The organism is Dyella sp. (assembly GCF_035503745.1).
Taxonomy (GTDB): Bacteria; Pseudomonadota; Gammaproteobacteria; order Xanthomonadales; family Rhodanobacteraceae; genus Dyella_B.
This window is the reverse complement of the sequence record NZ_DATJTC010000008.1, coordinates 1-222878: the sequence shown is the minus strand read 5'-3', so window position 1 is coordinate 222878 and position 222878 is coordinate 1. Positions and strand designations below refer to the sequence as shown.

At 63.3% G+C, this 222878-nt stretch carries 207 protein-coding genes, 4 tRNA genes and 1 pseudogene; 118 read left to right on the top strand and 94 right to left on the bottom strand.

Annotated features, from left to right (window positions below):
* Positions 1-630: 630 nt before the first annotated feature.
* The 3 genes from VME63_RS03320 to VME63_RS03310 form a co-directional block, all read right to left on the bottom strand.
* On the bottom strand, positions 631-2385 hold the full coding sequence (locus tag VME63_RS03320; protein ID WP_325430199.1) for a diguanylate cyclase: 1755 nt from the start codon (positions 2383-2385) through the stop codon (positions 631-633).
* Between the two features lie 447 nt (positions 2386-2832).
* Positions 2833-5004 carry a polyphosphate kinase 1 gene (gene ppk1 / locus VME63_RS03315; protein WP_325430197.1) on the bottom strand — a complete coding sequence of 724 codons (2172 nt, stop codon included), beginning with the start codon at positions 5002-5004 and terminating at the stop codon, positions 2833-2835.
* A gap of 290 nt (positions 5005-5294) precedes the next feature.
* On the bottom strand, positions 5295-6071 hold the full coding sequence (locus tag VME63_RS03310; protein WP_325430195.1) for a helix-turn-helix transcriptional regulator: 777 nt from the start codon (positions 6069-6071) through the stop codon (positions 5295-5297).
* Positions 6072-6191: 120 nt separating this feature from the next.
* Here VME63_RS03310 and VME63_RS03305 point away from each other — a divergent pair, with 120 nt between their 5' ends.
* Positions 6192-7463 carry an MFS transporter gene (locus VME63_RS03305; RefSeq protein ID WP_325430193.1) on the top strand — a complete coding sequence of 424 codons (1272 nt, stop codon included), beginning with the start codon at positions 6192-6194 and terminating at the stop codon, positions 7461-7463.
* Between the two features lie 54 nt (positions 7464-7517).
* Here the strand turns inward: VME63_RS03305 and VME63_RS03300 are convergent, their stop codons facing one another.
* The gene (locus VME63_RS03300) at positions 7518-10232 is read right to left on the bottom strand and encodes a pitrilysin family protein (protein ID WP_325430191.1); all 2715 of its coding nucleotides are present in this window, start codon (positions 10230-10232) and stop codon (positions 7518-7520) included.
* A 164-nt stretch (positions 10233-10396) separates the two neighbouring features.
* Here VME63_RS03300 and VME63_RS03295 point away from each other — a divergent pair, with 164 nt between their 5' ends.
* The 3 genes from VME63_RS03295 (at position 10397) to murJ (ending at position 12776) form a co-directional block, all read left to right on the top strand.
* Complete coding sequence (locus tag VME63_RS03295) at positions 10397-10720, top strand: YbjQ family protein (RefSeq protein ID WP_325430189.1); 324 nt, start codon at positions 10397-10399, stop codon at positions 10718-10720.
* A 10-nt stretch (positions 10721-10730) separates the two neighbouring features.
* Positions 10731-11048: a hypothetical protein gene (locus tag VME63_RS03290; RefSeq protein WP_325430187.1), complete on the top strand. Its 318-nt coding sequence runs from the start codon at positions 10731-10733 to the stop codon at positions 11046-11048.
* Positions 11049-11195: 147 nt separating this feature from the next.
* Complete coding sequence (murJ, locus tag VME63_RS03285; RefSeq protein ID WP_325430185.1) at positions 11196-12776, top strand: murein biosynthesis integral membrane protein MurJ; 1581 nt, start codon at positions 11196-11198, stop codon at positions 12774-12776.
* A 17-nt stretch (positions 12777-12793) separates the two neighbouring features.
* Here the strand turns inward: murJ and poxB are convergent, their stop codons facing one another.
* The 6 genes from poxB to VME63_RS03255 all read right to left on the bottom strand — a co-directional run bounded on the left by poxB (position 12794) and on the right by VME63_RS03255 (position 19995).
* Positions 12794-14524 carry a ubiquinone-dependent pyruvate dehydrogenase gene (poxB, locus tag VME63_RS03280; protein WP_325430183.1) on the bottom strand — a complete coding sequence of 577 codons (1731 nt, stop codon included), beginning with the start codon at positions 14522-14524 and terminating at the stop codon, positions 12794-12796.
* 96 nt (positions 14525-14620) lie between these two features.
* Positions 14621-15646, bottom strand: coding sequence for a UDP-N-acetylmuramate dehydrogenase (gene murB / locus VME63_RS03275; RefSeq protein ID WP_325430220.1), 1026 nt, complete (start codon positions 15644-15646; stop codon positions 14621-14623).
* Positions 15647-15656: 10 nt separating this feature from the next.
* Positions 15657-16694, bottom strand: a complete 1038-nt coding sequence (locus tag VME63_RS03270; RefSeq protein WP_325430181.1) for a quinone-dependent dihydroorotate dehydrogenase — start codon at positions 16692-16694, stop codon at positions 15657-15659.
* Between the two features lie 2 nt (positions 16695-16696).
* Positions 16697-17464, bottom strand: coding sequence for a class I SAM-dependent methyltransferase (locus VME63_RS03265; protein WP_325430179.1), 768 nt, complete (start codon positions 17462-17464; stop codon positions 16697-16699).
* 20 nt (positions 17465-17484) lie between these two features.
* Positions 17485-18249, bottom strand: a complete 765-nt coding sequence (locus VME63_RS03260) for an SDR family oxidoreductase (protein WP_325430177.1) — start codon at positions 18247-18249, stop codon at positions 17485-17487.
* A gap of 210 nt (positions 18250-18459) precedes the next feature.
* Entirely contained in the window at positions 18460-19995 is a 1536-nt protein-coding gene (locus VME63_RS03255) for an aldehyde dehydrogenase family protein (protein ID WP_325430175.1), read from the bottom strand.
* 146 nt (positions 19996-20141) lie between these two features.
* On the opposite strand from VME63_RS03255, the gene VME63_RS03250 reads away from it, so the two are divergent.
* Together VME63_RS03250 and VME63_RS03245 are read left to right on the top strand one after the other, a co-directional pair.
* A tRNA-Arg gene (locus VME63_RS03250) sits at positions 20142-20218 on the top strand.
* Between the two features lie 531 nt (positions 20219-20749).
* Complete coding sequence (locus VME63_RS03245) at positions 20750-21091, top strand: hypothetical protein (RefSeq protein ID WP_325430173.1); 342 nt, start codon at positions 20750-20752, stop codon at positions 21089-21091.
* 130 nt (positions 21092-21221) lie between these two features.
* Here VME63_RS03245 and VME63_RS03240 read toward each other — a convergent pair whose 3' ends face one another.
* Positions 21222-21476, bottom strand: a complete 255-nt coding sequence (locus VME63_RS03240) for a GlsB/YeaQ/YmgE family stress response membrane protein (RefSeq protein ID WP_325430171.1) — start codon at positions 21474-21476, stop codon at positions 21222-21224.
* 386 nt (positions 21477-21862) lie between these two features.
* On the opposite strand from VME63_RS03240, the gene VME63_RS03235 reads away from it, so the two are divergent.
* On the top strand, positions 21863-22117 hold the full coding sequence (locus VME63_RS03235) for a hypothetical protein (protein WP_325430169.1): 255 nt from the start codon (positions 21863-21865) through the stop codon (positions 22115-22117).
* Between the two features lie 117 nt (positions 22118-22234).
* On the opposite strand, the gene VME63_RS03230 is transcribed toward VME63_RS03235, so the two are convergent.
* Positions 22235-22759, bottom strand: coding sequence for a hypothetical protein (locus tag VME63_RS03230; RefSeq protein WP_325430167.1), 525 nt, complete (start codon positions 22757-22759; stop codon positions 22235-22237).
* Positions 22760-23444: 685 nt separating this feature from the next.
* Between VME63_RS03230 and VME63_RS03225 the strand changes: the two genes are divergently transcribed.
* The 5 genes from VME63_RS03225 to VME63_RS03205 all read left to right on the top strand — a co-directional run bounded on the left by VME63_RS03225 (position 23445) and on the right by VME63_RS03205 (position 28143).
* Positions 23445-23945 carry a YaiI/YqxD family protein gene (locus VME63_RS03225; RefSeq protein WP_325430165.1) on the top strand — a complete coding sequence of 167 codons (501 nt, stop codon included), beginning with the start codon at positions 23445-23447 and terminating at the stop codon, positions 23943-23945.
* 70 nt (positions 23946-24015) lie between these two features.
* Complete coding sequence (gene dbpA, locus VME63_RS03220) at positions 24016-25395, top strand: ATP-dependent RNA helicase DbpA (RefSeq protein ID WP_325430163.1); 1380 nt, start codon at positions 24016-24018, stop codon at positions 25393-25395.
* Positions 25396-25648: 253 nt separating this feature from the next.
* Positions 25649-26599: a hypothetical protein gene (locus VME63_RS03215; RefSeq protein ID WP_325430161.1), complete on the top strand. Its 951-nt coding sequence runs from the start codon at positions 25649-25651 to the stop codon at positions 26597-26599.
* 425 nt (positions 26600-27024) lie between these two features.
* A complete protein-coding gene (locus tag VME63_RS03210; protein ID WP_325430159.1) occupies positions 27025-27444 on the top strand; it encodes a helix-turn-helix domain-containing protein in 420 nt (139 codons plus the stop codon).
* Positions 27445-27537: 93 nt separating this feature from the next.
* The gene (locus VME63_RS03205; protein WP_414648193.1) at positions 27538-28143 is read left to right on the top strand and encodes a nucleotidyl transferase AbiEii/AbiGii toxin family protein; all 606 of its coding nucleotides are present in this window, start codon (positions 27538-27540) and stop codon (positions 28141-28143) included.
* 876 nt (positions 28144-29019) lie between these two features.
* Here the strand turns inward: VME63_RS03205 and VME63_RS03200 are convergent.
* From VME63_RS03200 to VME63_RS03175, 7 genes and pseudogenes are all read right to left on the bottom strand, one after another.
* Positions 29020-29526 (bottom strand): hypothetical protein, encoded by a 507-nt coding sequence (locus tag VME63_RS03200; protein WP_325430157.1) that lies wholly within the window; start codon positions 29524-29526, stop codon positions 29020-29022.
* Positions 29527-29734: 208 nt separating this feature from the next.
* Positions 29735-30247 carry a tyrosine-type recombinase/integrase gene (locus tag VME63_RS03195; RefSeq protein WP_325430155.1) on the bottom strand — a complete coding sequence of 171 codons (513 nt, stop codon included), beginning with the start codon at positions 30245-30247 and terminating at the stop codon, positions 29735-29737.
* Positions 30248-30337: pseudogene (locus tag VME63_RS18425) on the bottom strand (integrase arm-type DNA-binding domain-containing protein); the annotation flags it as partial.
* Positions 30338-30999: 662 nt separating this feature from the next.
* On the bottom strand, positions 31000-31383 hold the full coding sequence (locus VME63_RS03190; RefSeq protein WP_325430153.1) for a hypothetical protein: 384 nt from the start codon (positions 31381-31383) through the stop codon (positions 31000-31002).
* Positions 31380-31793 (bottom strand): hypothetical protein, encoded by a 414-nt coding sequence (locus VME63_RS03185; protein WP_325430151.1) that lies wholly within the window; start codon positions 31791-31793, stop codon positions 31380-31382. Before VME63_RS03185 ends, VME63_RS03190 begins: the two co-directional genes overlap by 4 nt.
* A gap of 389 nt (positions 31794-32182) precedes the next feature.
* Positions 32183-33343, bottom strand: a complete 1161-nt coding sequence (locus VME63_RS03180; RefSeq protein WP_325430149.1) for a tyrosine-type recombinase/integrase — start codon at positions 33341-33343, stop codon at positions 32183-32185.
* Positions 33344-33513: 170 nt separating this feature from the next.
* Positions 33514-33589: transfer RNA gene (locus tag VME63_RS03175), tRNA-Thr, on the bottom strand.
* A gap of 194 nt (positions 33590-33783) precedes the next feature.
* Between VME63_RS03175 and pilV the strand changes: the two genes are divergently transcribed.
* The 5 genes from pilV to VME63_RS03150 all read left to right on the top strand — a co-directional run bounded on the left by pilV (position 33784) and on the right by VME63_RS03150 (position 39032).
* On the top strand, positions 33784-34293 hold the full coding sequence (gene pilV / locus VME63_RS03170; RefSeq protein ID WP_325430147.1) for a type IV pilus modification protein PilV: 510 nt from the start codon (positions 33784-33786) through the stop codon (positions 34291-34293).
* Entirely contained in the window at positions 34290-35633 is a 1344-nt protein-coding gene (locus VME63_RS03165) for a PilW family protein (protein WP_325430146.1), read from the top strand. Before pilV ends, VME63_RS03165 begins: the two co-directional genes overlap by 4 nt.
* Before the next feature lie 19 nt (positions 35634-35652).
* Positions 35653-36324: a pilus assembly PilX family protein gene (locus VME63_RS03160; protein WP_325430145.1), complete on the top strand. Its 672-nt coding sequence runs from the start codon at positions 35653-35655 to the stop codon at positions 36322-36324.
* A 103-nt stretch (positions 36325-36427) separates the two neighbouring features.
* Entirely contained in the window at positions 36428-38602 is a 2175-nt protein-coding gene (locus tag VME63_RS03155) for a pilus assembly protein (RefSeq protein ID WP_325430143.1), read from the top strand.
* A 10-nt stretch (positions 38603-38612) separates the two neighbouring features.
* The gene (locus VME63_RS03150; protein WP_325430141.1) at positions 38613-39032 is read left to right on the top strand and encodes a type IV pilin protein; all 420 of its coding nucleotides are present in this window, start codon (positions 38613-38615) and stop codon (positions 39030-39032) included.
* A gap of 16 nt (positions 39033-39048) precedes the next feature.
* Here the strand turns inward: VME63_RS03150 and recD are convergent, their stop codons facing one another.
* The 4 genes from recD to VME63_RS03130 all read right to left on the bottom strand — a co-directional run bounded on the left by recD (position 39049) and on the right by VME63_RS03130 (position 48732).
* Positions 39049-41022 (bottom strand): exodeoxyribonuclease V subunit alpha, encoded by a 1974-nt coding sequence (gene recD / locus VME63_RS03145; protein WP_325430139.1) that lies wholly within the window; start codon positions 41020-41022, stop codon positions 39049-39051.
* Entirely contained in the window at positions 41012-44668 is a 3657-nt protein-coding gene (gene recB, locus VME63_RS03140; RefSeq protein ID WP_325430137.1) for an exodeoxyribonuclease V subunit beta, read from the bottom strand. Before recB ends, recD begins: the two co-directional genes overlap by 11 nt.
* The gene (gene recC, locus VME63_RS03135) at positions 44665-48159 is read right to left on the bottom strand and encodes an exodeoxyribonuclease V subunit gamma (RefSeq protein WP_325430135.1); all 3495 of its coding nucleotides are present in this window, start codon (positions 48157-48159) and stop codon (positions 44665-44667) included. The genes recB and recC overlap by 4 nt, the downstream gene beginning before the upstream one ends.
* Positions 48160-48276: 117 nt before the next feature.
* Positions 48277-48732: a hypothetical protein gene (locus VME63_RS03130; protein ID WP_325430133.1), complete on the bottom strand. Its 456-nt coding sequence runs from the start codon at positions 48730-48732 to the stop codon at positions 48277-48279.
* A 15-nt stretch (positions 48733-48747) separates the two neighbouring features.
* Between VME63_RS03130 and VME63_RS03125 the strand changes: the two genes are divergently transcribed.
* Positions 48748-49371, top strand: coding sequence for an outer membrane beta-barrel protein (locus tag VME63_RS03125; RefSeq protein WP_325430131.1), 624 nt, complete (start codon positions 48748-48750; stop codon positions 49369-49371).
* 79 nt (positions 49372-49450) lie between these two features.
* Here the strand turns inward: VME63_RS03125 and VME63_RS03120 are convergent, their stop codons facing one another.
* Both VME63_RS03120 and VME63_RS03115 read right to left on the bottom strand, forming a co-directional pair.
* Positions 49451-50704 (bottom strand): ABC transporter permease, encoded by a 1254-nt coding sequence (locus VME63_RS03120; RefSeq protein WP_325430129.1) that lies wholly within the window; start codon positions 50702-50704, stop codon positions 49451-49453.
* 10 nt (positions 50705-50714) lie between these two features.
* Entirely contained in the window at positions 50715-51992 is a 1278-nt protein-coding gene (locus tag VME63_RS03115) for an ABC transporter permease (RefSeq protein WP_325430127.1), read from the bottom strand.
* Between the two features lie 457 nt (positions 51993-52449).
* Here VME63_RS03115 and VME63_RS03110 point away from each other — a divergent pair, with 457 nt between their 5' ends.
* The gene (locus VME63_RS03110; RefSeq protein ID WP_325430125.1) at positions 52450-54012 is read left to right on the top strand and encodes an integrase; all 1563 of its coding nucleotides are present in this window, start codon (positions 52450-52452) and stop codon (positions 54010-54012) included.
* 508 nt (positions 54013-54520) lie between these two features.
* On the opposite strand, the gene VME63_RS03105 is transcribed toward VME63_RS03110, so the two are convergent.
* From VME63_RS03105 to VME63_RS03060, 10 genes are all read right to left on the bottom strand, one after another.
* The gene (locus tag VME63_RS03105; RefSeq protein WP_325430123.1) at positions 54521-55225 is read right to left on the bottom strand and encodes a caspase family protein; all 705 of its coding nucleotides are present in this window, start codon (positions 55223-55225) and stop codon (positions 54521-54523) included.
* Positions 55222-56145 carry a hypothetical protein gene (locus VME63_RS03100; RefSeq protein ID WP_325430121.1) on the bottom strand — a complete coding sequence of 308 codons (924 nt, stop codon included), beginning with the start codon at positions 56143-56145 and terminating at the stop codon, positions 55222-55224. Before VME63_RS03100 ends, VME63_RS03105 begins: the two co-directional genes overlap by 4 nt.
* 34 nt (positions 56146-56179) lie before the next feature.
* A complete protein-coding gene (locus VME63_RS03095) occupies positions 56180-56932 on the bottom strand; it encodes a caspase family protein (protein WP_325430119.1) in 753 nt (250 codons plus the stop codon).
* Between the two features lie 34 nt (positions 56933-56966).
* Complete coding sequence (locus VME63_RS03090; RefSeq protein ID WP_325430117.1) at positions 56967-58613, bottom strand: protein kinase family protein; 1647 nt, start codon at positions 58611-58613, stop codon at positions 56967-56969.
* 14 nt (positions 58614-58627) lie between these two features.
* A complete protein-coding gene (locus tag VME63_RS03085) occupies positions 58628-59350 on the bottom strand; it encodes a hypothetical protein (protein WP_325430216.1) in 723 nt (240 codons plus the stop codon).
* A 9-nt stretch (positions 59351-59359) separates the two neighbouring features.
* Positions 59360-60193, bottom strand: coding sequence for a vWA domain-containing protein (locus VME63_RS03080; protein WP_325430115.1), 834 nt, complete (start codon positions 60191-60193; stop codon positions 59360-59362).
* Positions 60194-60854: 661 nt separating this feature from the next.
* The gene (locus tag VME63_RS03075) at positions 60855-61307 is read right to left on the bottom strand and encodes a hypothetical protein (protein ID WP_325430113.1); all 453 of its coding nucleotides are present in this window, start codon (positions 61305-61307) and stop codon (positions 60855-60857) included.
* Positions 61308-61543: 236 nt separating this feature from the next.
* A complete protein-coding gene (locus VME63_RS03070; protein ID WP_325430111.1) occupies positions 61544-62056 on the bottom strand; it encodes a hypothetical protein in 513 nt (170 codons plus the stop codon).
* Between the two features lie 159 nt (positions 62057-62215).
* A tRNA-Ala gene (locus VME63_RS03065) sits at positions 62216-62291 on the bottom strand.
* Positions 62292-62337: 46 nt separating this feature from the next.
* A complete protein-coding gene (locus VME63_RS03060; protein ID WP_325430109.1) occupies positions 62338-63453 on the bottom strand; it encodes a ribonuclease D in 1116 nt (371 codons plus the stop codon).
* 106 nt (positions 63454-63559) lie between these two features.
* On the opposite strand from VME63_RS03060, the gene VME63_RS03055 reads away from it, so the two are divergent.
* Positions 63560-65509 carry an SUMF1/EgtB/PvdO family nonheme iron enzyme gene (locus VME63_RS03055; RefSeq protein WP_325430107.1) on the top strand — a complete coding sequence of 650 codons (1950 nt, stop codon included), beginning with the start codon at positions 63560-63562 and terminating at the stop codon, positions 65507-65509.
* 712 nt (positions 65510-66221) lie between these two features.
* Here the strand turns inward: VME63_RS03055 and VME63_RS03050 are convergent.
* Together VME63_RS03050 and VME63_RS03045 are read right to left on the bottom strand one after the other, a co-directional pair.
* Positions 66222-67715, bottom strand: coding sequence for a P-loop ATPase, Sll1717 family (locus VME63_RS03050; protein WP_325430105.1), 1494 nt, complete (start codon positions 67713-67715; stop codon positions 66222-66224).
* Positions 67716-68139: 424 nt separating this feature from the next.
* A tRNA-Leu gene (locus tag VME63_RS03045) sits at positions 68140-68224 on the bottom strand.
* 152 nt (positions 68225-68376) lie between these two features.
* Here VME63_RS03045 and rnr point away from each other — a divergent pair.
* The 3 genes from rnr to VME63_RS03030 are packed head-to-tail and all read left to right on the top strand — an operon-like array spanning position 68377 to position 71992.
* On the top strand, positions 68377-70983 hold the full coding sequence (gene rnr / locus VME63_RS03040; RefSeq protein WP_414648192.1) for a ribonuclease R: 2607 nt from the start codon (positions 68377-68379) through the stop codon (positions 70981-70983).
* Complete coding sequence (gene rlmB / locus VME63_RS03035; RefSeq protein ID WP_325430103.1) at positions 70980-71723, top strand: 23S rRNA (guanosine(2251)-2'-O)-methyltransferase RlmB; 744 nt, start codon at positions 70980-70982, stop codon at positions 71721-71723. Before rnr ends, rlmB begins: the two co-directional genes overlap by 4 nt.
* Complete coding sequence (locus VME63_RS03030) at positions 71720-71992, top strand: CBU_0592 family membrane protein (protein WP_325430101.1); 273 nt, start codon at positions 71720-71722, stop codon at positions 71990-71992. Before rlmB ends, VME63_RS03030 begins: the two co-directional genes overlap by 4 nt.
* A 167-nt stretch (positions 71993-72159) precedes the next feature.
* On the opposite strand, the gene phoU is transcribed toward VME63_RS03030, so the two are convergent.
* The 6 genes from phoU to rnt form a co-directional block, all read right to left on the bottom strand.
* Positions 72160-72894 carry a phosphate signaling complex protein PhoU gene (gene phoU, locus VME63_RS03025; protein WP_325430099.1) on the bottom strand — a complete coding sequence of 245 codons (735 nt, stop codon included), beginning with the start codon at positions 72892-72894 and terminating at the stop codon, positions 72160-72162.
* A 118-nt stretch (positions 72895-73012) separates the two neighbouring features.
* The gene (gene pstB, locus VME63_RS03020) at positions 73013-73816 is read right to left on the bottom strand and encodes a phosphate ABC transporter ATP-binding protein PstB (RefSeq protein WP_414648191.1); all 804 of its coding nucleotides are present in this window, start codon (positions 73814-73816) and stop codon (positions 73013-73015) included.
* Entirely contained in the window at positions 73809-74675 is an 867-nt protein-coding gene (gene pstA / locus VME63_RS03015; protein WP_325430097.1) for a phosphate ABC transporter permease PstA, read from the bottom strand. Before pstA ends, pstB begins: the two co-directional genes overlap by 8 nt.
* A complete protein-coding gene (gene pstC / locus VME63_RS03010) occupies positions 74675-75646 on the bottom strand; it encodes a phosphate ABC transporter permease subunit PstC (protein ID WP_325430095.1) in 972 nt (323 codons plus the stop codon). The genes pstA and pstC overlap by 1 nt, the downstream gene beginning before the upstream one ends.
* Before the next feature lie 105 nt (positions 75647-75751).
* Positions 75752-76783: a phosphate ABC transporter substrate-binding protein PstS gene (pstS, locus tag VME63_RS03005; protein WP_414648195.1), complete on the bottom strand. Its 1032-nt coding sequence runs from the start codon at positions 76781-76783 to the stop codon at positions 75752-75754.
* A gap of 121 nt (positions 76784-76904) precedes the next feature.
* Entirely contained in the window at positions 76905-77564 is a 660-nt protein-coding gene (rnt, locus tag VME63_RS03000) for a ribonuclease T (protein WP_325430093.1), read from the bottom strand.
* A 194-nt stretch (positions 77565-77758) separates the two neighbouring features.
* Here rnt and VME63_RS02995 point away from each other — a divergent pair, with 194 nt between their 5' ends.
* The 3 genes from VME63_RS02995 to VME63_RS02985 all read left to right on the top strand — a co-directional run bounded on the left by VME63_RS02995 (position 77759) and on the right by VME63_RS02985 (position 80866).
* Positions 77759-79453: a hypothetical protein gene (locus VME63_RS02995; RefSeq protein ID WP_325430092.1), complete on the top strand. Its 1695-nt coding sequence runs from the start codon at positions 77759-77761 to the stop codon at positions 79451-79453.
* 199 nt (positions 79454-79652) lie between these two features.
* Positions 79653-80024 carry a hypothetical protein gene (locus VME63_RS02990; protein ID WP_325430090.1) on the top strand — a complete coding sequence of 124 codons (372 nt, stop codon included), beginning with the start codon at positions 79653-79655 and terminating at the stop codon, positions 80022-80024.
* A 158-nt stretch (positions 80025-80182) separates the two neighbouring features.
* Positions 80183-80866, top strand: coding sequence for a carbonic anhydrase (locus VME63_RS02985; RefSeq protein WP_325430089.1), 684 nt, complete (start codon positions 80183-80185; stop codon positions 80864-80866).
* Between the two features lie 68 nt (positions 80867-80934).
* Here the strand turns inward: VME63_RS02985 and nth are convergent, their stop codons facing one another.
* The 4 genes from nth to VME63_RS02965 form a co-directional block, all read right to left on the bottom strand.
* Positions 80935-81573: an endonuclease III gene (gene nth, locus VME63_RS02980; RefSeq protein ID WP_325430087.1), complete on the bottom strand. Its 639-nt coding sequence runs from the start codon at positions 81571-81573 to the stop codon at positions 80935-80937.
* A complete protein-coding gene (locus VME63_RS02975; RefSeq protein WP_325430085.1) occupies positions 81570-82172 on the bottom strand; it encodes an RnfABCDGE type electron transport complex subunit B in 603 nt (200 codons plus the stop codon). Before VME63_RS02975 ends, nth begins: the two co-directional genes overlap by 4 nt.
* Before the next feature lie 21 nt (positions 82173-82193).
* Positions 82194-84287: a methionine--tRNA ligase gene (gene metG, locus VME63_RS02970; RefSeq protein WP_325430084.1), complete on the bottom strand. Its 2094-nt coding sequence runs from the start codon at positions 84285-84287 to the stop codon at positions 82194-82196.
* 156 nt (positions 84288-84443) lie between these two features.
* Positions 84444-84893 (bottom strand): DUF2147 domain-containing protein, encoded by a 450-nt coding sequence (locus tag VME63_RS02965; protein ID WP_325430083.1) that lies wholly within the window; start codon positions 84891-84893, stop codon positions 84444-84446.
* Positions 84894-85072: 179 nt separating this feature from the next.
* On the opposite strand from VME63_RS02965, the gene apbC reads away from it, so the two are divergent.
* The 3 genes from apbC to VME63_RS02950 all read left to right on the top strand — a co-directional run bounded on the left by apbC (position 85073) and on the right by VME63_RS02950 (position 87463).
* A complete protein-coding gene (gene apbC, locus VME63_RS02960; RefSeq protein WP_325430082.1) occupies positions 85073-86167 on the top strand; it encodes an iron-sulfur cluster carrier protein ApbC in 1095 nt (364 codons plus the stop codon).
* Positions 86168-86303: 136 nt separating this feature from the next.
* Complete coding sequence (gene dcd / locus VME63_RS02955) at positions 86304-86870, top strand: dCTP deaminase (protein ID WP_325430080.1); 567 nt, start codon at positions 86304-86306, stop codon at positions 86868-86870.
* An 86-nt stretch (positions 86871-86956) separates the two neighbouring features.
* Positions 86957-87463, top strand: coding sequence for a hypothetical protein (locus tag VME63_RS02950; RefSeq protein WP_325430078.1), 507 nt, complete (start codon positions 86957-86959; stop codon positions 87461-87463).
* A 90-nt stretch (positions 87464-87553) separates the two neighbouring features.
* Here the strand turns inward: VME63_RS02950 and VME63_RS02945 are convergent, their stop codons facing one another.
* From VME63_RS02945 to VME63_RS02935, 3 genes are all read right to left on the bottom strand, one after another.
* Positions 87554-87979: an HIT family protein gene (locus VME63_RS02945; protein WP_325430076.1), complete on the bottom strand. Its 426-nt coding sequence runs from the start codon at positions 87977-87979 to the stop codon at positions 87554-87556.
* Positions 87976-88650, bottom strand: coding sequence for a dienelactone hydrolase family protein (locus VME63_RS02940; RefSeq protein ID WP_325430074.1), 675 nt, complete (start codon positions 88648-88650; stop codon positions 87976-87978). Before VME63_RS02940 ends, VME63_RS02945 begins: the two co-directional genes overlap by 4 nt.
* A gap of 113 nt (positions 88651-88763) precedes the next feature.
* The gene (locus VME63_RS02935) at positions 88764-89759 is read right to left on the bottom strand and encodes an alpha/beta hydrolase (RefSeq protein WP_325430072.1); all 996 of its coding nucleotides are present in this window, start codon (positions 89757-89759) and stop codon (positions 88764-88766) included.
* 334 nt (positions 89760-90093) lie between these two features.
* Between VME63_RS02935 and VME63_RS02930 the strand changes: the two genes are divergently transcribed.
* The 3 genes from VME63_RS02930 (at position 90094) to VME63_RS02920 (ending at position 93264) form a co-directional block, all read left to right on the top strand.
* On the top strand, positions 90094-90558 hold the full coding sequence (locus VME63_RS02930; RefSeq protein ID WP_325430071.1) for a hypothetical protein: 465 nt from the start codon (positions 90094-90096) through the stop codon (positions 90556-90558).
* 560 nt (positions 90559-91118) lie between these two features.
* Positions 91119-92438, top strand: coding sequence for a 30S ribosomal protein S12 methylthiotransferase RimO (gene rimO, locus VME63_RS02925; RefSeq protein WP_325430069.1), 1320 nt, complete (start codon positions 91119-91121; stop codon positions 92436-92438).
* A 4-nt stretch (positions 92439-92442) separates the two neighbouring features.
* On the top strand, positions 92443-93264 hold the full coding sequence (locus VME63_RS02920; RefSeq protein ID WP_325430067.1) for a DUF3025 domain-containing protein: 822 nt from the start codon (positions 92443-92445) through the stop codon (positions 93262-93264).
* A 210-nt stretch (positions 93265-93474) separates the two neighbouring features.
* Here the strand turns inward: VME63_RS02920 and greB are convergent, their stop codons facing one another.
* The gene (greB, locus tag VME63_RS02915) at positions 93475-93975 is read right to left on the bottom strand and encodes a transcription elongation factor GreB (protein ID WP_325430065.1); all 501 of its coding nucleotides are present in this window, start codon (positions 93973-93975) and stop codon (positions 93475-93477) included.
* 234 nt (positions 93976-94209) lie between these two features.
* On the opposite strand from greB, the gene VME63_RS02910 reads away from it, so the two are divergent.
* Positions 94210-95706 carry a transglycosylase SLT domain-containing protein gene (locus tag VME63_RS02910; protein WP_325430063.1) on the top strand — a complete coding sequence of 499 codons (1497 nt, stop codon included), beginning with the start codon at positions 94210-94212 and terminating at the stop codon, positions 95704-95706.
* A 202-nt stretch (positions 95707-95908) separates the two neighbouring features.
* Here VME63_RS02910 and VME63_RS02905 read toward each other — a convergent pair whose 3' ends face one another.
* Together VME63_RS02905 and asd are read right to left on the bottom strand one after the other, a co-directional pair.
* Positions 95909-96322 carry a hypothetical protein gene (locus VME63_RS02905; protein WP_325430061.1) on the bottom strand — a complete coding sequence of 138 codons (414 nt, stop codon included), beginning with the start codon at positions 96320-96322 and terminating at the stop codon, positions 95909-95911.
* Between the two features lie 178 nt (positions 96323-96500).
* Complete coding sequence (gene asd / locus VME63_RS02900; protein WP_325430059.1) at positions 96501-97346, bottom strand: archaetidylserine decarboxylase; 846 nt, start codon at positions 97344-97346, stop codon at positions 96501-96503.
* Between the two features lie 65 nt (positions 97347-97411).
* On the opposite strand from asd, the gene VME63_RS02895 reads away from it, so the two are divergent.
* The 9 genes from VME63_RS02895 (at position 97412) to VME63_RS02855 (ending at position 106689) form a co-directional block, all read left to right on the top strand.
* On the top strand, positions 97412-97738 hold the full coding sequence (locus VME63_RS02895; protein ID WP_325430057.1) for a cupin domain-containing protein: 327 nt from the start codon (positions 97412-97414) through the stop codon (positions 97736-97738).
* Between the two features lie 100 nt (positions 97739-97838).
* On the top strand, positions 97839-98765 hold the full coding sequence (prmB, locus tag VME63_RS02890; protein ID WP_325430055.1) for a 50S ribosomal protein L3 N(5)-glutamine methyltransferase: 927 nt from the start codon (positions 97839-97841) through the stop codon (positions 98763-98765).
* Between the two features lie 346 nt (positions 98766-99111).
* Complete coding sequence (gene aroC, locus VME63_RS02885) at positions 99112-100200, top strand: chorismate synthase (protein ID WP_325430053.1); 1089 nt, start codon at positions 99112-99114, stop codon at positions 100198-100200.
* Positions 100201-100272: 72 nt separating this feature from the next.
* Positions 100273-101286, top strand: coding sequence for a D-glycerate dehydrogenase (locus VME63_RS02880; protein WP_325430208.1), 1014 nt, complete (start codon positions 100273-100275; stop codon positions 101284-101286).
* A gap of 82 nt (positions 101287-101368) precedes the next feature.
* Positions 101369-102397 (top strand): aspartate-semialdehyde dehydrogenase, encoded by a 1029-nt coding sequence (locus VME63_RS02875; RefSeq protein ID WP_325430050.1) that lies wholly within the window; start codon positions 101369-101371, stop codon positions 102395-102397.
* Positions 102397-102690 (top strand): hypothetical protein, encoded by a 294-nt coding sequence (locus tag VME63_RS02870; protein WP_325430048.1) that lies wholly within the window; start codon positions 102397-102399, stop codon positions 102688-102690. The genes VME63_RS02875 and VME63_RS02870 overlap by 1 nt, the downstream gene beginning before the upstream one ends.
* A gap of 165 nt (positions 102691-102855) precedes the next feature.
* Entirely contained in the window at positions 102856-105171 is a 2316-nt protein-coding gene (locus VME63_RS02865; RefSeq protein WP_325430046.1) for a FimV/HubP family polar landmark protein, read from the top strand.
* Between the two features lie 136 nt (positions 105172-105307).
* Positions 105308-106075 carry a tRNA pseudouridine(38-40) synthase TruA gene (gene truA / locus VME63_RS02860; protein ID WP_325430044.1) on the top strand — a complete coding sequence of 256 codons (768 nt, stop codon included), beginning with the start codon at positions 105308-105310 and terminating at the stop codon, positions 106073-106075.
* Positions 106072-106689 carry a phosphoribosylanthranilate isomerase gene (locus VME63_RS02855; RefSeq protein WP_325430042.1) on the top strand — a complete coding sequence of 206 codons (618 nt, stop codon included), beginning with the start codon at positions 106072-106074 and terminating at the stop codon, positions 106687-106689. The genes truA and VME63_RS02855 overlap by 4 nt, the downstream gene beginning before the upstream one ends.
* Here VME63_RS02855 and VME63_RS02850 read toward each other — a convergent pair.
* Entirely contained in the window at positions 106686-107576 is an 891-nt protein-coding gene (locus VME63_RS02850; protein ID WP_325430041.1) for a LysR family transcriptional regulator, read from the bottom strand. The two genes, VME63_RS02855 and VME63_RS02850, sit on opposite strands and share 4 nt — an antisense overlap.
* Positions 107577-107707: 131 nt before the next feature.
* On the opposite strand from VME63_RS02850, the gene trpB reads away from it, so the two are divergent.
* The 3 genes from trpB (at position 107708) to accD (ending at position 110800) form a co-directional block, all read left to right on the top strand.
* Positions 107708-108919 carry a tryptophan synthase subunit beta gene (trpB, locus tag VME63_RS02845; protein ID WP_325430040.1) on the top strand — a complete coding sequence of 404 codons (1212 nt, stop codon included), beginning with the start codon at positions 107708-107710 and terminating at the stop codon, positions 108917-108919.
* Positions 108916-109716, top strand: a complete 801-nt coding sequence (gene trpA, locus VME63_RS02840; protein ID WP_325430039.1) for a tryptophan synthase subunit alpha — start codon at positions 108916-108918, stop codon at positions 109714-109716. The genes trpB and trpA overlap by 4 nt, the downstream gene beginning before the upstream one ends.
* 214 nt (positions 109717-109930) lie before the next feature.
* Entirely contained in the window at positions 109931-110800 is an 870-nt protein-coding gene (accD, locus tag VME63_RS02835) for an acetyl-CoA carboxylase, carboxyltransferase subunit beta (RefSeq protein ID WP_325430038.1), read from the top strand.
* 367 nt (positions 110801-111167) lie between these two features.
* Here the strand turns inward: accD and VME63_RS02830 are convergent, their stop codons facing one another.
* Both VME63_RS02830 and VME63_RS02825 read right to left on the bottom strand, forming a co-directional pair.
* Positions 111168-111743 (bottom strand): phosphatase PAP2 family protein, encoded by a 576-nt coding sequence (locus VME63_RS02830; RefSeq protein ID WP_325430037.1) that lies wholly within the window; start codon positions 111741-111743, stop codon positions 111168-111170.
* Positions 111712-112872, bottom strand: coding sequence for a glycosyltransferase family 1 protein (locus tag VME63_RS02825; RefSeq protein ID WP_325430036.1), 1161 nt, complete (start codon positions 112870-112872; stop codon positions 111712-111714). The genes VME63_RS02830 and VME63_RS02825 overlap by 32 nt, the downstream gene beginning before the upstream one ends.
* A 172-nt stretch (positions 112873-113044) precedes the next feature.
* Between VME63_RS02825 and VME63_RS02820 the strand changes: the two genes are divergently transcribed.
* From VME63_RS02820 to VME63_RS02790, 7 genes are all read left to right on the top strand, one after another.
* Complete coding sequence (locus VME63_RS02820) at positions 113045-113479, top strand: DUF4399 domain-containing protein (protein WP_325430035.1); 435 nt, start codon at positions 113045-113047, stop codon at positions 113477-113479.
* 93 nt (positions 113480-113572) lie between these two features.
* Entirely contained in the window at positions 113573-114973 is a 1401-nt protein-coding gene (gltX, locus tag VME63_RS02815; RefSeq protein WP_325430034.1) for a glutamate--tRNA ligase, read from the top strand.
* Positions 114974-115110: 137 nt separating this feature from the next.
* Positions 115111-115380, top strand: a complete 270-nt coding sequence (locus VME63_RS02810; RefSeq protein WP_325430033.1) for a hypothetical protein — start codon at positions 115111-115113, stop codon at positions 115378-115380.
* Between the two features lie 16 nt (positions 115381-115396).
* Complete coding sequence (locus VME63_RS02805; RefSeq protein WP_325430032.1) at positions 115397-115903, top strand: transcriptional repressor; 507 nt, start codon at positions 115397-115399, stop codon at positions 115901-115903.
* 124 nt (positions 115904-116027) lie between these two features.
* The gene (locus VME63_RS02800) at positions 116028-116459 is read left to right on the top strand and encodes a MerC domain-containing protein (protein WP_325430031.1); all 432 of its coding nucleotides are present in this window, start codon (positions 116028-116030) and stop codon (positions 116457-116459) included.
* A 55-nt stretch (positions 116460-116514) separates the two neighbouring features.
* Positions 116515-117468 (top strand): cation diffusion facilitator family transporter, encoded by a 954-nt coding sequence (locus tag VME63_RS02795; RefSeq protein ID WP_325430030.1) that lies wholly within the window; start codon positions 116515-116517, stop codon positions 117466-117468.
* A gap of 81 nt (positions 117469-117549) precedes the next feature.
* Positions 117550-117711 carry a 30S ribosomal protein THX gene (locus VME63_RS02790; RefSeq protein ID WP_325430029.1) on the top strand — a complete coding sequence of 54 codons (162 nt, stop codon included), beginning with the start codon at positions 117550-117552 and terminating at the stop codon, positions 117709-117711.
* 62 nt (positions 117712-117773) lie between these two features.
* Here VME63_RS02790 and hutI read toward each other — a convergent pair whose 3' ends face one another.
* Genes hutI through VME63_RS02775 form a run of 3 tightly spaced genes read right to left on the bottom strand, consistent with a single transcriptional unit; the run spans position 117774 to position 122058 of the window.
* The gene (gene hutI / locus VME63_RS02785; protein ID WP_325430027.1) at positions 117774-118997 is read right to left on the bottom strand and encodes an imidazolonepropionase; all 1224 of its coding nucleotides are present in this window, start codon (positions 118995-118997) and stop codon (positions 117774-117776) included.
* Positions 118994-120463 carry a chloride channel protein gene (locus VME63_RS02780; protein ID WP_325430025.1) on the bottom strand — a complete coding sequence of 490 codons (1470 nt, stop codon included), beginning with the start codon at positions 120461-120463 and terminating at the stop codon, positions 118994-118996. The genes hutI and VME63_RS02780 overlap by 4 nt, the downstream gene beginning before the upstream one ends.
* 32 nt (positions 120464-120495) lie before the next feature.
* Complete coding sequence (locus VME63_RS02775) at positions 120496-122058, bottom strand: bifunctional GNAT family N-acetyltransferase/carbon-nitrogen hydrolase family protein (RefSeq protein WP_325430023.1); 1563 nt, start codon at positions 122056-122058, stop codon at positions 120496-120498.
* 77 nt (positions 122059-122135) lie between these two features.
* On the opposite strand from VME63_RS02775, the gene VME63_RS02770 reads away from it, so the two are divergent.
* From VME63_RS02770 to VME63_RS02755, 4 genes are all read left to right on the top strand, one after another.
* Entirely contained in the window at positions 122136-123506 is a 1371-nt protein-coding gene (locus VME63_RS02770; RefSeq protein ID WP_325430021.1) for a formimidoylglutamate deiminase, read from the top strand.
* Positions 123507-123929: 423 nt separating this feature from the next.
* On the top strand, positions 123930-124094 hold the full coding sequence (locus tag VME63_RS02765; protein WP_325430019.1) for a hypothetical protein: 165 nt from the start codon (positions 123930-123932) through the stop codon (positions 124092-124094).
* Positions 124095-124440: 346 nt separating this feature from the next.
* On the top strand, positions 124441-125727 hold the full coding sequence (locus VME63_RS02760) for an MFS transporter (protein WP_325430017.1): 1287 nt from the start codon (positions 124441-124443) through the stop codon (positions 125725-125727).
* On the top strand, positions 125724-126107 hold the full coding sequence (locus VME63_RS02755; protein ID WP_325430015.1) for a VOC family protein: 384 nt from the start codon (positions 125724-125726) through the stop codon (positions 126105-126107). The genes VME63_RS02760 and VME63_RS02755 overlap by 4 nt, the downstream gene beginning before the upstream one ends.
* On the opposite strand, the gene VME63_RS02750 is transcribed toward VME63_RS02755, so the two are convergent.
* The 3 genes from VME63_RS02750 to VME63_RS02740 form a co-directional block, all read right to left on the bottom strand.
* Positions 126095-127006: a LysR family transcriptional regulator gene (locus tag VME63_RS02750; protein ID WP_325430013.1), complete on the bottom strand. Its 912-nt coding sequence runs from the start codon at positions 127004-127006 to the stop codon at positions 126095-126097. The two genes, VME63_RS02755 and VME63_RS02750, sit on opposite strands and share 13 nt — an antisense overlap.
* Before the next feature lie 77 nt (positions 127007-127083).
* Positions 127084-128367, bottom strand: a complete 1284-nt coding sequence (locus VME63_RS02745; RefSeq protein ID WP_325430011.1) for an ectonucleotide pyrophosphatase/phosphodiesterase — start codon at positions 128365-128367, stop codon at positions 127084-127086.
* A 135-nt stretch (positions 128368-128502) separates the two neighbouring features.
* Positions 128503-129750: a TIGR03862 family flavoprotein gene (locus VME63_RS02740; RefSeq protein WP_325430009.1), complete on the bottom strand. Its 1248-nt coding sequence runs from the start codon at positions 129748-129750 to the stop codon at positions 128503-128505.
* A 421-nt stretch (positions 129751-130171) separates the two neighbouring features.
* Here VME63_RS02740 and VME63_RS02735 point away from each other — a divergent pair, with 421 nt between their 5' ends.
* Both VME63_RS02735 and VME63_RS02730 read left to right on the top strand, forming a co-directional pair.
* Complete coding sequence (locus tag VME63_RS02735; RefSeq protein WP_325430007.1) at positions 130172-130609, top strand: hypothetical protein; 438 nt, start codon at positions 130172-130174, stop codon at positions 130607-130609.
* 111 nt (positions 130610-130720) lie between these two features.
* Positions 130721-131200 (top strand): nuclear transport factor 2 family protein, encoded by a 480-nt coding sequence (locus VME63_RS02730; RefSeq protein ID WP_325430005.1) that lies wholly within the window; start codon positions 130721-130723, stop codon positions 131198-131200.
* Here VME63_RS02730 and VME63_RS02725 read toward each other — a convergent pair.
* The 4 genes from VME63_RS02725 to VME63_RS02710 form a co-directional block, all read right to left on the bottom strand.
* Positions 131180-131740: a methylated-DNA--[protein]-cysteine S-methyltransferase gene (locus VME63_RS02725; RefSeq protein ID WP_325430003.1), complete on the bottom strand. Its 561-nt coding sequence runs from the start codon at positions 131738-131740 to the stop codon at positions 131180-131182. The two genes, VME63_RS02730 and VME63_RS02725, sit on opposite strands and share 21 nt — an antisense overlap.
* On the bottom strand, positions 131737-133248 hold the full coding sequence (locus VME63_RS02720) for an AlkA N-terminal domain-containing protein (protein ID WP_325430001.1): 1512 nt from the start codon (positions 133246-133248) through the stop codon (positions 131737-131739). The genes VME63_RS02725 and VME63_RS02720 overlap by 4 nt, the downstream gene beginning before the upstream one ends.
* 239 nt (positions 133249-133487) lie before the next feature.
* Positions 133488-134033, bottom strand: coding sequence for a cytochrome b (locus VME63_RS02715; RefSeq protein WP_325429999.1), 546 nt, complete (start codon positions 134031-134033; stop codon positions 133488-133490).
* The gene (locus tag VME63_RS02710; RefSeq protein WP_325429997.1) at positions 134033-135109 is read right to left on the bottom strand and encodes a catalase family peroxidase; all 1077 of its coding nucleotides are present in this window, start codon (positions 135107-135109) and stop codon (positions 134033-134035) included. Before VME63_RS02710 ends, VME63_RS02715 begins: the two co-directional genes overlap by 1 nt.
* A 213-nt stretch (positions 135110-135322) precedes the next feature.
* On the opposite strand from VME63_RS02710, the gene hutU reads away from it, so the two are divergent.
* On the top strand, positions 135323-136993 hold the full coding sequence (gene hutU, locus VME63_RS02705) for a urocanate hydratase (RefSeq protein ID WP_325429995.1): 1671 nt from the start codon (positions 135323-135325) through the stop codon (positions 136991-136993).
* 127 nt (positions 136994-137120) lie between these two features.
* On the opposite strand, the gene VME63_RS02700 is transcribed toward hutU, so the two are convergent.
* Positions 137121-138443, bottom strand: a complete 1323-nt coding sequence (locus VME63_RS02700; RefSeq protein ID WP_325429993.1) for an amidohydrolase family protein — start codon at positions 138441-138443, stop codon at positions 137121-137123.
* 225 nt (positions 138444-138668) lie between these two features.
* Here VME63_RS02700 and VME63_RS02695 point away from each other — a divergent pair, with 225 nt between their 5' ends.
* Positions 138669-139079, top strand: a complete 411-nt coding sequence (locus VME63_RS02695) for a DUF302 domain-containing protein (RefSeq protein ID WP_325430206.1) — start codon at positions 138669-138671, stop codon at positions 139077-139079.
* 73 nt (positions 139080-139152) lie between these two features.
* Here VME63_RS02695 and VME63_RS02690 read toward each other — a convergent pair whose 3' ends face one another.
* On the bottom strand, positions 139153-139716 hold the full coding sequence (locus VME63_RS02690; protein WP_325429992.1) for a YbhB/YbcL family Raf kinase inhibitor-like protein: 564 nt from the start codon (positions 139714-139716) through the stop codon (positions 139153-139155).
* Positions 139717-139812: 96 nt separating this feature from the next.
* Between VME63_RS02690 and VME63_RS02685 the strand changes: the two genes are divergently transcribed.
* Positions 139813-140652 (top strand): metal-dependent hydrolase, encoded by an 840-nt coding sequence (locus tag VME63_RS02685; protein ID WP_325429991.1) that lies wholly within the window; start codon positions 139813-139815, stop codon positions 140650-140652.
* A 16-nt stretch (positions 140653-140668) separates the two neighbouring features.
* On the opposite strand, the gene glpK is transcribed toward VME63_RS02685, so the two are convergent.
* The 6 genes from glpK to VME63_RS02660 form a co-directional block, all read right to left on the bottom strand.
* A complete protein-coding gene (gene glpK / locus VME63_RS02680) occupies positions 140669-142171 on the bottom strand; it encodes a glycerol kinase GlpK (protein WP_325429988.1) in 1503 nt (500 codons plus the stop codon).
* Between the two features lie 134 nt (positions 142172-142305).
* Positions 142306-142869 (bottom strand): hypothetical protein, encoded by a 564-nt coding sequence (locus tag VME63_RS02675; protein ID WP_325429986.1) that lies wholly within the window; start codon positions 142867-142869, stop codon positions 142306-142308.
* Between the two features lie 72 nt (positions 142870-142941).
* Positions 142942-144357 (bottom strand): PepSY domain-containing protein, encoded by a 1416-nt coding sequence (locus VME63_RS02670; protein WP_325429984.1) that lies wholly within the window; start codon positions 144355-144357, stop codon positions 142942-142944.
* Positions 144329-146644: a TonB-dependent receptor gene (locus VME63_RS02665; protein WP_325429982.1), complete on the bottom strand. Its 2316-nt coding sequence runs from the start codon at positions 146642-146644 to the stop codon at positions 144329-144331. Before VME63_RS02665 ends, VME63_RS02670 begins: the two co-directional genes overlap by 29 nt.
* A gap of 164 nt (positions 146645-146808) precedes the next feature.
* Positions 146809-147117, bottom strand: a complete 309-nt coding sequence (locus tag VME63_RS18420) for a hypothetical protein (RefSeq protein WP_414648194.1) — start codon at positions 147115-147117, stop codon at positions 146809-146811.
* 258 nt (positions 147118-147375) lie between these two features.
* Positions 147376-149505, bottom strand: coding sequence for a S53 family peptidase (locus VME63_RS02660; protein ID WP_325429980.1), 2130 nt, complete (start codon positions 149503-149505; stop codon positions 147376-147378).
* 433 nt (positions 149506-149938) lie between these two features.
* Here VME63_RS02660 and panE point away from each other — a divergent pair, with 433 nt between their 5' ends.
* From panE to VME63_RS02635, 5 genes are all read left to right on the top strand, one after another.
* A complete protein-coding gene (panE, locus tag VME63_RS02655; RefSeq protein WP_325429978.1) occupies positions 149939-150874 on the top strand; it encodes a 2-dehydropantoate 2-reductase in 936 nt (311 codons plus the stop codon).
* Between the two features lie 299 nt (positions 150875-151173).
* Positions 151174-153006, top strand: coding sequence for an FAD-binding oxidoreductase (locus VME63_RS02650; RefSeq protein ID WP_325429976.1), 1833 nt, complete (start codon positions 151174-151176; stop codon positions 153004-153006).
* A gap of 219 nt (positions 153007-153225) precedes the next feature.
* The gene (locus VME63_RS02645; RefSeq protein ID WP_325429974.1) at positions 153226-154914 is read left to right on the top strand and encodes a hypothetical protein; all 1689 of its coding nucleotides are present in this window, start codon (positions 153226-153228) and stop codon (positions 154912-154914) included.
* 409 nt (positions 154915-155323) lie between these two features.
* Positions 155324-156100 (top strand): TenA family transcriptional regulator, encoded by a 777-nt coding sequence (locus tag VME63_RS02640; RefSeq protein WP_325429972.1) that lies wholly within the window; start codon positions 155324-155326, stop codon positions 156098-156100.
* A 68-nt stretch (positions 156101-156168) separates the two neighbouring features.
* Complete coding sequence (locus VME63_RS02635; protein WP_325429970.1) at positions 156169-158916, top strand: putative bifunctional diguanylate cyclase/phosphodiesterase; 2748 nt, start codon at positions 156169-156171, stop codon at positions 158914-158916.
* Between the two features lie 20 nt (positions 158917-158936).
* Here VME63_RS02635 and msrA read toward each other — a convergent pair whose 3' ends face one another.
* The 5 genes from msrA to VME63_RS02610 all read right to left on the bottom strand — a co-directional run bounded on the left by msrA (position 158937) and on the right by VME63_RS02610 (position 161885).
* A complete protein-coding gene (gene msrA / locus VME63_RS02630) occupies positions 158937-159620 on the bottom strand; it encodes a peptide-methionine (S)-S-oxide reductase MsrA (RefSeq protein WP_325429968.1) in 684 nt (227 codons plus the stop codon).
* Positions 159621-159694: 74 nt separating this feature from the next.
* The gene (locus VME63_RS02625) at positions 159695-159922 is read right to left on the bottom strand and encodes an RNA-binding S4 domain-containing protein (protein WP_325429966.1); all 228 of its coding nucleotides are present in this window, start codon (positions 159920-159922) and stop codon (positions 159695-159697) included.
* A gap of 2 nt (positions 159923-159924) precedes the next feature.
* Entirely contained in the window at positions 159925-160362 is a 438-nt protein-coding gene (locus VME63_RS02620; protein WP_325429964.1) for a barstar family protein, read from the bottom strand.
* A complete protein-coding gene (locus VME63_RS02615) occupies positions 160359-160796 on the bottom strand; it encodes a ribonuclease domain-containing protein (RefSeq protein ID WP_325429962.1) in 438 nt (145 codons plus the stop codon). Before VME63_RS02615 ends, VME63_RS02620 begins: the two co-directional genes overlap by 4 nt.
* Before the next feature lie 78 nt (positions 160797-160874).
* The gene (locus tag VME63_RS02610; RefSeq protein WP_325429960.1) at positions 160875-161885 is read right to left on the bottom strand and encodes a hypothetical protein; all 1011 of its coding nucleotides are present in this window, start codon (positions 161883-161885) and stop codon (positions 160875-160877) included.
* A 257-nt stretch (positions 161886-162142) separates the two neighbouring features.
* On the opposite strand from VME63_RS02610, the gene VME63_RS02605 reads away from it, so the two are divergent.
* From VME63_RS02605 to VME63_RS02590, 4 genes are all read left to right on the top strand, one after another.
* The gene (locus VME63_RS02605) at positions 162143-163825 is read left to right on the top strand and encodes a serine hydrolase (RefSeq protein WP_325429958.1); all 1683 of its coding nucleotides are present in this window, start codon (positions 162143-162145) and stop codon (positions 163823-163825) included.
* Between the two features lie 48 nt (positions 163826-163873).
* Positions 163874-165514, top strand: coding sequence for an alpha/beta hydrolase (locus VME63_RS02600; protein ID WP_325429956.1), 1641 nt, complete (start codon positions 163874-163876; stop codon positions 165512-165514).
* Between the two features lie 188 nt (positions 165515-165702).
* Positions 165703-166176, top strand: coding sequence for a hypothetical protein (locus VME63_RS02595; protein ID WP_325429954.1), 474 nt, complete (start codon positions 165703-165705; stop codon positions 166174-166176).
* Positions 166177-166518: 342 nt separating this feature from the next.
* Positions 166519-166854 carry a hypothetical protein gene (locus VME63_RS02590; protein WP_325429952.1) on the top strand — a complete coding sequence of 112 codons (336 nt, stop codon included), beginning with the start codon at positions 166519-166521 and terminating at the stop codon, positions 166852-166854.
* A gap of 625 nt (positions 166855-167479) precedes the next feature.
* Here the strand turns inward: VME63_RS02590 and VME63_RS02585 are convergent.
* Both VME63_RS02585 and VME63_RS02580 read right to left on the bottom strand, forming a co-directional pair.
* A complete protein-coding gene (locus VME63_RS02585) occupies positions 167480-167908 on the bottom strand; it encodes a VOC family protein (protein WP_325429950.1) in 429 nt (142 codons plus the stop codon).
* 116 nt (positions 167909-168024) lie between these two features.
* Positions 168025-170466 carry a DUF3772 domain-containing protein gene (locus VME63_RS02580; RefSeq protein ID WP_325429948.1) on the bottom strand — a complete coding sequence of 814 codons (2442 nt, stop codon included), beginning with the start codon at positions 170464-170466 and terminating at the stop codon, positions 168025-168027.
* A gap of 197 nt (positions 170467-170663) precedes the next feature.
* Between VME63_RS02580 and VME63_RS02575 the strand changes: the two genes are divergently transcribed.
* Positions 170664-172505 carry an ABC transporter ATP-binding protein gene (locus VME63_RS02575; RefSeq protein ID WP_325430204.1) on the top strand — a complete coding sequence of 614 codons (1842 nt, stop codon included), beginning with the start codon at positions 170664-170666 and terminating at the stop codon, positions 172503-172505.
* A 93-nt stretch (positions 172506-172598) separates the two neighbouring features.
* Here the strand turns inward: VME63_RS02575 and VME63_RS02570 are convergent, their stop codons facing one another.
* Positions 172599-174365, bottom strand: coding sequence for a chloride channel protein (locus VME63_RS02570; protein ID WP_325429946.1), 1767 nt, complete (start codon positions 174363-174365; stop codon positions 172599-172601).
* A 237-nt stretch (positions 174366-174602) separates the two neighbouring features.
* Between VME63_RS02570 and VME63_RS02565 the strand changes: the two genes are divergently transcribed.
* From VME63_RS02565 to VME63_RS02520, 10 genes are all read left to right on the top strand, one after another.
* Positions 174603-175028, top strand: a complete 426-nt coding sequence (locus VME63_RS02565; protein ID WP_325429944.1) for a heavy metal-responsive transcriptional regulator — start codon at positions 174603-174605, stop codon at positions 175026-175028.
* A complete protein-coding gene (locus VME63_RS02560) occupies positions 175025-177562 on the top strand; it encodes a heavy metal translocating P-type ATPase (RefSeq protein WP_325429942.1) in 2538 nt (845 codons plus the stop codon). The genes VME63_RS02565 and VME63_RS02560 overlap by 4 nt, the downstream gene beginning before the upstream one ends.
* 107 nt (positions 177563-177669) lie before the next feature.
* Complete coding sequence (locus tag VME63_RS02555) at positions 177670-179091, top strand: nodulation protein NfeD (protein WP_325429940.1); 1422 nt, start codon at positions 177670-177672, stop codon at positions 179089-179091.
* Positions 179088-179837 (top strand): slipin family protein, encoded by a 750-nt coding sequence (locus VME63_RS02550; protein ID WP_325429937.1) that lies wholly within the window; start codon positions 179088-179090, stop codon positions 179835-179837. The genes VME63_RS02555 and VME63_RS02550 overlap by 4 nt, the downstream gene beginning before the upstream one ends.
* A 103-nt stretch (positions 179838-179940) precedes the next feature.
* A complete protein-coding gene (locus VME63_RS02545; protein ID WP_325429935.1) occupies positions 179941-180102 on the top strand; it encodes a hypothetical protein in 162 nt (53 codons plus the stop codon).
* A 75-nt stretch (positions 180103-180177) separates the two neighbouring features.
* Complete coding sequence (gene folC / locus VME63_RS02540) at positions 180178-181449, top strand: bifunctional tetrahydrofolate synthase/dihydrofolate synthase (protein WP_325429933.1); 1272 nt, start codon at positions 180178-180180, stop codon at positions 181447-181449.
* An 85-nt stretch (positions 181450-181534) separates the two neighbouring features.
* Positions 181535-182494, top strand: a complete 960-nt coding sequence (locus VME63_RS02535) for an SPOR domain-containing protein (protein WP_325429931.1) — start codon at positions 181535-181537, stop codon at positions 182492-182494.
* A gap of 23 nt (positions 182495-182517) precedes the next feature.
* Positions 182518-183120 (top strand): CvpA family protein, encoded by a 603-nt coding sequence (locus VME63_RS02530; protein WP_325429929.1) that lies wholly within the window; start codon positions 182518-182520, stop codon positions 183118-183120.
* A 20-nt stretch (positions 183121-183140) separates the two neighbouring features.
* Positions 183141-184616: an amidophosphoribosyltransferase gene (gene purF / locus VME63_RS02525; protein WP_325429927.1), complete on the top strand. Its 1476-nt coding sequence runs from the start codon at positions 183141-183143 to the stop codon at positions 184614-184616.
* A gap of 60 nt (positions 184617-184676) precedes the next feature.
* Positions 184677-185486 (top strand): ferritin-like domain-containing protein, encoded by an 810-nt coding sequence (locus tag VME63_RS02520; RefSeq protein WP_325429925.1) that lies wholly within the window; start codon positions 184677-184679, stop codon positions 185484-185486.
* 63 nt (positions 185487-185549) lie between these two features.
* Here the strand turns inward: VME63_RS02520 and VME63_RS02515 are convergent, their stop codons facing one another.
* From VME63_RS02515 to VME63_RS02505, 3 genes are all read right to left on the bottom strand, one after another.
* The gene (locus tag VME63_RS02515; RefSeq protein WP_325429923.1) at positions 185550-186317 is read right to left on the bottom strand and encodes a methyltransferase; all 768 of its coding nucleotides are present in this window, start codon (positions 186315-186317) and stop codon (positions 185550-185552) included.
* A gap of 109 nt (positions 186318-186426) precedes the next feature.
* Positions 186427-187269 carry a transporter gene (locus VME63_RS02510; RefSeq protein WP_325429921.1) on the bottom strand — a complete coding sequence of 281 codons (843 nt, stop codon included), beginning with the start codon at positions 187267-187269 and terminating at the stop codon, positions 186427-186429.
* Positions 187270-187394: 125 nt separating this feature from the next.
* Positions 187395-187967: a hypothetical protein gene (locus VME63_RS02505; protein WP_325429920.1), complete on the bottom strand. Its 573-nt coding sequence runs from the start codon at positions 187965-187967 to the stop codon at positions 187395-187397.
* Between the two features lie 113 nt (positions 187968-188080).
* Between VME63_RS02505 and VME63_RS02500 the strand changes: the two genes are divergently transcribed.
* From VME63_RS02500 to VME63_RS02435, 14 genes are all read left to right on the top strand, one after another.
* A complete protein-coding gene (locus tag VME63_RS02500; RefSeq protein WP_325429918.1) occupies positions 188081-189562 on the top strand; it encodes a PLP-dependent aminotransferase family protein in 1482 nt (493 codons plus the stop codon).
* Between the two features lie 412 nt (positions 189563-189974).
* Positions 189975-190259 (top strand): type I restriction-modification system subunit M N-terminal domain-containing protein, encoded by a 285-nt coding sequence (locus tag VME63_RS02495; RefSeq protein ID WP_325429916.1) that lies wholly within the window; start codon positions 189975-189977, stop codon positions 190257-190259.
* Positions 190252-190665 carry a nucleotidyltransferase substrate binding protein gene (locus tag VME63_RS02490; protein WP_325429915.1) on the top strand — a complete coding sequence of 138 codons (414 nt, stop codon included), beginning with the start codon at positions 190252-190254 and terminating at the stop codon, positions 190663-190665. The genes VME63_RS02495 and VME63_RS02490 overlap by 8 nt, the downstream gene beginning before the upstream one ends.
* Positions 190662-191018, top strand: a complete 357-nt coding sequence (locus VME63_RS02485) for a nucleotidyltransferase domain-containing protein (RefSeq protein WP_325429914.1) — start codon at positions 190662-190664, stop codon at positions 191016-191018. The genes VME63_RS02490 and VME63_RS02485 overlap by 4 nt, the downstream gene beginning before the upstream one ends.
* 6 nt (positions 191019-191024) lie before the next feature.
* A complete protein-coding gene (locus VME63_RS02480; protein WP_325430201.1) occupies positions 191025-191288 on the top strand; it encodes a type I restriction enzyme endonuclease domain-containing protein in 264 nt (87 codons plus the stop codon).
* A gap of 433 nt (positions 191289-191721) precedes the next feature.
* Positions 191722-193299 carry a site-specific integrase gene (locus tag VME63_RS02475; RefSeq protein ID WP_325429912.1) on the top strand — a complete coding sequence of 526 codons (1578 nt, stop codon included), beginning with the start codon at positions 191722-191724 and terminating at the stop codon, positions 193297-193299.
* Positions 193300-193375: 76 nt separating this feature from the next.
* On the top strand, positions 193376-193618 hold the full coding sequence (locus VME63_RS02470; RefSeq protein ID WP_325429910.1) for a hypothetical protein: 243 nt from the start codon (positions 193376-193378) through the stop codon (positions 193616-193618).
* 6 nt (positions 193619-193624) lie between these two features.
* Positions 193625-194122: an ankyrin repeat domain-containing protein gene (locus tag VME63_RS02465; protein ID WP_325429908.1), complete on the top strand. Its 498-nt coding sequence runs from the start codon at positions 193625-193627 to the stop codon at positions 194120-194122.
* Positions 194123-194532: 410 nt separating this feature from the next.
* Positions 194533-195444, top strand: coding sequence for a DUF72 domain-containing protein (locus tag VME63_RS02460; protein WP_325429906.1), 912 nt, complete (start codon positions 194533-194535; stop codon positions 195442-195444).
* Positions 195445-195750: 306 nt separating this feature from the next.
* The gene (locus VME63_RS02455) at positions 195751-196473 is read left to right on the top strand and encodes an MT-A70 family methyltransferase (protein WP_325429904.1); all 723 of its coding nucleotides are present in this window, start codon (positions 195751-195753) and stop codon (positions 196471-196473) included.
* A 12-nt stretch (positions 196474-196485) separates the two neighbouring features.
* Positions 196486-197064: a hypothetical protein gene (locus VME63_RS02450; protein WP_325429902.1), complete on the top strand. Its 579-nt coding sequence runs from the start codon at positions 196486-196488 to the stop codon at positions 197062-197064.
* Complete coding sequence (locus tag VME63_RS02445) at positions 197061-197657, top strand: ankyrin repeat domain-containing protein (protein ID WP_325429900.1); 597 nt, start codon at positions 197061-197063, stop codon at positions 197655-197657. Before VME63_RS02450 ends, VME63_RS02445 begins: the two co-directional genes overlap by 4 nt.
* Positions 197658-197911: 254 nt before the next feature.
* Positions 197912-198151 (top strand): hypothetical protein, encoded by a 240-nt coding sequence (locus tag VME63_RS02440; protein WP_325429898.1) that lies wholly within the window; start codon positions 197912-197914, stop codon positions 198149-198151.
* Entirely contained in the window at positions 198148-199212 is a 1065-nt protein-coding gene (locus tag VME63_RS02435; RefSeq protein ID WP_325429896.1) for a zincin-like metallopeptidase domain-containing protein, read from the top strand. The genes VME63_RS02440 and VME63_RS02435 overlap by 4 nt, the downstream gene beginning before the upstream one ends.
* 51 nt (positions 199213-199263) lie before the next feature.
* Here the strand turns inward: VME63_RS02435 and VME63_RS02430 are convergent, their stop codons facing one another.
* On the bottom strand, positions 199264-199728 hold the full coding sequence (locus tag VME63_RS02430; RefSeq protein ID WP_325429894.1) for a hypothetical protein: 465 nt from the start codon (positions 199726-199728) through the stop codon (positions 199264-199266).
* A gap of 187 nt (positions 199729-199915) precedes the next feature.
* Here VME63_RS02430 and VME63_RS02425 point away from each other — a divergent pair, with 187 nt between their 5' ends.
* Complete coding sequence (locus VME63_RS02425) at positions 199916-200242, top strand: hypothetical protein (protein WP_325429892.1); 327 nt, start codon at positions 199916-199918, stop codon at positions 200240-200242.
* A gap of 244 nt (positions 200243-200486) precedes the next feature.
* Here VME63_RS02425 and VME63_RS02420 read toward each other — a convergent pair whose 3' ends face one another.
* A complete protein-coding gene (locus VME63_RS02420; RefSeq protein ID WP_325429890.1) occupies positions 200487-200711 on the bottom strand; it encodes a hypothetical protein in 225 nt (74 codons plus the stop codon).
* A gap of 143 nt (positions 200712-200854) precedes the next feature.
* Positions 200855-201199 (bottom strand): hypothetical protein, encoded by a 345-nt coding sequence (locus VME63_RS02415; RefSeq protein ID WP_325429888.1) that lies wholly within the window; start codon positions 201197-201199, stop codon positions 200855-200857.
* Positions 201200-201423: 224 nt separating this feature from the next.
* Between VME63_RS02415 and VME63_RS02410 the strand changes: the two genes are divergently transcribed.
* The 11 genes from VME63_RS02410 to VME63_RS02360 all read left to right on the top strand — a co-directional run bounded on the left by VME63_RS02410 (position 201424) and on the right by VME63_RS02360 (position 207949).
* Entirely contained in the window at positions 201424-201909 is a 486-nt protein-coding gene (locus VME63_RS02410; RefSeq protein WP_325429886.1) for a spore coat protein U domain-containing protein, read from the top strand.
* A 61-nt stretch (positions 201910-201970) separates the two neighbouring features.
* Positions 201971-202513: a spore coat protein U domain-containing protein gene (locus VME63_RS02405; RefSeq protein WP_325429884.1), complete on the top strand. Its 543-nt coding sequence runs from the start codon at positions 201971-201973 to the stop codon at positions 202511-202513.
* Positions 202514-202698: 185 nt separating this feature from the next.
* On the top strand, positions 202699-203040 hold the full coding sequence (locus tag VME63_RS02400) for a hypothetical protein (RefSeq protein ID WP_325429882.1): 342 nt from the start codon (positions 202699-202701) through the stop codon (positions 203038-203040).
* Between the two features lie 134 nt (positions 203041-203174).
* Positions 203175-203561, top strand: coding sequence for an ankyrin repeat domain-containing protein (locus VME63_RS02395; protein ID WP_325429880.1), 387 nt, complete (start codon positions 203175-203177; stop codon positions 203559-203561).
* Positions 203561-204469: a hypothetical protein gene (locus tag VME63_RS02390; protein ID WP_325429879.1), complete on the top strand. Its 909-nt coding sequence runs from the start codon at positions 203561-203563 to the stop codon at positions 204467-204469. Before VME63_RS02395 ends, VME63_RS02390 begins: the two co-directional genes overlap by 1 nt.
* Positions 204469-205029 (top strand): hypothetical protein, encoded by a 561-nt coding sequence (locus tag VME63_RS02385; protein WP_325429877.1) that lies wholly within the window; start codon positions 204469-204471, stop codon positions 205027-205029. The genes VME63_RS02390 and VME63_RS02385 overlap by 1 nt, the downstream gene beginning before the upstream one ends.
* Positions 205023-205418, top strand: coding sequence for a hypothetical protein (locus VME63_RS02380; RefSeq protein WP_325429875.1), 396 nt, complete (start codon positions 205023-205025; stop codon positions 205416-205418). The genes VME63_RS02385 and VME63_RS02380 overlap by 7 nt, the downstream gene beginning before the upstream one ends.
* 110 nt (positions 205419-205528) lie before the next feature.
* Positions 205529-205834, top strand: a complete 306-nt coding sequence (locus VME63_RS02375; RefSeq protein WP_325429873.1) for a hypothetical protein — start codon at positions 205529-205531, stop codon at positions 205832-205834.
* A 99-nt stretch (positions 205835-205933) separates the two neighbouring features.
* On the top strand, positions 205934-206863 hold the full coding sequence (locus VME63_RS02370) for a hypothetical protein (RefSeq protein WP_325429871.1): 930 nt from the start codon (positions 205934-205936) through the stop codon (positions 206861-206863).
* 139 nt (positions 206864-207002) lie between these two features.
* Positions 207003-207482, top strand: coding sequence for a hypothetical protein (locus tag VME63_RS02365; RefSeq protein ID WP_325429869.1), 480 nt, complete (start codon positions 207003-207005; stop codon positions 207480-207482).
* Positions 207483-207775: 293 nt separating this feature from the next.
* Complete coding sequence (locus tag VME63_RS02360) at positions 207776-207949, top strand: hypothetical protein (RefSeq protein WP_325429867.1); 174 nt, start codon at positions 207776-207778, stop codon at positions 207947-207949.
* Here VME63_RS02360 and VME63_RS02355 read toward each other — a convergent pair.
* On the bottom strand, positions 207939-208397 hold the full coding sequence (locus tag VME63_RS02355; protein ID WP_325429865.1) for a spore coat protein U domain-containing protein: 459 nt from the start codon (positions 208395-208397) through the stop codon (positions 207939-207941). The two genes, VME63_RS02360 and VME63_RS02355, sit on opposite strands and share 11 nt — an antisense overlap.
* 188 nt (positions 208398-208585) lie before the next feature.
* Here VME63_RS02355 and VME63_RS02350 point away from each other — a divergent pair, with 188 nt between their 5' ends.
* Positions 208586-209422 carry a hypothetical protein gene (locus tag VME63_RS02350; protein ID WP_325429863.1) on the top strand — a complete coding sequence of 279 codons (837 nt, stop codon included), beginning with the start codon at positions 208586-208588 and terminating at the stop codon, positions 209420-209422.
* A 138-nt stretch (positions 209423-209560) separates the two neighbouring features.
* Here the strand turns inward: VME63_RS02350 and VME63_RS02345 are convergent, their stop codons facing one another.
* Together VME63_RS02345 and VME63_RS02340 are read right to left on the bottom strand one after the other, a co-directional pair.
* The gene (locus VME63_RS02345) at positions 209561-209731 is read right to left on the bottom strand and encodes a hypothetical protein (protein ID WP_325429861.1); all 171 of its coding nucleotides are present in this window, start codon (positions 209729-209731) and stop codon (positions 209561-209563) included.
* Positions 209728-210006, bottom strand: a complete 279-nt coding sequence (locus tag VME63_RS02340) for a hypothetical protein (protein WP_325429859.1) — start codon at positions 210004-210006, stop codon at positions 209728-209730. The genes VME63_RS02345 and VME63_RS02340 overlap by 4 nt, the downstream gene beginning before the upstream one ends.
* A 766-nt stretch (positions 210007-210772) precedes the next feature.
* Here VME63_RS02340 and VME63_RS02335 point away from each other — a divergent pair.
* Together VME63_RS02335 and VME63_RS02330 are read left to right on the top strand one after the other, a co-directional pair.
* Positions 210773-211075, top strand: a complete 303-nt coding sequence (locus VME63_RS02335) for a hypothetical protein (protein WP_325429857.1) — start codon at positions 210773-210775, stop codon at positions 211073-211075.
* Between the two features lie 353 nt (positions 211076-211428).
* Positions 211429-213105 carry an MASE1 domain-containing protein gene (locus VME63_RS02330; RefSeq protein WP_325429855.1) on the top strand — a complete coding sequence of 559 codons (1677 nt, stop codon included), beginning with the start codon at positions 211429-211431 and terminating at the stop codon, positions 213103-213105.
* Here the strand turns inward: VME63_RS02330 and VME63_RS02325 are convergent.
* Positions 213092-213553, bottom strand: a complete 462-nt coding sequence (locus VME63_RS02325; RefSeq protein WP_325429853.1) for a hypothetical protein — start codon at positions 213551-213553, stop codon at positions 213092-213094. The two genes, VME63_RS02330 and VME63_RS02325, sit on opposite strands and share 14 nt — an antisense overlap.
* A gap of 175 nt (positions 213554-213728) precedes the next feature.
* Here VME63_RS02325 and VME63_RS02320 point away from each other — a divergent pair, with 175 nt between their 5' ends.
* The 4 genes from VME63_RS02320 (at position 213729) to VME63_RS02305 (ending at position 217449) form a co-directional block, all read left to right on the top strand.
* Positions 213729-214253 (top strand): hypothetical protein, encoded by a 525-nt coding sequence (locus VME63_RS02320; RefSeq protein ID WP_325429851.1) that lies wholly within the window; start codon positions 213729-213731, stop codon positions 214251-214253.
* Between the two features lie 178 nt (positions 214254-214431).
* Positions 214432-214743: a hypothetical protein gene (locus VME63_RS02315; RefSeq protein WP_325429849.1), complete on the top strand. Its 312-nt coding sequence runs from the start codon at positions 214432-214434 to the stop codon at positions 214741-214743.
* An 86-nt stretch (positions 214744-214829) separates the two neighbouring features.
* Positions 214830-216986: an ankyrin repeat domain-containing protein gene (locus VME63_RS02310; protein WP_325429847.1), complete on the top strand. Its 2157-nt coding sequence runs from the start codon at positions 214830-214832 to the stop codon at positions 216984-216986.
* 31 nt (positions 216987-217017) lie between these two features.
* Positions 217018-217449 (top strand): hypothetical protein, encoded by a 432-nt coding sequence (locus VME63_RS02305; protein ID WP_325429845.1) that lies wholly within the window; start codon positions 217018-217020, stop codon positions 217447-217449.
* 10 nt (positions 217450-217459) lie between these two features.
* Here VME63_RS02305 and VME63_RS02300 read toward each other — a convergent pair whose 3' ends face one another.
* A complete protein-coding gene (locus VME63_RS02300; protein WP_325429843.1) occupies positions 217460-218071 on the bottom strand; it encodes a hypothetical protein in 612 nt (203 codons plus the stop codon).
* Between the two features lie 202 nt (positions 218072-218273).
* On the opposite strand from VME63_RS02300, the gene VME63_RS02295 reads away from it, so the two are divergent.
* The 4 genes from VME63_RS02295 to VME63_RS02280 all read left to right on the top strand — a co-directional run bounded on the left by VME63_RS02295 (position 218274) and on the right by VME63_RS02280 (position 221859).
* Positions 218274-219002: a fimbria/pilus periplasmic chaperone gene (locus VME63_RS02295; RefSeq protein WP_325429841.1), complete on the top strand. Its 729-nt coding sequence runs from the start codon at positions 218274-218276 to the stop codon at positions 219000-219002.
* Positions 219003-219011: 9 nt separating this feature from the next.
* Positions 219012-221306 carry a fimbria/pilus outer membrane usher protein gene (locus VME63_RS02290; protein WP_325429839.1) on the top strand — a complete coding sequence of 765 codons (2295 nt, stop codon included), beginning with the start codon at positions 219012-219014 and terminating at the stop codon, positions 221304-221306.
* Complete coding sequence (locus VME63_RS02285; RefSeq protein ID WP_325429837.1) at positions 221288-221590, top strand: hypothetical protein; 303 nt, start codon at positions 221288-221290, stop codon at positions 221588-221590. Before VME63_RS02290 ends, VME63_RS02285 begins: the two co-directional genes overlap by 19 nt.
* An 83-nt stretch (positions 221591-221673) precedes the next feature.
* Positions 221674-221859 (top strand): helix-turn-helix domain-containing protein, encoded by a 186-nt coding sequence (locus VME63_RS02280; protein WP_325429835.1) that lies wholly within the window; start codon positions 221674-221676, stop codon positions 221857-221859.
* A gap of 18 nt (positions 221860-221877) precedes the next feature.
* On the opposite strand, the gene VME63_RS02275 is transcribed toward VME63_RS02280, so the two are convergent.
* A complete protein-coding gene (locus VME63_RS02275) occupies positions 221878-222552 on the bottom strand; it encodes a site-2 protease family protein (protein WP_325429833.1) in 675 nt (224 codons plus the stop codon).
* Positions 222553-222878: the final 326 nt, after the last annotated feature.

Genomic DNA, 222878 nt, shown 5'->3' with positions numbered 1-222878 from the left:
CAGCTGCTTGAGCAGGCCGTTCTCGCCAATCAGGTCTTCCGGCTTGCTGTAATTGGCCAGCAGGCTATCCAGCAGCTCGCTGGGCACGTCGTGCTTCTTGCGTGTACTCATGGTGTCTCCGGGTCTGGTGGCAGTTTCCCGCCAAGGACCCGTTTACACAAAATCTAGGACACGCCCCCGCTAGAGCTTCTTGTCGAAACAACGATGTCGTTGACACGCCCTCCCCCTCCCTGAGAAACATCACGCCTCACGTCGTGATCTCCAAGATGTTGCATCGCGGGACGAACGCCACCTATTCGATGAATGACAGATGGCTATCGCGCGATGCCCTTGGTTTTAGAAGATAGGGAATACGGCTACTGCAGGAAATCGGACGAGTTCAAAGTTGATGGTATCGACACATCTTTCAGGAAAGGACTACACGATTTCAGCGGGCTTGTAGGGATTGAGGTGTATTTCGCAGATTTGTTTTGATTTATTCAACGGAGAGCATGCGTGCTCGGCTTTCGCAAGAAAGCGAAATACTTTTAACGACTACTCGCTTGATCGAAAAAAACATCACGCGATCTTGGACAAACTTGGTCCGATACCCCTTGCATTTTGAAGTGCCAAGCCGTGTTGCCTGCTACATCAACGCCCATGCTCATTGGCCGGACGCGACTTGTACGCCGCGCCTGCCATGTCCGCGCGCCGCTCGAAGGTATGCACCTGGTTGCGGCCGTGTAGCTTGACGTAATACATCGCCTGGTCGGCGCGTTCGATCAGCGTTTCCAGTGTGTCGCCCATGCTGCGCATGGCCAGGCCGATGCTTACGCTGAGTAGCAGTTCTTGCTGGTCGACGGCGATTTCCAGGCGGTGCACGCGCCGGCACAGGCGCGTTGCTACTTGCACGGCTTGTTCCTGGTTGGTGCCGTGGAGCATTGCCACGAATTCCTCGCCGCCGTAACGGCCAAGCAGGTCGTCGGGGCGAAGTTCGGTGCTCAGCACTTCCGCCACGGTTACCAGTGCGCGGTCGCCGGCAGCGTGGCCCTGGCGGTCGTTGAGTACCTTGAAGTGATCCAGGTCCAGGAACAGCAGGGCGATCGGCAGGCTCTTGGCGGTGGCATCGGCCAGCATGTTGTTGGCCGCTTCGGTCCATGCGCGGCGATTGAGCAGGTTGGTGAGTGCGTCGCGGTCGGCCAGCACGCGCACTGAATCGCGGTCGCGGCGCATGGTCAAGGCGCGGTCGGCCAGGCCCAGCGACAGTACGATCGCCTCGAACGCGCCCATCGCGATGCTGGCGTCGTTGAGCCAGTCCAGGCTCGACAGCGCGCCGGTTTCCTGCGCGCTGGTCATGGCCGTCAACACCAGCAGCGGCGTCCAGCCGACCAGGAAAAACCACGCCTGGCGCGAGCCGCGCACCGCCGCGACGATGGCCGCAAGCAGCAGCAGGAAGGCGCCGATGATCAGCACCGGATTGACCAGCGTCTGCGCCATCAGCACCAGTGGGGCAATCTGGCTGCAGCGAAGAATCACGATCAGCGGCATCGCCAGGCCGAGCGCGACGATCGGCACGCGCAAGGCCGGTGCGTGGCGCTGCAGGTCGCAGAAGCGGTTGATGAAGAGCGCGGCAAAGGACACCGACAGCGCGACGGCCGAACTCCCTACCAGCAATTCCGAACCGGCGAACCAGCTAAACCCCAGGGGATGGAACAGAAAACCGGTCTGGATGCTCTGCACCAGGACATAGCAGAGCATGTAGCCGGTATACCAGGCGAACGTCATGTCGCGCAGCATGATCGCGAAACACAGCGCCATCAGTGCCATCGATACCATCACGGCGAAGCACGCGGTGGCGAAGGCAAGCCAGTCCGAATCGCTGTGCAGATAGTCTTCGAAATTTTGCAGCTCGAAGCGCTCGGGCGCGGCAAGCATGTCGCTAGGCTCGAACTTCAACAACAGCGGCTTGGCGCCGCTGCCGGCGTCCAGGCGAAAGGCAAGCCGTCCATGCCCATGCAAGGGTGCGGTGAAGTCGTCCAGCGCCAGCGTGCGCGGCGGACCGTTGTCGCCGTACAAGGTAATCGAGCCCATGGGCGCGGGATAGATCGACAGCACCAGCTCCTGGCCTCCCTCGGGCCTGGCCGGCTCAAGCACCACCCAACTGCCCAGCGTGTCGCGCGGAAAGCGCTGCAGCAGGGAGGGGTTGAAGGGTTTCAGGGCCCCGTCCCGGAAGGCCTTGAGGATGGCCGCGGGCGTGTCGCCGCGGGCCGCTTCGCGCCATGCGCCATGTAGTTTGGCGCCGGTGCTTGCGTGCACCAGCGACAGCCAGAGCAGCCAGATCAGCGGCAAGGCCGCCAATAGCCATCTGCGTTCCCGCCATCCCTTCGGCAAAACGTCTTCAGTCACCTGCGCCCCTCGTTACTGAAGCGGCTGCGCGCCTACAGAGCACGCAGCCCGACTCCGCTCGCTCCATTTCCGCGTGATCGTCGATTCGCGATCAGCAGCGGCGCCTCCATTCTTGGACTTCGCGGGGAGGAAAGGAACGCTCGGCCATAGCATCGCACAGGCCAAGCAGGGGGCGTGCCAAAAGCAAGATGTTGCGTGGACGCGGGTTTTAGGGTGATTTGTGCGGGCTTGCCGCATGGTTCGGCCTTGCTTTGACCGCGTGTGACCCATTGGGTCAGCTTCGTGACAACGAAGGAACGATGGGCTCGGTCAACGCAGTGGGGCAGGCCGGCAGCCTGCCCCGGCGTAAAGCGTGCTCTGGGTGCCACGCGGGAACCCTGCCATCGCACAGCATCCCCGGCGCCACGGACAGTGTCCTGGCCCGGCGGCAATGGCGGGAACGCTGAGTCAGAGCGGGGCGGGCGCTCCGACACCGCAGTATTTTTCCAGCAACTGCTGCTGCACGTCGTGCGGTGCGTGCCCCTCGCGCGGCTGCAGATGGGTGTAGGTGCCGTCGGTCTGCAATTCCCAAGCCGTGGTGTTGTCGCTCAGGTACAGGTCCAGTTCCTTGCGGATGCGCTGGCGCAGCTTGCGGTCCTCAATCGGGAAGCCGGTTTCCACGCGCCGGTCCAGGTTGCGTTCCATCAGATCGGCACTGGCCAGGTACATGCGCGCGTCGCCGTCGTTGGCGAACCAGTACACGCGGCTGTGTTCCAGAAAGCGGCCGACGATCGAGCGCACGCGGATGTTCTGCGACACGTCGGGGATGCCCGGGCGCAGGCAGCACATGCCGCGCACCAGCAGATCGATCTTTACGCCGGCGATGCTGGCCTTGTACAGCGCGCGGATCACCTTCGCATCGGTGAGCGCATTCACCTTGATGATCATGTGCGCCGGCTTGCCTGCTTGGGCATGCACGGTTTCCTGCGCGATCATGTCCAGCAGCGATTTTTTCAACGTGAAGGGGGCGTGCAGCAGTTTTTTCATCTTCAGCAGCTTGCCCATGCCGGTGAGCTGGCTAAAGAGCCTGTGCACGTCCTCGCACAGGGCCGAGTCGGAGGTGAGCAGGCTGTAGTCGGTGTAAAGGCGCGCGTTGCCGCTGTGGTAGTTGCCGGTGCCAAGATGCGCGTAGCGCTGCAGCTTGTCGCCTTCGCGGCGCTGGATCAGCATCAGCTTGGCATGCGTTTTTACATCGACCACGCCATAGATCACGACCGCGCCGGCCTGCTGCAGGCGGGTGGCCAGCCCCAGGTTGGATTCCTCGTCGAAGCGCGCGCGCAGCTCTACTACCGCGATCACTTCCTTGCCGGCGCGCGCCGCTTCCACCAGGGCGTCGACGATTTCGGAATTGGCGCCGGTGCGATAAAGCGTCTGTTCGATGGTCAGCACCGAAGGGTCTTTCGCGGCCTGGCGCACCAGATCCACCACCGGCGCGAAGGATTCGTACGGGTGCATCAACAGCACATCCTGCTTGTTGATGACCTGGAACATGTCCTCGGCTTTCTTCAGCGCCTTGGGGATCGCCGGCACAAACGGCGGATATTGCAGCTGTGGACTCTGGCTGCGGCTGACGATGCCAAACAGGCGGGTGAGGTTCACCGGGCCGTTGACTTCATAGAGCTCCGCTTCGGTGAGCCCGAATTGCTTGAGCAAGTAATCGGTGAGCGTCTTGGGGCAGTTGTCCGCCACTTCCAGGCGCACCGCGTCGCCGAAGCGGCGCGAGGACAGTTCGCCGCGCAGGGCGCGCGCCAGATCGTCCATTTCTTCCGGATCGATGGTGAGGTCGGCATTGCGCGTGAGGCGGAACTGATAGCAGCCGCGCACTTCCATGCCCGGAAACAGATCCTCGGCGTGGGCATGCATGATGGACGACAACAGCACGTAGTTCTCGCCGTTTTCGCAGACATCCTCCGGCAGGCGGATGATGCGCGGCAGCACGCGCGGCGCCGGCAGGATCGCCAGGCCCGAATCGCGCCCGAAGGCGTCCACGCCCTCCAGTTCCACGATGAAGTTCAGGCTTTTGTTGACCAGCAGTGGAAACGGATGGGTGGGATCGAGGCCGATCGGTGTCATGATCGGCGCCACTTCCTGGCGGAAATAGCGCTGCACCCAGCGCTTCTGCACGGCGCTCCAGCTTTCGCGCCGCACGATGCGGATGCCGTGCTGGTCCAGCTCCGGCAACAGGCGTTCATTGAGGATGCTGTATTGCCGTGCGATCTGCCGGTGCGCGATCTCGCTGATTTCGGTCAGCGCCTGCTTCGGCGGGGTGCCGTCGGGGCCTACGATTTCATGGCCGAATTGCAGCTGGCTCTTGAGGCCGGCGGCGCGGATCTCGAAAAACTCGTCCATGTTGCTGGAGAAAATCAGCAGAAACTTCAGCCGCTCCAGCAGGGGCGTGCGTTCGTCCAGCGCCTGTTCCAGCACCCGGTTGTTGAACTGCAACTGCGACAGTTCGCGATGGATGTAATACGACTTGTCGCTGAGATCCACGACGGGCGGCGCAGGTATCGGCAGGGCGTCGGCAGCATCGGCGCTGGCGCTCGGGGCAATCTCCGCGTCCAGCTCGTTGTGTTTGTTCATCGGTGCACCGTTCGGGGGCTGGGGGATGTCGGCGCCACAGTGTCAGGTGCGAGCGCAGCGTTCACATCCTCTGGCAGGGCGTTGACACGGGTATGACACCTGCCGAACGGTGATCATGCCGCATTTGCCGCTGGAGTTACTAGGAATGCTCTGATCCATGCTTCGCAGGGGGCTAGCGCTGTCTGTCCGTATGCCTTCGGTCCATCGTCTTGACAGCCAGCCAGTCTGCCGGCGCCGATGGCTCTATGGCCTGCGAACAGACAGCGCTGGTGACACCTACGAAGCATGGATCAGGGCATCCCTAGATAATGGCTCGGCGCACTGCCCAGCGTACGTCGAAATGCAGCGGTAAATGCGCTGGCGCTGCTGTAGCCCAATTCCATCGCCACGCGCGTGACCGGTTCGCCGCGCCCCAGTCTCGCCAGGGCTGCGAGCAGGCACGCCTGCTGGCGCCAGATGCTGAAACTCATGCCGGTCTGCTGGCGAAACAGGCGCGTGAAGCTGCGGCGGCTGATGCCGGCCTTGTGCGCCATCGTGTCGATGTCCATGTCCAGTGAAGGGGCGTGGATCAGGGCATCGCAAAGCCGGGCCAGGCGTGGATCCTGGGGCAGGGGCGTGTTGAGGGGCAGCGACGGCATCCGTGCGATCTCCTCCACCAGCAACCGCATCAGCCGATCGTCGCGGCCATTCAAGGCATATTCGGCGGGAAGATCGACCGCCTCGGACAGCAGCGCATGCAGCAGCGGCGATACCGCGATGACCGTGCAATGCATCGGCAGGCCCGCGGTGGCGGCCGCTTCGGGAAGGATGTAGGCGCTGCGTGTGCTGGTGGCCCCGCCCATGTGCACCTGATGCACGACGCCGGCCGGAATCCACAGTGCGCGGCCTGGCGGTACCACCCAGGCACCCTCGCCGGTGGTCACGGTCATCACGCCGACGATGGCGTACAGGCATTGGCCGCGCTTGTGCGTGTGGCTGGCCAGCACCAGGCCGTTGGGGTAGTCGTTGCCGGTGGCGACCACCTCGCGTGGGGTGTCTTCGTAGGCAATGACGCGGGTATTTCTCACGGTTGGCCCAATTTCGACAGAATTTGACCCGCTGGTGCATGCAGGCCGAAGACGCTTACTCTAAGGTGGCGCTCGCAGCGGGGCAATCCCGCCGCTCACCTCCCCATCCAAGAAGACGCCATGCAGAACTCCGCCGAAACGGCTGCTCTGACTTCGCCTGCGCAGAACCCGGCGTTGCCGGGCGCATCCTCGCAAAGCGCGCCCGTGCAAGGCACGGATTACACCATCCTGGGCGCGATCAGCTTTTCGCACCTGCTCAACGACATGATCCAGTCGCTGATCCTGGCGATCTATCCGATCTTGAAGAGCGGATTCCATCTGAGTTTCGCGCAGGTGGGCCTGATCACGCTGACCTATCAGGCGACCGCATCGCTGCTGCAGCCCCTGGTGGGCACCATCACCGATCGCAAGCCGATGCCTTATTCCTTGCCTGTGGGCATGGGCTTTACGCTGTGCGGTTTGCTATTGCTGGCGGTCGCGCCGAACTTCCAGGTGCTATTGCTGGCCGCTGCGCTGGTGGGCACGGGCTCTTCGGTGTTTCATCCGGAGTCCTCGCGCGTGGCGCGGCTGGCCTCGGGCGGCAAGCACGGCATGGCGCAGTCGTTGTTCCAGGTGGGCGGCAATGCCGGTTCGTCGCTGGGGCCGCTGCTGGCGGCGTGGATCATCGTGCCGCATGGGCGCGGCAGCGTGGCGTGGTTTTCGGTCGCGGCGCTGGTGGCGATGGCGGTGTTGTTGCAGGTGGGGCGCTGGTATCGGTTGCATCACGTGAGCCGCGGCAAGGTGGCGCGTCACGTGGCGGGCGAGGCGCTGGGGCGCAACAAGGTGATCATTTCGCTGTCGATCCTGGGTGTGCTGATTTTTTCCAAGTATTTCTATCTGGCCAGCATCAGCAGTTATTTCACCTTCTATTTGATCCACACCTTCGGCGTGTCGGTGCAGAGCGCACAGGTGCATCTGTTCGTGTTTTTGTTCGCGGTGGCCGCCGGCTCGCTGGTGGGTGGCCCGGTGGGCGATCGGGTGGGGCGCAAGTGGGTGATCTGGGTGTCCATCCTGGGCGTGGCACCGTTCACGCTGGCGTTGCCGCATGCCAACCTGTTCTGGACGGGCGTGTTGTCGGTGGTGATCGGGTTGATTTTGTCCTCGGCGTTTTCGGCCATCCTGGTCTATGCGCAGGAGCTGATCCCGGGACGCGTGGGCATGATTTCCGGCTTGTTCTTCGGCTTGGCCTTCGGCATGGGCGGGATCGGCGCGGCCGTGCTCGGGCAGATCGCCGATGTGCGCGGCATCGATTACGTGTATGCGTTGTGCGCGTATCTGCCGTTGATCGGCGTGCTGGCGGTTTTTCTGCCCAATCTTGATAAACCGGCGCGGCTCAAGGCGGCTGTGCGGTAGCCCCAAGCGTTGGCTGGCCCCTCTCCTGAGAGGAGAGGGGCCAGCGCAAAACGGTCAGTGCTTGGGCGGCGGCGGACCTTGCACCACCTGCGTCAGGTTTTGCGGCTTGAGGTATTTCTTGAAGGCCGCCTGTACTTGTGCGGGCGTGAGATCCAGGTAGTGCTTGGCCGCCACCATCGGCTGGTCGAGCGGTTCGCCGTGCCACGCCCAGGTGAGCAGCGCGCGCGAAATGCTGCTGACGCTGGCCACGCTCACCGGAATGGAGCGAATTTCATACTGGCGCGCGTTGGTGAGTTCCGCCTCGCTTACCGGCGTGTTCTGCATGTCGATGATGTTCTTGTGCACCAGGCCGTCGACCGCCGCGACCTTGTCCGGATCGCTGCCGTACTGCACGAAGAACATCGAGCGCGAACGGTCAAAGCGCATGCCCGAACCGGCCCCGTATGCGTAGCCGTGCTTGACGCGGATATCGGTCATCAGGCGCGAGGCAAAGCCATTGCCGCCGAGCACGTCGTTGCCCAGTTGCAGCGCATAGCGATCGGGGTTGTGCATGTTCAGTTCAAGCATCTGCCCCATCAGCACCTGGTCCTGCGAGGCGTACGGGTTTTCCACCAGGGTGAATCCGGGGGGATTGACCGCCACCGGCTTGGAGATCACCTCAGGTTTAGGCCCTTGCGCCTGCCAGTGGCCGAAGTAGCGCTCGACCGTGGCCTTGGCCGCCTCGGGCGTCACGTTGCCCACCACTACGATGGTGGTCAGGTCGGGGCGATAGGTTTTGGCGTAGTAGTCCTTGACGTTCTGCAAGGTAAGCGCCTGAACCGTTTCGGGCGTGGCGCGGCGCAGGTCCGGATCGCCCTTGGGCAGCATGCCGGCCATCAGTGCCTTCATCATCTTGTAATCGGGCGACTGCATTTCGCCGGCCAGGGTGCGTGCCAGGGTTTCCTGTTGCACGGTGAAACCCTGCTGCGGCAGTGCAGGATGCAGTTCGTTGTCGGCCAGCAACTGCATGGCCCGGTCGAAGTGCTCGCTAAGCGCGGCCACACCGAAGTCGGTGCCGCCCGTTTCGCTGGCGGAGATATCGTCCAGCGCCTTGTGGAACGCATCGCGGTCCAGCGTGGCGGAGCCATAGTCGAACAAGCTCGACAACAGGCGCGCGACGCCTTCCTGCTTGGCCGGCTCCTGCAATTTTGGGTTGGTGTCGATATGGCCGAGCACGGTGACGGTATTGCTGATGTTTTCCGGCTGCACGATCAGGTGGATGCCGTTGGCCAGGGTCATTTGCGTGGGCGCAAGCGTCCAGCGCGGCATTTCCAGCTTGCTCAGCTTCTGGGCGGCCCACGTTGGCAGAGGGCCATCGAGCTTGTCGTCACCGGCGAACGATTCGGAACCGCCGAAGCCTGCACTGTTGGGCGGACGCTGGCCGTTGTTGTCGGAGGTCAACACCACCGTCACGCGCTCATTGGGCTTCAAGTATTCGCGCGCGATGCGATTGACGTCCGCGACGGTGACGTTGCGGATCTGTTGTTCCGCTTCCTCGGGCGAACTCAAGCCCATCCATGCGATGGCCTGCGACCACGCGCTGGCCAACGTCGTAGCGCTGTTCTTGTCGAACTGAGCCTGCGCGATTTCCGAGCGCTTGGACGCCTCGACCAGGTCGGCCGGCACGCCGTTTTTCAGCAGGTCGTTGATGACACCATCCAGATCGGCCTGCGCCTTGCTCGCATCGCCGCCCTTGGGGAAGCCCGCTTCGATCACGCCGATGCCGCCATGGCTGAACGGTTGCAGTTGCGCATCGGCGCTGAGCACCTTGCCTTCCACCGCGAGCGCGGAGAGCGAGCTGCGTGCGTTGTTGAGCACGTCCAGCAGTATTTGCGCCGCGGCGTTGTCCTTGGCCGCCATCATGCCGGGCATGCGATACAGAAACTGTACCGAGCCCGTGCCTTGCGGGGTGGTCGCGGCAATCGTCTGCGGCTTCACCGCTTGCAGGTGCAGCGGTGAAGCGGCGGGAAGCGTGCGCTTGGGAATGGCGCCGAACAGGTCCCTGATCTTGGCGAGCGTGGCCTGCGGATCCACATCGCCGACCACGACCAGCAGCGCGTTGTTGGGCGCGTACCAGTTCTTGTAGAAGGCTTGCAGGTCTGCCGAGGTGGTCTTGTCGAACGACGGACGCGTGCCGAGCGGGTCTTCCGCGTAGCCGGTACCGGCGTAGAGCACGCGCTCGGCTTTCTGGAAGGCCAGGTAGGAGGGGTCGGAAATATCGCGCGACACTTCCTGTTCGATGGCGCCGCGTTCGCGCTCCCAATCTTTCTGCGTCAGCAGCGCGCCTTCCATGCGCGTGGATTCGATGTGCAGCAGCAGGTCCAGGTAGTTGGACGGGGCGACGAAGTAAAACTGGGTGGCGTCGTTGGTGGTGAACGCGTTGTTTTCCGCGCCCATCTTGCCGGTCATTTCATTGAGCTGGGCGCCGGTCATGCCCTGGCTGTCGCGGAACATCATGTGTTCCAGCGCGTGCGCCGTACCGGGAAAGCCGTCGGGCGTCTGGTAGCCGCCGGCCAGGTAGGTGATCTGCGTGGTAACCATGGGCGAAAGCGTTTCCCGCACGATCACCACGCGCAGGCCGTTGTCCAGCGTGGCGCGCAAGACCTTGCCATCGGTGGCGGGTAGGGCGGCCTTGGACGGGGTGTCGGCGCGGCTGGGGATGCTGCCGGCCATCAGCGCCACGCCCAGCATCGTGCTCCATGCCAATGCTTTGAAAGGGCTTGCGATCATGTCTTTGAATTCCTTGTGGGGACGTGCTTGGACCGCCGGATGGTGCCATAGTGCCCGGCGGCCGCCTACGTGCCGAAAGCTGGCGGCCAGCCCCTACCAGTAGCGCCGGGCCAGGCGTATCGTGTGCTGCAGCACCGCTTTTTCGAATACGCAAGGAGTGGGACATGCTGGTTGTCACAACCGAGAGCGTTCCTGGCCATCAGGTCGTGCAGGTCAAAGGGCAGGTATTTGGCCTGGTGGTACGCAGCCGCGGCATCGGCGGCAACATGATGGCGGGCATCCGCTCGCTGGTGGGCGGGGAGATCCACGAATACACCCAGATGCTGGAGGAGGCGCGCCGGCATGCGCTGGACCGGCTGGTGTCCAACGCCAAGGCGATGGGCGCCAACGCGGTAGTGATGATGCGCTTCGACTCGGCCGAGATCGGCCAGACCATGAGCGAGATCGTGGCCTACGGCACCGCCGTGGTACTCGATCCGCCGACCTGAGCGGCCGCGCATGTTACCGGTAGTGCTCTATGTGCTGGGTGGCCTGTTGCTGGTCGGGGCGTGCGTGGCCGCGATCACCGGCGTGCTGGTGGCGTTGTTGCCGCAGTTGATCGTCGGCGGCCTGATGCTGGTGATCGGGCTGGCGATCGAGCGATGGCGCTACAAGCCCTTGCTGCGCACGCTGCCCGATCCGCGCTGGAAGGATACCGGGGAGCGTTTCGTGGATCCGGGCAGCGGGCTGTTGACCGCGGTGTATTTCGATCCGCAGGGCGGCGAGCGGCATTACATCGTGGTGGATGAAGCGCGCATCGGCAGTGAGTGGCGCTGAAGGTTCCGCGACGGGGCCTTGGCCGGCACGAAGGCGGTGAGAAGAGGGCGCTTTCGCTAGCCGGGCACATGGGTGGCCAAGATGCCGGCGGAAAGCGCCGGCGACCCAACTGATACACTTCTCCCTTTTGCACGCACACAGGCAACCATGACGAAAGAGGCCGGCCGCGGACACGCCTTGCTGGTAGGGGCGGGCATCCTTTGCAGCCGCCTGTTCGGTTTGGTCCGGCAGCGGGTGTTTTCGCACTATTTCGGCCTGTCCGACGCCGCCGATATTTTCAGCGCCGCGCTGCGCGTGCCCAATTTCCTGCAGAACCTGTTCGGCGAGGGTGTGCTGTCGGCCTCCTTCATTCCGGTCTACGCCCGGCTGCTCGCGCAGCACAAGCAGGAGGACGCCGATCGCCTGGCCGGTGCGATCGCGGCGGTTCTCGCCTTGCTGATTTCGGTGATCGTCGCCCTGGGCATATGGGCGACGCCGTCCTTGCTGTGGCTGATCGCGCCGGGCTATGTCGGCGAGAAGCGCGAGCTGACCATCCTGATCGTGCGCATCCTTTTTCCCGGCACCGGAATCCTGGTGTGGTCGGCATGGTGCCTGGGCATTCTCAACAGCCACCACAAGTTTTTTCTTTCCTACGCGGCGCCGGTGGTCTGGAATCTATCGATGATCCTGACCATGCTGCTGTTCCGCCACCTGGCCGCCGATCGCTTGATCGTCTACCTGGCGTGGGGCACCGTGCTTGGCTGCCTGCTGCAATTTCTCGTGCAATGCGGGCCGGTGTTGAAACTGGTGCCGGGCATGCGCTTACGTCTGGATCTGCGCAACGTGCACGTCAGGCAGGTGGGCGGAAGTTTTCTCGGCGTGGCGATCGGGCGCGGTGTGGTGCAGATCAGCGCGTTTGTGGACCAGGCTATTTCTACCTTGCTCGGCAGCGGTGCGATTGCGGGCATGACTACGGCTTCGTCGGTGAATCTGTTGCCCGTGAGCCTGTTCGGCATGGCCATTTCCGCCTCCGAGTTGCCTACGCTGTCCCGAATGGCCGGCGATGAACGGGATGCGGAGTTGGCGGGGAAACTATCGGCGCGCTTGAACAACGGCCTTGAGCGCATCGCCTTTTTCATCGTGCCCTCGGCGATGGCGTTTTTCGCGCTGGGCAACGTGCTGGTGGCGGCCTTGTATCAATCAGGGGCGTTTACGCACAAGGATTCGCTGTATGTATGGGCAATCCTGGCCGGATCGGGTGTGGGTCTGCTGGCCTCGACCTTCGGGCGCTTATATGCGTCCACCTATTACGCGCTGCGCGACACCCGCTCGCCGTTGCGCTTTGCCTTGGTGCGGCTGGCGTTTACGGCCATGCTGGGGCTGGCCAGCGCGTTGTTGTTGCCTAAGGCTTTCGGCGTTGCGCAACAGTGGGGCGCGGTGGGTCTCACCGCGTCGGCGGGCGTGGCCGGCTGGATCGAATTTCATCTTTTGCGCCGCAAATTGAATAGCAGGCTAGGCCACACCGGCGTGGCCTGGACCTTGATGGCCAAGCTATGGGTTTCGGCCGGCGTGGCGGCATTGGCGGCCTGTGGCGTGGAATATGCGTTGCGCCGGCAAGGCCCGATCGTGCTGGCGTTGTTCGTGCTTTCGACCTACGGCTTGGCTTATTTCGCATGCACGTATGTATGGCGCATCAGGTTGTGCGTGGAGCTGGTCGAGAAGTTGGCGCGCCGCATGCGTATCGGCTGAGCGGTGGGCCGCCGCGATCAGCGGCGCAGGTTGCTGCGGGCCAGCTCGATCAATTCGTCGCCGCGCCCATTCATTACGGTGCGCAGAGCCCACAAGCTGAAGCCTTTCATCTGTTCCAGTTGAATCTTCGGCGGCATCGACAGTTCCTGGCGATTGGTGACCACGTCCACCAGCGCCGGCCCATTGTGCGCAAAGGCGTCGCGCAAGGCTTTTTCCAAATCACCGGGATCCTCGACGCGCACGCCATAAATGCCCGCGGCGCGGGCGAGGGCGGCGAAGTCGGGGTTGTCGAGTGTCACCCCCGTGGGCAGGAAACCGGCTGCTTTCATTTCCAGCTCGACAAAGCCAAGCGTGCTGTTGTTGAACACCACGATCTTCACCGGCAGCTGATGCTGCACCAGCGTCAAAAGATCGCCCATCAGCATCGAGAACCCGCCATCGCCGGAAAGGCTCACCACCTGCCGTTTCGGGTACGCCGTCTGCGCACCGATTGCCTGCGGCATCGCATTGGCCATCGAGCCATGCACGAACGAGCCGAGCAGGCGCCGCCGGCCGTTCATGTGCAGATAACGCGCGGCCCAGATGGTCGGCGTGCCGACATCGCACGTAAACACGGCGTCGTCGCTGGCGACGTCGCTCACCACCTTGGCGACGTATTGCGGATGGATCGGCTTGCTGCCGGGCTTGCCGATGGCAAGATCGTTGAGGCCTTCGCGCGCTTTCTGGTAACGCGCGAGGCTGGTTTTCAGGTGCGCATCGTCGCTGGCTGTTTTCAGGCGCGGCAGCAATGCCTGGATGGTGGGGGCGATATCGCCGACCACGCCCAGATCGAGCTTGCAGCGCCGCCCGAGATTTTCCGGACGCAGATCGATCTGGCAGATTTTCGCCTCGTCGGGGAAAAATTGCCGATATGGAAAATCCGTGCCGAGCAGCAGCAGGGTATCGCAGCCCATCATCGCTTCGTAGCCGGAGCTGAAGCCGATCAAGCCGGTCATGCCCACGTCGTAGGGGTTGTCCCATTCCACGTGTTCTTTGCCGCCCAACGCGTGCACCACCGGCGCCTTGAGCGTTTGGGCCAACTCGATCACCTCATCGTGCGCACCGGCGCAGCCGCGGCCGCAGAACAAGGTGACCTTGCGGCCGGCGCCCAGCAAGTTGGCGAGTTGATCCAGCTGTGTGTCGGGCGGCACGACGTTGGGCGCCACCGGCCGCAAGCTTTCGCCGGCGGCGACCGGGCCGCTGGCTTCGGACAGGGCGACGTCGCCGGGAATCACCAGCACGGCGACGCCGCGCTTGCCCACGGCAGTGCGGATCGCCGTGGCGACGCTGCGATGGATTTGCGCGGCGCTGCTCACCAGCTCGCAATAGTGGCTGCATTCCTGGAACAGGTTCTGCGGATGGGTTTCCTGGAAATAGCCGCTGCCGATTTCCGCCGATGGGATGTGCGCGGCGATGGCCAGCACCGGCGTGCGCGAGCGATGTGCGTCGTACAGGCCATTGATCAGATGCAGGTTGCCGGGGCCGCAGGAACCGGCGCACACGGCCAGTTCGCCGGTCAATTGCGCTTCGGCGCCCGCCGCGAAGGCGGCCGATTCCTCGTGCCGGTAATGAATCCACTGCATGTCCTTGCGCTGGCGCAGCGACTCGGTAATGCCATTGAGGCTATCGCCGACCAGGCCGTGGATGCGCTTCACGCCGGCCTGGGCGAGGGTCTCGACCAGGACGTCGGCAACGTTACGGATGCTCATGACGCCATTCCTTCCGTGACCGCGGGCAAGGGCGTGGATTGTGCCAAAGGCCTGCTTTGAATTCCGTAAACACGCCCGCCGCGGCGGCTGGCCGGGTCAGCCGCCGACGATCATCGGCTCCGGCTCCAGCCGCACGCCAAAGCGAGCCTGTACGCCCTCGATCACGCGCTGGGCGAAGGCCCACAATTGCGGACCGGTGGCTTTGCCGTGATTGACCAGCACCAGCGCATGCCGATTGGAAATGCCCGCGTCGCCTTCGCGCACGCCCTTGAAGCCGGCGGCCTCGATCAGCCACGCGGCGGAAAGCTTCCAGCGTGCGTCGCTGCCGGGCCATGCGACCAGCCCGGCATGTTCGCACTTGAGCGCCTCGCCCTTGTCAGCGTCCACGATCGGGTTCTTGAAAAAACTGCCTGCGTTGCCGATGACGGCCGGATCGGGCAGCTTGCGCGTGCGCAGGTGCACCACCGCCTCGGCGACGTGGAAGGGTGCGGGTTTTTCCACGCCCATGCGTTCCAGCTCCTCGCGGATGCCGGCGTAGTCCAATTGCAAGGCATGGCTGCGCGGCAGCGCAAAACGCACGGCCGTGACGATGAAGCGGTTGGGCAGGCGCTTGAACAGCGAATCGCGATACGCGAACGCGCACGCCTGGCGGTCGAGCGTGACGACCTTGCGTTCGGCCAGGTCCCATGCTTCCACGCTTTCGATGAACTGGGCCACTTCAGTGCCATAGGCGCCGATGTTCTGGATCGGCGCGGCGCCGACTGTGCCGGGAATCAGGATCAGGTTTTCCAGCCCGGCGAAGCCTTGGCCGAGCGTCCAGCGCACGAAGTCGTCCCAGCGCTCGCCGGCGGCCACCGCGATGCGCGCGACATCGCCATCCTGCTCCACGTGCACGCCACGCGTTTCCATCGCCAGTACGGTACCGTCGATATCGCCGGTCAAAAGAATATTGCTGCCTTCGCCGAGCACAAACAGGCGGCCGTTGCCGATGGCCGGGAAATCCAGCAGTTCGGGCAGTTTCGCGGCATCGTGGATTTCGGCGAGCAGCTTGGCGCGCGCGGCCACGCGCAGGGTGTTGCGCGCGCCAAGCGGCGCGTTTTCGATCAGCGTGTAGCCGCCCATGTCGGTGCGTTCAACCTGCATCGTGTTGTTCCTGCCGGCGGCGGATTTCGTTGACGCATTCGGCGATCAGCGCGGGGCCGCGATAAATCAGGCCCGAATACAGTTGCACCAGCGAAGCGCCGGCGTCGAGCTTGTCCGCCGCGTCGCCGCCTTCCAGAATGCCGCCCACACCGACAATGGCGATGCGATCGCCCAGCCGCCGTCGCATGCCTTGCACCACGTGCGTGGATTTGGCCAGCAACGGCCGCCCCGACAAGCCGCCGATTTCGCCGCCGAGCGGATCGTCCGCCACCGCGCCGTGATCGATGGTGGTGTTGGTGCAGACCACCCCGTCCACGCCCACGGCCAGCAACACCTCGGCAATGCTATCCAGCTCCGCTTCGGTCAGGTCCGGCGCGATCTTCAGCAGCATCGGCTTGCGCGCGCCCTGCTGCGAACCGAGCCGTTCCTGCGCTTGGCGCAGCGTTTCGATGAAGCGCCGCAACGTGGCTTCTTCCTGCAGGTCGCGCAGGCCCTTGGTGTTGGGCGAGGAAATGTTGACGGTGATGTAGCTGGCGTGCGCATACACGCGCTCCAGGCAAAACAGGTAGTCGTCCACCGCCTTGTCGTTGGGCGTGTCCTTGTTTTTGCCGATGTTGATGCCCAGCACGCCGCGGTAGCTGGAGCCGGCCACGTTGCGCACCAGCGCATCCACGCCCTCGTTGTTGAAGCCCATGCGGTTGATGATGGCTTCGTGGCGCGGCAGGCGAAACAGGCGAGGGCGCTCGTTGCCCATTTGCGGGCGCGGCGTGACCGTGCCCACTTCGATGAAGCCGAAGCCCAGCGCACCCAGGGCGTCCAGGTGCGCGGCGTTCTTGTCCAGGCCGGCCGCCAGGCCCACCGGATTGGGAAACTGCAGTCCGAACGCCTCGGTCGGCACACCTTGCGCCGGGGTGGCGACAAAGCGGGACAGCTCGCTGCGATAGGCCACGTCCAGCCCGTACAGGGTGAGGCCGTGGGCCGTTTCGGCATCCAGTTTGAACAGCAGCGGGCGGATCCAGTCGTACATGCTCAGAGCACCTCACCCACGTAGACGCGCGTGTCGTAGTCGAAGCTTATCCGACCATCCACCGCGCAGGCATCGAACAGCTCGCGCAGGGCGCCGATCATCGGCGCATGCTGGGGATGATCGGGTTTGGGCGCATACGAGGACGACATCAACCTGCCGCGCAGCGATGGGAAATCGAGCAACTGCTTGTGCTCGAATTCGCCCATGCCCCGCCAGCCGGCACCGAACCATTGGCGCATGCGCGGCTCATCGCCGTAGCGTTCGGCGACGCTGGTGTAGTCGGTGCCGTATTTCTGCAGCACCGCTTCATATCCCACCAGGAACGGCGTGCCTTGGAGCCGGCGCGAGTTCCAGTAGATGGCGGCGAGCCCTCCCGGGCGCAGGATGCGCTGGAATTCCCGGTGCGCGGCGGCCGGGTCGAACCAGTGAAAAGCCTGCGCCACGGAGACGAGATCGGCGCTGTCATCGTCGAGCGTCGTCGCGTTGGCGCGCCCATCCACCGCGCGAAACTGCCGGTAGCCATGCAGCCATTCCACGGCGGCCCCGCGCATGGCCGCATTCGGTTCGACGGCGACGACGGCGTGCCCGGCATCCAGGAACATCTTGCTGGAAATGCCCGTGCCCGCGCCCACGTCCGCAACGCGCCAAGCGGCGTTTACGCCTTGCGCATCGCCCAGCCAGCGAAGCAGGGCGAGCGGGTAGTCGGGGCGATAGCGGACATAGTCGGCGACGCGGTCGCTGAAGCGTTCGGTGCTGCGCAGGTCAGTCATGGGAGTTGTCCATTCAAGCGTTATCCATTCAATTGCTGGCCGCCATCGACGCAGAGCGTCTGCCCGGTGATCCAGCTGGCCCAGGGAGAGGCAAGAAACAGTGCCGCATGCGCTACTTCTTCGGGCGTGCCGTAGCGGCCGAAGGGAATCTTCGCCAGTACGGTGGCATAGCGCGAGGGATCTTCGCGCTTGCAGCGATCCCACAGGCCGCCGTCGAACTCGATCGAGCCCGGCGCGATGGCGTTGACGCGGATGCGTTGCGGCGCAAGCTGCAATGCTTGCGAGGATGCGTAGTGGCATAACGCCGCTTTCATTGCGCCGTAGACGGGCGTGCCAGGGCGCGGATGCAGGCCGGCGATGGAACTGGTGTGCAGAATGCTGGCATGCGGCGAGGCGGCAAGATGCGGCAACGCCGCTCGCGACGCGCGCACGGCGGCCAGTAAATCCACGTTGAAATCGGCCAGCCACGCGTCGTCGCCATCGCCCGGGCCATAGCCGGTAGCATTGTTGATCAGCACGTCGATGCCGCCCAGCGATTGGGCGGCCTGGTCGATGTAGGCATCGATGGCGGCCGCATGGCCGAGGTCGCAGGACTGGCTGTGCACCGGCACGCCATGTTTGGCGATGGCGTAGACGGTATCGCCCAGCGCCGCCTGTCCGCGCGCGCAGATCGACACCGCGGCGCCCGACGCGGCGAAGGCAAGCGCCATGCTGCGGCCAATGCCCTTGCTGCCGCCTGCGATCACCACGCGGTAACCGCGAAAGTCGAAGGGAGAGGATGTCATGTCGCAATCCGCCAAACTTGCCGAATGAAGTCCTCTCCCTATGGGGAGAGGGTTGGGTGAGGGGTCAGTCTTGCGAAAGAGTTGGTTTTCTTCCACTTCCATGCGCCATGGGCACATCAAGCCGGTCATGAACGTCGCGGCACGCGCGACCCCTCACCCCAGCCCTCTCCCCATCTTCGATCGAAGAAGGGAGAGAGGGCGTCTGAAGGATTACAGATCGAACTTGATGCCCTGCGCCAACGGCAACGCGTTGGAATAATTGATGGTGTTGGTCTGGCGGCGCATGTACACCTTCCACGCATCCGAACCCGATTCGCGGCCGCCGCCGGTTTCCTTCTCGCCGCCGAACGCGCCGCCGATTTCCGCACCGGACGTGCCGATGTTGACGTTGGCGATGCCGCAATCGGAACCGGCCGCCGATAGATACTGCTCGGCCGCCTTCAGGTTGGTGGTGAAGATCGAGGACGACAGCCCTTGCGGCACGCTGTTCTGCAGCTCGATCGCTTCGTCGAGCGTCTTGAACGGCATGACGTAGAGGATCGGCGCGAAGGTCTCGGTCTGCACTACTTCATCGCTGTTCTTGAGGCCCGTGACGATGGCCGGCAGCACAAAGTTGCCCTGGCGGTCGGTGAGCGCGGCGCCGCCGGTGCGCACCGTGCCGCCGCTGGCCTTGGCCTTTTCAATCGCGGCCAGGTAGGCGCTTACCGCTTCCTTGCTGTTGAGCGGGCCCATCAGCGTGGTGGCCAGGGTAGGGTCGCCGATCTTGCCTTCCACCTGCTTGTAGGCGGCGACCAGCTTGTCGGTCACCTCGCCGAGGATCGCCTCATGCACGAACAGCCGGCGCGTGGTGGTGCAGCGCTGGCCGGCGGTGCCGACCGCGCCGAACACGATGGCGGGAATGGCCAGCTTAAGGTCTGCGCTTTCGTCCACGATGATGGCGTTGTTGCCGCCCAGCTCCAGCAGCGAGCGACCCATGCGCTGCGCCACGCGTTCGCCCACCATGCGGCCCACCTTGGTCGAGCCGGTGAAGCTGATCAGCGGAATGCGCTTGTCGTCCACAAAAGCCTGCGAAAGCGCCACGCCCGCGTCGTTGAACAGGAAGAACAGATCCGGGAAGCCGGCGTTCTTGAGCGCTTCATTGCAGATCTTCATGGTGGCGATGGCCGAAAGCGGCGTTTTCGGCGAGGGCTTCCAGATGCAGATGTCGCCGCAGATCGCGGCAAGCATCGCGTTCCACGCCCATACCGCGACGGGGAAGTTGAACGCGCTGATGATGCCCACGATGCCCAGCGGCTGGTACTGCTCGTACATGCGATGGCCGGGGCGCTCCGAATGCATGGTGTAGCCGTAAAGCATGCGGCTCTGGCCGACGGCAAAATCGGCGATGTCGATCATCTCCTGTACTTCGCCGTCGCCCTCGGGCTTGATCTTGCCCATTTCCAGCGCGACCAGGGAGCCGAGCGCATCCTTATGCTTGCGCAGCGCCTCGCCGCACAGGCGCACCGCCTCGCCGCGAACCGGTGCCGGGGTGGTGCGCCAGACCTTGAAGGCTTCCTGGGCGCGCTTGACGATGGTTTCGTAGTCGGCGGCGCTGGAGGCGTGCACGGTGCCGATCACCTCGCCGGTGGCCGGATTGAGCGGCTGCAAGGTGCCGGCGCTGGTGGTCTTGGACCACTCGCCCTGGCCAAGATAGGTACCCGACTGCTCGCCGCTAAGACCGAGCGCCTTGAGGATTTCGTGGGACATGCGTGCTCCTGGGACGTGGCGCCAGGCGGCGCCCTGGAAAAGGGGAACGCCCATTCTAACAGGCGGGCCTTCTTAGGGCGTTTCCGACGGATCGCCATGCGCCGCGATCCATGCCAAAATCGCGGCCCATCAGGCACTTCAGCCATGCCCCCGTAGCTCAGTTGGATAGAGCGTCCCCCTCCTAAGGGGAAGGTCGTACGTTCGAATCGTATCGGGGGCACCATTTCGCCTTCGCGTTGCGGTGCCTTGCCGGGCACGCGTCGCCGGCCATCTCGGGCCGATGGGTTTGTGCGTGCCGAGGGCGCGGCATCGTGGCGGCGGCCTTGGCGTTATCGCTATAAATCTTTGTTTCGGACCCACGTTCGCTAAGCGCGCAAAGCGTGGGCACATGGCTGGGCGTGAGCGTTGCCGTCATAGCGCGCCTAGTGCGCTGCACCAATCGGTGCGCCCATGGGCGTCAGCCCATCGAAAGCTAATGGCCATGTTTTCCAAGAAACGCGCAGCAAGGTTAATGGCCAGCTGAATCGTCCCGTGGTTTGCCGTTGCACTTGTCAACGTGGGCCACTTCCGCTCGTTCATGGCCACTGTGCGGGGTGAGGGTAGGCGATGGATGCAGGGAGCCGGAGGAGACACCATCGGCCAGACGCACAAAAACCGTTGCCCCGCCCGACGCATGCCTGCCGCTTTGTCCCTACAAGAGCGAAGCGGCGAATTCAAAAAACGTAACGTCCGCTAACAGACACAGGAATTTGCCATGAATGCAAAGTCGACTTTTACCGTTATCGGTCTGGTCATCGGCGCGGCCCTCGCATCGGGTTCGGTGATGGCGCAGACGAGCGATGTTCCAGGTCACCCGCGCATCAACGAAGTAAACAATCGCCAGCAGAACCAGCAGAATCGCATCAATAACGGCTTGAAGAACGGCACCATGACCCACGCCCAGGCCGCGCGTGACGAAACGCGCGACGCCAACATCGCCCGCCGCGAGAGCGTGGACGAAGCCAAGCACGGCGGTCACCTGACCAAGCAGGAACAGAAAAACCTCAATCACGCCGAAAACCGCAACAGCCGCGATATCTATCGCCAAAAGCACTGATTCCGATCGCAAGTGATCATGCAGGCCCTGGAACCTCCCGTGCATGCACGGGAGGTTTTTTATGGCCGGCGTGTTGCGCGTAATGCGAGGGAAGCACAAGCCGGTCAGATGAAAGCCGCTACGCGGCCCGTCAAGCGCGCTTGAACAAACGCACCACGAACAACAAGATGACCGCGCCCACCGTGGCAGTGATGATCGATGCAATCCAGCCCGCGCCAAGGCTGATGCCCAGCACACCCGACAGCCAGCCGCCGACAAACGCGCCGACGATGCCTACCAGGATATCGACCAGCAAACCGAAACCGCTGCCCTTGACCAGCTTGCCCGCCAGCCAGCCGGCGATGGCGCCGATGATCAGCCAGGCAAGAATGTCGTGTGTTCCCATGGAGAGTGCTCCCGTTGATGTTGGATGGACGAGCGTTGCCGATACAAAAAAATGCCAGGCATGATCCTTCGAGGAATCCATGCCTGGCATAACCCACACTCACGATGCGAAACATCCCGGCGGACAGGATTCAAGGGGGGAAGAATCCATGTTGTCCGCCTGCCGCGTCACCGCGTATCCACGCGCCTGCAAGAGCGTGGGGGATCCGTTGGCACCAGCCTATGCGGCGAGCACGCAGGTCGCCGCGGTGGTTGCGTCCGGCGGGGTTAGCTTGATGGTTTGGCCGACGGGGCTGAATCGGAAAATTCCGAATCTTGGCGTTGGCGGCGCCTATAATGCCGTGTCGCGAAACCTGTGGACCGGCGTGCCTTCGAGGGTGTTTCAACATGAGCTACAAGCAGCCGCCGCTCAACCGTGGCGTCAACCCTGTGAAGATGAATTGGCTGTGGCGGCTGACCTGCCAGGTCGGTTATGTGGGGATTGACGATGTGCTATCGGCACTGCGGGGGGCGGGTGTCGAGGTGGGCCGGGAGCGTGCCATGGGATGGCTGAAATCGGAAGGGGAGGATGGGTATTTCCCGCTGACGATCGCGGAGTTGGAGCAGAATTTGCGTGCGCTGCAAGTTGCGCGGGCGGAATGACCGGTTGGCAGGGTTAAGTGGTGACACCGGCCGATAGTGCAGATCCACGTCGGCGTCACCATCGTCATCATCCGGGCGTAGGCCGGCGCCCCCGCGGCATCGGTTTTCGGCTATGCGTTATACCTGGGGATACGCCAGCACCGTGGAGCCGATAACGATGATTCCCATGGCGGTGGAAAATGGCACTTTGAACAGCTCCGGCTGCTCGAATCCCTGCGATCTGAGCAGTTCCTGTATCGCGTTGGCAACCTGAAATTGTTTGGCGTGCTCGGTTTTTGCGACCACCATGATGCGGTGGGTTTTTAACCACGATTTGGAATAATCCATGATTCCGCCGCTGCCGTTGCAGTGAGCCAGATGCGTGCCTGTTCTGCCGATGGCGATGACAGGTACGCAAGGTCCGAACGAATCGGAGACCAACGGCTTTTTATACGTCTGGTCCGTAGCAAAAGAGGCGATGCCGACGCACGTGGCGGCATGCCCGAAGAGATCGACCTCATGGTTATCCAACATTTGGGTCGTTGGAGAGTAAGGCGCTTTTTGCGACAGATTGAGATAGTAAAGCCGCCTTTGATTGAGCGACTTATCCATGATCATCTGCACGCACTGTTGCAGTGTTCCATGCACCTGTTTGGTTTTCATGTGCGGTCCCTCTTATTTCGAAAACGGTAAGCCGGGTTTCTCGCCGCACGGATGCAAGCCTGCTGACTTGCGGTGCCCGCGGGGGCGCAAGTATTTATGGCAAGCTGATCCGGCCCGAGGCGACTTCTTCAGCCAGCGCTGCAGTCGGGAAGCCGTCGGTTTGTACAAAGCGCATGTCGTTCTCCCATCCCTCGGCAAGGTCAGCCCTGGGTCGAAAAACAGGCGTACTTAGATGGAGCTTCGATCCAGAATGCTCCACCGACCATGGGCAGGCAAGCCTGGCGTGAAGGGTGGGGCGGACGGCGGCATAAGTCACTGAATAGGCTTCAATGTCCAAACGGCTGCGGGCGCAGTAGGGGCGTTTGGGCCGTCTCGATGCGCCTGCCGGGAATCCGTTGGGTAGGCCGTTCGCGGACGGCTTGCGCTAACTCACCAAGCTGAAAGCGCAAGCCTGCAACGAGAAAACGGTGCGAGTTGCCGCCAGTCGACCCAGTGCCACGTCATCGACTCGCAATCGGTTGCACCCTGCGATCTTTGCCTGATAAAGCGCGCGGTCGGCACGCATCGTCAATCGATCCAGCGTCTCGCGGGTTTCCGCAGGGCACACCCCCGCTCAGCCCGTCCCAGGCGATAATGCGCCACTATTGTCCAGGGCAGCACCTGGACAACCTGCCCAGGTTCATCCATGACCGCTTCCGAAACCACTGCTACGCAGATCTGGGTCGACGCCGATGCTTGTCCGGGCGCGATCAAGGACATCCTGTTCCGTGCGGCCGAGCGCGCGAACGTTCTGGTTACGCTGGTCGCCAATCGGCCGTTGCCGCGCCCGGCATCGCGTTACGTCCGCGCGCTTACGGTAAGCGGCGGCCTGGATGAAGCGGACAACGAAATCGTGCTGCGCATGCGCGCAGGCGATTTTGTCGTCACCCAGGACATTCCGCTGGCCGCGCGCGTGATCGAGAAGGGCGGCATAGCGGTCAATCCGCGCGGGGAACTGTATACGCCCGACAACATGGCCGAACGACTGTCGATGCGCAACTTCATGGAAGAACTGCGCGGCGCGGGCGTCCAAACCGGCGGCCCCTCCGCATTCCATGCACGCGACCGGCAGGCCTTTGCCAATCAGCTCGATCGCTGGTTGGTACAACGCGCCAGTCGCGGTGGGCCAGGCACTGCAAGTCGCTGAACGCTCAAGCTGAGCCCGGTGGGCGGCGTAAGCGCGGGCGTCTGCGGCGAAGATCGTGCGATCATGTCGCATGACCGCCTTCAACACGCTCTCCCTTAAACCGGCCTTGCTCGCCAGCGTCGAAACGCTCGGTTACGGCCAGATGACGCCTGTCCAGTCGCAAACCCTTCCGCTCATGCTGGAAGGGCGCGACGTCATCGCCCAGGCCCAGACCGGCAGCGGCAAGACCGCGGCCTTCGGCCTGGGCCTGCTGCAATCGCTGAATGTGGAAACGATCCGCCTGCAGGCGCTGGTGCTGTGTCCGACGCGCGAGCTGGCCGACCAAGTGAGCAAGGCGATCCGCAAGCTCGCCGCCAACATTCCCAACGTGAAACTGCTGACCTTATGCGGCGGCATGCCGCTGGGGCCGCAACTGGCTTCGCTCGCGCACGATCCGCACATTGTGGTCGGCACGCCCGGCCGCGTGCTGGAGCACCTCAAACGCGGCAGCCTGCACGGCGGCGGCATCAAGGTGCTGGTGCTGGATGAGGCCGACCGCATGCTCGACATGGGTTTCAGCGAGGCCATCGACGACATCGTCGGGCGCATCGCCAAACATCATCAGACGTTGCTGTTCTCGGCCACCTATCCGGACGACATCCGTGCGGCGAGCCGGCGCTTGCAGTGCGATCCGGTCGAAATCATCGTGCAGGCGCCGGTCGAAGCAAAGCCGGCGATCGAGCAGCATTTCATCGACGTCGATCCGCAACGCAAGCTCGACGCACTGGCGCAACTGCTCAGCGACGAACGCGGACAACACGCACTGGTGTTTTGCAATATGCGGCGTGACGTGGACGCCGTGGCCGAGGAACTGGACCGCCGCGGTTTCTCCGCGCTGGCGCTGCATGGCGACATGGAGCAGCGCGATCGCGACGAAGTGCTGGTGCAGTTCGCCAACCGCAGCTGCGCCGCGCTGGTGGCCACCGATGTGGCCGCGCGCGGGCTGGACATCACCGCGCTACCGCTGGTGATCAGCTACGACGTCGCTCACGATCCGGATACGCACATCCATCGCACCGGCCGCACTGGCCGCGCCGGACGAACCGGCCTGGCCGTTACGCTGTGCACGCCGCGTGAAAAGCCCAAGGCGCAGAACATCGAGCAGGCGCTCGGCCAGCCATTGCCGTGGCAACCGTTGAAGCTCGAGCCGCCGCGCGGCAAGACCCTGCATCTGGCGCCGATGAAAACGCTGGTGATCGACGCCGGCCGCCAGGACAAACTGCGCCCTGGCGACATTCTTGGTGCGCTCACCGGCGATGCCGGCCTCAAGGCCGACGACGTCGGCAAGATCGATGTATTTGCCACGCGCGCCTACGTCGCGGTCAATCGTGCACTGGCAAACAAGGCGCTGGAGCGCCTGCGGGCCGGCAAGATCAAGGGGCGCAATTTCCGCGTACGCGCGCTGCACTGACATTCAGCTCGTTCAGCGCAGGGAGAGGTGTGGGCGTTTTGGTGAGCGCAACGCTTGATGATCGACGCCTGTTTCAGCCAATGATGGCGGGTGCGCATGCCATGCACCCGGGTATTGGGCGCAAGTGCATGCGATGCCCATTGGCACGTCGAAATACGATGCTTTCGCGAGGGGCGCTGTACACTAGGTTATAAAAAAGTGTTCCGCATGGTTTGACCCCAAGACTTGGAAAGAGCTTTGGCACGATATGCACATGCGCATCATGGAAACCTACGCGAAAACTTCCCATTTCAAATGGGAATGGCGATCGCTGAACACCGACGAGCTTAGCCGCGACGAATACGCCAGCTGCTACCACCAGTGGGGAGGCAGCTTTATCGTCCATCCGGATGTTTTGAGATATTTTGAAGACGTGCACGGCATAAAAGCCCGCTATCGCGGCTACTTCCGGCACGGACAATGCGTAGGCGCAATTGCGGTCTGGGGGGAATTCATCGCGGGGGATTATTCAGCGCTTCGCGCACACCGGATGATCGACAAAGTGGATTTTGGATATCCGGCGGTTTACTTGCCGATCGATCCTTCGCATCGATGCACGATCCTCTACAAGGCAAAATATTTGCTAAAGCTACAACGGCCACAACTCGCCGGCTTGCTATTCCTTAAGCAGGACGCGAAAAGCATGGCTATCCTCAAGAAAATCCCCGAGGAGCTTCCCTCCGGCAAAAAGGAATTCCAGCTCAAAACGCGCCGATTCGAGCGCCAGGGCGGTGTTGTGCGCGATGTTCAAGAGTTCAGCGGTGAGGAAGTGGCCGGCATTTACATAGACCTCTTTCGCCAGCGTTGGGGCGATGTGCCGCATGCATCTCATTCGTTAGGCGAGACGCTTTCGGTGCTTAAGAAATTTCTGTTCGGCAAAATTCTTTGCCTTGGCGAAACGCCTGTTGCCATCCAGCTCAATTTTCGAGCCGATACGCGCCGCACGATCTGTATCGACTACGTCAACGGCGGAGCGGACAAATCATTGAAAAAACTTAGCCCAGGCGCGTTGCTCTCCTACATCAACGGACGCAACGCCTGGGAAGAAAGCCGGCTTGCCAACAAGCTTCTTGTTTATAGCTACGGTAAGGCCAATGTCGAATACAAGGAGCAATGGTGCCACAGCGTTCCGCGAGGGCTCAGCGGATTGTGGCTGCCCAGCTGAAAACAGAGCGGTTGTAGCCGGTCGGTTTATCGGCTTGCGCGCTCATTGGGTCTAAATGGAACCCAGCGAGCGGCGCACATGTGATAAACGTCGGCGCGAAGCCGGAGCGGTATGAAAAAAATCCGACTTGGTCTGCATGCCCTGTGTCTTTCGGTTACCAAGGCGCTGGCAAGACGTCGAAGCTTGGTTTGCGAGAGGGGTTTTGCAGCCAACTGCGTCACCGGTCCTGCCTTCCAGCAAGCGGCATGGGCGTCCCCGAGAGAGCGATCAAAGGCGTGCCCATATGCACAGCCTCCGGAATCGTAAGCACCTTCAACCCATGCGCAGCTTCGAGGTGGTTGGGCCTTTGTCATTTCTGAACGAGGGTGGGCCTAAAGTATGTCGCATATACGTGACATTTACACCAAATGTCGTGTATTTGAGACATGGACCAGACCGCAAAAAACCATCCTCTGCAGGAACTCGGCGCCGCGCTGAGGGCCGAGCGGGAGCACATGGGCCTCACTCAGGCGGCCTTGGCCGCCTTGGCGGGTATCGCCCGCCAGAAGCTTATCCAGGTTGAGCAGGGACGCCCCAGCGTGGCCATGGGTGCCTACGCGGCCGTGATGCGGGCGCTTAATTTGGCGCCGGCCGTCAAAGAGCCGACCGTGGCGATCGACGCGTACCCCCAGCTAAAGCGTGTGGCGTGGAACCGACCGGGCAAGCGGACGATTCCCGAACGGGAAGCCCTGGCCCTCTATGAGCGCAACTGGCCCCTCATCGACGAGGCCGCCATGGATAGCCAGGAACGCGCGCTGCTCAATGATCTGGTGAAACGTTACGGAAATGGAGTGCTCCATGTTTGAGCGCACCATCAACGTATCGCGCACGTACTTCGTGCGCTCGATGGCGACCTGCTACGCCGGACGAAGTGCTATTTCGCCGGTGGCGCTGCCATCGTGCTGCAGTGTGGCGAATACCGCGAATCCGTCGTCATCAATTTCCTGTGCGCGGATGCGCACGGTTACCGCATGCTGCGCGAAGCCATTGCATTACCCACCTTGGGTAATCTAATGCGCTATCCCGTCAAATACCTGCGCGACGTAAGAACCGACAGGGACAAGATCTCGACGATACTGGAGGTCGATGGCGCCGCTATAAAATTCGAATTGGTCCGCGAAGCGCGCATCGAACTGGAGGAAAGCAGTCAGGAACTGCTCGGCATTCCCTTGATCGAACCCGTCGACGCCTATGCTGAAAAGCTACTTGCGAATACCGATCGAGGTCTCGATAAGGCGACACTCAGTCGCGACATGATCGACCTGGCCATGATGATCGATAAGTGGGGGCCCATCCCGCCACGTGCATTCGAAAAGGCGGAAGCAGCCTACGGCGCATCCATCCTCAAGGCTTGGAACAGGAGTGTGCAGATGCTGTCCGACGACGCCTATCTCGCAAACTGCCTGCAGACCATGTCCATGGACATCGCCTTGGCAGGTAACATCAGACGTCACCTGGAACACCCGTGGGGTGATGGTGCGCTTGCGATCAAGCCGCACGGCTGATCCCCTGGCGGGGCGCCGCAAATTCGCCACCGCAGCTGGTTCACATCACATCATTCAAAGCAAAACAGCGCGTCGCACGGCTTAGGTGTAATGCGCCGGGTTAATTGTTGGAACTGGCGTGGAAACAGCAATCACAAAGATTGCCTAAATTGTTGATATATTTATAAATATATCAGTGTTCATTTAGCGTGTACCCCAAAAAAGATCCCCGGATTGCGGTTGCTTGGTCATGCTCAGAATGAGCATCTCGCGCCCCCCAGCCTGGGCCTTCGCCGATAAAAAAGCCCGCGAGGGGGCTCGCGGGCTTTTGGATCATCCGTCTTTGCAATGCGTCGCCGGGAGGGGAGGCCTGGCTAAGCGATGGGATTGGTGTCTCTCGACATGCAATAACTATACCGTATAGTTTGTTAATAGGATGTAACTCGATGGAACGCAGGCCCGAGCCTCGCGCTCGGAGCGCTTATGCGCCAGACCACCAGGGCGACCCCAGACCCGCACGCTCGATGACACGGAGCGGTGTATCTAGCATCCAGAAGCTCGACGACGCCTTCGTTAAGGATGCTCAGGCCAAAGGTATTGATTCTTCGGTGAATGTCGAGCAGATGCAGGATTGGGCTGCGACTTGCAAAGCGCTGGGTCAGTGAAAGGCTCATCCTTCATCCCCATCTGGAGGAGGGATGAGGCCGCGAGGAGACGTGAAGTGGTGTATGGCGCCGGGCTGTGCGGACTGGTTTGAATTCCGCGAGATGGAGACGATGGCATGCAGGGCGAGGCGCTTTTTCGCCTCGCCCTGCATGGAAAAGGTTTTCTTTTTTCGTAATAACGATCGCGCAAGATCGTTACCAACCGAATGCAGTTGACCTGGTGCAGAGGCAATTATCCCGGAGCGATCTGCAAATCAACTCCAGTCGAGCCGTGTGTCGATCCGTTGCAGGTAAAAACTGCTCGACCAGGAATCGGCGATGTAGACCCATTGCTCAGACCGACTTGACTATAGCCTGGCGGCCCGGGAACGTGAGGTGGACCGCCGATAAACTGAAAAGCAGAGATGAGGTAGGTTGCCGGGCCTTCTCCAGCTGAAAGTTGCTGGTTCACTTGCTCAGGATTCGCATTCAGATGGTGAACTATTGTGTTGACCGGGGTGTTCTGCGTAATGTCATGAACATAAATGACACAACCTGTTGCGCTTCCCGTGAACGATCCTCTGACCTCGACACGTTGATGAGGTGAAAGGAGAACCTTGAACGACTCCTCAACGTTGATCTGACCTACCGTCTTAGTCGGTACGTTATTTGGGTAGTCCACCGCACCCGCTAGCGGCATAAATAGGCTGGCCGCCACTGCCAGCGCGAACGAAGTAGTGCTTATCACTTGCTTAGTCATAAATCCCCCAATTCAATGACGAGCGAGACGGACATAACAGTCCGGGCGAGTTTGTAAGCCCGACAAATACAAGAAGAATAGATCTACCGGTTATTACCGATGTTCCAACCAGAAAACATCCTGCGAGCCAACAAGGTTGGCTCGTCACTTAAGTAATATCCGGGAACCCCTGTCTCTGTACGGCCTTACAAAGTAAGGCCAGGGAAACCTAACATCCTTCAACATCGCTCGCGCAAATAAAACGTATAGAAGATAGCGCTTTCGCTTGACGAGGATTTAATGAACAGATGGTGGGATCGTTCGCTGCAGTAATGGTGACGAGGATACCGGTGTTACGCATATCCGCATGCTCCATACATACCCATGGCCATGCCGGAGTTAGCGCGCCACGTAGATCTGCGGTGGGATCATGTTTTGCACGACCAGTGGCAATCGCATAACGGAAGATTTGTCCGCAGCGCTGCTTAGTGCGATGAACGGTCTCATGGGCACCGCGATCTTCGATACGGCGCAGCAATTTCAGCATTTCTGGAGCATCGATTCCGCTGATTGGTCGGTTACCGATCCAAGGGTTAACCAGGTCATGCAGTGTCCATCGTGCTTTTTCCATTGTGGCGGGCGCCATACGTGCTGTCTGTTTGGCTAGCCATCCTTCCGCGATCACAGCAAAACTGTTAGCTGCGAGCTCTTCCCCGGCGGCCTTCGCAACTTTGCGTTGCATACCGGGATCAACGCCTGTCGCAAGTAGCTCCCGGGCCTTATCACGCCCTTCGCAGGCCTTGGCTAGGCTTGAATCTGGGTAGGAGCCCAGTGCTAGCCTTTTTCCTTGCCTTCAAACCGATACTTGAGCCGAAACAGCTTGCCACCTTGAAGGAGCGACTTCCAGGTACATCCCTTTCTCGTCATACAAGCGATATGACTTGTCAGCGGGCTTGGCCTTTTTGATCGAAATATCGCTCAGGCGCATGGTCGCCCCTTTGGGGGCATCGAAATTTACGATGGACTATATGCCCCCAGGAATGCCCCCGTTAACGGCTGAATTGCAATGGATGCCTCCGGACATCATTGGACACAAAAAAGCCGGAACCTTTGCTGCTGCTAGGGATTCCGGCCTTCGTTGGACTGTCTTGGACTAAAAAATGGTGCGGAAATAGGAGTCGAAAATAGATATATAAGTTATTGGAAATATTGCATTTTTATAGATTAAAGTTTGCTTGATACCCCCATAAATACCCCCTTCAATAGACTGCTTGCGTCATCATGTCATCGGCAAAAAACGAAAACTGCTGGGCGTGCGTCGCGTGCAGGATGACGGGTGGGTGGTTTCTATCTTCTTTTTCCTAGTCAATTAGAAAAAGACTGATGACAGTGATGACAACCTTCCCAAACCGTGACCTGTCTAGATTTGGCTGTCATCAGCGACCCTGATGACAATGGTCACTCTTGATGAGTATGGACCATAGTTTTTGGGGGTTACTCATCAGATGGGTCGCTTTCACTTGGTGCCTTGCTTCGCCAAGAACCTGTTTCGATGAGGACGGCCTTATTCCCATCATCACCCCAGAATGCCTGCTCTTTTTTCCAGTAGTAGAAGTGTGCTGTCCGCCCATCTGATATCTCTTTTTTTGAAGCTTTTCCTTCCCGAGTGTAGATAACTACAAGGTCTCCGGCTTTTACTTCTTCATCTGGAAACCAGTAGGCATCACTACTTCCAGAAATGGGGTAGCCAGTCTTCTTCGACTTCTTGCTGCGGAGTACTAAATAGTCACCGATGTCGACATCCTCTAACACACGAAGCACAAGTCGCTCTTTTTCCAAAACTCCCACGTCAGCGAAGGATTTGATAGAAAGCTTCATTTGTTACTCCGCTTCGACAGGAGGCACGCACCAAGTAGAGAAAATCCGGCGATGGCTATCAATATGAATTCTGCCCAATGCTCCCATGCATATGGTAGGAACCCAAGGACAAGACAGCCAACACCTAAGAGTGAAGACTGCATAGAGTCGAGCGAGCTATAGCGTTTTTGAGCTGATTCGGCAGCGATTAGCTGCTCACGAGTATCGTGATATTTTTCACGAAATTTCTTCATCGACTCAAGCTCAGTCTCAGCCTTATATAGCCGGTCGATAAGAAGCTTTTGGACCCCTGGTTGCTTCAGTTCATTCGGAGTTACTTTGAGATCGATGCCGGCCAAAGCGCTTTTTGGAGTAGCTTCAACGCCAGAAGTTGTCGCTCCGCTGTCATCAGGGACTTCTTGTTGGGTCATTTGGCATCCTTGCGATACAAGATGAGGATCCAGTCGAAGTTCATATGCTCACCTGAGTGTTTAGAAGCTGCTCGTCACCACCGCTTCCCGGATTCTACGCATCTAACTGGTGTGCGTCATTGAGGACTGGTAAATATTGTCGTGATGTCTGCTGTCATTGGCCCTAACTGTGCCGCCGCGCACGGGCGGCCTTGCGCTTGGTGGTCGCAGGCGCTGCCTTGCTTGCACGCGGTGTATCTTTGTTGGCCTTCTTAGCAGCCTTGCTCGATCCGGCAGGGCTGGCCTCAGTAGTCGCCTGCTGGGCTGCACGAACCCCGGCTTCTACGGCTCGCCCGAACTGTTCCATGTTGCTGCCGCAGGCGTGCATCCAGTCCCATAGCTGTAGCCCATCAAGGTGCTTGTATCTGCATCATCCTCTTGCGTTCATCTAGATACTGTGCGCGATTGTAGGCGGCACGCACCTTGTTGCGCTCTGCGTGCGCTAGCTGGCGTTCGATAACATCCGGTTTCCATCCCATCTCGTTCAAACGCGTGGATGCCATCGCGCGGAATCCATGGCCGGTCATCGTATCCTTATCGAAGCCCATGCGCCGCAAGGCGGCATTTACGGTGTTCTCTGACATGGGGCGACTCGCGCTGCGTTCTCCAGGGAATACGTAGCGACTACGTCCGGTTAATGGGTGCAGTTCACGAAGCACCGCTATAGCTTGTAGTGGCAGGGGAACGATATGTTCCTCGCGCATCTTCATCTTCCCGGCAGGGATACGCCATACCGAATTATCTAAGTCAAATTCGTCCCACTCGGCATGGCGAAGCTCGCCCGGTCGCACGAACACCAATGGTGCAAGTTTCAAAGCGGAGCGTGCAACCAACCCGCCGCCATAACCATCAATGGCGCGTAGTAGTTCACCTACTGCTTGTGGATCAGTGATTGCTGCACGTGACTTCGTAACTACGGGCGCTAATGCCCCGCGCAGATCGCCCGTTGGATCGTGCTTTGCGCGTCCGGTGGAGATGGCGTAGCGGAAGATTTGGCTGCAACGCTGCTTGGTACGGTGTGCAGTTTCGTGCGCTCCTCGTTCTTCTATCCGGCGAAGTACGCGCAGCATTTCTGGTGCGTCGATTTCGGCAATGGGACGATTACCTATCCATGGTGATACCAAGTCGTCTAGCGTCCACTTGGCTTTCGCATATGTGGCTTCGGCCATCCGAGGTTTTTGCCGCTTCAGCCATTCTGTGGCAATGGCGTTAAAAGTGTTTGTGGCCGCAACCCTGTCGGCCACCTTGCGCACACGTTTCATTGCGCCCGGGTCATCGCCATCACGAAGTAGGGCGCGAGCAGCGTCCCAGCGCTGGCGAGCCTCACTCAGGCTTACCTCGGGGTAGACGCCGAGCGCCAGCAGCTTCTCCTTGCCGCTGTGGCGATACTTCATGCGCCAATAGCGACCACCTTCCTGTACGTGCAGGTACAAGCCGCCCCCATCGAAATGCTTACCGGGTTTAGCGGCCTTGATTGCCAATACGGTCAGTTTGCCGGTGTCACTTGCCATGACGAATTCCCAGCCAGATACCCCCACGGGGTCTTTATACCCCCGAACATACCCCCGCATCGCACGAGCTGCAATGGGATGCCTTGAGACGTATAGGTACAAAAAAACCCGCATTTCTGCGGGTTTTGGTGGTTTCATGGTTTGTCGTGGGACGACCTGAAACTTATAAATGGTGCCGGAAATAGGAATCGAACCTACGACCTACGCATTACGAATGCGCCGCTCTACCAACTGAGCTATTCCGGCGGAGCCGCCTAGTTTACGGGGGTGCCGGTTGGGCTGCAAGCCGCTTTGGGTGGGTCGGATTAACCCGATAGGCCGGCGAGGCATTGGCTGACTCAACGTATGGCACTTCGCCGTGCTCTCGGACAGCCGTTGGCGCCTACCGGGCAGGTGGCGGGTCGGTCAAAGTAGTGGCGGGATTCACAGGGAAGTTGTCCATGCAGTGCCTGCAGCGCCCGCGCGGTGTGACGTTGATTGAGGTGTTGGTGGCCGTGCTGGTGTGCAGCGTCGGCCTGATTGGGATGGCCGCGTTGCTGGTGACGTCGGCGCGGTCCAATCATGCGGCCTACCTGCGCACGCAGGTGAGCTTTCTGGCACAGGGCATGGCCGATCGCATGCGGGCCAATCCGGCCGGTGTGCGCAGCGGCGGCTACAACGGCAGTTTCCCCAATGGCAGCACGCAGGATTGCGAATCCGGCTGCACGCCGGCTCAGCTGGCCATGCACGATCGAGGCGTGTGGAGCCGTCAGTTGCAGACCCTGTTGCCTGCCGGTGCGCGGGCGACCATCGCCTGCCGGCAGGACGGCGCCTTCGCTCCAGTGGGGCAGTCTCCGTATGGCGGTCGTTGCACGATGACCATGACATGGGCCGAGTCAGGCCAGGGTGCGGCCGGTTCCGATGAAAACGATCGCGCCATGCAGACGTTGGCCTGGGAGTTCCAGCCATGAGCGCGCCGCCATCGTCGCGACGGCAGCGCGGGATGTCGCTGATCGAATTGATGATCGCGATGCTGCTTGGATTGTTGGTGAGCGCGGGCGTGGTGGTGCTGTTCGATTCCGCGTCGCGCTTTTTTTCCGCCCAAGCGCAGCTGTCACGGCTGCAGGAAGAGGGGCGTTTCGCCATCGCGCAGATCCGCAGCGACCTGGCCATGGCCGGCGGCCAGTATTGCAACAACTCTGGCGGCGATGCGCGCGGCGTCGCCGATTCAGGCGTGGATGGCCTGCGTGCGCCCACGGTGTACGCCAGCGATATGAATGCGCTGACGAAAGCGCTTGCCGATGTCACCACGCCACTGGGGGCGGTGCCTTCCGCTCCGTATACGTTTCCGTCGTCCCTCGCCATGCGCGGCTACGACTGCACTACCAACGCGTGTACGCCGCTGGATCCGAGCAAGGGCACCAGCATTCCGGCGATGGGTACGGCAGTCGGCAAGCGGGTGGTGGGGGCGTCGGTGATTACGGTGCGCTACGTCAATCCGTCCGGTGGTTGGACGGTTTCGGCCGATAGCGGCGCATCGGGCAGCAAGGTGATCAAGCAAGGGGATGGGAGCCTTGGCATCCGGCTGGTACCAGCCGCCGGCGAGCCGGCAATCAAGGATTTTCAGGGGTCGCTTGCGTTATTGGCCGATTGTTCGAACGGCCAGGTTTTTGCGGTATCCGGGCAAGGCTCGTCAACGCTGGCCTCGACTGGAAACAACACCGTCCAGCCGGTCCTCGACGAGCGTATGGCGGCGCCCAGGCTGTTCGATCTGAGCCGCAATTTACAGACCGTTACGTATTACCTGAAAGTGGTGGATAGCGGCGACGGTTCGGGCCATACGACGGGCGGGCTGGTCCGGCGCGTCAATGGCGGCAACGGTGCCGTGAACGGCGGATCGGCCGAAGAAATCGCACGCGGCGTCGAGCGTCTGGATTTCCGGTATGGGGTTCGGTTGCGTGATGGCAGCGTGCGTTATTACACCGCCGCGCAAGTCGATAACGCGCCAACGTCCGATTGCCTTGCCGTACCGGTGCCGATGCCGGGCGGCGGCGACCACGGTTGCCTCTGGCGTTCGGTGAGCCTGATCGAAGTGAATCTGCTGATGGACGGCCAGCACCCGCTGTATTCGCTGACGCCGGACGAACTTGCTTACACCTACGCGGCCGACAACGCATCGAAGGGGCCGCAGTCGCCGCAATCGCCCATCGCCGCCGATCGAAACGTGACGCCGCCGCAGCAGGGCTTCCCCCTTCCCATGCTCAGGCGCGAATTCAGCACCGTCGTCGCCGTGCGCAATGTCAATCCTTAAGGCCAGGCAAGGATGCCGCATGAAAGAATCATCAAGATCAACATCCGCGTACGCACGGCGCACGCCGACGCGCCGTCAACGCGGCTCGGCGCTGATCGTGGCGTTGATCTTCCTTATATTGACCAGCTTGTTGGCGATCAGCGCATGCGAACGCTCGTTGCTGCAGGAGCGCATGGCGGGAAGCTTGCGCAATGCGCAGCAGGCCCAGGCGAGCGCGGAAACGGCGTTGCGCGGGGCGGAGTACAAGATATGGTCCGTCGCCAGTCACGCCGGTGTTCGGCTTCACTGCCTGGACGGCGCCATTTCCCATGACGATGGTTGCGTGATCTACCGTCCATCCAGCGCGCCCTACCGCGCCGGGGGTGCGGTGACTCGGTTTCTATCCGCGCAGGGCTGGTTGCCCGGTGTTGGCGTGACCTATACCGGTACAACCCAAGGCGGCTTTACCCGCAACAGCGCGCAGCCGACGGCCAGTCTGGCCAGGAATCCGGTGTATCTGATCGAAGACCTTGGCAGCGAGGCGCCGCCGGGTGCCGATGGCTTGCGCGAATCGGGAAGCACCGGCCCGAACAACGACGATCCCGCTGCGGGGAGCATGCACATCTATCGCATTACCGCGCGCGCCACGGGCGGCAACCCGAACGTCGTGAGCGTGGTGCAGAGCACCTTCGATGCGCCGGCCAGCCACTGATAGCAGCATGCTCATGCGACTCATCTCATTCAAGCAAATGTCCCTGCATCTCGCGGCTTTTGCCATCGCCGCGATAAACATGTGTGCGCTTTCGTCATCCCCTGTGGCTGCGTTCACCTCGCAGGCCGCGGGTACGGTCGAACTCAGTCCGTGGCCGCTGGATCGGTCCGGGGATGCATCGAGGGATGCGGTGATCGGTGCCAGTGCGGGCGTTCTTGTCCCCGGCGCGCTGGTATTTGAAGGCGGCTACGACCCATCGGATGGATCGGGCCGGTTGCGTGCGGCGGCGCTGAATGTCGATGGCACGCTTTCACCGGTGCTGTGGGATGCCGCATCGCTGTTGACAAGCGCGTCGGTGACACCGCCCGAGCGGCGAACCATCCTCACCTTAGGCGTGGATGTGGCAACCGGTATCGGTGCCGGCATGCCGTTCGAGCGGGAATCCCACTACGATGCAGCGCAGGTGCGGGGTTTGATGGCGCCTGTACCGAAGGACGTCTACGCCGACACGCTTGAACGGCGCGTCGCCTACCTTCGTGGCGACCGCACCGAAGAAGCTTCCGGCACGATGCGCAGGCGCGGAAATTTGCTTGGCGGCATTGTCGGCTCGCAGGCGGTCTATGTGGGCATGCCCGCCGGCCAGTACGCAAATGCGTGGCCGGCGACAATCCAGGGTGTGCCGGTTGTGTCCCCGGAACTGGCCGCCGATGCGCAAACCTATGACCAGTTCGTCGCGGCGAACGCCGACAGGCAACCGGTCGTCTACATCGGTGCCAATGACGGCATGCTGCATGGATTCCGCGCGCCGGTGCCGCGCTGCCTGATGCACGATGAGGAAAACCATTGCACCTCATACGATCCAGGCACGGATGCGGGCAGGGAGGTCTTCGGGTTCGTGCCGCGTGCGGTCTATGCCCATCTGGGCAATCTCACCAGCGCTAGCGCATGGCACTACGCGCCGACCGTGGATGCAACGCCGGTGGTCCGAGACGTGTTTTTCAGCGAGCAGGGCGAACATGCCTGGCACACATTGCTGGTTGGCGGCTTGCGCCTGGGTGGTCGCGGTGTCTATGCCCTCGACGTCACGCGTCCGGACTCGGCAAGCGAAGCCTATCCCCAGCGCACCGTGCTGTGGGAGTTCGACGCCGATGCCATGCCAGGCACGGCGGCGTCCGGCAACGCCTACAACGCAGCCGACCTTGGCTACACCTATGGCCAGCCCGCGATCGCGCGCCTGGCGAACGGGCGCTGGGGCGTGTTGGTGCCCGGCGGCTATTTCCCCGATTGCAGCAAGCCCGACCAGCCCACCGATTGCGAAGCCGTAGCCAAAGCGGCGCCGGCCGATTTCAGCGCGCTGTTCGTATTGGATGCGCAAACGGGCGAGGTGATGGCCGAACTGAAGACACCCACCGACGTTGCCGGCGTTTCCAGTTACGGCCTCTCCTCGCCCGTGCTGGGCGATTACCAGGGCGATCAGGTTGACGACGTGGCATTCGCTGGCGACCTGGCCGGCAATCTTTGGCGTTTCGATCTTTCGTCACCCGACCCCACGCAATGGAAGGTGACGCTCGCCTACCGGCCGCAGTTACAGGGTGCGCAACCGATCACCGTGATGCCGCGGTTGTTTCCCGATCCGCTCACCCACCGTTTCATGGTGGTGTTCGGCACCGGCAAATACCTGGGCGAAGGGGATGTTGGCGACGACCTGCCGGTGCAGGCGGTCTACGGAGTGAGGGATCGCGTGGATAGCCAAGGCAACCCCGTCACCGTGCCGCACGAAAATCTGCAGGTGCAAACGTTGACCGAGACCGCCATCGCCGACCCGGCGAGCCCGTACGCTGGTGCCACCTTGCGCAGCCTTAGCGCCAACCCGGTGGCCGCCACGGTGGGCGGCTGGTATTTCAAGCTCGATGCGCAACGCGGGGAGCGCGTGGTCGTTACGCCCACTGCGCTGTTCAATACGAATTCGCTGCTGGTCAGCACGTTGGTACCTCACCCTGATGCGCCATCGTCCGGTAGTGTCATGGCCGTCGATGCATTGACCGGCGGCCCTGGAAATGCGCTGCTTGCCGCAGGCAGTGCTTGGTATATAGGCGGCCAGATCGATCACCCGCCAACGGCCGGCACGCTACCGGTTGCGACCGCCGTCGGCGGCGGCAAGTTGCTGCTTCCCGGCGTGCACCTGAAAGGCAACCAGGGCAGCTTGACGTTACCACTCTCGTTCGGCAGTCCCACGTGGCGGCGACGCTCGTGGTCGATATTGAGTCAGGACCCTTGAGGAAAAAGCGATGGATCGCGGTAAAGGATTCACGTTGTTGGAAGTGCTGATCGTGGTGGCCATCGTTGCGATCCTGTTGGTGCTGGCATCAGCGTCGTATCGGCACTACGTCTTTCGTGCGCGTCGCGCGGACGCGCGGCAGATGCTGATGAGCATCGCGCATGCCGAGGAGCGTTGGTACGCCACCTATAACCGCTACACCGACGACCTGGGCAAATTCGGGTACGCCAACGCGTCGTCGTCGCCCGGCGCCAATTATGAGCCATTACTGAGCCTGGACGGTGAGGATGCACAGCATTACGTGGTAGCAGCGCTGCCCATCAATCACCAAGCCGGCGACGCCTGCGGGATGATGACGCTGGACAGCACCGGGAAAAAATCGCCCGATCGCGCGGATGCCACCGCCAATGCGAACGGTCGTTGCTGGTGACGATGGTCGCTTACGCTCAAACCGGCGCCAGTCGATCCGATAGGCCTGAATAACGACGCGTCCGCTGCCCGATCGCCTGTTCCACGCTCGCTTGTCCGGCGAACAGGCTCAACCATCGGCGCGCACGCGTAATGCCGGTATAAAGCAACTCGCGTGTGAGGATCGCCGAGCCTTCGTCCGGCAATACCAGCGCCACGTGTTCAAACTCCGAACCCTGCGATTTGTGCACGGTCATCGCATACACCGTTTCCACGTCGCCGAGCCGGGACGGCAATATGCAGCGAATACCGACGCCTTCATGATCCGCTTCGGCGACCGCGCCATCGCGCGTCATCGGAAATGCCACGTAGAGACGAAGTTCGCCGTCAGGGCCCGGCATGCGCAGCGTTACGCCGACGTCGCCGTTCATCAGGCCCAGGCTGTAGTCGTTACGGGTCATCATCACCGGGCGGCCTTCGTACCAGCCTCGATCGGATTCAATTAGCCCGGTGGCAAGCAAGGTGGCGGCGATGTCGCGATTGAGCCGCTCGGTACCCGCCGGCCCCTGACGCACCGCGCACAGCACCTGGAAATGATTGAACGCCCCAAGCACGTTGTTCGCCCAGCGACGGAAGGTGATGCTGTCGGCGGACGCTGCCGGGCGATGCTGTTGCAGCTGGCCAAGATAGAAGCGGAACCCGTGAGGCTCGCCCTGCGCGGCTTCGATGCCGAAGCGTCCGGCGTCGCCGTTCAGAGCGATCGACGCCAAGAAAGGCGAATTCGCGCCGTCGGCGATCCATGCGATGTCGCCGGCTTGCGCGCCCAACACATCGCGCACGGCGGTGACTTCGCCTGCGTTGACGGCGGCGGCCAAGCGCCCGATGCCGCTGTCGGCACCAAAACGATGGCTGCTGCGCAACATGGCGATGTGCTGATCGAGTGGGCGGGCATCCGCGTGCACGAACGCATCGACGCTGCCCGTACCCACCGCGTGCAGCCAGGCCGCGGTTGGTGCATCGTAATGGCCCTGTTCGGCGCGCTGGCCCAGTTCGCCCAGTACAGCGCCGGCCTCCACCGATGAAAGCTGGTCCTTGTCGCCAAGCAGGATCAGGCGGGCATGGGGCGGCAATGCGTCCAGCACGGCGGCCATCATCTCCAGATCGATCATCGACGCTTCGTCGATCACCAAGACGTCCACGTGCAGGGGGTGACGGCCGTCGTGCGCATAGCGCCGGCTATCCGTGCGCGCGCCGAGCAGGCGATGGAGCGTTTCCACGTCGCGCGGTATCGCGGCGCGGACGCGTTCGCCGACATCCAGCCGCGCAACCTGCGCCGCGATCGACGCGTTGAGCCGCGCGGCCGCCTTGCCCGTGGGCGCCGCCAGGCGCATGCGCAAGGGCGTGTCCTGTTCGCGCAGCTGCAGGGTTTGCAACAAGCCCAGCAGGCGCACCACGGTGGTGGTTTTGCCGGTGCCGGGGCCGCCGGTGATAAGGCTGAAGCCGCCTCGCGCCGCCAAGGCACAAGCAACACGCTGCCAATCGGGCGATGTTTGCGGGGCATCGGAAAACAGGCGTGCCAGTTCGTCGCGCAGCCTTTCAGGCGATGGCACCGCATGCTGCAGCCGCGCGGCGATGCCGCGTGCAACACGGCATTCGTATTCCCAGTAGCGGCGCAGATACACGCGATGCCGGTCCAGCACCAGCGGTGCGTTGGCAGGCTGCCCGTCGGGGCCGGCCAGCAACGGCGATGAGAGGGAGGGTACGCCGGCCAGCATCTCCAGCCATGTGGCGGGCCAGAGTTGTTCCAGCGCAAGATCCGCAGCGGCCTGCAAATCCAGGCATGGGTGACCATCGTCGAGCTGGCGGCTGGCGAGCGCGGCGATCAACAACAGGCACGGCTCGGCGTGTGGATCGCATTCGCCGATGAAGCGCGCAAACGCAAGGTCGAGCGGACGCAGCGTGCGCCGCGCGGCTTCGTCGGCCAGCAGGCTGGGCAGGGCCTCAAGCGGCATCGGCGTGTGCTCCTTGGGCAAACAGGCGATCCATCGCGTCGACCAGCGCATAAGGCAATCGCTCCGCATGTACGCCGTGGCCATGGCCGTCGATGCCGCGCAGATAAAGATAGAGCACGCCACCCACGTGCCGTTCGTAGTCGTAGCCGGGCAGCCGGGCTCGCAATTGGCGGTGCAGCGCGAGCGTGTAGATGGCGTATTGCAAGTCGTAACGCGATTGCAGCGTGACCTGGCGCATTGCAGCCGGCGTGTAGGCGCTGGCGGTATCGCCGAGCCAGTTGGATTTGTAGTCGATCACGTAATAGCGGCCGCCGTGCACCACGATAAGGTCGATAAAACCCTTGAGCATGCCATCGATGCGATTGGGCGGCAGCGGCACGCGCGGCGCGCCGTCGAGGGTGTGGCGGCAGACCAGTTCGTCCAAACGCCGGGTGTCCACGTGATGGGCTTCGAACCAAAATTCCAGTTCGGCCTGATAGCGGCGGTGATCGTCCAGGCTGGCAAGCACGAGGTCTACGCCCTCGGGCGAGGCAAGCGTGGTTTTCAACAGCGCGGGCAGCCATTGCATCAGCGGCGCGATCCACATCTGCCAGCCGCGCCGCTGGCAGCGGCGTGCGACTTGCTGCGCCAGCGCCGAGGTATCGATGGCAACGGAGGCGAAGCCGGCTTCGGCGATCCACTGGAGTACGTCATGCAGGAAAGTGCCGGGTTCGGCGCCGCGCGGAAATGCGTGCATGCCGTAGTCGCCGCCGACGGCGGTCCATGGGGCCGGTTCGCGCGCGGCTTCGGTAAGTACGTCTTGGCTGGCGGTTTCCGGTGCGATTTGCCGCGCGGGTTCATCGTTGCCGTGCGTGAGCGCGCTGTAACTTGCGATCCACCACGCTTCCGGCGCGCGCAGCGCATAGCTGCGCGCCTGATGTTCGCGCGGCGGCTCGCGCAAGGGGCGATAGATACGCATGCCTGCGCTTTCTTCGGCAGGCTGGATGTGGATGTCGCGCAAATCGCCGCGCAGCGCTTCCACATGCGGCATCAGATCGCTGGGTTCGATCAATGTGCCGCCGGACAGCACATAGCCGAGTGCCGAGCGATGCAGCATCGATGCACGACCATGGCCGACCGAGACGCTCGCCACGCCTACCCAGCACGCATGTTCGGCACGGGTGAGGGCGACGTAGAGCAAGCGCAGGTCTTCCTGCAGGCGTTCGCGCTCCATGCGAAGCCGCGTGGCTTCATCGGGCAGCAGATCGATCCATGTGCGACCTTCATCGTCGTGCCAGGGCTGCACGCTGTCCTTGGGCGCATCCTGGAAACGGCTCAGGAAAGGCAGCATGACCAGCGGATACTGCAAGCCCTTGGATTTGTGGATGGTAATGACCTTGACCAGATCCGCCTCGCTTTCCAGGCGCACGACTTGCTCTTCGCCGATGTCGGCATCGCGCTCGCCCACCCGCGCGATGTGTGCAGCCAGATAACGGATCAACGCGTATTCGCCGTCGAGGTTGGCAGCGGCATGCTGCAGTAGTTCGGCCAGGTGCTGGAGATTGGTCAGCGCACGCTCGCCATGGGCCTTGTTCAATAGGCGGGCGGGCAGGTCGAAGGTGTGCAGCAGGTTTTGCAACATGGCCAGCACGCCATGACGCTGCCAGGTGGCTTGCAGCCTGCGGAAGTGCTCGCCGCAAGCTTCCCAATAGGCTTCGTCGTGATTGAGCCGGTCAAGCTCCGCCAGGCTGCGATCCATCGTGGCACTTGCCAATGCGGCGCGCATGGCACGATCAGAACTTGGCATGGCGCAGGCTTGCAGCCACAGCAGCACGTCCGATGCTTCTTCGGCGGCGTAAACGGAGTCGCTTTCGGACAGATATACGCTGGCCACGCCACGTTGTCGTAGCGCCTTGCCGATACATGCCGCTTCCTGCCGTCGACGTACCAGCACGGCGATGTCGCGTGGCCTGAGTGGCGTTTGCATGCCTTGCGCATCGACAAAATGGCAACGCCCATTCTGTGCGGCCTCGAGCAGATCGACAATGCGCGCGGCGGCATGGCTGCTGGCCACTTCCATGTAAGCCCCGGTGCCCATCGGTTTGTCACCGGCAAACACTTCCAGGTGCATCGGCGCCAGCGGTTGTCCATCGCGCAGTAGCGTTCGCTGGGTGCCCGCCGCATCAATGGGGTGGAAGGACAGTTCATGCCCGCCATGCCCGAACGCGAACGCGCCGAAGGGCCATTGGTCGGCATGCTGGAAAATCCGATTGACCGCCGCGACCAGCGGCTTGGTCGAGCGATAGTTGGTGCTCAGCGTCCACGACGGCGACTGCGCCGCGTCGCGTGCCTGCAGATAAGTGTGGATGTCCGCACCGCGGAAACCGTAGATGGCCTGCTTGGGGTCGCCAATCAGCAGCAGGCTGACCGGCGTACGGTCGGCATAGATGCGCTGGAAGATGCGCCACTGCAGCGGATCGGTATCCTGGAATTCGTCGATCAGCGCGGCGGGATATTGTGCGGCGATGGTGTCGGCCAATGCCGCACCGTGTTCGCCGTGCAAGGCGATGTCCAGCTGGCGCAGCAGATCGTCGAAGCCGGGTTTGGCCTGGCGCTGGCGGATCTGCTCCACGCGCTGGGCGACCCACGGTAACGCATGCGCGAGCAGGATCGGTGCCAGCGGCGGCTCGGCGTCCCAGGCATCGAGCAATCGCTGGATGGCTTCGAACGCGGCATGCGCGGGAGGCGTGGCGCCCTTGCTGGCGGAGCCGTCGAGCTTGGCTTGCGTGTAGCGTCTTAGCATCTCGCGATCCGCTTTCGCGCCGTTTGCCCATGCATGCAACACAGGCAGCTCGTTCGCCACGGTTTCCGGTTTGAAGATGTTGTTCTTTAACACCTTGGCCTGTACGGCCTCGCGCAGCAGGGCGTCGATGGCCTGTGCATCCGCCGACCACATGGCACGTGCGGCTTGTTCGGCCGAGTGGCCCGGCGCTTGATGGTGGTGCAAGGTTTCCGCCAGGTTTTCGACCATGGGCAGGGGCCGACCCTGAATACGTACGTGGGAGGAAGGCAAGCGAAGCAACGGCCTGATCGTGTTTTGCAGTGCTTGCGGGCTGCTCCATTGCGTCGCCACGGAGGCGGCTTGCACCTCTTCCAGCGGGGCGTAAAAGCAGCGCCAATAATCGCGTACGGCTTCGGCGAGGCGAGCGCTTTCGTCTGCGATCTCATCGACCGCATCATTGCCTTCGAGGGCGTGCTGCGCCAGCATGCGCTGGCTCCAGCCGTGGATGGTGTAGATGGCGGCCTCATCCATCCACTGCGCGGCCAGCTCCAATCGACGCGCGGCGGCCGCGCGTGCGTCGGGGTCGGGATATTCGTCGAGCAGCCGTTGCAGGTAGTCATCCGCGTTCTGCTGGCCTCGAAACGCGGCAGCAGCGTGGGCGAGGCGTTCGCGGATACGTTCGCGCAGCTCCGCCGTGGCGGCGCGCGTAAACGTTACCACCAGAATCTGCGCCGGCAGCTGCGGCGCCTGTCCGCCATGGCCAAGCACCAAGCGCAAATACAACGCGGCCAAGGTCCAGGTTTTCCCGGTGCCGGCGCTGGCTTCGATCAATTGAATGCCGCGCAAGGGAAGTTGCAGCGGATCGAGTGGCTGCATCGCGCTCATGCACCGTCCTCCAGTTCGGCCGAGTCCAGCAACGGACGGTAGAGCGACAGCCAACGCTCGAACCCATCGGTCTGCAGCGCGCCGAAATGCCGCCAACTGCGGGCGAGGCAGGGGTCGCGATGGACTTCGCCGCCCGGTGCGCCGGGCAGATCGCTGCCTTCGTAGCATGCCTTGGCCGCTTCGGCGGGAGGTTTCTCGCCGCGCTCGGCGATTAGCCAGGCAAAGGCGGTGCGGCGAGCGATCGGCAAGGGCGCTTGCATGCCTTGCCGCCAGGCATCGAGCAGGGCATTGAGTAAGGCGGCGGCATTGTCGGCTGCCATGGCGCGCAATGCCACCGTGCCATCCGGCGCGAAGAAATGGGTGGACAGGTGCGTGCCGCGGGCATTGGCCAGAAGCTGCAGCACCCAGGGTTGCAGCAGCTTGTCGTAGCGGATGGACTTGCCCTCGCGCACGTTGCCGGCCATGGGCAGCAGACGTACGAGGGTACCGTCGTCGCCGCCGCGCAGATCGCCGAGCCAGCCCTCCAGCGTCACATCACCATGTACGTATCGCAATTCCAGCGCGGGCTGATGTCGGGGCCAGTGCGCATGGGCCGTCTGCCAGCGTTGCATAATGCGATCGACGTCGTTGCCCAGGTCCTTGACCAGCAAGGTGCCGAAGCCGCCGGAGGGCAACGTGCCCTGCTGGCGCAGCCGCTGCGCGCTGGCGAGCACGGTGCCTGCTTCGTGTCCGTCGATGGCCAGCGCGCTTTGCAGCAGTGCGTCGGTGGCGGCGTAATTTTCCAGGCCATCCAGGGCGAAGGGTTCGTCGTCATCCGGGCCAAGTTCAGTTTCGCCGAAGCGCACTTTCAGGCGATCGCCGTAGAACGTGGCGACTGGCTTGGCGAGAAAGCGCTGCAATACGCCGATATCCAGCGTGGACGGCGCCTGCCATGCATCAAGCGGCGCGTTGCCGGCGTTTGGCGCGCTGCGACGTGCAAGCGCCCATTCCGTAGCATAGGTAAACAGCGGCGACGAAGCATCGCCGGTGAAATAGCGCGCACTGAAGGGTTGCAGTGGATGGATGGTGGTGATGGAGTCCAGCACCTGTTTATGCGCATTCGCACCGTCCGCATCGTCGTCGGGTCGGCGCCAGCCGCTGGCGAGGTAATCGCGCAGTTGCCCCACCAACACCGACGGCGGCAACTCGCTGTTGTCGCGCACGCTGTGGCCCACCCAGCTGATGTGCAGCGCATCGCGCGCCGACAGCAAGGCTTCGAGAAACATGTAGCGATCGTCTTCGCGCCGCGAGCGATCGCCGGGGCGATGCTGGCCGGTGCGCGCCATCAAGTCGATATCCGAGGGCGAAACGCGGCGCGGATAGTCGCCGTCGTTCATGCCAAGCAGGCACACCACGCGGAACGGAATGGCGCGCATGGGCAGCAGCGTGCCGAAATTCACCGCGCCGCCCATGAAGCGTTGCGAAAGATGGTTCTGGTCCACCGACTGCAGCCAGTCCTCGCTGACCACGGCGATTGGAAGGGCATGCGTGAAATCCGCTTCATGGCAGGCGTCGAGCCACGTGTCGAGCGCATCTTCCAGGCGATCGATGCGCAGCGTGTCGGCATCGTCGCCGCGCGTATCGAACGCATCGTGCAGCAGGCGGCGCAGGCGTTCGCTCCATTGCAGCGGCGTGGCGGGCGTCCCCAGCAGCTTCCAGTAATGGGCCAGCATGTCCAGCAATTGGCTCAGCGGACCGAGCAGGGTGGCGTCAAGGCCGCCGACTTCAGCGTAAGGGGCGATACCCTCAAGCGACGGTGCGTCCCCGGCCGCATAGCCCAGCAGCATGCGCCGCAGGCCGAACAGCCAACTGTTTTGTTCGTCGGGCGGTAAACCCAGCACTTGCTTGTGTTCGCCGTCCAGGCCCCAGCGGATGCCCGATTCGGTAATCCAGCGACGCAGAATGGGCAAGTCCCCGTCCGCGATGCCAAAGCGTCGGCGCAGCGATGGTACGTCCAGCAGATCCATCACGTCGCTGGCGGTGAGGCGCGATTGGGCCAATGCCAGCAGATGTTCCAGCGCCACCAGCAACGGCGATGCGCCACGCCCCGGCTGATCGGCCACGCTATAGGGAAGGTAGCGCGGATCCTCCGGTGCGATGCGGCCGAACACGGCCTGGATGTGCGGCGCGTACGTGCGGATATCCGGCACCATCACCATCACCTCGCGCGGCGCCAATGGGCGGCCTTCGCGCGCGGCGCGTTCGAACAAGTCGAGCAGCCGGTCGTGCAGAATTTCCACTTCGCGCTGCGGGCTGTGCGCGACGTGAAAGCGCAGTGAACGGTCGTCGGCAAGCAGCGGCTTGCGTGGTTGCGCTGCTGTAGGCGCGGCTTCGAGATCAAGCACAGCCTGTTGCACCTGATGCAGCAACGAATCGCTGCCGACGTTCTGGAACACATCGATGCTGCGCTTGATCGAGGCAAACCGGTCGCGATAACGCGCGGGCTGGTCGAAGGCATCGAGCTGGCGGATGAAGTCGCGCCCCTGCTTGCCCCATGCTGCCAACAACGGATTGGCGTGCAGGTGCAGGTCTTCGTAACGTGGTTCCTGTGCGGTGCCGGGTTTGCGGGCGTGGCGGCGCTGCTCGGCCATCAGCAGTTCGCGGTCTTCGATGATGTCCGCCCAATAGTGCCGGCACGGATTGGTGACCAGCATCAGCACCTGGCTGATGCGCGCCAGTGCAGTGAGCGCTTCCAGCACCTGCTGGGGCAGCGATGTGATGCCGAATACCACAATGCGTCTTGGCAATGCCTGTGCGTGCACGTGCTCCGTTTGCATATGCCGCATGAAATGCCGGTGCACGGCGGCGCGATGGCTGTCGCGTTGCGCCTGCGGTACATCATCAAGCAAGAGCCGCCACAGTCGCGGCTGCCAGCGCTGCGCGGAGGGCAGCTCCACCACGCGATTGCGCAGGCTGTCGCGCAGCACGTCGTTGCGGTGCTCCCAATCCTCCAGCCAGTCGGCGCGAAACACCTGGTATTGATCGAACAGATCGGCCACTTGCAGCGCCAGCCGATAAAGCCGGCGCCAGTCATCGACCTGGCCCAGCATGGCGCGCAGCGGCGCAAAACCCGCCTCGCCGATGTGCCGCGGCAGTAGGCGCAATAGGCGCCACACCAGGCGCGATTTGTCAAAAGGCGAGGTCGCCGGCACCGCCGCATCGCCCAGTGCAGCCCGATACGCCTGCCACAAGAAGCGTCCCGGCAACTGCATCTGTACCGCTGCACTGATGCCCAGCCCCCCGGCCTCCATCGGCCGGGCCAGCGCCAGCTTCAACCACTGCGCAATGCCGTTGCTCTGCACCAGCATCACTTCGTTTTCCAGCGGCTGCAGTGGCGCCCGCTGCAGCCAGGCAGCCAGCAGGTCGCGCAGGTCTTCCTGGCGATTGCCGTGAATCACCATCAGGCCGGGTTCGATCGGAATAGGGCTGGGCGCTGTGTACGGTGTGCTCACGGGTGATGGCGCTGGCAGGGGCTCGCGGGCCGTCCACGATTCGCACGTGGAATATGAACAAGTTTGCCTGATTCATGTCGCAGGGTGTGCGACCGTTGGCGGGCATGTGCACATGCCTCAGCAAGCCCCGTCAGCGGCAAGGGCTTTCTGGTCGAGCGGGGTTGGCGGCGGGGTACCCAGCGGGTGTTTTAAATGGTGCTCCTCAGCGTTCAGCGGGCCTTTCTGCACCCGGCGTCCAACGTGTTTGTGAAGCCTTTGTGTTTTGGTGCCTGTTTGGCCAAGCGCGGCAGTCGAAGCGGCGACATTGTCGCGCCGGCTGTAAAGGTCATCGCTTTCTGGTTCATGGATTTGCTTGGCGCTTCCATCGGCAGGAATGAGTCCCGCGCGCATGCAAAAGACCGAAGCGCGTTCCATCGATTGGTTGCCGCGAGTTGTTTGCGAACTGCATCGCTTTGACTGACAATGCCCGGTCCGCAAGTTTTCTTGCGGTCGCAAAAGTTTGCGCTGGTAGATCGGTGCAAGCGTCAAAGTGGTCGGATCGTTGCGTTCATTCGTCGACAACAACCCACTCATTTATCAGGGGCTCCAATGAAAATAGGGATTTCAAAGATCGCCATCGGCGTGGCCGTTGCTGTTGCGTCCATGTCGGCCATAGCGGCGGATGGCCAGTTTTTCATCAATGGCGAAGCGGCAGGCCAAGATACCGCCTTCAACAATCTGCGTGACAGAGACCCCACCAGCTGGGCAGGCGCGGTGCGCCTTGGCTATCTGTGGAACGCCCAATCGTTTACCTGGGGCGTGGAAACCGGCTATGTGGATTTGGGGAAAATAGCCGGGACCAACTACGACGTCGTGGCCAGCATAGGCGGTCCGCAAGACCCCCTGCGTATCAGCGCCAGAAGTGGCGGTGAAATCTTGGGCGGCACGTTCAAGGCGCATTTTGGCGACCAGTACGGTTGGTTCTTTTCCTCGCGCGCAGGCTGGCTCCATTCGCAGACCGACGAACATTGGCACGACACGCTCGGCCTGCTATCGGGTCGGGCAAGCGCCAATGACAACGGTTTTTATGCGGGTGCAGGCATAGGTTACGACTTCAACCGGCACCTGGGCGTAAGCCTGAATTACGACCTCTACCACTCGCAGGCCCCCGGCATCTGGCAGGGTCACTTCGGCACCAGCCTGTACGGCGGCACCCTCGAATACCGTTTCTAAGTTCTACGCAACGACGACCACGCAACGCGGCCGCTATTGTGCGGCCGCGATTGCTTGCCGTGCGCATTCTGAGTGCCTCTCACTCTGAGCGAGTCGCGACCACTGGAGGCACCTTGGCGGCATATCGCGCGGGCCCCCATACAGCGACCTGCCCGAGCAACCAGAGCAGTAGCGCGCCGAATGGGAGCACGTAAAGCGGCATGCGCGGTAACTCATAGACATGCATCAGGCCAAGATTTGCCAAGAATGCAAATAACGTCCCGAGCACGATGCCACCTCCGACAATCAGGAAATTTTCGGTGTGGAAATAGTGCAGGATGTCGCCCGTTGTCGCGCCGAGCGAACGGCGGATGCCGATCTGCTTGCGCCGCTGGCTAACCCAGAAACTGCTCAACCCCACGATGCCGCCGGCGGTAGCCATCAGCAGCAATCCGGTGAGGATGCTCATCATTAGCGCCACGCTGCGATCGGTCGCGTAATCGCGCTCGCGCGCCTGAAGCAAGGTAACGATGCCTTCTTTCGGATCGATAAGGCGTACGCCGCCACGCTCTTGCAGTGCTTTCAGCGCTGCGGCGATCACAGGTTTCATGGCACTGGATCGAGTACGTACCAGATACACAACGCCCTCTGGATCGAGATAACGCGCGGGGATAAGCACGCTATCCTCGTCGATGGATCGCACCGAGCTGTCAACATATGAACCTTGCAGGCTGGCGAGGATGCCGATGATAGTGGCAGGCCCTGCGGGAAGGTAAACCGTTTTGCCTAGAGCCGAACCATCGGGAAACAACTTGTTGGCGGCGCTGCGCGTGATGATAATGTCCGGCGGAGACATCTTGTCGTACGGGCCAATAGCGGTGATTTCGTCGGGACGAAAGTTGCGTCCGGCAATTAGAGAAATCCCAAGTGTATCGATCGCATGCTCGTCGGCGGTGTAAGCGATGGCAAGTTTCGGGCGCGTCTTCTGGTCCGGTTGGAGTCTCAGTCCTAGCGGTATGCCGCCACCGCCTTCCAGCGGATAAGCCTCACTGGAAAACGCGTCGCGCACGCCCGGTACCAGCCGCAGGGCAGCGAGATCGGTCCGAATGTCAGTGTCTATCTGGGCCGATTTTTGACCATTTTTCCATTCATTGCGGATGACGAAGATATGCGCCTCGTCAGTGCCAGTGGGGCGAGACAAATGAATAAAGCGCGTTGCCACGATAAAGAGCGCGTTGGAAGCCACTGCCAGCGTCAACGCCACTTGCAGCACGATAAGCACGGTAGCTACCTTGTGACGACCCAGCGCAACAACGATCGGGCGCAGTTGCATCAATGCCCTGGTGAGTGCCATGACGGTAACCTCAACTGTTGATCTTGATTTGCCAGGCGGGCTGGATTCGCGCCGCGCGCCAGGTTGGGTACAGGGCGGAAATAACCGTGGCCGCAACCGCAAGCAACACAGTCAGTGCTATGAGCGAGGCGTCGGCATGCACGATACGCGCAATACGTGGCTCAAAAAGCCCGCCGGCACCCCATACGCCGAGCAATGTCAGTGCCACGCCTAGTAGGCCACCTGCGCAACCGATGGTGGCCCCCTCGATCAGGAATTGCAGGTAGACGGCGGCTCGCGAAGCCCCTAGTGCTCGGCGTATGCCGATTTCCGGTGCGCGCCGCATGAATCGGGCAAGCATGAGCCCGACGACGTTGACCATGACAATCAGCAAAAAGCTGGTAGACACCAACAGGGACAAGGTGGATGCCTTGGGTGTGACGTGCTCGTGTGCCATCCACTCCATCAGGTTGCGCAGCCGTATATTGGGCGCCCATGAAAAGCGGCCGCCGCGTCGCTGCTCCTCGGAGTAATTGCGCAGGAATTCGCGGTAGCGTTCCACGTCGGTTGGCGTCGGAAGCTCCACCCAGGCGTCGATCCACGTACATTCGCTGCGCAGGTATTTATCCCAGTCGGAGATGCCAAGATCCGCTGAATACGAAGGGCACAGATCGTATTTGGTGCCCTTCTTCATATCGATCGCGCGGGTGAAGGGTGTATAGATATCCCCTGTGTCACCGAAGATCTCCGGGATTCCAAGGCTGGCAATATCAAAGAAGCGAGGTTTCGGGTTCCAATTATCCAGCACGCCGGCAATGCGAAAAATCTTCCCGTCCAGCCGGATCTCCCGCCCAACGCTGTTTTGTCCGCCAAATAGTTTGTCGTTCAAGCGCCGACTGATGACCGCCACGGTGGCGTGCTGTGCATCGTCATTCGGACTCCACCCGGCGCCAAAACGAAAAGGCACATCGAACATGGGGAAAAAATCGGAGGTCACCGCGTCGCCGCCGAGCGGCATGGCCTCAATCAACTGATTATCCGATTCCATTTGCCATGTCGCGGGATAGAGCAGTGTTTGCCGGCGTGCCTTTCGCGCCTGCCACAGCGCGATCGCGTCCATGTAAGTCAGCACCGGAGACGGCTCGTTCCCGTTCCAATTGATGGTGGGGCCAAAACTGTCAACCTGCGGCACGTAAAGGTGCGAAGACTTGGCGGGGATGGGGTCGCTCGTTGTGGCACGGAACACGGCGTAGGACACCATGCAGGCTGATACGCCAAAAGCGAGCAGTGCGATCACCAGTGCCGTCAAAGCCTTGCTTCGCGCACTGCTTCGCAACGCCAATGCAACGTAATACCCCCACATAGGGCCCCCTGTGCTGCCATCTGATGATCAGGAAATGCTCGGTCCGTTGGACCGAACAATACCTAATAACACTTTCGATCCGTCAAGATGGATGGCTTGTAAATTGAACAGCTCGACAAGTGGATTTCCCATGGCATAGCAATGCGGCATTAGCTGTAGACGTCCCAAGGGTGCACGGTTCATGTGCCACGCATTCGCCGCAATCGTATTGCAGGGATGGGCCTTCCAAAGCAAAACAGCGCTTCACACCGTAAGGCGTAAAGCGCTGTTCTGTCTGAGATATTTGGTGGAGCGGAGGAGGATCGAACTCCCGACCTTCGCATTGCGAACAAGAGCGTCCCTGGTATTTTACAGGCTTCAGGAGCACTCTGGGACCCGATTTTGGGACCAATCAGGGGGCTTCATGGCTACCAAGGCGGGGAAAGGGCAGAAGAAGAAGCCAAAGCCTAAACGGCTGACACTTCCCGATGGCTCAAGCGTCAAGTGGCCCAGGTCCGATGTGGAGGGCGTGTACTTCCGCAATGACGGGGCGGGAAACAACCCTCGTTGGGAGGTCAAAATCCGTTGGACGGAAGGGGTCGAAGGAAAACCCCAGCGTTTAAGCCGGACTTACTCCCATCAGCAGGTGGACCTCAATGCCAAGTTGGGTACCAGGCACCATTTAGACACCGCCAGGCATGCCGCCGAGAACGATGCCAGGCATGCCTTAGCCAAACTGAAAGGGGCCGTGGGGAGCAAGCGGAGCGCCTTCGGGGCCACCGCAGGAGAGCAGACCCTAGAGGGGTGGTTGCTTCGGTACAAGGACGAGTTGGAGCGGTCCCAGTTGCCTGTAGGCCACTCCGAGCGCCCCTCCAATCCCATCCTCAACAAAGGGTGGGTCCAAGAGGCCAGCGTTATCCAAACCCTGGTCGGTCCCACGAAGACGGGATTCAACCGCGACGGGTTTCCCGAGGTCACAAAACTCCGCATAGCTGAGATTGAACCCAGCTTCGTCATTGACGTGTTGCGTCGCAAAATGCGCGGGCGGAAGAATGAGCCCGCTGCTGATTCGACCATCACCAAGACCTTGGCTCAGATTTCAATGGTCTACAAGCGGGCGATCACCATCTGGGGGTTTAAGGTTGAGAACCCCTTTGCTCAATTAAAGGGGCTTCTGGCGTCTAAGGACATTGTGGTTTCAGATGGTCGAGAGATCACCATTGAAGCGGATGATTTCCGATTTGTCATGCGCCATCTGAAAAAGGCTCATATCGTCACCAGGGCTGTCATTCGATTCGATTTGGACACAAGTTGCAGGCGTGGTGAAGCCGTCAAGCTTCGGTGGGAGGACATCAACTGGCGAGGGGATGTGCCTACCGCGACTTTTCAAAATACCAAGTCGAAGCGGGGGAGGAAGAAAGGCCGAACCATTCCATTGCTTCTACCTGCTGTAGCGATGCTACGAGCGATGGCCATGGTTCAGAACTATGAGGCTCAATGCGGAACATTCATTCTCGACCAATCGCGAGAACTTCCTCCGCTGGAGCGACCCAAGACCAAGAGAGAGTGGGCAGCCCTCCGTGTGCCTCCGCTAGAAGGGCCTGTTTTTAGATTGAAAGAGAAGCAACTGAGGGCCGACACCGTCACCCAGGCCTGGATACGAGCAAGGGAAAGGGCCGCTCAAGAAAGGCCTCATCTGGCCGAAGTTCGAGTCCATGATCTTCGCCATACCGGAACGTCTCGAATGATTGACGAGGGCGGTTTGACCGATCTGACGGCTGCAAAGCTGGTGGGTCACACGAATACGTCGATGACGGGCAGGTATTACCATCACAATGCGGTCATGGTTGGTAAGAAGCTCAAAGAGAACTACAGGCGAGGAAAGTCGATTTCCACGACCACGGATGAAGAGGCGTTGGCTGAGAGTTTGAAGGGTCTTACGCCAGAGCAATTTGCCCGTGTGATGGCAAAATTTGCTCAGAAATGACTGGGATCCTTGAGGAGTAGGGGCTAATAGTTTCTGTGGCTCCGTAAGCCGTGTGACTCCAGGTGAATCATCGGAACGTTCTTAGGGTTTGTGTCATTTGATTTTTTTTCAAGCGATTCGTCACATCTGTCGCTGAAGAACAGGGTGTGTAGTGAAGGCCGAGCGGTAAAGAGTCGCTCATATGAACGATTTGATGAAACAGTTCACTCCCCGTCTTGCGATCCGTAGAGTCGAGCCACTCAATAATTTCTACTCGATGAATGACTAGTGGTAAGTCAAATTTAGAGTTACTCATCGCCCAACCTGTTGTGGATGGTCTGCCTGAACCAGTTCATCCCTACTGATGAACTGGTTCAGGCAGTGTGGGTCAAGTAAGCATGTGCCGCCGAGGGAGCTAAATCCGGGACTTATTACGCAACAAAAAAAGCGAAATATGGGTGTCCAGGCTCTAGCGACTGAAAGCATGGACTTATGCGAGTAGCCCAGCTTTGTATTGAGCTTGAATGTCTTACAGTCCAATGCCAAAGGGAAAACTAGGTCCGCTGCGGGGATACATTCCTGTGGGGGTTTGAGACGGTTGGAGGTCAATGACTACCTGTCGTGCTGCGTGGTGTGCCTCACGAATTCCTAGCACTTTACCGCTTGGAGTTGCTTGGGCTGATCGTATAAGCGCAGCAGTATAGATGCCTCCAGCGGTATCATCATCGCCCGCATATTGATCGAGTGAACAGCTATTGAGCTGGACACGAAAGGGGGCACAGTCGCGAAGATGTTGATCGAACAGAATGCGAGCAAGATTTGGGTCTTTATATGAATCCATTGCGATGGATTTAATTAGTCGAGCCTCGGTGATTCCTCGCCGCTGCAACCTTCGGCAGCAATCAAGGATTAAGGTCTGTTTCGCTGCCTTACTAATTAGATCACGAGCCGCGATGGTTTGTTGGTCGTTAATATTCAAAATGGTTTCGGTTTCGCTCCGTGCGGAGCCGTGACCGCTATAAGCAATGAAGGTGTAGTCAGCTACGTTTAGCCAGTTCATAGCTGAGATGAGTTCAGAGCGTGTTGGGCTGACCAAAAGCTGAACTTCACTTCCTTGCCATGCGCCACCTGTGGGTGAATGAAGATGGTTATTCCAGTTTTCCTTGTCAATCATCACACCTGGAATCTCTTCATCGGGACTCATGATGAGAAGGGCTTTTCTGGTCAAGCTCATAGCTTTGGCTCCTGTTGAGTGGGACTGCCTGGATTTTCCGAGCTGCTATCACCAAGGTCAGGGCGATTTAATTTTTTTTGCGACCGCGTTTTGCTGCTCTTGCTAACCCCTGCATGGACGTGGTCAATGATGGAGGACGCCAAACGCTCTCCGGTCCCTGCCGCAACGGCTACCGTCAGCATGGTAAGAATTGGGTGTGGCCCTGATGCCCAAGATCCGAAGAGGAGCTGTGAGCGGATAGCAAGACCAGCCAGTAAGCCTGAGATGCATCCGGCAGCTATCCTTGAGTGAGCTTCTATGCGATGGAGCTTTTTTGCTGCAAAGCGGTCGAAATCAATATTTCCAGTTCGCCATATGATGGAGAAGAGGGCGCCGATGGAGCCTGCACATGTGGCGAGAGCAACATCAAAGCCATCCATCGTCAAAAGTGCTGCCGCCTGCTCCCGAAGGAGAACCAGCAATATTCCAAATGCGATGGGAAAAGTCGCTGCTTTCATTGCATAGCTTAGATACCATTCCCGCGACTTTTCGCTTCTTCGCTCACCAATGTATGCGCTCGCACGACCAAGTACGGCGAACGCTGATTCATACTGGTGCTCAAATCGACAAACCATGGCGTGCCCAAGAAGCGTGAGGTAACCATGGATGATCTTTTCTGACAATTCTTTGATTGGTACGGCACTTCCAAGGCCAATCGAAATGTCAATTTCTGCGTCGCGCTTGGCGTTAAACGCTTTGTTGCTTAGGTTGTCCGCATCGTACTTGGACGTCGTGCACCAATCGAGCTCATCCTCGTTGTCAATGTAGACGATATATCTATCCGTGCGACGGATAAGAACTTTGATGTTATTTTCGTGCTCCTTCCAAAATGCTGCGTAGTCACCGGTTGGGTCTTCATGATTGGCGCTGGAGTCATTCATAAGGGCATTCCATGTGCAGTAATTGGCATGAAAGTCAGGCGATCACTGCAAAAGGAAAGTAGGTCCTTGCTCTTGGCATATCGATCTTTGGATTTTGGAGGCCTTTGCTGGTTTTATGGACTTTGCCTGTTGCATGTTCGTGTGCAGTAGGGACGTCAAGGATGATAGGTCTGGGAGAAAAGGCGTTGAGCGGCGATTCCCCGAACTCTTCTGCAACTTCGATGAGCGAAGAAGAATAGAGGCCGCCAAACTCTGCTCGATCACCTGCCAGTTCAGTGCTTGCGCAGGCGTTGAGTGTAATGATTGCAGGAGAGCATGCTTTGAGGTGCGCGTCGAATGCAGCGCGACAGCGATTGAGGTCGAGTGGCTCAATGACCTTTGCGAGGTGCTCTAGTGTCAAAATGCTCTTGAGAAGAGATGGGGTGTAATGATCGCGGAAGCAATCGAGTACAAGGGTTTGTTTGGGGGCATCTGTCAGCATCCGCTGTGAGTCAAACATCTCTCCATTTTCAAGTTGGATATGGGTTGTGCGGGTGGAAGTATCGTGGCCACCATGTCCAGAATAAGCGACAAATGCGTAATCCACATGATCAAGATTTTGAAGTTCTCTTGCGAGTAGAGCTTCCGCAGGATTTCTAAGTATTCTTATCTCTTGTTCTGTCCACGATCCACCGAGTGGGGATGAGAGAAATCTAAAGTAGTTGTTGAGATCAACATCGACACCGGCAAGCTTTTTGGCGTGGATACCATCACCTGGTATCCCGATAATAAGAGCTTTTCGATTCATGTTCCGTCCGTGTGGTAAGTGATTGTCGAGTTGATTACTTGCCAAAAAAGTAAAGCAGGAAGAGGATTCCAAGGATCAATAGAACCCATCTGATCGGGCCGATACGCTTCTTCGTTGGTCTTGAAGGTATCGATGTAGGGATGTATGGCTGGGAATGTACGGGTGCGGGCTGGCGAGCCGTCTGCTTACGCATGCTCTCCAGAACGGACTGGTTTCCGGTTTTCGATGGAGCTGGTTGTTGGCGACTCCCTTGATTCGCCAACGTTGGTGCGGGCGTAGATGGGCGAGTCGTTCCGCCCATGTTGCGAACAACGTGGGCATTCCTGTGATCTACATTTTTCTGAACGGCTTTGCCCAAGCGAAACATTGCTTCCGATTCATTGATGATCTGAATCTGTCCGCGTTGTGTCACTGATATAGAGATGTGGGTATACGAATAAGTTTTTGTACGCTTGGAGAATGGAGGTTCTAACAACCCAGAGATGGTGATCCATCTACCTACCCAGTTCGTTGTGGGCATTTCTGATCCGAGTGCAGCAAGCCCATCGGACCATATGTTGAGTTTGACTGCTAGACCTCGCCAGTCCGTAAAATTTACAAAGATGTAGTCTGTGTGATTACGCGTTTCACCATTGACGACAGAAACGATGCGACCAATCAGTTCAACTTTGTCACCGACAAGCGCGAGGGCATCTTGGTAGTTTGTTGCGTCGACGACGTCATATGGACCCTGGTAAGCCGCGCGCACCATATTGGTCGGTGCGATGAACGAGACGTTGATTTGGGGAATGCCATGTTGCTGTGTGAAGTCAGATAGCGACGGAACTTGTCCCATCGAACCTGCGGCAACTTGAGCAAGATTCTGAACAGCGACCTTGAGTTGAGGAAGCTTCAGAGCCTCCCTAAAGACGTTCGACGAACCAGGTGACTGATAGTCGCTTCTGCGAAATACGACGGCGTCTGGGTCAGATTGAGACCGTCCCCAGATGCCAGCATCTATAGCTAAGGTTTGTAGAGCAACATCCAGAGCTAAGAAGGAGAAGCGGTCGAGCCTTTCGTTGAAGTCAGAAGGGGACCGTTTCGGGTGTTGAAAATTAAGTTGTCCGAGTTCCGTGGCCTTCGAGCCACGAAGGGACTCAACGAACATTCCGTCGTAGTCAATAAGTTGTACTAGACCACCGCCCTGGCTAACCATCAAATTGCCGGGCTGAATGTCGCCATGGGCAATATTTTCCTGCTCAAGATAAGCCGCCAACTTTGCGAGTGTTGCTCGAAGACGGTTTAGTGCGGCAGGATTTCGATGCTCCCTTTCCAGGAATTCACTCAGAGTTTCGCCGGACGCCCACTCCATTTTGACAATGGGGTATTCCTTGCCTTGGATTCGAATCCCCCTAGGCATGAAATCAAAGCGAAGAAAATAATGGCTGCCGAGTTGCTTAAGGCGCGTTGAGATCGCTTGGTAGCGACGTTCTAGTTCTGGGGCTTCCTTATGGAAGCAGCGAAGAGCGTATTTCTTACCTCCGGCATTGATGGTGTAGGTCAGTGCGAAGCCACCACATAGCGCCATAGGCAAACCGAGCCCGGTCTTGCGAACCGTGCCAGTTTTGAGCTCGGGATCGAGCAAATGGAGTTGAGGCGCTTGAAGTGCCTCGTTGTATTGTTCTAACGACGGATACGCCATGTAACCCTCGGCATTCAGAGCAAGGCAATGACTAGTGTGCTGTCATCGCGGCGCATTCGACCTTCCATGCGCTCCAGTTCAACGAGTTCCCTTAGGTCTTGCTCCATCCGAATGTCTATGAGCTGTTCCAAGGCGAAGTTGTCACCGTTTTCGATGCTTCTAAGAAGCCACGCCCCAAGCGCATCGGTCATACAGAGAAGGAAGAGTGGACTTCGCTCTGCGTATGACCACTGTGTCTGAGCGAACGAAAATTGCCCTGAGTCTGTAAAAAGGTGTGTATTGTGACGGGCCAAGGTCGAGATGAGGGTGGGTTTCCCTTCAAACTCGGCGGATACTTGGTAAGGAAATGAGCTCAGGAGATCCTTTCCATCTGTCAAGAACGCGAAGGAGTCCCCGACACATTGCACCGTCACCACCCGCCTATCTAGGTCGTCTTGCGCTATCAAAATTGTGGCAAAGCTTCCTCGCTCATAAGCGGAAGCTTTGGACCAGGTCATTGTGGTGGGGTCATGCAATGTGGAAAACGCATTGAGGCATTCTCCTAGGGCCTCTTCAGAAGGAGGCGCTTCGGCGAATTTCTCTACCAGTAGGCGTGCCCAATTTTTTCCGTCGTAGGACTCCGACGCACCATCGCAGATCACAATCCGACCACGCTCATCGTTCACATGAAACGCATCTTCATTGTCTTCGGGGCAATCGAAGTATTTGGCGACGGACCCTTGAAAAAGGATGTCCATCGCCACGACCTATCGAAGTTGGGCTGCGCGAGTGCCGATATCGAAGAAGTCGACGATCTCCGCTACTTCACCGTTATAAATAAAGCCTCGTGACTCCATCGTCACCTTGATGCCCTTGCCCTCGGCCGCTTTCTGCAAGTGGGGGGGGAGAGGGCTGGACATGCGGAAGAGAAGCTTGGAATAGGTGCCGGGTAGCTCTGCATCCCCAGTGGGAAACTTTACAGGGTCGCCGCCAGCTGAGCTGACATGAAGATTGAACAACAACACGCTGCCATCGTTGGTGCAGAGTTGCTGGAGTTGGTTTGCCAAGTGCTCAGGGTCACCATCGGTTGATTCGCCATCGGTGACGTGGAGGACTGTCGGGGGATAACTGTGGGGATGAGCATCGCACCAGGCTGCCAAGTCTTCGGCGGCGCGGGTAATGGCTTGGCACATGGGAGTGCCGCCGCCTGCTTTGGCCTCAAACCAGACAGGGAATTTGATGGTCTGATTGACCAAGCCACCGGCACCATCGTCCACGCGCTTGGTACGATCTTCGACACGGAGAGGGTTGGCTTCAATTTGGGAAATAGGATGGAGAATGGAGCCGCCAAGCGCCCCCGTCAGACCGTTATCGGCAGTGTTGTCAGAGTAGCCAAGCACACCGACCTGGAAGTAATCGCGCGTACCCTCAGATTTCGTACAACGAGTGATGAGGGTGGCCAATGTTCGGTTAAGAACATCCGCTACAAATTGCGCTTTGGACTTACCGTTGTCCATCGTGTCTTGCATGGAGCCAGACTGATCGACCAAAAAAAGGAACGCAGTCGGGTTAGTCCGACTAATTTCGGCGCTGTACGTCATGATTTCCCCTGTTGAAAAACCCAAGCCTCGGGCCGTACTTCGGCCAGCATAGCGCTCTCGGATTTGTGAGGGAATACCAATTGTCACTGTGATGGCTGTCAAAGTTTTGACGTAAATGCTGCAAGAAATATCATCACATTTTCTTCACGCACCCCAATGCTCTTCTATCTCTTGAGGGCGCTGGATACGGCTCGGGTAGTAACAGTCATGGACCGGCTGGGAATATAGGCCAAACGCACACAGGGGGCTGTGGCGTGGCAGGGATTAAGTCAATTGAGGGATATCGACACCTTGATGGATGCGTCAGGGGAGGTTTGCCGCAGCCCTCTCAAAGCAAGTTCGATTTTCAACGACTCAGAAAATCTGTTGCTCGAGGGCCGCAGTTTTTGAGTCTTGCCACTTGTCTGACAAGTGCAATCCTGACCATTGGCGCCCAGTTCATTGATTTTCAAATAAACAAAGAGGCCGCCTTAAGGTGGCCTCTTTGCTTGCTCTCTTACTTCTTTTTCTTTCGTTTGGCTTGCGCGAGATCAGATCCCGCAACAGACCTGACTGTCTTGTTCTTGCTGGTACGGAGTAACTTTGAAGCTTTGGACGCGTCTTTTTTGCTCGTTGCCATGCTTTGTTCCTCCTGTTCATCACCACACGGTGATTCTTTAAATCATGTTTTCTTGTCCCATCCTGCGACACGGCCGTTTTCGACCGTGATTCTGAGTCTGTAGCGGTTGACACCTGATGGATGGTATTTCCAGACCTCGCGGGTCATGGTCTTGAGCAGTTTGTTGTCAACTGCCGAGGGTTCGCCTAGTGCATCCAGCAATTGCTCCTCGGTCTGCCCCTCCCAGAAATATCCGTCGTAGATGTTCTGAACGACTTTTTCGTCGTGGTATTTGGCTCGAAGGTAGGCAAGGCGCTTCTGTTTCTGGGCGTGCTTTGCGCCAGCAATAAGCAATACGACTCCGACAACGAGCACTGTTGGAAGAACCCACCCCGTCGTTTCGAAAATTTTGGTCGCGATATAGATGGGTAGGCCGATGACAATGACCAGGGCAATTAAGGTGTTCTGCCCTTTTGAAGACCTTCTTCCCATATCTTCCCCCCGAAAGACATTCAAAGCTCTTCGCAGCTACTTCGTTGACGCCTGCATGGCTGCTGCCATGGCCTCCGCCAGTTGCTGGATACTGAGGCCTACCTAAGCTTCAACGGCTGTATTGACCGTGTCTCATGATCTCGCCTTTTTCCGCTTCATTTCAAGCTGGTTAAGGATAGTCGCAAGCTAGGAGGCTTTACGCGAGTTGAGTAAACGCTCGGAGAGGTGAGGACACAACGCCTTAACCAAGGCGGCGACCTTCAAATTGGCTTGAATGGCGCCGGTTTCGTCGTCTGCGGAATGGCGGAATCCAAAGAAGAGTGGTCTTCCTGGGTTTTTAGAAAGAGCTCAAACTCGTCAATTTTGACGATGTCTGAGTTGAGCAAATCTACTTCTTCGTTCCATCCGAGCTGGCCGAAGATGTCTTTCCAAATTACCAACCAAGGACGAATATTGGGATTGATAAGTGGGCGGTGTCGTTTTCCGCCTCGTGAAGGCGCTTTTAATACAGCGTCGATGGGATTTGATTCCGCACTCTTGGGACGTTCGTGTGCTTTATCGAGAATCTCAGCAAGCGCGGTGAGAGGCATGTACCACGCGTCTTCTCCATCGCCCAGCTTGAAAGCCGGAAGCTTTCCATCGCGCATCTTTTCCCGAATGCCGTTTGCAACACCACGGCTGTTCTTGCCGCGCAACTCCTGAGCAACTTCCTTGGGAGTGATGGCAGAACGATCTGGGTAGCGTTGCTGGAGGATGGGCAGATTGATGCTCATGCAATGAGCATACGAGTAGGCATGGCTTGCAGAAAGAGCACCAATTCCTTGGGACCACGTGGGACCAAAGGGTGTGTTTTTGCATGTATTTCAGTGTTCATTCATACAGAGAAAAAGGGGCTAGACATCGTCTAACCCCTTGTTTCTGGCTGGATTTATTGGTGGAGCGGAGGAGGATCGAACTCCCGACCTTCGCATTGCGAACGCGACGCTCTCCCAGCTGAGCTACCGCCCCACGCGAGCTGCACATGGTAGCAGCAGGCTCCAGTGCAGCCAAGTCCTCAATCGGGCAGCAGCCGGGCCAGGCGGTCGTGCAGGACGCCCCGGCGCCAGCCTTCGAGGGAGTCGGGCCAGCGGGCGGTGACGACGTATTCTTCCAGTATCTTGCGCGAGCACAGCAGGCCGGCGGGTAGGTCCAGTTCGATGGCGGTGGCGTCCACGCAGTCTTTCATGGCGGCCAGGGCCTGTTTGGCCTGGCCTTGGGGGTAGGGCGCAATCGCCTCGGTGGCGTCGATTTCACTATCGGTAAGCGGGTTGGTCAGCAGTTGGAACAGTTCTTCGCGTTGTACGTGGCGCAATGCGCGCTGACCGCTGCTGCATTGTTCCAGTTCGTCCAGGGTGGCCGGGCGCTGCTGGGCCAGGCTGAGTGCGAGGGTGTCTTCCACCAGCCACGGGCGGGGCCGGTCGAGCCGGCGCGCGGCGAAGTCGCGCCATAGCAGGATGCGGCGCAGCAGGGCTTGTTGTTCGCGGGGCCATTCGGCGGCGGCGCGCAAGGCCAGCTGCGGTTGCGGGTCGCCTTCGCGGCGACAGCTTTTGCGCTTGAGGCGTTCGCAGTCTTCCGCATGCCATGCGGCACGATCGCGTTGCGCGAGGCGTTCGCCGAGTTGCTGGTGGATGGTTTCCAGGTACACCACATCGAGCGTGGCGTAGGCGCGTTGCGAGGCGGTGAGCGGGCGTTGCATCCAGTCCGAGCGCGTTTCGCCCTTGTCCAGCTCCGCGCCAACCAGTTCGGCCACCAGTGCGCGATAGCTGATGCCCAGCCCCATGCCGGCGAAGGCCGCGGCGATCTGCGTGTCGAACAGCAGGCCCGGCCCTTGCGGCAACCAGGGGGCAAGCGTTTCCAGATCTTCGCTGGCGCTGTGCATTACGGTGACCGTGGCGGCGCTGCCGAGCGGCTGCAGTGCGCCGGCGATGTCGAAGGCAAGCGGATCGATCAGCGCGTAATGGCCATTCCATCCCAGTTGCAGCAGCGCCAGCTGCGGGTAGAAGCTGTTGCGGCGCATGAACTCCGTGTCCAGGCCGAGCACGGCGCCGGATGGCAGTTTGCCCAGCCATTGTTCAAGTTCGCTGCGTTGTGTGATCCAGTCTGCCTGGGGCGGCGTTGCGGGCAGGGGCATGTGCGTTCCTTGGAACGACCGGGCAAACGATCCATGATTGCCCCGTCATCGGTGGTGCCATATGGTAAGCAGCGAACCATAGCAGGCCAGCCACGGAACGCCCACCATGCCGAGCAAGGAAACCGTACAACGTCAACGCGCATTAGGTGGGGCGCTGGGCGTGATCGTGCTGGCGTGCGGGCTGACGTATCACTTTTTTCCGCGCATTTTCCACGTGACCCCCGAGGAAGTGGCCAACCCGCCCAGCGTGACCGGCGCGCGCAGCTTCACGCCGGCCGTGCCGGCCCGCGCGGGCAGCGTGACACCTTCGGCTCAGGACGAACTCAACGCCGGCCCGCCACTCACCCTGGCGCCGACAGCGGTGATCGCCGCGCGCCTGGACCGCCGCAGCGCGCCGCTGCCGCAGCAGCTGACGGCCGATACGCCCGAGGTGAAGGCCCTGTTGGAGCGTGCCGAGAAGGCGTTCCAGGCGGGACAGCTGGCCGGTTCGAAGAATAGTGCGGCCGATCTTTATCAGCAGGCGCTCAAGCTCAAGCCCGATAGCCGCGCCGCCGCGCAGGGCCTGGACCAGGTGCGCACGCATCTGATCGCCGAGGTGACGCAGGACATCGCCATCGGCGATTCCGAATCGGCCGGCTCGCTGCTTGACAATCTCAAGACCATGCCAAGCGCTGCCAACGACGTCACGCCGATGGAGGCCAGCTTGAAGACGCTCAATCAAGTGCGTCCGATGCTGGCCAAGGCGGCCGATTTGTTGCAGCAAGGCAATGCCGATCAACCGGCCGGCAACAACGCGCTGGATCTGTATCGTCAGGTGCAGATGCTCGACCCCGCCAACGCCGTTGCCGCGCAAGGCGTGCTGCAGGTTCAGCGGGTGGTGCTCGACCACGCCCTGGCCGCGGTGGCACAAAACGATTTCGCGGGCGCGCAAAAGGCCCTCGACGAAGCGCAGGCCATCCAGCCCGATTCGCCGCAGTTGCAGACCGTACGCAATCAGGTCGATGGCATTCGCCAACAACGCGCGGCCGGCGTGCTGGCGCAGGCGCGCTCGGCGCTGGATGCGGGCAATGTGGCGCTTGCCAAGCAACTGGCCGGGCAGGCCCAGGCCATCAGTCCGCAGGTGGCCGGCATGGATGAATTCCAGGAGCGGCTGACCAATGCGCGCCTGTATTCCAGCTACAAGCCGGGACAGGTGTTTACCGACCGTTTCGTCGACATGAACGGCCACTCGCCCGCCATGGTGGTGATTCCCACGGGCACCTACATGATGGGCGCGCCCGATGGCGAGCCGGGCAGCGCCGATGCGCAGATGCCGCAGCACCAGGTGACCCTCGACAAAGGTTTTGCCTTGTCGCGAACCGACATTACGGTGGGACAGTTCCGCGATTTCGTGCGCGCCAGCGGTTACAAGCCCGATTCGGTCAGCGAAGGCGCCAGCGTTTATGACGAGCGCACCGGCGTCATGCGCGACGATGACAATGCCACTTGGGCATCCGATTACGCCGGACGCCCGGCAACGGACAATCTGCCCGTCGTGAACGTTTCGTGGAACGACGCCAACGCCTATGTGCAGTGGCTGAGCCAACGCACGGGCAAAAAGTACCGCCTGCCCAGCGAATCGGAATTCGAATACGCGCTGCGTGGCGGCACCACCACGCGTTATTGGTGGGGTAACGGTACGCCCACCAACAAGGTCGAAAACCTCACCGGTTCGCTCGATCGTTCGCCGAGCGGGCGCCGCTGGAGCCACGCTTTCCAGGGCTACAGCGACGGCTACTGGGGCCCGGCGCCGGTGATGACGTTCGCGCCCAATCCGTTTGGCCTGTACGACATCGACGGCAACGTGTCCGAGTGGATGGCCGACTGCTGGCACGACAACTACGTGCGCGCGCCGACCGATGGCAGCGCCTGGGTCAATCCCGGCTGCGCCACGCGCGTGGTGCGTGGCGGATCGTGGGGCAGCTCACCCGAGCAGGTGAATTCGGCGTATCGCCAGGGCGCCGATGCGGGCATCCGCAGTGGCCGCGTGGGCTTTCGTATTCTGCGCGAGCTTTAAGCGTGCGTAAGTGGATGGATGTCCACGGACCAAGCACAAACACCGTGAGCGTTGCAGTTTTTCTCTGAAAGACGCAAAGACCAAGTGCGCATGGGCATGACCTGATAGCCCGTCTGCGTGTTTTCACCTATGCGCATGGACCAAGCGCCCGACTTTCGCGATCGCCTGCTGATCGAATGAACCTACACGCCGGGCAAAAGTGTCGGTGAAGAGTTCGAACCCGGCAGCGGGAAGGGCTCTTCTCAGCCATGAAAAGACAGGCTGTGCAATCGCCGTGGTCCGGGATTGCCCCACGGGGGGCCGGAAACGACAAAACCGGCACGAGGCCGGCTTTTTGTCTCTGCACTTTCGCGCCAAGTGTCGCAAAAGGGGCTTGCTTTTAGCTATTTGTTGGTGCCCAGGAGATGCAATTTCGGGGTTTTTCGCTATCGCCCCCTGCTGCCCTCTACCTCCCCGTAAACCGCTCAGTTAAGCCATTTGTTGGGGATGAAGGGAGTCGTTATCGCCCCGTATTACCCCCTCTCGCCTCCCCCCTAGTGTTCCCCACAAATTACCCACGGTGGAACTAGCCAACGGGTTCAATGGGTGAGCCCTGTCTGTCATCTACCGGCGCGTTCATAGCGCGCGAGCGGTGCTCCAGCTCTAACGTTGGTCGCCAAAGGGTAATCTGCGCTGGTCTGGGTGAGTTTGCGATCCTAAAACGACCGGTTGCCTATGCTGCGCCTTGTACAAGATGCAAGGCATCGCGATAGAGGAACGGCGCCCAGTAGGCGGGGGCATCCTTAGTTCCCCGTCGTTCGAAGAACCCTGCCTCTACCAATTTTTCGGCAATCTCCGTTGCCTTTTGAGTGGTGCACTTCCAAAGCGATTCCAGCGTCGCTACTGACTGCTGAGCCTTCTCGCGCTCCAGCTTTTCAAGATAGGGTTTCAGAGACGGATTCTCAGCGCACAAGGTGAGTTCGTAGCGAGCTCTGGATACCGCGGGCAACGCAAATCGAACAGCCGAATTGGAAAATAGCCTGTTCTCATCGGGCTCGGCGTTCCCTAGCTCATACAGCTTCAATTGCTCAGCTCTCGTTTCAAGCAATAGATGAATCAACTCGCGCGGCGCGGTTCTTTTCGTGCCATCAGCGGTTCGCGACAGCATCCAGTCGAGTGTGTTCGGCTGCTTCGCGCCAATGTCGATTTTTTGCGGAAAAATTGAATAGAAAAAGTCATTCTGAAGCTGGGCGGTAGCAATAATATCTCCGCGCCTCAAGCCGTAGTACTTGCAGAGGCTTTCATTAAAAGAGAGCCTGCGAACAAGCAGGTTGAGCAAGGACTGTTGGTTCCAGCTCAGTGTCAGCGTACGAGTTACATGACTAGCTTCACGGAAACCGCCAATCACAATCTTCCGCCAAATGTCGTCGCGCAGAAAAATCTTAACTTTGATCTGCGAAAGACCAACGATATCCAAGTACGTTCGGAAGAGGGCTCGTAACGCAGTGACCTCTAACTCGTCTGACTCGGCAAATGCCACATCGAGGCGATCTAGCACCAGCCAAATTGTGATGTGCATTTCTGCGAACGCTGCGTCGAGCGTTTCAAGGAGGTTGTCAGCGGATACATAACCTTGTTGCCGCTGCTCCCCATTCGGCTCTGCCAGCGTGATTTTTCCGCTAAATTCGTAGCCGGTGGATGGATCGGTCATCTTTAAATCGAGGTTTGGGATATATCTCCGCAGGTACTCCATCGTCGCCTTAAGGCGGGCCAGCAGATTAACGTTGGGCTCTAGAAGTTTGTTTTCGGTCAATACGCCAATAACGTGGGTGGCTTTGTCATTGCGAATCTTTGCCGTCTCCATATGGTGCCGAAGGTAGTTAGCGGACAACGACAGAAAATAGAGCTTCCAAAGCCCCCGAAGTTGGTCTTCAGTTAGCGCCGGTCCAGTACCAAGATCGCGAAAAGCCGGGGTGCCTCGAGGATTTTCGGCAGCTAGGAAGAGCGTCCGCCGACCTAATCGAAGCTCCTCTTTTTTGGCAAGTAAAAGCGAATACAAAGCGCTTTTGCCGGTGCCTTTTGCACCGAACACGATATCAACGTCGCCCGTTAGGAGCCTGCGCCACTGATCTGTCTCCACGAAGTAGGAGTGGAGTGATTCCCCTTCGTCCTCGGCCACACGACTGCCAAGCTGAGCCTCTGCCAGCACTTCTTTTCTGCTTGCCATAGCCGCCCTGTTCCTTACCCCTGGTCGAATGGCAATACGGTAGGCCAGGAACAGTCTTGTGAGCAACAAGGCAGCCCAAGGGGCGGCTGACAACTGGCAATCGCAGGTAGCTGCCACTGCCGATATATGCGATCGGTCAACAGGTGCTATGTGTTCGAGCTTGGGCGCAATCGTGTCCAGCGATTACGTTGCTCGCATCTGTTTGAGGCGACCTGTGGTCTGCGTATCGGGTCCGACCTGACGAAATGGCGTGCCATCTCTCCGCTCAGTTCTTACAGCGGTGCCGGGTGCGAGCTTGAGAAGGCACGGGCGGGTCGGCCTCGCGATGAATGCTGGGGTAAGAAGTTTTTGCAGGTGCAAAAACAGAAACGCGGCCAGCAATTACCCATGAGGGGTTGCTAAGCCGCGATATTGTTCAATTTCGTGGTGCCCAGGAGAGGACTCGAACCTCCACGGTTTTACCCGCTAGTACCTGAAACTAGTGCGTCTACCAATTCCGCCACCTGGGCAGGTGTCGCATAAGCCGTTTGGGCTGTGCGAGCCGCGTAGATTAGGTATCGGAGGACATCTTGTCAACTGTTTCTTCACGACGTCCCAGCAGGCGCGTGCCGCGTTGAAATGGACCATTTATCGAATCGTTCATCAAGGCGATACTTACACCGTGACCCCGAAAAAAACTCGAAGCAAGGAAAAAGCCCCGCGCAAGGCGGCCAAGGCCCCCAAGGGGCGGACCGGCGCGGAAAAAGCCGCGCGTCGCGGCTACGTAACCCCGTCGCCGCCGCAGGTGCCGGCCGGCGGGCCGCATCAGGATCCGTATGCCCGGCGTGAGGCCGAACGCTACGAGCGCCCCATTCCCAGCCGCGAGGCCATCCTGGCGCTGCTGGAGGAGCGTGGGGAGCTGTTGACCGAGGCGCGCGTCGCCGAGGCGCTGGCGCTGCACGACGAATACAGCATCCTGGCGCTGTCCAAGCGGCTTGCCGCGATGGTGCGCGACGGCCAACTGCTGCTGGGCCGGCGTGGCGGCTATGCGCCGGCGCGCAAGCTGGACCTGATCCCCGGCATGGTGCTCGCCAACGCGGAGGGCTACGGCTTTCTGCGTCCGGACGAGGGCGGCGAGGATCTCTATCTTTCTCCGTATCAGATGCGCAGCGTGATGCACGGCGATCGCGTGCTTGCCAGCGTGGTCGGCGTCGATCGTCGCGGGCGCCGGCAGGGCGCGATCGTGGAAGTGCTGCAGCGCCGCTCGCCGCGTCTGGTCGGCCGGGTGGTGATCGACAATGGCGTCACCCTGGTGGTGCCGGACGATCGCCGCCTGCACCAGGACGTCATGATCGTGCCGGGCAAGGAGCAGGGTGCGCGTTCGGGGCAGATCGTGGTGGTTGAAATCACCGATCCGCCCACTGCCTATCGCGGGCCGCTTGGGGCGATCCGCGCTGTGCTGGGCGAACGCCTGCAGCCGTCGCTGCTGGTGGAAATGGCCATCGCCAGCCACGACCTGCCGCATGAATGGCCGCCTGAAGTGCTGCGCGAAGCGGCGCAGATCGAGCCGGAGGTAACGGCCCAGGAGCGCGAAGGGCGCATGGATCTGCGCAAGCTGCCGCTGGTGACGATCGACGGCGACGATGCGCGCGACTTCGACGACGCGGTGTTCGCCGAACCCCGGCGCGGCGGCGGTTGGCGCCTGGTGGTGGCGATCGCCGATGTCTCGCACTACGTGCGCGTGGGTGGTGCGCTGGACAAGGAAGCCTACGAGCGCAGCACTTCCACTTACTTCCCGGGCTTCGTGGTGCCGATGTTGCCCGAGACGCTCTCCAACGGCATCTGCTCGCTCAACCCGAAAGTGGAACGCCTGTGCATGGTGTGCGACATGCAGGTCGACGCTTCGGGTGAGGTGACGAAAGCCAAGTTCTACGACGCGGTGATGCTGTCGCATGCGCGCCTGACCTACGACAAGGTCTGGCAGGCCATCGGCCTGGAAAACCAGGACGTGCAGCACGAAGTGGCCGACGTGCTGCCGCAACTGCGCAACCTGCATGCCCTGTACAAGGCGATGTCCGAGCAGCGCCGTCGCCGCGGCGCGATCGACTTCGAAACGCCGGAAGTGAAATTCCGCCTCGACCAGACCGGCGAGGTGCAAACGGTGGGCGCGGTGGAGCGCAACGACGCGCACAAGCTGATCGAGGAATGCATGATCGCGGCCAACGTGCAGGCGGCGCTGTTTCTGGAGAAGCGCAAGATTCCCGCGCTCTATCGCGCGCATGAACCGCCGCCGGCGGAAAAATACGAAGACCTGCAGCAGTTCCTGCGCGAATTCAAATTGCGCATGCCGCCGCTGGAAGAGGTGACCCCTGCCGACTTCTCCCACGTGCTGCGCGTGGTGCACGACCGGCCCGAGCGCGAACTGATTCAATCGGTGCTGCTGCGCGCGCAAAGCATGGCTGCCTATCAACCCGATAACCGCGGCCATTTCGGCCTGGCGCTGAGCGCATATGCGCACTTCACCTCGCCCATCCGCCGTTATCCCGACCTGCTGGTGCACCGCGCGATCCGCTATGCGCTCAAGGGCGGCAAGCCCGGCGCCTACGATTACACCGACGCTGCGATGGCCGCGATGGCCGTGCACACCTCGCAGCGCGAACGCCGTGCCGAGGAGGCCGAGCGCGACGTGGACGAGCGGTTCCGCTGCGCCTGGATGGCCAAACATGTCGGGGAGCAATTCAACGGCACGGTTACCGGCGTGACCTCGTTCGGCCTGTTTGTGGAGCTGGACGAATCGAAGGTCTCGGGCCTGGTGCATATCAGCCAGCTCAGCAACGACTATTACCACTTCGATCCGGTGCGGCATCTGCTCAAAGGCGAGCGCAGCGGCGCGCAGTTCCGCCTGGGCGACCATGTCGCGGTGCAGGTTTTGCGGGCGAGCCTGGAAGATCGCAAGATCGATTTCCGCCTGGTGCAGCCGGGCAGGCAAGGCGCCGCCGCGCCAACGGCGGCTACGCCGCGTGCCTACGACTACGCGGCAGCCGGCGAACGCTATTCGCTGCCCGCGGGCCGCAAGCCGCTGCCGGCGTTGCCTGGCGTGCCCGCGCGCGAGGACGCCAAGGGCAAGCAGGGCGCGGATCGTCCCGGCAAGAAAGGCTGGGGCGAGCAAGCCGCCGCTGCGCCGGGCAAGCGCAAAAATAAACAGAAAGCGTCCGGCCGCAAGGTCACGGGCACGAACAAGGCGTCCGTCGGCAAGGCGCGCGCGAAAAAGGCAAAAGGCAAACGATGAGCGACAGTTGGATCGTCGGGATCAACCCGGTGGAAGGCGCGTTGAGCAACGACGCCGAGCGCGTGCGCGAAGTGCTGGTGGAAAACGGCCAGCGCAACCCCCGCGTGCATGAATTGGCCGAGCGCGCCAAGGCATTGAAGATTCCGGTGCACCACCGTCCGCGCGAGCAGCTTGATCGGGTGTCCGGCGAGGCGCGTCACCAGGGTATCGTCGCGCTTTACGAGCCGCCGCCGCTGGCCGGCGAAAACGACTTGCCTGACTTGATCGAAAAAGCCGGCAGCGAAGCGCTGGTGCTGGTACTTGACGGCGTCACCGACCCGCACAATCTGGGGGCCTGCCTGCGCAGTGCCGCGGCGGCCAACGTGACGGCGGTAGTGGTACCCAAGGATCGCGCGGTGGGGCTGACGCCGGTGGTGCGTCGTGCTTCGGCCGGCGGCGCCGATCGCGTGCCGCTGGTTGCCGCGACCAATCTGGCGCGCGCATTGCGTACGCTCAAGGACGCGGGTGTGTGGATCACCGGTTTGGCTGGCGACACACAGCAGTCGATCTACGACCTGGACCTGAAGGGGCCGGTGGCCTTGGTGCTGGGCGGCGAAGGCGAGGGCATGCGCCGGCTGACGCGCGAGACCTGCGATTTCGTGGCGCGCATTCCCATGCCCGGTACGATGGAAAGCCTCAACGTATCGGTGGCCACCGGTATCGTCCTGTTCGAGGCGTTGCGCCAGCGAGGTGTGCGATGACGTTCTTTTGGCACGATTGGGCCGGCTACATCGGCGTGGTGCTGGTGCTGCTGGCGTTCCTGCTGCTGCAGGCCCACAAGCTGCACGGCAACGGCCTGGTGTTTCAGCTGATGAACGTGCTGGGCGCGCTTGGCGTGATGCTGTCGCTGGTGTTCGGCAGCTTCAATGCCGCCGCGTTTTTCATGCAAGTGGCTTGGATGGTGATTGGCGTTTTTGGCATGGTGCACAGCGCGCGGTTGCGCAGGCGCGCGCGGGAAGCGGGGCTTTAGCTTGCCAGGGCGGTAACGCTTCGAGGCGATGGCTGGAGCCTTGCCGTCATCCCGGCGCAGGCGGAATGACGGTAAGGTCACGGGCAGGTGGAGGGGAAAATTGCAAGCGCCCCTGGCGGCGAGGCCATCACAGCCGTCGATGGCGTTGGGCGCTTCGCAGCCCGCAGTTAATCGGGCCGATTCCCGAGCTTCACCGGCTCCGGATTGGACGTCAGGTCACGCTTGTCGCGCGGCGCCGCCAGCGGCTCGCCCTTCACCTGGAACCACACGTTCTCGGCGATGTTGGTGGCGTGGTCGCCGATGCGCTCGATGTTCTTGGCCATGAACAACAGATGGGTGCAGGGCGTGATGACGCGCGGGTCTTCCATCATGTAGGTGAGCAGTTCGCGGAAGTAAGCGGTGTAGGCTTCGTCCAGCTCCACGTCGTCGTGCCACACCTTGAGCGCGAGTTCGGCGTCGCGGTCGCGGTGGGCGCGCAACACCTCGCGCACTTCGCTGGCGGCAAGCTCGGCCAGGTGGGCCAGGCCGCCGGTGGGCGTCAGCGGCGCCGCCATCGACAGCGGGATGGAGCGCTTGGCCACGTTCGCGGCGTAGTCGCCGATGCGTTCGATGTCCGCCGCAATGCGCAAGGCCGCGAACACGTTGCGCAGGTCGCCGGCGATGGGCGCGCGCAACGCCAGCAGGCGCACCACGTCGTGGCTGATTTCCTGCTCGAGCTGGTCGATGGCCTCGTCGTTATGCACCACGTGTTGCGCGGCGCGTTCGTCGCGGCGCTCGACCACGTCGATGGCCGCTTCCAACTGACTGACCGCCAGCTCACCCATGCGGACCAGTTCGCCGGTCAGGCGAATCAGTTCGTCGTCGTAGCTCTTGATGATGTGTTCCTTGCTGCTGCCGCTCATGGGTGTTGCCTCGTTTATGAAAGTGGAAGAGGGGGCTGTTGAAGCGTCTCGCCAGGTTGGCCCCTCACCCTGCCATCTACCCGGATGGGAGAAAGCATTCAGTGGTGCTCGGCGCCGGTTATCCGAAGCGCCCGGTGATGTAGTCTTCGGTCTGTTTTTTGCCGGGCTTGGTGAAAATCTTTTCGGTATTGTCGAACTCGATCAGCTCGCCCAGGTACATGAAGGCGGTGCGGTCCGAACAACGCGCGGCCTGCTGCATGTTATGGGTGACGATCACGATGGTGTATTCGTGCTTGAGCTCTTCCACCAGCTGTTCGATACGCCCCGTGGCGATCGGGTCGAGGGCGGAGGTGGGCTCGTCCAGCAGCAGCACTTCCGGACGCAGCGCGATGCCGCGCGCAATGCACAGGCGCTGCTGCTGGCCGCCGGAAAGGCCCAGTGCGCTCTGCTTGAGCTTGTCTTTCACTTCGTCCCACAGCGCGGCGCTGCGCAGCGCCTGCTCCACGCGCATCTCCATGTCCGCGCGCGACAGCCGCTCGTGGTGGCGGATGCCGTAGGCCACGTTTTCGAAAATGGTCATCGGGAACGGCACCGGCTTCTGGAACACCATGCCCACCTTGGTGCGCAAGCGGTTCATCGAATAGCCGGGGTCGAGGATGTTCTCGCCGTCCAGTTCGATGCTGCCCTTGGCTTCCAGCTTGGGATAGATCGCATAGATGCGATTGAAGATGCGCAGCAGCGTGGACTTGCCGCAACCGGAAGGCCCGATGATCGCAGTGACCTGCTTCTCGGGGATATCCATGTCGATGCCTTTCAGCGCATGGTATCCGTTGTAGTAGAAGTGCACGTCGCGCACTTTGATCTTGGCGGGCGCCGTGGCACCGGTCATGGGCGCCGCGGAGGCGGCGGCGAGGTCATTCATAACTCACCTTCTTGCGCGAAAACATGATGCGTGTCAGTAGGCTCAGCGCCAGCACGAATAGGGTGATCAGCAGCGCGCCGGCCCATGCGATCGCATGCAGCGCCGGGTCCGGATCGTTGGTGTACTGATAAATCGTCTGCGGCATGCTGGCCATCTTGTCCAGCGGATGGATCGTCATGTACGTATTGCCGAAGGCGGTGAACAGCAGCGGTGCCGTTTCGCCGGCCAGGCGCGCCAGCGCCAGCAGCACGCCGGTAAGGATGCCCGACAGCGCCGCGCGCATCAGCACCTGCATGGTGAGTTTCCACTGCGGAATGCCCAGCGACAGCGCCGCTTCGCGCAGCGTGCCCGGCACCAGCTGCAGCATTTCGTCGGTGGTGCGCACGATCACGGGCAGGCCGATCAAGGCCAGCGACACGCTGCCGGCGAAGCCGGAGAAGGTGATGTTGCCGTCGGTCAGTGCCGTGGAGGGCACCACCACGATCACGTACACGAACAGGCCCAGCACGATCGACGGCGCCGACAACAGGATGTCGTTGAGGAAGCGGATCGACGCGCCCAGGCGCGTGCTGCTGGCGTATTCGGCCAGGTACGTGCCGGCCAGCACGCCGATCGGCGCGCAGATCAGCAAGGCCATCAGGTCCATTTCCAAGCTGCCGACGATGGCGTTGGACAGGCCGCCATCGGGGCCGTAGGCAGTGATTTTGGTGAACAGGCTCAGCTTCAGTGCGCCAAAGCCGTTCTGCGCGGTGATCCAGAGAATCCACACCAGAAACACCAGGCCCAGCAGCGTGGCGAGGGCGCTCAGCGCAAGCGCGAGGATGTTGGTGACACGGCGGCGTGCGTAGATGGCGGACATCAGCGGCCCTCCCGGCGAGCGAGCTGGCGCAGCATCAGGCGTGCGATCAGCAGCACGATGAAGGTCACCACAAACAGCAGGAAGCCCAGCGCGATCAGCGCGGAGCGGTGCAGCCCTACCGCTTCGTTGAATTCGTTGGCGATGCTCGAGGAAATCGAGGTACCCGGCATCAGCAGCGAAGCCGTAAGGTTGTACGAGTTGCCCAGCACGAAGGTAACCGCCATGGTTTCACCGAGCGCGCGGCCCAGACCCAGGAAGATACCGCCGATGACCGCCGAACGGGTATAGGGCAACACGATGTCCCACACCACCTCCCAGGTGGTGGAGCCCAGCGCGTAGGAAGATTCCTTCAGGCGCGCGGGCACCGTCTGGAACACCTCGCGCATCACCGAGGAAATGAACGGAAGGATCATCACCGCCAGCACGATACCCGCGGTGAGCGTACCCAGGCCCAGCGGCGGTCCCTGGAACAGCGCGCCGATCAACGGGATGTTGCCAAGCGTGTCGTTCAGCGCCGGCTCGATGCTCGACATGAACGGCACGAACACGAACAGGCCCCACATGCCATAGATGATGGAGGGAATGCCTGCCAGCAGTTCGATCGCCGCGCTTATTGGGCCGCGCAGCCAGTTGGGGGCGATTTCGGTAAGGAACAGCGCGATACCGAAGCTCACCGGCACCGCGAGAACCAGCGCAATCAACGAGGTAACCAGGGTGCCGACGATCGGCGCCAGCGCGCCGTACTGGTTGTCGACGGGGTTCCACTCGGTACTGGTCAGGAAATGGAAGCCGTCCTTGAACAGCACGTCGCGCCCGCCCCACAGCGTGGACAGCGCCGCGCCCAGCAGCGTGGCAAGCACGATCAGCGCGCAGCAGCGGAGCAGGAGACGGAAGATGAGATCGTGACGGGCATCGGCGCGCGAACGATGTTCGGTATCACGGGCGAGCGATTCGGCGCTTGTCGCTTGCATGCTGAGGCGTTTCCGCGGTGAAGGTAATCAGAACGACGCGCGCAACGAACCGTTGCGCGCGTCGCAAGTCCAGAGGCTGTGGCTGTCGTTGCGACAGCGCGCAGCTTACATCTTGAATTCGCTGGACCAGTAGGTTTCGATCTGCTGGACCAGCGATTCGGGCAGCGGCACGTAGTCGAGCGAGCGCGCAGCGTCCTGACCGTTGGTGTAGGCAAACTTGAAGAAGTCGAAAGCGACCTTGGTGTTGGCGAGGTTCTTGGGCGTCTTATACATGATCACCCACGAGGTGGCGGTGATCGGCCAAGCCTGGGCGCCCGGGGCGTTGGTCATCAACAGGTTGAAGTCCTTGGCGCTCTTCCAGTCGGCCGTGTTGGCGGCAGCCTGGAAGCTGGCGGTGTTGGGCTCCACCACGTTGCCGGCCGCGTTCTTCATCTTCGCGTAGCCGATGTTGTTCTTCAGCGCATAGGCGTATTCGACGTAGCCGATCGAGTTGGGGATCTGCTTGATATAAGCGGACACGCCCTCGTTGCCCTTGCCGCCGATACCCGCCGGCCACTGCACGGCCGTGCCTTCACCCACCTTGGACTTCCATTCCGGGCTGACCTTGGACAGGTAGTCGGTGAAGTTGAAGGTGGTGCCCGAACCGTCCGAGCGATGCACCACGAAGATCTTGGACGCCGGCAGGTGCTTGCCGGGGTTGAGCGCGACAATCGCCGGGTCGTTCCACATGGTGATCTTGCCCATGTAGATGTTGGCCAGCGTATTGCCATCCAGCACCAGCGAACCGGCGGCCACGCCCGCCACATTGAACGCCGGCACGATGCCGCCGATCACGTCGGGGAACTGGCCCAGGCCGAACTTGGCCAGGTCTTCGGGCTTCAGCGGCATGTCCGAAGCGCCGAAATCGACCGTGCCCGCCTTGATCTGGGCGATACCGCCGCCCGAGCCGATCGACTGATAGTTGATGTGGTTGCCGGTCTTTTCGGCATAAGCGGCCGACCACTTGGAGATGACCGGGTAAACGAAGCTGGAGCCCGCACCGGTGATGTCGGTGGCTTGCGCCGTCATGCCGAACAGGGACACGGTGACCGCCACGGCAAGCGTGCCGAGGCGCGACGGAAGTTTGAATGAAGTCAACACAGAGGCTCCTTTGGAGGGAAGTGGCGAAGGGATGCCGTAAGTCCCGTGTATTGCAGGGGCTGCGTGTTGCAATGAGATGAGATGAATATTGCAGCTTTATGACAGCCGCAACTTCTTGTCAGGGAAGGGTTGAGCCCACGCGTTCCAATTCAAGGACTTCCAGCGCGCGCAGGCGGTTGACGATGCGACAAAATAGCAGGGCGGTGCGCTCGGCGTCGTAGACGGCCGAATGCGCTTCGCGCGAATCGAAGGCATAACCGGCCGCCAGCACGGCCTTGCTCAAGACGGTCTGCCCGAAGGCAAGGCCGCTCAAGGTGGCGGTGTCGAAACAACTGAACGGGTGGAACGGATTGCGCTTGTGCCCCACGCGCCGCACCGCCGCATTGAGAAAGCCCAGGTCGAAGGCGGCGTTGTGGCCCACCAGGATCGCGCGCTGGCATTCGCTCTGCCGCATCGCCAGGCGCACGGGCGCAAAGATGTGATCCAGCGCCGCACGTTCGTCGAGCGCGCCGCGCAGGGGGTTGTCCGGATCGATGCCGGTGATTTCGAGCGCGCGCGGATCGATGTTGGCGTTGGGAAAGGGCTCCACATGGGTGGAGACGGCCGGGTGCGGGTAAAGATTGCCTTCCTGGTCCATGCCTACCACGACCACGGCAATTTCCAGCAGGGCGTCGCGCTCGGCGTCGAAGCCGCCGGTTTCCACGTCCACGATCACCGGCAGGAAGCCGCGAAAGCGTTCGGCCAGTCGTGCTGCCAGGCTGTTATTGAGTTGCTCCATTGCACAAGCATATCAGCCGTACAAAGGTTTACGCCCACCTGTATAGCCGACCGTATGGTTTTGTCTTTGTTCTGTCACATAACATCCATCTAACGGTAAAGCTGCCGCTCGATCATGCCGCCAACCCGCAGGCCACTACCAGGGGAAGTGACTTGGGATGCCAATGCGGTTCCATTGATAGCGGAGACAACAACATGCGTTCCAAGATGCTCACGGTGGCCATCGCTGCCGGTTTGGGCTTGACCAGCGTTACGGCTGTGTCGGCACAGACGACCTCTAACAAGAAAGTGACTGTTAGTGCCTCTGAACTGGCAGAGATGAAGGCCGAGATCGCAGCGCTGGAACAGAAGGTGCAGGACCTGGAATCCCAGTCCGCTGCTCAATCCCAGGCGCAGCAGCAGACTGCCCAGGCCGTGCAGGCCACTCAGGCGCAGGTTGCGCAGACGCAGACGCAAGTGCAGACCGCTGCAGCGCAGCTGGCCAGCAAGGGTGGCGACACCCTGGGCGGCACCGGCGGCGTGAAGTGGACCTTCGGCGGCTTCCTGGCGGCTGAAACGGCGTACCGCTCGCGCGATACCGCCGATGACATCGCTACCAAATTCACCGCCATCCCGTTCCAGGGCGGCACCAGCACCGCGCCGATCAACACCGGCAGCGGCGCGACCACGACCTATCCGGTCACCAACGCCCGCAACGACCAGTTCCTGTACAGCGCGCGCCAGAGCCGCCTGTCGATCAAGGCCGAGGGCGACATCAACGATTCGACCCATGTGACCGGCTACTACGAGACGGACTTCCTGGGTGGCGCACAGACGGCAAACATGAACGAGAGCAACTCGTTCAACCTGCGTATCCGTCAGTTGTGGACCAACATCGATTGGAACGACTACGGCCTGCACTTGCTGGGCGGCCAGGCCTGGTCGCTGATGACCTTGGACAGCGTGGGTATTACCCCGACCAAGGAAGTGCTGCCTCCCACGATCGACGCACAGTATAACGTGGGCTTCAACTGGGCTCGCCAGACGCAGCTGCGTATCGTGAAGGATTGGAACAAGACCTGGTGGTTGGGTCTGTCGGTGGAAAATCCGCAGACCGCCGGTATCGGCTCCCTGGCCGGCACGGGCACCAAGGGCTATGCCACGACCACGGCCACGGTCGCGGCTGGTTCGCTGTATGACACGCTCAACACGGTGTCGATCAACCAGATTCCGGACATCATCGTGAAGGGTGCGGTCGATCCGGGTTGGGGCCACTATGAACTGTTCGGCATCACCCGCCAGTTCACCACCCGCGTGACGCCGACCACCGCCAACGGCGGTCCGGCAGCGACGACCAACCAGACCGCGCACGGCGGCGGCTTCGGCTTCGGCATGATTCTGCCGCTGGTTCCGAAGGTATTGGACTTCCAGTTGTCGGGCGTGAGCGGCAAGGGCATTGGCCGTTACGGCTCGGCGGGTCTGAACGACATCACCTACACGACGGACGGCGCACCGCATCCGCTGAAGGAAAACATGGCGCTGGCCACGCTGACATGGCATGCCACAAGCTCGCTGGACGTCTACGCCACAGCGGGTCGCGAGCAGGAAGACAGCTACCTGACCACCGGCGTGAACGGCAAGCCGCTGGGCTATGGCTCGGCACTGCTCGGCTACAACAACAGCGACTGCTTGATCTACGGCGCTGCCACCGATTGCACGGGCCAGACCCGCAGCGTCAAGGAGCAGACGATCGGCTTCTGGTGGAAGTTCTACCAGGGCAAGTTCGGCCGCGTGCAGGTCGGTTCGCAGTTCTCGCATGCATCGCGTCAGCTGTTCACCGATATCAACGGCAATGCGCCGCAAGCGTCCGACAACATGTTCTTCACCAGCTTCCGTTACTACCCGTTCTAATCGGCAAGCAACGGATAGCGAAAACAGCTATCGGAATGGAGTTCGACCTAGGGATGGAAAAACGGCGGGCCTATGCCCGCCGTTTGCTTTTTGCGGTTACCGCAAAAAATGCGGCAACGTGAACGGCAGCCGAGCCGTGCGCGCCAATCGTGCGCGTACGGCTTGCAGTGCTTCATCGCCATCCGATAACGTCCAGGCCATGCAGTCTGATCGCCGCCACCGCCCGTTGTTGTTGATGCTCTGCGCATGCATGCTGTCGTTGTTGATGAATGCAAGCATGGCTGCCGGCGCGCGCATGTACGCGAAAGCATGGCCGGGCGATACCGTGCAGCTGTCGCTGCCTGCCGGCACGTCCGATGCGCAGGCGCCTGACCCGCACGTCGCCTGCCAGCCGGTTCCCGCCGGCGATACGTGCGATGAAGACGTCACCTTTGCGGACGACGAATGGGTGCTTCCCGCACGCCATGTTCTATCGTTGAATTATGTTCCACCGGCAGCACCGTCGAGTGCCGACGTTGCCGATCTTCCCGCTTCCGTCGCGTTGTTCCTGCGACCGCCTGACCTCGCCTGACATCAACGGCAGCGCACTGCCGTCATGGTTCCCATTGAGCATCGATACGCACGCGTGATGGCCATTGTTTGAGGGCAATCGTGGGCGCCTGCGCTATCGCATCCCTTGTTCGAGCGGCGGTTTGACCCGTCCCGCTCAACCGTGTCAGGAGATTTCCCATGGAACGTTTAATCAATGGCTTCGAATACTTTCGCCAGCACGTCTTTCCGCAGCAGCGGGAGTTGTTCAAGAAACTGGCCGAAGGCCGGCGGCCCGGCGTCATGTTCATCACGTGCGCCGATTGGCGCGTGATGCCGGAACTGATCTTCAACGCGCAGCCGGGAGAATTGTTCGTCTATCGCAACATCGGCAATATCGTGCCGCCGTACGCGCAGCCCGTCAGCGAGTTGGTCGCGGCGATCGAATATGCCGTCAACGTGCTTGAAGTCGATGACATCGTCGTCTGCGGCCACTCCGACTGCAGCGCCATGAAGGCCTTGCGCAGGCCCGAATCACTGCGCGGCATGCCGTCCGTCGCCGCCTGGCTCAAGCATGCGGACGTCGCGCGCTGCGTGGTCGAGAGGAGTTCTGCCGGGCTGCCAGAAGAACAGTGCCTATGGCGCCTCACCTGCGAGAACGTCATCGGCCAGCTCGAGCATCTGCGTACGTTGCCGGTGGTGGCGGCTGCGTTGGCGGGAGGGCACCTGGGCATCCATGGCTGGGTGTATGACATCGCCCATGCGGATCTGCAGGCGTTCGATCCACGGCTGGGGCGCTTCGTGCACATCGGCGCGCGCGGCAACGGATTGTCGGACGTGAGGCCACATTTGCACGATGTGGTGGCGGCATCATCCGCGGACTGATGGCCGATCGCGCTTGCGATGGGAGAAGTCCGCGAAAATCGCCACCCCGGCATCCGCCGGGGTGGCGATTATTTTTCGACGGTTTTGTCTTTGTACCGGCACAAATCCCTGATCACGCATTGCGGACAATCGGGCTTGCGCGCCTTGCATACGTAACGCCCGTGCAGGATCAACCAATGGTGCGCGTCCTGCTTGAACTGGGCCGGCACGATTTTTTCCAGCTTGTCCTCGACGGTGCGCACGTCCTTGCCCGGCGCCAGGCCAGTACGGTTGGCGACACGGAAAATATGCGTATCGACGGCGATGGTGGTGTGGCCAAAGGCCGTATTGAGCACGACGTTGGCGGTTTTGCGGCCCACGCCGGGCAGGGCCTCCAGCGCCTGGCGATTGTCGGGCACTTGGCCATCGTAGTGTTCGACCAGGATGCGGCACAGTGCGATGACGTTCTTCGCCTTGGCGTTGAACAGGCCAATCGTGCTGATGTAGCGCTTGAGCTTCTCTTCACCCAGGCCGAGGATCGCCTGCGGGGTGTTGGCGACCGGATAGAGCTTGCGCGTGGCCTTGTTGACGCCCACGTCGGTGGCTTGCGCGGACAACACCACCGCTACTAGCAGCTCGAACGGGGTGTCGTAGAGCAATTCCGTCGTCGGGTGGGGATTGAGTTCACGCAGACGGCTGAACAGTTCGACGACATCCGTTCGCTTCACGCCTTTGGCTCCTGCTTCTTGGCTTTGGCGCGCGCCAGGGCATCGAGCACGCTCTGGTTGGCGGAGTGCACCTGCGCCTTGCGCGTGACCAGCTCCGCTTCGCGCTGCGTGCGCAACTGCGCCAGGCGGGCTTCGCGGCGCTGGAAGTGTGTGCGCGCAGCATTGGCGCAAGCGGGGTCGTTGACGTGCGCAACGGGCATGGGCTCCAGCACGATGCAGTCCACCGGACAAGCCGGTACGCAGCGTTCGCAGCCGGTGCAGTCGTGCGCGATGACCGTATGCATCAGCTTGTTGGCGCCCACGATCGCATCGACCGGACACACCTGGATGCACTTGGTGCAGCCAATGCAATCGGCCTCGACGATGCGCGCGAGCGTGCGCGGCTTTTCCACGCCATTGTCCGGATTGAGCGGTATCGGCGCGCGCCCGAGCAACGCGGCGAGCGCGGCAATGCCCGCGCTTCCTCCGGGCGGGCATTGATTGATGTCCGCCTCGCCCTCAGCGATGGCTTGGGCGTAAGGACGGCAACCGTGATAGCCGCACTGCTCGCATTGCGTCTGCGGCAGCAGGGCATCGATGCGGTCGGCGAGCGAATTCATGCGCAATGGCCGCGTGGACCTTCAGCGCACCGTCGCGCCCGGCTTGGCGCCCTGGTCGGCATCCAGCAGGAACAGGTCGCTGCCACCGTCCCCGGCGGACAGGATCATGCCTTCGGAAACGCCGAAGCGCATCTTGCGTGGCGCAAGGTTGGCGATGAACACCACGTTGCGGCCGACCAGTTTTCCCGGCTCGCCGTAGGCGGCGCGGATGCCGGAGAAAATCTGGCGCCGGCCGAGCGGGCCGGCGTCCAGTTCGAAGCGCAGCAGCTTGTCGGAGCCTTCGACGAATTCGCACGCGAGCACCTTGCCCACGCGCAAGTCGAGCTTGGCGAAATCATCGATGCCGATGTTGGCGGGAAGTTCGGCGGCGGGCGTGGCGGTGTCGGTCATGGGCTTGCTGTCTTTGTTCTTGGCGGCCGGCTTGGTTTCCGGTTCCGGGGTGGCGCTGAGCGATTCTTTCGACGCTTCGACCATCGCTTCGATGCGTTTGGGATCGATGCGCGAGAGCAGCGGTTCGAAGGTGCCGATCGTATGGTTGTGCAGCGTGGCGCAGGCCGAATCGAAGTCGGCAATGGGCGCGGCGAGGAACTGCTCCGCCGCGGCCACGGTGGTGGGCAGCACCGGCTTGAGCAGTCCGCCGAGCAGACGGAAAGCGGCCAGCGAGAACGAACACACGCGGTGCAGCTCTTCCCGCTGCGATTCGTCCTTGGCCATCACCCACGGCGCCTTGGCGGCGATGTGCCCGTTGACCAGATCCGCCATCAGCACGAATTTGCGCATCGCTTCGGCGAATTCGCCGCTCTCGTAGAGCGACGGCACGCTTTCGTAGTGCGAAATCAGCACGTTCCACAGTTGATTCTGTTCGTCGGAGAACTGCGCGGCCAGCTGTCCGCCGAAGAACTTGTGCACGAAGCCCGCCGTGCGGCTGGCGATGTTGACCCACTTGCCGATCAGATGCGAATTGACGCGCTCTTCGAAGGCTTTCAGATCGAGATCGACGTCCACCGGCGTGTCGCTGAGCATGGTGGCGAAGTAGTAGCGCAGGAATTCCGGGTCCAGCCCGACGTCCAGGTAGGTGCGCGCCTGGATGAAGGTGCCGCGCGACTTGGACATCTTGGCGCCGTTGACGGTGAGGTAGCCGTTGACGTGCAGTGCGGTCGGTGTGCGCAACTGCGCGCCGTGCAGCATCGCCGGCCAGAACAGGCCGTGGAAATTGATGATGTCCTTGCCGATGAAGTGATGCATTTGCGCACTGCTGTCGGGCGCGAGGAAATCCTCGAACTTCAGCCCTGTCTTGTTGCACAGGTTCTTGAAGCTGGCCAGGTAGCCCACCGGCGCATCCAGCCACACGTAGAAGAACTTGCCCGGCGCGTCGGGAATCGGAAAGCCGAAATACGGCGCATCGCGGGAGATGTCCCAATCCTTCAGGCCGCCGTCCAGCCATTCCTTGAGCTTGGCGACCACGCCCGCATTGGCCACGGGCGCGCCGCCGGTCAGCTTGCCGGCGAACCAGTCGCGCAGCAGCGCCTCGAACTTGCCCAGTTCGAAGAAGTAGTGCTCCGAGTCGCGCAGCACCGGCGTGACGCCGGACATCACCGAGTAGGGGTTGATCAGGTCGGTGGGCGCGTAGGTGGCGCCGCAGTTTTCGCAGTTGTCGCCGTACTGGTCCGCCGTGCCGCATTTGGGGCAGGTGCCCTTGATGTAGCGGTCGGGCAGAAACATCTGCTTTTCCGGATCGAACAACTGCTGGATGCTGCGGCGGGCGATGTAGCCGTTGTCGCGCAGGCGCGTGTAGATCAGCGACGCCAGCTCGCGGTTCTCCTCCGAGTGCGTGGTGTGGTAGTTGTCGTAGCTGAAATGAAAGTCGGCGAAGTCCGCTTCGTGGCTGGCGCGGATGCCGTCGATGAAGGCTTCCGGCGACATGCCGGCCTTTTCCGCGGCAAGCATGATCGGCGTACCGTGCGCATCGTCCGCCGCCACGAAATACGCCTCGTTACCCATCATCCGCTGCGCGCGGACCCAGATATCGGTCTGGATGTAGCCCAGCATATGGCCCAGGTGCAGGTGGCCGTTCGCATAGGGCAGGGCGTGCGTGACGAGTAGGCGTCGGGACATGGTTTGGGCGCTGGCTGGAGAGCTGCGCATTATGGCACGACGGACGCAAACGCCTTGCGGCTATGGCGTATGTCTGTTGCGCGAAGGGCGCCATGCGAGCGCGTGCGCAAGCGGTAAAGACGTCCGCGGTCGTCGGCCGCGGACGTCTTGCGGCAATTACTGCTGAATGCGTTCCCAGATCTGGCTGCGGCCGATGAGCGCAAAGCCCACGTAGCCGTGCACATCCAGTTTCTGGCCACCGTCGAGCAGGGTGAGCTTCACTTTGTAGATGGTTCCGCTCTTGGGGTCGAGGATCTTGCCGCCGTCCCACACATCGCCGTCCTTGCTGACCCCCCACATGATGGTCATGCCTTCGATCGGTTGGTTCTTGCGGTCACCGTCGCACTTCTTGCAGATCGGGTGCGGGCCATCTTCGGAAAAGATCACCTGCAGCACCTTGGCCTGCAACTGACCGTTGTTGTCGACGATCTGGATGATGGACTTGGGCTTGCCGGTGACGTCGTCGATCTGCCGCCAGGTACCTACCGGCGTGTCGTTGGCGGCCCAGGCGACGGCCGAAACCAACAACAGGCAAGCGGCGACGGTGAATTGCGACAGGCGTTTCATGCGGTGGTTCTCCCTACGTTGGCGTATGGAGAGCCTGCCGACGGGTTCGGAACGGGTCAAGCTGCAATGCGCAAACACGGCCGCTTCACCGGGGGCCTGCACCCGCGAAACGCCGGTTCCCGGGGCAAGTGGGGTAGGTGCTGGCATAATAAGCGGCTTCCGCAGCCATCTTTTTTCTCATGACGCAGGCGAATGAAGCCCTGGTGCGCCGCCTTCTCGGCGACCTTACCGACCCCCACACCGGCGCCCCGGTGGCCGATGCCGTCCGCGCTGTCGGCGTCGATGGCGCCCGCGTGTCGGTGGATCTGCAACTGGGTTATCCGGCCGCCGGTGCCGCCCAGGCGCTCGGCGCCCTGGTCAAGGGCGCGCTGGAAGGCGATCCGGCGATCGACTCGGCCGCCATATCGATCGGTAGCCGCATCCATTCGCACAAGGTGCAGGGCACGCTCGCGCCGCTGGGCAACGTGAAGAACATCATTGCCGTGGCCTCGGGCAAGGGCGGGGTGGGCAAATCCACCGTGTCGGCCAATCTCGCGCTGGCGCTGGCGGCCGAGGGCGCCAGGGTGGGCATTCTCGACGCCGACATCTACGGCCCCAGCCAGCCGCGCATGCTCGGCATCCAGGGCAAGCCTGAGTCGCCGGACGGCAAGAGCATCACCCCGATGAGCGCGCACGGGCTGCAGGCCATGTCGATCGGTTTCCTGGTGGACGAGGAGACGCCCATGATCTGGCGCGGCCCGATGGTCACCCAGGCCATGATGCAACTGCTGGGCGACACGCGCTGGGACATGCTCGATTACCTGATCATCGACCTGCCGCCGGGCACCGGCGACATCCAGCTCACCCTGTCGCAGAAGGTGCCGGTGGCCGGGGCGGTCATTGTGACCACGCCGCAGGATATCGCCCTGCTGGATGCGCGCAAGGCGCTGAAGATGTTCGAGAAGGTCGAGGTACCGGTGCTCGGCATCGTCGAAAACATGGCTACCCACATTTGCTCCCAATGCGGCCACGAAGAGCATATCTTCGGTGCCGGCGGCGGCCAGCGCATGGCCGAACAATATGGCGTGCCGTACCTGGGCTCGCTGCCGCTGGACATCCGTATCCGCGAACAGGCGGATGGCGGCACGCCGACGGTGGCGGCCATGCCCGATTCGGACCTGGCCGCACGCTACCGCGACATCGCCCGCAACACGGCCGGCCGCCTGGCGCGCCAGCCGCGCAACAAATCGCTGGGGCTGGGCAAGATCGTCGTTCAGGGCGAGCCCTCGGCCTGATCGCAGATCCCTGCGGTGCCAGGGCCGCGCCGGACGCGATCCGGCCCGACTGGCACAACAGCCGCCAGACCATGTATTTTTGCCGCTTTGCGCCCGGCTGCGGCCGGCGCGCCAGGCGTCAAGTACCGGAGTCCGCGTGAGCATCAAATCCGATAGATGGATCCGCCGCATGGCCGAACAGCACGGCATGATCGAACCGTTCGAGCCAGGGCAGGTGAAACGGCGCAATGACCAGAAGCTGGTGTCCTACGGCACCTCCAGCTACGGCTACGACGTACGCTGTGCGCGCGAGTTCAAGATTTTCACCAACATCAATTCCACCATCGTGGACCCCAAGGCCTTCGACCCGAGCAGCTTCGTGGACGTGCAGGCGGATGTATGCATCATCCCGCCCAATTCGTTCGCGCTGGCGCGCACGGTGGAGTACTTTCGCATCCCGCGCAAAGTATTGACGGTGTGCCTGGGCAAGAGCACCTACGCCCGCTGCGGCATCATCGTGAACGTGACGCCGCTGGAACCGGAATGGGAAGGGCACGTCACGCTGGAGTTTTCCAACACCACGCCGCTGCCGGCCAAGATTTATGCCAACGAAGGCGTCGCGCAAATGCTGTTTTTCGAATCCGACGAGGAATGCGAGACCAGCTACCGCGACCGCGGCGGCAAATACCAGGGCCAGCAAGGCGTGACCTTGCCGCGTACCTGAACGGCGCTGTTTCGCATTCCATCCACTTTTTCGGGGCGGCGCTACACTTGGGCATGCCTCGCCGAACTTTTGCAGGAGATCCCCGCATGATCCGTTTTTCCACGTTGTCGACCCGCGGTGCCGCCGTGCTGATGCTCGGCAGCCTGCTGGTCCTTGGTGGCTGCCACCGCGGCGCTGCGAAGGATGACACGGTGAACACCGCGCAGCAGCAATCCCAGTTCGACATGACCATGAAGGCCTACAAGAACGGCCAGTTTCTGATCGATGGCGCGGCGGTTTCCGCGCTCGATGCGGGCAGCCACTTCTCCTACCTGAAGGACACGGGCCGCTTGCCCAAGACCGTGCTGCTGCTGCCCAGCGACGATTCGAAGATCCGCAAGCAGCATCTTGAGTACATGGCGCGGCTTGAGCTGGACTACGGTTTCGTGGCCTATTACGACGATGGCGGCAAGCTTGCGCGCATCAACCCGATCGAAACCAAGGCGCGTGCGCTGGAGGATTACCATCCGACCACGGTGAACAGCAGCGATACCCAGAAGGACGCCAGCGGTAACGCCTACGGCGCGCAAGGCGGTTCGCAAGGCGGCCACTGATCGCCGTTGTCCGAGAGACGTTGTGCAAGGCGCCCGCCATCGAGCGGGCGCTTTTTATTTTGACTGCGCAAAAGCGGCCCGGTGCGAGCCTCAGTCCGATGCGTTATCGAAGTGCTGACGCAGCAGCGCAAGCAGTGATTGCAGGCGGTCATCCGCATAAGGCTCGGCACGGCCATGGCCCCACACCGGCCCAGGCCATGCCGCATCGCCCTCCCGGCGCGCGACCACGTGCACGTGAAGCTGCCGCACGATATTGCCCAGCGCGCCGATGTTGAGCTTGTCGCACGGTGCTACCTGGCGCAGCACCTTGGCCAGGCGATCGACTTCGCGCCACAGCTGTTGCTGCGCCTGGTCGGGGAGATCGGCGATTTCGACCAGCCCCGTTTCGCGCGGAACGGCGACCAGCCAGGGATAACGCGCATCGTTCATCAACAGCACCTCGCACATCGCGAGCGATGTCACGGGCACGGTATCGGACTTGAGCCGTGCGTCGAGCGTCCATGCCGGCCGCTTCATGCGTTGGCCACGTAGCGGTCGAAGAAGGTCATGGTGCGCTGCCACGCCAGTTCCGCGCTGGCCTGGTGATAGTGGCTTGGATCGATGTCGCGATTGAAGGCGTGGCCCGCGCCCGGATAACTGAAAACATCCATCTGAGGCAGCATTTGGCGATGCTTGGCGACCATCTCAGGCGGGATCGCCGTATCGTTTTCGCCGAAATGGAACATCACCGGCGCTTGCAACGTTTCGCCCAGGAACGGCGCATTGCGCGCACCGTAGTAACTTACCGACGGCAACCCAAGCCTGATCGCTGCCAGCAACGCCACGGTGCCGCCCCAGCAATAGCCCACGGTGCCGATCCGGCCGGCCGATGCGATGGCCTGGGCAGCGCTGGCGAGATCTTCCACTGCGCGATCGAGCCCCAGTTCGCCGATCAGTTCCCTGCCGCGCCGCATGCCTTCGTCCGTATAGGAAAGCTCCACGCCCGTTTCCAGATGATCGAAAAAGGCCGGTGCAATGGCCGTATAGCCGGCTGTGGCGAAGCGATCGGCAACGCTGCGCACATGGGCATTGACCCCGAAAATCTCCTGGATCACCACGATGCCGCCCTTGGGCTTATCCGCCGCCTGGGCGAGGTAAGCACCGATACATTGGGTGCCGCCGGTAGGAATGCTGATGTGCTTGCCCATGGTGCTGACCCTCAAACGGAATATCCGGTCAGTCTACCTGCCTGCGCCGGGCAGGTAGATGCGGCGCAAGATCGGCCACTGTCGGCGGGTCTCGTGGAGGGCGCGACGACGCTTCACTCGGTCTTGGTGGTGCCCTTGTCCGGTGATGGGTTGCCGCTGCGGATCTGGTCGATGAAAAGCGGTACCTCGCGATCGATCAAGTCCGCGCGTTCCACTTGGATGTAATGGCCGCTGCCTTTGGCGATGATGCGACGGCTATCGGTGGAAAGCCGCTTCAGTTCTTCTTGCATCTGATTCCAAAGGGCCGCCCACTGCTTCATGACCGCCGGCGACAGTCCCCAATCGGTAGGGGGCTTGGCGGGATCTTCGGAAAAGATCAGGATCGGCAGGTGACCGAAAGGCCCGGTATGGCGGGTTTCAGCGTTGGAGAGATCGACGCCTTTGTATTCCTCGATCCCCGCGTCGGTGATGCTCGGATTGCACATATTGGCCAGAACCCAGCCCTTTACCGCTTCCATGGCGGGATCGACTTCACTGCATTGGCCCAGCGCCCGTGCAATGCCCAGGCGCACCGTCCAGCTTTGCAGGAAGAAATTTGGGATGGCGGCTTCGCGGACTTCCTTGGGCATGCGCGCCAGCTGATCGGGGGTGCTGCTATCGATCAGGATCATCCCCGCCAGGTCGTCCGGATACCGGCTTGCATAAGCGCGCGCATACAGCCCCGCGATAGAGTGGCCCACAAGCACAAAGGGTTTTTGGATGCCCGCCCGTCCGACCAGCGCATGCAACTGATCGGCAAGCGTGTTGGCGTCATGTGCGCCAGGCAACAGGTCGCTGCTGCCCAGCCCGGAGCGATCGAACGAGCAAACGCGTGTCGTCTTGGATAGCTCCGGCTGCACCTTGCTCCATACCGTCCAGTCGTCGCCAAGACCGGCATCGAGCACGAGCGTGGGTGAACCCGTCCCGGTGCAATACATGTGCATGGCGTGCCCGTCGACTTCGTACATACGGCCGGGAGGCGGAAAAGCCTTTTGCTCATCGCGCGTGGCGAGTTCGTTCCAGGTGAATCCGGCAACGCCCAATAGCGCGACCAGAACGACCAACCCCAAGCCGATGTAAGCCAGGATGCGTCCCCAACGGCGCGGAGTGTTCCTTAGGCCTGTACCGCGTCCAGAAACAGTTGGCGTCATGCGACCATGCTCGGAGGGGTGGTGTGCCGGATGGTATCAGCGCTTTGGAAGGCCATTCCAGGTTCGACGATGCGCGGCCATGCCGTTCTAGAAAGGACAAACCGCCGCGCCTGGTGCCTCGATTGCGGCTATAATTCGTCGTTTGCCAATACCTTAACGGTCCCCAGGTCATGTCCAAGGCCACCCAGAAAATCGGCATGTAGGGCATCGGAGCGGGTGCTCGCGCTTTGGAAAATCGCCAGCGGTGACCAATATGCACATCAAAATCCCGGCACTTCTTTTTGTATTAGTCATAGTTTCTGGGTGTGCACACCAGATTTCGAGCAACTCGGTCGTACTATCAAGAACGCAAGCTGAAATGCTTTTGCACCAATGTTCGCGGCCTACACCAGATAACGTTGATGGCTTTTGGTCCGTGTCGGACCAAGTCGCTCAAAATGTGGATCGCGACATCGACAAAATATCTACTTTGCAATCCACGGCTAGAATCGCTATCAGCCGACCTCATGAGTATTTTCGTCAATACGGTGGCATCGTAATTTCGGGCAGGCAATTTGTTTATATCAATGCCATTCGATACACCACTCTAGGTCAAACCGAACTTCCGTGGAAAACTAAGGCAGTAAGAATCTGCGATGGCGGCGAAACATCTTGGGGCGCACTGTATGACCCTGCAACCAATAGCTTTTCACAGCTCGAAGTCAACGGCAGTATCTGAGTCGCATAACAATTCGTCAGAGCGCCCGCGCACAACCTAGCTCAGGCTTTAGGCTTATGAAACTTAGAACTGAGGAAGAGCAATGCTAGAAGAAAATCGTCGGCGTGTTCAAAGCCTAAGTGGTGCCGAAATATGGATGTTCATCATCGCCAGGGTTCTAATCGGTTTCGCGGCCGGTGTCCTAGCAATGCTCTATTTTCCAGCTGCTGCAGCGTATCTCGCATGGCCCGCCCTGGTTGTTGGTGCGCTATTGTTTATTCTCGCGTCCAAGGGGCTGTTGAGTAGTCGCCGGCCTAACTAGTCATTCGAGCGGATGCCTGCTGCGCTGCTTAACCCGCACGCAAAATGGTTCCAGGTTGACTTAATTCGCCGGTGGGTGGCTTTGAACCGTTATCTTTGAGCTGAAATCGCTTCAAAAGCCCATTTTGTGAAGCTGGGTTCGCGTTGCCTCGGCGCTATGAGTGGAGCCCGGGCCGTTTTGAGGGAAGGAGGGGCGGCCCCTGCAGCCCGGGTTACGGCTATAATTCGTCGTTTGCCAATACCTTAACGGTCCCCAGGTCATGTCCAAGGCCACCCAGAAAATCGGTTTCGTCAGCCTCGGCTGCCCCAAGGCGCTCGTCGACTCCGAACGCATCCTCACCCAGCTAAAGGTCGAGGGCTACGAGATTGTGCCCAGCTATGACGCCGCCGATGCCGTGGTAGTCAATACATGCGGCTTTATCGATGCGGCGGTGCAGGAGTCGCTGGATGCGATCGGCGAAGCGCTGCATGAAAACGGCAAGGTGATCGTCACCGGGTGCCTGGGCAAGCGTTCGGAGCTGATCCGTGAAGCCTATCCGGATGTATTGGCCATCAGCGGCCCGCAGGATTACGCCAGCGTGATGAACGCGGTACACAGCGCGCTGCCGCCCAGGCGCAATCCGCTACTGGATATCGTTCCCGACACGGGCATCAAACTGACGCCCAAGCATTACGCCTACCTCAAGATTTCCGAGGGCTGCAATCATCGCTGCAGTTTCTGCATCATTCCCTCGATGCGCGGCGACCTGGTTTCGCGCCCGGTGGACGAGGTGCTGGTCGAAGCCGAGCGCCTGGTCAAAGGCGGCGTGAAAGAGCTGCTGGTGATCTCGCAGGACACCAGCGCCTACGGGGTGGACGTCAAATACGCCGAGCGCACATGGCGGGATAAAACCTATCGCACGCGCATGCTGGAATTGTGCGAGGGGCTTTCCGAACTGGGCGTGTGGGCACGCCTGCACTACGTGTATCCCTATCCGCACGTCGATGAGATCATGCCGCTGATGGCGGAAGGGAAAATCCTGCCGTATCTGGACATTCCCTTCCAGCACGCCAGTCCGCGCATCCTCAAGCTGATGAAGCGGCCGGGCAACATCGACAAGACGCTCGATCGCATCCACAGCTGGCGCAAGCAGGTGCCCAATCTTACCCTGCGCAGCACCTTCATCGTCGGCTTCCCCGGCGAAACGGATGCCGAATTCGAGGAACTGCTCGATTTTCTGCGCGAAGCCGAACTCGATCGCGTGGGCGCGTTCGCCTATTCGCCGGTGGAAGGTGCCAAGGCGAACGAGTTGCCCAACCCCGTCTCGGAAGAATTGAAGGAAGATCGCCTGGAGCAGTTCATGGCCGTACAGGCGGAAATCTCCGCGGCCAAGCTGCAGCGCAAGATCGGCCGCACCATCCAGGTGCTGGTGGACGAGGCAGGCGCGCAGGGTGCCGTCGCGCGTTCGGCCGCCGACGCGCCGGAGATCGACGGCGTGGTGCATATCGCCAACGGTCAATCGCTGAAGCCGGGCCAGTTGGTCGATGTGCTGGTCGAGGCCGCCGACGAGCACGACCTGCACGCGCGCCTGGCAGGCTGATCCCGTGCGCCGCACGCGCTACGTCGCGCCGGCACGGGACGCCGTGGACCGGAGGGTGTTTGCGCGCGCGCCGTTGATGCAGTGGCACGATTATCGCGATTGGCTGGAAGGTACGCATTGGCCGCGCATCGACGCGCTCAATGCACGCTGGCCGGGCGGTGTGCGCGAGCACTTCGTTGCCCAGACCCGCGCCTTGCTCGACGATGGCCTGCATTACGAAGAACGCATCGCGCAACAAGGCCTGATCGCCACGCGCGAGGCCAACTGGCACGACTTGTTCAACGCGATGATCTGGCTGCGCTATCCCCAGCTCAAGCGCTCGCTCAATCGGCGACAAGTTGCCGAGGTGGCGCGCGTGGGTCCGCGCGAGCGTTCGCGGCCGCAGTGCGCGCAAACGCATTTCGACGAAGCGGGTGCCATAGTCGTGCTGCGCGATGCAAGCTTGCTTGCATTGTGGGATGCGCATGACTGGCATGGCCTGTTCTGGCGTCATCGCGATGCGTGGTCAACGGGTGCGATCAGCGTGGCGCTGTTTGGCCATGCCTTGCTGGAACACGCACTGACCCCGGACAAGCTGCTGGTGGGAAAGGCCATCGTGGTGCTGTCCGATGCGGCCGCCGGCGACGATGGCGCCATCGGCTGTTGCGCCCAGGCCATCGCGCAGGAGCGCTTATTGCGCGATCCGCTTGAGCTTCGCCCGCTGCCCTTGTCAGGCATTCCCGGTTGGCATCCCGACAACGGCGAGGAGTCGTTCCATCTTTGCACGCCGTGCTATCAGCCCTTGCGCGAGGGCCGGGTCTATCCGGCGCCGTTGCGCTTGTCTTAAGGATGCTCTGGTTAATGCTTTGCTGGTGGCCTTCCGGACATCACCCCATCAAGTAAAATTCAAAGTGCTGGGGCCAGCGCTGTCTGTCCGCATGCCTTCGGTCCATCGTCTTGACAGACAGCCCGTCTGCCGGCGCCGGTGGCCCTGTGGCCTTCGAACAGACAGAGCGGGTGACACCGACGAAGCATTAATCAGCGCATCGTTAAGCGCTTATTCGTAATCGACGGCGGTAATGACGAAGCGCGTGCGGCCGCCGGGCAGTTCGGCTTCGAATTCGTCGTCCAGTTTCTTTTTCATCACCGCTTTGGCCAGTGGCGAATCGATGCTGATCCAACCGCGCCGCGCGTCGGTTTCGTCGGGGCCGACGATGCGGTAGCGCAGCATGTCGCCGCTCGCGGCGTTCTCCAGTTCGATCACGGCGCCGAAAAAAACCGTCTCGCGGTCGGCGGGCGCGCCTTGGGCCACTTTCAGCGAAGGGATACGCTTGCTGAGATAGCGCACGCGGCGGTCGATCTCGCCGAGCTGTTTCTTGCGATACGTGTATTCGGCGTTTTCCGAGCGGTCCCCTTCGGCCGCGGCCGCAGCCAGTGCCTTCACCACTTCCGGACGCAGGGCGTGCCAGAGGTGATCGAGCTCGCGCTTGAGTTGTTCGAACCCTTCGCGGGTGATGATTGCGGTGGAACGTGGGGCAGGGGGGCGCCAACGGCTCATGTCGATAGTTTGCTCAGTATTTGCGGCCCTTGTCCGGCGCCGCGCCGAAGATACCGCGAGCGGAGCGTCGGCGTGGCTACGTCCTGATGGGCGGCGAGGGAGACACCGTTGCACCTGAACGGGAAAGGCTTTCGGGCAGACGGTGAGATTGTAGCGACTGGACGCCGCAGCGAAATAAGTTGTTTGCGTGTGCAGGCGCCGCTATGGTTGCGCCTTTGGTGTTGGTGTAACCCGATGTCTTACCGTACTGCCGTTCGTTCCCTCCGTCTGGTTTCCCTGGTTGCCGCGCTGGTTCAGGTAGCAGGCTGTGCGTCGGGCAACGCCGCGACCAAGCCGCAGGCGTCGTCGTCCGTCACTACGCTGAACGCACTGTACGCACAGATCGACCAGGCCAGCCAGAGCTACGAAACCGCCCTGCAACAGACGCGCGCGGGCGATGAAGAGGAAGCGGGAAAGACGCTGGAAGGGGCGATCAACCAGCTCAAGGATGCCGCGGCGCATTGCGGTAACACGCCCGGGTGCGATCCGCAGCGCTTTTTCTCGGTCTACGACCATCTGCTTCGCTTGAAGGACGGCAGCTTCATCGGCGACCAGTTGCCGGGCGAAGACACCACCGAAGCCACCGTGGCGCCGTTGCCCGGGCAGGCCGGCGCGGCCAGCCTGCCCCAGGCGCAGCGCAGCGTGACGTTGCTGCGCGGACATCAGCTTTCTGACCTGATCGCCATGAACGGCCCAGTGAAGGCTGCGCTGGAGATGTGGCTGACGCAGTGGCGTTCCAACCTGATGGACGCCTACGTCAATTACCAATACCTGCGCCACGAAATGTGGCCGCAATACCAGCAGGAAGGGCTGCCGGAGGCCTTGCTGTTCGGCATTCTCGCCAAGGAATCGGGTGGCAAGGTGCACGCGGTGTCGCGCTCGGGCGCGGCCGGCCCGCTGCAGTTCATGTATGCCACCGGGCTACGCTTCGGGCTCAGTGACCAGGATGGCTTTGACACGCGCTTCGATCCGGCCGAATCGGCGCGCGCGAATGCCCAGTACATGGACGAGCAGCTGAAAGTTTTCAACGACAATCTCGAACTTACCCTTGCGGCCTACAACGGCGGCGAGGGACGCATGCGCCGGCTGGTGGGCGACGATACCTCGGTCAGCTTCTACGACCCGCGCATCTACGCCCAGCTGTCGCAGGAAACCCGCGACTACGTGCCGGAAGTGCTGGCGGCGGCATGGTTGTTCCTGCACCCGGACAGCTACAACCTGCGCTTCCCGCGTGTCGATGGCGAGCCCGGCAGCATCACTCTCAAACGCGCGGCGTCGATCTCCGAACTCACCGTATGCCTGGGCTCGGTCGGCGACATGTCCGAAGGCTGGTTCCGCACCTTGCGCAACCTCAATCCCCGGCTCGATCCGCAGCAGGAGCAGCCGGTAGGTGCGGTGCTGCAGGTGCCCAAGCTGCTGGAAAAAGCCTACGCGGTGCGTTGCGTGGATGGACCGTGGCCGATCCTGGCCAGCGACCTGCACAACGCCGTGGTACCGGTGTTTCCCGATCCTCCGCCCGCGGTGGCGGCGGACCCCATCGTTCATTACACCGTGCGCCGCGGCGATACGCTGGCCGGCATCTTGCGCAGGCACAGCGGTTGCTCCAGCAAGAACGAAGTGGCCCGCATGAACAATCTGAAGTTCGATCACGTGAGGGTAGGGCAGGTGCTCAAACTGCCGAGCTGCCGCTGAGTGCGCCAAAGGGCGAGGGATGAGTAGCGAGGGTTGCCTCGATAACGGGTCGCTGCCTAGTGCGCCCCGCCGGAATGCCTTCGTTATCGCCTATCCTTTCCAATGCCGGAGAGTGAAGGGCTACGGAAGCCCTCGCTACTCATCCTTCGTCCCTTGGTGATGCGTTGACGGGAGGCAATCTGCTTCGACGAGGGGCGCTGATTCAGGCCGCAGCGCCCGAACGCATCCACTGTGCGACGCTGTTGGGCTGTTCGCCGCCGGCGTCGCGCAGCTCGCGCAATACGCGCAGCAGCTGGCGGTGCTGCGGCTGTAGCGCGGTGTACGGCGAATCCTTGGTTTCGTGGTAGGCCACGGCCAGCCACAGGGCGATGCCGCGCAGCGCGACTTCCGGATTTTCCGACTGCGCGCGGCTATAACCGATGTCGGTGCCCTGGCCCCAGGCCGCATAACGCTGTTCCGGCGCCGTGCCGTACAAGTGCGGGAATTCGCATTTGGACGCCTGCCCGATTTCGCGCAGGGCCATCAGGCCAAGGCGGGAGCGCGTGCGTACCGGCAACGCGGAGACACTGCGCTCGATCTGCCGGAACTGCCGTTGCAGCTGACGGGCACGAGTCATCGCGATTAGGCGGGTGACGATCTGCATGGAACCCCTCACTGGACAAATGCCGCACGGTGCGGACTGACCATGGAGGATAGCCACGCACCGGCCGGCGATGCGCCGAAAACGTCACAAAATGACGACATGCGTCAACGTTCGGCGAATTGGGCGTATCGCCTCACGTAACTTGCATCGATTAAATGTGACGCAGTTCACCTAATCGCTCGCCAACCTTGATCGCCTGCTGCGGCGACAGTGCGTCCAGCTCGGCGCTGCCCTCGGGCAACAGCACGATTACGGTGGAGCCCATGTTGAAGCGCGCCATCTCGCTGAAGCGATCGAGCGAAATATTTTGTCCCGCAAACGACTTGCGCCGGACTGAGGAGGCATACGGCGGTATCACCAGCCCATCCCAGACGGTGGCGACCGACGACACCAGGATGGCCCCGACCATCACTACCGCGAACGGGCCATGCTCGCCCTCGAAGTGGCAGACCAGCCGCTCGTTGCGCGCGAACAACCGGGGAATCGCCTCGACCGCAAAAGGGGCCACGCTGAAGATTCGGCCCGGTATATGCACAGTCTCCCTCAGCTCGCCGCGCAAGGGCATATGCACGCGATGGTAGTCGCGCGGCGAGAGGTAGATGGTGACGAAGCGTCCGTGGCGGTAGGGGGCTACCGCGGCTTCGTCGCCAAGCAGCTCGGCGGCTGTGTATTGCTGTCCCTTGGCCTGGAAGATGCGGCCGTCGAGGATGGGGCCCGCCTGGCTGATGCGGCCATCTGCCGGCGCGAGCAGGGCGGTTGGGGCCGCATCAGCACGGCGGGCATCGGGGCGCAGTTTGCGCGTGAAAAATGCATTGAAGTGAGGGTAGGCAAGCGGATCCGGTTGTGCGGCTTCGGCCATGTTGACCTTGTAGCGGCGCACGATCTGGCTCACCAGAAAGTTCTTCCAGGGCGCGAAGGTCCAGCGCGTGGCCCAGTAAACCACGCGCGAAAGCGCCCGATGGGGAAGGATGTATTGCAGGAATACCTTGAAAGTCATCAGGCAAGTATAAGGAAAACGGAGCGATTCCAGGCGGGGGCTGGAAAGTTCTGTGGGAGGTTCTCATGCAACAACGTATGACGCCGGCCGCTGCCCTGGCCGCGCTCGACCAGGCCGGCAAGTCTGCGCTTGGCCTGTTCAAACACGGCTCGCTGGAGGTGGAAATCTTCCAGCCCTGCGGCATCGACACGCAGACACCGCATCGCCGCGATGAAGTGTGCGTGGTGATTTCCGGCAAAGGCTATTTCATTTGCGGGGACACGCGGCAGCCTTTCGGGCCCGGCGAAGTGCTGTTCGTGCCGGCCGGCCGCCCCCACCACTTCGAGGATTTCAGCAAGGATTTCAGCGCCTGGGTGATGTTTTACGGTCCCCAGGGAGGGGAGGCCGCGTAAGCGCGCCGGCACCGGAGGTGGATCTGCAGCCATGAACCCGCGTGGGGACAATGATGAGCAGTCGCTATACTTCACAGCCCCCAAGCCGGACCGTGCCCACGTGACTGCCGAACTCGCCTCGATCATCGATTTTATCCGTTACGGCGCCAGCCGCTTTTCCGCTGCCGGGCTGACTTTCGGGCATAGCCACGACAACCCGATCGATGAAGCCACCCACTTGGTGCTGGCCAGCCTGCATCTGCCGCCGGACATTCCGCCGGCCTACGGTGCCAGCAAGCTGACCGGCGAGGAGCGCGTGCGTGTGCTCAACCTGATCGAGCGGCGCATCAACGAGCGCCTGCCGGTGGCTTATCTGGTCGGGGAAACCTGGTTCGCCGGCATGAAGTTCAAAAGCGACCGCCGCGCCCTGGTGCCACGCTCGCCCATCGCCGAATTGATCGAGTCGGGCTTCACCCCATGGCTCGACGGCCGCCACGTGGAGCGTGCGTTGGACCTTTGCACCGGCTCAGGCTGCATCGGCATCGCCATGGCCGAATACCACCCGCACTGGCACGTGGACATCGTCGACATCAGCGACGACGCCCTGTCGCTGGCGCGCGAGAACGTGGCCTTTCAGCACGTGGGCGACCGCGTGGACGTGGTGCGTTCGGATCTTTTCGCGGACCTCAAGGGGCGCAAGTACGATCTGATCGTGTCCAACCCGCCCTATGTCACCGAGGACGAATACGCCGCGCTGCCCGGCGAATACAGCCATGAGCCCAAGCTCGGCCTGACCTCCGGTGAAGACGGACTGGACATCTGCCTGCGCATTCTCGACGAGGCATCCGCGCATCTCACCGCCGATGGCTTGCTGATCGTGGAAGTTGGCGAGAGCGAGCACGCGCTCAACGCGCTGCTGCCGGAAGTGCCTTTCGTGTGGATCGAGTTCAAGGTCGGGCCGATGGGTGTGTTCGCGCTCGAACGGCGCGAGTTGCTTGAACACGCCGAGGCGATCCGGGCCGCGGCGGCGGCGCGCCGTTCGCGCTGAGCCGGTTGTCGCTGCCGGCGGAGCCGACCACCGCAAGCTTGCATAGGCACGCGCTGCGCGAAGAAGATGCCCGGGCGGTGTTTCGCTATCGCCGCCTTGTCGCGCTCCCAAGGCCTGCGCCGGGAAGCGCATTTTCGGAAAAGTCTGCCGTTGCGCGGCGAGTGCGTCGACGGTGTCGTCGTCGCTCTGCTGGCGCGCGCGTGGTCTTCGAACGCCATGCACGCTTGAAAGGCTGCAGCGCCGGAGCGCACGGCGTGGCAAGATGCGGGGACGGCCGGGACATCGCACAGCTTATGGCACCCGGCTTAGGCGTATTGGCCATATCCCAACGCAATGGGTCTGATTCGTGTCCAGCAACTCCACCGGCAAGCTATTTACTGTCACCACCTTCGGCGAAAGCCACGGACCGGCCATTGGCTGCGTGATCGACGGCTGTCCGCCGGGGTTGCCGATCGCGGTGGAAGAATTTCGTACTGACCTGGATCGCCGCGCCACTGGACGCAGCCGGCATACGTCGCAGCGACGCGAAGCGGACGAGGTGGAAGTCCTTTCCGGCGTCTATCAAGGGTGCACCACCGGCACGCCGATCGCATTGCTGATCCGCAACACCGACCAGCGCAGCAAGGACTACGGCGACATCGCCGACACGTTCCGTCCCGGGCATGCCGACTACACCTATTGGCAAAAGTACGGCATCCGCGATCCGCGCGGCGGCGGGCGTTCGTCCGCGCGCGAGACCACCATGCGTGTCGCCGCGGCGGTGATCGCCAAGAAGTGGCTGGCCGAGCGCCATGGCGTGCGCGTTCGCGGTTATCTGGCGCAACTGGGCCAGGTCACGCCCGAAGGCTTCGATTGGGATGCGGTGGAGCAGAACCCGTTTTTCTGGCCGCATGCGCCGCAGGTTTCCGCGCTGGAGCAATACATGGATGCCTTGCGCAAATCCGGCGATTCGGTCGGCGCGCGCGTGAACGTGGACGCCGAAGGCGTGCCGCCGGGCTGGGGCGAGCCCATCTACGGCAAGCTGGACGGCGACCTCGCCGCGGCGCTGATGTCCATCAACGCGGTCAAGGGCGTGGAAATCGGCGATGGCTTCGATGCCGTCGCCCAGCGCGGCAGCCAGCATCGTGACGAAATGCATATGGACGGCTTTACGTCCAATCATGCCGGTGGCATCCTTGGCGGGATCAGTACGGGGCAGGTTGTACGTGCCTCGATCGCCCTCAAGCCCACTTCCAGCATCCTGATACCCGGCCATAGCGTGAACCTGGCCGGCGAACCGGTCGAGGTGGTAACCAAGGGGCGCCATGATCCCTGCGTCGGCATCCGCGCCACGCCCATCGCCGAGGCGATGGTGGCATTGGTGCTGATGGACCACGCGTTGCGCCATCGTGCGCAGTGCGCCGATGTGGGCGAGATAAAACCGCGCATTCCCTGATGGAACGGGGGCCGGCACTGCGCTGCGCCGCGGTCCGGCAGGCAGCAGATGTCCGAGGCAATGGTCGTCACGATGAGCAAGGCACACACCGTCTGGGTTTCGCGCCCGTTGTTTCCCGAGGTACTGGCCACGCTTGCCCAGTACGTGGAAGTGCGCGTGGAATCGAAGGAAAGCAAGCGCGCGCCGGAACAACTGCGCGCCAAGCTGGCCAGGGTTGACGGCGCCATCGTGGGCCTGGGCGATCGCATCGATGCCGGCGTGCTGGCCGGCAACCGCTGCTTGCGTGTCATCGCCAATCTTGGCGTTGGCTACAACAACCTCGATCTTCCCGCCCTCACCGCGGCGGGCATCCTTGCCACCAACACGCCGGACGTACTTACCCAGACCACGGCCGACTATGCCTGGGCCTTGCTATTGGCCGCCGCACGCCGTGTCAGCAGCGCCGAACGCTGGCTGAGGGCAGGCCGCTGGCGTGGCGGCATGCGCTTTGACGACTGGCTGGGCGTGGACGTCCACGGCAAGACGCTGGGCATCCTGGGCATGGGCCGCATCGGACAGGCGGTGGCACGCCGCGGTGCCGGTTTCGACATGAAGGTCATCTATCACAACCGCTCCCGGCTACCGGACGCCGTCGAGCGCGAATGCCGCGCAAGCTGGGTGGAAAAGCGCCAGTTGCTGGCGCGCGCGGACCATCTTGTGCTGGTGCTGCCTTACAGCGCGCATAGCCACCATGCGATCGGCGCTCCTGAACTGTTGCACATGAAACCTACCGCAGTGCTGGTAAACATCGCGCGCGGCGGCATCGTGGACGATGCGGCCCTGGCCGCCGCGTTGCGCGAAGGGCGGCTGGCCGCCGCGGGGCTGGACGTGTTCGAGGGAGAGCCGGCGGTGAATCCTGCCCTGCGCGAACTCGACCAAGTCGTACTCAGCCCGCATATCGCCAGCGCCAGCGCCGATACGCGCCGCGCGATGGCCCAACTGGCCGCCGACAATGTGCTGGCCGCGCTGGGCCACGGCCCCAACGCGGGACACCCGCCTTCATTACTGAATCCTGAAGCGCGCGGTGGGCGTGCCGCCGAAACGTGATATGCCTCACGCTGACGAAGCCCTGTCGTGTCGTTCGCGCGCCGCGCAGGCTAGATTCCAATTCCCTGACAAGTGACCTCCGATGAGCAAGAAGAGCAGCTACAAGGTAGCCATGGTGGGCGCGACCGGCGCCGTCGGCGAAACATTGCTGAGCATCCTGGCCGAACGTGAATTTCCCATCAGCGAGCTGGTGCCGCTGGCCAGCGAGCGTTCCGCCGGCGGTAAGGTGGAGTTCGGCGGCAAACAGGTCACCGTGCGCAACCTGGCCGATTACGACTTCTCCGGCGTGGACATCGCGTTCTTTTCCGCCGGCGGCTCGGTAAGCCGCGAGCACGCGCCGCGCGCGGCGCAGGCGGGCGCCGTAGTGATCGACAACACCTCGGAGTTCCGCTACCAGGACGATATCCCGCTGGTGGTAAGCGAGGTCAATCCGCATGCCATCGCGCAATACACCACGCGGGGCATCATCGCCAATCCCAACTGCTCCACCATGCAGATGCTGGTGGCGCTGGCGCCGATCCACCGCGCGGTGGGCATCGAGCGTATCAACGTGGCCACCTATCAGTCGGTGTCCGGCGCCGGCCGCTCGGGCATGGAGGAGCTGGGCAAGCAGACCGCCGCGCTGCTCAATTTCCAGGACGTGGAGCGCTCGAAGTTTCCCAAGCAGATCGCCTTCAACGTGATCCCGCACATCGACGACTTCCAAGACAACGGCTACACCAAGGAAGAAATGAAAATGGTGTGGGAGACGCGCAAGATCCTCGAAGACCCAGCCATCCAGGTGAACCCCACGGCGGTGCGCGTTCCGGTGTTCTACGGTCACGCCGAGGCCGTGCACATCGAGACGCGCGACAAAATCACCGCCGAACAGGCGCGCGCGCTGCTTGAAGATGCCCAGGGCGTGGTGGTGCAGGACGAGCGCAAGCCCGGCGGGTATCCAACCCCGGTGGGCGATGCCGCAGGCCAGGACCCGGTGTTCGTGGGCCGCCTGCGCGAGGACATCTCCCACGAACGCGGGCTGGACATGTGGATCGTGGCCGACAACATCCGCAAGGGCGCGGCGCTGAATGCCGTGCAGATCGCCGAATTGCTTATCGAGGACTATCTGTAATGCGCCATGTCGCGGCAGTGATCTTGGGGGGGCTGCTGATGTGCACGCAGGCCTTCGCTGGCCCCCAGGCTTCCGGCGCAGCCGTCGGGGACAAGTCCGTCACCGCCGCCCATGCGAAAGTGGCCAGCAGCCAGGCCGAGGTCGACCGGCTGCAACAGCATGTCGGCCAGCAGGAATCGGTCAGCCGGGACGCGGCCGCGCGCCTGCAACAGCAGGACCGTACCATTGCCCAATTGCGCGAGCAGCTGAAGGCCGCGCAAAAAACTTCGAAAAAGCCGGTGGACGGGCATTGACGCCCGTCACGTCTGGCAAAAAAATCGCTCTGGGACGGGCCTTGACCGGCTTTGGCTATTGTTGATTGACGTTTATCTAACTAAAGTGACGCCTTCTAAGAGAAAGTCGCTGCAAGCTGCGGTGATTTTTAGGTAAAGCGTCCGGGTCGTTCGGGGGAGCACGCGATGAATCGTTCGTTGAAGCTGTCGATACTGATGGCGCTTGCGCTAGGCAGTACTCAGGCGGCAGCGGTGGAGTTTGGCCAGGCCCACGTGAAATCGGCGTTGGGCGAGCCGCTGGTGGTCGAGATTCCGGTCACGCAGGCCAGCCCCGCGGAACTGCAGAGCCTGAGCGCCCAGCTGGCCTCGAACGAAGAATTTGCCAAGATCGGCGGTGAACGGCCGACCGTCCCGCTTACCTTTGCCGTGGCCGACGTCCACGGCCACAAAGTCATCCGCATTACCAGCAGCGTGTCGGTAGACGACCCCTACCTGGACCTGCTGGTGCAGGTCACCAGCAGCACCGGCAGCAGCGTGCGCGAATTCCCGATCCTGCTCGATCCGCCGGGCAAGGTGGAGCAGGCCGCCGCCAGCAGTGCACCCACGCGCCGCCGCGCACCGGCCGGCGAAGCGTCCGCGCCGTCAGGCACCGCCCCCAGCGCACCGCGCCATGCCGAGTCCGCCGCATCGCCGCATGTGGCGGTCAGAAACGGCCAGTACACCGTGCAGCGCGGTCAGACGCTGTCGCATGTCGCCGTAGAAACGGCGCCGGCGGGCGTGGACAAGGACCAGATGATGCTGGCGCTCAAGGCCGCCAACCCGGATGCCTTCTACCGCGACAACATCAATGCGCTGAAGGCCGGCGCGGTGTTGCGCGTGCCTTCCCACGACGATGCGGTAGCCATTGCGGCCGCCGAAGCCGCGGCCACCGTGCGCCAGCAAGACAGCGATTGGCGCAACGGCAGCGTGGGCGCGGCCCCGGTTGCCGTCGCCGCTGGCGGCACCCGTTCCAATGCCTCGGTCGCGCCGACCGCCAGCAGTCATGCCGACCGGCTTGCGCTGGTCCCGGCGGGCGGCGAAGGGCAGTCCGCCGGTGGCGCCAACGGCAAGGGCGCCGGCAGCGCTGCCATTCGCCAGGAATTGCAGCGCAGCCAGGAAACCCTGTCTTCGCTGGAACAGCAGAGCAACGAGCTGAAGTCGCGCCTGAAGGATCTGGAAGACCTCAATACCAAGAACCAGCGCCTGTTGTCGCTCAAGGACGACGAGATCGCCGATCTGCAGAAAAAGCTGGCCGAGGCTCGCAAGTCGGCCGGTCTGCCGCCCGCTGCTGCGGCGGCACCGGCTGCGGCACCCGCACCGGCCAAGCCAGTGCAACCGGTGGCAGCGGCGTCCACGCACGCGGCGCCCGCGCCAACCCCCGCCCCGGCTTCGCTGGCCAATGCCAATCCGCCCGCAAGCGCGCCTGGTGCGGCTGCCTCGGCGGCACATCCGGCCGTGGTGACCACGCCACTTGGCGGTGCGCACGCGGCTCCTAAGCCGGCGAGCCGGCCGTTGCATCGCGTTGCGCCGCCGGCCGTTGAAGAAGAGCCCTGGTACACCCAGCCGTGGGCGCTCGGCGCCGGCGGCCTGGTGGTCGTGCTGGCCGTGGTCGGGTTGTTGCTGCGCCGTGGCAAGTCCGGTGCGAAACCCGCCAAAGCTCCGCTTGCGCCGCCCAAGGGTTCGCTGGCCGACCGTTTCGGTACCGCCGACGAAGATCACCCGGGCGGCCCCGATCCGGACCAGGACGAATTGCTCGACCAGCTGGCCGAACAGCCCGATGACATCGGCCTGCACCTGGAGCTGGTGAGCCTGTACTACACCCGCCGTGACGTGGAGCACTTCGAAGCCGCGGCCGAAGCCATGCACGCCCACATCACCGATCCCGACCAGCCGGAATGGCAGGACGTGATGCACATGGGCGAGGATCTGGCTCCGGGCCATCCTTTGTTCGCCCACGGCACCGGATCGTCGTCGGCGCACGAGGAGCAGGCGCCGCTGCATCACTTCGACCTGGACAGCTACGGCGCCAAGCCGGATGCCGACGCCACGGTAGTCAGAAACGTGCCGCCGCAGCCGTCCAAGGTCAGCGAATATCACTTCGACTTCGACCTGACGCCGCATCATGCCGACGCGCTGTCCCAGCCGGCGCCAACGACCGCCAAGCCCGAGGTTGAGCAGGAGCCGGTATCGACCTGGCACTTCGACGAGCCGGCCGAAACGGAGCAGGCACCGCATGCCGATCACGTCGGTGCCGCCGATCATGTGGAGCACGCCGGCCACGAAGCGGAAGCGGATTTCGGCGAGCTGCACGACGATCCCATCGACACCAAGCTCGACCTGGCCCGCGCCTACCTCGACATGGGCGATCCCGATGGCGCCCGCGCGATGCTCGATGAGGTCATGCAGGAAGGCAGCCAGATGCAAAAAGACGTGGCGAGAACGTTGATGGCCAAGATCCATTGACCGTCGCTTGTCCCTGATCGTCGCGCATCGGGCCGGCCATGCCGGCCCGATGCTTTTGCGGCGATGGATGCCGCGCGGGCACGGGATTTTCGCCCTCAGCTGTTACCCTTGCCGTCTCCTGGTTTTCTAGACACTCATGCGTATTGCTCTGGGCATCGAATACGACGGCACCGATTTCCTCGGCTGGCAGCGGCTCAGCCACGGGGCGAGCGTGCAGGCCAGCGTGGAGAAGGCGCTGTCGTTCGTTGCCGCCGAGCCGATCGAGGTGACTTGCGCCGGCCGTACCGATGCGGGCGTGCACGGGCGCTGCCAGGTGGTGCATTTCGACACCGGCGTGGAACGCGACATGCGCGGCTGGGTGCTTGGCGCGTCTTCGAACCTGCCCGCCAGCATTGCAGTGCTCTGGGCGCAACCCATGCCGGAGGACTTCCATGCGCGCTTCTGCGCGCGCAGCCGCCGCTATCGCTACACCATCCTCAATCGCGTCATTCGGCCCGCGCTCGATGCGCGCTTTGTTTCGTGGGAGCGCCATCCGCTGGATGCGGCGCACATGCACGAAGCGGCGCAGGCCCTGGTCGGCGAGCACGATTTCAGCGCTTTTCGCGCAGTATCGTGCCAGGCCGCACACGCGCGGCGCCTGGTTAAAATGATCCAGGTGTGCCGCCAAGACGCGAATGTGATCATCGAGATCGAAGCCAATGCGTTTTTGCATCACATGGTGCGCAATATCGTCGGCTCGTTGTTGCCGGTGGGCCGCGGCGAACAGCCGAAAGAATGGATCGCGCAACTGCTTGCCGGGCGCAATCGGGAAGTGGCGGGCCCGACTGCCGGTGCATCGGGCCTGACGTTCATCGGTCCGCGTTACGAACGACATTGGGGTCTACCACAGGAGGTGAGCGAATGACCCGGATCAAATGCTGCGGCATGACCCGCGTGGAAGACGCACGGCTTGCCGCGCAACTGGGCACCGATGCGATCGGCGTGGTGATGACCTCGCGCAGCAAGCGCCGGGTGTCGCTTGAGCATGCCAGGAGCATCGTCGATGCCATGCCACCGTTCGTCACGACCGTGGCGTTGTGCATGGACGATGACGCCGATTTCGTGCGCGCGGTGATCGAAACGGTGCGGCCGGCGATGCTGCAATTCCACGGCATGGAAAGCGACCCGTGGTGCGCACAGTTCGGACAGCCATACCTGAAGGCCATTGCGATGGGCGAGGGCGCCGCCGCGCTGGCGCAGTTGCGCGCCTTTCCGCGCGCGGCGGGCTTGTTGCTCGATGGCCATGGACTGGGCGAGGCCGGGGGCACCGGCAAAACCTTTGACTGGTCATTGATGCCGCGCGATCTCACCCAGCCGCTGATTCTGGCCGGCGGCCTGACACCGGCAAACGTGCAGATGGCCATACGCACCGCCAACCCTTGGGCGGTGGATGTATCCAGCGGCATCGAGTCGGCGCCGGGTATCAAGGATCCGGTCAAGCTGCGCGATTTCATCGCGGCCGTGCGCGCGGTGTCTTAAGACGGGTCCAGTTCGTCGCGCAGCCAGCTTGCCAGTGCGTCGATGCGGCTGTCGCTGCGGCGCATGGGCGTGGCGAGAATCCATGAGGCCGAGGTCTGGCAGAAACCCCATGGAGCGAGCAGGCGGCCGGCACGCAGATCGTCCCGCACCAACTGCTCCGGTGCGATACCGATGCCCAGCCCAGCCACGGTCGCCTCCAGCAGGTAAAACAGACGCGTGAAACCCTGCCCCTGACGCAGCGACGTTGCCGGCACGCCATTGGCCTGCGCCCAGTCGGGCCATGCCTGCGGGCGCGAGGTGGTGTGCAGCAGCGCTTCGCCGCACAACACCGACGCGTCGCGGTCGAGCAGGCGCGCGAGCCCCGCGTAGCGGGGGCTGACCACCGGTCCGATCCGCTCCGGTGCCAGCACATGCACCTGCCATGCCGATGGCCACGGTGGCGTGGCCAGCGCCAACGCCGCATCCGGTTGGGCGTGTTGGGGGCTGAGCGGATCTTCTTCCGGCGAAAGATGCAGCCGAAGCGTGGGCAGGTCGCGTTCGAGCCGGTCCAGGCGCGGAATCACCCAGCGTGCGAGCAGGCTGCTAGCGCAGCCGAGTACGAATGGCGACGTATCGCTCTGGCGGCGCAGTTCCGACCAGCCATCGCGCAATTGCTCAAAGGCGTTGGTGACACGATCACGCAATTGCTCGCCGATCGCAGTGAGCGCAATGCCGCGGCCTTGGCGAACCAGCAGCGGCTGCTCAAGCGCCTCTTCCAACACGCGCAGCTGCCGGCTGATCGCGCCATGAGTGACGTTCAGCTCCGCCGCCGCGCGGCTGACGCTGCCAAGCCGCGCGGTGGCTTCAAAGGCCCGCAGGGCATTCAGCGAGGGCAGTTCGCGGTGCATCAACTTGTGATTTTTCCTGACATGTTGCGGCGATCATATCGCTTTTTCATCAGCGCGATTCGGGGTATTTTGGGCATCCGGTGGCTGAGTGCCGCCCCACGCATCCGTGAATTGCACAGGATTTCTGACAGATGCCCACTATCCAGGATTACCAGGCCTGGCCCGATGCCCAAGGGCGTTTTGGCAACTTTGGCGGCCAGTACGTCGCCGAGACCTTGATGGCACCGCTGGCCGAACTCACCGAGGCCTACCTGCGCCTGCGTGAAGATCCCGATTTCCTCGCCGAACTCGATCGCGACCTGACCCACTACGTCGGACGCCCCAGCCCGATCTACCACGCACAGGGCCTGTCCCGGCACGTCGGCGGCGCGCGCATCCTGCTCAAGCGCGAGGATCTCAATCACACCGGCGCGCACAAGATCAACAATACCGTCGGCCAGGCCCTGGTGGCCAAGCGGATGGGCAAGCCGCGCATCATCGCCGAAACCGGCGCCGGCCAGCACGGCGTGGCCAGCGCCACCGTGGCCGCGCGTTTCGGACTCCAGTGCGTGGTCTACATGGGTGCCGTCGACATCGAGCGGCAGAAGATCAACGTGTACCGCATGAAACTGCTCGGCGCGCAGGTCGTGCCGGTGACTTCGGGTTCGAAGACGCTCAAGGACGCCTTGAACGAGGCCATGCGCGACTGGGTCACCAACGTCGCCGATACGTTCTACATCATCGGCACCGTCGCCGGTCCGCATCCGTATCCGATGATGGTGCGCGACTTCAATGCGATCGTCGGGCGCGAGGCGCGCCAGCAGGTGTTGTCGCAATATGGCCGCCTGCCGGACGTGCTTACCGCATGCGTGGGCGGTGGCTCCAACGCCATCGGCCTGTTCCACGCGTTCCTCAATGATCGCGACGTGCGCATCGTGGGCGCGGAAGCGGCGGGCGAGGGTATCGCCACGGGGCATCATGCGGCGTCGCTGGCGGCCGGCCGTCCTGGCGTGCTGCATGGCAATCGCACCTACGTGCTGTGCGACGACGATGGCCAGATCACCGAAACGCATTCGGTTTCCGCCGGTCTGGATTATCCCGGCGTCGGCCCGGAGCACGCCTTCCTCAAGGACACCGGGCGCGCCCACTATGTGGGCGTGACGGACGATGAGGCGCTGGAAGCCTTCCATCTGCTGGCGCGCACGGAAGGCATTCTTGCTGCACTGGAATCCAGCCATGCCGTTGCGCAGGCGATGAAGCTCGCGCGCGAATTGCCCAAGGACGGCATCGTGCTGTGCAACCTTTCCGGCCGCGGCGACAAGGACGTGCACACGATCGCCGCGCGCGAAGGAGTGCAGGTATGAATCGCATCGATCGACGTTTCGCCGCGTTGAAGGCCGCTGGCCGCACCGGTTTGATTCCGTTCGTGACCGCGGGCGATCCGGCCCCGCAACATACCGTCACGCTGATGCATGCGTTGGTGGCCGCCGGCGCGGATGTGATCGAGCTGGGCGTCCCGTTCTCCGATCCCATGGCCGATGGCCCGGTGATCCAGCACGCAAGCGAGCGCGCCATTGCCAAGGGTGTAGGCCTCGCATCGGTGCTTGACTGGGTGGCGAGTTTTCGCGAACGCGACCCGGACACCCCGGTGGTGCTGATGGGGTATCTCAATCCTGTCGAAATTCATGGCTACCGGCGTTTCTCCGACGAAGCGGTTGCCGCGGGCGTCGATGGCGTGTTGCTGGTGGATTGCCCGCTCGAAGAAGCCGCGGTGCTCGAGCCGTTGCGTGCGGCTGGATTGCGGCAGATTTTGCTGGCCGCGCCGACCACCGCACCCGCGCGTATGGCGCAATTATGCAAAGCCGCCGAAGGTTTCCTGTACTATGTATCGTTCGCCGGCATCACCGGAGCCGGACGCTTGAGTACGCAGGACATCGCCGCACGCGTGGCCGATATCCGGTCTCATGCGAATGCGCCGGTGGCCGTGGGCTTCGGCGTGAAGGATGCGTCCAGCGCCAAGGCAATTGCCGGTTTCGCCGACGCCGTCGTCATCGGCAGTGCGCTTGTGGAGCGGCTGGATGGCGCGACGGCGGCACAGGATATTGCGGAGCGCGTCGAGCATTTCCTCGGCCCGATCCGCAAGGCGCTGGATACGCCATGAAGTTCCTCTGGAGGAGGGGGAACGGGGCATGGGGCTGAAGGGCATGGGATGAACGCCCGCAAGAGTGCGGCGATGGAACGTATTCACGGTGGAGCGGTCATACCGATGACCGATTCGCGCACGCCGACCTGATGAACAGGGGCTGGTGCCGTGCGAAGTCACCCCCATGAAGTTCTGGTGATCCTTGGGTCACCGGATTCAGACTGAGGTTTTTATGAATTGGCTGCAGAAAATCATGGCGCCGCGCGCGCGGACGCCGGGCTCCCCGGGTGGCAAGGGCAAAGTACCCGAGGGCGTATGGGAAAAGTGTGCAGGTTGCGGTGCCGTGCTGTATCGGCCCGAGCTGGAACGCAACTTGATGGTATGTCCCAAGTGCAGCCATCACCATGCCATTGGTGCGCGCGAGCGCCTGCTGGCGTTTCTTGACCAAGGCAGCACGCAGGAACATTGGGCCGGCATGGAGCCCAACGATCCGCTGAAATTCCGCGATTCGAAGAAATACCGCGACCGCATCGTCGCCGCGCAAAAATCCACCGGCGAGAAAGACGCGCTGATCGCGATGAGCGGCAAGCTCAAAGACCAGCCGTTGATGGCCGTGGCGTTCGAGTTCTCCTACATGGGCGGCTCGATGGGTTCGGTGGTCGGCGAAAAGTTCACGCGCGCGGCGGAGCGCGCACTGGCCGAGCGCAGTGCGCTGGTGTGCTTTTCCGCCACCGGCGGTGCGCGCATGCAGGAGGCATTGTTCTCGTTGATGCAGATGGCCAAGACCTCGGCGGCGCTGGCGCGCCTGCGCGAGGCGGGCGTGCCTTACATCAGCGTGTTGACGCATCCCACCACCGGCGGCGTTTCCGCCAGCCTCGGCATGCTGGGCGACATCAACGTGGGCGAACCCAAAGCGCTGATCGGCTTCGCCGGTCCGCGCGTCATCGAGCAGACGGTGCGCGAAACCTTGCCCGAAGGTTTCCAGCGTTCGGAATTCTTGCTCGACCACGGCGCCATCGATATGATCGTCGACCGACGCCAGATGCGCGACAAACTGGCGGACGTGCTGGGCATCCTGCGCAAAGTGCCGCGCGCGGCATAAGCCCGGCCACAGACAAACCCGCAAACGGTGCCGCCTTCGGGCGGCATCGTCGTTTTTGCCCGCGGATATCTTGCGTGCGACTGTTTCGCCATGCCGTAGACAAAAGCCGGCCGGCGACAAGATGCGCAACGCAGTTTTCCACAGCATGTGTGGACGCTTTGCGGAAAACCCTGTGGAAAACTGCCGCGCGGTACTTGGCGATCAAGCACTTGCCACGGCATGCTGAAATATTGCGCAGAACACGCGCGCAGTTTTCCACAGCGATTGTGGAAAGTATCCGGTAGAGCCTGTGGATAGGTGCGCTATCTCGTTGAAGACAAAGCGCGTGACGACAGCGTGGCCAATGATTGATCAGCGCACCGGGCGATCAGGCCAGGAGCTGTGGCGCGGCGTGCACGATCCACAGCGACAGCGCACCCAAACCGCTGCCAACCAGAATCGCGGCGAGCACGTCGCTGGGATAATGCAGGCCCAGGATCACGCGCGACGCGGCCACCAGCGTGGTGAAGGTCAACAACAGCGGCGCAAGCAACGGGTACCACGCCAGCGCGACGATGGTGAAGCCCACTGCCTGCAAGGTGTGCCCCGAAGGAAAACTGAATTCGTCCAGCGGCGGCACGTGCGCGATCACGCCCGGACAGGTGCGGAACGGACGCGGGCGGCGCGTCCAGCGCTTGAGGATGCGATACAGCAGCAGCGCCACCAGGCCGGTAGCTGCCATATGCGCCGCCGCTTCCAGCCCGCGCCGGCCATCGATCAGCGCCAGCGCCAGCATCAATGCGTACCAGAAAATGCCGTCGCCCAATCGGCTGATGGCCCCGAAGAACACCCCTACGGCGTGCCGCGCGCCCCAGCGATTGGCGGCAATGCACATGCGCCGGTCGAACGCATGGCGCGGAAGCACGGCTTGGTCAGGCAGGTGCGATGGTGACATGGCGCTCATGCACGTTCTCCTCGACCAGTTCGCGAAGCAGGGTTTCGAATTCACGGATGACCGCATCGGGCGACAGCCGCGCAACGCTCTCCTGGGCGGCATGTCCCATCTGGCGGATCAGGCCGATGTCGCGGGCCAGCGTCACCGCCGCGGCGGTGAAGGCTTGCGCGTCGCCCGAAGCGATGCGATAGCCGTTGACGCCGTCGTTCAAATGTTCGCGCGCCGCGCCTTCTGCATAGGCCACCACCGGCAGGCCGGCGGCGAGTGCTTCCAGGATCACGTTGCCGAAGGTTTCGCTCAGGCTGGGAAACGGAAACATGTCCGCGCTGGCGTAGTGCACGGCCAGCGCTTCATCGCGCTTCATGCCGGCGAAGATGAAATCCGGATTGGCCTCCTGCAGTGCCGCGCGGGCCGGACCATCGCCTACCCACACGTAGCGCGCCTTGGGCGCGTGCTGTTGAATGGCGCGGAAGGTATCCACCGCCAGTTCGAGATTCTTCTCCGGTGCGATGCGCCCGACGTACAGCACCACTGGCGTATCCGCTTGCGCACCCCAGCTTTCGCGCAGCATGGGATCGCGCCAGGACGAGTTGAACAATTTGGTGTCCACCGCGCGGCGCAGCAAGCGTGCGTGATCGACGCCCATGGCAGTCAATTCCTGCGCCAACGCATCGGTGGGAACCAGCGTCACGTTGGCGCGCGAGTGGAAGCGGCGCAGGTAGTTATGCACAACGGGCGTCAGGAAACCCACGCCGTAGTGATCGGCATACGTATCGAAGCGCGTGTGGAATCCGGTGGCGACGGGAATGCCCAAGCGCACCGCCGTTTTTACCGCCGAACGACCCAGCGGACCTTCAGTGGCCACATAGATGGCATCGGGGCGCCGCTGCATCCAGCGCTTGCGCAGCGTGCGTGGCGCAGGCAGACCAAAGCGCAGGCCCGGGTAGCGGGGCAGTGCCGCGCCGCGCGTCTGAAGCGCGTCGATACCCGGTTCGTCGACATGGCCGATGGCCTGGCGGGGACGGATGAGATCGATCTGGTGGCCCTTGGAGGCCAGACCGCTCGCCAGGCCGTGCACGGTCAGTGCCACACCGTTGATCTCTGGCGGATACGTCTCGCTGATGATGCCGATACGCATGGCGCATCCTCGTCTTGTACGGCCATAGCTTGCGGCGGGGGCGTTGCTGCCGCGTGGCGGGTACGTGACAACGTGGTTACGCGTGTGACGAAATGGTGCACGTCATGCCGGCACGTGAACATCACGCTGCCGATGGGCTAGATTGAACACCCCTTGACCAGGAGAGGCCGCCATGAAACGTCTGCTGCTCGCACTAGCGCTGGCAACCGCTGCAGGTTCCATCCTTGCCGCCTATGCCACCGGCTTGCCGGTCACCAAAGCCCCCGCCGGCGCGCAGGTTTACATCATTTCCCCGCAAAACGGCGCGACGGTGCCGCAAAGCTTCACTGTGCGCTTTGGCCTCAAGGGCATGGGCGTGGCGCCGGCCGGCGTGGTGCATGAGAACACCGGCCATCATCATCTGCTGATCGACGTGAAGGAACTGCCGCCGGCCGGTCAGCCAATTCCCAAGGACGAGCAGCACCTGCATTTCGGCGGCGGCCAGACCGAGACCATCGTGAAGCTTTCGCCCGGCACGCACACGCTGCAACTGGAGCTGGGCGACTCCAACCACATTCCGTTCGACCCGCCGATCGTCTCCAAAGTGGTCACGGTCCACGTGAAGTGAGGCTGGGCTCGGCTTGCTTGGCCGGGCCGGGTGAGGGTGGCGCGGCGAGATCGGCTAAAATGCGCAGTTCCGTATCGCGCCACCCGTGAACCCATGACCGTCCGCACCCGCTTCGCCCCCAGCCCCACCGGTTTTCTGCACATCGGCGGCGCCCGTACCGCGCTGTATTGCTGGCTGGAGGCCCGCCGTCGCGGGGGCCAATTCCTGCTGCGCATCGAGGACACCGACCGTGAGCGTTCCACCGACGAGGCGGTGCGGGCCATCCTGGATGCCATGCAGTGGCTGGATCTGAACGCCGACGAGGCACCGATCTACCAGACGCATCGCTTGGATCGCTACCGCCAGGTCGCCCAGGAGCTGCTGGCCGCCGGCAAGGCGTATTACGCCTACGAGACCAAGGAAGACATCGAGGCGATGCGCGAAGCGGCCATGGCGCGCGGCGAGAAGCCCCGCTACAACGGCTATTACCGCGATCGCAACGAGCCTTGTCGCGACGACCCCAACCGCGTGATCCGCTTCAAGAACCCGCTGGAAGGTTCGGTGGTGTTCGAGGACAAGGTGAAGGGCCGGGTCGAGTGGTCCAACAGCGAACTGGACGATCTGGTGATCTTCCGCTCCGACGGCTGGCCGACCTACAACTTCGCGGTGGTGGTCGATGACATCGACATGGGCATCACCGAGGTGATCCGCGGCGACGACCACGTCAACAACACGCCGCGCCAGATCAACATCTATCACGCACTCGGCGCAAAAGTGCCGGAGTTCGCGCACCTGCCGATGATCCTGGACAAGGAAGGCAAGAAGCTTTCCAAGCGCACCAACTCGGTCAGCGTGATGGAGTACCGCGAGAACGGCTTTCTGCCGCATGCGATCCTCAACTATCTGGTGCGATTGGGCTGGTCGCATGGCGACCAGGAAATTTTCTCGCGCGAGGAAATGATCGCGCTGTTCGATGTCGGCGACGTCAACAAAGCCGCTTCGCGATTCGATACCGAAAAGCTGCAGTGGCTCAACCAGCATTACCTCAAGACCGACGATCCGCAGGCACTGGCGCCGGAATTTGCCTGGCACCTGGCCCGCGCCGGCATCGACGCCAGTTCGGGCCCGGCACCCGCCGACGTCATCGTGGCGCTGCGTGACCGCGTGCATACGCTCAAGGAAATGGCTGAGCGCGCCAAGATCTGGTACGGCCCGATTACCGAATGGGACGACAAGGCCGTTGCCAAGCATTTGAAGAGCGAGAGCGCCGTGCAGGTACTGCAGGCCGTGCGCGAACTGCTCGCCGGCTGTGAATGGAAGCCCGAGCCGATCCATCAGGTGATCGAGCAGGTGGCGGCCAGGCTTGAGCTGGGCATGGGCAAGATTGCGCAGCCGCTGCGCGTGGCGATGACGGGCACGCAAGTGTCGCCATCGATCGATCACACCCTTTACCTCACTGGGCGCGAGGTGGCGCTCAAGCGCATCGACGATGCGATCGCCAAGGCGCAGGCTTGATCGGCACACGCCACTGCCGGAGCAGTGCCGTGCATCACTTTGCCACGCCGATCGCGGCTGTAGTCTAGGGCCTGTGGCGTACAGGCCCTGGAAGCGTCATTGACCGGTGCGGCGTCCCGCCAGCCAACGAGGCACGAATGGAAGAACTGCTAGCCAAGGCGATGAAAGGCGTCGATCCCGATTCTCCCGGCGCGTTCTTCCATATCTTCCTCAACCTGATGAACATGGTGCCGTGGGCGGCATTGTTCTGGTGGAATGTGGCCTTCGTGGCCGTGGGCGCGCTGCTTGGCTGGTGGCGTGGCCGCGTGATGGCAGGTATCGTCTGGGCGCTGGTACTGGGGCCGATCGGCTGGATTATCGTGTTGCTGGCCCCCAGATCGGCCAGGCCGCCGCCGCTGCCGCGCTGATATCGGAGCGGGGTGTATGATCGACATCGAGGTGAACCCGTTGAGCGAAAGTTCCTCCATCAAAGCGCATACCCATCATCATCACGAAGGTCCCAAGGAGTTCGTGGCCGCGGTGGAGCACGCTAGCGAAGAACGCGGCCTGCGCTTGACCCCGTTGCGCAAGGAAGTGCTGGAACTGATCGCAGCCGCCGGCAAGCCGGTGAAGGCTTACGATCTGCTCGACCATCTGCGCGAGCGCCACGGCAATGCCGCGCCGCCTACCGTTTATCGCGCGCTCGACTTCCTGCTTGAACACGGCTTCATCCACAAGCTGGAATCGATCAACGCGTTCGTGTCCTGCCATCATCCAGCCGAGGCCCATCAGGTACCGTTCCTGATCTGCGATGTCTGTTCCAGCGCGCAGGAAGTGTGCGATGAACGCGTCGCCGAGCTGATCGAGGCGCAGGCCAAGGCCTTCGGGTTCCGTCCGCAGGCGCAGACCCTGGAAGTGCATGGCGTCTGCAAGCAGTGCCGCAAGGCCTGAGCATGTATCCCAGCCGGCTTGGCGTGGGCCTGTTGCAGGCCGGCTTGCGTGTGGATCAATAGTGTTATATTGTATCAAAACCATGCCGGGCCCCACCGGCTAGCCAGTACGGTGTAGTCCCTCCATGGATTCCACGCCCACGCCGCCGCCCCATCGCTGGTGGAACCTCGCCGACCGGATCGGCGCGACCGCTTCGTTCCTGTGCGCGATCCACTGCGCGGCGTTGCCGTTCGTGCTGGCGATCCTGCCGCTGCTTGGCCTTAGCTTCCTCGCCGATCACGGCTTCGAGCGTGGCTTCGTGCTTTTCGCCAGTGCGCTGGCACTGTTTGCCCTGGTCAATGGTTACCGGCGCCATCATCGGTCGCTGCCGTTGCGGCTCGCCTTGCCGGGCCTGTGCCTGTTGGTGATGGGCGTCACCTTCGCCGAAAACTACTCCATCGTGCTGCACAGCGTGCTGGTGACGTGCGGCGGCCTGCTGGTGGCCAGTGCGCACTTCGTCAATTTGCGCTTCGATCGCTTGCATGGTCACGTTCACGGCGCGCATTGCGCTCACTGAACGCTTCGCGCGCCAGTGATTGTGTAACGGGCGCGCCGCTTCCTAGCATGACTGAATGAATCACGCGCACAGCCACGCCTGCGGGCATCCCAACCATGATCACGGCCATGCTCGCGCCGACCATGCGCACCGTCGCGGGCGCAAGCTGCTGGTCGCCTTTGCGCTGACCGCCAGCATGATGGTTGCCGAAGTGGGGGGCGGCCTATGGTCCGGTTCGCTGGCGCTGCTGGCCGATGCCGGCCACATGCTGGTGGATGCGCTGGCCTTGCTGCTCGCGCTGCTGGCCGCACGAATGGCGCTGCGTCCGGCCGATGCGCGCCGCACCTACGGTTATGGCCGGATGGAAGTGCTGGCCGGTTTCGTCAATGCGCTGACGCAGTTCGTGCTGGTGGGATTTATCGCCTACGAAGCCATTGAGCGGCTGTTCAAGCCGGTGGCGATTCTTTCCGGCGTGATGCTTGGCGTCGCGCTGGTGGGGCTGGTGGTGAATGTGATCGTGCTGCGCAGCCTGCATGGCCATGCCCACGACGACGTGAACCTTGGTGCCGCGAGCCTGCATGTGCTGGGCGACCTGATGGGTTCGGTGGGTGCCGTGCTTGCCGCACTGGCGGTGCGCGCGATGGGCTGGAACTGGGCCGACCCGGTGTTGTCGCTGCTGGTGTCGCTGCTCATCCTCCACAGTGCGTGGCAGTTGCTGCGCCGTTCGACGCATATTTTGCTGGAGGGCGTACCCGAAGGCATGGACACGCGCGAAGTGGAAAGCGTCTTGCGCGGTGCCGATGCATCGATTCGCGACGTGCATCATCTGCACGTATGGCAGCTGGCATCGGGCTCGCGCATGGCCACGCTGCATCTGGAGTTGCACGACGCGGGCGACGGCGCGCGCGTGCTGGCGGCGGTCAATCGCACCCTGCTGGAACGTTTCGGCATCCGCCACGCCACCGTACAGATCGATCCGGGCGACTGCCCTGACGAGGACCCCGGCTGCGGTGCCAAGCATCGCCATTGACCGGCCCCGGCGCTTGCGCTTTGGCTTGCCGCTGCTAGGATGATTAGCCGACCACAGCAGTACGAATCAAGGAGTTTCCTTATGGGTAAGGGCGATCGCAAAACCCGCCGCGGCAAGACCTACCGTGGCAGCTACGGCAACACTCGCGCGCACACCGCGCAGCCGGCCGTAGTCGCCGCCAAGCAGACGGTCACCAAGCCGGCAGCGGTCAAGAAGGCCGCTCCGAAGAAGAAATCGGCCTGAGCACGCGCCGCTAGCCGACCCCAAGCCCCCGCCTGCCGGGGGCTTTCCATTTTGGGGCATTCTCAAGGGGCCGCGACCGCCACCCCACCCAGCCAAACCTGGCGCACCAGCGACCCGCCGATCCAATAGCAAAGCTCGGACGGCTGGCGGGCATGCCAGGCGACCAGATCCGCGCGCTTGCCCACCGCCAGCGTGCCCCGGTCCGACAGGCCCAGCGCGCGGGCTGCGTTGACGGTGATGCCGCGCAGCGCTTCTTCGGGTGTGAGCCGGAACAGCGTGCAGGCCATGTTGGCCGCCAGTCGCAGCGACAGCAGTGGGGACGTGCCCGGGTTGCAGTCGGTGGCGATGGCCATGGCTACGCCGTGAGCGCGCAGCGCCGCTACCGGCGGCAGCTTGGTTTCGCGCAAGGCGTAGAACGCCCCGGGCAGCAGCACCGCCACGGTGCCCGCGCGCGCCATGGCCTGCAGCCCTGAATCGCTGAGGTACTCCAGGTGATCGGCGGAAAGGCCTTCGAACTCGGCGACCAGCGCGGCACCGTCCAGGTCCGACAACTGCTCGGCATGCAGTTTCACCGGCAAGCCGAGCAGCCGGGCGTGTTCGAATACCCGTTGCGTTTCGGCGCGGCTGAAGCCGATGCCTTCGCAGAAGGCGTCCACCGCATCGACCAAGCCTTCGCTGGCGAGCACGGGCAGCAGTTCGTTGCAGACCAGGTCGAGGTAGTCCTCGCGCCGGTCCTTGTATTCGGGCGGCAGCGCGTGCAGGCCCAGGAAACTGGTCTGCACATGCATCCCCAGCGCCGCGCCCAGGCGCCGCGCCACGCGCAGCATGCGGCGCTCCGCATCCAGTTCCAGCCCATAGCCGGATTTGATCTCCAGCGTGGTTACGCCGTCCGCCAGCAGCGCGCGGGCGCGGGGCAGGGATTGCTCGAACAACTGGTCTTCGCTCGCCGCGCGCGTGGCGCGCACGGTGGACACGATGCCGCCGCCGGCGCGGGCGATTTCCTCGTAGCTGGCGCCGTTGAGCCGCAGGTCGAACTCCTGCGCGCGGTTGCCGCCGAAGACGAGGTGCGTGTGACAGTCGATCAGGCCCGGGGTGACCAACGCGCCGTCCAGATCGTGCACTTCCAGTGCGCTTGCGGCCGCGCCGGGCGGCAGGTCGTGCATGGCGCCCAGCCAGACAATGTGCCCATCCTGGCAGGCAATGGCCGCATCCGTGAGCAGACCGTGGCTGGCTTCGCCGACGAAGGTGGCCAGCGAGGCGTTGGTCAGCAGCAAATCCCAGCTCATCGTTTGGAATCTTCCAGCGAAGCCTCGGTGGGCTCGGCCGGATCGGTGTAGGCGCTGCTCGCGCCCAGGTCTTCTACTTCATCGCCGTCATCGGGCTGGTTTTCCGCTTCGGGCTGCTGGGCATGCTGGCGTTCGAAATCCTCCATCATGCGCTCGGCGAAATCCTTGTACACCGGCGTGGGGCAGAAGATGGAGGCCGCGGCACGCGCCAGCAGGCAGGCGGCCATGATCGGAATCACCATATCCTGGTTGTTGGTCAGTTCCATGGCGATCACCGCCGAGGTCAACGGTGCGCCGGTGACGCCGGACAGATACGCGCTCATGCCCAGCAGCACCACCGCCGCTTCCGGCACGTTTGGCAGGAAATGGGCGATGTTGTGGCCGATGCCGGCACCCACCGCCAGCGCGGGCGAAAAAATACCGCCGGGAATGCCTGCCCAATACGACACGACATTGGCCAGCAGCTTGTAGACGGTGAAGGCGTGGCCGGCGGTTTCGGGGGCTTCCTGCACGAATGCGCGCGCCTGCGCATAGCCGGTGCCATAGACGGCGTTATGGGACAGTACGCCCAGTATCGCCAGCGACAACCCGCAGCCGACCGCGAACAACACCGGGAAACGCTCGCGCAGGCGGCCGATCGCGGCCAGCGGCCCGCGTCGGCTGAGCAGGATCAGGCGCGCGAACAGTCCGCCGAGCAGGCCGCCGAACATGCCGCATTCCAGCACCGCCAGCCACGCATGCCCCAGCGGAAGACTAGCCTGCACGGTCCCGAAGTAGGCGTAATTGCCATTGATGCCCAGCGACACCACGCCGCCCACGATCACCGCCGTCAGCAGCAGGCCGCTGAAGCGATGTTCGAAGGTGCCGGCCAGTTCTTCGATCGCGAACACCACGCCGGCCAGGGGCGTGTTGAAGGCCGCGGCGATGCCTGCGGCGCCGCCGGCAAGGATGAAGCGCGAAAGGGCGGTGGCGTCGGTGAAGCCAAAGCGCCGTCCCAGCGAATAGAACAGGCCCGCGCCTACGTGCACGGTAGGCCCTTCGCGGCCGATCGAGGCACCGACCATCAACGCGATGATCGTCAGCACCATCTTGCTGACCGCGATCGGCAAGGCCAGCATGCGCGAGCGAAACCCCTGGCCCTCGATATGGATGGACGCGATGACCTGCGGAATGCCGCTGCCGCGCGCCGCCCGCAGCCGGCCCTCGGTCAGCCAGCACAGCAGGCCGAACACCACCGGAGTCATGATCAGCGGAATCCAGATGCCGTGGGCGATGATCTTCTGGAACAAGGCGAATGCCCAGTCGCTGGCCCTGGCAAACACGATGGCCGCCAGCGCCACCAGCACCGCGCCGCTCCATAGCGCTATGCGCCGTTTCCACAAGTAGGGGGCGAAGAACTCGTGACCCAGCACGGCGCGAAGCCGGGGGTTGGAGGCTTTGGGCGAGGGCGTAGGGGATTGTGACATCCGCGCATTATGGCAGGCCACTCGCGCCTGCGTCAGCGTGGGGGCCTCAGCCAGCGCGTTTCGTAGAGATCGAAGCGGCGATCCTTGAGATTTTGCACCGCCCCGGCGTTGCGCGCCCGGGCCAGGCTCTCCAGGCGCAGGTCCGCGAACAGTACCGTTTCGATGTTCGGGGTGGAGTCGGCGGCAATGCCGTCGCGCGCGAAGGGAAAATCGCTGGGCGTAAGGATGCAGCTTTGCCCGTATTGGATGTCGAAATTGTTGACGCCCGGCAGATTGCCCACGTTGCCGGAAAGCACGACATAGCACTGGTTTTCGATCGCGCGCGCCTGCGAGCAATAGCGCACGCGCAGATAGCCTTCGCGCACGTCGGTGCAGAACGGCACGAACAGGATCAGCGCACCCTGGTCCACCAGGTGCTTGGCGACTTCGGGAAACTCCGAGTCGTAGCAGATCATTACGCCGATCGGACCGCAATCGGTGTGGATGGTCGCCGCGGTGTCGCCACCGGTGACGTTCCACACGTTCTTCTCGCTGGGCGTAGGGTGGAGCTTTTCGCGTTCGTGAATGGAACCATCGCGCAGGCACACGTAGCAGACGTTATGGATGTCGCCGTTCTCCTGTTCGGTGGGATGCGAGCCGGCGATGATGTTGATGTTGTAGTTCATCGCCAGGCGGCTGAACAGCTCCTTCACCTGCGGCGTGTAATGACTGAGCTTGCGGATGGTCTCGACCGGCGAAAGCTCTTCGTTCTCGATCGACAGCAACTGCAGCGTGATCAGCTCGGGGAAGGTCACGAAGTCGGCGTTGTAGTCGGCCGCGATATCGGTGAAATACTCCACGTGCGTGGCGAATTCGTCGAATGAGGCGATGCGCCGCTGCAGGTACTGCACCGTTGCCACGCGCACCGAATCGGGGAGGTTGCGGGTGGATTTCACCGCCGGGATATCGGGCTGGTCGAGCAGCGCGGGATTGCGCCAGACCAGGTGCGCGGCATAGCCCAGCGACTCGTAATCGGTCGGCACGTACGCGCGCAGCAGGCCGATGATTTCGAAATCGTTGGCGAGCTGGAAGCTCAAGGTGGGATCGCGGCGGCGTCCTTCGACCACCGCCTGTACGTATGCTTCGGCGCTGCCATAGCGCTGGATGTTGCGCGACAGGCCCGGAATGCGCCCGCCGAAAGTGATGCCGCGCAGTTTGAGGTCGGTGCAAAGACGCTTGCGCGCCTGGTACAGACGCTGGCCGATGCGCATGCCGCGATAATCCGGATGCACCACCACTTCCATGCCGTACAGCCAGTTGCCATCCGGATTGTGGCGCGAGGCCATGCCGCCGCCGGTGATCTGCGTCCAGGTGTGCGGCTTGAGCGCCAGCGCCTCGTCGATACGGAAGGTGGCGCAGTAGCCGACGAGGTTGCCTTCGTACTCCACCACAAACTGGCCTTCGGGAAAATGCGTCTGTTGGGAACGCAGCATTTCGGCCGAATGGCCCCATTCGGGGGTGTAGATGCGGGCGGTGAGATCGACCAGGGCGGGCACATCGCCCAATACCGCTTGGCGCAAGGCCAGCTTCGGCGCGTTTTCGTTCTTCTTGGCCATTCCCCATCCTTCCTTAAGGAAAGTGAAGAGGATGCGAGTGCGCAGGTTACACTTCGCAAGTCCTACGGAGATCGTTCATGAGCGATATGGCTGCGGTTCACGCTTTTCAAGCACGGCAACTCTGGCACGACAGCGGCTGGCGTGTCGACGCCGCTTTCGCCGTCGACCAGCATGGGCGGATCGCGCAGGGTCAGGGCAGTACGCCGCATTACCTGGACGGCTGGGTGCTGCCTGGCATGCCCAATCTCCATTCGCATGCGTTCCAGCGCGCCATGGCAGGCTTGGCCGAGCGGCGCGGCCCCAGCGACGACTCGTTCTGGACCTGGCGCGAAACCATGTATGCCTTCGCCGCGCGCATCGATCCGGAAACGCTGCAGGCGATCGCCGCCCAGCTTTATGTGGAAATGCTCAAGGCCGGCTATACGCAGGTGTGCGAATTCCACTATCTCCATCACCAGCCCGACGGCACGCCCTACGCACAAGCGGAGGCGATGTCGCTGGCGCTGATCGAGGCCGCGCGCGAGGCGGGCATTGCGCTGACCCTGCTGCCGGTGTTGTACATGAGCGGCGGTTTCGACGGGCGTTCGCTGTCGCCGCGGCAGCGCCGTTTCGGCCATGATCTTGAGCATTATCTGCAACTGCTCGCCACGCTGCGCACGCTGGAGCGCGACGGCCTGCGCATCGGCGTGGCGTTGCATTCCCTGCGTGCGATTCCCGAACACAGCTGGCGCAGCGTCATGGAAAGCGAAGCGCTCAAGACCGGCCCCGTCCACATCCATATTGCCGAGCAGATCGGCGAAGTGCAGGACTGCATCGCCACGCGCGGCGCCCGTCCGGTGGAGTGGCTGTTCCAGCACGCCGCGGTCGACAAACGCTGGTGCCTGGTCCACGCCACGCATCTTACCGAAGCGGAAACCGCGCAGCTTGCGCACAGCGGCGCGATCGCCGGATTGTGTCCTACGACAGAAGCCAATCTCGGTGACGGCTTGTTTCCGCTCGCACGCTATCTTGACGCGAACGGCATCATCGGCATCGGTTCGGATTCGCATATCTCCATTTCGCCGGTGGAGGAGCTGCGCTGGCTCGAATACGGCCAGCGCCTGCAGACGCGTCACCGCAACGTGGCCGCACGGCATGCCGGCGACAGCGTTGGCGAAACCTTGTGGCGCGCGGCGCTGCGCGGCGGTACACAGGCCGCCGGCATGGCGATCGGCGCGCTGGAAGAGGGCAGGCGCGCGGACCTGATCGTGCTCGATCGCGATGCGCCGCTTATGGCCGCGCGCGACAATCGCTCGGCGATGGACAGTTTCCTGTTCGCAGGCAATGTGCCGCTGGTACGTCACGTGATGACGGGCGGCCGCTGGGTGGTGCGCGATTTCAAGCATCACGACGAAACGCGCATCGCCGCACGTTACCGCCTGGCGATGGAGCGCCTGACCAGCGCATGATCCGCGGGTACGCCACGGCATGCGTGCGCGCAGCGGCAGCGTTGTCCAGCAGGTTTGCAGCCGGAGCCGTTCATCGCGAGGTCGCTGCCCGCCACCTCACATGATGGCCTCCGGCTGCAAGCCTGCTGGACATCGCCGCGTTGCGCATCATGGCGATAGGGACATAGAAAACGGATAAAAGATCCGTGGGCCGGCGTAGAAAATGCGTAATTTCGGTTGGCCTGGCTATTGTATAAACGCCGGTTGAACGTCGCTGTCGCCGATGCCGCGTGCGTTCGATGTTGCAAAGCCGCTGCCACGCAGCGCTTTCACTTGCCTGACGGTGGGGCTGAACCATCGGCATCAGTTCAGGTTTGCCGCGTCATCGCGTGGCGTCGAGGGCGCGTTTTCCGGCGTGAGTTTCCACTCACGAGGAGAAACACCATGCGCCGTTATCTTTCTGTCTTCCTGATCGCTCTGGCCGTGCTGGGCGGCACCTTGGCGCAGACAGGTTGCGTTGTTGTCGCGCCGCGTCCGGCCCGCGTTTGGGTGCCCGGTTACTGGGGTGCGGGCCATGTCTGGGTGGGCGGTTACTGGCGTTATCGTTGAGCGGGCCACGATGCGATCGCGGGGCGGTTTGTTGCAGCCGCCCCGCGTTATGCCCATGCATGCATGAAATCCGGCATCGATGAACGTGTGTCGTTTCGGTGGCACCTGCAAACGGCTCGGTTCGCGCAGGTGAAAGCCATCGAAGGGGGCAACGTCGGCTGACCCGCATGGGGCGAGGCCACATGGGGCGGGTGAAGGCGTGATGGCCCTGCGGGCGTCGGCCAGGCACGCGATCGCCGCGCATGCCCATTGATATGCAGCGACTATCGAGCCGTACGTGCCGAATGATCGATCGGCCGCGTGCGGCCGATTATGCTTGCAGCATGCATCCTCGATTCCACATGCAATGAGCACGAGCCTACTCAACCAGGTGCCGTCCAAACCGGTCGCCTGGGCCGACGATGACCTGATCCGGCATGGTACCTTGGCGTTCCGGCGCACCAATCTGGCGTTGTTCGCCGCCGGTTTTGCCACGTTCGGGCTGTTGTATTGCGTGCAGCCGCTGATGCCGCAATTTAGCCAGCAATATGGTATCGGCGCCGCGAGCAGCGCCTTGTCGCTGTCGCTGACGACGGGTGTGCTGGCTTTCGCCATGTTGTTCGCCGGCGGTATCTCCGACGCGCTGGGTCGCAAATCGGTGATGGTGGCGTCCTTGCTTTCCTCCGCCGTGCTGGTGTTGCTGAGCGCGATGATGCCCAGCTGGGGCGCGCTTTTGTGGGTCCGTACCTTGCTCGGCGTGACACTGAGCGGCCTGCCGGCGGTGGCGATGACGTACCTCACCGAGGAAATGCACCCCGAATCGATCGGCCTGGGCATGGGCCTGTACATCAGCGGCAGCGCCGTGGGTGGTATGTGCGGGCGCCTGATTGCCGGCGTCGTGGCCGATTATTTCGGTTGGCGCGCAGGCATTGGCGTGGTAGGCATGGTCGGGTTGATCTCAGGCTCGATCTTCTGGCGCGCGCTGCCGCCTTCGCGGCACTTTCGCGTGAGCGCGTTTGCATGGCGCAGCTTGCTCAAGCGTTTCGCCGGCATGTTTGGCGATGCCGCCCTGCCATGGCTGTTCGCCGAAGGGTTTCTGCTGCTTGGCGCGTTCGTGACGGTCTACAACTATCTTGGCTATCGTTTGCAGGCGCCCCCGTACCATTTGAGCCAGGCGGTGGTCGGTCTGGTTTTCAGCATCTACTTGGTCGGCACCTTCAGCTCCGCATGGATGGGCCATCTGGCGGGCAAGCTGGGACGCCGCAAGGTATTGTGGACCGCGTTCGTGTTGATGCTGCTGGGCGTCGGCTGCACGATGATGGACTCGCTGTGGTTGATCGGGCTGGGCATTACCGCCGTCACCTTCGGCTTTTTCGGCGGACACTCCATCGTCAGCAGTTGGGTGGGACGGCGCGGCGGGGCTGCCAAGGCGCAGGCTTCGTCGATGTATCTGTTCAGCTACTACATGGGGTCGAGCGTGGCCGGCGCCAGCGGCGGCCTGTTCTATGCCGAGCACGGCTGGACCGGGGTGGCGCTGTTCGCGGGCGCGCTGGTGCTGGGCGGGTTGCTGATCGCGCTGCGCCTTTATCGCGTAACGCCGTTGCCGCAGCTGGTTACGCCGCCGACACCGATGAGCAAGGGTGCCATGCCATGAACATCGACAGCATCGATCATTTCGTGCTCACCGTTGCCGATATCGAGGCAACGTGCGACTTCTATGCGCGCACGTTGGGCATGAACGTGATCAGTTTCGGCGAAGGGCGCAAGGCACTGGCGTTCGGTGCACAAAAAATCAACCTGCATCGGCACCATCACGAATTCGAGCCGAAGGCGCGGCAACCCGCGCCCGGATCAGGCGATTTCTGCCTGATCACGTCCGTGCCGCTGGACGAAGTCGTTGCGCACCTGCAGCGATGCGGCGTTGCGATCGAGGAAGGTCCGGTATCGCGCACGGGGGCACGCGGGCCGATCCGTTCGGTGTATGTCCGCGATCCTGACGGCAATCTCATCGAAGTGAGCAATTACGCGTCCTGATGCGTGTGCGCCAGCAACAGCTGGACGAAGCGCGGCACCAGCGGCGAGCGTTCGTCCTGGCGGTAAACCACGTGGATTTCCGACATGCTTTCCGCATCGGCCAGCGGCACATAGCTGACACCTTCCACGCCGCTGTGACGGCACGACGCAGGCAGGATCGACACGCCAAACCCGGCGGCGACCAGGCCGATGATGGTGGATGCCTCGCGTGCCTCCTGCGCGATGCGTGGCGTGAAGCCGGCGTTGCGGCATAACTTGAACACGCGCTCGTACACCCCCGCTCCCGCGCTGCGTGCAAACACCACGAAGGGGTCCTGCGCCAGCGCCGCCGTCGAAAGCTCGCCGCGCGCGTCAATGCGCTGGAGCACCGGGTGATCCGAGCGAAGCACGACCACCAGCGGATCGCGGAACAAGCGCTTGGATACAAGCGAGTCGGGTAGCGCATCCGGGCGCAGGATACCCACTTGCAGACGCCGGTCGAGCAGGGCGTCGATCTGCTGCAGCGAGTTCAACTCTTGCAGTTGCAGATGCACGGCTGGAAAACGTTGCCGAAACTCGAAGATGGCGCGGGGGATCTCCTGCGACAACGGAATGGTGCGGGTGAACCCGATCTGCAACTCGCCAAGCTCGCCCCGTTGCGCGCGCTTGGCCATGTCGATGGCGCGGTCCACGTGCGCCAGGATGTCGCGCGCCTGGTCAAGGAACAGGCGTCCTGGCTCGGTCAGGGCTACCCGTCGATTGGTGCGCGTGAGCAGGCGTGCGCCCACGGTGTCTTCCAATTGCCGGATCTGCTGGCTGAGCGGCGGTTGCGACATGCCCAAGCGTTCGGCCGCCTTGCCGAAATGCAAGGTATCGGCCACGGCGACGAAGTAGCGCAGATGGCGCAGTTCGATATTCATGCCGCTACTTTCGCGGCATGGCCGTCCAGACTCAAGGGGGAAGCGGCCGGCTTGTGCGGCCAAGCCGGCCGATTGCGTCACTGCACGGGCTGAGCCGCAGGTTTGAGCATGCTCTGGACATCGCTGAGCCGGCCATCGCAAAAGCGTGGCGGTATGCTAAGCAGTTGCGCCATCAACGGATAGACGTCCACGTTCGAAAAACTGTGGAAATGCACGCCGCTTTGGAAGGCCGGGCCATGGGCGACAAAGATTGCCTGCATGGTCGGATCGGCGTTGTCGTAGCCGTGATCGCCCTGGTGTGCGGGGCCCTTCCACTTGGCGACCTCTTTGGCGGTGGAGATGCGCCAGCCCACGTCCGCCAGGCATACCAGTTGCGGTACACGCGCGTTGTTGCCGTAGTTCAGACGCTTGGGAATGCGCGTCTTGTCCCAGCAATGCATGTGCTGCTGCGGCTGTTCCAGCTGTTGTTCGATTGCATTGAAGTCGTGCTTGGGCTTGGGATTGAAACCGGCCAGCACGCCGAGCGTGACCGTGTTCACGTCCTTCATCGAAATCAATTTGTCGATGAAAATGGTGTTCTGGGGCGGCGCGCTGGCCATGCCGTGATCGGCGACCACGATGATGTTCATGCGGTCGTACAGGCCGCGCTGTTTCAGGCCCTCGACCAGGCGTGCCATCGCCGCGTCGGTGTCCTTAAGAGCCTGGTTGAGCTGCGGCGAATCGGGGCCGTGCTCGTGGCCGGCGTTGTCCACGTCGTTGAAATAAAGCGTGACGAAACCGGGGCGCTGATCGGGTGGAAGATCCAGCCAGGCCAATACCTGGTCGACGCGCTGGTCGGCGGTCACCTTTTTGTCGAATGGCTTCCAGTAGTCGGGATGGCGTCCCTGGATCGGCGCTTCGGAGCCGGGCCAGAACATGGTCGCCGTGCGGATGCCGTGGTCGTCTGCCGTTTCCCAGATGGGCGTGGCCTGATCCCACCAGAATTCGTTGCTTACCGCCTTGCGATCATTGAGCGTGAAGCGGCCCAGCTCAGGGTCGGTCATGGTGTTGTTGACAATGCCGTGATGATCGGGAACCAGACCGGTAACGATGGTGTAGTGGTTGGGAAAGGTCAGCGACGGAAAGGACGGTTGCATCGAGGCGCGCACACCCGATGCGGCAAGCGCCTGCAGGGTAGGGCTGAACCCGCGGTCCAGGTAGTCGGCGCGGTAGGCGTCGATGGAAATCAGCAGCAACGGTGCCGGCGCGGTGCCCGGCTGCGCGGCGGCTGCCGCGGAAGGCGCCGGCGTGGTGGGGTGCGATGCGCAGCCAGCGCCGGCAACGAGCAACGAGCAGGTCAGAACCCGGTACAACCAATTCATAGAAAACGATCCGTGGAGAGCAATGGACGACCCCCCATGATGGCGCACTTGTATGACTAAAACAGCTCTCCAGCGGAAAACGGATGGTTACGTCCGCGCAAGTTCTTGTGGCAAGACGTGTCCTTGCATGCGCGGTCAACGCCTGCCGCTGAGCCAGTCCGCGGCGCCGCGCCCCGCGCGATAGCCGCTGGCAAAGCAGGCGGTAAGCAGATAACCGCCAGTGGGGGCTTCCCAGTCCAGCATTTCTCCCGCGCAGAACACGCCGGGAAAATTTTGTAGCATCATGCGATCGTTCATGCCTTCCAGGCGTACGCCGCCGGCTGTGCTGATCGCCTCGTCCAAAGGACGCGGCTGCTTCAGGCGCAGCGGAAATCGCTTGATCGTCTGCGCAAGAAGGTTGCCGTCGTCGAACTGATGCTTGTCGAGCACCTCGTACAGCAATCCGGTCTTGGGGCCGGTGAAGCCGGCATGCCGGCGCATGTGTTCGCTGAAGGTCCGTCGGCCGCGTGGTTTGCTCAGATCGTGCTGCAAGCGTTCCAGCGGGCGGTCGGGCAAAAGATCCAGTTCAAGCGTGATGCGCCCATTCTGCGCGATAGCCTGGCGCAGCATGGCCGACAATGCGTAGATAAGGCTGCCTTCGATGCCGTAGCGCGTAATGACGCATTCGCCCTGGCGCAGATGCTCTTTTCCCGACGCATCGCGCCAGTAGGCGGCCAGGTTTTTCAACGGAGCGCCCGCATAGCGATCGATGAGGCGATCGCTCCAGCCGACGTTGAAGCCGCAATTGGACGGCTGCAGCGGCGCGACATCCGCGCCGTGATCGGCCAGCACCGAGGCCCACGCGCCATCGGAGCCCAGTTGCGGCCAACTGCCGCCGCCCATGGCCAGCACCACGGCGTAGGCCGATATGGAGCGTTCTCCCTGTGGCGTGGCAAAGCGCATCGCGCCATGTTCTCCCCAACCCAGCCAGCGGTGATGGACGTGAAAACGCACGCCGCTTTCACGCAGGCGACGCACCCAGCCGCGCAGCAAGGGTGCCGCTTTCAGATCGTTGGGAAATACGCGGCCCGACGTGCCCACGAATGTTTCCACACCAAGGCCGCGCGCCCACGCGCGCAGCGCGTCGGCGTCGAAATCTTCCAGCCATGCGCCGACTTCCTGCGCACGCTCGGCGTAGCGCTGCAGGAAATCAGGCTTGGGTTCGCTATGCGTCAAGTTCAAACCGCCTTTGCCGGCGATCAGAAACTTGCGACCGACCGAGCCTTTGCTTTCGAACAGGTCGACCTCGACGCCTTGCGCGCGCGCCACTTCAGCCGCCATCAGTCCGGCGGGGCCGCCGCCGATGATGACCAGACCCGGGGCAATGGAATGAGCAACTGACATGTGTAAATGATTGGGAAATGGCCTTGTATTGTACATGTCCTGTTTGAATGGCTTCACCGATAACTCGATCGCGAAAGCTGGCCGGCGAAGAGCCACCGTAGAGCCGGTTTTTGCGGGAAACGTCGGCGGATGAGGGATGCACTTAGGACTTTTCTGATTCCGCTGGCCTGGGCGGATTCGTAACTTTTCTATGTCGAAGCGAAGAGTGCGCGAGGAGACTGGCCTCGTGCATCCGTGGACGAATCCGCCATGTCCTAGGAACACATGGATTTGCACGGATGCAAACAGCGGGTAAGGCATCGGTCCGGGTGTCTTACTCGCTGGGATGCTTTGCGGCGACACCGGCCGGGGCCAGTGGCGGGCTCATATCCGCCGCTGCGCATGGAGCGATGGCTTTGATTAATTGCGCTGCGGAGTTTGCATGAACATCGAACAAGCTCGCGCGAATGCTTTGATCGCGCATGCTTCGCGCGTGTCGTTCGTCGCACCGAATCAATCGCACCCGCACGATGGCGTGGTTGTGCGCGAGTACGCCAATGCCACGCATTACCTCGTTTCCATACTCGGCCGGGACATCGGCCGGGGGCAACGCTCGCTACGGCATGATTTTGGCAAACTGGTGATTCTGGGCAGGGGACGCGCAGCCCCGGTCAGCGAGGGATTTCTGCAGGCGTGGTGGAATCCCGACACGCCGGACGTCGCCGGCCTCAGCGGGCTGGAAAGCTGCACGCTGCATGGCAGCCCGGTAACGCTTTCCAGATGGGTTGCGCACTATACGCGCTATGTGGGTATGAACATGTCGCGCTGGCACGGCCCGCTCGCGCATCTGGATCGCATGAGCCTGCTGTGTCCGGCATGATCGTCTGCATGATCTGCCGGTGAAGTTCGGTTGTCGCCGTATGTCGATGGTGCGAAGCGTCTTGCTGGGCGCATAATGCCCAGCCTCGACCAGCCGAGCATCGGATTCCGCATGTCCGCCAACCTTGAACAGCGCCCGCCGCTGCCGCCTTTTACGCGCGAAACCGCCATCCAGAAAGTGCGGCTTGCCGAAGATGCATGGAACTCGCGCGATCCGGCGCGCGTCGCGCTTGCCTATACCGTGCACAGCCGCTGGCGCAATCGTGCCGAATTCGTTGACGGGCGCGACCGCATCGTCGAGTTTCTTACGCGAAAGTGGCGGCGCGAACTCGACTATCGCCTGATCAAGGAGCTGTGGGCGTTCGAGGGCAACCGTATCGCGGTGCGCTTCGCTTATGAATGGCACGACGATTCGGGCAACTGGTTCCGCTCCTACGGCAACGAAAACTGGCTGTTCGACGAAAACGGTTTGATGGCCGAACGCCACGCCAGCATCAACGACGTGCCGATAGCGGCGGCCGAGCGCAAATACCATTGGCCACAGGGGCGCCGGCCCGACGATCACCCAGGCTTAAGTGACCTGGGCCTTTGACCGGCCGGGACGGGGCGTCGGCGTGTCTTGTCCAAACAGATCGCCACGCGACTGGCGATCTTCCAGCGCAAGCAGGAAGCGCTTGGTCGGCAAGCCGCCGCCGAATCCGGTGAGGCTGCCGTCGCTGCCGATCACGCGGTGGCAGGGCAGTACGATCGGCAACGGATTGCGTCCATTGGCCGCGCCCACCGCGCGCACCGCCAGCGGCTGGCCAATGCGTCGCGCCAGTTCGCCATAGCTGATGGTGGTGCCGTAGGGAATCTCGCCCAGCGTCAGCCATACATTGACCTGGAACGAGGTGCCCAGCGGATGCAACGGCAGATCGAAATGCTGCCGCTCGCCGGCAAAATATTCGTGCAATTGCGTCGCCGCGAACGCCACTTTCGCAGGATCGCGTTGCCATTGCGGATCGGGATCCTTGCGGTGCTTGCCGGTCTCGAACAGCACCTGGCGCAGTCCCTTGGTATCGGCGGCCAGCAGCAGCTTGCCGACGGGCGTGGCGATGTAGTCGTACCAGACGGTTTGTTCCAAGGTATTCATGCGGTCGCTCTCAATCGGGGCGGGTTGGACGGCGCGGCAGGCTCGCTCATGCTGCGCCACAGATGCATCACGGCATAGGCCCGCCACGGGCGCCACGCTTGCGCCAGTTCGGTCAGGGCCTTCGTGCTGAGGATGTCTTCGCCGCGCGCGGCGGCGCGGCGCAGGATCAAGTCGGCGGCTGGAAACGCATCGGGATGGCTGAGCGCGCGCATCGCCATGTAGTGCGCCGTCCATTCGCCGATGCCCGGTAACGCGACCCAGCGCTCGACAAATTCGTCCAGCGACTGCTCGACGCGAAAATCCACCCGGCCATCCAGCACCGCGCGGGCCACGCTACGAATGCTTTCGGCGCGCGCGGTAGTGATGCCAAGCGCGCGAAGATCCGCGTCGGCGAGCATTTGCGGGGATGGAAACAGGCGCTCAAGCCCCGGTGCGACCGGCGCGGGGAGTGCGGGTCCGTAGCGATGCACGATGCGCGAAGCGAGCGTGCGTGCCGCCGCAACGCTGACCTGCTGACCCAGAATGGCGCGCACCGCTACTTCAAAGCCGTCCCAACTACCGGGCAGGCGAAGACCGCGGCGCTTGCGCAACAACGGGCGCAGGTGCGGCGTGGTTTGCAATACGGCACCAATCGCCTGTGGATCGGCGTCCAGATCGAACATGCGCCGGATGCGCGTGACGATGGCCAGCATCTGCGCGGGTTGCGCGCCGTGCAATTGCAGGCAAAGCGCGTGCTCGCCATTGGGCCATGCGCCAAGGCGCAGCCAGCCGGGTGCATCGGCAGAACCGAACACGCGCGAATAACTTTCCTCGTCCACCACTTCGATGCCGGGCAGCGCGCGGCCACGCAAGAAAGCCAGCAGTGAGTCGAAATCGTAGGGCGGCCGATAACTGAGCTTCAAGCTGAGGCCATCGTCGCCGCCCGCGTTCGGATGGCGGCGCAGGTCGCGCGGGGCGATCCGATTGGCCTGGGCGAAAGCCGCATTGAAGCGACGCAGGCTGCCGAAGCCCGAAGCGAGTGCGACGTCGGTCACCGGCATGCGTGTTTCGGTCAGCAGTTGCTTGGCGAACAGCAGGCGGCGCGTGGTGTGCACGTCGATCGGCGGTGCGCCCAGGCGCTCGACGAAGAGGCGGCGCAGTTGCCGCGCACCCACGCCCACGCGCCGCGCAAGTTCGTCTACCGGGTGATCTTGCAGCAAGCCGCCTTCGATCAGCTTCAACGCGCGCGTGACAACGTGATCGCCGCGTTGCCACGCGTCATTGCCAGGCGCAAGTTCGGGCCGGCAGCGCAGGCAGGGACGAAAACCCGCCGCCTCCGCCGCGGCCGCCGCGGCGAAGAAGCGCACGTTTTCACGCTTGGCCGTGGGCGCCGGGCAGACGGGGCGGCAATAAATGCCGGTGCTGCTTACCGCGATAAAGAACAGGCCGTCGAAACGGGCGTCGCGGCTCAGGCGTGCCCGTTCGCAGGTTTTCCGATCGAGCACTGATGTGGGGAGGGCGGTTGGCATGCGTCCAGGCTAGCACCGTTGCCGGCGGCAAACTCGCCGTTTTCGGACATTGATGCCCGGCGCCCGCTACAACAGTCAGAAAGGCACGATGGTATGCGGCGAAGCGTTCGCGTTGGCCTTTCCGCGCTTCATCCGATGTCACATTCGGCCCACCCCCGTTGGAATGTGCCTGATCACGCGATACTTGAGCAGATCCTGCCCGGCGCAACGTTATGCTGCCCCGGGGCAGGATCACATCATCATGACTTTCGCCGATAGCCGGTCATGCTCGACAGCACGCCATCGCGCCGGATCAGTCCGTGATAAAGCGCGGCGCCCAAATGGGCAAGAAATGTCAGCAACAGCAGCATGGCGAGCCAGGCATGTGCGTGCCGCAAGATCGCGAACGCCACGCCGCTGACGGGAAAGATCGGCGGCAAGCGCAGCCCATGGCTGAGCATGACCGGATAGCCGCCTGCCGAGAGCATCGCCCAGCCCACCAGCGGGATCAGCAGCATCAGGATGTAAAGCAGATAGTGCGATGCGTAAGCCGCCAGTTTCTGCACCGCCGGCAGATCGGCCGGCAAGGGCGGTGGCCGATTGCGCAGGCGCACGATCAGGCGCACCACGGCAAGCAACAGGATCGCGATGCCCAGCGGCTTGTGGATGCTTATCAGCCACGCATGCCGCTCCGATACCGAAGCCACCATGCCCACGCCGATAAACAGCATGGACACGATCAACACCGCCATCAGCCAATGCAGCACGCGCGCGGCAAACACAAATTGATCGGGTGAGCGCCTCATCACTTGGCCTCCGGCTGATGGGCCGTTGCGGTGCCCGGCAGATGCGCTTCTTCGCTGGTGCGGCGCAGGTAGGACGTGGCATAAGCGGCCGAGCGCGCGGGCAGCAGCGGATCGTCGGAGATCTCGATGCCATCGGGCAGTACCGTCGGATCGTAATTGATGTCGCGGCACGGACCGCTCGCCTGGGGCTCGGCGCCAGTGATGACCAGCGTGCCCGCATCGATTTCCTGGCGATCGGACGGCCAGACTTTGGTGGCATCGTCGGTGGGATCGCCAGGATTGGCCAGCGTGATGATCAAATGCCAGCGCTGCGGCCCTTGCGCGAGCCGTTGCTGCAGATCGGCTTCCAGATAGTTGGGTTCGGCGCCGCCGGGCGTGGAATGGCCATTGTCGGGCACCATCCGCCAACGCACGGCATGTTTTTCGCCATGCGCATCCACCAGTTCGAAAGCGTTCAAGCTCCAATAGGTTTCGGTGGTATAGCTCGCCGAGGGTTTGGCGGTTTTCACCCAGGCCAGAAACGCGCTCGCTTCCGGATGCGCGGCGAAGAAAGCGCCGAGCTTGGCGGGATTGGGCTTGCCGCTGGCGGGATCGGGTTGCTGCGCTACGGTCAGCTCATAAAACGCTTGCGGCGTGGCGACAGGGAACACGGGCATGGCATTCATGCCGGTGCGCCATTGCTGGCCGTTGGCCTGGTTGAAGCGCAGTGCAAAACTGCGAATGGGCACGCTGCTGTCCGGCGCGTAAGGATTGCCGCCCGGCACGGCAAGCCGTCCCACTACCGGTGTGCGGCCCGGCGCGAATACCTGGGCGACCGAATAGGCTTGCGCCCGCCCGTTGCTGTCGAAGTAACCGGCCACGCACACCCCTTTGGCGTGGTTGCGGCGGTAGCCGGGAAACACGCCTGCATCGGTCTGCAGCTGATTGACCATGCGCTGCGCGGTAAGCCGTCCTGGTGCCAGCCATCCGCCGACATAGCCGAACGCCAGCACCGTGATCAGCAGGATCGCACCGATCAGCAGGAAGCGAAGCACCACGGCACCAGGACTTAGAGGGGATACGGACGGCTCACTCATGGAAACCCTTCCCGACGGATGAGACTTCAACGATCCACATGGCGATCTTCCTCCGGTTTGGGCGTGTTGTCGCGTGCTTCGTACGAGAAGCGCCCGCAGTTACATCGATCCTGGCGGAGCGCGGCGGCCCGCTTTTGCCGCACTGCAGTTGGCGGTGGCCAAACGGGGCGACCATAATGGGGATCTTTCCCCAAAGCCGTCGCAGGTATTCCGATGAACGCTCCCACCCGCATCGACACCTCCCGCACCATCCGCGCCCCGCACGGCACGGAACTGAGCTGCAAGAGCTGGCTCACCGAGGCGCCGTACCGCATGATCCAGAACAACCTGGACCCGGCCGTGGCCGAAAATCCGGCGGAACTGGTGGTCTATGGCGGCATTGGCCGCGCCGCGCGCAACTGGGAGTGCTTCGACGCCATCCTGCGCGCCCTGCGCGAGCTCAACGACGACGAAACCCTGCTGGTGCAGTCCGGCAAGCCGGTGGGCGTGTTTCCCACGCATCCGGACGCACCGCGCGTGCTGATCGCCAACTCCAACCTGGTGCCGGCCTGGGCGAACTGGGAACACTTCAACGAGCTGGATAAGAAGGGCCTGATGATGTACGGCCAGATGACGGCCGGTTCGTGGATCTACATCGGCTCGCAGGGTATTGTGCAGGGCACCTACGAAACCTTCGTGGAGATGGGGCGCCAGCACTATCAGGGCAGCCTCAAGGGCAAATGGATTCTCACCGCGGGCCTGGGCGGCATGGGCGGCGCGCAGCCGCTGGCCGCTTCGCTGGCCGGCGCGTGCAGCCTCAACATCGAATGCCAGCAGAGCCGCATCGATTTCCGCTTGAAGACGCGCTATGTCGACGAACAGGCCAGCGATCTGGACGACGCGCTCGCACGCATCGAAAAATACACCAAGGCCGGCGAAGCCAAATCCATCGCGCTGCTTGGCAATGCCGCCGACGTGCTGCCCGAACTGGTACGCCGCGGCGTAAAACCCCACGCGGTGACCGACCAAACCAGCGCGCACGATCCGGTCAACGGCTACCTGCCGCAGGGCTGGACGGTGGAACAGTGGTTGGAGCGCCGCAAGAGCGATCCGAACGGCACGCGCGATGCCGCCAAGAAGTCGATGAAGAAGCATGTGGAAGCCATGCTCGCCTTCCATGCGCAAGGCATTCCCACCTTCGACTACGGCAACAACATCCGCCAGATGGCGAAGGACGAAGGCTGCGCCAACGCGTTCGATTTCCCCGGTTTCGTGCCGGCCTTCGTGCGTCCGCTGTTCTGCCGTGGGGTGGGCCCGTTCCGCTGGGTGGCGCTGTCCGGCGATCCGCAGGACATCATCAAGACCGACGCCAAAGTGAAGGAGCTGATTCCCGACGATCCGCACCTGCACAACTGGCTCGACATGGCCGGGCAGCGCATCAGCTTCCAGGGCCTGCCGGCGCGTATCTGCTGGGTGGGCTTGGGCCAGCGCCATAAACTGGGGCTGGCATTCAACGAGATGGTGCGCAAGGGTGAACTGAAAGCCCCGGTGGTGATCGGTCGCGATCATCTGGACTCCGGCTCCGTCGCCAGCCCCAACCGCGAGACTGAAGCGATGAAGGACGGCAGCGATGCGGTATCGGATTGGCCGCTGCTCAACGCCATGCTCAATGTCGCCGGCGGTGCGACGTGGGTCAGCCTGCATCACGGTGGCGGCGTGGGCATGGGCTATAGCCAGCACTCGGGCGTAGTGATCGTGTGCGATGGCAGCGAAGCCGCCGACAAGCGCATTGCGCGCGTGTTGTGGAACGATCCGGGCACGGGCGTGATGCGCCATGCCGATGCGGGCTACGAGATCGCCGCGAAGTGCGCGAAAGAGCAGGGGTTGAAGTTGCCGATGGCCTGAGGTTGCATCGGGCTTTCCAGTCGAAAAGCCGCCACGCCCCCGATCGGGGTGTGGCGTTTTCGTATCAGCCGTTCGCACGTGCAAAGGTGCGTCCTTAGGGCCGTTTGCCCATCGTCCGCCGTCTTGTTCAGGGCGATGACTTGTAGATCACGCCGCCCTTCATCACGAACGGAACGTGCTCGATGGCACGGATGTCTGCCGTGGGGTCGCCTTGTACGGCAATGATGTCGGCGTCGAGTCCGGTGCGCAGTTGCCCGAAGTGATCCTGCTGCCGCAGGATTTTTGCATCGACCGCCGTGGCGGCGAGCAGTGCGCGCGTCGGCGACATGCCATCGCGCACCATCCATTCCAGTTCCTTGTAGTTGGTGCCGTGCTTAAATACGCCCACGTCGCTGCCGCAACCGATGGTGACGCCCACTTGCATGGCCAGCTTGAAGGCGTTGGCCGCTGTCTGCATGTCCGCGGTCGGCGGCATGCCGGGTTTCCAGCCTTTGAAGTATTCGGCATAGGCGGCTTCCGCTTCGAGCGTGGGCATGTAGGCGACGTTGTGCTGCTTCATCAGCTCAAATACCTCGCGCGTGCCGCCATAGGCATGTTCGACGGTATCCACGCCGGCAAGGATGGCGCGGCGCATGCCTTCGGGCGTGGTGGAGTGCACCGCCACGGGCAGGCCCAGCGAATGGGCGGTTTCCACGCCCACGTTGAGTTCTTCCTGCGTAAACGTAGGCACCGCACCGCTGCTCTTGCCGCAGTGATAGTCGGCGTAAAGCTTGATCCAGTCCGCACCATGGCCGGCCTGGTCGCGCACGGCATCGATCATCTGTGCCGTGCCGCTGACCGGGATGCCGCCTTGCGGCAGGTCGATATCGGTGCGAAAACCCAGTGGGCCGGGGCCGTAGCAATGCGCCGCGATGGTGGCGCGCGTGGCCACGAACAGATGCGGGCCAGGAATCAGGCCGTCATTGATGGCGTGCTGGACATCGACGTCGGCATAGCCGGCGCCTTCGGTGCCCAGGTCGCGCAAGGCCGTAAAGCCGGCCATCAAGGTGTCGTGCACGTGCTGCACGGCTTCGATGGTGCGATAGGCCAGGGTTTCCTTCAGCACCTGATCGTTCCAGAGCGTTTCGTTGTACGGATGCAGGAAGATGTGCGAGTGCGCATCGATCAGGCCGGGGAGCAAGGTGGTGCCGGGCAGGTCGATGGTCTGGGTGCCGGGTGGGGCGCTGACTTGTGATGCGGGGCCGACGGCGGCGATCTTGTCGCCTTGCACCAGCACCACCCAGCCGGCATGGGCCTGTTCGCTGCGTGCGTCGAACACGCGATCGGCCTTGAGCAGCCAGGGGTGATCGGCGGGCTGGTTGACGGTCGCAGCGCGCGCGCTACCCAACGTGCAGGCCAGCAGCACGGTCGCGCAGGCGGCCAACGTGCGTTTTGCTTGACGCATCGGCATGGCATTCTCCCCTTGGCTGGTTCTCTACATCTTTGTAACGTGTATCAAAGACCGTGCCTGCATGCCAGTGCGAGAGGCGCTTAGGGCAATTGGCGCGCGCGGCTTGGACGAGTGCGCGGGCCGTATCGGCGAGGTGCCGGTGCAGGCCCAGGTGCATGAAGGTTCGGCCCTGGTGGTAAGTTATGAGGGACGCATACATGCCCCTTACGATGGGAGTGCGAAGTGATGGCCTATGATGCGCATTCAAACGATGCGGCCGGCGTGGTTCGTTTGCGCAGTGGCTACCCCTTCGATGACACCGTGCGGCGTTTGCTGGCCGCATTCGCCGAGCGGGGCATCAAGGTTTTCGCAAGCATCGACCAGCAAGCCGAAGCGCTGGCGGTGGGTATTTCGATGCCGCCGACCACGCTGATCCTGTTCGGCAACCCCAAGGCGGGCACGCCCTTGATGCTGGCCAATCCGCAATCGGGCTTGGACCTGCCGCTGAAGGCGCTAGTCACCGAGTCGCCGGCAGGCGAGGTGGATGTGACGATGAATGACGCCGCCTACATCATCCAGCGACACGGCTTGCCGGCGGAGTTGCTGGCCAACCTTGCGCCGGTCGAGCGGCTGGTGGAGAGCGTGCTGCGCCGTTGAACCGACGCAGCAGACGATGTGCGAAGCGTCGCGCTTCATGTCACGATCGACGGCGATGTCCGATCCGCGTGGCTCAGCGACCGTAAATCCCGGTGATCATGCCCTCGGCGAGCACGTGCCCGCGTACAGCCGCGGCCAACTGATCGCGTGTCTGGCCGGCGGGTAGCCTGGGGTCTTCGTCTAGCGCGTACACGTGGAAGATGTAGTGGTGCGGCGATCCCGAAGGTGGACAGGGGCCCTCGTAGCCCAGGTCGCCGAAACTGTTGAGTCCTTCGGCGGCGCCCTCGAAACGTTTATGCGGCGTGGATGCGCCTTCGGCCAGATGATGGGTACCGGCGGGAATGTCGTAGGCGACCCAGTGGGTGAATGGTTCCGGTGCATCGGGGTCTTCCATGATGATGGCCAGGCTCTTGGTGCCTGCCGGCGGCGAGGGCAGCTGCAGGTCGGGCGAGACGTCGGCCCCATCGCAGGTCAGCTTGCTTGGCATGCTGCCGCCGTCCTTGAAGCTGTCGCTGGTTACGCGCAATGGAGCAACGGGTGCGCTGCCGGCCTCCTGCGTGCATGCGGCGCTGAGGCAAAACAGCATGGAAACCAGCAGGCCGGCACCGATGCGATGCAATGGGATGTTCGAAGCCATGGCGGTTTTCCGCATACCCGACCTTGCAAGCTTAGCGCCAATCGCCCGGCGGATGATCCCCTTGAAACACAGCGCGCCGCGGCCTAGTTTTAGGGTATGAGCTATGCGCCCCGCATCGTCCGTCGCGATCTGCATTTTGACATGCAGGCGGATATCCCCCGTTACTGGCTTGATGGCGATGCGCATCAGACGCGCTATTTCGACGCTTTGTCGCTGATGTTTCCCGATGGCGAACGCTTCTTCATCGACAGCGTGCGCGCGTTTCGCCCGGCGATTGCCGAGGATGCGGCGCTGGATGCGGCTGTCGGGGGTTTCATTGGACAGGAAGCCATGCATAGCCGCGAACATCTTGCTTATAACGAGCGGCTGGAAAGCCAGGGCGTTGGCGCGTACGCGCTGATGGGCATCGTGCGCGAGGTGCAGGATCGCCGTGCGCGAACCCTGCCGCCGATCGGACAGTTGGCCGTTACCATCTGCCTGGAGCATTTCACCGCCATGCTGGCCGATCACGTGTTGCGTCATCCCGGTACCTTGCGCAAGGCCGATCCGCGCATGGCGGCGATCTGGCGCTGGCATGCGCTGGAGGAGACCGAGCACAAGGCCGTGGCGTTCGATGTGTATCAGCGTGTGGGCGGTTCGGCCTTCGTGCGCTGGCGCCGCCGTTGTCGTGCGATGCTGTGGATCACGGGACTGTTCACCTATCGCACATGGCAGTTCATGTGGCGCCTGTCCAAGGCCGACGGCACGCGCAACGATCTGGGCGGCTGGCTGCGCCTGCTGTGTTTCCTGTTTGTATCGCCTGCGCCGATCATGCGCATCGGCGCGCAGTGGTTGAGATGGTTCGTGCCGGGTTTCCATCCGTGGAAGCACGACAACCGGTCCCTGATGGAAGCGGCGCGCCATGACTATGACGCACCGGCGAACGCTCAGACCTGAGCGGGGCTTTGGCGATTCAGCGGCCGTCGCCGAAACGCAGCACCGCGTCGATGGCGCGCTTCCAGCCCGCGTAAAGCGCATCCCGGCGGGCTGCATCCATGCATGGTTCGAATTGGCGTTGCACGCGCCACTGCCGGGCGATCTGCTCGCGGCTTTCCCAGAATCCCACCGCCAGGCCGGCCAGGTACGCGGCACCGAGCGCAGTGGTTTCGCTCACCATTGGGCGAGCCAGGGACACGTCGAGGATGTCGGCCTGGAATTGGGCGAGAAAGTCGTTGGCGATGGCGCCGCCGTCGGCGCGCAGGGCCTTGAGCGTAAGGCCTGCATCGGCCTGCATCGCGTCGAGCACATCGCGTGTCTGATAGGCCAGCGCTTCCAGCACCGCGCGAATGAAATGTTCCTTGCGCGTGCCGCGCGTAAGACCGAACATCGCCCCGCGCACGTCGCTGCGCCAGTAGGGCGCGCCGAGCCCGACGAACGCGGGCACGCAATACACGCCGTCGGTGGACTCCACGCGTTGCGCATAGCTTTGCGAATCGGACGAATCGTCCAGCATGCGCAGTCCGTCGCGCAACCATTGCAGCGCGGAGCCGGCCACGAAGATGCTGCCTTCCAGCGCATATTCGACTTTCCCGCCGACGTCCCAGGCCAGCGTAGTAAGCAGGCCATGCTCCGAACGCACGGCCTGCGTGCCGGTATTCATCAGCAGAAAGCAGCCGGTGCCATAGGTGTTCTTGGCCATGCCCGCCTCGAAGCAGGCCTGGCCGAACAGCGCGGCCTGCTGGTCGCCTGCGACACCCGCGATCGGAATGCGCTGCCCGAAGAATTGCATGGCATCGGTATAGGCGTAGACCTCGCTGCTGGAACGCACGTTCGGCAGCATGGCGGCGGGAATGTCCAGCATGTGCAGCAGGTCCGGACACCATTGGCGTTTATGAATGTCGTACAGCAACGTGCGCGAGGCATTGCTGACATCGGTAACGTGGGTCCTGCCTTCCGAAAGGTTCCAGATCAGCCAGCTGTCGATGGTGCCAAACAGCAGCTCGCCGCGCGCGGCACGCGCGTGCGCGCCGTCCACGCGATCGAGTATCCACTTGACCTTGGTGCCCGAAAAATACGCATCGATCAGCAAGCCGGTGCGTTCGCGCACCAGCGGTTCATAGCCGTCCGCCTTGAGCCGCTCACAGAGGCCCGTGGTCTGACGCGACTGCCACACGATCGCATGGTGAATGGCCTGTCCCGTGGACCGGTCCCACACTACCGTGGTTTCGCGTTGGTTGGTCATGCCGATGCCGGCAATCTGCGCAGCGCTGATTTGGGTTTTGGTCAGCACCTCCACGACGGTGCTGCGCACGCTGGCGAGGATTTCGCGCGGATCGTGTTCCACCCATCCCGGTTGCGGGAAATACTGGTTGAATTCGCGCTGGGCAATGCCGGCGACGGCTCCGTCCCGATCGAACAACATCGCGCGCGAGCTGGTCGTACCCTGGTCGATAGCTAGGATGTAGGTGCGATCCATCTTGGTTCCCGCGTGGCCGCTGCACGATGCGGCCGGATGAGGCGCATGGTGCCAAGAGCGACCAGGCGAGGGAAGACTGATCGCTTGTTCACTGTATACAGCGGCCGCAGTGACGCTTTGCGAGCGGGCGTGATTCAGCTGTTCGAATCAGCCAGGCGCACGGTAATGAAGGTGTTGTGAAAATAGCGGGCGCGCAGGGTGCCGTCGTTGAGTGTCGTCCCTTCGGCGGCCATGGGTTGCGTATCCAGGTATGGCGTGGGCGCGGCATAACTGGCGAAGCGGTTGATGAAGGTGAAGCTCCAGGTGCCGCTCGCTCCGGCAATCGGTACGCTGAACTGGTTGTCGGCCTGCTGTACCCAGAACGATACGCGTCCGTTTTCGGGAATGACAAAGCTCTGCGTGGCTACCGCCGAGGTGCCCGCGTAGTACGGATACAGCGGAATCGTCTTGACCAGATGCATGCGCGGGCAGTCGGCATCGCACATCGCCACTTGCAGGACCATCACCGGCCGCGCATTGAAGGTGTGCACCTTGATCACGTCGCCCTTCTTCAACACCGAGGCGCTCTGGAACGCCACGGGCTGGCCGTACTGGTTGTTCGCCAGCACGTCAAAGGCGGAAGCAGTGGCGGCGTGGGCAATGGGAGCCCAGCAAAGGCCGGCGAGTACGGCGGCGGGGGCAATGCGTGAGTTGAGCATGACGACAACCTCCGGCGAGGATGCATGCGGACCGAGGTCCGGCACACATCATGCGCCGATTGTCCGGACGTGTCATCCAGCCCGGTTGGGCGAGGCCAGCCCGAGGAACGTGCGGACCCGCTCGATGCGGCGCAGGCAAACACGCTCGATCAGCAACACCAGCAGCATCGAGGCGCCGAGCAGGGGCAGCAATACGCCCAGCATCCCCAGCAATCCCAGCAGCACCGCAGGATATTTCGCCGTATCGAGCGCCGGCGGTGCGCCAAGGACGCCGCCGGGCCGGCGCCGCCACCACATCACCGCCGCGCTGGTACACAGTGTGATGAGTCCCAGCGCGGTGAATACGCCCAGGATCTGGTTGAGCGGTGGAAACAGCGCCCCTTCATGAAGGGCGATGCCATAGCCGATGATGCGGTCGAGCAGCGGCTTCTGCGCGAATGTCGTGCGCTTGAGGATCGCGCCGGTGGTGGGATCGAGTACCAGCTCGCTGCGGCGCGGCCGGTTGTCCGCATCCGATCGCGCGGTCCAGTGCGGTGCGCGTTGCGAGGGCGGCGCAAGCAACACCGGCGGCGCAAGATGCTGCGCGGCGACCACCGGTACCAGCCGGTCGAGCGGCGAATAATCCGCCGCTATGCCTGCCCGTGAATCGCCCATGTCCATGCCGGGCATGGACACATGTGTGTCGGAGACCGCAGGCGCGGCAACCGGCGTGTTTTCCGCCTTGATCTGCGCGCGCTCGGACGCGCTGCCAGTGGTCCAGTCCGGTGGCGAGGCGGTGCTGGCATAGGCCTGCCGTACCGTGCGCAACATGCCGCCCCAGGACTTGCTCCAGGGCAGACCGGAAAGCAGCATGATCAGCGCGAACATCGCGATCCACAGGCCGGCGACCGCATGCAGATCGCGCCAGAAAATCCGCGGGCCCGAACCGAGGCGCGGATACAACGTGCCGCCGAGCCGCGCGTTGCGCGGCCACCAAAGGTACAGGCCGGTCAGCAACATCAGAATGGTCCACGACGCGGCCAGTTCCACCAGCATCGAGCCGCCGGTACCGAGCAGCAGCTCGCCGTGCAGGTAGAAAATCACCTTCATGAAGCGATCGTTTTCGCGCACCACGCCCAGCACTTTAAGCGTGGACGGATTGACGAACACGCGTACGAGCTCGCCACCGCGCCCGACTAGCACGCGCGTGGCGGCTTGGGGAGTGGAAGGCAGCTGATACGCGTTGAGCACGGAGCCGGGCACCGCCCGCAACGCCGCCGCGACCTGTGCGCTGGGGGCCTGTGCCGGCGCCTGCGTGACGTGCGCGTAGCGTCGTTCCAGCAGCGGTTCAAGTTGCGGCTTGAACAGGTAGATCATGCCGGTTGTCGCCAGCCACAGTACGAAGGGCAGGCAAAACAGGCCGGCGTAGAAATGCCAGCGCCAGATCAGACGGTACGCGTCGCGCCGCCGCGACGTACCTTCAGAGACGGAACTTGAGGCTTGCGACATAGGTGCGCTGCGGGAACGGGTGATAGAGGAAATACTTTTCGTTGTTCAAGTTATCCACGCCCAATGAGGCCGAAAGCTGTTCGTTGATCTGGTAGTTCACATGTGCGTCGAACACCAGGAATTTGTCGAACGCGCCGAACACGTTGGGCGTGTTGTCGGTGTTGTCCAGCGTGGAGTACTGCTTGCCGCTGTAGCGGCCGGCAAGCGTGAACGCCCAGGCGGCGGTTGGCCGGTAAGTGGCCACGGCCGTTGAGCGCCAGCGCGGCACATAAGGCACATGCTTGCCGTCGGCCGTCGTACCCGCCACGCTGGCGAAGCTCGGATCGGAAAGCGTGGTCGAATCGACGAAGGTGACACTGCCGGAAAGCTCCAGCCCCTGGATCAGCGCGTTGTTGCGGTCGCCCACCAGTTCGATGCCGCGATTGCGAACCTCGCCGACGTTCATGGTGTAGGTGACCGGGACCGGGTAAGTGGACAGCGTCGAAGTCTGCGAAATCAGCGCGTCGCGCGTGTTCTCCTGGAACAGCGACACCCTTACCGTGCCGTCGGTGATGGCATGCTCCAGTGCCAGTTCGCCACTGATGTCGCGCTCGGGCTTCAAGTTGGGATTGGGCGAGGAGAACGTGGAGCCGGTGGATACCAGCTGGTACAGCTCGGCGACCGTGGGAAAGCGCAGGGACTTAGCCAACGAACCGGTAAGGCGCCAGGCCGGCGCGATGTCCCAGCGCAAGGTTGCTTTGGGCGAGAAGCCGTCGGCTTTTTCCGTGGGTTGATAAACGGCAGTCTTGCCGCTGAAGTTGAAGCCGTCGCTGGCCTTCCATTGTTCGAAACGGCCGCCGATCGTCGCCAGCCAATCGGGCGCCAGCTGCCAGGCATCCTGCAACCAAACCGCGTTCGTCCTGGTCTTGCCGCTGCCGGCCGAGTAGAGGCCCTCGACCGTGTCGGGGTCTTGCCACACGCGCGTGTTATCGGTGGGGTTGGCCAGCGTGTACTGATCGGCATGCACGCCAGCGGAGATTTCGTGCGCGCCACCGTAGCCATCGGGTCGCCAGATGCCTTGCAGGTCCGCCGTGGACCAGTTCGTGCCGGCGTAGCTGGCCAGCAGCCCGTTCGGCGTGAAAAGCGTGTTGGCGCCCACGCCGTAGGGCGACCATTGATCGTCCTTGATGAAGTTGTAGTGGGTGACGATCAGCGATCCGTCAAAGTAGCCTTTGGTGTCGGTTTTCAGCGAGGCCGCCTGCATCAGGTGGTGCTCGATGATTCCATAGGTGTTGCTCGCGAATCCGGCGGCCTTGCCATAGGTGGGCGCGCCGCTGGCGTTGGACAAATAGGTCTGCGCGTGCGACTGCCCGTCGTTGCTCCAGTAGCCCACCCAGTAGGCGGCCTGTAGCCATGGCGTGACGTCGTAGGCGAACTTGCCATCCACATTGAGCATGCGCGTGTGCAGCAAACCGCCCGCACCCAGTACGTTGGCCGGTTGTCCGGTCTTGTTGAGCGCTGGAATTGTGCCGGTGGTGTGCGCCGGTATGGATCCGCTGGTGATGAAGGTCAGCGGTTGGCTGAAGCTGTTGGCCGAGTTGGCGCCCAGGAACCAGGAAAGTTTTCCATGGCGTCCGCTGGCGGTGACGCTGGTCTTGCTGGTCGCGTAAGTGCCCTTGGTGTTGTAGAGATCGAAGCTTTGCAACGCTTCGGTCTGCTCGATGGTCACCTGCGGCTTGTCCGGCGTGCGCGTGACGATGCGCATTACGCCGCCCATGGCATTGCCCGAATAGGCGGCCGAATAGGGGCCATACAACATGTCGATGTGGTCGATTTCGTCAGGCGCCACCATGCCCCAGCGCGGCGCGCCGATGGTGTTGTTGTTGGCGATCAACGCGGAGATCGGAATATCGTCGACGTAGACCAGCGTGCGCGCGCTGGAATTGACGCCCCAGTCGCGGGTGGCAAGTACCGGTTGCGTATCGCCCTCGTTGCGCTTGCGGATAAAGATGCTGGGCATGTACTTGGCCGCATCTTCCACGTCCACGGCATTGACGGTGTCATTGATCTGCGCGGCGGTGACGCTTACTTGCGTGGCGGGGAAGGGCGGCGGCGCCGTGAGCGTTTGATTGGACCGGGCGGTCACGCTGATGGCCGCCAGCGTGGTGGGTTTCTTCGATGCCCTGGTCGATGGCGTGCTCGACGATGAGTCCGGTACGTTCTGGCCGCTTTGTGCCATGGCGATGGAGGACGCCAGCATGGCAAGCGGCAACGCGGCCAGCGCGTTGGTACGGGAAGAGGTACGCATTGAAAGTGATTCCGCTGGAAAACGCCGCCGCGCCGTAGACCGCGCGGAGGCAGGGGACACGTCATCGCACCCAACGCGGAAATGACACGCGCATACAGACAGTACGCCTGCGCGGGTTTCCGGATGCGTTGACAGGAATGGCGGCGCTGCGAACTAGCGCCGGATCAGACGTCGGCCCCGGGTGGCGGACCGCGCGAACGCGCGCTCAACAGCGGTGCGCAAGGTTGGGCGTGCTGTGAAAAACCGTGCGGCGCATGCGGCGGCAGATAAAGCGGCGCCCATGCCAGCGCCGACCCGAATCCGGCGGCCGGCGTATGCATGAACATGACGCAGTACCCGCATCGCGCGGTCGGATCGTCGGGATGGCACGGGGCGCCGTGATGAGGTTGGCCGGCGTGGTCCATGCCCATCGGGCAGTCCGGATCCATGCTCATGCCGGCCATCGCGGCGTCCGGCATCTGCGACATCGGCATCGAACGAGATATCACCGGCATCAGCACGATCAAGGCCATGGCGGCGAGTGCCAGCCATGCCACCATCCGTTGATGTGCCGCGCGGTTCAACACGCTCGAATGCCCTTGAGACTTGCTAGCCTGGAGCAGGCTCCAGACATGATGACACCAACGCGGCAAAAGATCATGCGGCCGGTTGCCGCGCACCTCGCTTGATGAATGAAAAAGCGCCTCCCGGCAAGCCGGAAGGCGCTTTGCTGCAGACCTTGGATGTGAAGCTCAAGGCCAGTTGTAAACCAGATTCGCGGCATTGACCGTGCCGATGCCGGTGGCGAAATCCCATCCGGTGGCGGCCTTGTAGCTGGGGTCGTAGGCGCCGGTGGAGGTCGACAGCACCCCGTAGGTATAGCCGGGCCGGTAGCAATCGTTGTTGCCGGTGCAGTTGATGTCCATGTCGCCCAGCGTGACGTCGTAGAACACGCAACTGCCGCTCGCAGTGCCGCTGTTCGAATTGCACGCGGCGCTGCCCGCAGCGCCGTATTCGCTGCGCGCGAGGCTGTAATAGGTTGGATTGGGATTGCCCACCCGGGCACCGATGTGCTGGTTCACCAAGGCCTGGATACCGGCCATGATCGGCGAGGCGAACGAAGTGCCACCCGCGCCGGCCCAGCCGCTGGGCGCGCCGGTGCACGCCGCGCCGCCACCGGCCGTGTCGGTGTAGCAGAACACGTAGTAGTGGCCCCACACGCCATTGGCCGCAAACAGGGAAACATCCGGAATGTCGCGCACGCCATCGGACGGATTGCCGACCAGCGTTTGCCACGACGGCTTGGCCGTGCCTTTGCAGGTGCCGCCCACCACGCCCGATGTGCGCGGCTTGCCGCTGGCGCAACCGCTGGGGCCGCCGCTGCCGGAGGTCGTGGTGATGAAGTCTTCGCGGCCCAAGCTGCTGTTGCAGAAGCCGGTCCTGCCGTAGGGGGTACTGTAGCCGACGTACGTGTCGATCAACTGGCTGGCGCAGGAGTCGTTCCAGGGAATTTCCGGGATATACGATTTGGCCGAACCATACGTGGACGTGTTGCTCGCATTCCAATACGCGCTGTTGGTGCCGTTGTAGGTATCGCCGAAATCGGTGCCGCCCACGGCCACGTTGTACGGCGTGGAAGCAAAGCCGCTGACCCCGATGCCATGCGTGGCATTGGCTTTGTCCGCGTCGCAACTGGCTGCCCCTTCATCGCCGGACGATACGAATACCGATACGCCTTCGGCGGCGGCTTGCTGATAGACGGAGATGTACGCCGCGTTCTGCGTGGCACCGTTTTCCGCCTCGCATTCACCATAGCTGATACTGACGATCGCCGGCGGCGAGCTGGCATTGACCAGGTTGTCGAGCGCGATCAGTCCGCCGAACTCGGTCGAGGTATCCCGGCACGAAGCCACCTCCAGCGCGGCGCCTGGTGCCGCCGCGCCGGCGTATTCCACATCCAGCTCCGCTTCGCCATCGTTACCCACCACCACGCCGGGATTGGTGCAGTTGCCCGGATGCACCTGGCTGAAATTGGCAGCGGGAAGGCCGAACGTGGAGCGGAAGGTGGCGATATCGGCGGTCGAGTACACGTTGGTGTCCTCGATCAGCACAATGGTCTGGCCGCTGCCGTTGATTCCTGCGGAGAACAGCGGATTGAAGTTGTAGATCGTCGCCAGGTCGGCGGGGACCACCGCCTGATACGTGGCTCCGCTGCTGGTATAGGTGTAGTTGAGGTGCTGCCGGTAATTGGTGTGCGGGCGGAAATCGTTCAACGACACGATGCCGCTGACCACTGACGCAAACGCAGCGGGAATCTGCGGGTCGCTCATGTTGGCGATGTGGTTCTGGCCATTGACGTTCAGATGATGCATTTGCGTATCGAATGCGCGACGCACCTGGCCCGCGGTGCCGGAGAAATCGATCAGCGTGCCGCCTTCATAGACACGATTGACCGTAAAGCCCTGCGCGGCAAGCCAACGGGTGATGGCGTCGATGTCCAGCTGCGAAACGCCGAACTGTTCGCCCATTTGCTCGGCCGTCAACCAGTTGCGGTAGTTGGGCGAGCCCTTGGTCTGTTGTTGCTGCATAAACGCTGCAAGCGCCTGTTCGCGCTCGGCCGGGCGCTGCAGCAGCAGTTGCATGTGTTCCAGCACCAGGTTGTCCTCGACGCGGCCGCGATCATTGGCGGCGATGGCGAACGGCGAGACGTTGCCGGGCAGGGTCACGCGATCGTTGTTGTTGGGCGCGCGCGTGATCTGCGGGCGTGAAAGCAGGCCGATAGTGGCGGCATGGGCGGATGCGCAAACACATGTTCCCGCTCCGGCTGCCAGCAGCGTCAATAACAGCCTGGCGGCTGTGCCGCCATGTCGTGCCGATGTCATGTCCGTTCTCCTCAAGAAACGTTGCAAGGATTCGTTCCACGCAGCGTCCGCTGCGCTTCCCCGTGGCGATGGGACATGCCCGGCATCGCCATGCAAAGCTTCCTGGGCGGTACACGCACTTGCCTTGACTTCAATCCCCTTCGGTCCGGTGGCGGACCATGGCGGCCAAACCTGTCCGCCGCCTTGAACGATCACCCACCGCTCGCAGCCCGGGCTTGCGATGGGCCCAATCTGTTCATCGCCCCTGACCACACCCCTGCCATCGCCGCCCCGTCAGGGCGGCGAAAAATTCATCATGAATCTTCCATAGGCACTGCTACGGAAAGAGAAAGGATTCGTATAGCAAGTGTAAGCGCCATGTACTGAGTCGCTTGCATGCGCAGGCATGGCCCCCATCTGCTAGCCAGTTGCCTGTATCGAGGATGGCCAGTCGATGAAGATCCTGATGGTGGGAGCCGGCGCAACCGGCGGTTATTTCGGCGCACGCCTGTTGGAAAGCGGCAAGGACGTGACCTTCCTGGTGCGCGCCGGACGCGCGGCATCGCTGGCGCGTACGGGCCTGGTCGTTCGCAGTACCCTGGGCGACTTCACCGCGGCCGCGCCCAAGACCGTGCAGGCCGACACCTTGCAAGAAACCTTCGACCTGGTCGTGGTGAGCTGCAAGGCCTACCACCTGCCGCAGGCGATCCAGGACATGGCGCCCGCGATAGGGCCGCAGACCCTGATCCTGCCTTTGCTCAATGGCATGCGCCATCTGGACCTGCTCGATGCCCGCTTCGGCGCGGCGCATGTGCTCGGCGGCCAATGCGTGATCGCGGCTACCCTGGATGCGGATGGTGCGGTGCGCCATCTCAATAGCTCGCACAGCCTTACCTACGGGGAGCGCGACGGTTCGCGTTCGGCGCGGATCGAGCAAGTGGCGCAGGCCATGGCCAAGGTTCGTTTCGAACCGCGGCTTAGCACCACCATTCTGCAAGACATGTGGGACAAGTGGGTGTTCCTGGCGTCGCTGGCCGGCATCACCTGCCTGATGCGCGCGCCGGTGGGCGATATCGTGGCGGTCCCCGGCGGCAGGCAGACGACGCTTGACCTGCTGGAGGAGGGTCGGCGCGTAGCGCAGGCCCATGGCCACGCGCCCGGCGAAGCCACGCTGCAGCGCGCCCATTCGGTGCTGACCGAGCCGGGCTCCACCCTGACCGCCTCGATGCTGCGGGACCTGGAGCAGGGCGGTCCGATCGAAGCCGACCATGTGGTGGGCGACTTGCTGGCACGCGGCGAGGCGTCCGGCCTGGACCTGCCGATGCTGCGCGTGGCCTACGCGCACTTGAAAGCCTATGAGGCGCGACGCGCGCATTCGAGCCGGAGCTAGCCGGCAACGCCTGCTTGCCCCCACGGTCCCGCCGTTCGTCCCACAACGCGTTCCGCACGTCCCTTCGCCGTGGATGACCGGCCATCGGGGGCGGACAGTGACGGCCATTCATGGAAGCTTTGATCCATGGCACGTACCCGTCACGGCACGGTATGCGCATATCGGGCAGCATGGCGTCTGCACAGGCGGCCAGTCTGCCCCGTGCCACGCGCCACGCCCTGCGGGCCTTCCCGACGTCATGCCGGGTGCGTGCAATAGATCGGAGCATCTTTAACGGTCTGTCACGGAGGGTAGTTGGCATGAACAGGCGTGAGCTTCTGAAGGCGGCGCTGGCGCTGCCGGTGATGTCGGGTGCGATGAGCGCAGGGCTGGCGTCGGCGCTGGCGGCAGTGGGTGGGGCGATACCCAGGGCATGGACATCGAGGGTACGGCCGGGTCAGCCGCGCTGGCCTTCGGCGGCGCAGTGGGACCAACTCAAGCAGGCCGTGGGCGGGCGTTTGCTGAAGCTGGAGTCGCCATTCGCGCACTGCACGGCTACCTCGACTACGGCGGCCTGCCGCGAAGCGCTCGCGCACATCAAAAATCCGTTCTATATCGGCGACCAGCCAGCGCTGACCCAGACCAGCGGCTGGGCCTATGCATGGACTTCCCGGCCCAGTACCTATGCCGTCGCCGCGGCAAGCACCGCCGACGTGGTGGCAGCGGTGAACTTCGCGCGCGAACATCATCTGCGCCTGGTGGTAAAAGGCGGCGGCCACAGTTACCAGGGCACCTCCGACGCGCCCGACTCCCTGCTGGTGTGGACGCGGCACATGAACGCGGCGACCTTGCACGATGCGTTCGTCGCACAGGGTTGCGCGGGCATCCATGCGCCGCAGCCGGCAGTGAGTTTGCAGTCCGGTGCGATGTGGATCGATGCCTACGATGCCGTCACCACGCACGGCGGTCGCTATGTGCAAGGCGGCGGATGCACCACGGTCGGCGTGGCAGGGCTTATCCAGAGCGGCGGCTTCGGCAGTTTCTCCAAGCACTATGGGACTGCCGCATCAGGCCTGCTGGAAGCGGAAGTCGTTACGGCCGATGGCGTGGTGCGCATTGCCAATGCGTGTACAAATCCGGAGCTGTTCTGGGGCATCAAGGGCGGTGGCGGCGGCAGCTTGGGCGTGGTGACGCGGCTCACCTTGCGCACGCGCGAACTGCCGGAATACTTCGGCGGCGTGTTCGGCGCGATCCGGGCCTCGTCCGACCAGGCATTTGGCGCCTTGATCGCGCAGGCCATGCGTTTTTACCGCAGCGATCTGTGCAATCCGCATTGGGGCGAGCAGATGGCGTTCGATGAGGACAACATGCTTCACGTGTCGATGGTGTTCCAGGGGCTGGATCAGCAGCAGGCGCTGGCGACGTGGGCACCCTTTGTAGATTGGGTACGCGCACGCAAGGAGTACGCGTTCGTGCAGCCTATACAGGCGCTCGCCGTACCGGCGCGGCATTTCTGGGATGCGGAATTCTTTCGTCAGCATGCACCAAGCGCCATCGTTGAGGATGATCGCACCGGCGCGCCGCGCAATCACATGCTGTGGTCCGGCGATCATGGACAAGTGGGCTGGTTCCTGCACGGATTCAAATCGGCGTGGCTGCCTGGGTCGCTGTTGCGCGAAGACCGGCTACCGGCGCTGGCAGAGGCGATATTGGCGTGCACACGCCATAAGCGCGTGGAGTTTCATTTCAACAAAGGTTTGTTCGGGGCGACGAAACAGACCATCGATGCCGCGCGCGATACGGCCACCAACCCGCAAGTGCTCGACGCATTCGCCTTGGCGATCATGGCCGACGCGAGCGGACCGGCGTATCCGGGCATGCCCGGTCCCGGGCCGGATCTGGCCCAAGCGCGCCGGCATGAAATCCAGCTGCGCAATGCGATGGACGCGTTGTACAAAGTCGCGCCCGATGCCGGCGCCTATGTGTCGGAGAGCGATTATTTCCAGCGCGACTGGCAGAACGCGTTCTGGGGTGCCAACTATGCGCGGCTCGCGGCGGCGAAGCGGCAATACGATCCGGACGGATTGTTTTTCGTGCATCACGGGGTCGGCAGCGAGCATTGGAGTGCCGACGGTTTCACGCGCGCGGGCTAGTGGATGCATGGCGCCATGCCGATGCGGCCCCTATCGAAATGACGGGGGCCATCCATGTGCACGCGCCGTGTGCCGCCGATGGCATAAACATGACGAAGCTTAGGCGATCCTTACGCGGGTTGCCGTTGCATGTGGCTGTCAATAATCCTTCACCAATCGTGACTACCGTGGCGCTGTTGTGTCCTGTAACTGCGTTCACTCATTCGCCCGGAGATCACGATGACCACGACGTTGCGCTTTCGTTTTGCACGCCGGCATGCTGTCGCCGCGTTTGCGTTTACTGCGCTGGCGGCAGCTGCCGCCGCGTATGCTGATGGTTTTTCGCAAGACCGCGATTTTCATTTCTGGCCCGGCAACCTGGTGGTGACCCGCAGCGTTTACGACAACAAGGCGAGCAATGTGCAACTGGGCGAAATACTGCCGCCCGATTGCCCCGCGAGCAGCGGTGGGTGCGGTACCGCGCCCGGCGCCCAGTACGATGGCACCTACCCGCAAGTCTTCAACAACGTGATCTACGATGCGAATTTCGGCATCACCTCGCGCGTCTACCTGGATCAGATCACCCCTGACGGCTGGTTGATCAATTCGCTGGAAGTTCCAAACAGCCAGCTTCCCGCCGCGCGCGAGGGCGAGCTGGTGACCAGCTTCAGTTCCAAGTCGGAGCTGGGCCTGCATCTGTCGCTGGACGGCAAATATCTCTCGTTCGTGGGCTACGTCGCGCCGGTGAACGCGATCGATGTATCCAATGCCAATACGCCGCTGGAGGTCGATCCGACCAATCCCGATGGCGGAACCTATTATCGCGCGGTGGCGCTGGTCGATGGCCACGGCCATTTCCAGTTCACCCAAACCAACGCATACAGCGGCGATAACGGCCGCGCCGCCATTTACAACGACGTCAACGGCGCCAACGTGTTTTACACCTCGGGCAATGCCGGCAATGGCAGCAACCCGCAGCCTGCGGGCGTGGTGCTTGGTGCGGGCGCGCAATGGATCACGCCCTCCACGCTGCCCGAGGCATTGCAGAGCGCCGGTGCGCCGACGCCGCTGGCCAGCTTCTCCGTCACCGCCTTGGGCGACAAGGCCGACAAGATCGGCAAGGACGATAACTTCCGCGGCATGACGGTGTTCGACAACGTGCTGTATTACACCAAGGGCAGCGGCAGCAACGGCGTCAATACGGTTTATTTCGTCGACACGACCGGCACGGCATGCCCCAAGGGCGTTGGCGTACCGGTGGCGGGTGCGCCGCTTCCCACTTCGCCGTTGGCCTACAACGCGAGCACGCTGTCGAGCGCGGGCCTGCCGAGCAACATGTGCATTCTCGCCGGTTTCCCGACCGCGCTGACCAAGACCGCCACCACAGTGGCCTATCCGTTCGCGCTGTGGTTCGCCGATGCCAATACGCTGTACGTCGCCGATGAAGGCGACGGCTACACCGGCGGCGGCGATCTTTACACGCATGCTGCCGCGCAAACCACGGCGGGCTTGCAGAAGTGGGTGTTCAACGCGGGCACGAAATCCTGGACGCTCGCTTACACGCTGCAGGCGGGCCTGGGGCTCGGCCAGCCCTATACCGTGCACGGCTATCCCACCGGGAACAATCCCGCTACCCAGTTGCCGTGGTCGCCGGCCACCGACGGCCTGCGCCAGATCACCGGCCGCGTTGACCGGGACGGCAAGGTCACCATCTGGGCGGTGACCTCCACCGTCAGCGGCGGCGGCGACACGGGGGCCGATCCGGATCGCCTGGTGGCGGTTCGCGACACGTTGTCCAACACCACGGCGGCCGGCGCGGCGCAGGAGCACTTCGTGACCTTGCGCGCGGCGAAGTTCGGCGAGGTGCTGCGCGGCGTGTCGTTCGCGCCGGGTACGGAGCAGCAGGGCAAGGACAACGGCTGGCACTGAGCGCAGTTATCCGGGACGCCGTCATGGGCGGCGCGCCCGGCGGCCTATCCGATTCATCGCGCTGTCCTGGTCAGGCCCGGGGCAGCGTTTTTTTTTGGAGCCATGCGGGCGTTCAAACCGTCCAGGCCGTCAGACAGGCCCGCCGAGGATGAGCCGAGGAAGCCGTCTGGGATACCCATCGGCGCGCCGAGGATGCGAGCTGCGGCAGCCTCCGATACCCCTGACCTCCGCCTTCCATGCGACGCGCTCCACGCCTGGGGGGCGAACCGGCCGAGTACGACAGATAAGTGTCGCAACACGTGTAGGACACGACCACTATGGAGGGGCCGGGACCGCCCAACGGGCCTGGTGTCAGCCGAACCCTCGGCTGAGACGACCCGAAGTAAACACCTTAAGTGGAGAAAGTCACATGCACGCACATTTCGAACGCACCGGCCCCCTGACTGAAATCGCCAGCTACCCGAGCTGGGCGCAAGACATGGTCGCAGAGTGCGAAGGCGCCAAACAGAGTGTCGTCACCCATGACCTGTGGCCGATCATGCGCGAAGCCAAGCTCAATCATGGCGCCACGCGGCATTTCATGGTGGGAATCTGGCCGGTGATCGAGCGTTTTCCGGGCTACATGGCCATGAGCCTGCTCAAGACCCGTTTTGGTCGCAGCGAAGGGGACAACATGGCCCGGCGCTGGCTGGTGCGCAATATCCGCGTGGAGCAGAACCACGCCGAGTACTGGCTCAATTGGGCCGAGGGTGCCAATATTCCCCGCGAAGAGGTCCTGCACGGCGCGGCACCCGCCGGAACGGACGCCCTGGCCAACTGGTGTGAAGAAATCAGCAAAAACGGTTCACTTGCCGCAAGCGTGGCGGCCACGAACTATGCGGTAGAAGGGGCCACGGGGGAATGGTCCCAGTTGCTGTACGACAGCCTTGCCTACCGGGAGAGCTTCCCTCAGGAGGTCCGTGTAGGTAGCCTGCGCTGGCTACAGTTACATGCCGCGTATGACGATACCCATCCCTGGGAGGCACTGGAAATCGTGTGTACCCTGCTGGGCAAGTCGCCTGCGCCGCATGATGTGGCGCATATTACCGAATGTGTGAAACGCAGTTACATTTGCATGCGTCTTCTCGCCGATCGCTGCGTTGAGGCGCGGCATGAACCGTTGGTAGTGAGTGAGGCGGCCGCTTAACACGTATTGCCGTTGGGCCATGCGCAGCAGCCGTAAGGATGTATCGGTAAAATCAGGCTAAGGATCCGATGCGTATCGCTCGTACCGTATTGCAGAAGCCGCTTTCGCGGCGCCTCATGCCGCTGGCCTACGCGCTGGTCGGCATGGTGGCGCTGATACTTGGCCTCACCTGGGGCGCGATGAAGATCCAGGTCACTCTCGCTGGTTTCCTCAACGGCGAGAGTGTCTGGTCCAAGGCACAGAAGCAGGCGGTCATCGATCTGCAGTCCTATGCGATGACCGGCTCCCAGCATGACCTGGATGATTTCAAAAGCAACTATGCCTTGCTCGGCTATGACCGCTGGGTGCGCGACGTCACCGCCAGCGGCCATTACGACTACGACGAAGTCAAGGCGGCCTTGAGCCACGGCAACGCCATTCCCGAGACGATCCCGGGGGTGGTCTTCATGTTTCAGTACTTCAACCAGGCGCCATACATGAAAGAGGCCCTGGTGGCCTGGCGCTCCACCGACGAGAGCATCGCCCAGTTGGGGGTCATCTCCGATGAACTGCAGCGCGCCTACGCCAGCGGCGGCCCCAGCCCCCAGGAAATTGAACGGCAGCGCCTGCGTATCCGCGCGCTGAACGATTTCATCGAACCGCGCAGCGACAATTTCTCGCTGCAGATCGCCCACGGCGCCCTTTGGATGGGCGAGGTGCTGTTTGTGGGCGTACTTTTGGCCGCGTGCCTGGCCGCTGCGTTCTGGTTGAGCCTGGCCAGGCGCATCCTGGCGCGCATCCGCGGCACCGAGGACCGCTTCCAGCTGTTGTTCGACAGTGCAGCGGACGCGATCGTGATGGTGGACGAATCGCATGGCCGCATCCTCAACGCCAATCGCACGGCCAGCCTGTGGACCGGACGCGATCCGTTCGACCTGATCGGCACCCATTTCCGCGAGCTGTTCGTGGAGGGCAGCTCGCGCGAGGCAGGCGCATCCACGATCGGCACGCTGCGCAACGCCAATGGCGCGACGCGCACGGTCGAGACGCACAGCAGCCTCACCACCTGGGGTACCCAGCCGGTGCGCCAGGCGATCATGCGCGACATCTCCGACCGCGTGGCGATGGAGCAGGAGCGCCGCATCGGCGCCGAGGCCATGGCCAGCGTGGCCGAGGGCGTGATCATTGCCGATGCGGAGCGCCGCGTGACCACGGTCAATGCGGCGCATACGCGCATCACCGGCTACACCTTGCAGTACCTGCAACATCACCGCTTCGACGAGTTGCGCCGCATGCCCGACGGTTCGCCGTTGCCGTCCTCGATCTGGGAAATGGTTGCCGACGGCGGCAACTGGGTGGGCGAAGTGCAGAGCTGGCGGTCGGACGGTTCGTCCTATCCGGAACTGCTCAGCATCAGCGCCATCCGCAACAGCGACGGCCGCGTGCAGCACTACGTGGCGGTGGTGACTGACATCACCCGCAGCAAGGCCGACCGCCAGCGCCTGGAATACATGGTGGCGCACGATCCGCTGACGGGCCTGGCCAATCGCAACGAATTCCAGCGGCACTGCACGCATGCGATCGAGGTGGCCGCACGCACCAATGGCGCGGCCGCGGTGTTGTTCGTCGACCTGGATGCGTTCAAGGTGGTCAACGACAGTTACAGCCATGCCATCGGCGACCGCCTGCTGGTAAAGGTGGCCCAGCGCATTCGCCGCGAGCTGGGCGAAAACGACGTCGCCAGCCGCATCGGCGGGGACGAATTCACGGTGCTGCTGGGCAGCCTGCGTACGCGCGAACAGGCCGCGCAATTCGCCAACCGTCTGCTGATGAGCCTGTCCGAGCCGATGCTGATCGGCGATTACGAAATCGTCATGAGCGCAAGCATCGGCATCGCGGGCTATCCGCTGGACGGCAGCGATCCGGTGGCGCTGATTGCCAATGCGGACGCGGCGATGTACGCGGCCAAGACGCAGGAACGCAACACCTATCGCTTCTACACGCCCTTGATGCACGCCGATGCCCGCATGCGCCTGATGCTGGGCGCGGATTTGCGCCAGGCACTGATGCGCGATGAGTTCTATCTGGTGTTCCAGCCCAGCGTAGAGCTGCGCAGCGGGCGCATCGTGGCGGTGGAGGCGTTGCTGCGCTGGCGTCATCCCGAGCGCGGCGAGCTGATGCCGGACGAATTCATTCCGCTGGCCGAAAGCCTCGGCCTGATCCGTCGCATCGATGCCTGGACCATGCGCGCGGTGTGCGCGCAGATCCGGCAGTGGGATCAGGCCAAACTGCCGGCGATACGGGTGGCCTTGAACGCCTCGGCGGCTACCTTCGGCCATCCGGGTTTCATCGACAGCGTCAAGCACGCGCTGCACGCCAGCCAGATTTCGCCCAAGCGCCTGATGTTCGAAATCACCGAAAGCGCGATCCTGCGCCTGGGCGAGGCAACCGAGCAGACCATGCACGCGTTGCATGCGCTGGGCATCGGCATCGCCATCGACGACTTCGGTACCGGGTATTCGTCGCTGGCGTACCTGAAGCTGTCGGGCATCGATTTCCTGAAGATCGACCGTTCCTTCATCAAGGACCTGCCCGACAGCACCAACGACGTGGCGATCGTCGAGGCCATGCTGGCGATCGCCAAGAGTTTGGACATCTGCACCATCGCCGAAGGCATCGAGACCGCGGCGCAGGTCGAGTTCCTGTTGCGCGCAGGCTGCGCGGAGGGGCAGGGGTATTACTACTCGCGTGGGCTACCCGCGCCGGAGATCGAGCGCATGCTGTCGCCCAATCCCCGCCATGAAACCTCCCGCCTGCGCCTGGTGCCGCCTAAATAGACGCAGCGGTTACCGCACGCTTACAGCTGCACCTCGACCACGGTCTCTTCTGGCTGGTAGAGCGTGGGGAACTCTTGCTTCAAAGCCTCCACCTTGGGCACATCGTTGATCACGATGTACGGATCATGGGGATGGATGCGTGCGTAATCCTGATGGTAACCCTCGGCCGGATAGAACGCCTTGAGCGGCTTCACTTCGGTGACGATCTTCGCATCGAACACCTTGGCGGCGGTCAGTTGCGCGATGTAGGACTGGGCGATCTTTTGCTGCTCCGGGCTGTCGTAGAAAATCTCGGAGCGGTACTGCGAACCCACATCCGGACCTTGCCGGTAGTACGTGGTGGGATCGTGCGCGACCGCGAAATAGATCTTCAGCAGCTGGCCATAGCTGATCACCGTCGGGTCGAAGTTGATTTTTACCGACTCGGCGTGGCCGGTGTTGCCTTCGCTGACATCCTCGTAATGGGCCGTGTTGGCCACGCCGCCACTGTAGCCGGCCCACACCTGCCTCACGCCGCGCACGTGCTCGAATACCGACTGCATGCCCCAAAAGCAGCCGCCCGCCAGCACGGCGGTTTCCATCCCGTGCGCAGTCGCCTTGGGTGCGTCGTAGGCGGGATCGGGCAGGTTGGCGTTGCTGGCCATGGCCGAGCAGGCGGTCAGGCCGCTTAGCGCGATCAGGAAGGATAAACGACGGGCTTGCATGGGCTACCTCCAAAAAGAATCCGGTTGCCTGGTATTCGCTGGCGGACGGCGGACGGTTACCCTCGGCCCGGATCTCAGCCGGTGCCGGCCACGACGTGGATTTGCACCCCTTCCAGCCGCACGATCTGCCCCGCGCGGATCTTGCACGTCTTGCGCAGCTCCTGCTGCCCGTCCACGTAGACTGCCCCGCTGGCGACGATCATTTTTCCCGCGCCGCCGCTGTCGCACAGTCCCGCCAGTTTCAGCAGCTGATTGAGTTCCACGTAGTCGTGGCCGCCGAGTTCGAATGCGATCTGTTCCATGTTCAACGATGCGTGGGCAGGGCGATGGGATGTTCGGGGAGGCTCAGAAACGCGAAGAACGGACGATGCTGCCCGATCGCGAAGCTGGCCGATTCGTGCAGGATCGCCAGCAAGGTATCGAAATCCTTGCCGGCAGCCTGGCGCAGGTCGTTGGCGTGATCGAGCAGCAAGGCATGGCCGATGCCGTGCAGCCAGCCCAGGTCGCGCAGGCTGTCCACCAGCGCATCCCAGTTCTGGCCGAAGCCGGCCGGCAGTTTCAGCGCGGCGGCCAGGCGGCGCAGCAGTTCGCTTTTGTCCAGGCAGCCGGCGAGGTCGGCGCGGCACACGTAGAGGTTGCCCTGTACGGCCGCGGTAGCGAGCGCGTCGAAGTCGGCCGCGTCGACGAAGTAGACACCGCCATCGTCGGCCTGGGTCAGATCGAGGGCGCCTTCCGCGCTCATCGGTTCACCTGGAACAGCTGGAAGCTGCGGTAGTGATCGCCGGTGTAATAGAAAACCTCGGCCGGTGTACCGCCGGTGATGATGCGCCGCGTGCCGCGGTCGGAGGCGCCGGGCGTATCCACCGTGTACTCGTGGTAATAACCGCGCGGTTGCCCGGGCAGCAGGCCTTCGCGGTTGCCGAACACCACGCCGTCCTGGCTGTAGGGAAACGGACCTCCCTGCAGGATGCGCACCAGCGCGAAGCACGCTTCAGGCGGCATGAAGGCGGGCAGGTTGGTTTTGGCGGCAGGGCAGTTGAGTTTGCTTGCGACCGGCAAAGGCATGTCGCCCTGCGAGACCATCGTCGCCGTCGGTGCGCTGTGGCGATTCCAGAACAGAATGCCGCCGATGAGGATCACCAGCAGCAGAAGGGAGGTAAGGCGTGAGGTGGACACCGCAGGTTCCTTGTGGGCCAGGCGGTGAGTGTAGTGCGTTCGCGGCTGCGAGCGTGGGTCGCGCATCGCAGCAAGGCGTCAGGTCTTGCGGGCGTTGACGTCAAGCCGCTCCTGCAACGCTTCGTATTTTTCGCCGTAATCGGATGTCATGTCGCCCAGGCTGGAAAGTTTTTCTCCCAGCTGGGAGTAGCCGGCCACTTTGAGCGCGTGCGCCGCAGCCTGGGTCAGGCTGGCGCCGAGGAAGTAGGTGCCGGCCATGATGCCGCTCACGGCCGAGGCGGCTTTTTGCGCGTGACTATTGCGCAGAGCCACGCCGAGTTTCCCCGCGTTCTGGCGAATCCGGTCCACGCCCAGCCCCATGTTTCCGCCCGATTCCAGTATCGCGGCGAAGCTGTCGATAAATGCATTGGCGCTGCCGACGGATGTGTTGAGGGTGGAAAGCGTTTCCCCCGACTCGCGCGCGACGGCATTCAAGAAGCTGCTGAAGGCCAGCTTGATGTCCTGGGCACTGGCCTTGGGATCGGCGTAGGTGTGCAAGAGCGCGTCCAGATCCTTGAACACATCGCCCGCGCCCCGCAGCGGTGTGCCCAGGCTTTTCAGCGCATCGGACGCTTGTTTGAGGGGTTTGCTCCAGCTTGCGTTTTCCTGCAGCGTTGCGAGCGCGGACAAACCTTTCAGCGCGTCGCCGCCGGCATCCACGAGATTGCCCATGCCGCTCAAGCTCGCGTGCAGGCTATCGATGTATGCCCCGGACGCGAACTGTTTTGTCGCCGTTTCCAGTTGGATCACGCCGGTCTGAAATTTGGTCGCAGCTGCGTGCAGCGCGAGGAAAGCTTCTTCTTTCGTCGCAGGCTCCCGCGGCGTTTGCGCGGGCGAGGTCTCAGCGGGCGCCGTGATGTCGGCGCCTTTGGATTTTCCATCGCCAGCGCGAAGCGGCCTGGCCACTGGCGGCGCGCTGCCGGCGGTCCCGCTCTGGACGGACCACGGCGTGATGGCCACCTGTTGCGGGGTGCTCGTGCGTGGCTGCGCGTCATTGAGCAGAGCATCGATCCGGGCCGGCCCGGACGGAGGGGTTTCTATGGGGTCCATGGGTTTGCTCACTGCATGAGTGGGAGGGCCGGCGCGCCGCGTGGCGTCGCGCGTTGTTGCTCATTCTCGGCATCGCATGGTGAGGTGGGCGGTATATGGCTATGGGCAAAATGCCTGATCCGATCAACGGCTCGGCAAGCGCGTCATAGGGAGTGGCCGGCAGGGTGCGGCACCGCCCGGGCGTTCCATGACTTCTGGGCTGGAATGAGCCCTCGTCAAGCCAGCTAGACTGCGGCTTTGCCACTTATGGAGCCACCATGCCCCTGTCACCGTTGTCCTTGCGCCTGACCGGGTGCTGCGCGTTGCTTGCTTTTGCGTCGGCCGCGCCGGCGTGGTCCGCCGCGGTGGGGCCCGAGTCCAGGCCGGTAGCCGAGCAAGCTGCACAGGCCGCGTTGCCGCCGATGCTGCAGGATTTTGGCTCCTACGTGGACAGCGCCCGTGCGGCATTCCATGTGCCGGGCATCGCGGTGGCCATCGTCAAGGATGGCAAGGTGGTGTGGGAGCAGGGCTACGGTCTGCGCGAAGCAGGCAAGCCGGACAAGGTCGATGCGCACACCTTGTTCGCGATCGCATCCAACACCAAGGCCTTCACCGCCGCGGCGCTGCAGATGCTGGCTGAACAAGGCAAGGTGAACATGGATGCGCGGGTCACCGATTACCTGCCATGGTTTCAGATGTCCGATCCCTACGTGACGCATGAGATGCGCGTGCGCGACCTGCTGGCCCATCGCAGCGGCCTGAGCCTCGGCGCGGGCGACCTGCTGTATTGGCCGCCGACCACCTACAGCACGAAAGAGGTGGTCGAGCGGCTCGCCAAGGTGCCGCTCACCAACGGTTTCCGTAGCCACTACGCTTACGACAACATTCTGTTCGCGGTGGCCACGCTGATCATCGAAAAGGCTTCCGGGCAGACCTACGCCGACTACATCCGCGATCACATTTTCAAGCCGGTCGGCATGGACGAATCGCTGATCGACATGACCTACCTCAAGCCTGGCATGGATGTCGCCACCGGCCACGCCCTGTTCGACTTCAAGGATTTGAAGCCCGTACCGCCGATGGCATGGCTGAACGACCCCGGCGCGGGCGGCATTTACGCCAGCGTGCATGATCTGGCCAAGTGGATGAACGTGCAGCTCGCCGGCGGCCAATTGCCGGGCACCGATGCCGATGGCAAGCCGCGCCGGCTCTTTTCGCAAGATAGCCAGAACCAGATGTGGACCGTGCTGACGCCCATCCCGGTCAGCAAGCCGCCGATCGCCGAACTGCAACCGTTGATGCCCAATTTCTCCGGCTACGGCGAAGGCTGGTTCCTCAGCGATTACCATGGCCAGAAAATGGTATGGCACACCGGCGGCTGGCCGGGCATGGTGTCGCGCCTGACACTGGTACCGGCGTTGCACCTGGGCGTGGTCGTGCTGACCAACCAGGAATCGGGTGCCGCGTTCAATGCGATCACCTACCGCGTGCTGGACGCCTATCTCAACCCGGGCAACAAGACCGATTGGGTGGCGGTCTACGAGAAGGCAGTCAACTATGCGCATGGCAACGCTGACGAAAGCTGGAACAAGCATCAGGCTTTGCGCGATGCCAAAAGCAAGCCGTCGTTGCCGTTGGCCAACTACGCCGGAACGTATCGCGACCCCTGGTATGGCGACATCGTCATCAGCAACGAAAACGGCAAGCTGCGCATGCGTTTCAGCAAAACCAGGCAGCTGATCGGCACGATGGAGCCGTGGCAGCACGACACGTTCATTGTGCGTTGGGACGATCGCGCCCTGAACGCCGATGCCTTCGTCGAATTCGCGCTTGATGCCGACGGCCACGTGCGTGACATGCGCATGCAGCCGGTATCGCCGCTGACCGATTTTAGTTTCGATTTCCAGGATCTGCGGCCGGTACCGCTAAAGGATGCCGACGCTGCCGCGAAGGCCGAATAACGCCGGGCGTTGTCGGTGGGGTTGCCAAATATGCCAGGGGAGAAAACCATGCGTCGTCGCCTGCTGATGTGCAGCGCATTGCTTGGGCTTGGCTTGCTGAGCGGTGTGTACGTGTGGGCGCGCCAGGATGTGCAGAGTGTCCCCACCCATCGCTTTTTCCACGTGCAATGGGGGTCGGACCAAACCCGGCCGGTGTCTGGACGGCTGCTGCTGTTCGCGATGACTGCGGCCGCGGCGAAGGCGCAGTCCAAGGACGGCCCGGTCACCGAGATCGATGCCGACCCGTTTGAACCGAACGGTACCTCCATTGCCGCGGAAAATGTCGATCGCCTGGTGCCGGGGCAGACCATCGATATCGACACGGACCAATTGGCGTTTCCAGCCGCATGGTCGAAGCTGCCGGCCGGGGATTACCTCGTGCAGGCCGTGCTGGACGTGCATCACAACTACAACTACCTGGGCCGCGATGGCGGCGACATCGTCAGCAAGGTGGTCACCGTGCATTTGCCGGCGAACGACATTCCCACTTTGACGCTCGACGAAACCTTGCCGCACGTCGATCCGTGGGCGCCGCCTGCGAGCATGCCCACGTCATTGCTGCCGGCGCTTGAGGCCGCGCACAAGCAATCGCAGCAGATTGATTTTGTCAGCCCCAGTCTTTCGGCCTTCTGGGGGCGCCCGATCCACATGCTGGGCCGGGTGTTGTTGCCGCCCGGTTATGAACCCTCGCAGGCCAAACGCTATCCCACCGTCTATTTCACCCACGGTTTCGGCGGCAACATCGACCGGCTGGCGCGCGTGCTCGCTTATGTCCAGGATGGGATGAGCCGCGGCCAGATGCCGCCGATGATCTGGGTGTTTCTGGATGAATCCAGCGCGACCGGCACGCACGAGTTCGCCGACTCGGTGAACAACGGGCCGTGGGGGCAGGCGCTTACCACTGAGCTGATTCCGTATCTGGAATCGCATTACCGCATGGACGGCAATGCGAAGGGCCGCTTCCTCAACGGCCATTCCTCCGGCGGCTGGGCCACGCTATGGCTGCAAACGCGCTATCCGGCGATTTTCGGGGGCACCTGGTCCACGTCGCCCGATCCCAGCGATTTCCATGATTTCACCGGCCCCGATCTCTACGCGCCGCACGCCAATGTGTACCGCAAGCCGGACGGCACGCCATGGCCGCTGGTGCGCGACAAGGGCAAGGTGATCGGTACGTTCGAGCAGTTCGCCAGGATGGAACGGGTACTGGGGCCCTATGGCGGCCAGATGGCCTCGTTCGAATGGGTATTCTCGCCGCGCGGCAAGGATGGCCGGCCCGAGCAAATGTTCGATCGCGACACCGGCGAGGTCGATCCGGCCGTCGTGGCCTACTGGCACGATCATTACGACATCGCCTACCGGCTGCAGCAGCACTGGCCGGCCTTGAAGCCCGACCTGGATGGCAAGATCCATCTTTACGTCGGCACCGCCGATACGTTCTACCTGGATGGCGCGGCCCATCGCCTGGAGGGGGTGCTGGATGGGCTGCACGCCCACGCGGATTTCCGTTTCATTCCAGGTCGCACGCACTTTGATCTCTACAAGATCGGCGACGATAACTACGGGTTGCTCAAACAGATCAGCTGGGACATGTACGCCGTGGCCCGGCCCGATTCGAAGCTGAAACCGGGCATGAACCCGTCGCCCTGACCCCGCGGGAATTTGCTGGCCGGCATGCCGGCCAGCAAGATTTTCAGGCATAGTTGCCGGCGCAAGCGCTGTAGGTGGATGGCGCTTGGGGGTGTCGTTTCAGGCTGAAACGACCCAGCGGGAACACCGTTCCGCAAGGGCGGTGCGTTTTCCGTATCGGGGGGCTTCTCATAACGGAGGGAGTCAGAATGAAATCGTTCGGGTTGATCGCAGTGATGGCGGCCGCGCTGATGGCGACCACGGGTACCTATGCCCAGTCGGCAGCTCCAGCCAGTGGCAGCATGACGGTGACATGCAATGACGGCACCACAGCCACGGTGACCACCACCAAGGGCGCCTGCCGCGGGCACAAGGGCGTAAACAAGTCCGCCAGCGGTTCGTCGGCCGCGGGGGCCGCGTCCGGCTCCGCTACCGCCGCTACGGCGGCATCGGGCAAGTCCAGCACTTCCTCGACGGCATCCGCGTCCAAGTCCGCGCCGGCGGCAAAGCCCGCTGCGGGCGGCGGCCCGGGGCAGGTGTGGGTCAATACCGGTTCCAAGACTAAGGCGTATCACTGCCAGGGCAGCAAGTGGTACGGCACCACCAAGCAGGGCAAGTACATGAGTACGTCCGACGCACAGGCGGCCGGTTATCACGCCGCCAAGGGCGAGAAATGCTCGTAATGGCAAGCTAAGGTGACATTCCGACTACGGGCCGGTTTTGCCGGCCCGTTTTTTTGCGGTCAAGGTGCGTGCCAAGGGTTGCAGCGGTCGATAGGCTATCGACGAAGCTGTCGCCTTGAAACGTCGAAACGCGATGCATGGGTTCACTTTTCTCTTGAGAACGGAACGCAGCCGTATTTGGGGGCTCCACGCGACGAGCTATTCGCCTTCGACGCAAAGCGGATAAGCGCAAACGGGTGGCGACGATTGGATTTGCCGGGCCTGAATTGCGTTTGGATGGCTTTTTCTCGATACGATCTGCTCCAGATGACCCACTGCAGCCGCAGTTAGGAGAAGAAAGTAATGAGCCTCACCAGGACCCTTTTGCTTGCAGGCATCACCGTCGCAATAAGCTCCTGCGCAACGACGTCGTCTGTCGTTTCAATCGGCGGCGGACGCTACGAGGTAGTAGGACATTCCTCCGCGAATTTTGGGACTGCTGCCGACCAGAAAATAGACCTGATCGTCACGGCCGACGAATACTGTTCCAAGCAAGGCAGGCAGATGAATATTGAAGGCGATGATGATGAAGTCCGTCGTGCCGGCTCGCTCGCAGCGGCCAACGATGGCGGCGTTACCGGGTCAACCGCCGCGTCAGGTCAATTCGTTACTGGAAATGCGGTTTTTTCCTGCCAATAGATGAGTGCATGCGGGGGAGAGACTTTGCTTTTGGGGCAATCGAACGGCTGAATCCGCAACCCAAAGTGGACGCTTTAAGCGAAGGCGAGCTAAGGAGCAGGTATGCGCAAAATATCCGCAATCGTTATCGTTCTGTGTCTACTACTTCCATTGCAATCGTGTACATATCACGGCCGAACTGAAGTGTCCTATCCCCTCTCGGGTGACTTAACTGAAAATCTCATCATGGCTTCAATTTACCTGCTGCCGCTTATAGCTTTCTTGAGGGTTAAGTATCGAGTGTCTACCATCCTAGTTGGTATCGCCGCGTGTTTGGCCGGGCTGTACTTCGTGACGTTTGCTGCGGCTATCTGGGCAACTAAATTGCTTGTAGGCTGGTATCTATACTCGGCTAGCTCCTTCGTCTATGTAGTCACTTCGGTAGTTGAGCTTTGGCGCGTCATTGCAACTAGAAAATTATTGAAGGCGAATGCCTCCAGCGCTACCTAGTTCAGATACAAACGCCTGTCTGTGACCCGATGTGGACCATTCGATAGAGCCATGAACACTTTTAAGTTCCAGCCAGAGTTGAAAGAGGAATTGGGTGCTCGAAAGAATGGCTGTACACATGGGTTCGGTAACTTTTTCAAGAAAGCACTTGCCAGGGGTTGTAGCTGCCGAACCACCACAGGTGCCCCTCCAGGTCGCGACAGCCGTAGCCTGCGCCGCCGTATGCCTTTTCCGCGTATTCGTCGATGATGACCGCGCCGGCGGCTTTGGCCCGTTCGTAATGTGCCTTGCAGTCGGTCACCGTGACGGCTGCGCATTGCGTTTCGCGGCCATTGATTTCATCCGGTTGCGCCATGTGCTTGCCGAAGCCGTCGGGCTGGACGTGGCTGAGCATTACCATGCCGTTGCCGTAGACCAGTTGGGCGTGCATCACCCGGCCCTGGTCGTCTTCGTAGACGGCGTGTTTCTCAAAGCCGAATGCCTTGCACAGCCAGTCCATGGCGGCATGGGCGTCGCGATAGCGCATGGCGGGAATGATGGTGCTGCCGTTGACGACCTCGTTCATGGCGCGAGCTCTCTGGTGGGAAGGGTCCCACGAGACTAGCCCTTCGCGATGACGGCGTCGTGTGCATCTTCCGCAGCGCGCGCACCGGGCATGCCCGATGGCGCCATCGGTTGCGCTTATCCGGGCGCGGCGGGGCTGTCTTCACCCAATGGGCCGAGGTTGCGCACGATCATGCTCTGCGGTGTCGACAACGGCAGCTGCGCCTTGCTCAGGCGCGCAAGGATGTCAAACAGCAGTTCGCTTTTGACCGTGGACGCTTCGCGCGGGCTGTGCACGTAAGCGACGCCGGTAAAAGTCATTGCACTGCTGGTGATATCGTCCAGCGTGACGGTTGGGGCCGGGGTAGGCAGCGTGGCGGTATTGGCGTTGAGCGCTTCCAGCATGATCTGGCGCATCTTCGCCGCATCCGTATCCAGCGGCATCGGCAGGCTGAGCTTTACGCGGCCCAGCGCATTGCCGTGCGTGACGTTGCGCAGGTTTTGCGTGATGAACTGCGAGTTGGGCACGATCATGGTGGAGCGATCGCTCAGCTGGATCTCGGTAGCGCGCACGTTGATGCGGCGGATATCGCCTTCCACGCCGGGCATGCTTACCCAGTCGCCGACCTTCACCGGCTGTTCGGCCAGCAGAATCAGACCCGAAATGAAATTCGATACGATCGCCTGCAAGCCAAAGCCGATACCGACCGACAGCGCGCTGGCGATCCAGGTCAGGCTTTGCAGGCTTACATCGGCGGTTTTCAGCGCCAGCGCAAACACGATCACCACCGCCACGTAGCCGAGCAGCGTGACGATGGAATTTTGCATGCCAAGGTCCAGCGAGGTCTTGGGCAGCAGTTGCTCGGCCAGCCAGCGCTTGACGGTGCGTACGATCACCAGGCCGATGGCAAACACGATCACCGCGTTGAAGACCGCGCCCGGCTTGATCGTCAGCTGGCCCACCTGCAAGCCGCTAAACACATTGCCGATATGCGAGAACAGATCGTGCGGACTGCTGCCGAAGGGCAACAGCAGCGTGCCCACGGCGACCAGCAGCAGGAGTATCCGCAACACCGCGGACAGCACGATGGCCGACTGATCCAGTGCGCCGGCCGCGATGCCGAAAGAAGCTTGCAGTCGCATGCCGCTGCGCGAGCGCGGCGAAAGCAGCGTCGCCAGCAGATCGTGCTGCAAGTGGGTGAGCATGTAGAGCGATGCCACGATCATGCCGATCCACAGCATCTGCCAGGAGATGAAAAAGCCGAACGCGATGTAGCCGACGAACACCGAAACCCACGCCATCACCACTGCCAAGCTCGCCAGCCCGGCCATGGCGCCCACCCATAATGCGTGCTTGGCCGGTTGATGGCCGCCCTCATGCGCCGATGCCTTGCGTGCGCGCTTGGCGCGCATCAAGGCCGCGCCGACCAGGCCGCTGATCAGCAGCGCCAGCATCGCACGCGTGCAGATCGTCACCGGCAGGCTGCCGCCGGCCAGATTGTTCAGGCGTTCGACGATGCCCAGCAACAGAAACGCACTGCCCAGCAACCACGGAAACCAGCGCAGGTCACGCGCGGTGCTGTCGGCGATGCCGGGCAGGCGCCACGACGGATGCCGCACCGACAGCAGCGCACGTCCGAGGCCGGCGATGAAGGCGGAGAAAAACACCGAGCGCACGATCGATTGCGCGAAGGTCGCGATGTCCTCGTCCAGCGTGTCGTTCCAGTTGTAGCCGATGTAGGCCAGGCACGCGGCGAAGCCGATCGACAGCGTCACCGTGAGCGTGAATGTCACCGCCAGCGCGCTGCGCCGCAGGTGGCCCTCGGGCATGTAGTGGCGCGCCAGCGCCAGCAGCGTGCGTTCGGCCAGCCAGCGGCCGGGGACGATCAGCAGCAGGGCGCCAAGCAGGCACAGGATCCAGGGCAGGCGGTTCGCCGGCTGCCACGCGTCGCGGGCGCCTTGGGCCAAGGCGCTGGCGATGGGCTTGAGATGGGCGCTGTCGTCGGGGAAGGATTGCGCCAGGTTCGACCAGAACCCAACGGTGAGCGGCGAGCCGCTGCGTGTAGTCAGCTGGGTCTGGAATTGCTCATTGCGCGTCTGGACGATCTGCGTGGTGAGCTTGGCCGCATCCTGGGTCAGCAGCTGCGCCTGCTTGATTTCGCCCTCGAGCTTGCTTTTGTCGCGCGTCAGCTGCCTGCGCTGCTGGCTGACATTGGCCGGTTCCGGCAGCGCGCCGGCTGCCGGGGCCGGCCCGAGCACGGTCAGGCGCGCCTGCACGCCGTCCATCTGTGGCGTGAGCGTTTCAAGCCATTGCTGGGCCTGTTGCTGCACCGTGCCGGCTTCGCTGCGCAAGGTGTTCAAGGGGGCGCTGGTGGATTTGCTGCTCAGCGTGCCCTTGATGTCGTCCAACTGCTTGTTGAGGCTCACCAGGGCTTGCGCGGGGTCCTGGGTGGAGCTGGCGCTTGTCGGCGCGGACGACGACGATGCGGGGTTCTGCGCGCGCGCAGGCTGCGAGCCGAACACGAGCAGGCTGAGGAGGAGCGCCGCCAGGGCGAAAGGCTTACGGGGTACGATGTGCATGGCGGGCATGATCCGAATCGCCTGTCGGACGGTCAATGCATTCTTGCGCGGGTCGCCTTTCCGCAGGCGGTTGGCATTCAGCCTCGGCCGGGGTGGCCGCCGCCGCCACCGGATGGTGACGGCCATGCAACCTCGACCCTGTATATTGCTCGCTCGATCCCCATCCTGTGGGCTCGGCAAATGGACGACGCGCCATGATTTTCCGTTGGTTTGAATCCCTGATCGATGCCTTCAAGGACCCGGTCGATAGCATGCCGCCCAAATCGGTGGGGCGGTTCTACGTGTTCTATCTGCGCCAGGTGTGGCCGGTATTCGCCGCGGCGATCGTGGTGGGCTTCGGCGTGGCCCTGGTGGAGGTCTCGCTGTTCGGGTTCATCGGCAGCATCGTGGACATGGCCAAGGGGGCGCCGGCGCAGGATTTCTTCAAGGTGCACGGGCACCAGTTGCTGTCGATGGCTTTCGTGGCGCTGCTATTGCGTCCGCTGTTCATCGGTGTGCACGATTTGCTGGTCAACCAGTCGATCGTGCCCAACCTCACCAACCGCATCCGCTGGCAGAACCATCGCTATGTCATCCGCCAGAGCCTGGGCTTTTTCCAGAACGACTACGCCGGGCGCATTGCCAACCGCATCATGCAGACCGGCGCGTCGCTGCGCGAGTCGGCCGTGCAGATCGTCGATGCGATCTGGTACGTGGCCATCTACACCGGCAGCGCCATCGTGATGTTCGCCAAGGCCGACTTCTGGCTGGCGGCGCCGCTGGTGGCGTGGCTGTTCGCCTATGTCGGCACGTTGTACTTTTTTATCCCCCGCACGCGGCAACGCTCCTGGGTTGCCTCGGAGGCGCGTTCGAAATTGATGGGGCGCATCGTCGACGGCTATAGCAACGTGCTGACCTTGAAGCTGTTCGCGCATACCCAGCGCGAGGAAGCCTACGTGGCGCAGGCGATGGGCGAGCAGACGGAAAAGTTGCGCGGCATGACGCGCCTGACCACGGCGATGGACGCCACCATCACCACGCTCAACGGATTCCTGATCGTGGGCACCTCGGCGCTGGCGGTGTGGCTATGGAGCCAGGGCAGGGTGACGGTGGGCGCGATCGCGCTGAGCACGGGCCTGGTCATCCGCATCAACAACATGTCCGGCTGGATCATGTGGGTGGTCAACGGCATTTTCGAAAACGTCGGCACCGTGCAGGACGGCATCACCACCATCTCGCAGCCGCGCGCCGTGCAGGATCGCGAAGGCGCGATGCCGCTGGAGGTGGTTGCCGGCGAGGTGCGTTTTGATGACATCCATTTCCATTACGGCAAACAGGGCGGCGTGATGGCGGGCCTGAACCTGCACGTGCGTCCCGGCGAGAAAATCGGCCTGGTCGGCCCCTCCGGCGCGGGCAAATCCACGCTGGTGAACGTGCTGCTGCGTCTTTACGACCTGGAAGGCGGCCATATCCGCATCGATGGCATCGACATTGCGCAGGTCACCCAGGAAAGCCTGCGTTCGCAGATCGGCGTGGTCACGCAGGATACCTCGCTGCTGCACCGCTCGGTGCGCGACAACCTGCTTTACGGCCGTCCGGACGCCACCGAAGCGCAACTGCTCGAAGCGGTGCGCAAGGCGCGCGCGGATGAATTTATCCCCAACCTGATCGATGGCGAGGAGCGCCGCGGCCTGGATGCCCACGTAGGCGAACGCGGCGTGAAGCTGTCCGGCGGCCAGCGCCAGCGCATCGCCATCGCGCGCGTGCTGCTGAAGGACGCGCCGATCCTGGTGCTGGACGAAGCCACCTCCGCGCTCGATTCGGAAGTGGAAGCGGCGATCCAGGAAAGCCTGGAAGTGCTGATGGAGGGCAAGACGGTCATCGCGATCGCCCATCGCCTTTCCACCATCGCGCGCATGGACCGGCTGGTGGTGATGGACAAGGGTGCGGTGGTAGAAACCGGCACGCACGCGCAGCTGATCGCACGTGGCGGCTTGTACGCAAGATTGTGGCAACGCCAGACCGGCGGTTTTGTCGCGGCGGACGATGCGCTGGCGTGATGCGCCGTGGGTTTGTATGGCCCGGTGAACCTCAGGTTGCCCGGGCGTTGCCCGGCAACCCGTTTTTGCCTGAGTAAAGAACGGCGCAACGGATCAGGCGGCGTTCGCATTTCCACCTAAATGCCGCGATGCGTCGCGCGCTTCCTTCAGCCGCCGGGCATGCGCGCAAAGCAGATCGCCGCGCGTCACAATGCCGACCATCCGATGCGGCATCTGCGTGCTGACCACGATCAGGCGGCCTACGCCCGATTCGACCATGTGGTCGGCCGCTTCGCGTAGCGTGTGGTCTTCGCGCACCACCAGCGGCGGGCGCTGGATCAGCGATCCGATCCGCGTGTCCTGGCCGAGCGAAACATCGTAGACACACCGGCGCGTGATCACGCCCATCAGTTCGCCGTTGTCGCTCACCACCGGAAATCCCTGGTGCTTGGCCGCGGCCTGTTCGCAGGCCAGCCATTGGCGCACTTCGGTTACGGTCTGCTCGGCGCGCAGGCTCACCACGTTACGGCTGCAGGCATCGCGCACGTAGATCTGGTCCAGATAATCGGCGGCGTAGTCGGAAGGCACGCGCACGCCACGGCGCACGATCTTCTCGGTCATGATGGTGTTGCGCATCATCAACCCGGAAATGAGATAAGCGGCCGCGCAAGCGCCCAGCAGCGGCAGCAGGCCATGCGGTTGCTGGGTGGTTTCGAAGGCGAACACCACCGAGGTAAGAAACGCGCGCGAAGCCCCCGCGAAAATGGCCGCCATGCATACCAGCGCCGCCATGCGCGGATCGATCTGCAGCCACGGTGCCACCGCGGACAGCCACAAACCCAGCACGCCGCCCATGGCGCCGCCGATGGTAAACAGCGGCGCCAACGTGCCTCCGGAGGTACCGCTGCCCAATGCCACCGACCATGACAACAACTTCAGCAGGCACAGCGCGAGCATGGCGCCCAGGCCCATGTGTCCGGCCAGCACGCCGGCGATATTGCTGTAGCCCACGCCCAGCGTCAGCGGGGCGAAGTAACCCACGATACCTACCACGATGCCGCCCAGCGCCGGCCACCACATCCAGTGGATCGGCAGTTTTTCGAAAGCGTCCTCGATGCCATAGGTGAGTTTGGTGATGCCTACGCTGGCGATGCCGGCAAGCAGGCCGAACGCCACGTAGGCGGCAAGCGCCGGCAGTGCGGGCGTGGCGATGCCGGGCATGGGAAACATCGCCTGGTTGCCCTCCAGCACGTAACGCACGCCCGTGCCGACGGTGGTGGCCATTGCCACCGGAATCAGCGATCGCGCGCGGCGCTCGAACAACAGCAGCTCGATCGCCAGCAGTACCGCTGATATCGGCGCCGAAAACACCGCCGCCATGCCCGCCGCCGCGCCCGCGGCCAGCAGCGTCTTGCGCTCGTCGGCGGTGACGTGCATCAGCTGCGCGATCAGCGAGCCGAGCGCACCGCCGGTGGCGATGATCGGGCCTTCGGCGCCAAACGGGCCGCCGGTGCCGATGGCGATGGCGGACGAAACAGGCTTGAGCCAGGTCATGCGCGGCGGGATGCGGCTCTCGTTGAGCAGCACCTGCTCCATGGCCTCGGGAATGCCGTGGCCGCGGATCGCGCGCGAGCCCCAGCGCGCCATGATGCCCACCACGATGCCGCCGATGGCGGGAATGAAGATCACCCACAGGCCAACGTGGCTGCCGGCAGGGCTGGCGAAGCTGGTGCTGAGGCGGCCGTAAAAGGCCAGATTGGTGATCAGGCCGATCAGGGCGGTCAGCAGCTTGGCGACGATCGCCACTGCCACGCCCAGCAGCATGGCGACAAAGCCGATCCACAGTACCCGTCGATCCAGTGGACGGAACTGCCGCGGCATGTGGGCTGCGACGAGGGTGGGGTCTAGCGAAGGTGCGACAGGTAGCGATGCACGGGTGTGTGCATCGGGGCTTTCCGTTTGCATGGGCAGGGAAATTCCGGCTTCGTAAGCCGGCAAAGGTTAGCCGGATGAACGCGCCGTAGCTGGCTGGAAAATGAACGGCGAAAGGCGGTGTCCGGTCCAGGCTGCGCGTTCGGCTTGACTCTAGACCTTGATCAATAGTCTAGACTTTAATGCATGACCACGCAGACCCCGTCCCTGACCATCGGTGCCGTCGCCAAGCGCGCCGGCGTTGCCATTGACACCATCCGCTACTACGAGCGCGAAGGGCTGTTGCCCGAACCCTTGCGTCGCGCGTCGGGCTATCGCAGTTACAACGAAACGGCGATCAGCCGCCTGCGTTTCATTCGCCGCGCCAAGGATCTGGGTTTCACATTGGAGGAGATCCGCGATTTGCTTGCCTTGTCGGCTGACCGGCATCGCGGCGTAAAGGCGGTGCGCGAGCGTGCGCGGCAGCGATTGGCGAGCATCGACGCGCGCATCGCCGAACTTACGCGCATTCGCCACGGGCTTGAACAACTGATCGAGGCGTGTCCCGGGCGCGGTGACCCGGAGCATTGCCCGATCCTGCGCGCGCTGGCCGACGAGGCGCCGCAGGCATGAGCGCGCAGGGCAACTGCTGTCACCCACCGCGGCATGAAGCGCGCGATCCGATCTGCGGCATGAGCGTGGCCATCGCGGGCGCCGGGCATCACAGCCATTACGCGGGCGAAACCTTCTACTTCTGCTGCGCGGGCTGTAAGGCCACATTCGATGCCGACCCCGCGCGCCATGCCAAGGCCGCGCCAGTGGCTTTGCCTGCACATGCGAGCGGCTTGCACGCGATGCCAATACCTTTGCGTGACACGGCAACGCAGTCGGTGAAGGATCCGGTTTGCGGCATGACGATCGATCCGGCGGCCACGCCGCATCATGCGCAACACGACGGGCACACGTATCATTTCTGCGCGGCCGGATGCCGCCAGAAGTTCATCGCCAATCCCCCGGCTTACTTGCATGGGCAACGCACGCCGGAAGGGGCGATGGCGGGTGCCGTTTATACCTGCCCGATGCATCCGCAAGTGCAGCAGGACGGTCCGGGCGATTGCCCCAAGTGCGGCATGGCGTTGGAACCCATGATGCCAAGCCTGCACGAGGATGATGCAGGCGAAGTGCGCGCGATGCAGCGCCGGCTGTGGTCGCTGGTCGTGCTGACGCTGCCGGTGTTCGTACTGGCGATGTTGCCGCATGCCGGTGTTTACTTGCCTGGCGCGTGGATAAGACCGGCCGGTTGGATCCAAGCCTTGCTGGCCAGCACTGTCGTGCTGTGGGGCGGGGCGCCGTTCTTCGCGCGTGGCTGGCGTTCGTTGTATCCGTGGCAACCGAACATGTACACGCTGATTGCGATGGGCACCGGCGTGGCCTGGTGCTACAGCACGTTCGCGTGGCTCGCGCCGCAGCTTTTCCCGCCGGGCTTTCGCGATATGCATGGCCGTGTAGCGGTGTATTTCGAATCCGCGGCCGTAATCGTCACGCTGGTGACGCTAGGCGATTTCCTCGAATGGCGTGCGCGCCGTCGCACAGGCGAGGCACTGAAAGCCTTGCTTGGCCTGGTACCGAAAACGGCGCGGCGCATTGCCGTAGACCGCGACGAAGACGTGCCTTTGGACGCCGTGCAGGTGGGTGACGTGTTGCGCATCCGTCCCGGCGAAAAAGTGCCTGTCGATGGTGTGGTGTCCAGCGGCAATAGCCAGGTGGACGAATCCATGCTGACTGGCGAACCGATGCCCGTTGCCAAGGCAACCGGCGACAAGTTGGTCGGCGGCACGGTCAATGCCGATGGCGTACTGACCATGCGCGTGGAAAAAACCGGTACGGCGACCTTGTTGTCGCAGATCGTGGCACAGGTTGCGCAGGCGCAACGCAGCAAGGCGCCGTTGCAGCGGATGGCTGATCGTGTCGCGGCGTGGTTCGTGCCGGCGGTTTTCGCCGCCGCGGTGCTCGCCTTCGCGGGCTGGGCCTGGCTCGGGCCGGATCCGCGTCTGGCGCACGCCCTGGTGGCGGCGGTTTCGGTGCTGATCGTGGCATGTCCCTGCGCGCTGGGGTTGGCCACGCCGATATCCGTCATGGTGGCTAGCGGGCGCGGTGCGCAGCAGGGCCTGTTGTTCAAGGACGCCACGGCTATCGAGACGATGCGCGAGGTGGACACGCTGGTGTTCGATAAAACGGGTACGCTGACCGAAGGCAAGCCGTCGTTGAGCGCTGTCGTCGCACTGGCCGCGCATAGCCGCGAGCAACTTCTGATGTTGGCCGCCAGCCTGGAGCGATCCAGTGAGCATCCGTTGGCCAAAGCTGTATGGAACGCGGCCGAGCAAGAACACATTCGTCCGCTCGATGCCTCCGGGGTGAAAGTCGTGGCCGGCAGCGGCTTGAGCGGGCAGGTGGCGCACCAGCAGGTAGCGTTGGGCAATGCGCGGCTGATGCAGCAACTGGGCATATCCATCGGTCCGGACGTTCAAGCGCAAGCCGACGCGCTGCGGCACAACGGCGCGACCGTGATGATCCTCGCCGTGAACGGTACCGCTGCGGGCCTTCTGGCCATGGGTGACCGCATCAAGGCCGATGCGCCGCAGGCGATCGCCGATCTGAAGGCATTGGGCCTGCATCTGGTCATGCTTACCGGCGACAACGCCGCCACCGCGCAAGCCGTTGCGCGCAGCTTGGGCCTGGAGGAGGTGCACGCCGACATGTCGCCGCTTGGCAAGGCCGCGGTAGTGGAGTCGTTGCGCAAGCAGGGCCGGCGTGTGGCCATGGCGGGCGACGGCATCAACGACGCGCCGGCGCTGGCTGCCGCGGACATCGGCATCGCCATGGGGCATGGTACGGATGTGGCGATGCAAAGCGCACATCTCACGCTGGTGAAAGGCCGGCTGGGTGGCATCGTGCATGCGCGCGAACTGTCGAAGGCGGCGGTACGCAACATCCGGCAGAACCTGTTCTTCGCCTTTGTCTACAACGCGCTGGGCGTGCCGCTGGCGGCGGGAGTGCTGTATCCGCTGCTGGGTATCGTGCTTTCGCCGATGATCGCCGCGCTGGCGATGAGCTTGTCGTCGGTGTCGGTGGTGGGCAATGCGCTGCGCTTGCGGCGGCTCGCCTGAGCTACACGAAACCTTTGCGCGACGGCGCAGGCAGTAGCGTAATATCCCCTGTGCGGCGGCCGTAAGGTGCGGTTGCATGGCGAGCATGTCGGCCGGGAGGCTAGGTCATGTTGCGGCGAGGATGGGTGGTGTTCGGTGCCGCGTTATGTGCGGCGATGGCGCTGGCGTGGACGCGTCCCACCGCCGAAGCACCCACGGTGCCGGCGGACGCGGCGTTCGTCGCGCGCATTGAACTCACCGGTCCGATCGGCCCGGCTGCCGCCGAATACGTGGACGGTGCGATCGAGCGCGCCAACGACGATGGAGCACGCGCCATCGTGCTGCAGCTCGATACGCCGGGCGGCCTGATCGAATCGATGCGCGACATTGTCGCGCATATTCTTGCGTCGAAGGTGCCCGTGCTGGGCTATGTCGCGCCATCCGGCGCGCGCGCCGCGTCGGCCGGCACGTACATTCTGTATGCGTGCCCGATCGCCGCGATGGCGCCCGCCACGCATCTGGGCGCGGCAACGCCGGTCGATCTCGGCGGCGGCACGCCGATGCCTGCGCCATTGAGCAACGGCCTGCCCAAGTCCGGCCGCTCGACGGAAAGGAGCGCTCCGGATGCGGCTGCCCAGCCCGAGGCGGAATCCAGCAAAGTACTCAACGATGCCATCGCAACCATCCGTTCGCTGGCGCAGATGCAGGGGCGCAACGCGGCGTGGGCGGAGCAGGCTGTGCGCGGGGCGGCCACGCTGACGTCCAGCGAAGCATTGTCGCAACACGTGATCAATTTTGTCGCGCCGGACATCGACGCACTACTGGCGCAAGCGGACGGTCGCGTGGTGCAGGCGGATAATCGGCCCGTCACCCTGGCAACGCGCGGCGTAACGGTGCGCGATTATCTTCCCAACTGGCGCGCGCGTTTCCTGGGCATCATTACCAATCCGACCATGGCCTACATGCTGCTGCTTGCGGGCATCTATGGGTTGATCCTGGAAGTGTTTCATCCCGGCTCGTTCTTTCCCGGCGTGGTGGGCGGCATCTGCCTGTTGATCGGACTGTATGCGCTGCAACTGCTGCCGGTGAGCTACGCCGGTTTGATTTTGATGGCGCTGGGCGTTGCCTTGTTGCTGGCCGAAGCATTCATCCCCACGGCAGGCGTGCTGGGCATCGGCGGTGTCATTGCCTTCGTGCTGGGTTCGATCATGCTGTTTCGCACCGGTGTGCCGGGCTATCGGGTGAACCTGGGCGTGATGGCAGGCATCGCTTGCTGTGCGATCGTCATGCTGGGGCTCTTGCTGCGCCTGGTGATGCGCGCGCGCCGCGCGCGTGTCGTCAACGGCGACGCGCAGATGCTGCAGGAAACGGGCCAATTGCTGCAGCCGGTCATGGCTGGCGGCGAAGGCTGGGCGCGGGTCGGCGGCGAGCGCTGGCGCGTGCGATGCGAGGCGGCGCTTCCCGCCGGTGCGTTTGTGCGCGTGGTCGGCCGGCACGGATTGCTGTTGCAGGTGAAGGCGGCGCAAACAGGCGAAGGAGGATCCCCATGATCGGTTTTGCGGGCGTTATCGTGCTGGTCGTGATTGCGCTGTTGTTTTCCTCGATCAAGGTTTTGCCCGAATACGAACGTGGCGTGGTGCTGACGCTTGGGCGCTATACCGGCACCAAGGGGCCGGGCTTGGTGGTGCTGATACCGATGGTGCAGCGGATGCGGCGCGTGGATCTGCGCGTGACGGTGATGGACGTGCCGCCGCAGGACGTGATTTCGCGCGACAACGTTTCCGTGCGCGTCAACGCGGTGGTGTATTTCCGCGTCATGGAACCGGACAAATCCGTGCTGCAGGTGGCCGATTTCTTCCAGGCGACCAGTCAGCTGTCGCAAACCCGCTTGCGTTCGGTATTGGGCCAGCATGAGCTGGACGAAATTCTCTCCCAGCGCGATTCGATCAATCACAGCCTGCAGAAGATCCTGGATGAGGCGACCGATCCCTGGGGCATCAAGATCACCAACGTCGAAATCAAGGATGTCGACCTCAACGAGACCATGGTGCGTGCGATCGCCCGCCAGGCCGAGGCCGAGCGCGAGCGGCGCGCCAAGGTGATCCACGCCGAAGGCGAACTGCAGGCCGCCCAGAAGCTGCGCGATGCCGCCGGCATGCTGGCCCAGCAGCCGCAAGCCTTGCAATTGCGCTACCTGCAGACCCTGGCCAGTATGTCCAGCAGCGGCCAGGCCAGCACGATTGTTTTCCCGCTGCCGATGGATTTGATCAAGCCCTTGCTGGACAAGGGGACGTGAGGTGACGGTTGTCAGCTGCGACGGGTGACGTGCGCGCCTGGGTTCGCGCCGGCCCCGGGCCGATCATGTGTCCCGCACCACCTGGGTGCGGGAGGACCTGGCCATGAACGCTGTGAACAACACACGCAGTACGCTGGAAAAATACCTGCCGGTGCTGATCGGCCTGCTGGCCGCTTACCTCGCCGGCAAGGCGCTCAAGCGGACTTTCTGGACATTGTTTGCCATGTACTGGGCGCTGCACGCGACGGGCATCCATCTGTTCTGAGGCGATGGCGCACCGGGCGATTGTGCAAGACGCACGATGCCTTTATGTTGCGCGGGCCTTCAACCGGAGTCCCGCGTGAAACCCGACACCCTCGACGCATGGCTCGATTATCAGCAGCGCATCCACGCCCTGGGCGTCGATCTCGGCCTGGACCGGGTGCGCGCCGTCTGGCAGCGCATGGGCGCGCCCGCCGTCGCCGCGCGCGTGATCACGGTAGGCGGCACCAACGGCAAGGGTTCCACGGTTGCTTTTGTGGAGGCGATGCTGGCCGCCGCCGGGCAACGCGTGGGCTGCTACACCTCGCCGCATTTGCTGCGCTACAACGAGCGCATCCGCATCGCTGGCGTGGATGCCTCCGATACCGCGCTCATGGAAAGTTTCGAGCGCATCGAACTGGCGCGCGGTGAAATTCCCTTGACCTATTTCGAATTCGGCACGCTGGCCGCGTTCGACCTGTTCGCGCGCGCGCGATTGGATATCGCCGTGCTGGAGGTCGGTCTCGGCGGGCGCCTGGATGCGGTCAATGTGATCGATGCCGATGCGGCGGTGATCACTACCGTGGATCTGGACCACGTCGAATGGCTGGGGCCGGACCGCGACAGCATCGGCCGCGAGAAGGCCGGCATTGCGCGCCGGGACCGGCCGGCGATCGTCGGCGAACTGGATCCGCCCGGGGGATTGCTGCAGACGCTGGACAAGCAGGGCGCGCGAGTGGAACGGGCAGGGCGCGAGTTTCACTTCGAGCGCGATACGCACGGCTGGCGCTGGCTGCATCGCGATGGCACCGCGCTGGCGTTGCCTGATCCGGAACTGGCCGCGCCCGTGCAATATGCCAACGCATCGGCGGCGATTGCCGTGCTGCATGCGCTGGGCGGGTTCGGCCCGGCGCAACTGGCGCGCATGGCCGCCGCGGGCATGCACTTGCCGCGCGCGCCCGCACGCTTGCAGTGGCTGGGCGGCGATCCGGCGCTGATCGTGGACGTGGGACACAATCCCCAGGCGGCGCGGGCGTTGGCGCAATGGCTTGATGCGCAGCCGGCGATACGCGTTCACGCCGTCTACGGAGCGCTTTCGGACAAGGACGTGGGCGGCGTGATGGCAGCACTGGGCGCGCGCATCGCGCACTGGCACCTGGCCAGCCTGGACCAGGACACGCCGCGCGGCTTGCCGGCCAGCGTACTGGCGGGCGTGCTGCACCAGGTACTGCCCAACGCGGGCTACGACTTGCACGCCAACGTGTCTCACGCGCTGGCGGCGGCGCGTGCGTCGGCCCGGCGCGGCGAGCGTGTGCTGGCATTCGGCTCGTTTTTTGTGGCGGCGGCGGTGCTGGCGCAGGTCGCCGGCTGAACCGCCGGTTCAATGGTGTCATGTCCGGCGGCGGGGACAGGTATAATCGCCGCGTCACGCACAAGCTGTTGGCCCGGAGTCCATCTTGAACACACGCCTGTTGGGAGCTGCCGTCCTCGTTGCACTGGCGGTCCTGTTCGTGCCGATGTTCTTTTCGAGCAAGACACCTTCGACGGGTACCGATCAATCGGTCAGCCTGGCGATCCCCGCTGCGCCCGACCGCGATCTGCAGACCAAGACGATGAGCCTCTCCGGCGCCGCGCCGGCATCCAGCGCGGTTGCGCCGGCGACGTCGGTGGCGCCCAATGCCAGCGGCATGGCCACGGTGAACATCGCCGACCAGCGGCCATCTTCGGTGAGCACGGCGGCCACGCCTGTCCAGCCTGCGCCACCGTCGCCCGCGCAGCCGATCATTCCCGCCAGGGCGCCGGTCGTGGCCAATGCCGGCCGCCCGGCCATCGCGCCGCCGCCGGCCGCATCGCCGCAGCCGATCGTTCCGGCCTTGCCGCCGGCCACCGCGGCGCGCGGCATCTTCGGCGTCAATCTCAGCGCCTACGAGCCTGGCGGCGCCAATCGCCTGATGCAGCGCGTGCGTGCATTGGGCTATCCCGTGCACGGCGAGACGATTCAGCGCGCCGGCAAGACGCTGATCCTGGTCAGTGCCGGGCCGTTCGAGACACGCGCGGCCGCCGAGACGGCGCGGTTGAAAATCAGCCAGTCGATTCAGGGTGTCCCCGCGCGATTGGAAAGCGGCGCCACCACGCCGGCTGGCGACGTGCCGGCGCCGGCCGCGGGCAGCCCGGTCAGGGCCGGTGCCTGGGCGGTTCAGGTGGCGGCGATGGGCAGCCAGTCCGATGCGCTGGCTTTGCGCGATAAGTTGCGCGCCAACGGCTTCGACGGTTTCGTCGACTCGGTGAATGCCGGCGGCAAGCGGCTGTGGCGCGTGCGCGCCGGTCCGCAGACCCAGCGCAGCGACGCGGTGACGCTGCGCGATCAGATCAAGGCGAAACTTGGCCTCGACGGCAACATTGTCAGCGCCAACTGACTCACCCACGGACCGGATACTCCATGAACGCGGTCGACCTGATCATCATCGCGGTTTTGGCCATGTCGGTCCTTGTAGGATTGTGGCGCGGCCTCATATCCGAGGTGCTGGCGCTGGCTACCTGGGTAGCCGCGTTCTGGGTGGCATGGACGTACGGCCCGGTGGTGTCGGCCCACTTCGATCGGACGATCGAGTCGCCGATGGTGCGGTTGCTGGTCGGTTATGGGTTGTGCTTCATCGGTGTGCTGATTGCCGGGGCGTTGCTCCGGTTCGTGATCCAGCGGCTGGTGGACAGCACCGGGTTGGGTGGAACGGATCGCCTGCTCGGCATGATTTTCGGTTTTGCGCGCGGCGTGCTGCTGGTTACGCTGATAGTGTTCCTGGTCAATCTGACCTCGTTCGCGCATGAGCCAATGTGGCAGCAGTCGGTGCTGCTGCCGCAGTTCAAGGGACTGGCAGCGTGGTTGGAGCAGGAAATGCCGCCGAACGTGCGCGAGCACCTTCACCCGGGCAACCTGCCGGTGCGCCTGCCGGATCTACACAACGTGCTGCCGCCGCCCAACGCGCCGGCGCACGGTTCCACTTCGCCGGGTGCTGCTTCGAGCGCGCCCGGCACAACGCATTGACAGTAACGGGTAGAAGCACCATGTGCGGAATCATCGGCATCGTCGGTACCACCGAGGTGGCATCGGCGCTTTATGACGGCCTTACCGTCCTGCAGCATCGCGGGCAGGACGCGGCGGGTATCGCGACCGTGGACGGGGCGCGACTTCGACTGCACAAGGACAACGGATTGGTGCGCGATGTGTTCAACCAGGCCTCGATGAGCCGCCTGCGCGGGCGCATCGGTATCGGCCACTGCCGCTACCCCACGGCGGGTTCGGAGGGTTCGTCCGAATCGCAACCGTTCTACGTCAATTCGCCCTATGGCATCGCCTTCGCGCACAACGGCAACCTGGTCAACACCGAGACCCTGCGCCGGGAGATGTTCGAGGACGACCGCCGCCACATCAATACCGATTCGGACTCCGAAGTGCTGCTGAACGTGCTGGCGCACGAGTTGCAGATCCAGGACCGTATGGCGCTGACGCCGGACCATATCTTCAAGGCCGTCGCCGGGGTGCACGCGCGCGCGCGCGGCGGCTACGCCTGCCTGGCGCTGATCCTGGGCTATGGCCTGCTGGCGTTCCGCGATCCACACGGCATCCGCCCGCTGGTGCTTGGCGAGCGCGTGACGGCCGAAGGCCGCGAATACGCGGTGACGTCCGAATCGGTGGCGCTGGACATCCTCGGCTTCAAGCGTCTGCGCGACGTGGCGCCGGGCGAGGCGGTGTTCATCACCAACGACGGCCAGCTGCACACCCGCATGTGCGCCGAGAGCGCGGTGCATGCGCCGTGCATTTTCGAATACGTGTACCTTGCGCGCCCCGATTCGATGATCGAAAACGTATCGGTATACAAGGCGCGTCTGCGCATGGGCCAGAAGCTGGCCGAAAAGATCCTGCGCGAACGCCCGGACCACGGTATCGATGCGGTGATTCCGATTCCCGACACCGCCCGCACTGCCGCCAGCGCACTGGCCGAAGCGCTGGGCGTGCCGTTCCGCGAAGGCTTCGTCAAGAACCGCTACATTGGCCGCACCTTCATCATGCCGGGGCAGGGCGAACGCGTGAAGTCGGTGCGCCGCAAGCTCAATCCGGTGGAACTGGAGTTTCGCAAGAAGAACGTGCTGCTGGTGGACGACTCCATCGTGCGCGGCACCACCTCGCGCCAGATCATCCAAATGGCGCGCGATGCGGGCGCCAGGAACGTGTTCTTCGCTTCCGCCGCGCCGCCGGTGCGCTATCCCAATGTGTACGGCATCGACATGCCGGCCGCGTCGGAACTGGTAGCCGCCGGCCACACCAACCAGGAAGTGGAAAAGATGCTCGGCGCCGACTGGTTGATCTACCAGGATCTGCAAGACCTGATCTGGGCCGTGCAGGATGGCAACGAAGACCTCAGGCACTTCGATACCTCGTGCTTCTCCGGCGAATACATCACGGGCCTCGATCAGCAATACCTGCAGCAGATTGAAATGCTACGCTCGGACGATGCCAAGGCGGCGCGCCGCAGCGCGTGAAGCGTTCGTCCCTCTCCGCTGCGGGAGGGACGACGTGAAGGGCTGCGCGCGACCATCGCCATGACCGATCTCCACGCCGCGGCAAAACGCTGTCTCGACGCCTGCGATCCGGAAGAAAAAGTGCGTCTCACGCACGTCGCGTGGGACGCACTGCAAGCTGGCGTGCTGCGTGCCTCGTCTGCCTCACCGGCGCCGGAGCCGATGGGCGCGCCGGGGCGCCCGGAGCGGCCGCAACTGGTTCCCCAGCGCCAGGTGCCGCATCGTGGGCTGGGTACACCCGAAGGGCGTGCGGCGCTGGTGCACGCCGTCGCGCATATCGAATTCAATGCGATCAATCTCGCCTGGGACGCCGTGTATCGCTTTCGCGGCATGCCCGAGGCGTATTACCGCGACTGGGCCCGTTGCGCCCACGACGAGGCGCGCCATTTTTCCATGCTTGCTACGCGGCTGGCCGAACTGGGCCATGCCTATGGCGATTTCGATGCGCACAACGGCCTGTGGGAAATGGCCGAGAAAACCGCGCATCGCGATACGGCGCGCATGGCACTGGTGCCGCGCGTGCTGGAAGCGCGGGGATTGGACGTGACCCCCGGCATGATCGAGCGCCTGAGCGCGGTGGGCGACGAGCGCACCATCGCGATCCTGCAAGTGATCCTGCGCGAAGAGGTGGCGCACGTAGCCGCCGGCACGCGCTGGTTCCGCTGGTGCTGCGAGCGCGACGGGCTTGAGCCGCGCGAGACATTTCTCGATCTGTTGCGCGATTACATGGGCCGCAATTTGCGCGGGCCGTTCAATCGTCCCGCGCGTCTGCAGGCAGGCTTTGATGAGGATGAGCTGGATCGTTTGACGATGCTGGCGCTGGCAGGCTGAATCGATCGTCCCCCTCGCGTCACTCCCTCTCCCCGTGAAGAAAGGGAGCGACGCAGCCGGGTTTTACTGCAGCGGCTTGCGGAACTTGTAGATGAACTTGTCCGTCTCGCCCTTGATCTTCGGATTGAAGATGGCCAGCGTGTGATCGTCGGCGGGATTGCGCAGCACCTCGCTTTCGCCGACGAACTGGAATCCCGCGGCGGTGACTTCGGCCTTCACGGCGGCCGGATCGATGCGATGCAGATCGTTGGTTTTGGTAACCCCTGTTCCGGCAGCGGCGGCGTGGTCGAGCACGATGTACAGGCCGCCGGGCTTGAGCGCGTCGTAGATGGCCTTGTTGATGCGCAACATGTTGGGCGAACCCATGAATGGGTCGTGCAGATCGTGGTAGTTCTGCGACGTCCATACGATGTCCACGCCCTTGGGCAGCTGCATGTTGGCGATGGGCGGCACTGACACCGTGACATTGGGATAGTCCGCGTTGCCGGCGAAGCTGCGCAGGCTCTTGAGGCGACTGGGGTTGACCTTGTCCATTTCGACCGGCTGCACCGCATACACCGCACCGTGCGGGCCGACGATCTTGCTGAAGATGCGCGTGTAGTAACCGGCGCCCGGCATCAGGTCCACGACCTTGTCGCCCGGTTTGATGCCGACGAAGGCGAGCACTTGGCCCGGCTTGCGATGGACGTCCTGCGCTTTTTCGTCGGCCGGCCTGGCGCTGTCGGCCACGGCGGCGGCGATATAGGAAGGAACCTCCGAAGCCGCCTTCAGCGGCAGGTACGTTGATACGGCAAGTAGTGCCACTGCCGCCATTAATCGGTGACGTTTCATGGGACGATCTCCTGCTGGCTTGAAGGGAAGCAACGATCTTCACAGTGCCTTGTGCGACGCTTCATACCAGAATCGCGCGGACGTTGTATGTCAGGCCGCTATGCATCGCTCAATACACGACGTTCAGGGCAACGGCAGGCGTTACCGTTCCCACCGTGTTATGACCGCCGAAAATGATGCGAGTGCCAAGCAGGACGCCGATATTGGGCGTCCAGTTGTATTCGATCGCCGGCGCCACGCCGTACGCTTCGCTGGCGCCGGAATTGAAGGTGACGTTCTGCACATAGGGCAGGCCGTTGGACGAAGGCGACACATTGACGCCGTTGACGCGGGTGTTGCTGTCGTAGCTGTAGGTCAGGTCCAGCGCTAGCACCCAGCGTTGGGTAAGGCTGTATTCAAAGGCCAGATCCGCATAAAACGACGTGCCTGGCCTGGCTGTGCCGCGGAAATCCGTATCGGTGCCATAAACGCTGACGCCCTCCACATTGGCGGTCCGCGAAAACGATCCGGAAAGGTTGAAGCGCTCGCGCAAGATGCGTCCGTTCGGCATCCAGAAGTACATCTGCGAATTCAGCGCCAAGGTGGTGGTGTAGGCACCGGCGCCGAGGCCGTCGCTGGGCCGGCTGCCGAGCTGGTCGTAGCGGCCGGTGGGCAAGGTTTCCTGCAGCATGATCGCGGTGGTCGGCATCCAGCTGTCCGGCTGGAATTCGGTAAGGCGGTATTGCGCCTGCAGCGTGAGATCGCCAAAACCGATGCTGGAACTGCTGCGTCCGTCGCCGGTGCGGTTGTAGCCGAACACGGGGATCACGCCGATCGACAGACGATTGATCAGTCCGTACAGGATGTAGGTACGCGAGCCGAAACTGTCGTTGCCGGGTGAATGGATGTCGTACAGATAAGGTTCGAACAGGAAATGACCCGGCGGCAGCGTTTCGGCGGAATTGGCGAGCATCGGGCCCGTCCACCACGCCTCGCTCATCGATTGGGTGGCTTGCGTTTGCGCGAACGCACAGGGAGCAAGCGCACCCTCGTACAACAGGCAAAGCAGCAAGCATCGCCGTGCGAGCCGTGCCGTCTTCACTGGCTGATCCGTGTCAGTGAGGCGACAAAATTCGGCTCCCAGGTTTTGCCGTCGTCGTCGGAAAACGCTTGTTCGAAGCGGTGCGAGTTAGGCGTGATGTCCGACCACACTGTGCGCACCAGGATCGTGCGGCCTTGGTAGGGTTCCTGCGATAGGAATTCGCCGCGACCGTCCTTGAATTGGCCGTAGGCAGTGTTTTCCATCACGCCGTCCTTGCTGCCGGCGTAAGTCTGGCTCCACTGGTGCGTGGCGGGGTTATAGAGAAACAGCGTCATGCCTTCGAAATGGCCATCCGGGCCATCGGCTTCGATTTCTTCCATCGACGCCTTGCCGCCCCAGATCTTGCGCACGGTGACGGTGCCGTTCATTTCCGTCCAGCTGCTTGAGCCGGAGAGCGGGTGCTGCAAGGTTCTGATGTGCGTGTGCCAGGTGCCGAGGTTGAAATCGAAGTCGTGCGAGCCGTCGCGGTAGGCCGATGCGGTGGGCGCGGCATCGGCGGCGAAGGCGTGGGCATCGGCCAGTCCCAAGGCCAGTCCGGCGATGAAGAGGGCTTTGCTGAACGTCGTCATGGCAGCTTTTCCTGATCGCGCGGGAGTGCGTGGCGTGAAAGTTAAGCTGCCCAGTGGTTCGCCAAAATAGCCACTTTGGTACGATCTGGCCTGACCACTTACCGGTATGTGCCATGAAACGGATCGCCGCCAGTTTCCTGCCGCCCATTGCCCTGGACGCCCATAGCGGTGTGCCGATGTACGACCAGCTGTCGGAGTGGTTCCGCCGCGCCATCATCGATGGCCAGCTGCATGCGGGTCAGCGTGTGCCGTCCACGCGCCAGCTTGCCAGGGAGCTGAAGATCTCCCGCGTGCCGGTGTTGAGCGCCTACGAGCAGCTGTTCGCGGAAGGGTATTTGGAGACTTTCGTCGGCGCGGGCACCTGCGTGGCCAAGTCGATCCCGGGCCAGGCGCTGAAGTCCGCCGCCGCGCAAGGGCGCACCACCTCGCGCCGGGCGGCTGCACCAATGGGGCCGCGCAACATCTCCCCGCGCGTGGAGATGCTGCGCACGCCGCCGCAGACCTGGGCCGACACGCAAGGCCCCTTCCGCATGGGCGTGCCGGCGCTCGATCATTTTCCGCTCAGCACTTGGTCCAAGCTGGTGAATCACCATTCGCGCCAACCGACGACCGCCCAGATGATCTATGGCGATCCGATGGGCTATCTGCCGTTGCGCGAAGCCATCGCCCGATACCTGGGCACCGTGCGCGCGGTGCGCTGTGAGGCCGGGCAGATCCTGATCACCACCGGCTCGCAGCAAGGCCTGCAGATTTGCGCCCATGTGCTTTTGGATGCGGGCGCGCCGGTATGGATCGAGGAGCCGGGCTATCCCGGCGCGCGGCAGGCGTGCCGGACCCTCGGCGCCGAGCTTGTCCCCGTGCCGGTGGACGAGGAGGGCCTGGACGTCGCCGCAGGCATTAACCTGCGCGCCCAGGCGCGGGCCGCCTACATCACGCCCTCGCACCAGTTTCCGCTGGGCTGCACGATGAGCGCCGCGCGGCGGCTGCAACTGCTCGCCTGGGCCTCGCGCAGCGGTGCGTGGATCATCGAGGACGACTACGACAGCGAATACCGCTTCGGCGGGCGGCCGCTGGCGTCGTTGCAGGGCATGGATACCGACGATCGGGTGATTTACGTCGGTACGTTCAGCAAGGTGATGTTTCCTTCGGTGCGCATCGGCTACGTGGTGATTCCGAAGGATCTGGTATCGGCCTTCGCACGCGTGCGCGATGCGTTCGATACCTTCTCGTCCATGTTGTACCAGGTGGTGCTGACCGATTTCATCGGCGAGGGGCACTTCGCGCGCCACGTCAAGCGCATGCGCGCGCTGTATGCGGAACGGCGGGCGGCGTTGCTGGAAGCCATCGCTTGCTACGCAGGCGGCAAGCTTGAGCCGATCGGCACCGATGCCGGCGTGCAGCTGACCGCCTTGCTCGCGCCGGGCGTGGACGACGTGGCCATTTCCATTGCCGCGGCCAGACTCGGCGTCGCCGCCCGCCCGCTATCCATTTCCTATCTGCAGCCGCCGCCGCGCGGCGGCCTGATCCTGGGCTACGCCAACGTCAGCGTGCATGAGATCGGCCAGGGCATGCGCAAGCTCGCCGGTTGCCTCTGAGCGTGGTCTCCGGCAACAAAAAAGCCAGCTTTCGGGCCGGCTTTTCCAGAAAATGTTGGTCGGGGTGACATGATTCGAACATGCGACTTCTACGTCCTGCCCGCAGCAGTCATGTTTTCGATATCGCCAGATAAAAATCTTTCAAATACAGGTGGTTGATGCTCATTCTGGTATGTGTGGCCGCTACGCTTTGAACGTAAAGATCACATCAAAAAAGTGTCGCTGGAACAATGTGTTGCGTTTTACGGGGGCAGGATTGGGGCACGTCCCATTTTGATGCGGAAATAAAGAAATTTTCTTCGCTAATGTGTGTGTTGAGCGGGTTCGAGTCCCTGGTACGGGCGCGCGATGTATCACTCACTGCAATAAATGCCGGAGACTACGGGGCTATGGCAACGGAACCTGTCACTCCATGACCAACGAAGAATTCAAGCGCACCCTGTGGGAGGCTGCCGACAAGTTGCGTGGCTCCGTCTGGGCAGCGGAATACAAATATCCCCTGCTGAGCCCGGTGTTCCTCAAATACGTGTTGGGCATGTACGACGCCCAGGCTCAGGCTACCGGCCATCGGATGGCTGAACCAGGTTCCGAACTGGCCGAGCAGATGGGCAAGGCCGTGGTGTTGGATGCAAAAATCGCGGCAAGCCCCGGTGCGCTAGGCTACCCGCTGCTGAAGAAGGAGGGCGCCTATGCGTGACGAAAAACTGGATTTGACCTCTCTGGAAAAAGCGGTGGCCCGGCTCAAGGAAGGCCTAGTCCGCTATCAGAAGGATGTATCCGACACGCAGATTCGTGATGGCTTGATCCAGCGTTTCGAATTCACCTACGAAATCAGCCACAAAATGCTTAAGCGTTTTCTGGAGGCGACATCACCCAACCCAGCCGAGTTTGACGAGATGCCCTTTCAGGACCTGATCCGCAGCGGCAACGAGCGCGGCTTGTTGCTGGGAGACTGGCCCAAATGGCGTGGCTACCGGGATATGCGTAGCCGAACCAGCCATACCTATGATGAAGATGTGGCGCTGGCGGTGGTCGCGGGCATTCCGGCTTTTCTGAACGAAGCCGTGTACCTGTTGGGCAAGTTGAGTGAAGCACAGGCATGAAAGGTAAGGACGCACACGCTCCGAATGTCGATATGCATCCGGACCAATGGCGGATCGTGCAAGACATCCTGCATCGACACGTGCCGCAGTACGAAGTCTGGGCCTTCGGCTCGCGGGCAAAGTGGACTGCCAAGAGTTATTCCGACCTGGACTTGGCAATCATCACCGACAAGCCACTAGCGCTGGACGTGTCGGCAGCCTTGGCGGATGACTTTTCGGAATCGGATTTGCCGTGGAAGGTGGACGTGGTGGATTGGGCATCCACCAGCGAGGCGTTTCGTAAGGCGATCGAGCGGTGCAGGGTCGTCATCCAGAACGCGGGTGTGAAGTCGGAAGGCGTAGTGGGTGAGTAGCGCGAGATTCCGCTCGCACCGGCAAGTTGGAAGAGACGCGAACTGGGCCATCCGGTCCTGCGCGAACTGGCGCAGAAATTCACCGACAAACTACGGTCCTCGTCGGCATCGATCAATTGGCAAAAAAGCAAGGACGCGCGTGCCCGCATGATCGCGTTGGTGAAGGCCCTTCTGGTTCAGTACAAATACCCGCCCGACAAGCAGCCCGAGGCCAGCGAGAAGGTGATTGCTCAGGCGCAGTTGTTGGCCGATACGTGGGCTAAGGAATAGATGCACCACCCGCAGAGTTATCAGCACCACACTGCAACAGTGCAGTCAGCATGACGCGCATGCGCTTTGAAGAGTTCACCAGCCGCCGACCCATGATGGGGCCATGTCAAGGGGGCAGCGGGGACGCCGCTGGGGACACCAGGGGGACTTTTCGGAGTGTTTGGGAGCACATCGGTGTGCTTTGCCGGAGCGGGTTCCGGATACAAAAAACCCTGAAAAGCGGTTGCTTTTCAGGGCTTTCTGGGTCTTTCAAATTGGTCGGGGTGACATGATTCGAACATGCGACTTCTACGTCCCGAATGTAAATATATTAACGAATAAGCACCATAAAATAAGCCATTTCGTGATAGACCTTGCTTTCTGGGGACACATTCGGGGACACTGATCGCAGCGCGGGGGCGTGGGGCCACCGCTCCACGAGGACATGTCGACAATGGCATCAGGCACCCTCAAGAAGAAGGCGGCGGCCGCTCCCAAGATGGCCCGCGGCGTTGATCAGCGACCCAACGCTTACCGCTTCCGGCATCGCATCGACGTGACCGAGGACGGCCGTACAAAAAAGAAAACGGTCAACTTCGTGAACTACCCATTCCTGGACGAATCGGCGTGCCGTTCGGCGGGCCTGCCCAACGATGACCCGCGGTGGCCTTCGAACGCGTTGGCTCAAGCCAATGAGTATTCCCGCGTCTACTGGCGTGACCTGAACCTGCCGCAGCCGGAGGAGCGACCGATTAAAGGCACCCTTCGGGAGTGGCTTCAACGGTATCGCGATGAGGACCTCCACGGGCACCTCTATGGAGATCCCACCAAGGCTGCGCCCTTCGCACAGACCGAACGCTCGGAGAATGGACGGACGCACGACGCGGGGCAGATCGACACGCTCATGCGTATGGGTGGATTCGTGGTCCCAGGGGAGGAGGAGCGTCGCCGGACAAATCCTCGGGCGGCGAAGATGCTCGACAAGAACCGTCCGCTCTTTTACCCGGAGGTCCGGGACGTTCTCAACACGGAGGTGTCCCGCTTAGGCAAGTCTCATTGCCGTGTTTTGCTGGACCGTTGGGCGGGAGGTAAGGGCGCGCCTTCCACCAAGCGTCGACTCCGGACGAACCTGATGGCGTGCATGGTGTACCACGGAGACAACTACGACATGGCGTCGTCCGAGGAGTGGTTGAAGGTTCCCATCTCCGACGACGGCCGAAAGCCCGCAGCGCGGGCCTTGACCACCAGCGAGTGGAGGACGATCGAAACGCAACTCAACGAGATGAATCTGCACCCGCACACGCGCGCGTGCCTCTTGTTCATTCGCTGGACGGGTGTCCGTCGTGGTGAAGCCTGCAAAATGCGGTGGGAGAACATCACCTGGCCCAAGGTGCGCGGCGCGGTGCCCACCGTCCGCTTGGAACGCACCAAGGCCCGGCGCGGTGTGTACCGGGAACGTGTCGTGCCCATCCCCGAAGCCGCCGAAGCCGCCCTCCGGGCCCTGGTGACGGACGCCAACGGACAGGTCCGCCCATGGCCAAAATCCGGCTGGGTGTTCCCGGCTCCCCAAAATCCCAGCGCGCCTATCGCAGGCACAACGGTCTATCAGGGCTTTATCAGCGTGTTCGGCACGCGCGGGCGCAAGGGGATGTCCATTCGGGACAGCCGAATCGGTGTCCCGCGTGCAGCCCCACACCACCTGCGGCACACCGCAGCGACGGAGATGAGTGTCTACATCAGCGAACAGCAGATGATGGAACTCTTCGGTTGGACCGATCCCGAGATGCTCAACCGGTACCGCCACCAAGCGGAGCATCTGGGTCTGCTCGTGCGCGACGCCCACAACAACCTGCGCAGCGCGGCGGAAATGAAAAAGGCGGAGGACATGGTCGACTTCTTTAAGGGGATGTCCGAAGCGGACCGCGAACGCATCATGGCCCGCATGGCCGTCGTGATGGCCGAGGAGGCCGCGGCCAAAATCCAGCAGCGGAAGGGGCCGAGCGCGAAGGTCCCCAAGAGCCGCAAAGCCTGATCGTTCGGGGCGCCCCTTGCGGTGCCCCTCTGTTTTGGTTCACTGGTGAGATCCCCACCTTGCGCCGGATCCCATCATGACCGATCTTTTCAGCGACATCTTCCCTGAGTCGTCCGTGGCAACCACCGAGACACACACGGCTCCCACGGCTTCCGTTCCGCCACCGCGGCAGGCGGCGCCCCTGTCCGAGGACGGTCCGATCCTGCCACTGGACCAGGAGGAACGCGCCGCGTTGGTCACCGAACTGGCCTGGCTCGATCGTGAGGTGTCCGATGGCGTCGAAATCACCCGCGACACAGCCAACAGCCTGCGGGAGTAACTGTCGGTGGTCGACACCGCCAACACCAGGATTCTCGACACCGACGGCGCCGAGCCCTTGGCGCAGTTGAGCCGCCTGCACCTCCTCCACGAGGACAACGAGTGGCCGCGCGACAACGCCCTGCGCGTGATGCTCGAGCGGGGCGCCGATCCCTGGGCCACCGATGATCAGGGGCGGACGGCGTTGCACGGCGCCGACAGCGGGGCCGTCAACATCCTTCTCGAATCGATCCCCGACCAGGACCGACAGGCGTACCTCGACTGGCAGGACCACGACGGGGCCACCGCGCTGCACGTCGGCGCCGAACGCCACGACGGTCCCGCGATCGACGTCTTGTGCGCGGCCGGCGCCGACGCCACGGTGCGCGACATCCGCAGCGAGACCGCGACCGAGCGCGCCCAGCGCACCCAAGCATCCACCGAGCAGATCCACCGGCTGGGCGACCAGGAGATCGCCTCCACCCACATTCGGACGCACACGCGTCGCGCCGGTCGTTGCATGTGACCAACCGCACAGCCTGGCGCGGTGCGGGCCGCGTGTGGCACAGGGGAGGATCCGTACCCACCCCCAAACCCGCGGTTCTCGTTATCAACATGAGGGCGTTCCCACCGGAGTGCCCGCCGTGGCCGTACACAAGCAACAACGCACCTTCATCGCAACGCTCCAAGCCGCCGGCGTCACCGTCGATGCCGTCCGGCTGAACGGGCGGGGCCACATAGAAGCCCAGGTCACCTACAACGGCCATCGCACACGATTCGTGGCGCCCGCGACCCCCAGCGACTGGCGGGGCGTGCGCAACAAGGCCGCCGAAGTCCGCCGCTGGATCCGATCCTGCGCGCCCGCCCCGAGCACTGGGGCAGGGGCGGCTCCGGTCCGCTAAGATCGGCCGCAGCATCCCACGCTGCGGAGGCGCCATGACCGGGCGCGTCACGATCGGCACGGCCAGTTGGACCGACAAGTCCCTCATCGCGTGCAAACGCTTCTACCCGAAGGGCTGCTCCAGCGCCGAAGATCGGCTGCGCTACTACGCCAGCCGATTCCCCATGGTCGAGGTCGACTCCTCGTATTACGCGATGCCATCCGAGCGCAATTCCCAACTCTGGGCCGAGCGCACGCCCGACGATTTCACCTTCAATGTGAAAGCGTTTCGTCTCTTCACCGGCCACCAAACCCCTCAGGTGGCGCTGCCCAAGGACGTGCAGCAGGAGATGACCGGGTACTTTGCGACGAAGAAAAACCTCTACTACAAAGACACCCCGCACGAGATCCGCGAGGTGCTCTGGCAGCGCTTCGAGCGGGCGCTGCAGCCGCTGCGCGCCGCCAACAAACTGGTGGCCGTCCATTTCCAGTTTCCACCGTGGGTGACCCCGGTGCGCAAAGCCTTCGATCACATCATCGAATGCCGCGAGCGCCTGGCCGACTACACGCTCTCGACCGAGTTTCGTCTCGCCGCGTGGTTCGACGACGCGCACCGCGATGCCACGCTGGCGTTCGAACGCCAGCACCAACTGGCTCACGTCGTGCTCGACATGCCCCAAGGCTTCCCCAACTCCCTTCCACCCATCTGGGAGGTCACCAACCCCGCATTGGCGATCGTGCGCTTCCACGGTCGCAACACATCGACATGGGACGTGAAGGGGCAAACCGCCGCATCGGACCGATTCGACTACGACTATTCTGACGCCGAACTGCAGACCTTCGCCGAACCCATCCGGCGTCTCGCGGACCAGGCCGATCGCGTCCAGGGCATTTTCAACAACAACAACGAGGACCAGGGGCAGCGCAACGCGGAGACCCTGACGGAGTTTGTCGGCCGGTTGCTCTAGCGGTGCGACCGGACTCACAACCAACGAACCACACCAGGGCCTAAGAGCCCAAGGGCCGGGACGGCGGTCCATTTGTTAGCGAGTGCACACATCCGCGCTGGCGTCCCGACGGGCCGCTTGCCTGATCGCGCTTGCTCCGGTTCCTTGGCGCCCATCAGGTCTCATCACGGCGCCCCACGACACGGCGCGCATCGGATCCGCCGCGATCCCAACGTCCCCGCCGATCCATTGGCGAACGAACCTCCGGTCGGGTGGGGGCCACCCCGCGCAGCGGGACCGCACGCCTCCGATCGAAGGACCACCACCATGGCCCGTCGCGCCGCCGACTCCTCCGCACCCGCACAGCCCCGTGCCGCCATTGCCGGCGCCACCATCACCGACGACGGGCGGTTCGCCCAAGGCACGCCGATCGACACCACGATCGCCAATCTGCGCGCGTTCACCAGTCGGCACGGCAAAGCGGCGCTCCTTTACTGGGACCCGCCCTGGGGCTACGGCGAGCGCGGGCCTGAATCCTCCAAGGATTGGGCCATCGACCCGTCGCAGCACTACCCGCTGATTCCCGACAGCCAACTGCGCGCCTTCACCCGCGCCGCCGTCAAAGATTGCTGCAGTTACAACGCCGTGATGGCGCTGTGGGCGCCCAACAGCCAGGTGGCCCTCGCCATTGATCTCATCCGCGACGCCGGCTACGACTACACCACCGCCGTGACGTGGAACAAGATTCACGACACCGGCCGCCACGCCTCGTGCATGAGCAACGGCGCGGTGCGCCCGTGTTCGGAGGTCCTTCTCATCGCCAAGCGCGGCGGCGGACTCCCCCTCAAATCCCACGCCCCGCAGATCTCCTCCGTCGTGATCGCCCAACGCACCGCGCACAGTGCAAAACCCGAAATCATCCGGGAATGGCTGACCCGCGCGTACGACACCGATCGGCGCCTCGAACTCTTCTCGCGCACGCCGCGCACGGGGTGGCTCACCTGGGGCAACCAGGCCGCCGCCGTGCCTCCCGCCACCATCGCCGCCTGAGTACATACCAACATGGCCTCACCAAAACGCGCCACCCCCGCCCAAGTCGCTCTGCGCAAAGAGCGCGTGCTGACCTTGCACCACGCCGGCGTTGCGCCGCGCGACATGATCGGCATCCTGCAGGCCGAAGGCTTCACAAGCGCCAACGTCCAGACGGTCAAGCACGACCGCCAGGATCTTGGGTTGCAGCAGAAGAAGTGGGCCACCCTCGAGGACAAACTGGCGGCGCTGGCGCGCTTGAAGGAGCGCCGCGCTGCGTTGCTGAAATGGGCCGACACGCCCTGGCACAAGCGCACCAAAACGGTGACCGATTTCGCCGCGGAATACTGCGTGAGCCCGCAGGCGATCACGAACGATCTGCGGCGCCTGAAGCGCTCGCGTTGCACGCTGCGCCGTCTCAACCGCGCCTCCGAAGCGGCGCACCTCATCTGCGTGCTTGGGCGCGACGCCGCCTCGGTGGCGCGTGCGTTCAACGTGCACGACGACACCATCCGCTCCGACGTGCGCCATCAGTTTTCCAACTGGCGCGCGTTGCGCGACCAGGCGCGTGCCGCCTGGCTCACCGCCGGCGGGGGAGGGGTGCCCTCATGAGCACCATCATCCCCGAAGGACCTGTGACCGCCGTCGTCGTCTTCGACTGGACGCGCCCCTTGCCGTGGCGGCAGAGCAGTGCGGTGGCGCGCAGCCAGGGCGTGCGCGAACTCCTCAAGCACATCCCCGCCGGACGTGTGGATCGCAACGGCTGGACGGCGGTGCACGCGGTGGCGCACAGCGGCAACGCATCACTCCTGCGCTCATTGTTGAAGCGCCACCCCGAGTTGGTCGACGCGCAGCCGAGCACGCGTGTGGGCACCGGGCCAACCCCCTTGCACGCGGCGCTGAGCGCGTTGTGTCCGACCGTCGGCGTCGTCGCGGCCCTCCTGGCCGCCGGTGCGGATCCCAGGCGTCCTGGCACGATCGACATCCGCACCACCGACGCCGATGGCGGACCCTTGCGCGCCGTCGAGCAAACACCGCGCGAGATCTGTGAGGTGTTGATGGATCAGTTCCCGGCCGAACAGCCGCGCCTGGAGCGCATCCGCAATCGGTTGTTAGCGGCCGAACACGAGCACGATCGGCGCGACCTCGCGCAGGTGGCCGCCTCCGACATGCATCCACCACCCCCACGTCGGCGCGCGATCTAACACCCCGTGCTCTCTATCTCCCTCCGCCCGCTCGGACGAGCGGGCCGAACGCGCGCGCGTCGTTCCATCCCACCGCACCGCCAACGTGACCGCCCGCGATCGGCGCTGGTCACACGCGCGCTGGGCAGCGCACCAACGGGGCACACCAGGGCCTTAGAGCAGCGCGTCAGCGTGCGCACTTCCACACAGTTGGTCCGATTGACGGACTCCGTGTGCTCGCGAGTGTGTCCGTCCCGCATTCCGTGAGTTCACTCATGTCCGCCGCCCTCCCCATCGAACGCGATCCCGCACTTCGCTACGACGAACGCGCGCTCACATCGGCCGACGTCACCGCGGCCGCCGAGCAAATCCGAATCGCAAAAACCAAGCACGGCTACACGTTCCACCGCCACGGCGATTCCAACCAGCCGCTGGCGCCCATCCACGTGGCGCTCGCCACCCTCGAGGCCGCTCTCGAACAGGGCCTCCCCATCCACCTGGAGATCCGGTCATGAGTTACCACGACAAGCACCTCGACGAGTTCAACGCGCGCGTGATCGCGCATCTGGAGCAGGGCCTGCCGCCTTGGCTGCAAGACTGGGCGCCCGGGCACGCGCCGCTCAATCCGTGGAACCCCGCGACCGGAAAACAGTACGCCGCGGAAAACGCGCTGTCGCTGATGCTCGCGCAGGGCGAACGGAACCTCTCCGACTCCGCCTGGCTCACCTACAAGCAAGCCTCCCACGTGGGCGGGCAGGTGGCCAAAGGCGCCGACGGTGTGCGCATCAAGGTCTTCGAACCCAAGACGGAGCAGGAAAAGCAGGCCGCGTTGGCGCAAGATCCGGCCGCTTACATCGGCCCAACGATCAAGTACGCATGGGTCTTTCCCACCTCCGTCGTGCGCGGACTGCCCAAAGAACTCAGCGCGCCGCCGCACGGCCTCGCGGACGCTGAGCGTCACACCCTCTGCGAGAAAATGCTGCGGGAGAGCGGTGTGAAGATCGCGTACGACCGCAACCAGGCGTACTACCAGCCGAGCACCGACACGATCCACATGCCCCCGCGCGAGACGTACGCCACCGCCGATGCGTTCTACGGGGACCTCATCGTGCAACTGTGCCACGCGACCGGTCACACCTCGCGCCTCAACCGCGACCAGTCGGCGCTGTGGCAGACGCCCGAGTACGCGCCCGAAGCGCTGATCGCTCACACGGCCGCCTATTTCATCGCCTCACGCCTCGGAACCGGCCACAACGCCACGGTGTGCGAGTCCTACCGGCCCTACTGGACCGCAGCGCTGCAGGCCGACAACCGCCTGCTGTCCAAAGCCGCCGCGCAGGCGGAAAAGATCTGCACGAGCCTTGGGGTCAAGGCCGAGCAGACCGAAGCGCTGCCGCAAGTCGAACGCCAGCAGCGCGCGCCGCAGCAGGGCGCAAGCCAGGAGGCGCCCGCACAAGAGAGTGCACCGACCGCTCAGGCGCCAGCGCCGGCACCGGCGGCCCCCACAAAGGGCCGGGCGCAAGCCACCCGGCAACGCCGCCAGCGCAACGACCAGGATCAGGGCGTCGCCGCCTAAGTCTCCATCAGCCACCAACGCCAACGCCCGCCGATCGGCGGGCGTTGTGCGTCAGCCCTTGAGATCGGCGCGCGGCATGGGGTACAGATCCTCGTACACCGCGGCCGTCACGCGCGTGAGCGGGCGCACCATCAAGCGAGGAATCGCGCTTGACACCATGCCGGCCGCCGGCCGGACGAACATCACCGGGGTCGCCGTCGGCGCGGTGGCATCGGCCACCGCCAGGGCGGCCACCTCCAGCGGCTCCGGCTTGGAGGGGAGGACAACCACCGGCGCGTCCATGACACGGGCGGCGTGATCGATCAGCGCCTGCGGCGCGGCGTGCAGCGGCCGCGGCCCACGAAGACGGGCGAACCAGGCGCGTTCCAGCGCCGCGCCGTCGACCGTCTCGGGGTGATCGGCGGGCAGGGCGCCCGCGCGTTTGAGCGCGGCGATCGCCGGCGCGTAGTCGCCGGTGGCGCCGGCGTAGGAATACGGAGCCAGGCGGCTCCACACGAACGAGAGAACGCGGTTCATCAGAGGATCTCGGGTTGGGGTGCCCTCACTGAAGCAGATCGTCCGCCGAACGCACCGGGCGATGTGAGGTGCGACACATCACACGCAACCCCAACCGCAAGCAATGTGGGACGGCTCACATGTTCTTCTTGCGGGGCGGTCCCTGTCCGCTTGGATGGTTCGGAACCCCCAATCCGGAACCACGCCGATGACCGCCCTGACCGACTTCCTCACCGCCTTCGTGGACGAAGCCGACGATTGGCAAGCCACCGCTCGCGCGATGTCCGTGCTCCTGACCGGGCCGGACGAGCAATGGATCGATCCCGTGCTCTTCGATCGGGTGGGCTGGGACCAGCACCTTGTTCTGGAAGGCACACCGCGATCCGAACGCATCGGCGCCCTGCGCACCACCGAACGCGGCCGATATGTCCTGCACGCGCTCGATTACGAACTGGCCCAAGGCCACTGGAACACGTGGCCGCCGGTGGTGCGTTTGGGCGGACCCGAGCGGCTGCGCGCCGACTTGGCGGCCTGAGATGATGGCGCCGGCACCCTCATCACTCGAACGCGCTATGGCCGCTGTGACAGCGCGGCGCGCCCGTGTGCGTGCCCTGGTCTCCGATGGCACGTGCGTCCGCACGATCGCGGCGCTCCTGGGAACGCATTCGGCCACCATTCGCTCCGACCTCATTGCTCTTCGGATCGATGCCCCTGAGAGCCCCGTGTGGCCCCGCGGGGTGGTCGTTGGCCCGACACATTCCTTGGAGGCGTGGGAGAACTTACTTTTTGTACTCTACCGTGCCGACGCCAACGTCCACGAGGTGTGCGCGCACTTCCGGATCACCCAGTCCGCGTATCGATCCGTCGTCGATCGCGTGACGCAGGCGCACGCGGCGGCCGCCGCGGCCCTGGCCGCACAGGTCGCCGAGCACCGGCGGTATATGGAGAGCACCGCGCGGCTGCTGCGCCGGCGCGCGGCCGACCGGCAGCAACGGCTGTTGCATCTCCAGCGCGTCCCCACGGCGGACACCGCGGCGGCCTAACCGCCGTACAGCGATCGCGACCAACACGCACGAAAAGGGCGGGGACATCCCCGCCCGTACCGTTTTATCCACGATTATCCCTGCCGGGATAATTTCGGCCGCCATTACCAGCGCGGCGCAACCACCACGCGCGGGGCGTATCCGTACGGCGCGTAGCCGTAGGCGGGCGCCACGACAACCGGCGCCGGTTGCGCGTAGGAGTAGGCCGGGTACGCGCCGTATCCCGCGTACGGGTAGGGCTGTTGCACCACCACGGGAGGCGCCACGGCCGCGTCGACCGCACCGGCAACCAGGCCGCCGACAACCGCCGTTCCAATCACCGCACCGACGCTCGGCCCGCGCCAACCGTGGTGGTATCCGTGGTAGTCGTTCCACCCGTGCGCGCTTGCGCCCGCGGAGCCCAGCACGAGCACCGCACCCACCACCGTTGTTCCCAGGACCTTCAACATGTTGGTTCTCCGATGCGACGGACATCCGCCGCGTTGAGCCCACCCTAGCGCGCGCCGATCAACCCGCAAGAGGTGCGACCAACGATCCACATCGAGGCCCAAGCGCCCCGATCTTGACGGTCGTCACGAATCTGCGACTGTGGGTCGGACCCGATCCACCCCACGGCTTGTGGGGACCTACAACGTTGGTCGATCGCCCCATTCCCCACCTTGGAGTTCCCCCGATGAATCGCTCCCGCTTCACCCGCGCCCTCGGCCTGTTCGGCGCCACCGCCGCGTTGGCCCTGGTCGCCGCCGCCCCGGCCGTCGCCGGCACCGCGTCCACCACCTTCGCCGTCACCGCCAACGTGTCCCAGGCGTGCGCGGCCACCGCCAACCCCATGAACTTCGCCTCCGTCGGCACCACGTCCAGCACGTCCGGGTTTGCCGGCGAAGCGAGCACGACCACGATCGCCGTGCAATGCAACGCCGCCTTCCCTGTGAGTGTGGCCCTGACGCCCGGCGCGCTGACGATCGGCGGCCAGCCGGTGACCTACAACCTCTACCAAGACTCGGCCCACACGCTGCCGTGGGGCACGGGCACCTCCGCTGAGTCGATCACCGGCACCGACGGCACCCAGACCCTGACTGTGTACGGCGAACTGCCGGCGCAGGCCGACATCCCGGCCGGCACGGGCTCCGGCGTCACCAACGTCGCCCTCTCGTTCTGATCGACCGATCAGCCCACCCCTCTTGCATCGCCATCGATCACGAATCCCAGGAGTTCCCCTCATGCGTCCCACCCGTTCCCGCCTCACCCGTGCTCTCGGCCTGCTCGGCCTCACCGCCGCGCTCGCGCTGGTCGCCGCCGCTCCTGCCGTCGCCGGCAGCGCGTCCACCACCTTCGCCACCAACCTGACCGTCACCACCTCGTGCGGCGCCAGCGCAGCACCCGTGGCCTTCCCCGCGCTCGGCCTGATGACCGCAACGTCGGGCTTCACCACCGCGACCACCACGGGCAACATCAACCTCGACTGCACGGTGGCCACCCCGGTGACGATCGCGCTGACCGCCCTCGACGGCAGCAACCCCAGTGGCATTCTGAGCGGCCCCGGCGGCGCGCAGATCCGCTACTTCATGTTCCAAGACTCGGCAATGACGAAGCCGTGGGGCTCGGGAACGGCCGCGCAGCAGTTGACTTCCATCGCGGGGACGCTGCCGGTGCCCGTGTACTTTGAGATCACCACGGCCTCGGACCTCGGTTACGCGAGCAGCAACAAACCGGCGGCGCCGGGCGCGTACACCGGCACCGTGAGCGTGTCCGCGTCGTACTGATCGCAAATCCACCGCACCATCACCAACTCAATGGGGACCCAAAGGTCCCCATTGTCGTGTCCAAAGAGGCACATCCGAGCCCGGGCGCCCGGGTGTGTTGCAGCCCGCACCTCCGTAACGCCGTGCTTGCCAACCGACACCCCCCTGTTTCAATGGGATCAACTCCTTAGCAGGCGGGATTCGCCATGCGCCCTCTGATCGTTGACCGCAGCGCCGTTCATCGGCGCCCCCTCCGCACATCCTGGCCCGCGCCCAATCCGGTGCCCGTAGGCACGCTGATCCTCGCCGGCGTCCTGCTCCTCGGATGCATCGCGCTCACCCAGGCGCACATCTCCCCCGTGCTGCTGCTCGCTGTCGGCGCACCGCTCCTGGCATTCGGTGTTCACGCCGAACGACAGGACTACCGTCGGGAGAAGCGCAACTACGACGGCTGGAACGCCGACATGGCTCACCTGATGGCGCCCGCGTCCTCCGACCGCTGGTCGTCCAACCTCCAGTCCGTGCGCCGGCAGCGCCGGCCGACCTGACCGTTCTAGGTTGTGATCACCTGCACAGCACACACAAACCCAACCGCAAGTGATGCGTGCCGCATCACATCAAAGGCTGACAAGGCGTCAAAATCCGCTTGGATGGTGGGGAACCGAACACCCCAGGAACCGCCATGACCCTCTCCCATCCCGACGACGTCCGTGCCTTGCACGACGCCGCGTTCCACCCCAACACCGCGCGCCTGGCCGCTCTTCTGGCCGATCCCGATCTGCCGCGCGACACCATACGTCCGACCCACAACACCACACCGCTCATGGAGGCCGCGCGCATCGGGCACCTGAGCGCCGTCTCCTTGCTGCTCGCGCACGGTGCCGATCCCCGCGTGACCAACACCAACGGCACCGACGCACAAGCCATGGCCGCGCGTTTCGCCACAAGCAAGCACCTCGCCTGCGTTGAGATTTTGCACGACGCGCGTCGCGCCTGGGACAAGCGGGACCTGCAGGAGGTGGTGCAGGGCGCACCAATGCATGGGGATGCGGCGCGGAGGGTGATGTGATGGACGCACTTGCCTTCATTGAATACGGATTGGGCGTAGCGAGTGGGATGATCGCGGGGCGCTTCCTCTTCAGGCCGTCCAACGTCCCGCACGTCGAGCCGACGCTCAGTGCCAGGCAATCCCAAGGAGAAGATCGCGAGCGAGGGCCATTTATTTCCAAAGAATCCGGTGGATCGCGTTTGGCGGAAGCCGTTAAATCGTGGGACCCCTTCTTCGCAAAGCCCAAGAAGACCCATGAACTGCGCCTTGAGGTGGATCGCCTTCTGGAGGCGGGCGAAGACCCGCGTGGAACTGCGGGCAATCCATTGAGCACCGCAAGGCAGATGCTTGTGCGGCGACGCCACGCTCTGGCTGTTTGGAAACACTACGACCAATATCCTGATGTGCACCACATGATCCAAGTCCTCACCGACGCCGAACGCTCGTGGGGCGTCCCGGAGGCCGACTTGTCCAACGCCGGTCCGGTTGAGGAGTTGGCCAATTGTGCGCATGACTTCATTCGCTATGAGGGCAAGCGATCGTTCGAAGATGTGGTTCGCCTGGTGGAGCAGAACACACCGATCAATGAGCGCTTCGGATCAGATTTGTTGACGCCCTTGCACGATATCGTGGTCGCGCATGTATTGATGCAGGAGGCGCACCTCGACGGTCCGAGCGACAGGAGCCGAATTCTTCCCGTGCTTCAACTCCTGCTCGATCATCATGCCGACCCACGCCTGATCAACAACCGCGGCGTCACCCCTCGAAAAATGTTGGCGGGTTTCACACGACTGGCCGAATCAGATCCGACGACCGCCGAAGCCATCCGGCTCCTGGAGGAGGGCGAACGCGCCGCCGAGCGCCGCGAGTTGGAGCAGGCCGCCGTCGGTGGGGCCACCGAGCGCAGCGGAACACGGAGGATGATGTGATGGGCATTCTGATCTGTGGTCTCCTTTTTTCGTTAGGCGGGGCAGGGGCGTGGGTGATCTTGTGGGTGATCAATCGCGCTGATCACTATTGGAAGCAGCGCACCAAGCACCTCCTGGCGCGCAAAGAACAGCCAAATCCACCTCAGCGACCCGTGTCAGAGGGTGACACCGACTCGGTGCGCGCCATCCTGGCCGCAAAGGCTCCGCACAGCCTCGAAGTCATGGATGTGATCGTGCGTGCGCACACTTGGAAGGGCCAATCGAACAGCGATCGGCGCGCGCAACTTTATGGATTCCTCCATGAGCGGTTCCAGGGACTCCCCATGGACAAGTTGGCCGAAGCGGACATCGCAATGCGGCGCCAACTGATCACATCATTTGATGAGTGGGTAACCGAGTGGGTAACCTCCAGCCCATTGGAACAAACGCGGCGGCGCCTCAATGCGTCCAGATTTGATCACGACATCATCGCCCTTGCCACCGCCCCGGACGGTGTGATCGACGACGCCCACCCCAGCGCCCGACGCAGCCTCTCGGTGAGCGAGGCCCTCGCATGCTAACCCCCATCGACCGCACCATCGTCTCCGCGCTGCAGGACCTTGGGGCAACGCCCAATCCGCAGATTCTCCGTCCGCACCTGGAGCGCTTGATGCTGATCGCCGGCCACCACGGCGACATCGCCGCGGCCTTTGTGTTCGCCGCAACGCACCGGCCGGGGCTGCGGGATCCCGAGTGCGCGCAGAAGGAGTCGGCCCTGAACTACGCGGGGTTGGCCATCCTGTCCCGCGACGATGAGTCCTTGGACGACGCCACGCTCCAGGAGGCCCGCGTCCACTGCCGCCCGGGACCGCTGCGCGACGCGCTGACCGATGCGATCGGGCGGCGGACCCTGCTGGCGTTGGTGGCCGCGCGACCGACTCCTGTCGGCGCGCCGCGGCGTCGTCTCTGACCGCTTCCCCACACCAGGGCCCCACCGCCGTGATCACCCCAGCCGACCGCGCGATGATCGCCCTCATTCGGCGCCACCGGGATCTGCCTCGGGCGCCCACGACGGCGGAGATGGACGAGTTCCTCGACGCCACCTTCGTGGCAACGACGCGCCAGCGCCTTCTGGCCGAACACGATCCACCGTCTCTGGACTTTGTGCTCTACCACCTGGCGTTCACCGATCACCGAGTGGAAGCCCTGCTCGTTTTGCAAAACGACGCCGATGACCTCACGGACCAGGGGCTGCGCGACGCGCACCGCGTAGCGCCCGAGGGACTGGTGCGCGACCGCATTCAGGACGTGCTGTGGGCGCGCACCACGAAACGCGACGTGTTGGAGTCGCGTGCCACTGGACCGGCGGCCAAGCGGCGGATGTGAGCGGTGAACGCCGGGCAACGGGCGGTCGACGGGCCTGACTCTTGGGCCGGCGGGTGCGCAGTAGACTGACCGCACCGCACAGGGCAGGGAACCGCAGGGATGACCCAGTACAAGGATCCGGCCGAGCAGGCCCGCGCCGCGCAGCGTCTGGCCGAGGAGCAGCAACGGCTGCACCGCAACGCCACCAGCGGCGCACTCGCACCCGATCAGTTGGCCGGCCAAGTCGGCAGGCACCGGCGCGACACCCTCGCGCACACAGCCGCCACCGAAGCGTTGGGCGATGCGCTGCGCGCGGAACGCCTCGCACGGGAAGAACGCCAGCAGCAGGAGGGACGGGCGGTGGTTGCCCAAGCCCTGCGCGATGACGACGCCAAGACGCGCGTCGGCGGCGGCGAGGACCAGCGGCTCTGGACGGGAATCGTGCGGCGCCAAGAGACGGAGTATCTGGGGGATGTGGTGAGCGTGCCGCCCCTCACGGTGCTGTCCGCCACCATCCGGCACCTGCGTCGCGTCGACGATCCCGAAGGACGGTACCGTTTCACCTACGTGTGGCTGGAAGCGCCGTGGGAGGACCGTGCGGTGCGCCATCTTTTCCTCGCCCTCTCGGACCACGACCAGCCCGGCCACGACGCCCTGCGCTCCCTCGGGGCCGGCGCGATCGTGCCCGTGCGCGTCATCGGCGAACGCGAGCCCGCGCGCTGGTCGCGCCACGCCGCCTCCTTCGCCGGGAAAGCCTTCGTCCGGGTGGCGGCTGGGTTCCTCGGGCGCGTGGAGGTTGGTGCGACCTACGCGGCGCAGGTGACCAGCGGCGGACGGGATTCCACCTCGGCGGTCCTCACCGACCAGGCGAACGAACGGGTGTCGCTGACCGTCAACCATCCCGGCGGCCACGCGGCGATCAATGGCCTGTTCGGCCTGAAGAACAAGCCGGGCAGACGCGTCGCCGTCCAGGTCACCGACGTGCGCTTGGCCAACGCCAGCACCATCGCCCTGACATGGGCGTTCGCGCCGGGCGCCGCCTTCCGCTGATCCCCGGCGGTGTGAACCCCGTCGCAGCACACGCACCTCCCACCGCAAGCGATGCGCGCCACCGGGCATCGCCCCGAGACAGCCGCGCGGAATCTGGTTGGATGAACGGGTCGCCCCGTTCCTTTCCGGAGTTCCGCCCATGCCCCGTTTCCTCGTTGCCACCCCCATCGCCCTGGCCCTCGGGCTTGCCACCACGCTGGCCGTCGCCGGCACGGCGCCCAGTGCCCCGTCGCCCTCGATCGCTCAGGACCTCCGCGCCGCCGCCAACGACATGGTGGACGTTGCGGCGGCCTCTGACGCCCGCCGTCTGCAAGCCGACATCGGCGCCGACCCGCGCAGCGCCACCGCGCCGCTCCTCTTCGATTTCCTCGGTGACATCGGCGACACATGGAACCAGCGCAACCACAACGGAGATTTGTCGTACAGCGCCAACGCCAACCCGTCGAGCCATCAGGTCGACGCGGTGAAACTCTTGGTGGCCGACGGCGCCAACGCCTGCGCGGTCCAAGGCTCCCGGCCGCGCAACTGGTCGCAGGTGCCCGCCGACGAGCGCGCGGCGATTGAAGACGTCCTCCGCGACGCCGCGCCCCGCGGATGCAGCAACGGCCGCCCGGCCTGACGCCGCCCGTAACGGAATCGAGAAACGGCGGCGCAAAGCGCCGCCGTTGTCGTTGGACGTGTGACCACCAGCGCAGAACACGCGACCCCCACAGTAAGCAATGCGTGCTGGGGCGCATTGCGCCGGGACAAACGCAGGCGATTTGGTTGGATGGAAGCGACCAACAAGCGACCCATCAGGAACCCAACCGCTATGTCCCCCGTCAAAGATTTCTGGATCCGCATCAGCGTCGGCGGTCTGGTCACCGCCATTGTCTTCGCCGCGCTGTCCTTCGCACCCGTTGGAGCCGGTGCATGACCACCGCCACGCCCGTCCTCGACTCGTTCCTCCAATGCGCTGCGAGCGCCCACCGGCGGCGCGAGGCGCTGGAGCGGATCATCGATGTGTTGTTGCGCTTGGATCCGACGGCCGCCCCCACGGAACCGTCGGTCCACACCGAGACCCAAGCGCCCGACGTTACAGGGTGATCTCCACCGTGACGGTGTCGCGGTAGGTACCGAGCGGCGCCTGCTGGCCGCCGTCCAGGCGCGCGCGGAAGGGCAGGTCCATCGGCACCAGCGCGGACGTGGATGTGCCCACCAAAGGATGGGCCACGTCCCAGGGGCCGCCGGCACCGCTCTGCAGGCGGTAGGTCATGTGCGCGCCCTCCGGTCCGGTGAGCACCGTGCCGCCTTGGATGGGCACCACACGGGCGACGGCGCCCTTGGTGCAGCGCAGCCGCACCGTGCCCGGCGCCGACACCGGACCATCGCCAGGCACCACCAACGGCAGCACGGGCGAATCGATCGTATCCACATGACACGAGGCCACCACCTGCGCGGTGACGGTGAACGTGGCCAGCGACGTTGCGGCCGCGCACAGGGGCGAGAGCAGGGCGGTGGTCACACCGGCGAGGGCAATGAAGGAGCGATTCATAGGGCACCGATCCGTGGTGGTGTTCCCTCAGTCAACCAGACAGAGCCCCAACCGCAAGCGATGCGCGGTCCGAGTTGTGCGGCCCGTCTCAGCCCGGGCACACTCGCTACAGATTTCGGCCGCATCGGCCGATGGCGCATGAATCACCACCCAGGGGAACAGGAATGCGGAACACAGGAGCCAGGGCCTTGGCCCTCGCCGGACTGATGGCCGGAGCGGCCGCGGTCCACGGACAGGATCTTGAAGCACCCGTCTGCGGGTCCAACACCAACGTCGCCTTAGGCGACCCGGCCGCCACGATCAGCGACATCGATCGGCTGCGGCAATCACACGTCAAGCAAATCGACGAGAGCAATCCCTGCACGCCGATCACGGACTTCTGCCGCACCGACGCCTCGGACACGAAGTCACACTATTCCTGGACCTTCAACCAGGCCGGGCAACTCGTGCGCGAGGTGGGCGTGCCCATGGAGTTCGGGCAGGAACACAGCGTTTGGACCTACATTTACCAGGGCGGCGGGCGCTACCCGGTGGCCTCATCCATGGACGGCGCGCCGCCCGTGCCCACGCTGCGGGGCAATGCCGACACCGCCGGGCCGGTGACGATCATCACCTACGGCCCGAACGAGAAGGGGATCGTCCAGCGGGTGTACCGCGCCGGCTACCTCTCCGACGAGGTCGTCAAGGTTGGGGGCGCAATGCAGCGCACCGACTGCGTCTACGAGCGCGTGGGACCGTCCAACAATTTCACGCGGATCACCCAAGACGTCACGCAGGGCGACGACCGCAGCAAGCAATACGTCGAGTCCGTCCGTACGTTCAACGACAAAGCGTTGCTGATCGCCGAGATGAATCTGGGCGAACCCGGTGGCGTGCTCCCGAACACCGAGATCTCCTACACATACACCGCGTTCGACTCGAAGGGCAACTGGACGGCACGCAAAGAATGCTGGCACGAGAGCGGTGGCACCGGCACCAACCACAACTGGTGCACGACCCGCACGCGCGCGATCACGTACTGGTGATCCCACGCGGTCGCGTGGGATGTCTCGGACCTCACGGAGGCGCGCGCCTCCGTTGAGCCCGCCAGCGCCGCACGACCGAAGCGACGGCGGTGGTCAGCGCCAGCGCAAGGGCGAACGACCACGAGTCCACGAGCAGCGTCACGGCGTTCCCCGTGGGCGCGCGATCTCTTCAAACACCACGCCGGCCAGAGCGCCGATCGTGAGCGCCAGCATGCCCCACGTCGGGTGGGATAGCGAAAGCAGACAAAAGAGCATCACGCCCACGCAGGCGAGCAGGACGACGAACAGAATGTTGAGGACGGCGTTCATGGGGCGGTCCACACGGCGGTGATCTCTTTGATCAGCGTCTTGCCAAGAACAAGTGCGACCGTCCCAAAAACCAGTACGACCGTCGCCAACGCCGACACGAACGTCGCACACGACAGAATGGCGCCCCCGCACCAGACAAGGAAGGCAAGGCTGCGATGGGGTTCATTCCAGTCGGAAATGAAGTTATCGACCGACATGACGATGCCCGCAACGCAGAACATGGCGAGCGCCAGGCCAGTAATCAGGTTGCAGTAGAAAGAAGAGAGGGACCGCACGGGGAACTCCAACCGGGGTGGGATCCCTCCACACTACGGCGGCGCGTCGCATCGGCAAGGACCCGACGCCAGCACACCCGGCCCCCACCGCAAGCAATGCGCGGTGCCCCGCAGTTTGGCGTTTCTGAGGTTGTCGACGGAGCCGGAGCGGGTAGGGTGAATGAACCCCGCGCCCGGCCCATTGTCGTGAACCCCACAGCCGCCTCTCTCAATCCAGTTGCAATCGCCTTCATGCGGGTGACCGAGTATTACCCCGGCGAGAACGAGGAACGGCGCCGCTGCATCTAGGCGCGATGGGACCAGCGTCGGTTGGAACGTGAAGCGCGGCACCGGGACACTCCTGCATCCGCGCGCCGGAGGATGTGACGATGCCCGTTCCCAACGCTCACGTGCCCGCATGGGATCGGCGCAGCCGCAAGCACGGTGGTGATCCCTTGGGCCCTTCGGTGTGTCCGCCGTCGTCCCAGCCCGACTCCACGTCGGACGCTCGGGGCTGGTCTGAGATGGTGATGGACTTGCGCGCCACCGTGCTGCACCGGCATCACCGATGGGTCCTTCGATTGCGCCGACACGGGCTCCTCCCCAACGACGCATCCGTGGGCTTCACCGTGAACGTGCGGGCGGGAATCGACCATATGGTCACCACAGACGTTCGCTTCATGGAAGCCGGCCGTCGCGCCGTCCAGGCGCGGTGGGACCGCCGTCGCCTTCAACGCGAAACGCGCACCCAAGCCACCCCACACGATGCCCAGCGCCGGAGGATGTAATGACAACTGAAATCACCCACCACCTCTTCGTGTTAGACGGCATGGGCAATCTGGCCGCTGACTTGGCCGACTTGCCCTCCTTCTTCGATGTGTATCAGCGATGGGAACGTAAGATCACCCGTCGGGCCCAGCGTGCCGGTTTTCCGCGAGCGTATGGCGGACGTGCGCGCGACGACGATGAACTGGAGACGTGGGAGCGCGACGGCCGTCGCGCCGTCCAGGCGGCTTGGGATCGCCGGCGGCTGGAGCGCGCAACGCGCGCATCAGGTGTCACCGACCTGGTTCAACGCCGCCGCATGTGATCGCCCAAGGCCCCACACCCAAGGCCCAGCGCAACGCATCGAATAAAAACGCCGCCCCTTGCGGAGCGGCGGTCGGGCGTCGGTCATCCGTGATGACGTGGGGCCCCACGTCGGCGCCTGGACTTCCCGGCGCGTCTAGTAACGCATACGACGGGCGTGAATGCATCTTCACGCGCCGGCGCACAGTTTTTCGAGGCCACAATCGGGGCCGCTGGGTGCTGCGGTAAACTGCGAAATGTGGCCCTAGGGAGGGCTTCACCGCGACTTCACGTGAATCTCGGTGTCATCGTCACTTGTTGCGTCGTCTCTTTGGGGGAGGTTGGCCAATGCCGGGCAGGGAACGAGCCATACGGATGGCGCGCTTTGTTGTGATCGCCGCAATTTATTGCGCCGCGCTGGTCCTCGTCCGCCACATCTCCCTGGCCAACTGGTTCGTCCTGACGGGACTCAATCTCAGCGTCCTCTTGCTGGTTCCCTACCGGAACTGGGGCGCGTTGATGATGGGCGACGCGGCCCGATTGGCCTACATCAGCGCCACGTGCTACGAGCAGTTCGGTCTGCTCTGGGCGCTGATCAACCTCATCCCGAGCATGTGTTACTACGCCCCCCTTGTGTGGCTGTTCCGCGAGCGCTGGGGACTGAACCCCCACCGGCGCACGGTCGGCGTCGCGGCGCTGGTCCTCTGTTCCTTCCTCGCCAGCGCCATCGTGGTCGTCGTGACGATCGGCCAGATCCTGATCACGCCCAAGCCGCCGGGGTACGTCCTGGATTACGGCAACCTCATCGCGCGGCTGACGCTCGGCAACTTCCTCGGCGCGTTGACCGTGGTGCCCATCGCACTGGTCGGCGCGCAGGTGGTCCGATCGGCCCACGGCAATCTGGGCCGGGTGCGCCACCATTTGGCGGAAAGTCGCTTGGCTTACGACGCCGGCCTCCTGGTGCTGCCCCTGGTCGTCTTTTTGGTGGGTGTGGGCTCCAAGTTCCCGCACGCCCGCGGCGTCGTGCAGATGGCGCTGTTCCTTCCTGTCATCTGGTGCGCGCTCAAACACGGTTGGCGCGGTGCGGCGGTGAGCGGCACGATCGCGAGCGTGGCGATTGCCATCCTCATGCCCGATAAGGTCGACCACGGCACGCTGCAGGCCCAAGCGCTGCTGGCGATGGCGATCACCACGATGCTGCTGGTCGGCGCCAAGATCGCCGCGCTCAACGGCCGCGCCGAGCAAGAGCGCCGCGACGTGCGCCAAGCGCTGGCCCTCGCGCAGCGCAATGTCGTCATCGGGGAAGCCCAACTGCGGGTGACCGCCCTGGCGCTCGACCACATCGGCGAGGCGGTGCACTCGGCCTTCTTGATGATGATGGGGCGCCTCAAACATCTGCAGCCGGCGGTCGACGACAGCGGCTACACCCAACGCGCCACGGGCGCGCGCGACCAACTGCTTCGCCTCTCCGACGGCCTCTATCCCACCGCGCTGCGCGAACGCGGACTCCTGGCCGCGATGCGCGAAGGTCCTCTCCCGCGGTTCCTCGACGAAGCCGGCGCCCGGTACTGGGTGGATGTGCGCGGACCGGCCAGTCTGCTCACGCCGCCGGTGCGCCTGGCGCTCTACCGCATCGTCTTCGAGACCATTGCCCTGCGCTGCGGCGGGCGCGGCTATTCGGACTTCCGCGTGCGCGTGCGCGTGGGACGTCCCAAGCGCCGGGACCACGGCGTGGTCGTCGCCCTCCATCCGGATCCCGAGGACACGCGTGTGGGCTTTGGGGTGTGGGCGGTGGTGCAAATCGATGCGACGCGCCATCCGGTGCGCATCCATCACGTGCGCTGGGACGATCTCAACGACCGGCTGCGCCGCGCCGTCAGCGGGCTTGGCGTCCAAGCGGTCGCCGATCGCGCCGCCACCTTCGAAGGCCGCGTGCGCGAACGTCCCATCACCGAGGGCGTGCGCTTGATCGCCCTCGTGCGCAACCCCTCAACCCCGGCGGCGATCGACACCGCCGGAGCCGAACCGGAGCCGCGCCTCAGGGTCCTTTGAGGTTGCAATCCACCGGATCGCACATCTGCTGGCTCTGCGCCGCGACCAGCGCGGTGGTGCCGTCCGCCAGCGGGGTGGCCGTGACCTGCGTGGTCCCGTCGTTGTAGACGGTCGTCGGCGCTGCCGTCGGTGCGGCGGTGCTCGGCGCGGAGGCCGACTGCTGCGGCGTGGCGACCTGCTGCGAGAACAACCCAACGGGCAGGGTGATGTATTGGCCCGATGCGGTGCCGACAGCCCCCAGGACGTTGTGGCTGAGGTCGTTCACCTGAATGTATCGGACGCCGCCGATCGAAAACACATACACATGCCAGGACGGGCTGACCGAGACATCCGTCGTAGCCGGAACGGCTTGGCCCAAGCCGGTGGCGGGCGTCGCCGCCATCGCCTGGCCGAGCCCCAAACCGCATGCACCTACAATCGCCAGCAGCAGCGCGTGCGATGTTTTCATAAGACACTCCCCGTGGGTTTGCGTTGAATGATGGTCCGATCGATCGGAGCGGGCATTGTGCCCCGCGCCATCGTGTCATGGCGCGTGACCATCGCCATGTGGCAGCACATCGGGAGGGACGTGACGCCGATGTGAAGCCGTGGTATCCAGCAGAGAAACGCCAAAGGAGCCTGTCATGGACGCGATCGCGATGCTCCACCAGCACCTCACCGCCATCGCCGCGCAGCACGGCATGGAGGCCACCATGCACGGGCACAAGCAATGGGTGCCGGCCACCAGGGATGAGTCCGCGTATTGGGACGACGGGCGTCTCCTCAAACTGACGCCCACCCGGGTGCCCAGCCGTCCGCTCCTCGAACTGGAGCAAGACGACCAGGGCGTCGTGCGGATTTACAAGCATCGGGAATCCGATCTCACCGCGGCGTTCAAAGGCCGAGCGGTCACCTTCGATTGGGTGGTGGCCTTCATCGCCGCCAACGCCGATGCGGCCCGGCGCCTGAGCGGGCGGGGCGCCCCAAGCGAACCCCGCGCGCGGACCCATGTCCTTCCCACGCCCCCGGCGCCCGCGGCGGGCTCGTGGGAGATCCTGCAGGCGGAACGGCACCAGGTGGCCTGCGCCTGCCAAGGGCGCAACGACGCGTGCGCCCGGTGCGACGGCCGCGGAACGTATCAGGTCGACGGTCTGGGCAACCCCGTCTGACGCACCCGCGCACGCACAGAGGGACCCAACGGCAAGCGATGTGCGGTGCATCGCAACGCCGGCACGAGCCCGCCGTCAGGCTGTGACGGCCACCACGGCCCGCGCACGACGAGAGAGCGCAGCGGCCTAGGATGGTGAGTCCACCCTTCTGCGCGAACCCGCCGTGACGACCCGACCGATGGCCACCCTGCACGAACTCCACCAGGCGCGTGTGCCGACGGCGGTGATCGCGTGTGTTCTGGGGGTGCGCGAGACGACGGTGCTGCGGGCGCTGCAAACCCCGCGGGGGACAGAAGGACCCACCGATACCACCGAAGCGCCCGAGCGGCGCGCCCGCTCGGGGTCCACCGCGCTCGACGCCCCCATCACCGCCCTGTGGGTTGCCGGCCGCAGCGTCCGCGATATCGCCGACGAGGTTGGGCGCAGCGCGCCCACCATCCGCCGCGCGCTGGCTCGGTTGGGGCTGACCGAGGCACGCCGCGCCCGCTGAACCACACCCGGGCCCAAGCGCGTGGGGTGGTTGGCAAGCCGGGAAAACCTCCTAGGGTGAAGAGATCCCCAGAAGGAACTGCCCCCATGGCCAAGCGTCACCTGCCCGTCGTTCCCGCTCCCAAAACCTTGCTGCGCGACGCCAACCGCCTGCTCAGCCGACAGGACGCCGACACCGATCGCGCCGACACCGCCGCATGGACGGCGGAGCAAATGATCCGCGACGCGCGCGTCGGCAAGGACAAGCAGCAGTTCCGCGCGTATCTCTCCGAAGGACTGAGCCTGGGCGACCACGTTGCCGACGGCATCGCGACGATTTACGAGGACCGCGATCTCTTCGTGCGTCAAAGCGCCCACGCGTTGGCGCGGGTGCCTAAGAGCGGGGCGACCACCGAAGCGCTGGCGCAGGCCCACGACGCGCACCTGCGCGATCCGAAGACCCGTCAGCACCTGATGCGCCCGGTGAAATCCGTGGCGGGAGCGACCGACAGCGAATGGGCGCCCCTGGTCCACTGGCTGCACGAAAGCGAGCAGGGCTTGGCCAAGACGGTCAAAGGGGAGGCCATTGCGCGCATGGACCTCTATGTGCGCAGTGGGTGGGCGGAGAAGGATCTCGCGAGCGGCCCGGCCGGACCGTCCGCACCAACAACACCGTATGGCACCGCGCGCTCGGCGGCGGCCGACCACTTGCGTGACCTTGTCGACGGCCTGCGTCGGAACGGCGACGCCAACGGCCGAGAAATCACCGAAGCCTTGGACGCGCGATGGCAAGAACTCTTCGTGCCCATGAGCGTGAAGAAGGTCAGCCTCGACGGCACGGCCGACTGGAGGCCGGTCGCGTTTGAAGCGGGCCTGTCCACGTTTTCGATGGACGGCCGGGGCACCACGGAAGGCGGCGGACGCATCGACGCCTTCATCCGCGACGCCAACGACTCATCCGCCTGGCACATGGCCTTTGCCTCCAGCGGTGAGGACAGCCGCCGGCAAGGCGATCAGATGACGCGCCATGTGGGCGGTGTGTTGACGGGGATGGAACTCGGCGCGCCGCCGTTCGGGGAGAACGACCGCCTGGCATCCATTCACTACTACGCGCCGGCGATTGTCACGCGCGAGCGCGCCGAACACATCGGCCTCGCCGACAGCCGTGGGGTCATTCGGCACATGCAGGAGTCGGTGAACCGTCTGGCGCTCTACGCGCAACTCGATGATTCGCACATCCACCGCCAACAGGGCATCGGCAACGCCGTCCTGGCCACCCGCCACATGGCCGTCGGTGCGGGAAGCACGACCGAAGGGTGCGCGCTCTCCGACGTCGATCCCAAGCGCCACGCGCAGCAGATCGTTGGGGCGATCAAGGACCTCGCTCATGTGCGGTGGAATCGCGCCATCGAGCGCGCCGGCGAAACGCCGGTGCACGACACCATCTTGCCGCTGGCGATGGCGGCGCTGAGCGGCATGGCGAGCCACTATCCCGAGACCGTGCCCGATTTGCGCAAGGCCATTCCCAGCCTCAACGCGATCGCGCAGCAGTACCCCATTTCGGAAACCGGATTGGCCAAACATCTGACCAACACCGGCATCACCTTGAAGCACGGGGACACCCAACCGCTGCCCGCGCAGAAGCCGCTCAGCGAGGACGATCAGATTGCGCTGCGCGCCCGCATCGACGACGACCGCAACCGCGCGGAAGGCGCGAACGTGGTGACGCGTGCGCTGCACGGGCAGTTGGACGCGCGCGACACCCACGGCAACACGGCCCTGCACATTGCGGCGTGGACGCGCGATCTCACCTTGGCGCGCAAACTTCTGGATCAGGGCGCGCGCGTGGACGTGGTGAACGAGAACCAGCACACCCCGTTGCATGTTGCGGCTAAGGTCGTGCCGCGCACCAATCTGGGTCGGGCCGACAACGGCGCGCTGATCGGCATGATGGCCCAAGCCGGCGGACGCGCGGCGATCAACATGGCCGACGCCGAAGGCGACACCGCCCTGCACATCGCGGCCTCCCGGGGCCAGGACAACGCGGTGATGCACCTTCTCAAACACGGCGCCGACGCCAGCCGGCTCAACAACGACAACGAGACGGCCCGTGATCTCGCCGCCCAATACGGCAACGTGGTGCGCAGCCCATCGCTGCGGCAATCCGCGGACAAGTGCGTTCTCGTGATCGACACCATCTCGGCCATGCAGATGGAGGTGCAACAGCAGCGGCACTCCCAGAGCCGCCGTCGGGTGCACGGGTGAAATCCGACGCCCCACACCAAGGCCCCAGCGCATGACGCCCCACCTCCTCACGGATCCGCATCTGATTCGCTACGTCCAGGGATGGGCGGTCCCGCCGCGCGCGCTCCCTGCGTGGCGCGGGGCATCGCCCGCCGAACGCATCGCGCTTCTGGTTCCCACGACGCTCGCGCGCTTTCGCCTGGCGTGCGACACCGGCGTGACGGACGTGGCGTGCGCGCAGATGCCTGATGTGGGACCGATGTTGTGGGACGAGATTCGCCGCGAGGAACCGAAGCGGCGCGCGCAATCGATGGGGTGGCTCCGCCGCTTGAACACCGACGAGCGCCGCCGCCTCGACGCCGCGTGGATCGTGCTGCAAGACGCCGCGCACGACGCCCGGGCCGCGGAGGTGCTCGCGCTGCGGCACCAGCGGCGCGAAGCGATCGCCAACGCCAAGCGTCTCCGTCGATCCACCGCTGCGTAATCGGTGCCCGTCAGGGCGGCGGCGGCACGACGGTGACGGTGGACCCTTTGGCCGCGTTGGCGGTGGCGACCAGGTGCTGCGACAACGCCCAGCGTTCGGCTTGACCCGCGCGGGCCGCCTTGTTCGTCTGGAAGATCCGCTGCAACAAGGTCGGATCGTCCAACGGTTCGGGTTGTTGACCCGGGAACCATGTCCAATCGTGGAACGTGAGCGGCGCGCCGCCGGGATAAATGATGGACTGCCAGTACGGATCTTCAATCGTCCAGATCGTTGCGGAATCGGGAGTCTCAATGGGCTCGCACTTCATCACGTGGAACACCCCGTCGCTGGCGTAGCCGGCCAAAGGATGGTGCCCCACCATCGGGTAATAGGTCAGCCGATGGGGACCGGCGCAGTGGAAGGTGAGCACCACCTCGTTCGTGTGGGTTCCCGAACGCAGATCGTGGCGGAGCCCTCGCACGCTGAAGTTGGCGTGGCCGCTCACGTCCCGTCCGAAGATGGTCTTCGTTGTCAGGATGCCAATCGCATCCTCCAGTGAGGTCACGTGCAGCAGCGTGCACGCGTCCTGAGCGATCGCGCCCACGGCGGGGTAGGTCAGAGGCGGTAAGGGCTGAGCGGACATGGTCAACCTCGGAGGGGCGTTCGGCCGATCGTGCCACAACGCCCGAGGACAATGTCCCCACCACAGCGCACAGGTCCCACACCGCAACTGCACGGCGCCTCACACTCCGTCCGGTTGCCAACGTGCACCTTTTTGAGAGGGTGAAGGGGAACCAGGGACCGCCCCCGTCCCGAACCCCAACCGCCCCAGGAGTTTCCCTCTCATGTTCCTCCGCCCGACCGCTCTGGCCGTCGCTTTGCTGTGCGCCGTTGCCACCGCCCACGCCGCCGACGCGCCCTCCACGCACACCGTGGGCGCGATTGAAGTCAGCCCGATCGTGCAGGTCAACAGTCTGACCACGCGCGCCTCGTCCTACACACTCACGAACCGCACGGGATGCCCCGTGCGCGAGCAGATGCGCGTGATGACATGGACGGGCACCAGCGCCGATGGCGCGCGTGTGGAGAGCGACACCTCGGACGTGCAGATCCGGCCGGCGATCGTGACCATTCCGGACCAGGGCACGCAGATCGCCCGCGTGATCCACGTGGCGCCGCCCGGCGCGCGCGAGGAGCAGTACCGCGTGCACTTCGATCCCATCGTCGCCCCCGGCGACACGTGCCAGGGTGCGGTCCCCGCCGCGGCCGGGAAGATTTCGGCGCTGGTGACGCTGGTCCAGCACATCGACGTGCCGCTGTTCTACCGCGGCGCGGACATGACCGCGCATGTGACCGCCGCGTGGCAGGGCACGAAGATTGTGCTGCGCAACGACGGCACGGCCACCGCCAAGATCTGGTCCATTGGCGACGGCAAGCAGGTCTGGAACAAGCAGGCCAACTACGTCCTGCCGGGGCAGTCGGGGACGTTCGAAACCGGGCACACCGCGCCGGCGCAAGTGACCCTGGTGATGGGTGACACCAAGCCTGTCACCACGGTCCTGCCCATTCCCTGAGCCTCCCCCATGCGCACGCGGGCGTTGCTGGTCGCCCTGGTCCTGGCGGTGGGCGCTCCGATCGGAGCCGCCCACGCCGACGCGGCCGCCGACCGCGTCTGGCTGGACACTACGATGAACGGCCGTGCGGTCGGCCAGGCGGTGGAGTACGTCCAGCACGGGGACGTGCTGAGCGCGCCGGCGGTCACCTGGCGCGGCCTCACGGTGATCCTGAAACCCGGCGAGACCGGAACGCTCACCAACGTCCAACTGGGCCTCACCTGCACCATCGACACGCCCAACCAGGCGGTGGCCTGCACGGGGCCGGCGGCCCGTTTTCCATTGGAGAAAGTCGGCGCGGCGGTGCGCACGGCCCTGCCCACCACACCGAACGCCATGGGCCTCCTGCTCGGCTACGACCTCGCCGTGGCGCGCACGCCCACCAGCACGTCGTGGTCCAGCAGCCAGGACGCCCGGTTCGTGACCCCGTGGGGCGTCTTGGAATCAACGGGGCAACTGGACGACACCGCGAGCCAGGGGCTGCTCTACAAGCGGGGACTGACGACCTGGACCACCGACTGGGCGAGCAAACGCCTCACCTTCCAAGCCGGGGACATCGCCACCAACCCGGTGGCCAACCTCTCCTCCGCGCTCCTGGGCGGCGTGCGCCTGGCCAGCGACCCATCGCTCGATCCCTCCAGCCCGTCGTACCCCATTCCGGTGATCGGCGGCGTGGCCGTGGGGCCCTCGAAAATCGATGCGTACTTGAACGCCGCGCCCTTGGGCACGGTGGCGCAGGTCGGGCAGGGCGGCTACCAACTGGCCACACCGGTGGCCGCGGGCGGGGCGAACGCGATGACCCTGGTGGCCACCGACGCGTTCGGCCGGCAAACTACGATCGTCGACAGTTTCTACGTCTCGCCGACCTTGTTGCGCCCTGGGCTCGATCGCTGGGACGTGGATGTGGGGGCGGCGCGTGTCGACGGCGGAGACACGTACAGCACGCCCGGATTGTCCGCCTCGTACCAGCGCGGCCTGAGCGATCACTGGACCGTCCAGGGCGCGACGCAGTCGACCGCCAGCGCGCACAACCTCATCGCCGGCGCGATCACGGGCGGACGGTGGGGCACGGCGGATCTCACGCTGGGCGCGTCCACGGGCGCCGCCACCGGCGGTTCCGGGCATTTGATCAACGCCGACTATTCGTACATCGGCCGGCGTTGGCAGATCGGTTTCGGTGAGGCTCTCACCTCACGCGGATGGTGGGATCTGTCGCAAGGGGACTACGACGCCACCGAGCGCGGGCTCATCACGCAGCGCCAATCCACCATCACCTTGGGCTGGACGCCCACGCCCGCGGTCCAGGTGCAAGGCACCTACGCGCGCGTGACGATGCGCAGCGGCACCACGCAAGGGCGCAGCGATCTGCGGGCGACGTGGAATCACAACGCGATGACCGTCGCGCTGGACCTGGAGCACGCCAGCCGCGACAACGCCGTGATGCTCTCGGCCTCCATTCCCCTCGGGCACTCCATATCGCTCAACGCGCAAGCGTTGGACGATGCGCGCCAGGGCGCCAGCGGGCAGGTGGAGGCCATGGGCACCTGGACCAAAGGCGACACTCTGGGGCAGTGGGACACAACGGTGGACCGCACCACCTCCGGCCTCGTCACATCGAACGAACACGTGATGTGGCGCAACGACCACATCCAGGACGACGCGACCATTTCGACCAGCGGCACCCAGGTCTCGGAAAGCAACACGATCTCAGGCGCGCTCTGGATGGGCTCGGGCGCGACCCTCCAAACCGTGCAGCCGGTCTACGACGCTTTTGCCGTCGTGCGCGTGCCCGGGGTGAAAGGTGTGCGGGTGTATTTGGAAAACCGCCTCATGGGCCGCACCAACGCCAACGGCACCCTGGTCGTCGCGCCCCTGACATCGCTCAGCGCCAACAGCATTCGCATCGACGCCGAAGACCTGCCCATCGGAGTCGACGTCAAAGACGTCGTGCAAACGGCCGTCCCCAACCGCAAGAGCGGCACGCTGATTGTGTTCCAAATCGCCGGGCAGACGGCGCGTGAGTTCATTCTCTCCGACGCCCACGGGCGCCACCTCCCCGTCGGCTCGTCCGTGACCGCGCACGCCACGACGGTGCCTGAGGACACCGTGGTCGGCAACGACGGCGTGGTGTACTTGGAAGACACCGCGCCGGGCGCGGACATCACCGTGGATCTCGGCGCCGTCGGCATGTGCCACGCGACGATCCCCACGCCGCTGCCCCACGCCGACGCGATTGCACCCCTCACATGCCGGAGCGCGCCGTGACGCGGGCGACCCAACAAGGCACCGCGCACCGCAACGCCTGCCGCCGGCTGCGCGCGCAGGGCCTCACCCACCGCGCGATCGCCCGGCGCCTCGGCATCACCCACCAGGCCGTGGCCCGCCACCTGCGCGGCGCGCTCGCGCCGACCGATCGCATCACCGATCGCCGGCTGTTGGTGGCCGCCCACCCGCACGTGAGCAGCCGGGCGTTGGCGGTAGCGCTTCGCGTGAGCCGCTGGACCATCGAGCGCGACCGGCGGGTATTGGCCGCCACCACCGAAGCGTAAGACCGACGAGCCACACCCGGGCCCAGCCGCCCGATAGACACCCCGTGGGAATCTGTTGTCATGGTCGCCTTCCGGAGGCCCCCATGACCGATCCCATTCCCGCTCAGGTGCGCGCCCGCATGCTCGAGCGCTCCAACGCCACCCGTCGGCGCGATCGGGACAAAGCCATCGCCCTCATGCGCGCGATGCGCGACGGCGGCCTGAGCCAACAGGTCATCGCGGCGATAACGGGGTACAGTCCGACGACCGTGAAGCGGTATCTGAGATGACGGACAACAGGACGCGGCTCAAGCCCCAAACGCCAGGCCGGTGATGGCGAGCGAGAGGACGGTTACATAGACGTCGACGGCAAAACTCATCCACGAGTTGAGGGCTCGAAGCGCGCGCACAACATGCGCTGACGGGAGCACGTCGTCCATGGGGCACGAACGTACGGATGAGATCACCGATCGCACCAGCAATCCGCCATCTGCCTCGGGAAACGGTACAAGACTGTAGACACCGTAGATCAGGAAGACGTTGGCCGTGAGGAGTTCCAGCGCGGTTCCAAAGCCCACCGATCCAGCCGCGACGTTGTCCACGTGGAGCAGGTGGTGCAGCAACGCCATCAAGCCGAACGCGAACGCAATGTTGGCACTCGGGCCGGCGGCAACGATCGCCACAAACTTACTGAGATTGAAGTTCGAGCCGCCATCGTGCGGCTCCGTGCCATCGATCGCATCGAGGTCCGATTCGGCCTTGCCGAGCCGGATGTGGCCGCCGAAGGGAACCCACCCCACCTGGTAGGACACCCCGTCACGTCCCACCCGGTCCCACAAAAGCGGTCCGGATCCAATGACCAGCGCCGACGGTCGGACGCCCACGCAACGGGCCACCGCAAAGTGGCCCAACTCATGAACAGCAACGCACAAAAAGGTTGCGATGTACAGGCTGACGAGGGCGTCAACGATGTGGAACAGCATGACGATGCGCTCAGTCCATCACAATGCCGACGGCGATCGGGGCGAAGGCGCCGAAAACGCCAGAGCCACAAGAACAACGCGATGGATATGCATACAAAGGTTCCGCGGTTTGGGGTCCTTTCAACCTAACGGGTCGCCACCGACCCACAAGGTCGCAACGCCCTCCGGCGCGCCGTTGTGTGAGCCGTCCCACGCGGGACTGGACAACCCTTCGAAGGCGCGTAGAGTGCCGCCCCCCAACCACCGTGCCCTCAGGATTCGAGGGGCGTTCCGAGACCGTGTGAGCCCACGCAGAACCCGGCGCAAGCAATGCGTGCTGGTGCACA

What these genes read in the sequence shown, in the direction of transcription:
- VME63_RS02365 (WP_325429869.1), top strand. Translation starts at nt 207,003, where the DNA reads ATGCCCCGTTTCCTCGTTGCCACCCCCATCGCCCTGGCCCTCGGGCTT.
- VME63_RS02355 (WP_325429865.1), bottom strand. Translation starts at nt 208,397, where the DNA reads ATGAATCGCTCCTTCATTGCCCTCGCCGGTGTGACCACCGCCCTGCTC.
- VME63_RS02865 (WP_325430046.1), top strand. Translation starts at nt 102,856, where the DNA reads ATGAATCGTTCGTTGAAGCTGTCGATACTGATGGCGCTTGCGCTAGGC.
- VME63_RS02320 (WP_325429851.1), top strand. Translation starts at nt 213,729, where the DNA reads ATGGACGCGATCGCGATGCTCCACCAGCACCTCACCGCCATCGCCGCG.
- VME63_RS03055 (WP_325430107.1), top strand. Translation starts at nt 63,560, where the DNA reads ATGCCGAGCAAGGAAACCGTACAACGTCAACGCGCATTAGGTGGGGCG.
- VME63_RS03070 (WP_325430111.1), bottom strand. Translation starts at nt 62,056, where the DNA reads ATGAGCATCAATCTGCCCATCCTCCAGCAACGCTACCCAGATCGTTCT.
- VME63_RS02610 (WP_325429960.1), bottom strand. Translation starts at nt 161,885, where the DNA reads ATGGACCCCATAGAAACCCCTCCGTCCGGGCCGGCCCGGATCGATGCT.
- VME63_RS02950 (WP_325430078.1), top strand. Translation starts at nt 86,957, where the DNA reads ATGATCCGTTTTTCCACGTTGTCGACCCGCGGTGCCGCCGTGCTGATG.
- rlmB (WP_325430103.1), top strand. Translation starts at nt 70,980, where the DNA reads ATGAGCGACAGTTGGATCGTCGGGATCAACCCGGTGGAAGGCGCGTTG.
- VME63_RS03230 (WP_325430167.1), bottom strand. Translation starts at nt 22,759, where the DNA reads ATGAAAACCAAACAGGTGCATGGAACACTGCAACAGTGCGTGCAGATG.
- VME63_RS03150 (WP_325430141.1), top strand. Translation starts at nt 38,613, where the DNA reads ATGGATCGCGGTAAAGGATTCACGTTGTTGGAAGTGCTGATCGTGGTG.
- VME63_RS02550 (WP_325429937.1), top strand. Translation starts at nt 179,088, where the DNA reads ATGATCGGTTTTGCGGGCGTTATCGTGCTGGTCGTGATTGCGCTGTTG.
- gltX (WP_325430034.1), top strand. Translation starts at nt 113,573, where the DNA reads ATGACCGTCCGCACCCGCTTCGCCCCCAGCCCCACCGGTTTTCTGCAC.
- VME63_RS02310 (WP_325429847.1), top strand. Translation starts at nt 214,830, where the DNA reads ATGGCCAAGCGTCACCTGCCCGTCGTTCCCGCTCCCAAAACCTTGCTG.
- VME63_RS03225 (WP_325430165.1), top strand. Translation starts at nt 23,445, where the DNA reads ATGACCGCTTCCGAAACCACTGCTACGCAGATCTGGGTCGACGCCGAT.
- VME63_RS02725 (WP_325430003.1), bottom strand. Translation starts at nt 131,740, where the DNA reads ATGAATACCTTGGAACAAACCGTCTGGTACGACTACATCGCCACGCCC.
- VME63_RS02685 (WP_325429991.1), top strand. Translation starts at nt 139,813, where the DNA reads ATGAGCTATGCGCCCCGCATCGTCCGTCGCGATCTGCATTTTGACATG.
- VME63_RS03305 (WP_325430193.1), top strand. Translation starts at nt 6,192, where the DNA reads ATGCAGAACTCCGCCGAAACGGCTGCTCTGACTTCGCCTGCGCAGAAC.
- VME63_RS03050 (WP_325430105.1), bottom strand. Translation starts at nt 67,715, where the DNA reads ATGGCAAGCAGAAAAGAAGTGCTGGCAGAGGCTCAGCTTGGCAGTCGT.
- VME63_RS03260 (WP_325430177.1), bottom strand. Translation starts at nt 18,249, where the DNA reads ATGACATCCTCTCCCTTCGACTTTCGCGGTTACCGCGTGGTGATCGCA.
- VME63_RS03265 (WP_325430179.1), bottom strand. Translation starts at nt 17,464, where the DNA reads ATGACTGACCTGCGCAGCACCGAACGCTTCAGCGACCGCGTCGCCGAC.
- VME63_RS02395 (WP_325429880.1), top strand. Translation starts at nt 203,175, where the DNA reads ATGACCCTCTCCCATCCCGACGACGTCCGTGCCTTGCACGACGCCGCG.
- VME63_RS03185 (WP_325430151.1), bottom strand. Translation starts at nt 31,793, where the DNA reads ATGACCCAACAAGAAGTCCCTGATGACAGCGGAGCGACAACTTCTGGC.
- VME63_RS02545 (WP_325429935.1), top strand. Translation starts at nt 179,941, where the DNA reads ATGAACGCTGTGAACAACACACGCAGTACGCTGGAAAAATACCTGCCG.
- VME63_RS02460 (WP_325429906.1), top strand. Translation starts at nt 194,533, where the DNA reads ATGACCGGGCGCGTCACGATCGGCACGGCCAGTTGGACCGACAAGTCC.
- VME63_RS02475 (WP_325429912.1), top strand. Translation starts at nt 191,722, where the DNA reads ATGGCATCAGGCACCCTCAAGAAGAAGGCGGCGGCCGCTCCCAAGATG.
- VME63_RS02745 (WP_325430011.1), bottom strand. Translation starts at nt 128,367, where the DNA reads ATGAATTGGTTGTACCGGGTTCTGACCTGCTCGTTGCTCGTTGCCGGC.
- VME63_RS02345 (WP_325429861.1), bottom strand. Translation starts at nt 209,731, where the DNA reads ATGAACGCCGTCCTCAACATTCTGTTCGTCGTCCTGCTCGCCTGCGTG.
- VME63_RS03120 (WP_325430129.1), bottom strand. Translation starts at nt 50,704, where the DNA reads ATGGCACTCACCAGGGCATTGATGCAACTGCGCCCGATCGTTGTTGCG.
- murB (WP_325430220.1), bottom strand. Translation starts at nt 15,646, where the DNA reads ATGGGCGGCTACACGCTGATCGAAAACGCGCCGCTTGGCGCGCGCAAC.
- VME63_RS02420 (WP_325429890.1), bottom strand. Translation starts at nt 200,711, where the DNA reads ATGCAACAGCCGTTGCTGCCGGTCGGCCGCGCGCCGGCGCAGCAGCCG.
- VME63_RS03290 (WP_325430187.1), top strand. Translation starts at nt 10,731, where the DNA reads ATGTTACCGGTAGTGCTCTATGTGCTGGGTGGCCTGTTGCTGGTCGGG.
- VME63_RS03060 (WP_325430109.1), bottom strand. Translation starts at nt 63,453, where the DNA reads ATGCCCCTGCCCGCAACGCCGCCCCAGGCAGACTGGATCACACAACGC.
- VME63_RS02990 (WP_325430090.1), top strand. Translation starts at nt 79,653, where the DNA reads ATGCAGTCTGATCGCCGCCACCGCCCGTTGTTGTTGATGCTCTGCGCA.
- VME63_RS02825 (WP_325430036.1), bottom strand. Translation starts at nt 112,872, where the DNA reads ATGCGTATCGGCATCATCAGCGAGACGTATCCGCCAGAGATCAACGGT.
- VME63_RS02305 (WP_325429845.1), top strand. Translation starts at nt 217,018, where the DNA reads ATGACGCCCCACCTCCTCACGGATCCGCATCTGATTCGCTACGTCCAG.
- accD (WP_325430038.1), top strand. Translation starts at nt 109,931, where the DNA reads ATGAATTGGCTGCAGAAAATCATGGCGCCGCGCGCGCGGACGCCGGGC.
- VME63_RS02695 (WP_325430206.1), top strand. Translation starts at nt 138,669, where the DNA reads ATGGCCTATGATGCGCATTCAAACGATGCGGCCGGCGTGGTTCGTTTG.
- VME63_RS02530 (WP_325429929.1), top strand. Translation starts at nt 182,518, where the DNA reads ATGAACGCGGTCGACCTGATCATCATCGCGGTTTTGGCCATGTCGGTC.
- VME63_RS03100 (WP_325430121.1), bottom strand. Translation starts at nt 56,145, where the DNA reads ATGAATGACTCCAGCGCCAATCATGAAGACCCAACCGGTGACTACGCA.
- VME63_RS03215 (WP_325430161.1), top strand. Translation starts at nt 25,649, where the DNA reads ATGCGCATCATGGAAACCTACGCGAAAACTTCCCATTTCAAATGGGAA.
- murJ (WP_325430185.1), top strand. Translation starts at nt 11,196, where the DNA reads ATGACGAAAGAGGCCGGCCGCGGACACGCCTTGCTGGTAGGGGCGGGC.
- VME63_RS02605 (WP_325429958.1), top strand. Translation starts at nt 162,143, where the DNA reads ATGCCCCTGTCACCGTTGTCCTTGCGCCTGACCGGGTGCTGCGCGTTG.
- pstC (WP_325430095.1), bottom strand. Translation starts at nt 75,646, where the DNA reads ATGCAAGCGACAAGCGCCGAATCGCTCGCCCGTGATACCGAACATCGT.
- VME63_RS02780 (WP_325430025.1), bottom strand. Translation starts at nt 120,463, where the DNA reads ATGTCACAATCCCCTACGCCCTCGCCCAAAGCCTCCAACCCCCGGCTT.
- VME63_RS02290 (WP_325429839.1), top strand. Translation starts at nt 219,012, where the DNA reads ATGCGCACGCGGGCGTTGCTGGTCGCCCTGGTCCTGGCGGTGGGCGCT.
- VME63_RS02580 (WP_325429948.1), bottom strand. Translation starts at nt 170,466, where the DNA reads ATGCACATCGTACCCCGTAAGCCTTTCGCCCTGGCGGCGCTCCTCCTC.
- VME63_RS03080 (WP_325430115.1), bottom strand. Translation starts at nt 60,193, where the DNA reads ATGACGTACAGCGCCGAAATTAGTCGGACTAACCCGACTGCGTTCCTT.
- msrA (WP_325429968.1), bottom strand. Translation starts at nt 159,620, where the DNA reads ATGCAAGCCCGTCGTTTATCCTTCCTGATCGCGCTAAGCGGCCTGACC.
- VME63_RS02300 (WP_325429843.1), bottom strand. Translation starts at nt 218,071, where the DNA reads ATGTCCGCTCAGCCCTTACCGCCTCTGACCTACCCCGCCGTGGGCGCG.
- VME63_RS02410 (WP_325429886.1), top strand. Translation starts at nt 201,424, where the DNA reads ATGAATCGCTCCCGCTTCACCCGCGCCCTCGGCCTGTTCGGCGCCACC.
- VME63_RS02820 (WP_325430035.1), top strand. Translation starts at nt 113,045, where the DNA reads ATGAAACGTCTGCTGCTCGCACTAGCGCTGGCAACCGCTGCAGGTTCC.
- VME63_RS03090 (WP_325430117.1), bottom strand. Translation starts at nt 58,613, where the DNA reads ATGGCGTATCCGTCGTTAGAACAATACAACGAGGCACTTCAAGCGCCT.
- VME63_RS03245 (WP_325430173.1), top strand. Translation starts at nt 20,750, where the DNA reads ATGAATGCAAAGTCGACTTTTACCGTTATCGGTCTGGTCATCGGCGCG.
- trpB (WP_325430040.1), top strand. Translation starts at nt 107,708, where the DNA reads ATGCCCACTATCCAGGATTACCAGGCCTGGCCCGATGCCCAAGGGCGT.
- VME63_RS02360 (WP_325429867.1), top strand. Translation starts at nt 207,776, where the DNA reads ATGACCACCGCCACGCCCGTCCTCGACTCGTTCCTCCAATGCGCTGCG.
- VME63_RS02975 (WP_325430085.1), bottom strand. Translation starts at nt 82,172, where the DNA reads ATGAATTCGCTCGCCGACCGCATCGATGCCCTGCTGCCGCAGACGCAA.
- VME63_RS02895 (WP_325430057.1), top strand. Translation starts at nt 97,412, where the DNA reads ATGCAACAACGTATGACGCCGGCCGCTGCCCTGGCCGCGCTCGACCAG.
- VME63_RS03165 (WP_325430146.1), top strand. Translation starts at nt 34,290, where the DNA reads ATGAGCGCGCCGCCATCGTCGCGACGGCAGCGCGGGATGTCGCTGATC.
- VME63_RS02770 (WP_325430021.1), top strand. Translation starts at nt 122,136, where the DNA reads ATGAGCGATATGGCTGCGGTTCACGCTTTTCAAGCACGGCAACTCTGG.
- VME63_RS02750 (WP_325430013.1), bottom strand. Translation starts at nt 127,006, where the DNA reads ATGAATATCGAACTGCGCCATCTGCGCTACTTCGTCGCCGTGGCCGAT.
- poxB (WP_325430183.1), bottom strand. Translation starts at nt 14,524, where the DNA reads ATGAGCATCCGTAACGTTGCCGACGTCCTGGTCGAGACCCTCGCCCAG.
- VME63_RS03180 (WP_325430149.1), bottom strand. Translation starts at nt 33,343, where the DNA reads ATGGCAAGTGACACCGGCAAACTGACCGTATTGGCAATCAAGGCCGCT.
- VME63_RS03240 (WP_325430171.1), bottom strand. Translation starts at nt 21,476, where the DNA reads ATGGGAACACACGACATTCTTGCCTGGCTGATCATCGGCGCCATCGCC.
- VME63_RS03130 (WP_325430133.1), bottom strand. Translation starts at nt 48,732, where the DNA reads ATGAGTGGGTTGTTGTCGACGAATGAACGCAACGATCCGACCACTTTG.
- VME63_RS02790 (WP_325430029.1), top strand. Translation starts at nt 117,550, where the DNA reads ATGGGTAAGGGCGATCGCAAAACCCGCCGCGGCAAGACCTACCGTGGC.
- VME63_RS02800 (WP_325430031.1), top strand. Translation starts at nt 116,028, where the DNA reads ATGGATTCCACGCCCACGCCGCCGCCCCATCGCTGGTGGAACCTCGCC.
- VME63_RS02380 (WP_325429875.1), top strand. Translation starts at nt 205,023, where the DNA reads ATGCTAACCCCCATCGACCGCACCATCGTCTCCGCGCTGCAGGACCTT.
- VME63_RS02810 (WP_325430033.1), top strand. Translation starts at nt 115,111, where the DNA reads ATGGAAGAACTGCTAGCCAAGGCGATGAAAGGCGTCGATCCCGATTCT.
- VME63_RS02520 (WP_325429925.1), top strand. Translation starts at nt 184,677, where the DNA reads ATGACCGATCTCCACGCCGCGGCAAAACGCTGTCTCGACGCCTGCGAT.
- VME63_RS02600 (WP_325429956.1), top strand. Translation starts at nt 163,874, where the DNA reads ATGCGTCGTCGCCTGCTGATGTGCAGCGCATTGCTTGGGCTTGGCTTG.
- dbpA (WP_325430163.1), top strand. Translation starts at nt 24,016, where the DNA reads ATGACCGCCTTCAACACGCTCTCCCTTAAACCGGCCTTGCTCGCCAGC.
- VME63_RS02855 (WP_325430042.1), top strand. Translation starts at nt 106,072, where the DNA reads ATGACCCGGATCAAATGCTGCGGCATGACCCGCGTGGAAGACGCACGG.
- pstB (WP_414648191.1), bottom strand. Translation starts at nt 73,816, where the DNA reads ATGAATGACCTCGCCGCCGCCTCCGCGGCGCCCATGACCGGTGCCACG.
- VME63_RS02965 (WP_325430083.1), bottom strand. Translation starts at nt 84,893, where the DNA reads ATGAAACGCCTGTCGCAATTCACCGTCGCCGCTTGCCTGTTGTTGGTT.
- VME63_RS03190 (WP_325430153.1), bottom strand. Translation starts at nt 31,383, where the DNA reads ATGAAGCTTTCTATCAAATCCTTCGCTGACGTGGGAGTTTTGGAAAAA.
- VME63_RS02515 (WP_325429923.1), bottom strand. Translation starts at nt 186,317, where the DNA reads ATGAAACGTCACCGATTAATGGCGGCAGTGGCACTACTTGCCGTATCA.
- VME63_RS03125 (WP_325430131.1), top strand. Translation starts at nt 48,748, where the DNA reads ATGAAAATAGGGATTTCAAAGATCGCCATCGGCGTGGCCGTTGCTGTT.
- VME63_RS02425 (WP_325429892.1), top strand. Translation starts at nt 199,916, where the DNA reads ATGACCGCCCTGACCGACTTCCTCACCGCCTTCGTGGACGAAGCCGAC.
- VME63_RS02400 (WP_325429882.1), top strand. Translation starts at nt 202,699, where the DNA reads ATGCGCCCTCTGATCGTTGACCGCAGCGCCGTTCATCGGCGCCCCCTC.
- ppk1 (WP_325430197.1), bottom strand. Translation starts at nt 5,004, where the DNA reads ATGAACAAACACAACGAGCTGGACGCGGAGATTGCCCCGAGCGCCAGC.
- VME63_RS03270 (WP_325430181.1), bottom strand. Translation starts at nt 16,694, where the DNA reads ATGTACGACTGGATCCGCCCGCTGCTGTTCAAACTGGATGCCGAAACG.
- VME63_RS02905 (WP_325430061.1), bottom strand. Translation starts at nt 96,322, where the DNA reads ATGACTCGTGCCCGTCAGCTGCAACGGCAGTTCCGGCAGATCGAGCGC.
- VME63_RS02660 (WP_325429980.1), bottom strand. Translation starts at nt 149,505, where the DNA reads ATGACATCGGCACGACATGGCGGCACAGCCGCCAGGCTGTTATTGACG.
- VME63_RS02720 (WP_325430001.1), bottom strand. Translation starts at nt 133,248, where the DNA reads ATGCCAACCGCCCTCCCCACATCAGTGCTCGATCGGAAAACCTGCGAA.
- VME63_RS03235 (WP_325430169.1), top strand. Translation starts at nt 21,863, where the DNA reads ATGAGCTACAAGCAGCCGCCGCTCAACCGTGGCGTCAACCCTGTGAAG.
- VME63_RS03110 (WP_325430125.1), top strand. Translation starts at nt 52,450, where the DNA reads ATGGCTACCAAGGCGGGGAAAGGGCAGAAGAAGAAGCCAAAGCCTAAA.
- VME63_RS02700 (WP_325429993.1), bottom strand. Translation starts at nt 138,443, where the DNA reads ATGCCGATGCGTCAAGCAAAACGCACGTTGGCCGCCTGCGCGACCGTG.
- VME63_RS02670 (WP_325429984.1), bottom strand. Translation starts at nt 144,357, where the DNA reads ATGTCGCAAGCCTCAAGTTCCGTCTCTGAAGGTACGTCGCGGCGGCGC.
- VME63_RS02640 (WP_325429972.1), top strand. Translation starts at nt 155,324, where the DNA reads ATGCACGCACATTTCGAACGCACCGGCCCCCTGACTGAAATCGCCAGC.
- VME63_RS02500 (WP_325429918.1), top strand. Translation starts at nt 188,081, where the DNA reads ATGAAACGGATCGCCGCCAGTTTCCTGCCGCCCATTGCCCTGGACGCC.
- VME63_RS02995 (WP_325430092.1), top strand. Translation starts at nt 77,759, where the DNA reads ATGCGTTCCAAGATGCTCACGGTGGCCATCGCTGCCGGTTTGGGCTTG.
- VME63_RS02715 (WP_325429999.1), bottom strand. Translation starts at nt 134,033, where the DNA reads ATGAGGCGCTCACCCGATCAATTTGTGTTTGCCGCGCGCGTGCTGCAT.
- VME63_RS02710 (WP_325429997.1), bottom strand. Translation starts at nt 135,109, where the DNA reads ATGAGTGAGCCGTCCGTATCCCCTCTAAGTCCTGGTGCCGTGGTGCTT.
- hutU (WP_325429995.1), top strand. Translation starts at nt 135,323, where the DNA reads ATGAACGCTCCCACCCGCATCGACACCTCCCGCACCATCCGCGCCCCG.
- VME63_RS02570 (WP_325429946.1), bottom strand. Translation starts at nt 174,365, where the DNA reads ATGCCGCGGCAGTTCCGTCCACTGGATCGACGGGTACTGTGGATCGGC.
- VME63_RS02470 (WP_325429910.1), top strand. Translation starts at nt 193,376, where the DNA reads ATGACCGATCTTTTCAGCGACATCTTCCCTGAGTCGTCCGTGGCAACC.
- VME63_RS02435 (WP_325429896.1), top strand. Translation starts at nt 198,148, where the DNA reads ATGAGTTACCACGACAAGCACCTCGACGAGTTCAACGCGCGCGTGATC.
- VME63_RS02510 (WP_325429921.1), bottom strand. Translation starts at nt 187,269, where the DNA reads ATGCTCGCCAATTCCGCCGAAACGCTGCCGCCGGGTCATTTCCTGTTC.
- VME63_RS02805 (WP_325430032.1), top strand. Translation starts at nt 115,397, where the DNA reads ATGATCGACATCGAGGTGAACCCGTTGAGCGAAAGTTCCTCCATCAAA.
- VME63_RS02590 (WP_325429952.1), top strand. Translation starts at nt 166,519, where the DNA reads ATGAGCCTCACCAGGACCCTTTTGCTTGCAGGCATCACCGTCGCAATA.
- VME63_RS02775 (WP_325430023.1), bottom strand. Translation starts at nt 122,058, where the DNA reads ATGGCCAAGAAGAACGAAAACGCGCCGAAGCTGGCCTTGCGCCAAGCG.
- recB (WP_325430137.1), bottom strand. Translation starts at nt 44,668, where the DNA reads ATGAGCGCGATGCAGCCACTCGATCCGCTGCAACTTCCCTTGCGCGGC.
- VME63_RS02760 (WP_325430017.1), top strand. Translation starts at nt 124,441, where the DNA reads ATGAGCACGAGCCTACTCAACCAGGTGCCGTCCAAACCGGTCGCCTGG.
- VME63_RS02755 (WP_325430015.1), top strand. Translation starts at nt 125,724, where the DNA reads ATGAACATCGACAGCATCGATCATTTCGTGCTCACCGTTGCCGATATC.
- VME63_RS02275 (WP_325429833.1), bottom strand. Translation starts at nt 222,552, where the DNA reads ATGCTGTTCCACATCGTTGACGCCCTCGTCAGCCTGTACATCGCAACC.
- glpK (WP_325429988.1), bottom strand. Translation starts at nt 142,171, where the DNA reads ATGGATCGCACCTACATCCTAGCTATCGACCAGGGTACGACCAGCTCG.
- VME63_RS02675 (WP_325429986.1), bottom strand. Translation starts at nt 142,869, where the DNA reads ATGCTCAACTCACGCATTGCCCCCGCCGCCGTACTCGCCGGCCTTTGC.
- hutI (WP_325430027.1), bottom strand. Translation starts at nt 118,997, where the DNA reads ATGAGCTGGGATTTGCTGCTGACCAACGCCTCGCTGGCCACCTTCGTC.
- VME63_RS02415 (WP_325429888.1), bottom strand. Translation starts at nt 201,199, where the DNA reads ATGTTGAAGGTCCTGGGAACAACGGTGGTGGGTGCGGTGCTCGTGCTG.
- VME63_RS03085 (WP_325430216.1), bottom strand. Translation starts at nt 59,350, where the DNA reads ATGGACATCCTTTTTCAAGGGTCCGTCGCCAAATACTTCGATTGCCCC.
- VME63_RS02635 (WP_325429970.1), top strand. Translation starts at nt 156,169, where the DNA reads ATGCGTATCGCTCGTACCGTATTGCAGAAGCCGCTTTCGCGGCGCCTC.
- VME63_RS02870 (WP_325430048.1), top strand. Translation starts at nt 102,397, where the DNA reads ATGCGCCATGTCGCGGCAGTGATCTTGGGGGGGCTGCTGATGTGCACG.
- VME63_RS03295 (WP_325430189.1), top strand. Translation starts at nt 10,397, where the DNA reads ATGCTGGTTGTCACAACCGAGAGCGTTCCTGGCCATCAGGTCGTGCAG.
- VME63_RS03195 (WP_325430155.1), bottom strand. Translation starts at nt 30,247, where the DNA reads ATGCAACGCAAAGTTGCGAAGGCCGCCGGGGAAGAGCTCGCAGCTAAC.
- panE (WP_325429978.1), top strand. Translation starts at nt 149,939, where the DNA reads ATGAAGATCCTGATGGTGGGAGCCGGCGCAACCGGCGGTTATTTCGGC.
- VME63_RS02315 (WP_325429849.1), top strand. Translation starts at nt 214,432, where the DNA reads ATGGCCACCCTGCACGAACTCCACCAGGCGCGTGTGCCGACGGCGGTG.
- VME63_RS02880 (WP_325430208.1), top strand. Translation starts at nt 100,273, where the DNA reads ATGAGCAAGGCACACACCGTCTGGGTTTCGCGCCCGTTGTTTCCCGAG.
- VME63_RS02565 (WP_325429944.1), top strand. Translation starts at nt 174,603, where the DNA reads ATGACCACGCAGACCCCGTCCCTGACCATCGGTGCCGTCGCCAAGCGC.
- VME63_RS02735 (WP_325430007.1), top strand. Translation starts at nt 130,172, where the DNA reads ATGAACATCGAACAAGCTCGCGCGAATGCTTTGATCGCGCATGCTTCG.
- VME63_RS02940 (WP_325430074.1), bottom strand. Translation starts at nt 88,650, where the DNA reads ATGGGCAAGCACATCAGCATTCCTACCGGCGGCACCCAATGTATCGGT.
- VME63_RS02620 (WP_325429964.1), bottom strand. Translation starts at nt 160,362, where the DNA reads ATGAGCGCGGAAGGCGCCCTCGATCTGACCCAGGCCGACGATGGCGGT.
- metG (WP_325430084.1), bottom strand. Translation starts at nt 84,287, where the DNA reads ATGTCCCGACGCCTACTCGTCACGCACGCCCTGCCCTATGCGAACGGC.
- VME63_RS02390 (WP_325429879.1), top strand. Translation starts at nt 203,561, where the DNA reads ATGGACGCACTTGCCTTCATTGAATACGGATTGGGCGTAGCGAGTGGG.
- purF (WP_325429927.1), top strand. Translation starts at nt 183,141, where the DNA reads ATGTGCGGAATCATCGGCATCGTCGGTACCACCGAGGTGGCATCGGCG.
- pilV (WP_325430147.1), top strand. Translation starts at nt 33,784, where the DNA reads ATGCAGTGCCTGCAGCGCCCGCGCGGTGTGACGTTGATTGAGGTGTTG.
- VME63_RS02850 (WP_325430041.1), bottom strand. Translation starts at nt 107,576, where the DNA reads ATGCACCGCGAACTGCCCTCGCTGAATGCCCTGCGGGCCTTTGAAGCC.
- VME63_RS03210 (WP_325430159.1), top strand. Translation starts at nt 27,025, where the DNA reads ATGGACCAGACCGCAAAAAACCATCCTCTGCAGGAACTCGGCGCCGCG.
- trpA (WP_325430039.1), top strand. Translation starts at nt 108,916, where the DNA reads ATGAATCGCATCGATCGACGTTTCGCCGCGTTGAAGGCCGCTGGCCGC.
- VME63_RS02335 (WP_325429857.1), top strand. Translation starts at nt 210,773, where the DNA reads ATGACAACTGAAATCACCCACCACCTCTTCGTGTTAGACGGCATGGGC.
- VME63_RS02495 (WP_325429916.1), top strand. Translation starts at nt 189,975, where the DNA reads ATGACCAACGAAGAATTCAAGCGCACCCTGTGGGAGGCTGCCGACAAG.
- VME63_RS02730 (WP_325430005.1), top strand. Translation starts at nt 130,721, where the DNA reads ATGTCCGCCAACCTTGAACAGCGCCCGCCGCTGCCGCCTTTTACGCGC.
- pstA (WP_325430097.1), bottom strand. Translation starts at nt 74,675, where the DNA reads ATGTCCGCCATCTACGCACGCCGCCGTGTCACCAACATCCTCGCGCTT.
- VME63_RS02910 (WP_325430063.1), top strand. Translation starts at nt 94,210, where the DNA reads ATGTCTTACCGTACTGCCGTTCGTTCCCTCCGTCTGGTTTCCCTGGTT.
- VME63_RS02330 (WP_325429855.1), top strand. Translation starts at nt 211,429, where the DNA reads ATGGCGCGCTTTGTTGTGATCGCCGCAATTTATTGCGCCGCGCTGGTC.
- VME63_RS02585 (WP_325429950.1), bottom strand. Translation starts at nt 167,908, where the DNA reads ATGAACGAGGTCGTCAACGGCAGCACCATCATTCCCGCCATGCGCTAT.
- rnt (WP_325430093.1), bottom strand. Translation starts at nt 77,564, where the DNA reads ATGGAGCAACTCAATAACAGCCTGGCAGCACGACTGGCCGAACGCTTT.
- VME63_RS02875 (WP_325430050.1), top strand. Translation starts at nt 101,369, where the DNA reads ATGAGCAAGAAGAGCAGCTACAAGGTAGCCATGGTGGGCGCGACCGGC.
- VME63_RS02830 (WP_325430037.1), bottom strand. Translation starts at nt 111,743, where the DNA reads ATGAGCGCCATGTCACCATCGCACCTGCCTGACCAAGCCGTGCTTCCG.
- VME63_RS02555 (WP_325429940.1), top strand. Translation starts at nt 177,670, where the DNA reads ATGTTGCGGCGAGGATGGGTGGTGTTCGGTGCCGCGTTATGTGCGGCG.
- VME63_RS02930 (WP_325430071.1), top strand. Translation starts at nt 90,094, where the DNA reads ATGCACATCAAAATCCCGGCACTTCTTTTTGTATTAGTCATAGTTTCT.
- VME63_RS02505 (WP_325429920.1), bottom strand. Translation starts at nt 187,967, where the DNA reads ATGACGACGTTCAGCAAAGCCCTCTTCATCGCCGGACTGGCCTTGGGA.
- VME63_RS02595 (WP_325429954.1), top strand. Translation starts at nt 165,703, where the DNA reads ATGAAATCGTTCGGGTTGATCGCAGTGATGGCGGCCGCGCTGATGGCG.
- VME63_RS02490 (WP_325429915.1), top strand. Translation starts at nt 190,252, where the DNA reads ATGCGTGACGAAAAACTGGATTTGACCTCTCTGGAAAAAGCGGTGGCC.
- VME63_RS03300 (WP_325430191.1), bottom strand. Translation starts at nt 10,232, where the DNA reads ATGATCGCAAGCCCTTTCAAAGCATTGGCATGGAGCACGATGCTGGGC.
- VME63_RS02450 (WP_325429902.1), top strand. Translation starts at nt 196,486, where the DNA reads ATGGCCTCACCAAAACGCGCCACCCCCGCCCAAGTCGCTCTGCGCAAA.
- VME63_RS02650 (WP_325429976.1), top strand. Translation starts at nt 151,174, where the DNA reads ATGAACAGGCGTGAGCTTCTGAAGGCGGCGCTGGCGCTGCCGGTGATG.
- VME63_RS02645 (WP_325429974.1), top strand. Translation starts at nt 153,226, where the DNA reads ATGACCACGACGTTGCGCTTTCGTTTTGCACGCCGGCATGCTGTCGCC.
- truA (WP_325430044.1), top strand. Translation starts at nt 105,308, where the DNA reads ATGCGTATTGCTCTGGGCATCGAATACGACGGCACCGATTTCCTCGGC.
- VME63_RS02795 (WP_325430030.1), top strand. Translation starts at nt 116,515, where the DNA reads ATGAATCACGCGCACAGCCACGCCTGCGGGCATCCCAACCATGATCAC.
- VME63_RS02765 (WP_325430019.1), top strand. Translation starts at nt 123,930, where the DNA reads ATGCGCCGTTATCTTTCTGTCTTCCTGATCGCTCTGGCCGTGCTGGGC.
- VME63_RS02385 (WP_325429877.1), top strand. Translation starts at nt 204,469, where the DNA reads ATGGGCATTCTGATCTGTGGTCTCCTTTTTTCGTTAGGCGGGGCAGGG.
- VME63_RS02405 (WP_325429884.1), top strand. Translation starts at nt 201,971, where the DNA reads ATGCGTCCCACCCGTTCCCGCCTCACCCGTGCTCTCGGCCTGCTCGGC.
- VME63_RS02375 (WP_325429873.1), top strand. Translation starts at nt 205,529, where the DNA reads ATGGACGAGTTCCTCGACGCCACCTTCGTGGCAACGACGCGCCAGCGC.
- VME63_RS02370 (WP_325429871.1), top strand. Translation starts at nt 205,934, where the DNA reads ATGACCCAGTACAAGGATCCGGCCGAGCAGGCCCGCGCCGCGCAGCGT.
- greB (WP_325430065.1), bottom strand. Translation starts at nt 93,975, where the DNA reads ATGAGCCGTTGGCGCCCCCCTGCCCCACGTTCCACCGCAATCATCACC.
- VME63_RS03095 (WP_325430119.1), bottom strand. Translation starts at nt 56,932, where the DNA reads ATGAATCGAAAAGCTCTTATTATCGGGATACCAGGTGATGGTATCCAC.
- VME63_RS03255 (WP_325430175.1), bottom strand. Translation starts at nt 19,995, where the DNA reads ATGTCCCACGAAATCCTCAAGGCGCTCGGTCTTAGCGGCGAGCAGTCG.
- recD (WP_325430139.1), bottom strand. Translation starts at nt 41,022, where the DNA reads ATGCCGCTTGAGGCCCTGCCCAGCCTGCTGGCCGACGAAGCCGCGCGG.
- VME63_RS02665 (WP_325429982.1), bottom strand. Translation starts at nt 146,644, where the DNA reads ATGCGTACCTCTTCCCGTACCAACGCGCTGGCCGCGTTGCCGCTTGCC.
- VME63_RS03160 (WP_325430145.1), top strand. Translation starts at nt 35,653, where the DNA reads ATGAAAGAATCATCAAGATCAACATCCGCGTACGCACGGCGCACGCCG.
- VME63_RS02690 (WP_325429992.1), bottom strand. Translation starts at nt 139,716, where the DNA reads ATGGCTTCGAACATCCCATTGCATCGCATCGGTGCCGGCCTGCTGGTT.
- VME63_RS03200 (WP_325430157.1), bottom strand. Translation starts at nt 29,526, where the DNA reads ATGACTAAGCAAGTGATAAGCACTACTTCGTTCGCGCTGGCAGTGGCG.
- VME63_RS02295 (WP_325429841.1), top strand. Translation starts at nt 218,274, where the DNA reads ATGTTCCTCCGCCCGACCGCTCTGGCCGTCGCTTTGCTGTGCGCCGTT.
- apbC (WP_325430082.1), top strand. Translation starts at nt 85,073, where the DNA reads ATGACGCAGGCGAATGAAGCCCTGGTGCGCCGCCTTCTCGGCGACCTT.
- asd (WP_325430059.1), bottom strand. Translation starts at nt 97,346, where the DNA reads ATGACTTTCAAGGTATTCCTGCAATACATCCTTCCCCATCGGGCGCTT.
- VME63_RS03105 (WP_325430123.1), bottom strand. Translation starts at nt 55,225, where the DNA reads ATGAGCTTGACCAGAAAAGCCCTTCTCATCATGAGTCCCGATGAAGAG.
- VME63_RS02560 (WP_325429942.1), top strand. Translation starts at nt 175,025, where the DNA reads ATGAGCGCGCAGGGCAACTGCTGTCACCCACCGCGGCATGAAGCGCGC.
- VME63_RS02325 (WP_325429853.1), bottom strand. Translation starts at nt 213,553, where the DNA reads ATGAAAACATCGCACGCGCTGCTGCTGGCGATTGTAGGTGCATGCGGT.
- VME63_RS18420 (WP_414648194.1), bottom strand. Translation starts at nt 147,117, where the DNA reads ATGCCGATGTCGCAGATGCCGGACGCCGCGATGGCCGGCATGAGCATG.
- VME63_RS02430 (WP_325429894.1), bottom strand. Translation starts at nt 199,728, where the DNA reads ATGAACCGCGTTCTCTCGTTCGTGTGGAGCCGCCTGGCTCCGTATTCC.
- VME63_RS02285 (WP_325429837.1), top strand. Translation starts at nt 221,288, where the DNA reads ATGCCGGAGCGCGCCGTGACGCGGGCGACCCAACAAGGCACCGCGCAC.
- VME63_RS03030 (WP_325430101.1), top strand. Translation starts at nt 71,720, where the DNA reads ATGACGTTCTTTTGGCACGATTGGGCCGGCTACATCGGCGTGGTGCTG.
- rimO (WP_325430069.1), top strand. Translation starts at nt 91,119, where the DNA reads ATGTCCAAGGCCACCCAGAAAATCGGTTTCGTCAGCCTCGGCTGCCCC.
- phoU (WP_325430099.1), bottom strand. Translation starts at nt 72,894, where the DNA reads ATGAGCGGCAGCAGCAAGGAACACATCATCAAGAGCTACGACGACGAA.
- VME63_RS02945 (WP_325430076.1), bottom strand. Translation starts at nt 87,979, where the DNA reads ATGAAGCGGCCGGCATGGACGCTCGACGCACGGCTCAAGTCCGATACC.
- VME63_RS02440 (WP_325429898.1), top strand. Translation starts at nt 197,912, where the DNA reads ATGTCCGCCGCCCTCCCCATCGAACGCGATCCCGCACTTCGCTACGAC.
- VME63_RS02740 (WP_325430009.1), bottom strand. Translation starts at nt 129,750, where the DNA reads ATGTCAGTTGCTCATTCCATTGCCCCGGGTCTGGTCATCATCGGCGGC.
- VME63_RS02280 (WP_325429835.1), top strand. Translation starts at nt 221,674, where the DNA reads ATGACCGATCCCATTCCCGCTCAGGTGCGCGCCCGCATGCTCGAGCGC.
- VME63_RS02445 (WP_325429900.1), top strand. Translation starts at nt 197,061, where the DNA reads ATGAGCACCATCATCCCCGAAGGACCTGTGACCGCCGTCGTCGTCTTC.
- VME63_RS02985 (WP_325430089.1), top strand. Translation starts at nt 80,183, where the DNA reads ATGGAACGTTTAATCAATGGCTTCGAATACTTTCGCCAGCACGTCTTT.
- VME63_RS02485 (WP_325429914.1), top strand. Translation starts at nt 190,662, where the DNA reads ATGAAAGGTAAGGACGCACACGCTCCGAATGTCGATATGCATCCGGAC.
- VME63_RS02455 (WP_325429904.1), top strand. Translation starts at nt 195,751, where the DNA reads ATGGCCCGTCGCGCCGCCGACTCCTCCGCACCCGCACAGCCCCGTGCC.
- VME63_RS02625 (WP_325429966.1), bottom strand. Translation starts at nt 159,922, where the DNA reads ATGGAACAGATCGCATTCGAACTCGGCGGCCACGACTACGTGGAACTC.